The organism is Rickettsiella endosymbiont of Dermanyssus gallinae (assembly GCF_019285595.1).
Classification (GTDB): domain Bacteria; phylum Pseudomonadota; class Gammaproteobacteria; order Diplorickettsiales; family Diplorickettsiaceae; genus Rickettsiella_B.
The window spans coordinates 1-230,686 of sequence record NZ_CP079094.1 but is presented as its reverse complement, the minus strand read 5'-3'; the positions used below and the strand labels follow the sequence as shown (position 1 = coordinate 230,686).

Genomic DNA, 230,686 nt, shown 5'->3' with positions numbered 1-230,686 from the left:
TGGTGTAAATCTAGAATACTCATTTGAACCCGCTGCGCTTGAAACAGGCGGGGGAATTTGCCAAGCACTACCTTTTTTAGGCAGCGATCCTTTTCTTGTCATCAGTGCGGATATTTGGACAGCGTATCCGTTAGAAAAGTTATCACAACATAAGCTTGGCACGGCGCAAGCACATCTTATTTTAGTCGATAACCCAGATTTTCATCCTAGAGGTGACTTTCATCTTTTACCGAATAAACTATTGGATTTAAACGGATCACCAAAATTTACCTTTGCTAATCTTGGTATTTATCATCCTGAGCTTTTTAAAGACTGCAAACCGCAAGCCTTTCCACTGTCCGAGATATTCAATAAACGCATTAATGAAAAAAAAATAACCGGCGAACATTACCAAGGTAGTTGGTTTAATGTCGGAACATTGAATGAACTAACACGTCTCGATAGCTACCTAAAGCAGGAAAATAAATAGTATGCAACCTCTGCAAATATACTCACAGCAATGGGATTTTCGGCAAGGCGCCGCGAAAATGAAGCAACCGGAGTGTATATATGATACATGAGGATTGCGAATTGAGCGGGAACGCTGCTGAAAATTCAAGTGCAAAGCGTATAGCTTTTATCGGTGCGGGCAATATGGCAAATAGCCTAATCCGAGGTCTATTAAATAATGGTTATGATGCAAACAATATTTGGGCAAGCAATACCAATCTAGCACTGCTCGAGCATTTAAAAAAATTAAAGATTCATACGAGTACCGATAACCGCTTAGTCGCTACAACCGCTGAGGTGCTTGTACTTGCCGTAAAACCACAGATTTTAAAAGAAGTGGTAACCGAGATTACTGATCTTATTCTAGAAAAAAAACCGTTACTTATTTCTCTTGCGGTAGGTGTCAATTTAAAAACCATTCATAGCTATCTACAAGATGACAATATCGCCATTATTCGTTGCATGCCCAATACCCCTGCATTGCTAGGCTGTGGCGCTACAGGATTATTCCCTAATCATCATTGTTCATCCGTACAAAAAGATGCAGCTGAAGCGCTATTTCGCAGCGTAGGAATCGTTGTGTGGTGTAAGCTGGAAAAAGAAATCGATATCGTCGCTGCCTTATCAGGCAGTGGCCCTGCTTACTTTTTTTTACTCATTGAAGCCTTACAAAATGCGGGCACTGAATTGGGATTATCTAAAGAAACCGCATCCTTATTAAGTCAGCAAACTGCACTGGGCGCTGCACGAATGGCCATTGAGAGCGAGGGGAAGGAATCCATAGAGCAATTAAGACAAAACGTCACGTCACGTGGCGGCACAACCCAAGCCGCTTTAAACGTTTTAGAACAAGGTCATTTTGCTGAATTAATGAAAAAAGCCATGTTAGCTGCGAAACAACGTGCTGAAGAATTAGCAAAGCAGCTTGAAAATCAATAGCACTTACTTTAAAAAACCTTGCGCTTAGCCCTTAACTAGTTTCCAAAAGTAGTTAAGGGCTTTATTTCTATAAAACCGGGCCTGCGTCGCGGATTTCTTTACTTACTTCAAACTTCTTAAAGTTATCAATAAATTTAGCGATTAACTCTTTTGCTTTGTAATCATAAACCGCCGTGTCATCCCAGGTTTGCCTTGGATCTAATAAGCAAGCATCAATGTCTTTCAGCTTTTTAGGAATAGCAAAATTAAAACCTGGCAAAATAGTATATTCAGCCGTTTTCATTTCATCGCTTAAAATAGCTTGAATAATGCCGCGTGTTACCGGGATAGGAAAACGCCGACCTTGGCCATAAGGGCCACCTGTCCAACCTGTATTCACAAGATAAACGTTTGCATGGCTGCTCTTTAAACGTTTTATGAGCAGTTCCGCATACACCTTCGCAGGACGTGGGAAAAACGGCGCACCAAAACAAGTACTAAAGGTGGTTTTAATCGCTTCCGTCTGCCCAACTTCCGTGCTTCCAACAAGTGCTGTATACCCGCTTAAAAAATAATAGGCCGCTTGTTCATGACTCAAACGCGCTACTGGTGGTAATACACCATATAAATCGCAACTTAAAAAAATGACCGCGTTGGGTAAGTGATCCACACGATTCTCCGGAACACGTAGAGAAATAAAATCAAGCGGATAAGCAACACGCGTATTTTGTGTCAAGCTAGCGTCTTTATAATCCGGCTCTAAGGTCTGAGGATCTAATACAACATTTTCCATCACAGCGCCGTGACGTATCGCATTCCAAATAACAGGTTCGCGCTCTTTCGATAAATCAATACATTTAGCATAACAACCACCTTCAAAATTAAAGATGCTGCTTTCACTCCATCCGTGTTCATCATCACCAATTAAATAACGCTCAGGATCTGCCGATAAGGTTGTTTTTCCTGTGCCTGATAAACCAAAAAATAAAGCCACATCACCCTGTTTTCCTACATTTGCAGAACAATGCATTGGTAAAACATCTGATGCAGGCAACAAATAATTTAAAACGGAAAACATGGCCTTTTTAATTTCACCCGCATATCGATGACCACATAGCAACACTTTACGTTCACTAAGGTGAAGCATTAACGTTGCGTCGCTATGCACACCATCGCGCTGTGGATCCGTTTTAAGCCCAGGCAGACTTAGAATAGTCCACTCTGCTTTATTAGCTTTCCCATGAAAATTTTCAGGGCGAATAAATAATTGCCTAGCAAATAAATTATGCCAGGCGTATTCTGTGATTACTTTTACCGGCAAGTAGTAGTCGGGATCGGCGCCTACCTGTAGATTAGAAATAAATAAATCAACTTCTTTTGCATAGGATTCCGCTCGCTGCCATAGCGCATGAAAGCGTTCTTCAGCAATGGGTTGGTTAACCGGCCCCCAATCAATATCTTTTTCAGTATTCGGCTCTTGAACAATAAATTTATCTTTAGGCGAGCGCCCCGTTCGCTTACCAGTGGTAACCGATAAAGCCCCATTGGCTGCAATCACGCCTTCTTTGCGTTCAATAGCAAAATTAATTAATTGTTCGACCGTTAAATCAACATAGGACTTACCAGAAACTAAGATGCTGGTATCAAGCGAAGAAGACATGGGCTTTACTCCACAAATAAACAAAAAATTTGTTCATTTTAACATAAAAACTGCAAAGGGCTGAGCAGTGAATTACATTTATGCTCTCATTCTTTGAGCAAAAGAAGAAGATTGAGATTCTTCACTTGGTTTAGACTGATCCTGCCTACATTGCTCTGTCACTGCGTGCTCACTTACTTTGCCAATAACGAGCTTCTTGACTATCGCTGTAAATTTAGAGATAAATTCGGAAATCTTATCTCCGATAGTCCATTTTCCGCCTGAAACCAATCCTTTTGCTAAAGTTGTTGGTACTGTTAATGTAATATCCTTTTCAGAGGGTACAGCTAACTTATAAGTCTTTGTTTCTTCGCAGTAATGAAGTTTATATTGGATAGACAACAAAAATGGCTTTTCCTCAGGCAACACTAGCTTTGGCACGCCATTTAGTTCTTCTGTTGTCAGCTTAGCTTCTACTTTAGGGGAACTCCTATAGTTTTCTAAGCTCTTTTTCCGAGCCTCAGTCAAAAAACCCGGATTAGCCGTTTCAATAGGATATAAAAGTAGCGATTTATAAGTAACCATTTCTTTTACGGTAACTTCATCTTTATTAATGACATCAATAATAAAATGATGGAAAGGTTCTGCTCCTCTGATAGCTACTCTGGGGAATAAAAAATTCCCTAGTACATTCCTGCCAGTAAAGAAAGCCCCATCTTGATGTAACTCTTGCTTTATCACACTCTCTAATTCAGGTCTTTGCCCCTTTAATAACGAGGTAAATGCACTTTGCTTATTTGCCGCTTCTAACCCTGATTCACTTTCACTAGCGTCAGAAGCTTTATAATGTAGTCGCAATTTCTTGTTAAAACGAAGCTCAATCTCTGAAGTACGAGAAAAATCTTTTTCAAATTGTATCCCATCATTTTTACAGGCTGCTTCATTAGCTAGAACCTGAAAAACCTCAGTTGCCTGATCGACTAGATTTATTTTTTCCGCTAATCTATTGTTATTTGCTGTCATAATAATATTCCTTTTTTATTATGATTATACAGATAATTTATTAATTTTTCATTAAAAAACTTGAACTCTCCTGTATAAGTCGCGAGAATAGATTGAATTTTTTTATAAATTAAATCGTTTAAAATCATGTCCCATCCAAAACCCCGTTTACTTTCTGGCGACACGCCCACTGGCAAACTTCACCTTGGGCATTGGGTAGGTTCTCTGGAAACACGTCTTGCTTTACAAGAAAGCTATGAATGTTATTTCATCATCGCTAATGTACATGCATTTACCACCCGCGCCGAACACCCGGCAGAAATCCGCAAGAATACATTAGACATTGCCTTGGATTATCTCTCTGTCGGTTTTGACCCTAAACAAAGCAGTATTTTCATTCAATCCGAAGTACCTGCTACTGCAGAGCTCACCTGTTTTTTCAGCATGTTACTGTCCTTTCCGCGTGTCATGCGCAACCCTACTATTAAAGATGAAATACGCAATAAAAAATTAGGTGATAATTATCCTTTCGGCTTCTTACTATATCCTGTCGGACAAATAGCGGATGTTCTCGCTTTTCGCCCAGAACTTGTTCCTGTAGGCGAAGACCAAGTCGCGCATTTGGAAATGGCACGTGAATGTGCTCGTCGGTTTAATCAACTTTATTGCGGTGTAGACCCACAAACTGAAGACAAAGATTATGTTGCAAAAGGCGGTCTTTTTCCTATCATTCAACCCAAACTCAGCCGTGTAAAACGTTTGGTAGGCACCGGTGGTCCTAATAGCGATGGTGTACTGCCAAAAATGAGTAAGTCACTCAACAATGCCATCTATCTGAGCGATGATGCAGATAGCATTGCTAAAAAAGTAAGGGGTATGTATACCGATCCGAAACGACAGCGTGCCACCGATCCGGGCTCCACTGAAAATAACCCTTTATGGATCTTTCATGAAGCGTTTAACCCAGACAAAAAATGGGTTGAGGAAACCGAGTCACAATACCGCAAAGGACAAATTGGCGATAAAGTTTGTAAAGAAAAATTAATCGAAATATTGGTTGCATTAACTGAACCCATGCGCGAACGACGTCGCGTATATGAAAAAGATCCGGGCGAAATATTAAAAATATTACAACAAGGCACTGAACGAGCAAATGAACTGGCAGAAGATACCTTAATAAAAGCCAAAGCTGCCATGAAACAAGATTATTTCAAACGCCAGCTTAAATTAAGCTCACTGCCTTAGTTAGAACGTATCTTCAAATCAAGTGAGTCGCTATGCTCCCGAAGAATTTCGGCCATCGTGTCCCCGAAATTCGTTCGCATGACGCGACTGAAATTAGGCCGCGATACGTCCTGCGTCCGGCACGCACTCACTCCTTCGGAGTTCATGCCCGTGCCTCCCACAAATGACTTTACGGCGTGATGCGTTTCCTGCTTCGCCCGTCAACGCACGCCTATCGCGGGCTCTTCGACTTCGCATTGCTTTCACAATGCTTTCCTGTCTCATCGCCTGAACCCCGACTTTTGCCGGGGTGGCAAAAATATCCGAAATAAATCGGACTGTCTTTATTTAATGGTGTTGTGTTTTTTACGCTGCGAACGTTTTTTATGTAATGCCCACAACGTTAGAATAGGCCCAGATATCCCATAACAAAAAAAGATCAAGAAGAGTATCTTAGGCGGATCCAGTGAAATACCCACAAAGACAAGCACTACTAATAAAATAGCTACAAAAGGAACGCGGCCCTTCAAATCGATTTCTTTAAAAGAATAGTAACGTATATTACTTACCATCAAAATAGCCGCTAGAACTGCTAACACCGCCGCCGTCATATCGACGACTTCGCCTGGAATGCCAGAATCAACACTTAACCATACCATGCTCGCTAAAATACCCGCCGCTGCAGGGATAGGAAGACCTTGAAAGTAACGCTTATCCATTACCAGTGCTTGTGTATTGAAACGTGCCAAACGTAATGCACCCGCCGCCGCAAATATAAAGGCTGCCAGCCAGCCTAATTTACCTAAACTTTCTAAAGACCAGCTATAAACAACCAATGCCGGCGCAACACCGAAAGAAACCATATCGGACAAGCTGTCTAGCTCTGCACCGAATGCACTTTGTGTATTCGTTAAACGCGCAACCCGTCCATCAAAAAAATCCATAATCATCGCAATAAAAATGGAAATCGCTGCATTACTAAAATAACCTTCCATAGCGCTTACTATGGCATAAAAACCAGCAAACAAGCCCGCAATCGTAAATAAATTAGGTAGTAAATAAATACCTCGGCGACGATAAATTGCTTGCCTACCTCCTTCCCCATTTTCATTATCCGTATTTTTATTTGTTTCAAACCTATGTGTGGCTTGATCGCTTTGATTAAATGCGAAAGTTTCGTCATTTGGATCAAAAATTTCTTTGTTCATACATCAATTCCTTGCAAGGATTTTAATCGATAAAGTATTTCAAGCGCTTCTTTTGGCGCTAAGTGATCGGGCTCAGTATGCTCCAACAACGCCAAAACAGGAGAAAGCATTGTTTTTTCTGCAACCGAAGGCACAGAAAACAATGTTTTCTGTGCTAAATTCGTCTGTTCTTCTAGTGATAGTAGTTTTTCCTTTGCTCGTTTGATAACAGGGCTAGGAACACCCGCAAGTTGTGCCACGTGTAGTCCGTAGCTTTTATTCGCAGGGCCTTCATTAACCGTATATAAAAACACTATTTTATCTTGGTATTCCATAGCCGTTAAATGGCAATTAGCTATTCCGGCTATTTTTTCAGCAAGTTCTGTCAGCTCAAAATAATGTGTCGCAAACAAAGTATAGGATTTAATTTCTTTTGCCAAATACTCCGCACAAGCAAACGCTAAAGCTAAACCATCAAACGTACTCGTACCCCGACCAATTTCATCCATAATCACTAAGCTCTGCTCTGTTGCATTATGCAAAATAGAAGCAGTCTCTGTCATTTCTACCATAAAAGTGGAACGCCCCCCGGCCAAATCATCTGCCGCGCCGATTCGCGTAAAAATACGATCAATCGGGCCTATCAAAACACGATCGGCAGGAACAAAGCTCCCGGTCATTGCTAGCAAACAAATCAACGCCGTTTGCCGCATGTAAGTCGACTTACCACCCATATTAGGGCCAGTAATAATTAATAAACGTTTCTGCGATGTTAACTCACTATCATTCGCCACGAAGGGTACATCAATCGCTTGCTCGATAACAAGATGGCGCCCCCCATTGATATCAATGCCTGAATCAGTGCTTAACTGTGGACAAACCAACTTCAGTGTCACAGCACGCTCTGCTAGGCAAGTGAGCACATCTAATTGCGACAATGCGTTGGTCGTTTTTTGCAAATCAGCGAGATAAACCAGTAGTTTATCCAAAAGCTCTTCATAAAGTCTTTTTTCCAAACTGAGTGCTTTTGATCGCGCACTCAGTGCTTTATCTTCAAACTCTTTTAATTCAGGCGTAATAAAACGCTCAGCATTGGTTAAAGTTTGTCGGCGAGTATAATGGCTTGGCGCTTGTTTTGCTTGCACTCGGCTTATCTCAATGTAGTAACCATGGATACGGTTGAACCCCACCTTGAGCGTGTTAATACCTGACTGTTCGCGCTCACGCTTTTCTAAATCAACCAGATATTGCCCTGTGTTCTCGCTGAGCTTTTGTAATTCATCTAACTCACTGTGGTAACCTTTTGCAATAACACCACCTTCCCGAATCACGACAGGCGGATTTTCAACAATCGCGTGTTGCAACAAGGAAAATAACTGCGGAAATGCTTTAATGTCGTTACGTAGACTAACGAGGAGATCGTCTGGCGTATTTTTAGCGGCAGGCAAACAAGCCAGTTTATTGTGAATATCAGGCAAACTAGCTAAAGATGAACGTAATTGCTCTAAATCGCGTGGCCTTGCTGATTTTAAACCAATCCGAGCAATAATCCGTTCTAGATCACCGATGCCTTGTAATACACCGTGCAAACCCGCGTAAGCTTGTGTGCTTAATAAACATTGAATAGCCGTTTGACGTGCTTGAATAAATGCAAAGTTACGTAAAGGACTATGTACCCAACGATGTAATAAACGGCTTCCCATAGGCGTAGCTGTCTTATCAATAACCGACATCAGTGTATTACTTTTTCCACCTTGTAAGTTGGTGGTTAGTTCTAAATTATGTCGCGTCGTTGCATCTAAGATAACACTTTCTTCGCGCCTATAGACACGAAGCGGTTGAAGGTGAAGTAAATTAGTTTGCTGCGTCGCTTTTGCATAACTGAGTAAGCACCCTGCAGCCTGAATGGCTAAAGGTAAATCCTGGCAATCAAAACCACTTAAATCACGGGTTTGAAATTGTTGGGTGAGACAATGTGTTGCTGCTGTTAAGTCAAACTCCCAACTTGGCCTACGACGTATTGTCTTATAGGCGCTTAGTAAGGTGTCTAATCGAAATGCTTCATCAATAAGTAACTCAATGGGGTTTAGACGCGCTAATTCACTCACCAAAGCTTCTTGACTATTAACTTGTAAAATATAAAATTGGCCGCTACTCATATCCAAATACGCTAAACCAAATTGATCGCCTTTATGTGATATAGCTAATAAAAAATTGGTTTGTCGTGCCTCTAATAAGGCTTCGTCACTGAGCGTGCCGGGGGTAATAATACGTGTCACCCGTCTTTCCATGGGACCTTTCCCGGAAATCGGATCCGAAACCTGTTCGCAAATAGCAACCGATTCACCTTGCTTAACCAGCTTTGCTAAATAGCCTTCCACGCTATGAAAAGGCACACCTGCCATGGGAATAGCCTGACCACTGGATTGGCCTCGCTTTGTTAAAGTAATATTTAATAACTCGGCGGCTTTGATCGCATCGTCATAAAATAATTCATAAAAATCCCCCATGCGATAAAATAATAACTTATCAGCATAGTTTGCTTTTATGCTGAGATACTGGCGTATCATGGGCGTATGTTGCGATAAGTCTATTGTATTTTTCATAGTATTAAATAGTGTACCCAATCTGGAAAGTTAATTATAGCCTGTAAAATTTTCCTAGGGCACCGCTTTGCGCTGACATAAATTTTAATAAAAAATTTAATCGCTAATTGAAAAACTCGCTTGTTCAAGCGTGGAAAGAGGAGGATTTTTAATAACACGTAAAAAAACCGTGATTTTTTCGGAGCGTGTTGCCATTATTTTTTGTTTAAGAAATTGATACAACTGATAGCCCAACGCTTCAATTAGTTTAAACGATCGATCGTCACAAAATGTTTGCAGCTCATCAATGAGCGTGGCGTAACAAAGCGTATCATGCAAATTATCAGTGGTACAAACCAAAGGAATCGCTTCAAATCCAAACGTTACTTGTACTAAAACCCGTTGCAGAGAAGAACGCTCCTCTTCTGAGTGGCCTAATTTAACATCTAAGCTAATATCTTCTACTAATAATTGACAATGCATGCACATTAGAATAACAAAGCAAGCTACTTTTGACCAGGCATGCACTTCTCTCGCCTATATAAATAAAAAGGGCGGCATCTAAAATTTTGCTTAGGTGCCGCCCTTGAATTGAGCCAACCGTCAATTTATTTGCTTATTCGCTTTTAAGGCCTCATTCTTGGAGCAGCTGCTAACTCAGCTTCATGCTCTAATACACGACCCTTGTCTATCTCCAGTTTCTTAACCTCATCCCAAGAATAAAACACGGGCGCCTTTAACTGTTCTGTAGAATCAGCCCTATATGTGTTGCTAGGAAGCCTTTTAAATCCTTTTTGTAAAGGCGAGCGACAAAAAGAAAATATAATTTGGGCATAACCGCGTTCCTGAGCAATCTTAACCATATCACGCGCACTAAGACGAGGTCCTTTCTTTCGAAGTTCTATCATGTCAAAAGCTTGTTGTATCTTATGGCGAGGGGCTCCACCCTCTTTTTGAACTTTTTCCACTTTTCTACCAAGATGCATGAAAGCAACAACAGATTCAAAATAATGCTTCCCTTGTTGAGGGTTTAGTGTTTTTTCTTCTTCTTCTTTATTTTTACCTAACTCGTAATTACGAATAGCGCCTATCGTCGGCGTCCCTGTTATCCTTTCATAGCCAAAAGCATTAAAATCATTCATTGCCTGCTTAGACATTAAAGTAATACCTTTAGCAGAAACCGCTGCATAAGGCTTATGTATATGATTTAGATGTGCTAATAAGATTTTCCCATGTGGTCCTAAAAAAGTAACGGTAGGCATTTCTGGCTGTAAAATAATTTCATCACGAACGGATACTTTAAAAGCACCATGTGCATCCACAACAATCCGTCCAATATTCTCTTCTCCAACCCTCTTCCTTTGTGTTGTAAAAACATACGCGCCTTGTTTTTCGCCATTTACGTCGCGCACCCCCTCTTCTACCGCTATTACATCAAGGTTGAAGCGACCTTCTCTCTCCTGCATATCTGGAAGAGCACTAACTTCGGAAATAACTCGAGCTCTTTCTCCTGTGGTTTCATCTCTTTCTAACTTGGGATAAAGTTCTTTAAATACACCACCATCAACTACATCGCCTAAGCCAATGCGATCTTGACGTGAAGCTTCATAACCTTCAGCTTCTGGAGGTCTATAGTTAGCTGAGAAAAAAGCTGAACAACCAGCGACCGGGGTAAAATTAGTATTATTATTTTTATTATTCGACATTTTGTTATAAGATTCTTCGATAACTAAGACGGGAGCTTATAACAAGAATATTAAGAGCCATTAACATAAAATTAAATGATTATTAACGATAAATATTTGTTTTTTAGATTAAATGCCTTGCACAGAAAATGAGATACACAAAGAAAAAGGGCGGTAGCTAAGCCTTGCTTAGCTACCGCCCGCGGATTAAGCCCAATCATCAACCTATTTGATTATTCACATTTTTAAATACGAGGCTTATCTCCACCGAAAGATGCTTGGCCGAGGAGATAGCTCCGCTTGGAGTTTTAATGCATCTACCTTGTTTTGTTCAAGCTTCTTAATCTCATCCCAAGAATAAAATATAGGATTTTCTAATAATTTTGTTGAGTCCGCCTCATGTGTTTTTGGAAACGAAAAAGTACCATTTTTACAACGACAAAAATTACATATGACTTTTTTATACCCATGCTCTTGCGCAATTTTAATAGCGTCACGCGCACTGAGCTTAGGCCCTCTGCCTCGAATCACAATCGTATCAAAAAGTGGAAGGAACTTACCCTCTGGCTTTAATTTTGAAGCATCAGACTCATACGCCATTCCCAGCTCGCTAAAAATTGCTGCGCACTCTCTTTGTATCTGCATAAACGCAGATATATTTTCTAGAATGTGCTTTGAGTCATGTAATAGTGGCTCGTCATCAAATTTCTGTAAATCGTAACTATGAATAGCTCCGAATTTCGATGTGCCCGTTATCACTTGGTAACCCAAAGTCTCAAAATCATTCTTTGCCTGGTGAGAGGTTAAAGTAATACCTTTATAAGAGACCTCTGCGTAAGGAACAACACTCTGTATCCCTGCTTTCAATACTTTTTCATGTGGTCCAAGGAAGGAAATAATAGGCATCTTTTCATCCAGCTCAATGTCATCACCACCCCTCCTGCTGCTAATACTGCCATGTGAGCTCACAACTACCTGTTCAACCGGCTTTTGTCCAGCCACGTTTATTGGACCTCTCAATAAAAAGGCTCCCTGTTGTTCCCCATTTTTTTCTTTCCCTACATGTACCGCTATAAGATCAAGCTTTATAGTTCGATTATTTTCTAACGCATAATCTCTTAAAATAGGACGATATGTTTCCCCCGTGGCTTCACTTCTTTCCACTTCTGGATAAAGTCCTTTAAAGTTTCCTTTATCAACTTCATCACCGGAGCTAGCTAGCGCTTGATGTGAAACTTCAAAATCTTCAGCTTCTGGAACCCTATCGTTAACTGAGAAAAAAGCCGAACGGCCTGCGACAGGAGTAAAATTAGTATTATTGTTAATGTAAGGCATTTTGTTATAAGTGTTTTAGATAACTAAAACGGGAGCTTACAACAAGAAAATTAAAGCACCATTAACACAAACTTAAATGATTATTAACAAATGATATCCGATTTATAGATTATGCGCCTTGTATAGAAGGAGAGATAAGCAAAGAAAAAGGGCGATAGCTATGTGTTGCTTAGCTACCGCCCTTAGATTGAGTCAAGCCACTAGCCTGTTTGATTATTCGCTTTTTTAACGCGACATTCTTGGGGTACTACAGGATGGCGCCTCTTGATTTTCTGATACACGCCCCTTTTCCATTTCAAGCTTTTTAATATTATCCCAAGAATAAAATAGGGGCTGTTCTAATAATTTTGTATCGGCCGGATCATAGTTTTTTTCATTTATTAAAGAGGGAAGGCTAAACCTTATTAAAGTGCGTAGGTTAGCCTTGACACGACAAAAAGCAAAAATAATTTTTTTATAACCATGCTCTTGTGCAATTCCAAGGGTAGCAAGCGCACTGGAAAAGGGAGCACTCTTCCGAATCTGTATTCTATCCGAAATAGGGAGGGTTTTGCCTTCCAGATCTGAGAACTTTAAAAATCTTTTTACTGCATCAGGATCATTCATCTTAGAAAGCGCTATATCGAGTTTTTTATTTTCATCCATAAACGCAGCGAGATCTTCAAAATAGTGTACTGCCCTCTCTGTTGGCTCCTCTACAAATTTCATTAAAATGTAGTTACGAATAGCGCCTATAGTCGATGTACCCGTTATTACTTTATATCCAAAAGCATTAAAATCATCTCTTGCCTGCTCTGAGGTAATAGTAATGCCTTCGGAAGAAACCTCCGCATAAGAATTAACTGCACTTTTTTCAGCTAGTAAGAATTTATTATGTGGTCCTAGAAAGGCAATAACCGGCATATCTGGCTTCAAAATAATATCACCGCAATAGATGGAACCAAAGAAACCATGCGCATCCACGAACACTTGCTCCAGCGGATCGCCAGAACGGGTTTTTAAAAGATAAGCGTCCTTTTTTTTACCATTTTTTTCTTTTCCTACATTTATCGCTACCACATCAAGCTTAATAGGTTGGTCTTCATTATGGCCATAAACTTCTGAAATAACGCGACCGGTTTCTCCGGTATTCTTATCTATTTCTATTTTTGGATACTGTTTTTTAAATCTATTTCCATCAGGTTCATCACCAAAACTAGCTAGATCTTGAGGTAAAGCTCCAAGATCTTCGGTTCCTGAAATCCAATCACTACCCGAGAAAAAAGTCGAACGACCAGAGGCACCAGTAAAATTAGTATTATTGTTATTATTAGGCATTTTGTTATAAGCGTTTTAGATAAATAAAACCGGAGCTTATAACAAGAAAATTAAACTAACCTTAACGTAAAATTAAATGATTATTAACAAATAAAATCGTTTATTTAGATTAATCGCCCTACACCGAAGAAGAAACAAGCAAAGAAAGAACAAAGAGAAAAAAGGCCAAATTTTCACTTATAGAAGGTAAAACGAAGAAAAAAGCTTACTAATTTATCAAGCTAAACAATGCCCAGAGCCCGAGCTTGAATCGCTATACACGATAGGCAAGCTCAAGTCCACGAAACCAAACCTACTTATAATTATTTTTCCATTGACGAAGATAAGCAAAAGCTTCAGCAGGCAAATCAAATTTTTTCCCGCGATGTCTTTCAACACGCGATAGAATTTCAGGCTTATCACAACGCAAAAAAGGATTAACGAGCCGTTCCGTAGATAATAGACAGGGAAGGCTAGGTATGTTTTTCTGGCGTAACTCGCGAACCCGCTCTAAATATTCCTTAACATTTGGGTTGCCTGGCTCAAGCATTTGCGCAAAATTCAGATTATTCAGCGTATATTCATGACCACAATAAATTCGAGTTTCGTCCGGTAACTGCGAAAGTTTATTTAAAGAATCTAACATCTGTTCAGCAGTTCCTTCAAACAGTCGACCACATCCCGCAGAAAACAGCGTATCTCCGCAAAAAAGTAAATTATCTCCATAATAAGCAATATGGCCCAGCGTATGACCAGGGATGGCTAATACTTTAAAAATAATTGGCCAGTTATTTAATTCAATGCTATCTCCTTCATCTACCGGCTTGGAAACACCCGCTATTTTTTCTTGCGCTGGCCCAAATACGGGCACCGAATGATCTTTTAAAATCGCTTTTATTCCATTGGTATGATCCCAATGATGATGCGTAATAAATATTGCGTCTAACGAAAGATTTAAACGTTTAAGGAACGTTAAAACAGGTTTTGCCTCGCCCGAGTCAACGATAATACAATGGTTAGTCTCATCGTTAATCAGACACCAAATGTAGTTATCTTTAAATGCCAAAATAGGTTGTACTTGAATAGCCATATTGTCTCCAATTTTTTTTATTTATCTGGCACCACTATATCTCTGCCAAACCCACTTTATAATTATTTTCTTGAACGTCGTGTTTCTGCTTCTTGTCGCCGACGGTCACGTCTATCGCCTGCTTCTTGGTAACGCCGCTTTTCATCTTCTGTTTCTGCGATGACGTGTGGAACAGGTGTTTTAGCTCCATGCTCATCAGTGGCAACAAAAGTAAAATAAGCTGAAACCATATGGCGTCGATCACCCGTACGGTAATCTTCAGCCAGAACCCGAACACCGACTTCCATCGAAGTCTGCCAGCTGCGATTAATAGATGCTTGGAAAATTAAAATATCGCCTCGTCTAGCCGGCTTTAAAAAATGCATCGCATCAACGGAGGCCGTCACACATGATTTTCCACTATGACGTTCGGCCACGACAGAAGCGACTCTATCAAGTGTCGCCATGATTAACCCCCCAAAAACCGTCTCCGTTGAATTGAGATCGTTGGGAAATATTTTATAGGTATGATCGTGAATAGCCGATGCGGCGACGGGTTTGGCGGGTTGCGTTATCATGGGGAGCCCCTATTCTGATTTTGTTAAAGCGATTTTGGCTATTATAACCATAAGATACATTGACAGCACTTTTTATTACGTGCCCTACGATAATCTATATCTCTGATGAGAGATTACCTGATTAGTTTGATCCTTAACAAGACATATCTATTTCGTTTATATTCAATTGATCTAAAATACTTTTTAATTTATGTAGGAAATTTTCTTTTTTAAGGATAATCATGTTCCAACCAAAATCTGGCTCCAACCATCTGATGGTAGATCTGCACGGCTGTTCGGTTCAAAAAACCAAACAGTTGCTTCAAAAACACTTTGCAAAAATAGAAACTGATAATATTACTGAAATTTACATCATTACCGGACGAGGTAACCATGTGAACCCTGATGGCAGTCGCGGCGTTTTAAAAAGGCTACTGCCCAAATTATTACAACCTTACAATCCAGATATCATACAGGTTAATAAAGAAATAGGTGCTTATAAAATCATTTTACGGGGACGTTTAGCGCTTAAGGACGTAAAAGATGTATTTCAAGACCTTAGTTTAAACGAAAATGAAGAAACGCAATTTATCCAATACTTTCAAAAACAAGCAGATCAAAATGATCAAGGAGCCCTGTTTGTTTTAGGGGCTACCTATTTATATGGAGGATTTGAAAAATTTCATAACCCTCAACAGGGTCTCAACTTACTAGAACAAGCGGAAAAACTAGGCTCAATTGACGCCGCTATACAATTAGGCACGGCTTATCTTGAAGGACTAGTCATTCCTCAAAATCATAAAAAAGCGTTTGCTTTCTTTAGAAAAGCAGCGCTAACGGGCCATGCCTATGCACAACATTCCCTAGCACAGTGTTATTTACTAGGGCAAGGCACTAAACAATCAGATACAGAGGGTGTTGTTTGGCTAGAAAAATCAGCGCAGCAAGGTATCGCGCAAGCACAATTTAATTTAGGGAAAAGTTATCAAGTGAGTCGCTATGCTCCCGAAGAATTTCGGCCATCGTGTCCCCGAAATTCGTTCGCATGACGCGACTGAAATTAGGCCGCGATACGTCCTGCGTCCGGCACGCACTCACTCCTTCGGAGTTCATGCCCGTGCCTCCCACAAATGACTTTACGGCGTGATGCGTTTCCTGCTTCGCCCGTCAACGCACGCCTATCGCGGGCTCTTCGACTTCGCATTGCTTTCACAATGCTTTCCTGTCTCATCGTTAGATGGTGCGTTTACACCGCAAGACATTAAATTAGGATTGCATTATCTTAATCAAGCCGCAGAACAAGGTATGGCTGAAGCAGAAGTTATACTAGCCAGACTCTATGCGACCGGTAATGAGGTGGAACAAAGCAACAGTAAAGCCTTTGATTTGTATTTGCGCGCTGCTTTCTCAAACAATACCTTTGCATTATATATGGTGGGCACGTATCTCCTCGATGGTCGTTGTGGCTTTCCCGCAACTGACGCTATAGCATTTGAATGGTTTTTACGCGCGGCTGAAAGAGGCGATGCCGATGGACAAGCCCAAGCGGGTAATGCTTATTTATATGGAATCGGCATAGAAAAAAACAGTGAAAAAGCACTGTTCTGGATACAGAAGGGATTAGCACAAAAAAATAAACATGCTTACTATTCAATGAGCCAACTTTGCCGTGAAGAATCATCCGCAGACAATGAAATAAAAGCCTTTGGCTACCTAGAATTATCTGCTGAAGCAGGGTATACCACCGCACAATTTGAACTGGCACTTTGTTTATTAAAAGGCAGCGCCTACGTCAAACAAGATATTGAAAAAGCCATGAATTACCTGAAGTTAGCTAAAGAACTAAACCATTCTGAATCTATTGATCTCTACCAAAAACTACAAGGACTATCTCTGTATGAGCAGGATATCGCTTTAGAGGCACCTACTTCGGCTGATAAAATTAAACCAGAAGAAGAAAAAACAGCAAAAACTCGCGCTTCTTCTTATACAAACCAAGCAAAAGCACTGTACATAAATCGTAACTATGCACAGGCGATTAGCTTCTTCCAAAAGGCGCTCAAATTAAATTTGCCGAATAAACAGCCTGAATTAATATGCAACATAGCACATAGCTACTTCGCATTAAAAGATTTCAATCAAGCTATTAATTTCTATTCTAAAGCCATCAATATGCTCCCAGAACAAAGCTCACTTTATAGCTGGCGTGCTAAATGCTATAGAAAATTAGCTATTCAATCAGAATATACAGACACTGAAAAACAAGCTTTCATTGAGAATGCTGAAAATAATGAACAAAAAATAGCAGCCGAAGCAAATAAATCTTCTTACCGTTTAAAATGATAGGACGATGAAGCTTGCTCATCTGATGCAATTTTTATTTGAGCAACAACGGTCAGCGCTTGACTATCATGAGGCGCTAACTTTAAAGCCTTCTCAATATCTCGCTGTGCTTTGTTAGTATCATTTAAAACCAACCAACTTTGCGCGCGTCTACGATAAGCGGCGGCAAATGTTGGATCTAACTTTAGAGACTTTGTATAGAGCTCAATAGCTTTTTTATAATTTTCTTGTGAGTGATAAATAATCGCTAATTCGTGATAACTACGATAATGATTAGGTTGTTTTTTTTGTATCGCTTCTAAAATAGAAATAGCTGTTTCATAACGACCTAGAGATCCTACGTTATTAGCCAATTTCATCTGATAAAAAAAATCACATTCTTCTTTATTATTGGCTGCAGAAAGTAAATGGGTAGTAATCAACTCAATATAATTGGTCTCTTGAGCGGCCTTAAAAATAATCGGTAAAATTAAATTAAGATGTGCATAGACTTTACGTAAGATGGTAGGATCAACCTCCAAACTTAGACCGACTTGCTTACCCGTTGCTGAAATTTGACTTAAGCGATGATCCTTACAGGATAATTTTTTATCTTTTTTCATCATCGGTAATTCAGGCAGCTTCCAATAAGCGCCTATAGGTTGAAATGAATAACGGCCTTCCTTTTTAATGATCAGAAATAATACCCGCATGGTTGCATCATAATAAGCATCGCTCTTCTTTATGGGCTTAGAAGTTTCATACGATTCTACTAAAAACAAAGGATTATTCGAATTTAACCATGTTTGGTAGCACAACATAGATATCCCATAGGGCTCTTTTAATTTATTCTCTATTTTTTCTGAAAAAAAATCTCTAGCTGCCAAAGGATCTCTTTTTTTTAGCTTAAAAAATCTATCATTAGCAACGGTAGGTAATACAAGTCGAATCAGCTCACTTTGATCATTCGCCAATAAAAAACGCAATGTTTCATCTAGCTTCTCACGCCGAACCGTAATAACACCTTTTCCTTCTTGTGAATCTGCTATTTTTAATACGATGTAATCACTATTAATAGTTTGACAAATTTGCTGTGCTAGCGTTGGTGTATATTGCCGTGGGAAACTAAGCGCTTGTGGACGATACGCTTTAGCTTGAGGTGGTAAAGATAAATGCATTAAAATTTTATCGTCAAGAATCGTTTGTAAAACCGGATCGTCATCTAATGTTAAAACATGCTCAGGCGAGGCTTTTACACTTACCCCCGAATAAATACCCGAATAAAAATCTAACTTACGACTGTCATTGTGTTTACTTTTTTCTAAAGAATTTAAAAAACTGGCGTATTCACTATCATCCTGACTCCAGGGAGCGCCAGGAAAGCTATTAAAATAGACTGGGTTAATTATTTTTTCTAATGTTTGCTCCAATTGACGTCTCAAAAAAATACCGGGGAAATTTTTTCTATCACCAAATAACTCATCGTAACCGGATGTTCCTGATTGAAAACCACGACCAAACTCTAATATTTTTATTTGTTCTTGTTCGTTAACCTTTAAATCAACCACATAATAAAAAATAGCTGCTTTTTCACGGTCTATACAAGTCCGATAATTTTTCAGTGCTTCTTCTTGATCAGCATCTAATGTTAAAACTTGCTGATAACATTGCGCTGCCTCATAATATTTTTTTTTATTATGCAGAATAGATGCTTTTTGAAGCCATGCTTTTAAATAACGACCATCTATTTTTAATGCCTCATCAATGGACGCTAAAGCTTCATCTAATCTTTCTAATTGGATTAAGACCAGTCCTTTATTAAACCAAAATGGTGCAATTTCTCTATCAATTTGTATGGCTTTTTCATAACAAATTAATGCCTCTCTAAACTTACTTTGTTTAAAAAATGCATTTCCTTCTTCTTTTCGTCCATCGGCCTGAATATTTGGCATGTTAAATCCTTTTAACAACACTTTTTAATTCAAAAATTGACGTATAAACCCCAATTGAAAACCCTTAAGCTCAAGATATTACACGCCCTATACCTTCACCAAACTGTACTTTACTCTGTAGCGCAAGATGATCCGACCATTGCATACGATTTGCAGCAAATAAAACAATAACCGTTGAGCCTAATTGGAATTGACCTAATTCTTCACCTTTAGCAAGAGAAATTGTGTTCTCAGCATAATGCCAATGACGAATTTGCCGTGTGCTTGCCGGCGCAATCACGCCTTCCCACACCGTACTGATGCTAGCCACTAACATAGCGCCGACTAAAATAACCACCATAGGGCCAGCGGCCGTTGCAAATAAACAAATGACCCGCTCATTTCTAACAAATAATTGAGATAGCTGTTCTGTTGTTTCTGTATTAACGGAAAATAACCGCCCAGGTACATAAATCATTTCTTGTAGCTTACCAGCAAAAGGGCTATGCACACGATGGTAGTCTTTAGGCGAAAGGTAGAACGCAGCAAATTTCCCCTGTTGGAAACAGGAAGCCAACGGCATAGAGTCGCCTAACAAGGCTTGTAAACTGTAATTAATGTTTTTGGCCTGAAGAAGCTGCCCTTCCCGTATGTCGCCAAACTGACTAACACAACCATCAACCGGGGAAACAATACTCTCAGATTGAGCGTCGATAGGGCGCTTTTCGGGCTTTAAAGCGCGGGTGAAAAATTCATTGAAATGACTATAATCATTAGGGTTTTCTTTTACAGCCAAACTCATATCGACTTGATAGTCCCGAATAAAATTTTTAATTAATCTATTTTTTATCCAGGGCTGCTTACAATGCGCGACCCAGCCCGCAAATCGGGACAAACCGTGCTGTGGGAGAAAAGATTGGAATAAAGTTCGCAAAAGACACCCCTTATTTAGATAGGTAGTTTTATAATTAATCAATTAGGCCTGCTTAAGGCGCTTATTTTACTTCTTATTGATGGATATTTAAATGAGAGACTCACAGCAATGGGGCTTTCGGCAAGGCGCCGCGAAAACGAAGCCACCGGAGTGTATTTATGATACATGAGGATGGCGAATTGAACGGCAACGCAGCCGAAAATTCTAGTGCGAAGCGTATAGATACGGAGGTATTAATTATTGGGGCCGGTCCTACCGGATTGATGATGGCATGCCAACTACTACGATTCGGCGTTAGTTTCCGTACTCTTGATAAGCAAAAAGATCGTGCGCTTGAATCGCGTGCCTTTGCTATTCAAGCAAAATCCATGGAAATTTTCCAAAATTTAGGCCTTTCTTCTGAATTCCTTAAGGTTGCGCGCACTGGGATAGACTTTGCTTTTTTTATCAATGAAAAAAAACAAGCTGCCATAAGTTTTGCTAAATTTCCTCAACAAAACACGCCCTTCCCTTCTATCTATTTTCTTCCACAAACCGAAACTGAACGTATTCTGATAGAGTTTTTAGAGAAAAAAAATATTTTTATTGAAAGAGAAAAAGAGCTGGTTACTTTTTCACAAGATAAAAACACGGTGAATGTAAAAATAAAAAACTGTCTTACAGGAGAAATACAAGAAATTTGCTGCGCTTATATCGTAGGATGTGATGGCGCACATAGTACTGTCCCCCATACGCTTAATTTTTCCTTCGAAGGTGCTGCCTACAAGCAAAGTTTCATTTTAGCGGATGCAACAATTGAGTGGCGTTTTTCATCTGATAAATTCTTATTTTTTTTAAGGAAACACGGCATCTTTGTGCATATCCCACTTACTAAAACATTCAGCCGTATTATGTTGGCACGACGTGCCGATCCTTCTTCACAAGGAAAATTGTCGACCCCAAGCATCACTGAAATAGAAATTGCAGCCCATAATATTACTCAAACGCCTGTTAAACTAATAAACCCCATTTGGCTATCACAATTTTATCTACACCATCGTGGTGTACAAACTTATTGCCAAAAACGTGCTTTTCTAGCTGGAGATGCGGCACATATTCACAGCCCTGTCGGCGGGCAGGGTATGAATACAGGCATTCAGGATGCCACAAACCTAGCCTGGAAACTGGCATTGGTCTTGAAAAAAAGAACCTCAAAGCAACTTTTAATGAGCTACGAAACAGAAAGACATCGTATAGGAAAAATCTTATTAAAAACCACTGACCGTTTCTTTTCCTTCATGACAGCTAAAAATTATTTAGTTTCTCTGCTGCGCAATCTATTTTTACCTTTTTTTATAAGATTTGTTTTTGCAAAAAAACATGCGGAACAACGTTTGTTTTGGTTTATGTCACAATTAAATATTCATTATCATAGCAATGAATTTATCTATGAAATTACAAAGAATGCTAATACTGCATTTAAGAAAGGCCCGCACGCGGGATATCGTGCACCGGACGCACCCATCAACGCCTCTAGCCTCTTTTCTATGTTAAGAGATAAACCTTTTCATCTACTTTTATTTCAACGGGGAAAAACACAGCAGGCTGACTTAGAAAATTTAAAACTTCTAGCCTATAGCTATGCCGACTGGGTACACATCCACCCTTTTCAAGCCTCACCAGACAATGAGGTGCTCTTCCAACGTTATGGTGTTACTTCAGCCGCTATTTATATTATCAGACCGGATGGTTATATAGGGTTCCGCGCCTATGGCTACGATTTAACGGCAGCCAATAATTATTTAAAGCGTTTATTTGGAAAATAACCAATAAATCGTCCCATTTATGCTAGATTATAACTATCGCTTGTTGATTAAAATTTTTTAACCTTCGTGTTAATAAAAATCTGGGCACTTAATTATGTTTAAAAAACGATGGCTACTCATTTATACCCTTTTTTTTATATACTCACAAAGCTGGGCACATGAGCTCATTGAATTAAAAAGCAAAGTAGGATTATTTACACTGAATCCTGCAACATTAGCCATCTCCCTAAATCCTAGCGATAGTTCAGAAAAAATTGATCTCACAAAAGGTGATTATCCTTTTGATAAAGTAAATGATCTAAAAAATAATACTAAAGAAGCTCAATGGAATTACCCTAAGCTTAAAATGCATGTTAAAGTCACTGTAGATGGCCAAGGATTGAAGTTTTTATTTACTACCAATAAGGAACAAAATTTTCAGTGGCCAAACATGGGTTTAGACCCGCTAGTAAACACTTTAATTATTCCAGAGGGTGAAGGTTTATATATCCCCAGCCATAATTTATTTTGGCTTAACGAGTTTAAAAAATACCCTGACTTATCTTTAAGTATGCCTTTTTGGGCCATTCAATACAGCCTAGGTACTATCAGCACCATCATGGCGGATCACGATGAAAACACCGCGACGCAAGTCAAACAAAAAAATGCACAGCTTTACTTAAGCAACACCCATCAGTTTTTAAAACGTGAGCATTTACCTGCTTATGAAATATCTATCCATTCTACTGGTAATTCACCGATTAGCCCTGCGCTGGATTATCGCCACCTACTAATAGAACAAAATAAATTTGTTTCACTTAAGCAAAAAATACTGGAAAACGCGAATGTTAATAAATTATTGGGGGCTTTTCATGTATGGGTTTGGGGCGATGGAAAAAGCATCGATATGTTACGAAAATTTGATGCTCTGGGTATTAAACGTCTTTGGATTGGTTACGATGCAACGCCTGTTAAGAATGGATTTAATATCGATAAAACCTATATTATTACAGCTGAAAACATGGGTTATTTGATTGCACCTTATGATAGTTTTGATAACGCACAAAATCCAAAAACTTCCGATAGCATAACTTCAAGCTGGCCTAATCATTTATGGCCTGAAGCCTGTATTCGCGATAAAAATGGCAATATCTTAACTGGCTTTGCAAACCGCGGCTGCTATTTAAGTGCCGAAGCCTTACGCTTAAGAGAGTCTAAAGAAAAAAACATAGCAAACCATATCGATACCATGCTAACCAAAGGTGACAATAGCCTTTTCCTCGACTGCGACGCCGCTGCCCCATTGTATGAAGATTACTCAAAGCAACACCCTATGACTCGATTACAAGATTTAGAAGATCGTGTTGAACGCATGCGTTACATCAGTAGCACTAAAAAACTAGTACTCGGATCTGAAACAGGCTTAGCCTGGTCTAACGCTATTATCGCCTATAATAATGGTGGGTTTTTAAGTTTTTCACAGGCATTTTGGCCTTGTCTAAAAGATAAAAAACACTTTGGGGCTTGGTGGCCTAACACAAAACCTACTGTTTTATTTAAGCCCTATAAGGCGCCGCATGAACTTATTCATGCGGCTTATGATCCACGTTATCGGCTTCCACTCTATGAAGCTGTTTTTCATGATTCTGTCATTTCTACCGACCGTTGGGAGCTCAACGAATTAAAAATTCCTACGCTTAGACAAACAAAGGCTTTATTACAAAATCTTTATAACATTCCACCTATTTGGGTATTAGATAAAAAAACCTTAGCAGACAATGAAAATTACTTTGTAGAATACTATCAATTTTTTTCTCCCTTACACCAGATGACGGGCTTAGAACCTTTAACAGAATTTAAATGGTTAACCACAGACCACTTAGTTCAACAAACGCAATTCGGAAACCGACTTATACTAACGGCAAATTTTTCAAAAATAACTTTCGAAGGAATAAAGCCGGATTGCATTCAAGCACAATGGAAAGAAGATGGTAGCCAACACCTATTTTGTCCGAGAAATTATTCAAATAAAAAGTAACAAATAAAATTTATTCTTTTGTAAATAAAAAATAAATTATTGACTTAATAAAACAATAGTAGTTATAGTATAGGTTACCTAAAGAAGGAGGAGAAATAGATGGTTGAATCCACTTCCAAGTTTCCTAAAAATGCTCAAGTGAGTCGCTATGCTCCCGAAGAATTTCGGCCATCGTGTCCCCGAAATTCGTTCGCATGACGCGACTGAAATTAGGCCGCGATACGTCCTGCGTCCGGCACGCACTCACTCCTTCGGAGTTCATGCCCGTGCCTCCCACAAATGACTTTACGGCGTGATGCGTTTCCTGCTTCGCCCGTCAACGCACGCCTATCGCGGGCTCTTCGACTTCGCATTGCTTTCACAATGCTTTCCTGTCTCATCGAATGATATTATTTTAAACCTTCAGTTTGAAAACTCTTTGATCTATCAAAGATTAAATCAAGTATCGCCAAAGACTCAATTTATTGCTTCGCTTGTAACAAAGATTATGAGTGTTACGCTCTCTGCCTATTTGATACCTTGGGCAGCCTCTATTTTCTTTAATTATATCGGTGCATTAGCGCTCATAGGCCTTATAAGCTCTCCATTTACTGTGGGTCTATTCATTTTAATTCCAGTTTGCGTTTTTTTATAAGCCACCTTATTAACTACCAATCTAGAAAAAATACCTATCAAAGAACTATTCGTTCGCTTTTACAAGAGTCCTGTGAATTTAGCTTTATAGATAATAAAGGGGAATCACAAACAATAACGCTAGAAAAATGGCAAAAATTTGAATTTTTGAGTAAAGAGATTCAACTGCTAGAGCTAGAAATCAATCAACGCAGGAATCTCAAAAGCTTTTTTTACTATTTAGCGATTATTTAAAGAATAATGATATTTATAAGTCGAATTATCAAGACAAAAGACAACGTCCAATCATTGCTTCTTCTGTAAAAACAAAAAAAATCCTGAGTCGTTTATTTTATTTTTCAGCTGGCGCATTCTATGGGTTTAGTCTAGGAGAACAAATAGCAATTGAAAGCAGCTTGGGCTTTAAAAGTTTTTTAGCAATCATTTCACTTCCTATGTATATATGCCGTGCTCTAATTTTCCTTCCATTAATAATTATTCATGGGATCGCCAACTTTCTCACCTACCATCTTAACTCCCGGCAGCGTAACCTTCTTTTTTTTGCTGAGCATCTAGATAGCAAACTACAAATATTAGAGTATAGAAGAAAAATATTATCGTATTTAACGATTATTTTTCAAGTGAGTCGCTATGCTCCCGAAGAATTTCGGCCATCGTGTCCCCGAAATTCGTTCGCATGACGCGACTGAAATTAGGCCGCGATACGTCCTGCGTCCGGCACGCACTCACTCCTTCGGAGTTCATGCCCGTGCCTCCCACAAATGACTTTACGGCGTGATGCGTTTCCTGCTTCGCCCGTCAACGCACGCCTATCGCGGGCTCTTCGACTTCGCATTGCTTTCACAATGCTTTCCTGTCTCATCGAAAGAATTAGACGCCAATGTCATTAATTCGACCGGAACTGAAAAAGATCCCAGCCTATTTACAGAAAAGAGACTTGCCTATCTCGATCTTGCCGTAGAAAAAATCAACTCAAAGCAATGCCGACCCACTACTAAATTTTTCATGTCTCCAACACGTTCTTTAACATCACTATTAGATTTGTCAGAAGCGAATGAGACTGATACCTGCCCGAACTTGACACGCTAGCTTTTTTTGTTAGCTTTGATCTTAGGTATACTCGCAGTAATGGGATTTTCGGCAACACAGCCGAAAATCCTAGTGCAAAGCGTATAGCGTTGGTCAATAAAAGGATAACTCTTTGGAAATTTATTTAGTCGGTGGTGCTGTACGTGATCCGTTATTGGGCAACCCAATCAAGGAACGCGATTATGTGGTCGTAGGCGCAACCCCTGAGCAAATGTTAGCAAAAGGATTCCGCTTAGTAGGAAAAGATTTTCCTGTCTTTTTACACCCAAAAACTCACGAAGAATATGCGCTCGCACGCACCGAACGAAAAACAGGTCCTGGCTATAAGGGCTTTTCCTGTTATGCGGCACCAGATGTCACGCTTGAAGCTGACCTTAAACGACGCGACTTAACCATTAATGCAATAGCGCAAACGACTACTGGAGAAATTATTGACCCTTATCATGGACAAGAAGATATTGCCAACCGAGTTTTTCGTCATATCTCACCCGCATTTATTGAAGATCCCGTACGTATCTTACGTGTCGCACGCTTTATGGCTAGTTTTGCACACCTGGGCTTTCATGTAGCACCAGAAACGATGCAATTAATGAAAACAATGGTCAAAGCAGGTGAAGTCAACGCATTAGTGCCCGAGCGTGTATGGCAGGAATTTTCCCTCGCTTTAACAAAACCCACCCCACAAGCATTTATTAAGACATTGTTTGACTGCGGCGCCTTAGCTATTTTATTTCCTGCATTGCAGATGCTCTATACTAATTTTATTATCGCTTCAGACCAACAAGATAAAAAAAGAACCAACAATTTAGCGACATTCGACTGTGCTATTAAATTAAGCTCTGATCCGCAGGTACGATTTGCTGCACTGCTATGTCATTTAGGCAGAGAATTACCAGGAAAAACAAATGAAACAGGCATGCTTAGTATTCAACATTTATGTAAAAGCTATCGTATACCCACTTCTTATTCTTCTTTAGCGATAATAACAGCACGCTATCATTTGCTGGCACATCGTGCATTAGAACTCGATGCAGAAACTTTACTTAACTTGTTAGAAAAAACAGATGCTTTTCGACAACTGGCTCGATTTCAACAATTTTTATTAGTCTGCGAAGCTGATTTTCATGCCTACGCTGGTTTAAATTCTAACCCGTATTTACAAAAAAATAGAATATTAGCCGCATTGTCTACTGCTAAATCTATTTCTGTAGCTGCTTTAATAAAACAAGGTTTAGAAGGCCAAATACTAGGAAAAAAATTGCGTCAACAGCGTATTGAAGCGCTATCCCATCTTATCCATTCCAGTTAACCATTGCATGCCTGCGCAGACTCTCTTAGAATGTGCACTCACTATTAAAACACCAACAAAAAAATATACTCACCGCATGGGGTTTTCGGCAAGGCCGCCGCAAGAACGAAGCAACCAGCGTGTATGCCTGAGGGTTGCGAGGCAAGCAGGATCGCCGCCAAAAATTCAAGTGTGAAGAGTATGTCTTACTATTAATCGTCTTTCTGAAGGAATCAGGGTTACTGATGCTAAGCAACGATCTGCTGCAGTATGCAAAAAATTTAGGGTTTGGCGAATTACATTTCAAAATTGATCAAGCGAAGGAGCTTTATGCTGTCATCGCAATTCATTCTACACAACGAGGCCCTGCACTCGGTGGTTGTCGTTTTATAGAATACGCCTCTATTGATCTCGCCATTCATGATGTTTTGCGCTTAGCGCAAGGCATGAGCTATAAAGCAGCCATGGCAAACCTGCCATTAGGTGGCGGAAAAACGGTATTGATGCGTCCCAAAGAACTTAAAAATAGAAATGCATATTTTCAAACCTTAGGACGCTTCGTTAATGATTTAAAAGGTCGTTACATTATTGCGATGGATAGTGGTGTCGTTATGAACGATATGGATAACATTGCTTTAGAAACACCCTATGCCGTAACGACTTCAAAACATAAAGGAGACCCTGCGCCCTATACCGCTTTAGGTGTATTGCGTGGCATAGAAGCGGCCGTAAAATTTAAATTTCAACAAGATACCTTAAAAGGTTTACATGTTGCACTACAAGGATTAGGGCACGTTGGCTACAACCTAGCTAATCGACTACATAAACAAGGTGTTCGTTTAACGGTTTGTGATCGAGATCAAAAACTAACGACGCACTGTGCAAAAGAACTGGGCGCAACCATCGTTAAATCTGAGGATATTTATGCCGTTGAATGCGATATTTTTTCACCTTGTGCTTTAGGGGCTATTTTAGATGATGAATCAATCCCCCAGCTAAAAGCAGCCATCATCGCAGGTGCTGCGAATAATCAGTTAGCCGAACCACGCCATGCCACCTTATTAAAAGAAAAAGGAATTTTATATACACCTGACTATGTTATAAACGCCGGCGGCTTAATTTACGCTTATGCAGAATATCGTAATTGCATCAATAAAGAATTCGTAGAACAACATATACAAGCAATTTACGATACCTTATTAGAACTATTTCAACGTGCACACAAAGAAAATAAACTTCCTCATGAAGTTGCAGATAGCATGGCTGAAGCACGATTAATTAAACCTAATGCACATGCCGTTATAAGGGATTAATCATTATGAGCGAAGTCGCAAGCTTTTCTATAGATTACACCTGTTTTTTAGATGCGAACGGTAAGCCTACACAAGCTTTACCCTCTTTTGTTAAAAAAGAAACGTTGTTCCCACTGTATCAAGCCATGTTACTAACGCGACTTTTTGACAGCAAAGCAGTCACTTTACAAAGGACAGGAAAACTGAATACGTATGCCTCCACGCTTGGACAAGAAGCTATTTCTGTAGGGATAGGCGCTAGCATGAGGAAAGAAGATATTTTATGCCCTTTTTATAGAGATTACGGTGCACAACTGATGCGCGGCGTAAAAATGCAGGAAATTCTTAGCTTCTGGAAAGGAAATGAATGGGGAAATCATTACAGCGAATGTCCTAATGATTTTCCTATTTGTGTCCCTATCGCGACGCAAGTTTTGCATGCCGCCGGTGTTGCAACAGCTTTCAAGCTTCGCAAACAAGCACGTGTCGTTGTTACCACCTGCGGTGATGGCGCCACTTCAGAAGGTGACTTCTACGAAGCTTTAAATATTGCCGGTGCTTGGCAATTACCTGTTGTATTTGTGATCAATAATAATCAATGGGCTATTTCCACCGCACGTAAAACACAATCGTATGCTCAAACGTTAGCACAAAAAGCCATTGCTGCCGGCATTCAGGGTGAACAAATAGATGGCAATGATGTCATTGCTGTCAAATTTTCGGTAGAAAGAGCAGCTGAAAAAGCACGAACAGGAAAAGGACCCAGCGTCATTGAAGCCTTAAGCTATCGTTTAAGTGATCATACTACTGCCGATGATGCGGCACGTTACCGAGCATCCGAAGAACTGCAACATGCTTATAAAGAAGAACCTATTTCACGCTTACGTACTTATCTCTTCGATCAAGCCTATTGGACTGAAGAAGAAGACAAAAACTTTATACAAACATGTAATCTCAATGTAGAAAATGCCGTTAATGAATATCTTGCTTTGCCTAAACCTGCCATTACTGATCTGTTTGACTACCATTTTGCAAAATTACCGGCGGATCTAAATGAACAACGCATTGAAGCAACTGCCTTATTTAAATTACATGAGATGCTTAGCCAATGACAGAAATAACGCTAATAGCTGCGATTAATCAAGCATTAAACTATGAAATGAATACTGATAAAGAAGTTGTTTTATTAGGCGAAGATATTGGTATAAATGGCGGTGTGTTTCGTGCAACGCAGGGATTATTTGAAAAGTTTGGGGCTGATCGTGTTTTAGATACACCGCTGGCTGAATCAATGATCGCAGGACTTTCAATTGGCATGGCCACACAGGGATTAAAACCTGTTGCTGAATTTCAGTTTATGGGATTTAGTTACCCCGCATTGGATCAAATTATTAATCATGCCGCACGTTTTCGTAACCGCACACGCGGGCGATTATCATGTCCATTAGTTATGCGCATGACCTATGGGGCCGGTATTCATGCACCAGAACACCACTCTGAAAGTACTGAAGCCATTTTTGCTCACACGCCAGGTTTACGCGTTGTTGTTCCTTCTTCACCCGCACGTGCTTATGGATTATTACTTGCGGCAATTCGCGATCCTGATCCTGTCATTTTTTTAGAACCTACACGTCTATATCGTCTACAAAAACAAAAAGTAGCTGATACTGGAGAAGCGCTACCATTAGACAAAAGCTTTCTTTTACGCGAAGGAAAGGACATTACACTGATAAGCTGGGGCGCTATGCTACACGAAAGTTTAATGGCCGCCGATAGTTTGCTCGCAAGAGGATTGAGCGCCGATCTGATTGATGTAGCCACACTTAAACCATTAGACTGTGACACACTTCTCACTTCTGTAGAAAAAACGGGACGCTGTGTCATTATTCATGAAGCAGCACGTTTTTGTGGGGTAGGCGCAGAAATCGCTGCGCAATTAAGCGAAAAAGCTTTTTTATCGCTAAAAGCGCCCATACAGCGCGTTACCGGTTACGATGTAACAGTACCTTATGCGCAATTAGAAAAACAATATCTGCCGAGTCTAACAAGAATTATCAATGTGATTGATCAAACATTGGAGTTTACATGACATTATTTTACCTACCTGATTTGGGCGAAGGTTTGCCCGATGCAGAAATTCACGAATGGTATATTAAGGTGGGTGATATCGTAAAAGTTGACGACCCAATGGTAGCCATGGAAACGGCTAAAGCGGTGGTTGATATTCCAGTGCCTTTTAATGGCAAAGTAATACAACTATATGGGAACCATGGTGATATTATTAAGACAGGCGCTGCATTGATTGATATTGAAAGCGATAATAAAGATAAATCGCCAACGGATAAGGCAACAGTTGTTGGGAATTTACAGACTAGCGACACGATTGTTGAGGAACTCGCAACAGGTATTCAACCTAGTTCCAATGGTACTGCATCGGCTCAAGGCGTTAAAGCAACTCCGTCTATTCGCGCCTTAGCAAAAAAAATGCAAGTTGATCTTGAACACTGCGTAGGCACAGGTCCAGCAGGGCAAATTACGGTGTCCGACCTAGAAAACGCAACAAAAAACTCAACAAAAATAACAACATCTGCACCACCCCTCACAAAACCCACAGAAGATTATGAACCTCTACGCGGGGTACGGCGCGCCATGGCGATGGCCATGAGCAAATCACATCAAACCGTAGTGCCAGTAACCTTAGTCGATGACGCAGATATCCATGCGTGGCCCGAAAAAACAGATGTGACTTTACGTTTAATACGCGCCATCATGGCAGCCTGCCAACGCGAACCTCGATTAAATACCTGGTTTGATGAAACGCATCTCGCTTTACGGCAACACCCACATATTAATCTAGGGATTGCCATGGATGCGCCAGAAGGTTTATTTGTACCTGTATTAAAAAATATTGCACAATGCAGCGCTATTGATTTACGTAAAAAAATCGACGAATTTAAAGCAGGGGTAAAAACGCGTGGTATTCCACCTGAAGATCTTAGCGGTGCGACATTTATATTATCCAACGTCGGTGTTTTTGCTGGGCGCTATGCAAGCCCCATCATTATTCCACCGATGGTAGCTATTTTAGCGGTAGGACGTATTAGCGAGGCGGTTGTTGCCGATCAAGGAAAACCAGCCATACATAAATTACTTCCCTTATCATTAACGGTGGATCATCGTGCGGTTACTGGCGGCGAAGCAGCAAGATTTTTATCTGCGCTAATACGAGACTTACAAACTTCTTAAAAAAATAAGAGCGCTTATGTTTCCATTTCAAACACGTAAACGATTCGGCCAGCATTTTTTACATGAAAGCTTTATTATTGAAAAAATAATCTCGGCTATTCATCCTAACAAAATGGATCATATGCTGGAAATTGGCCCCGGAATGGGCGCCTTAACACAGGAGTTATTGCCGCTCTTAAATCGATTAGTCGTTGTTGAATTGGATAAAGATCTCATCCCCTTGCTAAAAAAACAATGTGCGCCGCTAGGGGAGTTGATTATTTACCAAGCGGATGCTTTAAAATTTGATTTACGTTCAGCCGGAGCGCCTAATATACGATGGCGCATCGTTGGAAATCTTCCTTATAATATCTCTACACCCCTATTATTTCATTTATTAGAGCAAGTAGATGCTATCCAAGACATGCACTTTATGCTGCAAAAAGAAGTCGTTGAGCGCATGGCCGCTCAACCAGGAGACGCACATTATGGACGCTTAAGCGTTATGATTCAGTACTATTGCCAAGTTAAAAAATTATTTATTGTCAAACCAGGTGCTTTTAACCCACCACCCAAAGTTGATTCTGCAGTTATTCGTCTTATTCCTTATCAAACCCCGCCTTGGCAAGCAGATGATCCCGTATTATTTGCTGAAATAGTGCGTACTGCTTTTAGCCACCGCCGAAAAATGTTACGGAATAACCTAGGAAAACTCATTAATATCAAACAATTTGAGTTATTAGCAATTGATCCCAAACAACGTCCTGAAGAACTCTCTGTGATGGACTATGTAAAAATAAGTAATTTTCTGTCTCAGTTACAACAATCCAAAAATTAATAGGTGCTTCGCACAAATTCAGCACATTCTCCCTCATTGTTAAATGATGAATCATTTTTTGGTGATTCTGAACGATTATATTTATCTTCGCTGAAAAAAAATGCAGAATGTCTAAGCATTTGGCTACAATATTGATGATAGCCTGCAGAGTGCGAGATTCGCTTTTGGAAACGACTTAAATCTAATCTGGTATATTCTCCTGCCTCTATAAGCCCTATGAATTTAGGATCTTTCATACCTGCCGGATAAAGGCTACTAAATTCATCCAACATACATTCAGCCACTTGTTCTTTAATTTTACTCCAATTCTTTTCAAAAAAATTTGTTGTAATTCTTTTGACCAAACTTGTAAACCAAAGAAAAGCTTCCGCCGTTTTTGGATGAGATAAAGTCTTTAAATTCCAATAACGTATTACTATTTTATGTACTACAGCGGGTAATTTAAGAGACGCTATTTTTTGCGTAATAAATCGCGCCTCACAACCTAGATGAATACTCTGTAACTTTTCGATCAATTTATTAAACGTGCCTGCCATACAAATAGGTTTATCTGCGCCGCCTTGATCAGTACCGGTTTCTGATAAGTTATAACCGCGTTGGATCTCATATAGTCCCTCAATAAATTGCAGATACGCATCCTCTTTATCACCAAGCCGATTTTTATCATCCTGAATCGCTAAGAATACGAGAGCTAAAAGTTCTTGGAAGTTTATTTTCGAAATAGGGTCTATGAAAATATCATTCGTATCAATAACTCTTTTAATGCAACGTTTAGAGGCTTTATTTTTTACAGAACTATTGTCTAACCCCTCTACATAGGCTTTTATTTTATTTAAAGTATCCTCAAGTCCAACACCTTCTAACGTTGCTCCATAACGAGCTAACAATTTAGTTGCAGATTCAGATACAGATTGATGAATACTGGCGGTATGAGTGCTTTGCTCGTTATTGAGAAGGGGTGGTATGGGAATATTATTGTTTCTACCTAATAATTGATCAAGGCATTGATCCAACTGTCGTTGATTAGCTTGTTGCACCCGTATAATAATTTGCCTGAATACAGCCTGTGTAAATAAATGATAGGGAATAGCAGGAAATATAAAATTAGCGGCATATACCAACAAATAACTATCGTTTAAATGTAAAAGCTGATTCAAATTTACTTTTGTTAAACGGTCCATCTCATGGAGTTTGCATAATATGGCGCAAATAGACTTAGGATTGGCATGTCGTTTAATTGCATTTATGTTTTTAAATGTAAAAAGGCCAACATGCTTGAGTGCGCATAATGCACGCGCAATGAGAATAGGACTATCCTGCGAAACAACAACATAAAAATTCTGCGCGATTAAGAGATCGTTGGAATTAAGCTCATCCACCGCATCAATCACTTCCTCAGATGAAGCAATATTTAAATGGTTTAATACGGCTTGATAAACTTGATAAACTTGACAAGTGAGTCGCTATGCTCCCGAAGAATTTCGGCCATCGTGTCCCCGAAATTCGTTCGCATGACGCGACTGAAATTAGGCCGCGATACGTCCTGCGTCCGGCACGCACTCACTCCTTCGGAGTTCATGCCCGTGCCTCCCACAAATGACTTTACGGCGTGATGCGTTTCCTGCTTCGCCCGTCAACGCACGCCTATCGCGGGCTCTTCGACTTCGCATTGCTTTCACAATGCTTTCCTGTCTCATCGTAAGCAACTTGCGATTTATCAGGTAGATTTTCATAAAAACACTGATAAATCTTAAAAAGATTATTCTGATCAACTTTAGAAAGATTTCTTAATGCATTGATACTCGGATGGTACCAATCTAAACCTCGTTGCAACCAACCCACTTGTTGGTAATAGCTTGCTAAAGCGGTTTGTATGACTTTAGGAAAACCCATTTAAATTTTCTCCCTTATTATTTTTATCTATATTTACCAAAGCGGTAATATATTAACAAAAATTTAAGGGAACGCAAAAACTTTAAAACAATGTTTTATAGCAAGCAGATTACTCACAAAACTAAGTCAAGTAACGGGTAAAGTAACGCCTTTTTGACCTTGATATTTTCCTTGGCGATCGCGATAAGAAACTTGGCAAACTTCGTCCGATTCTAAAAACAACATTTGTGCAACGCCTTCGTTTGCATAAATTTTTGCTGGCAACGGTGTTGTATTTGAAAATTCCAATGTCACTTGACCTTGCCATTCAGGCTCTAAAGGCGTTACATTGACAATGATGCCGCAGCGTGCGTACGTTGATTTTCCTAAACAAATAGTCAAAATATTTCGCGGGATACTAAAATATTCAACGGTATGCGCTAAAGCAAAAGAATTCGGTGGAATAATACAAACGTCGCCTTTTACACTAACAAAATTTGCGTCAGAAAAACATTTTGGATCTACAATCGCTGAATTAATATTAGTAAAGACGCGAAACTCATTCGCACAACGCACATCATAACCATAACTGGATACACCATAGGAAATAATTCGCCCTGTCTCATTACGACGAATTTGTTGTGGCTCAAAAGGCTCAATCATTTTTGCTTCTTCTGCCATACGACAAATCCAAGCATCTGATTTAATAGACATAAATATTTCCTCGTATACGCTTTACAATTAAATTTTCGGCGGTGCTGACGAAAATCCGATTGCTGTGAGTATAGCTATTTTTTTTCAATAACAATTTTAGGGAAGCGAGTGGGATCTTTAGGTTGCCCCGCGAGTTGTTTTACAATCTTATCAGCAATATCGCGGTAAATGTTAGCAATAGCACCCTCTGTATCTTCCAAAAAAATAGGTTTACCTGAGTCAGCCTGTTTTCGAATTTTACTATCGAGAGGTAAAGCACCCAGTAAGTTTACGCCACATTCCTTGGCAATACGTTCTCCACCGCCCTCGCCAAAAATAGGCTCTTCATGTCCACACTGACTACATACGTGCGCGCACATGTTTTCTACAACCCCTAACAGAGGCACTTTTACCTTATTAAACATTCCAATCGCCTTACGCACATCGAGTAAAGCAATATCTTGTGGCGTAGTCACAATAACCGCACCGGCTAAGGGGATTTTCTGGGTTAAACTCAATTGAATATCCCCAGTACCCGGAGGAAGATCAACAATCAAATAATCTAAATTATCCCAATGCGTATCATTTAACAGTTGTTGTAAGGCACCGGTTGCCATCGGACCACGCCATACCATGGGGGTATTAATGTCAATTAAATAGCCAATCGACATAGATTGAATACCATGTGCATGTACAGGTTCTAGAGTCTTGCCATCTTTACTCGTTGGTTTCTCGCTTACACCCAGCATCTGGGGTTGATTCGGGCCATAAATATCAGCATCTAAAAGACCTACCCGCACCCCTTCTCTAGCGGCCAGCGCTAAGGCTAAATTAACTGCCGTCGTCGACTTACCTACGCCTCCTTTACCTGAAGCAATGGCAATAATATGCTTGACTCTATCTGTAATTTTTAGCATCGTAATCCTAACGTTATAATTTGACGACTATACTCACAGCAATTGGATTTTTGACAAGGCGCCGCGAAAATGAAGCCACCGGAGTGTATACAGAATACATGAGGGTGGCGAATTGAGCGGCAACGCAGCCAAACATTCAAGTGCGAAGAGTATATCCTAACAAAAAGGCACACTTTGGCAATGAATACCACGCAAAAGCTAAATAGGCAGCAATCCCAACAAAAGCTACTGGTTACAACGGCATTACCCTACGCCAACGGCTCCATTCATTTGGGTCATTTATTAGAACATATTCAAGCTGATATCTGGGTACGTTTTCAAAAAATGCTAGGGCGCGATTGCATCTTCTTATCCGGCGAAGATGCCCACGGCACACCCGTGATGTTGGCTGCTAAACAACGCGGTATAGAACCAGAAGAATTAGTTAAGCTCATTGCTAATGAACATAAGGCAGATCTTGATGCCTTTCATATTAGCTTTGATAATTACTACACCACCCATTCACCCGAAAACCAAGCGCTCGTAGAATTGATTTATGCGCGTATGCAAGCAAAAGGCGATATTCGCACTAAAGTCATTAATCAAGCCTATGATCCCGAAGCGAAGATGTTTCTCCCTGACCGCTATGTAAAAGGAAACTGTCCTTGCTGTAAAACGCCCGACCAATATGGCGACAATTGCGAAGCCTGTGGTTCAACCTATGCACCTTTAGATCTCATCGACCCAAAATCCACACTCTCAGGCGCCACACCGATTGCTAAAGAATCTGAACATTATTTCTTTCAGCTTTCGAATTATACCGATTTTTTACGTACATGGATTACAAGCGAGCATCACCTTGCCGAAGAAGTTAGTAATAAACTTTTAGAGTGGTTTAAAGAAGGGTTACATGATCTCGATATTTCGCGTGATACACCTTATTTTGGTTTTAAAATCCCTGGCACAGAAGACAAGTATTTTTATGTCTGGATAGATGCGCCCATCGGATACATGGCCTGTTTTAAAAACCTCTGTGAACGCCGTCCTGATCTTAATTTTGATGAGTATTGGACAAATAGCGAAAAAGTAGCGCTCTATCATTTTGTAGGGAAAGATATCATTAATTTTCATGCTATTTTTTGGCCTGCTATCCTTAAGAGCGCCGATTTTCGTACGCCATCCGGTGTTTTTGTACATGGCTATTTAACAGTCAATGGACAGAAAATGTCGAAATCCCGTGGCACTTTTATCACAGCACATCATTATCGGCAGCACTTAGATCCCGAATATCTACGTTATTATTTTGCTGCCAAACTTAACAAAAAAGCGGAAGATCTTGATCTAAATTTTGATGATTTTAGCCAGCGCATCAATGCGGATTTAGTGGGGAGATTAGTTAATATTGCCAGTCGTTGTGCGAGTTTTATTAATAAACGGTTTGACAATAAGCTCTCTTCGTCTTGTCATGCGCCAGAATTAGTTGCGCAGTTTATTGAGAAAGGCGATAAGATTGCACAAGCGTATGAAAATCGTGAATTTAGCCGTGCAATACGCACCATTATGGATTTAGCAGATCAAGCTAATCAAATTATCGATGCTGAAAAACCATGGGCTCTAGTAAAAATCCCTGAGCAAATAGAACGCGCGCATGCTGTTTGCAGCCTAGGGTTAAATTTATTTCGAATTTTAATGACCTATTTAAAACCTGTACTACCGGTTACGGCAGAAAAAGTAGAAGCCTTTCTTAATATAGCGCCAATGAGCTGGGAGAATTGTCAAGATTTACTCTGCGATCACACTATTCTACCGTTCACACCCTTATTGCAGCGCATTCAAGAAGAAGCTATCCGTGCCATACAAAATGATGCTATAGCTACGACTCAGAAGCTAAACATCGAATGAAAAATCTTGTAGCGCAAATTGACCAATTATTACCACAAACCCAATGTGGTCAATGCAATTACGATGGTTGCCTACCTTATGCGGAAGCAATAGCCGATGGAGAGGCCATTAATCGTTGTCCTCCCGGCGGTGTTAAAACATTAAACGCGCTCGCTGATCTCTTAAAAAGAGATGCTAAGCCTTTTTTAGAGGAAATGATAAGCCAAGAAAAATTGCCTGCAACCGCTTATATTCGCGAAACTGAATGTATTGGATGCACTAAATGCATCCAAGCCTGTCCTGTTGATGCTATCTTAGGTGGTGCCAAACAACTGCATACCGTATTAACGCAAGAATGCACGGGCTGTGGACTTTGTGTTGCACCTTGCCCAGTGGATTGCATTGATATCATCTCCCTAAAAACGCCTGCTTATCAGCCTAAAAAAACACGTCAACGTTTCTACGCACGAAAACAGCGGCTAAGCGAAATTAAGAGACAAGCCGTTCAACAGAAAAAAAATGAAGAAACAAATAATCAACGTACTTATATAGAAGCCGCTATTGCGCGCTCAAAAGCAAAAAAAATAAATACCAGCGTAACCGCTTGAAAACGAATATACATTTATTTTACAAAAAGGTTCATTAAATAATGCCACAAAATATCTATGATGACTCTGATTTTTTTGGGGAATATTCACAACTAAACCGCTCAAAGCATGGCTTAGAAGGTGCGCCCGAATGGCCTGCGTTGTGTGCTCAGCTTCCTGTGTTAAAAAATTTAAATATAGTCGATTTAGGTTGTGGCTATGCTTGGTTTTGTCGATATGCTAAAGAGCAGGGTGCTGCACAAGTGATAGGGATCGATATTTCTGAAAAGATGATAGAGAAAGCCAAAACAATGCCCTACGCTAGCTCGATTAATTATCGTGGGGGTGATATGGAGCAATTGGCATTGCCTCAATCAAGCTTTAATCTTGTCTACAGCTCTCTAACGCTTCACTATATTGAACATATTTCTGCATTGTTAAAAAATATCTATAACGCGCTTGTTCCGGGCGGCTATTTTGTTTTTTCTGTAGAACATCCTATTTACACCGCACCCATCCAAAAAAACCCTGATTGGATTATAAGTACGAGTGGAAAAAAATCATGGCCGGTTAATCATTATCAGCAAGAAGGTGAGCGCATCAAAAACTGGCTTGGCAAAGCCGTTAAAAAACAACATCGCACCATGGGAACTTATTTGAATCTCTTAATTCAGCAAGGCTTTACTCTCTCCCACGTCGAAGAATGGGGACCTAGCAAAGAACAGCTTGCCACCATGCCGGAATTGGCGGATGAACGTGAGCGGCCTATGTTGCTATTAATTGGCGCTCACCGATAAAAAATATAATAGCTTTTTAGAAAGTCATTATTCTAATGGTTGGTAAATATCATACTTGTCGGAATACGTAAAAATTTGACCGGTTTGAATATCAAAGAACCAACGATGTATTGTTAACTCCTGTTTATCTATTTTTTCTTTAATCCAAGGAAAAGTGAGACAATTCTCATAAGAACGCGTTAATCCTAATTTTGCATACTCATCAGGATCTTTTAATTCATTCAATTCAGCTTCAGGTATTTTTATAGACGAAACCCATTTCGTTATAAAATCATTTTGTTGCAAATTTCCATTTTCTAATAAGACACGAATGCCGGTACACTGGCTATGCCCTAATAAAATAAGATCTCGTACATTTAAACGACGTATCCCAAATTCCAAGGCAGCACTCGTTCCATGTAATGCTTCATCTTTTTCATAAGGCGGGACAATATTAGCGATATTACGCACTACAAATAAATCGCCTGGATCACATTGAAGTATTAAAGCGGGGTCAACACGGGAATCGCAACAGGACACCAGCATAAACTGTGGATTTTGGCCGTGCGCAGAAAGGTTTTTCATGATCGAATTATCACCTGTATATTTCTGTCGAAACAGACGATAACCATCAAGAAGATCTTTAAACGATTTTTCTTTTTCCATCTTTACTCTCCTAACTTGTTAAATTTAGAGATATATTATTCTCAGGAAACGATAAACAGCCCGGGTAAGGATAGCGTTAAAACTAATTTAATGGAAGCTCGTTAATGATAGTTTTACATCTAAAACTTATCTAAGCTTGTTACGTTTGATCAATGTTTTTAAAAAACTATCAACGACTAACAGAGAAGGATCATGGGTAATAAATAAATCTTTACACCTAATTTATAAGACAACAACACTTTATACCATTCAGTATAAAATTTTGCTAAAAACACATCGTCAATCGTGCTGAATAAGAACCCAATAGAATAAAGGTAAAAATAAGAAATTTTTTGCGTAGATCAGCCTATTTGGCGTCCCCAAGGGGATTCGAACCCCTGTTACCGCCGTGAAAGGGCGGTGTCCTAGGCCTCTAGACGATGGGGACCTGGCTTCTGGTAAGGCTGGCTATTTTGGCTGCGCTTAACTGGAATGTCAATGATTAAAATATGCTCTTGTCGAAGCTATGTTAGAATGGGATTTCTAATCGCAACTAATAAATCATAACCGTGTCTAGCAAAACCCTTAATTTAACACCCTCGCTGTATGACTACATGCTCTCGGTTTCCTTACGCGAACCCGCTATCCTGAAGTCTCTGCGCGAAGAAACAGCCAAACTATCCTCGTCGGTGATGCAAATCTCCCCAGAACAAGGACAATTTATGGCATTGCTCATCGGGTTGATGGGTGCAAAAAAAACCTTAGAAATCGGTGTTTACACCGGCTATAGCTCGCTGGCCGTTGCCTTAGCATTACCTGAGAATGGTCAAATAATAGCGTGTGATCTCAGCACTGAAACCAGCGCTATCGCAAAACGCTTTTGGGTAAAAGCCGGCGTTGAACAGAAAATTGATCTAAAGCTAGCACCCGCGTTGCAAACACTGGATCAATTAATAGAACAAGGCGCATCGAATACATTTGATTTTGCATTTATCGATGCCGATAAATGCAATTATGCCAATTACTATGAGCGTTCACTTACCTTAGTCCGCCCAGGCGGCCTCATTCTTATTGATAATGTGCTCTGGAGCGGTCGGGTTGCTGATCCAAAAGACCATGACAAACAAACAGAGGCTATCCGTCAGTTAAATACCATGATCTATCACGACCAACGTGTGAACATGAGCCTTTTACCCTTGGGCGATGGAATTACCCTGATCCAGAAACGCTAGCACGGATAACTGCTTTCGTCTCTACCTGGCAGGACTTCTCCGTTACAGCCTTCTCAGATACTAACCCTCTAAAAAAAGTTGGCATATTTGCAGCTAATGCAAAACCTGCATCAGTCACCTTTGTTAGACCATTCGATGCGGACTTACTGATATTAACGCTAAGCGTAGAAAAAAATGCCTGTAGCAAAGAGGGTGATGATTTAAGAAACGAGGGCCACTGTTTAAGATACGCTTTAAAAAAATTTAACACATGACTCCCCATATAATTATTTTTTAGTTCCCCACAAAGAGGAAGTATTATATGAATAAACATATTGATTGCTGATAAAGCAACTAGACCTTCTGCGAAAGCGATATTGAGATAAGGAGTTAGAAAAAACAGGTATTCTATTTTTTAAATTAACGTTTAAACTTTAAAAGCCATGCTTTAAATTAACGATACCTGCGACGATGTTAACGCGTAAATGCAATTTTTTACCGAAATTGCGATAGGTATCGGATAAAATTTTAAATACCTTTAACTCACGAATTTTGTGTTCTATTTTCATTCGAAAAGAGGCTTGTTTGCGATTATGCCGTTTTTGTTACGGCGTCAAAGCTTGCTTGTGCTTGCGCCGAAAAGGTAATATGACGTTAGACGCTCGTTTTTGATAGCCTTGATAACCCAAATCAACGTATTTTTCGGCAAATGGATGCAGAGGCCTTTCCTCTTTTCGAATAAGAAAGTCGTGTTTTTTTCCAGGATGTGTATGAGACACCGTCAATATTTTACCTCCTTCTGCCATCGCTAATTCCGTTTTTTGGGTGTGTTTTTTCTTCTTACCAGAGTAGGTTTTTTTACGTTTCTTGGAGGATTGGGGACGGCGTATCGGATGTTCTGTCACATCCACCAGTAATTTCAGCACTTCTTCCTGAGTGAGTGTTCTATCCTTTTTGATCGTTATTTTCTTTGCCATCAGGGGTTCAAGTAATTTGAACAAGCGACATACATTCGAATTATGCAATCCAAATAAATACCCTATAAATTCATGCGTAATATAGGTCCGATAATAGATTAATAGCGCCAGTAACTTGTCTTCTAACGTCTTTAAACAACGCGTTCGACCCATAGTACGCTTCTGTAATTCTACCTTTTCCTCCCATAAGGGCTTAACACGTTCACATATCTGAGCAAATTCCGAAACCTTCACTCCCGTGAGTCTCAGCAATAATAACGGCTTTTTGCTTAGCTTTTTATAATTCAGGGACATCCTTGCATCCTTCTTCTTATTTTATACACCTAAGTTTAACTTACTTAGCTTTTCGCAGAAAGTCTACTATTTCTTTTGCCACCTCAGGGTTCTCAATAAGAAAATCCTGAAGAATCGATTCATCTACTAAAACTAACAACTTCTTCACTGTCTTTCCACTACTTAACCCAACAAATGATCCTAAAAAATCTAAAATAGAAGGCAAATTGTTAATCAAAATAGACTGTTCTTGATTAAAAGACACTCTTTTATTCAAAGTTTTTAATTGGTTTTTCATCAAGTCTTTAACTAAAAATTTAGCAAAAAAATTACCATAGGCGTAAGACTTTTCCATAGCCGTATTTATCGGAAAATACTCTAACAGCCCAGCAAATCTATTGGGAATTGCTTCCTTCTCTATGCTCAAATAATCAAAATAAATATAGGTTTGCTGTCTGACTACCAGACCAAACAAGCCATATAAAGTATCTTTGCCCGTTAATTGATTACTCATTCGATGAGACAGGAAAGCATTGTGAAAGCAATGCGAAGTCGAAGAGCCCGCGATAGGCGTGCGTTGACGGGCGAAGCAGGAAACGCATCACGCCGTAAAGTCATTTGTGGGAGGCACGGGCATGAACTCCGAAGGAGTGAGTGCGTGCCGGACGCAGGACGTATCGCGGCCTAATTTCAGTCGCGTCATGCGAACGAATTTCGGGGACACGATGGCCGAAATTCTTCGGGAGCATAGCGACTCACTTGTTAATATTTACTTTTTGTATAACAAGAAGCTAAATATATTGAATAATTATTAAGGCCATATTAAGAAAACCCTGGAGAGAGCCTTCATCGAAAAGAAAAGTACTTAGCGCGCAACTCAAATTTAATGCTTTTTTAAGTTTTATAATATAAAGTAGCAAGCTCATGATTATTTTAGAAAAAATAATCTGAAATTTAATATTTATTACTAATAATAAAAAAGGTTATAGTGAGTATGCTAGAAATTAAAAATGGCGTGATAAAAAACATAGATCAACTCAGCCCAGAGAGTCAAAACTATTTAAAAAAACGTACAGAAAAATTAAAGTTAGCTAATCCATCTGATCAATTTGATATTGGGTTTTTATATACATATGGTGTGAGCGCTAATGAACCATGGGAAGATGCCAAGGAAAAATTTCAAAGCGATAAAATCAAAGAATTATTCCCTTCCGTAGGAAAAAAGCTAAACACGAAGGATAGACAGAAAAAAACTATATCAGAGATAGTAGACCTCATAAAAAATGATATTTTAAGTAAAATAAAAGCTAAAGAGGAACAATATCTTAAATCATGCGAAAGTACTTTCAATAGACGAAGAACCCTCGCTAATTTCTTAAAAAGATTAACTATCGGAATATTCGGCAGCACGCTCGTTGCACTCGCTACAACCGCTTTAATTACACAGGGTTATATCTCATTACCTATCCTCATGCCCATCATTATGCCCGTAGTAGCCTTAGTAATGGCTAACCCTATCACGGCAAGTGGCGCCTTAATCACGGTAATGTCGATGCTCTTCCTCGCGTCATGGAAAGCCGTCAGTAGCAAGCGCAACGCAGAACATGCCTTAGAGAAAGCTAAGACGCAGACCGAAGGGAATATCGAATCGCTTAATAGCGCAAAGGACCAGAATATAACGCCAATGAAGGGGCCTTCTTTTTCTGGCATAAGACCGCTACAATCAGATGTCGCCGCAACCGTACAGAGGAGCGCTAAGCCATCATCTGGAGAAGATACGGTTGAGCAAGCAGGTCGTTCGACCCCATCTCCCGTACGCCGTTAAAAAGTTATGGTTCTGCCTTGGACGTTCAATCAACTGCGCCAAGGCAGATTATTTTTTAAACTATTGCACGATCACCTTTTTTCTCTAGCCAGCTTTTACGATCGGCTGCACGTTTTTTAGCGAGCAACATATCCATTAAAGAAATCGTTTCTTTTTCACCATCTATGGTTAATTGAACAAGACGTCTTGTATCCGGTGCCATGGTTGTTTCGCGCAACTGCAAAGGATTCATTTCACCTAAACCTTTAAATCGTTGCACGCTAATTTTGCCTTTTTTCTTTTCTGAGGACAAACGATCTAAAACCGATTGTTTCTCGGCATCATCTAAGGCGTAATAAACTTCTTTACCAATATCAATACGATAGAGTGGTGGCATCGCAATATAAATATGCCCTTCTACAATCAACGGCTTAAAATGTTTCAGAAACAAACCACAGAGCAAAGTAGCAATATGTAACCCATCAGAATCAGCATCAGCTAAAATACAAATTTTACCGTAACGCAACCCTGTTAAATCCGTAGAACCAGGATCAACACCTACTGCAACGGTAATATCATGAATTTCTTGTGAACCGAGTAATTGATTACTAGCAACTTCCCAACTATTTAATATTTTTCCTCGCAACGGCATAATGGCCTGAAAATCCCTATCTCGTGCTTGCTTTGCCGATCCTCCCGCGGAATCACCTTCAACTAAAAATAGTTCAGTGCGACTCAAATCAGTTTGCGTACAATCGGCTAACTTTCCAGGTAATACCGCACCACTGAGTATTTTCTTACGTACGACTTGCTTACTGGTACGCAAACGCTTTTGTGCATTCGCTATCATCAGCTCTGCTAAACTTTCACCTTCTGTCACATGCTGATTTAACCAGAGGCTAAATGCATCTTTTATAACCCCTGAAACAAAACTCGCTGATTCGCGTGAAGTAAGCCGTTCTTTGGTTTGACCAGAAAACTGTGGCTCTAATAATTTAACGGATAACACATAATGACAACCTTCCCATACATCTTCGGGTGCTAACTTTAAACTACGTGGTAATAAATCACGTAATTCACAAAACTCGCGCATCGCTTCTAATAAGCCAGTACGTAAACCATTAACATGTGTTCCGCCTTGGATAGTAGGGATTAAATTCACGTAGCTTTCCATCAAGCCTTCGCCACTTTCTAAAAGCCAACAAACTGCCCAATCTACCTCTTCGTTCTCGGCGGCAAAGTGCCCATGAAATGGCTCTTTAGGCAAATAATCATATTGCCGTAAATTTTCTTTTAAGTAGCTGATAACTCCTTCTTCATAGAACCATTCTTCTTTTTTATTATTGTGTTTATCATTAAACGTAACGTGTAAACCCGGACATAAAACTGCTTTAGCGCGTAAACTATGCTTCAAACGACTGACAGAAAATTTTTCGGAATCAAAATAAGGCTTATCGGGCCAAAAATGTATGGTAGTTCCGGTTTCTGCTTTATTGGTACGTCCTAGCTTTTTTAAAGGTGATTTTTTATTACCGTGTTCAAATTGCATTTGATAAATAAAACCATCACGTTTAATCGTTACTTCTAAACGGCGTGAGAGGGCATTCACAACAGAAACACCGACACCATGTAAACCACCCGAATAACGATAATTTTTATGATTGAATTTTCCACCTGCATGTAAGCGGGTCAAAATTAATTCAACACCTGTTACTTTTTCCTCTGGGTGAATATCAACCGGCATGCCTCGACCATCATCACTCACTTCTAAAGAATTATCGGGGTAATAAGTAACCTCAATATGCTTCGCATAACCGGCTACGGCTTCATCTACACTGTTGTCGATTACCTCTTGCGCCAAATGATTTGGCCTCGATGTATCGGTATACATACCGGGTCGTCGCTTAACGGGATCAAGACCACTTAATACTTCAATGGCTTCAGCGGTATAGCGTTTTGAGGAAGAAGATGATTTCATAATTAATCCACTTTAGTTAACCAGGCTTTTCTGACCTTTTTTTCATTTTGCTGCAGCCATAGTAACGCAATAATAGTCGTTGCATTATCTATTTTCCCTTCATTGACCAAATTATAAGCCTCTTTGACAGGTACAATATGTAAACGAATATCTTCGCCTTCACTCGCTAAGCCATGTATCCCTTGCGCTAGACTTGAATCGACTTGGGCACAAAACAGACAAATTCGTTCCGTACTTCCGCCAGGACTCACCCAATGATGCGAAATAGGCAATAAATTATGTAAACTAAGCCCTGTTTCTTCTTTCGTTTCTCGTTTTGCCACTTGCTCAAAATTTTCTTCAGCATCTACCACACCGGCCACAATTTCAATAATCCAGGGGTTATTTGTTTTCCTCAGCGTGCCAACGCGAAACTGCTCTATTAAAACAAGTTGATCGCGCTGTGGATCAAAAAGCAACACGGCTACGGCATCCCCCCTCTCAAAGACCTCCCTAAAGACAGGCTTACTCCAACCACCATCGAATAGGCGGTATTGGAGTTTTAGACAGTCAAGCTGAAAATGACCCTGATAAACACGCCGTTGTTCCAGTATTTTGACATCTTTACTCGTAAAAGTTGGCTGCATAGTACTATTTCCCAGCCACTAGACGTGGCATAATAAACCATCTGGACAAATATTGGCCAGGCCAGACCCATTATTAATAATAAAAATAATCATGCGTATTCTACAATCTAGGCTCTATAAACAAGCCCCAACCCTAACTTTTAAACTCTTGTTAGGACTCACTCTCTTTTTTGCTCTTCTAAAGCCTTGCTTTGCCACTGATTTGGTCGATATTTATCAGGCTGCTGCAAAAAATGATACGGTTTATCAAGCCGCTGTATCAACACGGCTATCCACGCGAGAAGCCATCCCTCAGAGTGTAGCCGCTTTATTACCGTCTATTAACGGGCAAGCCAAGTTAACATCTAATTATCAAAATATTACCCAAACCCCTCCCGGAAGCCCATTTGGCGTCAGCCAGTTTCAATCGCGAGGCTATAGTATTTCCCTTACCCAGCCTTTATTGAATATAGGCGACTGGCTTGCGCTCAAACAAGCTAATAATACAGGCAGACAGGCCGATGCAACGCTTGGCGCGGCCGCACAATCACTTGTCTATCGTGTTGCCAATGCTTACTTTCAAGTCTTACTCGCCCAAGATAATTTACACTTAGCCCAGTCCGAAAAAGCCGCGAATGCCAAACAATTAGAGCAAGCACAGGAACGTGTACGTGTAGGCCTCGATGCGCTTACAACGGTTTATGAAGCAAAAGCCGCTTATGATAAGTCCATCGCCGCCGAAATTACCGCACAAAATGCGCTACGCAATAGCCAAGAAACCATACGTCAAATAACCGGGCAAACTTATGCTGATTTGAATACATTTAAGCAAGTGCTGCCATTATTATCGCCACAACCTGCTAACGTTGAACAATGGATCACTACAGCAACCGCCTATAACCTAAACCTCATGGCAAGTCGTTATGCCATGGCAGCGGCCCGCGATAACATTAAGGTTAAAGCCTCTGGGCATTTACCTACCGTTAACTTAGTAGGAAGCTATGGTAGAGATGACGGTCTCAACATCGGAACAACAAACAGAAATAGCGCGGTGGTTGGGTTACAGTTAAACGTACCACTTTTTTCAGGCGGCGCCGTTTCATCCAATACACGTAAAGCCGAATATGATTTTCAAACAGCCAGCGCTAACCTTGATAATCAATATCGACAAGTCATCGTAGCAACACGACAAAAATACAACGATGTATTAGCAGATATCAGCAAAATTAAAGCAGAACGCCAAGCTATTAAGTCCGCACAACTCTCATTAGATAGTACACAAGAAAGTTTCTCAACAGGAACACGTACCATTGTCGATGTATTACTTGCCCAACAAAATCTTTATGACGCTAAACGCAATGCGGCTAGTGACCAATATACCTATTTACTGGATAGCTTATTGCTTAAACAACAAGCTGGCACTCTAAAGCCAGACGATTTACAACAAATTAATCAGTGGCTACGAAAAAATACTTAGCGCGCATTGGCATTGCAATTAAACAAGTGAGTCGCTATGCTCCCGAAGAATTTCGGCCATCGTGTCCCCGAAATTCGTTCGCATGACGCGACTGAAATTAGGCCGCGATACGTCCTGCGTCCGGCACGCACTCACTCCTTCGGAGTTCATGCCCGTGCCTCCCACAAATGACTTTACGGCGTGATGCGTTTCCTGCTTCGCCCGTCAACGCACGCCTATCGCGGGCTCTTCGACTTCGCATTGCTTTCACAATGCTTTCCTGTCTCATCGCATGAATAGCAACCTAGCGTTGCTATTTTTTATGAAATTTAATGCAGCCTGATTATAAACCCGCTCTTTTCTTAAGTTTTTATTAAATACACTTCCCATTAAATTTTAACCTTTATAAATAATTTCATTTTTTCAATTACTTATAATTCGTTTGTTCTGAGCGGTTTATAGCTCCTAAAACGAATTTAATGATTCTTTAAGTTTTATAATATAGACTGTCAAGCTGATGATTATTTTAAAAAAATGATCTGAAAATTAATATTTACCAACAACAAAAAAGAAAGGGTTATAGCCAGCATGATAATAATTAATCAAGGTGTAATAAAAGATACAGGTGAACTCTGTCAAGGAGGCAAAAAATATTTAGACGATATTAGCAAAGCCTTGAAGCTAAGGAATGAATTCAATGAGTTTGATCTCGGCTTTTTTTATAAAAACTCAGAGGATAGTAGATCAACGTGGCGCTCTATTAAGAGTAAATTAGTTCCTGACAAAGAAAAATTCAAAGACTTATTTCCATCCATAAAAGCGCTTGATGGTAAAACCGAGAGACCAGAAAAGACCGTATCAGCGTTAGTAGAGCTTATAAAAAAAGATATTTTAGATAAGTTAATAGCACTTGAGAAAGAACATGCTAATAAAGCTGACCGTTATCATAAGTTATTAGAATGGTTAGCTCTTATTTCTAAAAGGGTTTCTGGTCTACTTATTTACGGGGTAGCTGCAATAGCCATGGTAGCAGTGGCTGCAGCTGTTCTCTTCGGCGTAGGCGCCTTTGCATCCACTGCCGCATCTATAGTGAAATTAATTAGCGCAAATATTCCACTTGTAGTAGCCGCTATTTCGGCAACCCTTTCACTAACAGGTATATCTCACTTTATATCAAGATATATCATAAAGAAAAGGGATGCAGCGTCCCCAGTTGTTGGGGCCGCTGAAGAACATCGTGACGCTATCATCACAACCCTTGAAAAGGCGAAACAAATAACTATAGATCAAACATCTCGTCAGGATAATAGTTTTCCTCAAATGCCAATACCTAGCGCACCCTGTAGTCCACTCCGTATGAACTCTACTGAGGATATATCAGAGCCTAGTATTAGTGACGCTTTTGGAATGGGAAATAACTGATGGGCTTCAGATAACAGAAGGCAACGTTGCAATGAGTATACACAGAAAACTCATTGCAACATTTTCTATTTATCCGCCTGAAATCCGCAAGCTAATGCCTTTAAGCGGTGGCTGTCATTAAGACCGACCCATTGTGATTACTCACTGGGCTATCCACACCAATCCAATACTGTATCTTCCTTAACTGTCTAACTGATTCTGTTTGCTTGCTTCGATTGAAAAATCGATGTTTAGAAAGTATCTCATCTTTATCTGCATCAATTTTTATAGAAGATGCATTTGTTCCCTTTTGACAGGCACTAATAAAGTTGTTTCGATGAGCCACAAAAACCTTTTTCTTTTCCTGCGCTAATTTACTGTTAAAAAATCCACTCTCTAAACGATCTATTTGTTTATCGCAAATCTTGATGGCTTTCTGTAATACGATCTGATTAGGTAACTCTGCGCCGTGACTACTATCAATCTTTTGTTGTTGATCGTTTTTTTCTTCATGCAAATGTCGAATATCGAATTGCTGCCATTCTTTAAGTATCGCTTCTCTAAAACCTAATGCTTCAAGCTTAGATTCTTTTGAAGCTAATCGATTCAACTGACTAAACAAATAATTGAAAAATCCTAATATCGTTGCAGGCGCAATAAAAATGCCTTTTGCTATCCAGTTAATAATTCCACCATGGTCATGATCATGGCCTTCCCCTGCTTCTTTTTTCCCAAAAATAGGACAAATATCAGTTAAAAATTCACTCCCCGCTGTAAAAATAAGCGTCACCCAACAAGGTAAGCTAAAAAGTCTATCGCTTGCAACTGATATAAAAATAACATGCAAGAAAAATATCGTCATTTTGAACACGCTGAGTAGAAGCTCTAGCGGTAACCGAAGTAAATGCAATGTTACTTGCAGATAATTTTCTTTTTCCAATTGCGCTTGAAAACTTTTCCAACCTTCTTTAAAAGGATCAATTAAATTAGCCAGCGAAATGCCAGAAAGTAATGCGATGGATTCGAATGAATTTTTTAAAGTAAATGTTAAATCACTTACCATTAATGGTAGTGCAATAATAAAGCCGACAACCGCACTGAGATAATCTTGCAACTGACTAAACGCGGTATAACCGGTCGTTAGCGCGGCCATCACTGCAAAGCTTATCATCAGTAAACTCAGTATGATTCTTAAGCCATAAGCAAAGCCACTTTCTTCCGGCTTTACTTTAAACCAGTGTGTTAAGCTTGTGAAAATCTGCGATATCGTTTTACTAACGACCAACAAAGCATATTTTAGCGGATGAATAGGAGCACGCCCCTGCTTTATTTCTGTATTCAGTGCTCGCCACCACTTAGATAATGTCTCATTAACAATCAAATCCGCCATGGTGTTATAGATCAAAATTCCATAAGAAACCGCGGCAAGGATCGCAAGTGGCCACATGATTGTCGATAAAACTGTCAAGGATAAGCTAAGACCTAAGCTTGTGAGAACCCCAGTGAGAACCGGCGGGAATGTGTAAAAAACAACAACGCCCGATGCTATTCCTACGCCTGCACTGAATAATATACTCAGACGCAAGGGTAACAATCTCGCTTTACCTAAAGAAAGTTCTGCTTCGAGTCTCTTAGACAAGTCAGGATTAATATCATTTTGAGGAATAATAGACCATTTTTTAGGATGAGAAACACTCTCTACAAGAATTTTTTGTAAAACTTTTAAACGTTTTTCTGCCTGTTCAATTTCAGATTTTTCTAGACCTAAAGATTCAGCCGTTTCTAGAAGGGTTTTATTCGCTTTATAGCTAATCAAAAAGGCGCAATCACTTTCTTTTTTTATTTTTTGAAATTCTTCAAACTCTTCTTTTAATTGTATAAACTGTCCACCATCTTTTTTATCATGTGGAATAAGTTCAAATTTAATAAATTGCTGGGTCCCGAATCTCTCTTCTTCAAGTGCTTCAAGATAAGAAAAGAAACTATCTACATCTTTTTCCTCTAAAGCGCTATTTTCTCTAAATAGTTTAATCTCATGTTTTTCTAAGACCGCTAACGCCTCAACATCCTTAACGCTTGTATCTTCCCTATCTTTTTTAATTTCACTAAAAAAACAGCGTAGCTTTTCTTCAAATTCTTTTTCGTATTCTTTGAGTCTGCTTAATTCCGCCTCCAAAGCCTGTAGAATTAAATATTCTGATAAGCCTTTTTTACTTAATAAACTAAATAAACCTAAACCCTCAAAAATATTTTTTCTATAAATCTCACCCTCTACAATACTCGCAGTACCTGAAACGCCCTTTGCCCAAGGGGCGGAAGTAAAATCACCCATTTGCCTAATACTTGAGAAGCCATCAACAAAAACTTGAGTCAGGCCTAAGGTTATACTCAAAATATTTTTCAATATTTTTGCAGCTTTTTTCGTCATAGCGCGGCACCCATACTTTTAGGTTAAATAAAGCAATCGATATTGAATAATAAGCTAGCCTTGCTTAACAAAAAATTAAATTCAAACGATACTTTAGCTAATTAGTTAAATGATATTAAGAATCATTCTTATTTGATGGCAAGATAATAACGAAGAAAGGCGGATTGTTCAAGAGTAATGTTTTTTGCGTGGGCAAACGCTAAATACATTCGATGAAATCTAGCAGCGGAGTGGCGCAGATCGCTTAAGGTTGTTTTGTTATAAATAATATCATCTGCTTTATTTAAACCCTCACTGACTGAAATCTGTGCAGATAAAATAGCATCAATTTGTTCTTTCTTTGCCTGATCACGTTCTTGTGCACGCTGAATTTGTAGCGCGTTGGGAGCGGTCACTAACATCACCCGGTTTAATTCAATCGCAATCCCTGAAGCTGGCTTTTCTTTAAGTAGGCTAGCCGTCCGCTCTTCAAATAAAAGCGGAATAACCACAAGGCAATAAATTGATTTAACAAGCTGAATAGACTCGTGAATTTGCTTATAGATTAAGGGGTGCAATAACTGCTCTAAAAAGTTACGTGCTGTGGAATCGGAAAAAATAATCTCGCGCAAGGAAGGACGGTGTAATTGTTTGTCTGCGGTTAAAATAGAGGGGCCAAAGTACGCTACAACCTGCTGAAGAACCTCAAGATCACACATTATTTTATGTGCAATCTGATCAGCATCAATAACCGTTACCCCTAGATCAGAAAAACAGCGAGCCAACGTTGATTTGCCACTGGCAATACCTCCTGTTAGCGCGACGGTAAACACCTGAAATTAGTGCGTAATAATAGAGTTTTTTGAATTAGCTTTTTTTGAAGCACCACCTTCTTTTTCACTCTGCTCTTGCATTTGCTGCATATACAAGGCTTCAAAATTAACTGGCGCCAAATAAAGCGGTGGAAACCCAGCTCTACCTACCAAATCAGACACCGCTTCACGTGCATAAGGAAACAGTATAGTAGGGCAAGTGATACTCAGTATTTGTTGAATTTGTTCTTCCGTAAAACCCTTTAAAGTAAAAAGCCCCGCTTGTTTTATTTCTACTAAAAATAATGTTTTTTCCTTTGAGGTTGCGGTGACTGTAATCTGTAAAATCAATTCATAAATTGCTTTATCAACCGTACTGCTATTCATCGCGAATTGTAAATTTAACTCAGGCTGCCTTTCCTCTTGAAAAACCTGCGGCGATTGCGGACATTCTAAGGATAAATCTTTTACATAAACCCGTTGAATAGTAAATTCCGGCGCTGGGGAAGCGTTGTTTGCTTGATCGTTTGTCATGAAGCGTTTCCTTCTTTTAATAAATCATCTAGTTTACCAGAGGCATTTAATGCAGATAAATCATCAAATCCGCCAATAGGTTTACCATTAATAAATATCTGCGGCACGGTACGCCGACCCGATAATTCAATCATTTTCTTCATTTTCTCTGGGTCAGTATCAACGCGCACTTCCGTGTAATCCAGCTTTTTTTGAGACAACAATTGTTTGGCATTGTTGCAATAAGCACATACGGCAGTGGTATAGATCACAATCTTGGACATAAATCCTCTCTATTATACTCTTCGCACTTGAACTTTCGACTGTGTTGCCGCTCGGTTCGCAATCCTCATGTATGTTATATACACTGCGGTTGCTCGCTTTCGCGGCGCCTTGCCGAAAATCCCATTGCTGTGAGTATATGTAATCATGTTTACTTTTTAGCTAAGGGCAATGCGGCATTTTTCCAACTCATTATTCCGCCTTTAAGGTGATAAATCTTGCTAAACCCAGCGTTTTTTAACAATCGTGCAACGCGATGATGGGCTTGTCCTTGACTATAGTTAATAATAATAGGCCTTTCACGATATGAATCAAGCTGATTAATCTTTTGCGCCAACTCGGAAAGGGGGATATTAATAGACGCGGCAATATGTTCTTTTGAGAAACTATTCACATCACGAACATCTAATAAAATAGCTTCTTCTCTATTCATCAGAAAGATAGCTTGCTGCGCGGATAAAGGTGATGCCCCAGTCAGTTTGATATGTAACTCAAAAGTAAGCAAAAACCCTAAAATCACTAGAAAGGCCAACCAAAGCTCCCAGTGTCGTAAACTAAATTCAATGAACTGTTGCATATTGGATTTGACCTAAATGTAAGTTGCCTTTTCACGGCATGTGCCACATAGTCTAGCGAAATTTAAACCTGCCCGCTATACTGCCTGCTCATTTTCATAAGAGAATATTAATTCATGCCTAATAAAATAGACCATCCTGTTGATTTTTTAAGCAAGCAAACAGACTATAAAATGCTGCTCAGCGAAATCTTACAGATGGCTAAAAAAAAGGGTGCCACGCAGGTTGAAGCGAATATAACACATGACATTGGGTTTTCGATCAATGTTCGAATGAACGAAGTAGAGACCATTGAACATAATCGCAATAAATCCTTGGGAATTAATGTCTATTTTGCTCAACGACAAGGTTCAGCATCCAGCTCGGACTTCAGTTTAGCCGCCATAGAAAATGCGGTAGAAGCGGCTTGTCACATCGCACGATTCACAACAGAGGACCCTTTCTCCGGTCTTCCTGATGCAGAGTTACTCGCAAAGTCCCCGCCTAATTTAGATCTACACCATCCCTGGTCCATCGATCCTCAGAATGCCATTGAGCTGGGTAAGGACTGTGAAAAGAGCGCCTTAGCCATCGATAAGCGCATTACACTTTCTGAAGGGGTTAGTCTATCAACGCATCAAGGCATCTACCTTTATGCCAATAGCAACAACTTCATCGGGAGCTATCCAAGCTCTAGACACAGTCTTTCTTGCAGGCTCGTAGCAAAAGATAAAAAAGGTATGCAACGTGATGGTAGCTATACGGTGAGTCGTGATCCACACCAACTGGATCCTACTGAAAAACTCGCAAAAAAAGCGGCAGAAGCCACTCTAAATCGTTTAAATGCAACACGCTTAAACACTTGCCAAGCACCGGTTATTTTTCATGCTGAAATTGCAAGTAGTTTAATTGGAAATTTTTTATCCGCCATCTCGGGGGGAAATCTCTATCGTAAAGCTTCTTTTCTAGTAAACCAGCTTGGCCAACCAATATTCTCTGACAAGATAACGATTCATGAGCAACCACATTTACTTAAAGGTCTAGGTAGCGCTCCCTTTGATGATGAAGGTGTCATCACCCGCGACAGAACATTAGTGTCGAATGGCGTTTTACAAGGTTATTTGCTGAGTAGTTATTCTGCACGCAAATTAGGTATGCAAACAACAGGTAATTCAGGCGGCGCACACAATATTGTGCTAGAAACCAGCCAATTGAGCTTAGAAGATTTAATCAAACAGATGGATAAAGGTTTATTGGTGACTGAACTCATGGGCCAAGGCGTCAATTTAGTAACGGGCGACTATTCACGCGGCGCTGTTGGCTTCTGGGTTGAACATGGAAAAATACAATATCCGGTAGAAGAGATTACGATTGCAGGCAACCTACGCGATATGTATAAAAATATGGTGGCTATAGGCAATGATATCGATCATCGAAGTTCAATTTTGACAGGTTCAATTCTTTTAGAAAATATGATGATAGCGGGATTGGATCCTTAACAAAGGCTCAAAAGCGTCATGGCGAGCGAATGCAATGAGCGTGGCCATCCAGATTACAGTTTTCTAGATTGCCACGCGCTTTGCGCTCGCAATGACGGTTTCTAGGCAGGTGTTTCTTTAACAGCCCAAACACTAATCCCTTTCAATGTATCTAAGGCCAAATAGGTTTTTAAATAATCTTGTAAGCGAACATCTAATACTTTCTCTGCTCTTGATGAGGCCATACGTAGATAGAGCTGGTCCTTATCCCAAATAGCGAAGCCCATATGAAGAACATTCATGGGTGTCCCTATTCGGTAGTTTAAGTAATTATCATGCCCGACTAGAAAAACTAAACTTGCAGTAGGAATTCTTTTTCTTAACTGGGAATCATTGAGTACATCGGCAACAGGAATATAAGCAATACTCGCCTTTTCACTATTAGCAAACGCTTTACCTTGTTTTTTTAACTCATCAAGATAAATTTTTTTTTCTAATGATGATAAATAAGGGATTTGGATTCTATCCATACCTAAGTGTTGATACCAATTACGGCGGTTTATTAAAGCCGTCGCCACTCTGGTTTTTTGGCCTGCAATAGAATAACTTAATTCTCGTATATTACCGTTTTTCTTATTGTTAGGAATCCAATCCAGGCTAGGGAAATGATTACGCTGAAAAAAATCGACTTGCGCCTGCTTATAACGAATTTGATTGATCTTCTTTTTAAAATCAAGAAAATTTGACGCAAGCGCCAACGCCATAACGGTATCAACGTAAGTCTCACAATCGAAATGATCAAAACGATATAATGGGTTTTGATCATATTCACCCATCAAGCCTTCACCTAAGGCACCCCCTTGATAAGGAACACTCAGTAAAGCGGCACTATGCAGCTCAATCCGCTGCTGAAGTGAATTTTCTTTATTTAAATTTATTAGTTGAATAGCCGGTTGATCAGTAAATCGAACGTTGGCAAAGCTATTTAAGGAGATTAAAAAAAGGCAAAGAAATATTAAACATCGATATGGCACCTATCATCCCTCTTCTCCAAACCGATCCGTGACAAGCTTTTCTAAAACTGTTAAAGCAGCTGCTTCATCTTCACCCTTAACGATGACTTCTACGGGACTTCCTTGTCTAGCCGTTAAGCCCATTACTTCTAGAATGCTCTTGCCGTCCACTTGTTTGCCGTTGCACTTTAGCGTAATTTCGCTAATAAAGCACCTTGCAATCTTTACCCACTTCATAGAAGCGCGGGCATGCAACCCTAACTTGTTATTGATTGTAACAATTTTACGTAACATACAGTGAGGAGATTAACCCTCTATTTTTCCTTTTTCTATACTAAAACTTTCACCACATCCACAGGCGGCCGTTTGGTTAGGATTAATAAACTTTAGAGACCCATTAAGCCCATTTTGCACATAATCAATACAGATTCCCTTTAAATAGGGAAAACTAGACTGATCAACAAAAACCACTAAATCATCATCGATAGAAAATTGTAAATCATTCGTGTTCGATGTTTTTACATAGTCCACGACATAAGAAAAGCCTGAACAGCCTGCTTGCTTTACACTAAGGCGAACGCTTTTTTCATCTGATTGCTTGGCAAGCATCTTTTTAATGTGAAGGCTAGCAGCCGCGGTTAAGCTAAGCTCCCCCTTCATTTCTGCTGGGTCGTAAATAGAAACAATTGTCTCTTTCATCTGCTTATACTACCACTAATACCTTAAGGGGCAAAATAGAAGCCTTGTCTCTTATCTGTATTTTTACTGGGTTTTTGTAGTTAAAAAGCTTACATGCTGGCGGCGACAAGGGGTAGGGGCACACCTTCTATAGCTTCCACACTTGGACTCATAGCGTAAGGGGCGGCGTATCAAGCTATACGTTTTTTCAAAAATTAACAAAAAGAGCGCGCCCCCATAAAAGCGCTGAATGTAAATAACTTACTAGTAAAAACATACTATTAGCGCACAATCCTTCTCGGCTATCTATATTTTTTAATTTGTAACACTTGTATCATAAAAGTCTTTGTTATACGGTAACCTTAATCCAATGGATGTAGCGTTTGTATTTTAAAGTCTTAAAACCCAAAAAATAAAAATTTTAGCGAACGGTTATACGATTCAAAGTGTAATAGGTATAGGAATATAATTTAAATCTCCATTTTGATATGTCTAATAAAATTGATACAAAGTTTATTGGTGGCATTCTACTGATCGTAGGAACAGCTGTTGGTGGTGGAATGTTGGCACTCCCTATTGCAACAGCAGAAACAGGTTTTATTAACTCGCTGATATTAATGTTTGTTTGTTGGTTTGTAATGACAGCAAGCGCCTTTTTAGTACTTGAAGTTAATCTATGGTTGCCAGCCAACACCAACATTATCACCATGGCTAGAATTTTACTGGGAAAATGGGGGGAAACAATCGCTTGGATCAGCTATTTGTTATTATTCTACTCTGTACTCGCCGCTTACATGGCTGGCGGAGGCGACTTCCTAACTGGATTATTAGCCAGTTTGGGCCTAAACATTCCAAGTTGGATCGCTATTATATTATTTACCAGCATTTTAAGTTACGTGGTTTATAAAGGTATTCACTACGTCGATTACGTAAATCGTGGTTTGATGTTCAGCAAATTTAGTATTTATCTACTCTTAGTTCTATTTCTTATCCCCTTTGTCTCAATTAGCAAACTCAAAGAAGGCAACCTTGCTTATTTAACCGGCGGTGCAACGGTAATGATAACGTCTTTTACCTTTGCCAATATTATCCCTAGCCTGCGAACTTACTTTCATGGCGACGTTATTAAATTACGGAAAGTTATTTTGATAGGGAGCCTAATCCCATTAATTTGCTATTTATTTTGGGACCTCACGATTATGGGCATTCTCCCACGTGGAGGAGAACATGGGCTCATTGATATGTTACATTCTAGGCATTCTACGAGTGAGTTTGTTCGTCAACTTAGTTATTTTCTTAATAATGACTTTATTTCATTATTAGCACGCATTTTTACCTCTATTTGCCTTGCCACTTCCTTTCTTGCCAGTATGTTAGGCCTATCCGATTTTTTAGCGGATGGTCTGCGTATTGCAAAACGAGGAACAGGAAACATTCTAGTTTATGCCGCCACGCTTTTACCACCTTTAACAATCGTATTATTCTATCCAGGGGCCTTTATCGGTGCATTAAGCTATGCTGGAATCTACTGCGCTATTCTTTTTATTATATTGCCTACGTTAATGGCCTGGCGTGGACGTTATAGCAAAAACCCTTTATCCCAAGGATTTAAGCTAAAAGGCGGCAAACCTTTATTATTCTTTCTCGGGATTATTGGCCTTCTTTTTGTGGGCTTTGGCATCCAAGCAGCAATTTAAGACTATAAGCCTTAAATTGCATCTCGCCTATCCAACTGCTTACAACCCTTTCCTCTCAGCCCGCTACCCCTTTCGACCGTAAAAAGCCACTATTAATAGGTGTCCAATAACAAAGAATCACGGCAATTAAGTTCTTTCTTTTTCTAGTGGGCCGCGCTTTTTAAACCTTTTCAACTCAAAAAGATTAGAAGAGAAAAGCTTGCTTACCTACAGGTTAATGAAGAAATTTTAACAATTTAATGGGGGACGAGGATATGATAATAGATGGCGTTTTAGTCGGAGTTGGATTGGCAGGGCTTGAGTTAGGCGTAGCTTGGGTATTAGCTTGTGTCATTAATCATGAGCCTGCTTCGGAAAAAAAGGAGGAAGGCGATCCTTCTTTAAAGTTTTCAACAAGTTTCGTTAATTTAGTTAATATTAAATAAAAACAAGCTTGGTTTAACGCTCTACTAACAGAATTAATTTATAACCAAAAACCACAACGATGAATCCCTGATAAGGTAACTTATTCAGGGATTTTCAATTTAAGCAACCCTATCACTAAAAATACCTTTGCTAAAATAATTCTCCAAAGTAAAAAGCAAATCTTTATAATTAACCGGTTTAATTAAAAACCCATCTATTTCGGCTTCTTCACACCAGCGTTTTAATAGTTCAGAAGAATAAGCGCTTAATAATAGAATAGGCTTTCTTGTTATTTTATTTTCCTTTTCTAAGCTTCGAATTTTTCTTGCCACCTCTACTCCCTGTATATCAGGCAATCCACCATCTAAAATAATAAGATGATAAAATCTAGATTCAGCCATTTCTAATGCTTGTGCACCTGTTGTTGCTAATTCAATATGAAATCCCATTTTTTCCAGGAACGCGCGGTGCACGCGTTGAATAATTGGATCATCCTCTACTAATAAAATTTTATTTTTATTTTCCATTTTTTTCTCCTTTAAAAATACAAACCCGTATTTGTTTTATAATAGCCCATAAATGAACCTCTATGCAATCACTTATAAAAATAATATTTAAACGATAAAATAATTTAAGATAGTATTAAAATGCTTAAGGGGATTTTATCCATTGTCTTCTGAAAATAAATTAAATGATATACTTGAGTATCTTATGAAGGAACATAGGATAAATACGCAGCAACTGCATAAGTATACTGGCGTCCCTCTATCTACATTGAAAAGATTGCGACTAAACAAAGGAAATAACCCCACCGTTGCTTCTTTAGTTCCTATTGCTCAATATTTCAATATCAGCGTAGATCAGCTTATAGGGATTGATCCACTAGAAAAAAACAGCGGATTACAAAATGAGATTACAGTACCTATTATAGAATGGGAAAACGCATCAAACCCGCAGAAAGATAAATGTAAACAACCCTTTGCGCCATTATTAGTAACCGACATGGCATTAAGCCATGATAGCTATGCATTGCTTATAAAAGAACAGCAATGGAGTAATTTTCTGCCTGGCTCTTTATTAATTATCGACCCGCATTTAACGCCCAACAATCGTGATTTCCTAATCATTACCGAGGAAAAACGACAGCTTCCTCAGTTACATCAACTATTAATTTTTAAAAGTAAATCGTATTTAAAAACATCTGACTGCGCATCTGAAATTATTTCTTTTACAAATAATTATAAAAACTTAGGTGTAGTCATCCAAATTAGAATGAATTATAAAGACAATAGAACGTATGTTAATCTCAAGGACAAAAAATCTTCCAACGACGTCAAGCAATATTAGTCACTATATCCTTATCTTAGGGATGGTTAACATAACAATCAGCTTAGCCGCCGATGTTGTAGCCTATAAACTAATCACTTTAGGTCCGGCACTTTTACCAGGTGCACCGCTAGTATTTCCTTTAACCTATATTATTGGTGACATTGTCGCCGAAGTTTATGGCTATACCGTCGCTAAAAAAATTATATGGATAACCTTGATTTGTGAATTATTTTTTGCCATTGCCGTCAAATTAATTATTCATCTTCCTTCACCAGTGTTCTGGCAACATCAACTCGCTTATAATGCAGTAATTGATCCTATTTTACGTTTTGTATTAGCCGGTATCCTAGCCGTTATTAGTAGCAGCTTTATTAATATTTATATGATTTCTAAATGGAAAATTTTGATGAAAGGTAGACACTTTTGGCTTAGGAGCTTAGGATCATCGGCCATTGGTGGTTTCATCTTAGTTTTAGTCACTATTTTATTCGGCTTTACCGGGAATATACATTGGTCACAATTAATTTATATGATCTTATCTGTGTACTCGGTAGAGGTTTTTTATTCCTTATTAGGCGTATGGCCTGCTTCGATTATTACTGGCTTTTTAAAACTAGAAGAACAGCTTGATGTGTATGATACTGAAACTAATTTTAATCCGTTTAAATAATGACACAAATAATTAACGAGGATAATATGCAAATTAAATATATTATAGAGAGAATGCAAACCATATTGGATTATATCGACTCTAAAGCAGGCAAAAAAGAAACTATAGAGAATTTTATTCAATATCTTAATAATGTTGCTATAGGAGAACAACTTCTACCTGATAAAATTATTGAATTATTAAACTTAATAGATCTTTCTAAGATAACAAGTGAACAAGGATTTTTTAGTGAATTTGTAAAAACAGAAAATTTACCTGAAGAAATAAATCGCACAGTGATTTTTTACTTGATAAAGGATCAACAAACCTCTTGTTGGCATTCATTAGATACGACAGAAACTTGGCACTGGCTTGCGGGCTGTGATATCACCATTTCTATTCTTTCTAAAGATAAAATAAATGAATTTGTTTTAAATGCACAAAACCCTTGTTTAACTCTAGAAAAAGGTACCTTATTTGGCGCAAGGAATAACTTAACAGCAGCTAAAGACAGAGATAACTTTGGATTAGTTACCTGTGAATGTATACCTGGATTTACCCCTAGTTTATACAGCAACCCAACTAAAGAACAATTACAAATATTAAGCTGTCTTTATAAAAAAGATGATGAAAAAAGATCAACTATAGAAAAATTAATCCCTAAAGTTCAATTAAAAGAGTTTAATGAGTTAAAACCTGCTACTTCTTCAAAATTTTTTCTCGCCGATAACCCTATAAAAAAGGAATCTGGCCAAAATTTTATAGCTAAAAGTTCTTTATCCAGCTAAAATAAAAAAAATGGAATTACGTTTTAGGAGCAATGGTTGTTAAAATTTATTGGAAACTATATAAATACCATTAAATTAAAATATAAGTCTATACAACAAGCTAAATCCTACCCTTTTCCGTTACGGATCATTAGCCAGGAATTAGCTAATAAAGATACTGTTTACACAGTACAAATTGTAGGAAAAAATTTAGTTTTTAAATTATGTGCGACAGAGCTATTTAATGATAATCAGTTATTGCAAAGACTATCTCCTTTCGATTTACTAAACATTTTAAATAGCTCTAATAAAAAAACTTTTTATAAAAAAAATAACCTTATTATTTTTCCTTGTCGTGTCCATTATAAGATAATTGCTAAAAGTTATGACCATGCCCGTCAACAAAGTATTTTTATCCTCGAAATTACTCAAGCCAATAACGTTATTCAAAAGAAATTTACCGCCCTTGAAATCGTTAAGGCCCCTTTTATGCTAGAAAAACTTAGTTCGCAAGAAATCTACGACCTTGGCTTTACTATCGGCTCTGAAACTATCCTTGAAGAAATACATAAATTGACTTGTCTTGCAAAATAACCCCAGCTAAATTATTAACTAAGATTCACCGTCATTATATCGATACTCCTCACCATACCTATGTATGGTTTTTTTATATAGTTAATTCGGCATACTAGTTTTTCTATCTTCTAAAAATAGTAATAAGGAATTAAAATGCAGAATAGAAAACGGGCGTTATTAATTGAAGATAATGTTATTTGTCAAAAGATATATGACGCGTGGCTATCCGAACTAAGCTATAAAATCAACATAGCCAGCAATGCTATGGAAGCCTACAATCACATCATAAACCAAACTTATGATGTGATTGTAACCGATTTAGGGCTGCCGGATAAACCAGGCCTCGAAGTAATAAAAGCTATCCATTGCAGTTCTTTAAATCAATACACCCCCATCATTGTCGTATCTGCCCACGTCAATACACAAACACAACAGGAGTGCATGCAATTGGAAGCCGATGCGGTACTTACCAAACCTGTATCTAAAGACGCGCTACATAACGCTATTTTGAGAAGTTAGCTTGTAGCGGTGGTTGCTTATTAAGCTCCGCTATCTCACGCCTCACTTCGGGATTAAAAAATTCTCCGATGCCCATTGAATAGGTTTGCTTTTCACAAGATTTTGGCAATCTATAATCAAAAGCAATAATGGAGGCCTCTTCATTCTCTAACAGAGGAATAATAAATTCCGCTACTTTTATATGTTGATCTTGCACTAAATATTTATCTCTAGCTGTCGCACTTAAAAAGTGCATTTCAAAAACATACTCCCTATCTAAAACAGATGAATTGAGACGTTTACCATAACAAAAGCTTGACGCTCCTTCTACATTAGAAAACAATTCCTTTAATTTATAAAAAACCTCTTTGATGGCTTCATCTGAACAATCTTTCTTGAAAGGAAGAAAAACAATATGATTTATCTGGGGTTTTTCTTGTAAATTTCCCTTATTAATAGGCGGGTGCGAAGGCTTAAAAACAAGCGAAAACATGGGCTCTTCTTTGTTTAACGAGGGCATTATTTTTTCAATAAATAACTTATATTCTTTTTTAAATAAATCATCAATTTCTTCTAAATTCTCATCAGAATTTATTTTTAGCACATAATTATATCCTTTATTACGATTTTCCTTACTTTCATAGACACCATATTCAAACTTATATGAAAATCTATTATTAATAGATGCTGTAAATTCATTAAAATAAGGGGTGGCTTCAGAAATTTCTCGGAAAGAAAAAAAATCTATCATTTTATCGTTCATAATTTTTCCTATAATTTAAAATTTATTAATTAATATCTTTCCATAGTTTATATTCTTCTAATACATAAGTTAAACCATAGCGAATAGCCATAGATACAATTTCTCCTTTTGAAGAACATTGAAATTTTATTTTTAACCTTTGAATATACCAACGTATAGTTTTAGGTGAAACACCTAATAAACAAGCAATTTTTCCTGAAGTATACCCATAGAGCATATATCTAAAAACATCTAATTCACGCTTAGTAAGATATTCATTGCTAAAATTTTTTCCTAAATAAAACCGATCCTTTTCTAAATCAAAATGACCTCCTCTTTTTATAATTGAATAGCCTGTAATATCTATATAGGAACCAATTACACCCACACATTTCCGACTATCACTCATTAATTGAGTTTTAGTAACAAGTATATTTGCGACCCCTTTTGGCTGAGTTTGAATTTCCGGCACATTGATTCTTGTGTTGCCTATTATCGCTTTATTATCGCCTCTACGATAAAAATCGGCATGTTTTCTCCAAAAAATATCATAATCTGTTTTACCAATTATCTGGCTTGGAGAATCGAGGCCTGCCGCTTCAGCAAGGTTTTCATTACAAAAAAGATATTTTAAGTTTTTATCTTTAGCAAAAATATACAGTGATAAATCCGTTAATACTTTCTCTAGCATAATGCTACCTGTATTATTTTTATAAATGTAAAAAACAATAACTGAATCCAATAAAAATTACCCCCTACATAATAATGGGTTAGTCGTTAGAAAAATAGGAATAAAATCGTAAGGAAGTATTGTTTTTTTATCTAAAAACTCATGTAACTTCATATTATGAAAAAATAAGCATCTATTTTTTTGGTAGCTATTTTCAAGGAAAGAGCCATGATTTTCCCTCTTGAATGACGAGCGATAGCGCCTGCTTTGGCCCCTAAAAATTCGTATCCTTTAGGTGTGAGCAGCGGGTAAGCGCTTGAAATCCGTATTTTTGCCCTCATATTCCCTTTACTTGCCAGATAATTTAACCATTTATTCGAGCTTTTGTGGAGAGTATCATTCTATGACCGTTGCAGAAAAACAAACCCTGGGCTTCCAAACGGAAGTCAATCAATTATTACAGCTAATGATTCATTCTCTTTATAGCAATAAAGAGATTTTTATCCGTGAATTAATCTCAAATGCCTCCGATGCGGTCGATAAGCTCCGCTTTAAAGCATTAGAAAACCCTGCTTTACAAGAGGATGCCCAGCTCAAATTAACTATAGAAATTGATAAGGCAAAGCGCCTGTTAATCCTGAATGATAACGGGATAGGGATGAGCAGAGAAGAGGTCATTTCCAATCTAGGTACTATTGCAAAATCAGGCACCAAAGAGTTCTTAGCTTCTTTAACTGGAAATAAGGCGAAAGACACACAGCTCATCGGTCAATTTGGGGTTGGATTTTATTCAGCCTTTATGGTCGCCGAAAAAATAACGGTTAATACACGTGCCGCTGGCTTAGCAACTGATGAAGCCATTTGTTGGGAGTCAACGGGCGATGGACAATATACGATTGAAGCAATCCATAAAACAACACCCGGAACTGAAATTATATTGCATCTGCGCGAAGGTGAAGATGAGTTTTTAGAAGATTGGCGATTACGCAGTATTATACTTAAATATTCTGATCATATTACGCTACCGATTAATATGAAGCAGGAACGTCCCGCACCAGAAACCGATGACAAAAAAGATGAGGTCATCGAAGAACAAGATATCTGGGAAACCGTAAACAATGCAACAGCATTATGGACTCTACCTAAAAATCAAATCAAAGACGATGAGTATAAAGCATTCTATAAACATGTCGCACATGACTTTCAAGATCCTCTTGCTTGGAGCCATAATAAGGTAGAAGGAACACAGGAATATACCACCTTACTCTATATACCTTCTCAAGCACCGTTTGATCTCTGGAACCATGAAAAACCTCGCGGTTTAAAACTTTATGTTAAACGTGTCTTTATTATGGATGACGCAGAACAATTTCTGCCTCGTTATTTACGCTTCGTAAAAGGAATAGTTGATAGTAATGACCTTCCTTTAAACATTTCACGGGAAATCTTACAAAACAACAAACTGGTTGATAACATACGTTCTGGCGTGACTAAACGAATTTTAGAATTATTAGCTCATCTTGCAAAAGATCAGACGGATCAATATAAACAGTTTTGGAATTCTTTTGGAAATGTACTCAAAGAAGGATTTGCCGAAGATTTTAATAATCGCGATGCACTTGCCAAATTATTACGCTTTTCGTCAACCCATTTAAATAATGCCGAAGCAACCGTTAGTCTAGAAGAGTACGTTGCGCGCATGCAACCTACGCAAGACAAAATCTATTATATTACTGCCGAAAATTATGCTTCTGCTAACAGCAGCCCACATTTAGAAATTTTTCGTCAAAAAAATATTGAGGTTTTATTGCTACATGATCGTATTGATGAATGGTTAGTAGCGCATTTAACCGAGTTTGAAGGAAAAACGCTGCAATCCATCGCTAAAGATGCGGATATCACTGGCATCACGGGTGAAGAAAATAAGGAAGAGCAGAAAAAGAATGAAGACGAATTCAAACCCCTGTTGGAACAGATGAAAGAAGTGCTTGGCGATAAAGTAAAAGAAGTTCGTATCTCTCAACGTTTAACTATTTCACCCGCGTGTATTGTTAACGAACAAAATGCTTTAAGCAACCAAATGCGCAGCATGTTGCAAGCTGCTGGCCAATCTATTCCGGCAAGCAAACCTATTTTAGAGTTAAATCCTCAACATCGATTGGTGCAACGTCTAAAAGAAGAACAGGATGATGCGCGACTTGCTGAATGGACACATCTCTTTTTGGAGCAATCCATTTTGGCAGAGGGTGGGCATCTCGAGGATCCCGCTGCGTTCGTAAAACGACTTAATGACTTATTAGCTTAGGTCTGTGTACTCTCCCCATTTAAGTGGGGAGTACATCTAAATTTTTACCAATTAAATAGCGTACCATCTAATTTTCGATTAACGGGTAAGTAAGCACGCTCATAAGGGTATTTTTCAGCTAATTTTTCATCAAAATCCACACCTAAACCTGGTTTATCGGCTGGATAGAGATAGCCTTTATCAAACGTATAGGCATGCGGAAATACTTCATTCGTTTTATCGGTATGCCGCATATATTCTTGTATGCCGAAATTATTGATTGAAATACCAAAATGTAAAGCGGCTGCCATCGTAATAGGCGAAACGTCTGTAGGGCCATGACAACCTGTTTTGACGTGGTAAACTTCAGCCATTGCAGCCACTTTCTTTAAGTGTGTTAAACCGCCGCCATGCACCACTGACATACGGATATAGTCAATCAGTTGTTCCGTAAACAAAATATGGGTATCCCATATAGTATTAAATACTTCACCCACCGCTAAAGGTGTCGTGGTATGTTGACGGATAATTCGAAAACCTTCTTGTAGTTCTGCTGGTACAGTGTCTTCTAACCAAAACAGATGATAAGGCTCTAACCCTTTTCCTAAACGTGCTGCTTCAATCGGTGTTAAACGATGATGCGAGTCATGCAGAAGATGTACCTCGTCACCATATTCTTCACGTAATTTTTTAAACAATTTAGGCGCGTAGTTAAGATATTTTTCAGTAGACCACTCTGATTCTTGAGGTAATCCTTTTGTCGCTGGTTCGTAATACATTTTATCTTTAGAGGAGATACCATAAGAATCTTTTAGCCCAGGCACACCGGTTTGTGCACGAACCGCTAAATAGCCTTTCTCTATGTATTTACCAACTTCCTTAACCGTATCATTAATATCTTTTCCGTTCGCATGGCCATAAACCATAACGCCTTTTCGACTTTTACCGCCAAGCAAATTATAAACAGGTGTATTTAAAACTTTTCCTTTAATATCCCATAAAGCCATATCAATGGCTGCAATAGCCGCCATAGTAACGGGACCTCGGCGCCAATAAGCACCACGATAAAAATATTGCCAAATATCTTCTATTTGTGCAGGATCTCGCCCAATCAAACAAGGGATAAGATCTTCTAAATAAGCTTTCACAGCTAATTCGCGACCATTTAACGTTGCGTCACCTACACCGTAAACACCTTCGTCAGTAACAATCTTTAATGTAACAAAGTTTCTGTCAGGGCAGCTAACAAAAACCTTAGCTTCTTGAATTTTCATCGTTTACCTCAGCAATCATTTTTATAAGTAAAAGGGTTTAACTTTATTAAGTAATCACCAAATCATTTAAGCGATTACGTCCAATAATGGGATATTGTTCAACTTCATACACCACACCCGAAACCGGCGCGGATTGATCAGACAACCAAAATGTAACGTGCGCCGCTACATTTTCAGGTGATAATAAGCGACCGCTTGGTGCATATACTTTGGGTATTTTTTCTTGCCAATTATCGGGTAATCCTTCACGTCTTTTCAAAGCAACTTCATTATCTGTTGGTGTCCAACCTACATTTAACTGGTTAACACGCACATGATCGGGACCTAGACTATCCGCTAAGTTACGCGTCATGGTCATCAACGCACCTTTAGAGGATGAGTAAATCAATAGATCCTGTTGTCCACAATGCGCATTCATAGAACCTATATTAACAATCGCACCACCGCTTCCCTGTTTTCTAAAAACCTTGACGGCTTCTTTAGATAAAAGTAATGGCGCATAAAAATTGATACGCATCACTTTTTCACAAAGCTCTATACTGGCATCATCAATGTTGTTGCGTGGATAAATACCTGCATTATTAACAAGACCATCCAAACGACCAAATTTAGCTATTGTTTCGTTCACTAAGTTAGCGTAGGCATTTTCATCCGTTAAATCAGCAATTAAATAATGCGCCGCATCGCCGCCTAATTCTGCAACTAACGCTTTTGCACGATCTTCCTGACGGCCATGAATCATGACCTTAGCCCCTTGCGCAACACAACGGCGGGCTGTCGCTGCACCAATTCCATTGGTAGAACCGGTAATTAAAACAACTTTATTTTTTAACATTAATGCTTCCTTTATAACTTATTTTAAGAAAAAAAGGCCAATTTTTATTGAGAAACTGTTGATTTCCGTAAAGGAACACCCAGCTCACGACTAGGCCGACCTAAACGCAGATTTTGTTCAATATCCTCCAAAGAACATCCTTTGGTTTCGGGAACAATAAAGTAAACAAAAAGTCCGCCTAATATACATAAAAAAGCATACAGCCAAAATGTATAACTAGGACCCATCAATTGAATGAGCGTTAAAAACGTTAACGCAACGAGCATATTGAATCCCCAACTCGCAGAAATAGCCAGACTAGCGCCTACACCACGAATATTTAAAGGGAAAATTTCAGAAATAATAAGCCACATAATCGGGCCTAAACTCATTGCAAAGCTCGCAATATAAAGAACCATACTACCTACAGCTACCCAGTGCAATGCAGCAAATCCAGGAAAATAAAATGCAGCGCCCATCATTGCCAAACTTATAAACATACCCGAGAGCCCTAAAAGTAATAAAGGGCGACGTCCCCATTTATCGATTAAAGGTAGTGCAATGACTGTAAATAGCACATTAATAATGCCTATTCCTAGTGTCGCTAAAATAGCGCCTCCGGCTTGTTTGAACCCTGCCATGAGTAAAATAGTGGGGGCATAATAAATAATCGTATTAATTCCCGTCACTTGTTGGAAAAAACTTAGTCCTAAACTAATGAACAAAATAGGGCGTACCCATTTTGCAAGCAACAAACGATGCGTCCCTTTCTCCATTTTTACTGTTTGCTGAATTTCTTCAAATTCTTGATTAATATTTTCACTGCCTCGAATGCGCTGTAAAATATTACGTGCTTTATGCTCCCAGCCCTTTAATACCATCCAACGCGGGCTTTCCGGTAAAAATAAAGTACCTAACAATAAAATCGCAGCCGGTACTACCCCTAAACCTAGCATCCAAGGCCAACGACCTTGCACAGAAAAATAGTAATTAACCAGATATGAAAAAACGATCCCAATCGTGATCGCTAATTGATTCAAAGAAACTAACATCCCACGAATACGTTGTGGCGCTATCTCGGCAATATAAAGAGGCGCAGTAAAAGAACCCACACCAATCGCAATGCCTAATATAATGCGACCGATAATTAACCAGTGTGCGCTAGGTGCAAGTGCCGTGGATAATGAGCCGATAATGAAAGCAATGGCCGTAAAAACAAGCACTTTACGTCGCCCAAACAGGTCAGTCAGTCTACCGCTAAATCCCGAGCCGATTAAAGCACCTAATAAAACAGCGCTTACAATCATCTCTACCTGAAAGGCCGATAAAGCAAAGTCTTTCTTAATAAATAAAATAGCGCCTGAGATTATTCCTGTATCGTACCCAAACAGTAGCCCCGCCAACGCTGCAAATACCGAAACTGCATAAACCATCCAGTTTGCATTCGATCGTTCAAGCATGAAAATATTCTCTCTTAGATAGCATAAGCAGGCTACTTTACCTCGAACCCGCTTAAAAGCAAATAAAAGCGCAAGGTTTTCAGCCAAGATAGGCGGGTTCAGCTAGCCCTTTAACGCCTATTTCCAATGCAAACAACTGCCCCGATTGGGGTGCATCGTCCAAAATAGACGCGGATAACCCAACTGACGCAGAAGTCACATAAAGCGTTTTTAAATCTCCCCCCCCAAAACAACAGCTGGTGGGCCTAGGAACAGGCATAGGAATAATGCTATCGATTTCTCCTGTGGGTTTATAGCGGGTAATTTGCCAACCGTCCCAATGGCAGCTCCATATATAGCCCTCACTATCGACGGTAAGCCCATCAGGGAAGCCTTCTGATTCAGGAATTTGAGCAAACACGTGAAAAGCCCCTAAGCGACCTTTTATAGGGTCAAATTCATATTCATAGATTTGACGCGCCGGAGAATCGCACATATACATTCGACTATTATCTAAATTCCACGCAATTCCATTACTGACGGTAAAACCGCTAGCCATTTCCATCGCCTTGCCTTCTGTATCTAAGCAATAGAGGGCACCAATGGGTTTCTCTTCAGCAATATCTTTAGTCCCTGCCCAAAAACGACCTTGCCGATCGCATTTTCCGTCATTAAACATATCCTGAGACTGTTTTTTTAAAGGTAATGCAATGGTTTGTGTCATGCCTGTTTCTGTGTCAATGGAAGCAAATCGGTCACTGAGCGCCGCTATCAATCCTCCTTTAGCACGCCAGCCGATGGAACCAATCTGGCTAGGCATTTTAAATTTTTTAACGCTTCTATTATTGATATCTAAACGATTCAAGCTCGCTGCGACGATATCGACCCAGTAAAGACATTTTTCTTCGGGATGCCAAAGAGGGCTCTCACCCAATAACATGGGTTCTTCACATACAACGACTGGATTTAACATAGCTTTACCAAATTAAGCGATAGATGGTTTCGTGATAATAACGATCACCCGGCAATAAAAAAGGTGAGGGGAATTGAGGATAATTAACAGCGCCCGGAAGATTTTGTGTTTCCATACAAAAAGCGCCATATCGCTGTGTTGTTAACCCTCCACTGATAGGATAACTTTTAAGGCTATTACCGGTATAAAATTGTAACCCTGGCTGTGTGGTATGCACTTCTAACGTACGCCCACTCACCGGCTCTTTGATCTGCGCCACTAAGCGAGGGTGATGGTTGGTCATGGCTGGTAACACAAAACAAAGATCATAGCCTCCAATCGGTGTATCCTCTAAACGTTCTCCTAAATGATGTGGTTGGCGAAAATCAAAGGGGGTATCATTTACTTCTGCTATTTGTCCTGTAGGAAGTAAATCTTTATCGGTCACTACATAATGATCGACAAAAACCTGTAGCACATGATCCAACACGGTACCTTGTCCTGCACCCGCTAAATTCCAATAAGCATGATTAGTTAAGTCAACGGGGGTTATGCGATCTGTTTTTGCTTCAAAAGCGATTTTTAACTCATTAGCCAATGTCAAACTATAGGTCGTTTTTACTTCAAGCGTTCCTGGGTAACCTTGATCGCCATCCGGGCTTAGCATTTTAAATGCTACACTGGCTTTATCAGTCTGAATAGAAACTTCAGGCTGCCAAATCGCTTTATCAAAACCTCTTTCACCACCATGTAAATGATGTGCATAATCTTTATTTTTTGTTAAATGAAAATCTTGTCCCTGATAATTAAAAGACGCGTTTGCAATACGGTTAGGCACTCGTCCTATGGTCGCACCAAAATAAAAATCGTGATTTAAATATTCCTCAAGCTGATCGAATCCTAAAGTAAGTTCGTGTACGGTACCTCTTAATCCTGGTACTTTTACCGAAGTAAGGGTAGCGCCATAATTCATAACGCTTATTGACATCCCACTGGGATTACGCAATGTATATTGCGTAATCGTTTGACCATCAGGTAACTCACCAAAAGTTGATGGCTGACAAAACATTTCAGGCATAATGTCCTCGTAAATCTGGCATTGCTTCTCGTGGAATAATTGCGCCGGGATAATTGATAACTGTGCTAGCTAATTGATGACCCCATTGCGCCGCTTTTATAGGCTCAATGTCTAACAAACGTGCCGCTACATAAGCCGCGTTAAATGAATCGCCCGCGCCGGTTGTATCCACTGCCTTTTCTATCAAACGAGCAGGCACACTTGTTTGCGTGGCAATAGTAGCAATTAAAACTGGCTCGGCACCACATTTAACAACCACTTCCGTTATTTTATTTTTTAACAAGCGTTGTGCGCAAGCTTCTGGTGTCACATCACCAAATAAAGACTGCTCGTCTACAAAAGTAGGCAACGCAACATCTACCCATTTTAAAGTGCGATCAATGGTTGCTCTTGCTATTTCAGCATCAGGCCAAAGTGACGCACGGTAATTGGTATCAAAAATTATCTTAACACCTTTTTGTTTTGCCTTTTCTAATATCCTCCATAAATAGTCCCGACTATCATCATCAAGGATAGCCAAAGTAATTCCTGATAAATATAAGTAATCCATGCTTAGCAATTTTTTTTCTAAATCAAGCGTGGCACAGGATTTAAAAAGCTCCCGTGCCGCAGAATTTTGGCGATAAAAATAAAAAGTCCTTTCCCCTTCTTCATCGGTACGAATTAAATAAAGCCCAGGCAGTTTATTTTTTAAACGACACACCAAATCCGTATTGAGTCCTTCTTCTTGCCAATTTTTTAGCATGCTATCGCTATAGCTATCACAACCTAATGCTGTCACGTAATGAATAGCAAAAGATTCGACAGGAAGTAAGCGTCGTAAATAAATGGCGAAATTTAAGGTATCGCCTGCAAAAGCTAGGGCTAGTGTGGCATCACTACGATGTGATAGCTCTAGCATTGCTTCACCAATGACTGCAATTTGCTTCATTTTAGGATTCCAGAATAGGCAAGGGCTTTAAAAAAGACTTAGAAAGTGTATCTGAAGTTTGCGTAGAAAAAAAAGAGGACGTATTATCAGAGATAATCTTATAGGATGTGGAACACGTGCTCACACTCATTGATATTTTACAGCAAAGTCGCATTATACCGGTTATTGTAATCGATAAGATAGAACATGCAATTCCTTTGGCTAACACCTTAGTGGAAGGTGGTTTCAAGGTACTAGAAATTACACTGCGTACGGATTGTGCTTTAGAGGCCATCAAACAAATAGCCAATAGCGTACCCGATGCTATTCTAGGGGCTGGTACGATCATTACACCGCGTCAATTATCTGAAGCCAAAGCGGCGGGCGCACAATTTGCAGTCAGCCCTGGCTTTAGCGAACAGCTTGTTTCTGAAGCAAAAAAAGAAAAATTAGCCTACCTTCCCGGCATTGCCACTGTTTCTGAAGCACTATTTGCTTATGAGCTAGGTTTAACTCAACTTAAATTTTTTCCGGCTGAAATAATGGGCGGAATAAAAGCTTTGTCTGCCCTATCTGAAGTATTGCCTTCGTTACAGTTTTGCCCTACCGGTGGCATTAATCTTGATAGCTTTATTAACTATCTCAAACTACCCCAAGTTCCTTGTATTGGTGGCACATGGATAGCACCTCGCTCACTGATTGAAAAAGGAAATTTTGCAGAAATTGCTTTACACGCAAAAGAAGCACAAAAAAAACTACAAACTGTCTTTAATTAATGACAGCAGCGCACAAATTTTATTGAACATTGAATAAAATCTACTAGACTTCCCTTGTATTTATCATTTGTAGATATAAGGGGCACATGGATAAGCAATCTAATCAAGGGAAAGAAAATTATATTAAGTTTGCGCTCTACTTTTTGCATTTTCTACTGCTTATGGTCTCCCTAAAAGGATTTGCAGCTGTAGTACCCAGCACCATAGTACCTGGCCAAGTAGAGCGACAATCAAGAAACACTGTTCCTATACAAGCAGAGCGACCTACTAGACTTATTACACAAACAGCTCCGGCAGCCATATCCCCCGTAACGACTTCCATACCGCCGAGTATGCGTGCTCCATTTATCCTACGCTCGGTGCGTATTATAGGATCAACCGTTTATTCACAAGAAAGTTTAAACGCTTTTTATCAACCTTACCTTAATAAAAGGATAAGTTATTCAGAACTAGAAAAGGTTGCATCTGACATTACCTTAAAATATCTCAGAGATGGTTATATACTCTCACGCGCGTATATACCGATACAAAACCTAAAGTCAGGACATGTAACCATAAAAATTCTCGAAGCCTATGTTGCTAATGTAAGCATTCAAGGGAAAATTCATGGTTTAGAAAACTTTCTAAATACATACAGTGAAAAAATTAAACAGTCCCGTCCTTTACAACAAAAAACGTTACGGTATTACACTTTATTATTGAACCGCTTACCGGGTGTCAAAGCTACGCTACAAATCAATCCCATATCAGAAAGCTCAGGTGCACAAAACCTTATTTTTATTATCAATCAACGCCGATTTTCTCCTTACGCTATTCTCAATAATAATCAATCACGCTATTTGGGATCACAAAATTTATTTGTTAGCGCTAATATGTATTCCTTATTAAAAGGCAGTGACGCAACCACCTTAACCGCTGCCACGGCACCCTTTGAACCCAGGGTGCTACAGTATTATTATTTATATGAAATCATACCGATTGGTGTTTACGGCAATCATTTAGATATTGCAGTAGACTATACAAAAACAAAACCCAATGTACTCGGCCCCCCAATAGCGACCGAAGTAGTAGGAACGTTTGATAGTTTGTCCGGCAAAGTAGCTGAGATAACTGGCTATTATTATCACCCATTTATACTACAAACGGATGAAAAATTAGAAGGTCGCTTAGCACTGGGATACTATGATAGTAAAACAACCGGCTTTAATGATCCGTTTAACGGCCCTCAAGATGTTATTGTAAAAATTCCAACTATACGTGTCCAAACAAGCTACGAGCGCACTAGATCCAAATACCTTGATAGAATAGAGGCCGAAATAAGCCAAGGATTTCATTCCTTCGGCGCTACAATAGGACCTCCTGCATCAAATAATCCATCAATTGATTATACAAAACTTTATTACTACGCATCCCATATACAAGTTCTCCCTAAATCCTTCTCAATACTCATTGATTCAATGGGTCAATATGCTTTTGGCCCATTAATCCCCGTTGAAAAAATTCCCTATGGTGGTATCCCATTTGGACGCGCCTATGACCCTTCCGAAATCATTGGAGATAGTGGCATTATGGGAGGATTAGAAATACGCTACAATACATTCCCAGAATCTTTCAGTTCTGTACAGTATTTTACACGTTACGATATTGGTAAAGTATGGAACAAAAATGTTGCACCCGCTTTCGCTTTAAATAGCGTGTACAGTGATGCTTCATTATCTGCTGGGTTACGATTATTTTTAACAAAAGATTTCAATCTTGAACTCAGTCTCGCTAGACCTTTAACCAATCCTGTTCAAGCAGAAGTATTAAGTGGAAAAAATGGAAAAAGTTTACGCTTTTTCTTTAACTTCAGTTATACGCCGCTTTGATAAAGTAGCCCGCTTATATTCAACAAGCATAACTTGATTTCAATATAAGCAGGCCTATTTGCGCTTAAATTTTAAATATTAGTGCTTTAATACATTCCCTAACGTACTTTTTAAAGTATTAGGTAGTTTTGGTAATTGAATACCTGTTCCTGGTAACGTACTTGGACCACCTGGGACGCCAAAAGTCTGTCCGCGAGGTCCTGTAATAGCAATGAGTTGCCCTTGTTTCGTTAGAGCTCTCACACCTACTCCTGAATTAGGCAACGTTACGTTTAATCTTGCTAATTCCTGAGGTGTTAATACGCCCGCTTGTATACCTAAGGTTTGCAATGCGGTTGCATTTAATATAAGACCACCATCTCCTGTCAGGGTCACACCCGCTATATTGCCTCCTAGTAGACCACCGCCAAGTACTCCTCCAGGACCTGTAGCGCCTGCGGGTCCTGGAGTACCAGTTCCCGAACTGCCCGTCGCTCCAGTCGCTCCACCAGGACCACCACTTCCACCACCACAGGCAGTAAGTAATAAAATAGCCGCGGCTATCCCTGCAGAACGAAGACTACTATTTAAAAGCTTCATATTTCACTCCATGTAAATATCTATTTAATATCTAAATAAGGCTATTTATCCTAGAAGCTTAATTAGATAGAGTCAAATATAAAAAAATCTGCTAAATATTTAGCAATTTGCTTTAGTAATCTTTTTTTACTATATACGGCTCGTTACTTGAAAGTACCCTTTTTTAAAATAGTACGCGCGATATCTTCGATTATCTAAACCTCGCTTTAAAAAAGCACTTGGTTATTTCAGATCTACTATGAATTTCGGTACAATTAAGCTCATCTAAACCCAACAAGGAGAACAATCCTATGACCAAGCAAATTCCCGATAATCGGCTTAATGCTGACTCACTCGATAACTCGATGCAAGTGCTCGATAGACAACTCAATGAAAACCATTTGTTAAAGCATCCTATGTACCAGGCTTGGTCAGCAGGAAAACTTTCACTCAATGATTTACAAACTTATGCTTGCCAATATTATCACCATGTCGATGCTTTTCCGCGTTACCTCAGCGCAACGCATAGTAACTGTCATCTTCCTCATGCGCGTCAGGTATTATTAGAGAATTTAAATGACGAAGAAGGCGATACTACTACGAGGGAATCCCATCCTACTTTATGGCTACAATTTGCTAAAGGTTTAGGTTTATGTGAAGAAACCGTAAAAAACAGTGTGCCCACGCCAGAAACCAAGCAACTCATAGACGATTTTCTATCGCTTTCGCGTTCTTCTTATGCAGAAGGCTTAGGCGCTTTATACGCCTATGAACGTCAAATTCCACAGACAGCGGCAAGCAAAATTATGGGGCTTAAGCAATTTTATAATATCGATGACCCAGCCACATTAAAATTCTTCCTAGTACATTTAGAAGCCGATGTAGAACACTCTGAAGCCACTAAAACACTCATGCAAGAATTACTCTCCTTAGAAAAAATAAAGGCAGAGAAGGCAGCAAAAAAAATAGCTCAATCGGTATGGGATATGTTAAGTGGCATACAAGCACGAACGATTGGAAATGTTCATTGTGAAATACCTGCTGCTTAATAAAACGGCAATACTTAGCATTTATAGATAATTTTTCATGACCTCTGCGTCAATCTGCAAAGGTCATGTCTTTGGCAAGCAATCAACAAATTAAGAACGGATTATGGCGCTTCTGACACAGAGATACGCCTAATCTTGCCACCTAATTGTGACAGTTTTTCTTCTATACACTCATAACCGCGATCAATATGATAGATTCGATTGACTGTCGTTTCACCTTCTGCTGTCAATCCTGCAAGAACCAAACTCGCAGAGGCACGTAAATCCGTGGCCATCACCTCTGCACCGGTTAACTTCTCAACGCCCTTACAAATAGCGGTATTACCTTTTAATGTGATATCTGCGCTCATACGACGCATTTCTTGCGCATGCATAAAGCGGTTTTCAAAAACCGTTTCGGTAATGGTTCCAGTTCCTTCTGCCGTGATATTCATTGCCATAATTTGTGCTTGAACATCGGTAGGAAAGGCCGGGTAGGGTGCCGTAATAACATTAACTGCTTTTGCGCGTTTATTACGCATATCCAATTCAATCCAATGATCGCCAATGGTAATTTCTGCACCGGCTTCTCGTAATGTATGAATAACCGCTTCTAAATGTTTCGCTTCTATATCTTTTAAACGAATAAATCCTCGCGTACAAGCTGTTGCAATAAGGTAAGTAGCTGCTTCAATTCGATCAGGTAAAATTCGGTAATAACCACCTGTTAGCTGCTGAACACCTTCGATAGTGATGGTATCTGTTCCGGCATCGCTAATATTAGCGCCGATGCTATTTAAAAAATTAGCTAAATCAACTACTTCTGGTTCACGCGCCGCATTTTTTATAACGGTTTTTCCTTTTGCTAACGTTGCTGCCATCATTAAATTCTCTGTTCCCGTTACTGTAATCGTATCGAGCTGAATAATAGCACCTTGTAATCGTCCCTTTGCTTTAGCCTTGATATAACCATTCTCAACACTCATCTTCACGCCCATTGCCTGCAGTCCTTGGATATGCAGATTAACGGGCCGCGTTCCAATCGCACAACCACCTGGCAAAGAAACAATGGCTTCACCACAACGTGCTAACAATGCCCCTAATACAAGAATAGAAGCACGCATTTTTCGAACAAGTGCATAAGGTGCATAGGAATCGATCAGATCACGCGCATTCACTTCTAAGCTCATGCGCTCACCAATCATGAATTGAGCACCCATACCGCTCAGAAGTTCCACCATGGTCGTCACATCTTGCAAATGTGGAACATTAAATAAAGTAATAGGCTCTTTTGACAATAAACAAGCCGCTAAAATAGGTAAGGTTGCATTCTTAGCGCCAGAAATTCGCACCTCACCCTGCAACGGTGTCCCTCCCTTAATAATAAGTTTATCCACCATTTAACTCTCTATTTAAATTTTTATCGGTATGATGTTTTTTAGGCCAGCAAGCTGGATTATTGCTAACATTTGCTTAGGCAAATGCACAAAATGAATTGTTCGTGATTGACGACGAATATTCCGTGTCCAAGCAATCAATAAAGCAACGCCACTACTATCGCTTTGGGTTACTTCTGCTAAATCAAAAATAACCGATGATGCTTTATCTTTTAACACTTCCTGACTTTGTTGCCACAGCCGGGGTACCGTATCAAAACTTAATTCGCCCGAAAGACAATAAGCATTGTCACGCTTTTGAAACAAATTAGATGGGTTGTTCATTAGTTATTTTGCGCATTATGCTGTGCGAGCTTATTTATCAAGCCATCAATACCCGCTTGTTGTAGTTCTTGCGCAAACTGAGAACGAAAACTTTGCACTAAACTAATACCATCGACACTAAAGTCGTAAAGTTTCCATTGTTCGCCCACTCGCATCAATCGGTAACTGACATTGATAGCAGGCCCTGAGTCACGAATAATATTACTATTAACTTGCACACGTGTCTCTGCATTGAAGTCACCCCGTAACGGCAGAAAATTTACTTTTTCATCCGTATATTGTGCTAAAGCACTTGAATAAGTACGAATTAATAAGGTAGTAAATTGCTGAGTAAAAGCTTGTCTTTGCGCAGGGCTCGCTTGCATCCATGCATCTCTACCTAATGCTATTCTTGACATACTCGCTAAGTCTACATGTGGCAATAAAATTTGATTAACGATGCCATACACAAGCTGTGGTTTTGTTTTTAATGTGGCTTGGTTTTGTTGCAAAGTCGTAATCAATTGATTTGATGTGGTTTGCAGCAAATCAAGCGGCGAAGAAATAGCCCATACCGCTGTACAAGCTAATAAGCCAATCATAGATAAAATAAACTTTTTCACTGTTTTCCCCCTGAGTTCTTTAAACTGAATACGAGTTGCCCAATTAAGTCCTCTAGGATCAACGCGGGATGCGTATCTTGAATAACACTTCCATTCTTTAAAAAACTTTGATCAAACCCAGGCCTAAGGCTAATGTAATTAGCGCCTAATAATCCTTGAGTTTGGATACTCGCGGATGTATCCGCCGGCAATTGTTGTTGGTTCGCATCAAGTTGCATCGTTACTATTGCTTTAAACCGCGCACTATCTAGCTTTATGGCAGAAACTTGACCAATCCGAACACCCGCTAAGGTAACGGGAGAACGCACTTTAAGCCCGCCGATATTATCAAAATCTGCCGTAATGGTATAGCCATTACTTCCAATGGTATTACTTAAACCACTTACCTTAAGCGCTAAAATAAGTACGGCAATAATACTGCATAACATAAATAGGCCAACCCAAACCTCTATTATCCTATCGCGCACTTACCACCCTCCCATCATCACAGCCGTTAATATAAAATCTAAACTCAGCACCGCTAAAGAAGAATAAACAACCGTGCGAGTTGTAGCGCGCCCAATTCCCTGCGCTGTTGGTACCGTATCATAACCTTGAAAGACAGCAATCCACGTCACGACGATCCCAAAAACGATACTTTTTATTATCCCATTGATAATATCATCATAAAAATCAACTGAGGCTTGCATCGCTCCCCAAAAAGTACCGCCATCGACGCCTAGCCATACTACCCCTACTAAGTAGCCTCCCCAAATAGCAACCGTGCTAAAAATAATGGCTAATAAAGGCATTGAGATAAAACCTGCCCAAAAACGAGGGGCAATAACACGTCGCAGTGGATCAACACCCATCATTTCCATACTTGCCAACTGCTCGGTTGATTTCATTAAACCAATTTCCGCAGTCAACGCTGAACCTGCGCGTCCTGCAAACAATAGTGCCGTCACGACGGGACCTAATTCTCGAACAACACTCAAAGCCACAAGCTGACCTAATTGTTGACTTGCGCCAAATTTATCTAAGGTATTATAGCCCTGTAATCCAACGACCATACCAATAAATAATCCCGATAAAATAATAATGAGCAGCGAAAGTACACCGATAAAATACAGTTGCTCTATCAGCAAAGGAAAGCTTTTTCTAAAATGTGGTCTACGATAAAGCGCATGCCAAAAAAATAACCCCGAGCGCCCGAGATCCATCAGTAATCCTAAGCCAATTCGGCCCAATTCACTTAATTTGTTAGTTATCCACATAGTTTAATGAAACAAATCTTGAATATAATCGATGGCGGGATAATGAAATGGAACAACGCCATCGGGTAAGCCTTGCAAAAATTGCTCAAGCTCAGGGTTTTTATTCATGCTTAAATCTTCCGGCGTCCCTCGACCAATAATCTTGCCGCTTACAATCAAATAAATATAATCCGCAATACGCATTACCTCTTGTACATCATGCGAGACCAAAATCGTCGTCATGGATAATGCTCGGTTCAAATCACAAATCAGCTTAATAATAACGCCCAGTGCAATAGGGTCTAAACCGGTAAAAGGTTCATCATACATAATAAGTTCTGGATCAAGCGCAATCGCTCGGGCTAATGCAATACGACGTGCCATACCACCCGATAGCTGACTAGGCATGAGTTCAGCCGTTCCTCGCAACCCCACAGATTCTAATTTCATCAGCACAATATCACGAATCATAAAATCAGGTAGCTGTGTGTGTTCTCGCAGAGGGAAGGCAATATTTTCAAAAACATTTAAGTTCGTAAATAGGGCGCCGCTTTGGAATAAAATACCTATCTTGCGACGTAGCGCATAAAGCTGTGTTCGCGATAAATTATTAATGACTCTGTCATTAATCTGTACAGTCCCGGTCTTGGGTTTAAGCTGACCACCTATTAAGCGTAAAAGGGTTGTTTTACCACAACCACTTGGCCCCATAATCGCAGTAATTTCCCCACGCGGGATAGTCAGGTCGATATCGGAAAAGACGGTGCGGCCATTACGTTCAAAAGACAAACGTCGAACCTCGACTAAATTGTCCAATCAATCTTCCCCTTTTCTCACTTTCTCAATTAAATAATCAACCACTTGTAAAAAACGAGTCGGGTCTCCGCCTACAAGACTAGGATCAACTTTATACCGGTTACCTACTACCAATGTTGGCGCAGCAACAATTTTAGCGTCTTGCATCAAGGTATCACTACGTAATAACTGTGCGTCAATACCCGGCGAAAAGCTCGCCATACTTTCAAATTCTTGTTGTTTAACGCCTTCTTTAATAAAAAAGGCTTCTTGTAATTTAGGGTCAGACAAATCCTGCCTCTCAACATGAATAGCCTTAAATATAGCGGGCGTCAATCGTCTCTCTACGCCTAACATCTGGGCTATATAATAAGCGCGCGCTAAACTGCGCCAACTAGGCTGAAATATAATAGGTATACGTTCAAACTTCACATAAGCAGGTTTTTTAGCTAACCACTTCTCTAAGATCGGCTCAAAATGGTAACAAGCCGGGCAGGCATAATTAAAAAACTCTTTGACCTCTATAACTTCTTTAGGGCCTACTATAGGAGTAATTTGCGAACTAGAAATAACTTGATAGTCTCTCCCTGCTTGGAAATCAGTAGGGGGGATAGGTTTATAATTACTCACCTTTCCACAAGCTAGCAATAGGGTGGATAAAATCAGTAACGCCAGACTACGGACAGTCAATTTAAGCATACGGCCCTCTTTTATAAAGACGTCAGAGCAATAAAAATGACCAAGCATAACATAGCTTATAGAAAAACGTTAAGCGACTACACCTATACAGTAAAGAAGGAATGTACATGTACTAGATAGCCCCCACATTGAGAATATGCTCAGACAGAAAACGATACCTGACCTTATTGGTGACCCAAAAAAATACCTACGCGTTGTCATTATTAAGTTGCTAACGCTGACGGAGAATGACTAGGCTCCATTGCATAAAAAGTGTCAGCGCAAATTTATATTTAAGATCAACGCTATTAACGGTTATAAAAAAAATGAAGTTTCCCTTTTCAAACAAAAAATATAACTGTAATTTATGACTACGCAGTAAAAATATAAATTTTTATTTTAAACAATCGACTAAACTGATGGTTATAAATAATATTTATAAATTATATCGTTTTTTCTGCTGTGCCAAGCTTATCGGCTTTTAGCCATCAAATATTTTTAATCTTAAATTTTTATTATTTCCCTTTTAATTACTTATCCAAATTGATTTAATTTTAGTTTACCAACTCGATAAATTTTTCTTAACTCTTTGATTATTCTTCTCCTTTTGCGAAGTTTAGGACATTGAAATAATCTCTGATAGGTAATACTATAGTGCTGAGGATGTGTAAATTTTATAAATTACAAAATAAAAAATTAAATTAAAAACAATATAAAATCCTCTGGAGACATACGAAATTTTCTTCATAGAAGACGATAGGGATATTTAAATACAACACTAAGGGCTCTCTTATTTAATCATTTTTTATGGAGATAAATTATGTGGACTATCTCGAATCAAATACGCTATCAAATTATTGCGCAATATCGAGGAAGCAAACTGATGATTAATATCCTAGGTAAAGGACTCTATTTTATGAGCAGCGCGCGTCATATTTTTAATGATCCCTTGCTTTTAAATGGCTTTTCACAAGAAGAAGCCGCGCTTATCGGCTATATTGTCGGTACAGAAAACGATATAGATAGTTAGCAACGCCGTTCTTTTTCCTTACGTCATATTTAAAAAGTGGAATTTGATGCATTATAAAGCAAATGTAGCGCGTTTTTGAATTCAGCCTAAACTTTTAGCAAGGTAATCTATCTATTATGATGAAAAATCAAGAGGATTTAAAAAAGGCTTCAGCTGAAGCCGCATTAGACTATATTAAAACAGGACAAATTATTGGCTTAGGAAGTGGTTCCACTGTCAATCACTTTATAACCGCATTAGCCTCTGTAAAAGCAAAAATTGAAGGTGTTGTTGCTGCCTCTGTTAGTACAGAAAAATATTTAAAGCAGCACGGTATTCCTATTTTAAATCTTAATACCGCGGGTAAGCTAGCGCTTTACATCGATGGCGCTGACGAAGTCAATCTCCAATTACAACTAATAAAAGGGGGTGGCGGGGCTTTAACACGCGAAAAAATTATAGCGGCTGCGAGTAAACACTTTATTTGTATCGCTGACGAAAGCAAATACGTTGGATTATTAGGACAAGGCGCACTTCCCATCGAAGTTATTCCTATGGGGCGTAGTTATGTTGCAAGAGAAATTGTTAAACTAGGAGGCTTCCCTATTTATCGCGATAATTTCATTACCGATAATGGAAATATTATTTTAGATACTCAAAACTGGGACTTCACTGATCCTATCCGCCTAGAACGACTCCTTAATAATATTCCTGGTGTTGTTTGCAATGGACTATTTGCTCAACGTCCCGCCAATACATTATTACTAGCAACAAGCACCGGCATTAAAAAAACAGAAAGATAGGATAATAAACAGAAACTGCTATACTTTATTGATAAGTAAAGGGGTAAAAATGATTTGGATCATCGGTTTAAACAGTAGTGTAGGTCATATTTATTCTTATGAACCAAAGGAACATAAACTAACGCTTTTAGAAAGCCTAACAAATCCAAGTGGGCATCTAAAAAACAGTGATTTACTAACGGATAAGCCTGGCCACTATCAAACCATGCACTCTGCTAAAGGCGCCTATGAAGCACCCAGCGATCCCCACGAAGTAGAGCTAGATCGCTTCACCCGAAATTTAGCTGATTTATTAAAAAAAGGGCTTGATAGCCATCAATATAAACAACTCATTTTATGTGCCCCGCCGCATGTAGGTGGTGCCCTGCTAAACAACCTTGATAAACAAGTTGAACATACTTTGTTAGTCAATATTAAAAAAAATTTTGTTGAAGCAGATGCCTCGCAATTAATTGACTATTTAAAAGGAAATTGGTGGGATATTGTCCGTTCAAATAAATTATAAGTGGATCTCTCATAAATGTCAGGAATAGCTGCAGCGTCAACCCCTACCAATAACAACTTATACTCACAGCAATGGGATTTTCGGCAAGGCGCCGCGAGAATGAAGCAACCGGAGTGTATTCATGGTACATGAGGATTGTGAATCGAGCGGAAACACAGCTGAAAATTCAAGTGCGAAGAGTATAGTTATTGATAAAAGTCATGCTTCACCTAACGCCAATCAACGGATCTTTTCTTTAGTTTTACATTACACCGCGCTTGACCTTAAAACTTCGTTAAAAGCGTTAACTGACCCTAACACTCAGGTGAGCGCACATTATCTTATTCCTGAAAAGAGCATGAGTGGAAAAAGACAAATTTTCCAACTGGTTGATGAAAAAAAACGGGCTTGGCATGCGGGCGCTAGTACATGGCAGAAAAGACTAAACCTAAATGATTCGTCTATTGGAATAGAGATTGTTAATTTAGGCTATAGCGATAAAAATAAGAAACGACTCTGGTATCCTTTTATTGATTATCAGATTGAAAGCGTTATTGAATTAGCAAAAATTATTATTGCGCGCTATCAAATCCATCCTACCTGTGTCATTGGACATAGTGATATAGCACCGGGGCGAAAAGTTGATCCTGGCCCTCTATTTCCTTGGAAAACACTCTATGAAAATGGTATTGGGGCATGGTTTGAAGAAGAAGAGCTTGGATATAATCATTCGAATGAGATTGATATTTTAAGTTTACAAAAAAATTTACAGGCCTATGGCTACGCGATTGAAATAACAGGAACCCTCGACGCACAGACTCGTACTGTTTTACAAGCCTTTCAAATGCATTTCAGAGCTCGGGATTATTCGGGCAATCCGGATGCTGAAACCTTTGCAATCCTTGAAAATTTACTAAAAAAATATTTTTTAAACTAAGATAAAAAATGAAGATTGCTTCATTTTCACGGTGTCTTGCCGAAAATCCCACTACCGTGAGTATAGATTTATTTGTTTCTCCTGGAAAAAAAAACAATTCCGACTATATTCTCTAAACCTAGTGTCCACCCATAGGATTCAAAAATGTTTCATAGACCCTACAATAATCCACAGGTATTGAGAAGCAGACTGGCAGAGATGACACATAGCAATCAGGTATTAATTCAACAATTTAATCAGCTATGTCAACACATGCAGTGGGCACTTGAAGAAAACCGTACTTTACGTAGAGAAATAATAGAATTAACGCGAGATCTAAACAGTATGATTCATGATCATATTAGCTCTCAGCAAAGATACATGACATTACAGCAAGAATTAACAACTAAGACTTCGCGAATTGGACAACTAGAAGGCCATATGATAAGGCTACAGGAAAAAATAACGGTACTAGAAACTCAGCTCACTCAGTCTATTGCGCGCGGCCAAATAATAACCCCGAATCCTGGGGTTGCTACCCACAACATCCATGCACATTCATCCTCAACAAATGCACCAAATAATCCTTAAACTCAAGCAAATACACTTGCCGATTTAAATTATTATTTAGGACGTTTCCAACTCGATATAGTCCGTGTCTCTGCTCGACTAACCGTTAACTTTCCTGCAGGCACCGCTTTACTTAAGGTAGAACCAGCACCTATGGTTGCTTTTTCCCCTACGCGAATAGGTGCTACTAATGCTGTATTGGAACCAATAAACACGTCATCTTCAATGATTGTCTGGTGTTTTTTAACGCCGTCATAATTACAAGTAATAGTGCCGGCGCCTACATTAACGTTTTTTCCAATCTTTGCATCACCAATATAACTGAGGTGATTAATCTTAGTTTCTGATTGAATCTGGCTATTTTTAACTTCAACAAAATTGCCAATATGAACGTTATTCTTTAACTTAGTCCCTGGTCGAATGCGTGCAAAGGGGCCAATAATACAATTATCCTCAATAATCGCATCTTCAATCATACAATAGCCTTTAATTTCTACACCGGCACCCAGTTTGACATTTTTGAGTGTTGTATTTGGCCCTATATAACTATTTGCCCCAATGGTATTTTCGCCTTCTAAAATAACATTGATATCAATAACAACATCTTTTCCTATTGTTAATTTACCTCGTAAATCAAAACGATTCGGATCATGCAAAGTAAGTCCTTTTAACATGAGCTTTTCTGCTTGGCTTTGCTGATAATGACGCTCCAGTTTAGCGAGCTGTACCCGATCATTAATGCCTTGCGTTTCACCTTCAATATCGGATGAAACTGTTACCACGTTAATTTTTGAATTGACTGCCATTTCAATGATATCCGTTAAATAGTATTCACCTTGCGCATTCATTTTTTTAAGGTTAGGAAGCCATTGTTGTAATAATTTAACCGGGACATAAAAAATACCACTATTTACTTCCTGTATTTTTTTTTGTGCCGCTGTTGCCTCCTTTTCTTCAATTATTTGAGCAACTTTCCCTTTTGCATTACGTAAAATACGACCTAATCCAAATGGGTAGGGCGTTGTTAAGGTGATCAACCCAATTTCATCCGGTTTTGTATTAGCAATTAATTTTTTTAAAGTACTCAAATGAATGAGAGGGGTATCTCCCAATAAAATAAGCACCTGGCTCTTATCATTTTTAATCTGTGGTATCGCTTGTGCGACGGCATGACCCGTGCCTAAAATTTCTTTTTGTTTAACCCAATTAACCGCTAAATCAGCCAAATAATTAGGTACTTGGCCTCCACCATTCCCATATACGACATGAATAGCCTGTGGATTTAATTGACTAACCGTTTCTACAATGTACTGTAGCAATGGTTTCCCAGCAAGTTTATGCAAAACTTTAGGTAAATTAGAATGCATACGCTTGCCATGACCCGCAGCAAGAATAATGACATCAAGAAATTTTTTTTTCGGGTGTGATAGTTTGTTTGATTTCATGGTTGAAGCTTTTTGTCCCAACCCATCTGCTTAAAAACAGACCATATTGGCGCTAGGAAATAGACTCTATCCTGTAATTTAACGCTTTCCTGTCGCTTTCTGCTTTAACTTAGCAATCGCTTGCAATTGTGCAACCGCTTGGGCGAGCTCTACCGTTGCTTTTGCATAATCGATATCAGCTTGTTTATCGCTTAAGGCATGCTCGGCACGCTGTTTCGCTTCTAATGCCGCCATCTCATCTAAATCAGCTGCCCGAACTGCTGTATCCGCTAAAAGCGTAATAAGCTCTGGCTGAACTTCTAATATACCGCCCGAAATATAGAGAACTTCATCCTCTCCATCCGGCTTTACAAGCCGAACAGATCCCGGCTTTAATGCGGTGACAAGTTGTGTGTGTCCTGGATAAATGCCTAACTCTCCGAGCAACCCGCTAACAACTAGGTGCGCAACTTGACCCGAAAAAATCTCAGTTTCAGCACTAACTATGTCAACCTGCATGGTCTTCGTCATGATACTTAAAACCCTATAAGGCCTTTGCTTTTGTCGCTACTTCGTCAATACCACCAACCATATAAAATGCTTGTTCTGGTACATCGTCATATTCGCCATTTAATATCGCTTTAAAACCACGAATCGTCTCTTTAAGACTGACATATTTACCAGGTGAACCGGTAAATATTTCTGCAACAAAGAATGGTTGTGATAAAAACCGCTGTACTTTACGTGCGCGCATGACAGTAAGCTTATCTTGTTCTGATAATTCATCCATGCCTAAAATAGCAATGATGTCCTTTAATTCTTTATAACGCTGCAAGGTTTTTTGTACTGCACGCGCTACTGTATAATGCTCTTCACCAACAATCAACGGATCAAGCTGACGGCTATTAGAGTCGAGTGGATCAATAGCAGGATAAATCCCTAATTCAGCAATTTGCCGCGACAATACAACGGTAGCATCTAAATGTGCAAAGGTAGTTGCTGGCGAAGGATCCGTCAAATCGTCGGCAGGTACATATACCGCTTGGATAGAGGTGATAGAACCTGTTTTAGTTGAGGTAATACGTTCTTGCAAAGCACCCATTTCAGCAGCCAATGTTGGTTGATAACCTACCGCTGAGGGCATACGACCTAATAACGCAGATACTTCAACGCCAGCGAGCGTATAACGATAAATATTATCGATAAATAATAAAACATCACGGCCTTCATCACGAAAATTTTCTGCAACGGTTAAACCGGTCAGTGCTACACGCAAACGATTGCCTGGTGGTTCATTCATCTGTCCATAGACCAATGACACTTTATCTAAAACGTTAGATTCTTTCATTTCGTGGTAGAAATCATTTCCTTCCCGTGTACGCTCACCAACACCAGCAAATACGGAATAACCACTATGTTCAATAGCAATATTACGGATAAGTTCCATCATGTTGACAGTTTTACCTACACCCGCACCACCAAATAAACCTACTTTACCGCCCTTGGCAAAAGGACAAAGTAGATCAATCACTTTGATACCTGTCTCTAAGAGTTGCTCATTAGCAGCTTGCTCTGCAAAACTAGGCGCTTTACGATGAATCGGTAAACGTAATTCTTCATTAATTGGGCCGGCCTCATCAATAGGCTGACCTAAAACATCTATAATACGTCCCAAGGTTTGTTTACCTACAGGCACACTAATAGGTGCTCCACTATTGCTTACCTTTAAACCCCGCTTTAAACCATCACTGGTACCCATTGCAATAGTACGAACAACACCGTCACCTAATTGCTGTTGAACTTCGAGTATTAAACCCTCGTCATCCACCATCAATGCATCATAAATGTTAGGCACGTGTCCGCGTGAAAATTGGACGTCAACGACGGCGCCAATAATTTCAACAATGTTTCCGGTAGATTCTGATTGCTTCATAACTCTTCTCTTCGTTTATTCATGGAACATATTCTTTACACTTGAATGTTTATCTACGAGTGTCATCTAAACTGCTGCGCTTCCTGCGACTATCTCCGCTAATTCTTTTGTAATAGAGGCTTGACGGGCCTTATTATAGGCTAGCTGCAGATCATTTATCAGTTCACCTGCATTGTCAGTAGCACTTTTCATGGCTACCATTCTTGCTGCTTGCTCACACGCTACATTCTCTACAACACTTTGATAAACTTGTGATTCAATATAACGCGTTAATATCAATTCCAGTAAAGGCTTTGCATCAGGCTCGTAAAGATAATCCCAATGATAATTTAATTTTGATTTTTCAGGTGGTACAATGGGCAACAATGATAAAGCTTTGGGCTTTTGTGTCATGGTATTAATAAATTCATTATAAATAATCGTTAAACTATCAAGTTCACCTTGTTTATACGCATCTAACAAAACCTTAATAACCCCAATTAAATCCTGTAACTGTGGCGCATCGCCTAAATGATCAGCATGCGCAACAATATTTCCACCGACCCGTTTAAAAAAAGCTTCCCCTTTTCCACCAATAACAGCAAGATCAATAGCAATATCTTTCTCTTTACATGCTTGGAATTGCTGCAATGCCATTTTTAATAAATTAGAATTTAAGCCGCCGCAAAGTCCTTTATCCGTTGTAATAATGATAAACCCAGCACGCTTAATTTCTCGTACCTGTAAATAAGGATGCTGATATTCAGCATGGCTGCTGGCAATATGGCTAATAACATCCAACATTTTATGCGCATAAGGGCGAGAAAGCGTCATACGCTCTTGTGCCTTACGCATTTTACTCGCCGCAACCATTTCCATAGCACACGTAATTTTTTGTGTACCTTTTATACTGGAAATCTTACCGCGAATTTCTTGTGCAAAACTCATCCGTTATTACCACGTTTGTGTTGTTTTAAAGGAAGTAATTGCTTGCCCCAATGCATCAATAATACTCTGGTTATAATCACCCTTCTTATTGATCTCCGCTAAACAATCCGCTTTCTCTGCTCGCATATAAGCCAATAATCCTTCAGAGAAAGAAACAATCTTGGTTAACTCAACGTCATCTAAATAACCTTGGTCGGCTGCAAATAAAATCACGGCCATTTCACCCACACTAAAAGGCGAATATTGTTTTTGTTTTAATACTTCTGTTACACGTTGGCCACGTTCAAGCTGCTTACGTGTTGCCTCATCTAAATCTGACATAAATTGTGAAAAAGCCGCTAATTCACGATATTGAGCTAAGCTCAATCGAACACCGCCGCCTAATTTTTTAATAATTTTAGTCTGTGCTGCAGAACCTACCCGTGAAACAGATAAACCGGCATTAATCGCAGGACGAATACCTGAATTAAATAAATCGGTTTCTAAAAAGATTTGACCATCGGTAATAGAAATAACGTTAGTAGGAACGAAAGCAGACACGTCGCCCGCTTGTGTTTCAATAATAGGCAGTGCAGTCAATGAACCTGTTTGGCCTTTAACACGCCCATTCGTTGCTTTCTCAACAAACTCCGCATTTACGCGCGAAGCACGCTCCAATAAACGAGAATGTAAATAAAAAATATCACCGGGATACGCTTCACGGCCTGGCGGTCTACGCAATAATAAGGAGATCTGTCTATATGCCCAAGCTTGTTTGGTCAAATCATCATAAATAATAAGTGCATCTTGACCTTGATCACGGAAATATTCCCCCATCGCGCAACCGGCATAAGGGGCAATAAACTGCATAGCAGCGGAATCAGCCGCACTGGCTGAAACAATAATGGTATGTTTTAACGCGTCATGCTCTTCTAGCTTTCTAACAACAGTTGCAATCGAAGAAGCTTTTTGACCTATGGCCACATAGATACATTTTACGCCTGTACCTTTTTGATTGATGATGGCATCAATAGCCAATGCCGTTTTACCCGTCTGCCTATCACCAATAATCAATTCACGCTGACCACGCCCAACGGGTACCATACTATCGATAGCAAGAATACCTGTCTGTAATGGTTGAGAGACGCTTTGACGCCAAATAACCCCTGGCGCTATCTGTTCTATAGGCGCACTCATTTCGCTTTGGATAGGGCCACGACCATCAATGGCTTGTCCTAAGGCATTCACGACACGACCTAATAACGCTTCGCCAACAGGAACTTCTAAAATACGTCCTGTACATTTGACTGTTTGGCCTTCACTCAGGGCTTCATAATCACCTAGTACAACAGCACCCACGGAGTCTCGCTCTAAATTTAAAGCTAAACCATAACATTGGCCGGGAAACTCTATCATTTCACCCAGCATTACATCGTTTAAACCATAAATACGTACAATCCCGTCAGAAACACTGACAATACTTCCTTCTGTACGCGTTTCGGCAGAGACATCAAATTTCTGTATACGCGCTTTAATTAATTCGCTAATTTCTGATGTAGTTAGTTGCTGCATACTTTGCCTCTATATTTAATTCACTAATGTCGCACGTAAACGTTCTAGCTTACCGCGTACAGAACTATCGATGACTAAATCGCCCACTCGGACAACAAGTCCGCCTAATAAACTGTCATCAACCGCGTAATCTAATTTAACTTCTCGTTGTAACCGTTTTTCTAAAACACTTGTTAATGCTAAGCCTTCTGTCTGCGTTAAAGGAATAGCAGAAACCGCTTGTACCGTAATTTGATTAGCCCGCTCAGCCATATAATGCTCGAACAACTGTTTAATCTCTGGCAGAACCAATAAACGTTGATGAAGCGCAATCAGTTTTAAAAAATTCTCTCCACTGCTAAACATCTGGCGTTTACACGCCGCCAGCAAGCACTCATAAGCAGCCATCTTGTCAAAGCGAGGATCTTTTAATAAAACTTGCATTGCTTTATCGTTTACAATCAACGTGGCTTGATTAAGCAATGCAGACCAACTTTCTAAGTTTTCCTCTTCCACCGCCGCATTGAATGCAGCTTTGGCATAAGGCCTTGCAATAGATGTCCAGCTCATATCTGCCATTAAATCTCTTCCAAGGATTGTTTAACTAAAGCCTGTTGAACTTCCCGCTTATCCAGTGCTTGTTTTAAAATTTTCTCAGCCATTGTCGTAGCCAAACTAGCCGCTTCCGCACGTAATTTTTCTTGAGCTGTTTGCCACTCTTGCTGAATATCTGCTTGCGCTATTGATAATAGACGCTCATTCTCTTTGCGTATCTGTTGTTTTGATTCTTCAGCCATTTGATTAGCACGCTTACTCGCTTGCTCGATAATTTCAGCCGCCTGTTGTTTAGCCTGCTGCACCTGTTCATCGACTTTCTGCTGCGCTAATTCTAAGGCATGCTGACCTCGTTCCGCCGCTGCTAAACCCTCAGCAATATGTTGCTCCCGCTCTTTCATCGCCTTCAAGAGAGGTGGCCACACAAACCTCATGGTAAACCAGACAAAAACAGCGAATGTAATTAACTGGCCGACTAATGTAATATTAATTTCCACAACAACAGTCTCTCAAATTATTCTCGTTTAACCGGCTACTGGCTTTGCTACCAGTTTCATTACTTCGGCCAAAAACGGATTTTTAGCAAAAATTAAGTAAAGCCCCATTACGATAGAAATCGCTGCAAATGCATCGACTAACCCTGCCATTAAAAACATTCGTAACATCAACATGGGTGTTAATTCAGGCTGCCTAGCAACACCTTCTAAAAACTTCCCGCCTAAAATACCAAAGCCAATCGCAGTCCCTAATGCCGCTAATCCTACTAACAAAGCTGCCGCGATAGCGGTTAGCCCTTGTACATTAGCAACAACTTGTGCAACTTCCACCATTTTTTATACCCTCTCTTATATTAATAAACAATTAATGTGCTTCTTCGGCATGAGACTCATGCGCCATACTTAAATAAACGATCGTCAACATCATAAAGATAAATGCCTGGATAACAATGATCAAAATATGAAAAATTGACCATACACCACCAAACGTCCACTGTATCCACCAAGGCAGCAAAGCGACTAAAATAAAAATTAATTCGCCGGCGAATAAATTTCCAAATAACCGTAATGATAAAGAAATAGGGCGTACAAATTCTTCTAATAACCGAAAAATAATATTGATAGGAAACAGATATGGACCAAATGGCGTGATGAGCATTTCCTTACCGAGTCCCTTAAAGCCCTTAATTTTTAGGTTATAGTAAATGATTAAACAAAAGACTGCAATTGACATACCAAACGTTGCATTCGGATCAGCGGTAGGTACCGATCGGAAATGCGTGACGCCAAACAATGACAATACTGTCGGTAAAAAATCAACAGGAATTAAATCCATAAAGTTCATTAAAAACACCCAAACAAAAATCGTTAATGCCAGTGGTGCAATTAATTGACTCGTTCCTTGAAAAGATTCCTTTACCGTTTTATCAACAAACTCAATGAGTATCTCAACGAAGTTTTGTATTTTTCCAGGAATACCCGTTTTAGCCGACACGGCAACCCAACGAAATAAAAATAGAAACCCTATTCCCAATACTAAGGATAAAAAGAAGGTATCTAGATTTAAATTCCAAAAACCTTGTCCATGAAAACTTAAAGCCTTCAGGTTAAAAGTCAAATGCTCAAGGTGATGTTGAACGTAATCGGCAGAGGACTGAGTACTCATAGACCTTCCTTGTTTTTCATCATTAAGCGTACCCAAAAAACCAGCTGGGAAACGAAATAGCCTGTGACCAGCGCAGGTATGTTAACTGATAGTAACTTTATTATCATTACAAAAAAAAACCCACTTAACAACAATTTTATTATCTCAGCTTTATAAAATATCCTTAACAAGGATGCTGAAGAAACTTTAGCTACATTACGAAATAACTTGTTAGCAAAATAACAACTCGGTAATGCCCAAAGCAAAACCCTAATAAAAGAGGCTACAAACGACAGCTGTGTTAAATGCACGCCGTAATAAAAAAAGCGATGCTAAGGTTAGTAGGCCAGCTACCCCTATCCGCACGATTAAGCTAAGAGGGCATTGAATTTTACTAATGGCCATTCATCCCCCCATCAAATTGCCGCACAGTATAATAAGCACATTCTTTTTATGCAATGAAAAAGAAGGATATAACTGACAAAAGAGAATTTGAGCTATTAGTGTTATAAACGGCTGGCCGACAGGAGGAAGAATAAAAGGGATAAAGTTTATGTTAGAAGGAAAAAAATAGGGGGTAACAAGCATATTTTATACCCCCTACATAAGCTGCCACCTGACACGGTACGCTTACCGGGTGCTCAATGCTGATGCCGGCTGCGGCGCTGCCGGCGCGCGTGTAGGTTAAGGTAGTGGGGATAGAGGACGGGAAAGCTCTCACCAAAACTAACTGTAATCCGATATCAGTGGAGTTTATCGACCTTTAGAGCGCTCGGATTCTGAGCAGCCGTAACCACTTCATCCACTTGGCTTTCTTCCTGTGTCTTATTATCACTCATTGGAGGGTCTTTAGGCTTCAGAGAAGCTTTAAGCCCGAATAGCCGCGTTTCCGCTTGGCGTCTTTGAGTGCATTATTATCGATGACGAGGTTGCCCGCGACGAAAGCGAAATTGAAGCGCGCCCCAGCGGCACCGCCACAATACCATAAGTCGACGGCTTACTATCAAATGCCAGGCGCCATTCGCGATGGCATTAACAAACAAGAGCACCGGGATATAATTATTGATTCCCAGATAAAAATGACCTGCGCTGGTCACTTTATTTAGGAATGAGGGTTCTCTAATACCTATCCGATTGAACTTGTGACTCGACGAAAAAAACAAGTTTTAATCTTTCTGGAATAACTCAATATCAACTTTTTGGGAATACTCAGCAAAAAGTACCATTACTTTACAAAAGGTTATGGGACGCGTAAATATATTAACGGGGCAGCTGACCCTACAAAGAATTTGTCGCAAGAACGACCTAAGCAAAAACAGCGGAAAGCAACACCCCAAAAGCAACTTATAATGTCTGAAATGCCTTGTTGGCACGCCATCGCTAAACAAATATTTCCTACCCAAACGGCGAGCGTAATACCCATAAGACAGGAGTTTCATGAAAGACATTTCCTTCCAAGTTGTCTTTAGCGACTGCCATAATTGAGAGAAAGGAAGGTTTGGTGCTAGTTCCACAAAAGCCTTAAACATAACGATGGTCATCGTTATAGCTAATACGACCGCTAAAATTATTGGTAAAGGCCCTATTGCAACTAAAAAAGGTAAAGCCACTAACATACCAGCGAGTTGCACTAGAGAAAAAGCAGCAAAGGAAATACCTACCGCCACAGAGAAAAGTGCGGCAAGCGGTAAATAGACATATTTTTTAAGATTTGAGAATTGTTCACGTTCACCCTTTTCATTTATAAATTCCGTTATTCTGCTGAGATTGGTCAGTTTCACTAAAAATTCCGGAAGCGATTTCGAAAAAAAACGTACATTAACTGCAAAACCAATAAGGCCTGCAATCACAACAATCGGTATAACCACACCTGGTAACAAAGCACCAGCAATTAATGCATAAATAGCACCACCTGTAAAAAATCCACAGGCTAATCCCGCGATAATCGCTACAGAAACACTTAGCGCCGCTATAAATTTCTGCGTTAGTGTTTTAAAAGAAGTGATCGCACTGGCTGCCTTTTTAAAGCGCTTCTCAATATCCTTATCCTCAGGTGATTCAAGGTCGGGATTAATTATTTTTAGCGCATGAAGCCACTGAGAGGTCAGATCTATTAACTGATTTCCACTTAGAACCGCAACATTGTCACTATCTTTTTCACGAACCTTTAATGCATCTGCTAAATTAATAACTTCAATGTTAAGTGCTTTGTGAATCGTTCTTCGAGTTGGTTTAGCCAGATCTTTTTTATATTTAAGCGCATGACGTTGTTTTTTATTTTCCTTGTTTTCCTTATTATCTCTACTTAATCCGCTGTCTTCCCAAGCTTCTAATAAGCAATGCAGGTTACATAATTTTTCCCATAATTCTTTGTCAGAGAGACTTTTCAGATTAGAGGGTTGGAAGGAAGAATGACCTAAGGAATACAAACGCTTAATATCCTTTTTAAAGTTCCCTTCGAAAAGCATATATTTTCTTAATGCAATAACAGATGGTTTCTCCGCGGAATCTTCAGCGCGCGAGCCTTCTCTCATCATACTGAGCAATTGCTTTAAGAAAGTTATTGGTTGCATAAGCACCCCTTATGTTTTATTTTCATCCTCCCTCTTATGTACGAGAAAATCTTTATAAGTGGGGATCGTCCTCACCTACTTTAATTGTATACGCTTTAACTTAAAGAAAAATTAAATCTGCTATTTAACCCCAGATAATCCACTTTGCCCTGCAAAACCCAGGCTTAAGGTTCACTAGAAATTGATAGTATTGTCCTATATAGTGGTACGCTTAATGACTTATGCACGAGGCTGTCCTTTTGTAGAAGTAGCGTTATAAATCACGATATTGTCCTATACTCTATGCCAAAAAATGTAAGGAGCAATCACTATGGCCGTCCATGAACTCGAAGGAATTATCAAACAACTTGCCACACCAGGAATAGCAAAAGGAATATTAGCTGCCGATGAAAGCCAGGCTACCATTGGAAAACGGTTTGCTAGTCTGCATGTAGAATCTACCGTAGAAAACCGCCGTAGTTATCGTGAGTTGCTTTTTACAACCCCCGGAATTGAAGCCTTTATTAATGGCGTTATTCTGCATGAAGAAACCTTAGGTCAACGAGACAAAGAAGGTATACTTTTTCCCGACCTATTAGCCGAACAAGGCATCGTGCCTGGGATTAAAGTCGATAAAGGGCTTATTGCGCTGAATGCAGAAGAAAAAATGACACAGGGTCTAGACGGTTTAGCTGAAAGACTCATGATCTATAAAAATTTAGGTGCTTGTTTTGCCAAATGGCGCGCTGTATTCACTATTTCCAATACGCTTCCTTCTTCCTTAGCCATAGCGGCAAACGCTCAAGCACTAGCGCGTTATGCCTATATTTGCCAAGATAATGGCCTCGTTCCGATTGTAGAGCCTGAGTTATTGATGGATGGCAGCCATAGCCTTGCGCGTTGCGCGGAAGCCACCGAAGCCACCTTACATGCCGTCTTTGAAGAACTACACAAGCATCAAATTCGGTTGAAATGCATGATACTTAAACCCAGCATGGTTATTGCCGGAAATCACCACACACCTCCCGCTAGTATCAATGAGGTTGCCCAAGCGACTCTAAAAATCTTACAACAAACTGTTCCTACAGACGTACCTAGCATTAACTTTCTTTCTGGTGGCCAGACACCCGAGCTTGCAACAGCGCATCTAAACGCAATGAATAAATTAAAAACCGCTAAACAACCTTGGCTGTTAAGCTTCTCTTATGGCCGCGCTTTACAAGAACCCGCCCTAAAGGCTTGGAATGGAAAAGCACATAACGTTAAGGCCGCGCAACGAGCGTTTTATAAACGTGCAAAATTAAATGCAGCCGCTTGCAAAGGACTCTATCAAACGACGATGGAAGCTGAAGACAAAGAAGCTGAGCCTGCTTTTGTTTAAAAAATTGTAAATATACTCACAGCAATGGATTTTTTGGCAAGGGGCCGCGAAAATGAAGCCACCGGAGTGTATATATGATACATGAGGATGGCGAGTTGAGCGGGAACGCCGCCAAAAATTCAAGTGCGAAGAGTATATAGAAGCAGCGATAATTACCCACTGCTTCTAATACTTCTAACTTATCAAACACTCTTTAAACAGTTATTTTATTATGGTTTTGATCAACTGTTTTTTTGCCAATCCCTTTAACTCGTATTAAATCATCCACTGATTTAAAAGGACCATTTTGCTCTCTATCAGAAATAATAGTTTGCGCCCGCTTCAAACCAACACCTTTTAATTCAAGCAATGTTTTAGCATCTGCCGTATTAATATTAACGCTCGCCGTAACTTCCTTATAATCTTGCGCAAGCAAACTCGCTGTTGATCGTTGTGCAGCAGGATAAGTAGGTGTGTCAATAGATTGATTTGCTAAAGCAGGCGTCCCTAATACTGAAACTAATAAAGTAGTTAACAACTAAGGATAAATACCCATAAAAACTCCTTTTTATACATTTTTCGATTGGGAGTTTTAGTTTAGAGATAAATAAAAAATGAAACCAAGTGAGTCGCTATGCTCCCGAAGAATTTCGGCCATCGTGTCCCCGAAATTCGTTCGCATGACGCGACTGAAATTAGGCCGCGATACGTCCTGCGTCCGGCACGCACTCACTCCTTCGGAGTTCATGCCCGTGCCTCCCACAAATGACTTTACGGCGTGATGCGTTTCCTGCTTCGCCCGTCAACGCACGCCTATCGCGGGCTCTTCGACTTCGCATTGCTTTCACAATGCTTTCCTGTCTCATCGCATGAATTAAATGGTAATACTTTTGTGAATAATTGAGAGGTACGCTTTTACGCCTTCAGCAACCGGCTTAAAAGATCCGGCATACCCTATCGCTTTTAACTTAGAAAGATCGGCTTGTGTAAAACTTTGGTAACACCCCTGCAACGATGCTGGAAAAGGAATATAGTGAATCTCGCCACGCCCATGAAAATCAATCACTGCCTGGGCCAGCGCATTAAAACTTTCACTATGCCCTGTTCCTGCATTATAAATCCCGCTTTTTTTAGACTTTAAAAACCATAAATTAATGTTCACTGCATCATCGACATAGATAAAGTCGCGTTGTTGTTCGCCATCGCCATAACCATCATTTCCTTGAAATAAGTTAATAATGCCCGTTTCCCTTAACTGCTGATCCGCATGCAACACGACGCTGGCCATGTTTCCTTTATGACTTTCACGAGGCCCATAAACATTAAAATAACGTAACCCTACTATCTGACTTTTCGCCTCTGGCAAAATATTTCGTACATACTGATCAAATAAATATTTGGAATAGGCGTAAACGTTAATTGGTTTTTCATATTGCAATTCTTCTTTAAAAACACTACCTACCCCATAAACAGAAGCACTTGAAGCATAAATAAATGGAACCTTCCAAGATAAACAATAATGTAATAATACTTTTGAATATTCAAAGTTATTTTCCATCATGTACTTCCCATTCCATTCGGTGGTTGTAGAGCACGCGCCTTGATGGAAAATAGCCTTTAATTTAGGAAAATACTTATTCTGTTTTATTTTCTCTAGAAAATCTTGCTGATCTAAATAATCTGCAACCCTGCAATCATTGATGTTTTTAAACTTAATACCTTCAGTGAGATCGTCCACAATAACAATAGGTATTTCAGGGTACTTAACATTTAACTGCTTAACCAAATTACTACCAATAAAGCCGGCGCCCCCTGTCACAATAATCATGAGCCACCTTCTTTAATTGCTGAAATAATACGGCTCGTAGAACAGCCTTCCACCATATCGATCAATTTAACTTGCCCCCCATACGCTTTGACTATTTTTGCTTCAGGCAGCTCTTTAAGTTGGTAATCTCCACCTTTAGCCCAAATATCCGGCAAAACTGATTTAATGAGCCGCTCGGGCGTTGCTTCACTAAAAGGCACTATCCAATCCACTGCGCTTAATCCAGCAAGTACTGCCATACGTTTTTCTAAATTATTAACAGGGCGCCCTGGGCCTTTTAATTGTGATACCGACGCATCATCATTGACAACAACAATCAGACGATCCCCTAAACGTTTTGCTTGCTCTAAATAAGCAACGTGACCTGCATGTAAAATATCAAAACACCCGCCTGTCATCACAATTTGCTCGCCATGTGCCTTTGCATCCTCGACAACGACCTTAAGCTCCGCCTCTGACAAAATACCTCGGTGAAAAGAGAATTGCTGCATTTGAATCGCACGTCTTAATTCCGCGGGGCTAACCGTCGCTGCACCCAGTTTTCCAACCACAATGCTTGCGGCGATATTAGCCAACTGTGCCGCCTGCACTAAATCTTTTTGTGTAGCCGCATAACTTAAAGCAAAACAAGCAATGACTGTATCGCCCGCGCCAGTCACATCATAAACTTGCTTGGCAAATGCTGGTAAATATATTTCCGGCGGATCTTTACGAATTAAGGTCATCCCTTCTTCGCCACGTGTCACTAACAAAGCCTGAAGATCGTGACTCTTTAAAAGCTTCAACCCTTTTTGCAATAAAGCTTCTTCGTCTTTACAAGGTCCTACGACCGCTTCAAACTCTAGCCGGTTGGGTGTTATTGCAGTAGCACCTTGATAGGATTCAAAGTCATTGCGTTTAGGATCAACAAAAACCGGTTTATTTGCTGAGCGCGCACACTGGATTAAATCTTGTACATGCGCCAAACAGCCTTTGGCATAATCCGATAAAATAACAACATCGGCATGCGCAAGACGTTGCTCAAATAATTTTTTTAATTGTGCGTAATCAAGTTGATAGTTGGGCTCCTCAAAATCAAGCCGTATCAACTGCTGATGCAAACTCAATACACGTAACTTTGTTGCTGTTGGTAATTCAGGCATGCGGCATAAATAACAAGCGACACCTGCGTCACTTAGTTTCTTTTCTAAACTATCTCCGGCCTGATCCTCACCACAGAAGCTAATTAAATCCACCTGCGCACCTAAACCGGCTATATTGAGAGCAACATTCCCGGCTCCGCCAGGACGCTCTTCGATGGATTGCACATGAACAATAGGCACCGGTGCTTCTGGCGAAATCCGCGACGTTGTACCAGACCAATAACGATCCAACATGATATCGCCGACGACTAAAGCACGAATAGAATTAAATGAAGGAACTTGAATTTTCATTAATATGTACTGTAGAGACTATTACCTAGTTTATGCGATAATGCCATAGAGTCTATTTTTGCTCCACTTTTTTGACATAAAGGTATCTCCCTATGACTGAAGCACGAAAAAAAGCCCTTAGCATCGCATTAAGTCAGATCAAGAAACAGCATGGAGAGGGTGCCGTGATGCGTTTGGGAGATTCGATTCAAGTACCTGTTGAAGCCATATCAACCGGTTCATTAGGTTTAGATATTGCTTTAGGCATTGGAGGATTACCACGCGGACGTATTATTGAAATCTATGGCCCTGAATCTTCTGGTAAAACAACACTCACCTTACAAACTATTGCCGAATGCCAAAAAAAGGGCGGAATTGCCGCGTTTGTCGATGCCGAACATGCATTGGATCCTATTTACGCGGGTAAACTTGGTGTCGATCTAGAGGACCTTTTGGTTTCGCAACCTGATACCGGTGAACAAGCCTTAGAAATCGTTGATATGTTAGTCCGCTCAAATGCGGTTGACATTATTGTTATCGATTCCGTCGCCGCACTAACCCCACGTGCTGAAATTGAAGGCGAGATGGGCGATTCACATATGGGTTTACAAGCGCGTTTAATGTCACAAGCTTTACGTAAACTAGCTGGAAATATTAAACGTTCTAATACACTGGTTATTTTTATTAACCAAATTCGTATGAAAATTGGTGTTATGTTTGGTAATCCAGAAACAACCACCGGTGGTAATGCGCTCAAGTTCTATGCGTCTGTACGTCTTGATATACGCCGTACTGGCGCAATCAAAAAAAGTGACGAAATCATAGGCAATGAAACACGGGTTAAAGTCGTTAAAAACAAAGTGGCTCCGCCCTTCAGACAAGTGGAATTTGAAATCCTCTATAACCAAGGCATCTGTAGGCTCGGAGAAATAATCGATCTAGGTACATCCAATGGATTAATCGATAAGGCTGGCGCTTGGTATAGCTTCCAAGGTGATCGTATAGGTCAAGGAAAAGAAAACGTAAAACAGTTCCTCAAAGATCGTCCTGAAGTACGGCAAAACTTAGAAACTCAACTACGTGAACTTTTAATCAATAAGCCTGTACCAACAACCACACCCGAAACAGCTGAAGCAGAAATAGCTGATTAACCTGGGCAATGGCGGGTAATAATACAATTTGCGGCAATGCGGATACACAAAAAGTCCGTTATGCCGCATTGAATTACTTAGGTAGACGTGAATACACGGAACTATCATTACAAAAAAAATTATTACAAAAGGGCTTTTCGGTTGAGATTACTCAAACTGTATTACAACAATTAATCCAGGAAGGATTGCTAAATGACATACGTTTTTGCGAAGCTTTCATTGCTAATCGCATTCGACAAGGCTATGGTCCTGTCCGAATCATTATGGAGCTACGTCAACAAGGTGTTAACGAAGAAATTGTTATTGCCCAGCTTCAACAACATGAATCGGTTTGGTTGGACTGCATCGAAAGAATGCTACAAAAAAAATTTTCATCGCCCCCTGAAAACTTAAAGGAAAAACACCGTCAAATTCACTACCTACAATACCGTGGATTTAGACTCGATCAAATAAAAAAATGTATCGCAAACAGTAAAATTTAATTATTTATTATGACAAACCTAACCGGTACTTTACCCCAATTCAGCAAGGTAAATCCTGAAACGATCGTTGCGGATTTAAAAAAAATATTAAAAAAAAATCGCGAAAATTTACCTTGTCTATTAACTGAAATAACCCCTCTAGACTGGAGTTTAATGGAGCGCCTTGAGGATCTAAATGATTGCCTACAACGCTTTTGGTCGCCCATTAGCCATTTACATGCGGTTAAACAAACGCCAGAACTACGCGAGACCTATAATAAGTGTCTGCCTCTGCTTAGCGCTTATAGTACAGAGCTCGGTCAAAATAAAACGCTTTACCAAGCGATTAAAACCTTAGCAAATAGTAACTATCACTTTGATTATGCACAAGAAAAGTGTCTACATAATGAATTACGCGACTTCCACTTGAGCGGCGTTGATCTTCCGGAGAAAGAACAAAAAATATATCGCGACATCCAAGCACAACTTTCCCAACTATCGAATCAATTTGAAGAAAACCTATTAGACGCCACAGCAAATTGGTCTAAACTGATTACTGATAAAGCTGAATTACAAGGGCTTCCCGATTATGTGATCGCTAGCGCCGAAAAAGCAGCTAAAGATAAAGACCTTAACGGTTATTTATTTACGCTCGACTATCCTTCGTATTTTCCTGTATTAACCCATGCTGATAATCGCGCATTACGCGAGACTTTATACAAAGCCTATATTACGCGCGCCTCTGAGTTCAATGATGCTCAATACGATAATGGTCCTGTTTTAGCAGACATCCTTAAATTACGTCATGAACTCAGTGAACTACTTGGCTTTGCTAATTATGCACAAAAAAGTCTTGCTTCAAACAAAATGGCGAAAAGCCCTGAAGAGGTCATCAGTTTTTTAGAAGAGCTGCTTGCCACAACACGCGCTAAAGCAAAAGCAGAGCGGAAAACCTTGTGTGAATTTGCTTATGCTTGCGACAAAATTGATACTTTAGAGCCTTGGGATAGCTTATATTACCGAGAAAAATTGAGAGAAAAAAACTTTGGTATTAGTGAAGATGCTTTACGCTGCTATTTCCCTGTAGAAAAAGTTCTGACAGGGCTTTTTTGCCTCATACATCGTTTGTTTGGTATGCATGTACAAGAAGTTAAAAACGTCGACGTTTGGGATCCTAGTGTACGTTTTTTCTCTATTACGGATGCACAACAACAATTGCGTGGTCAATTTTACTTAGATATCTATGCACGACCTGAGAAACGTGAAGGGGCCTGGATGGATGACTATCAATCGCGCCGCCGTTTAAGCAATGGAAAAATCCAAACACCGATTGCCTTTTTAACCTGTAATTTTTCACCACCCATCGATTCTACTCAGACTGCCTTATTAACCCACGAAGAAGTATTAACCTTATTCCATGAATTTGGACATGGTTTACAACACATGCTCACGCTGATTGATTATGAAGGAGTTTCTGGCATTAATGGTGTTGCATGGGATGCAGTGGAATTACCCAGTCAGTTTTTAGAATATTTTGCCTGGGAAAAACCTGTTTTAGATTTGATTAGCAGTCATTATCAAACCGGTGAACCACTCTCGGATAACTTAATTCAACAAATGCGTGCCGCTAGAAATTTTCAAGCGGGGTTACAATTACTAAAGCAATTAGAGCTTGCCTTATTTGATTTTCGTCTACATGCTGAATTTGACCCCAAAGAGGGATATTCGCAAATTCAAATATTATTGGATGGGATACGTGAACAAATTGATGTCTTCCCCGTCATTCCTTTTAATCGATTTCAACATGGCTTTTCGCATATTTTTGCGGGTGGTTACGCCGCGGGCTATTACAGTTATTTGTGGGCTGAAGTCTTGTCTTGTGATGCATTTTATAAATTCTTAGAAAATGGCATCTTTAATCAAGCAACCGGACAAGCGTTTTTAGAAACTATTTTAGAGCAGGGCGGTGCGGTTGATGCGGTAGAATTATTTAAACAATTCCGTGGGCGTGCACCTAAAATTCAGCCTTTCCTGGAAAGTTTGGATATTCGATAAATATTTTCACGGATAAAAAACACTACACTATCATTTCTAATCGTCTAGCTAAACTCGAGCTAAGCTTATTTTCTGGATCCCACTGTTGTTTAATGGCTAGCCACTCTGAATAACGTGGATACATTTTGCGAAACGCCTCTGGTTTTAAGCGTGCATCTTTCGCTAAATAAACACGTCCTCCGGCTTCAATAACCATTTCATCTAATTTATTTAAACAATCAAATAAACCTTGATTTAGAATGGGAATATCTAATGCTAAGGTAAAACCTGGCATGGCAAAAGATAAAGGCGCTGAGCTTTCTTTACCAAAACGTTTTAAAACCGCTAAATAAACAGGGTATTTTTCTGTATTTAACGTTTCTAATAGTTGTTTAGTAACTGCATATGCGGATTCCGTCGGAATAACACATTGATACTGTAAAAACCCGCGCTTACCGTACAATCGTGGCCAATGCACAATCTTATCCAGCGGATAAAAATAATCGCTATAAGACATTAAAATAGGCGATTCTTTTTTAGCTAATTGCTGATAATAATATTTATTAAAGGTTTTTATCAGTATTGGATGAAGCAATCCATTCGGTAAATAAAAAGGAAGTTTATACGTTTTACGATGATGCGCAATAAAAGGCGCGGGCTGTTGTTGTAACGGCAATTCAGCTACCTCGGCATGTTTGGCTCGCATAATAATGCTACGGCCTAAGGGTAAATTTAAGCCGTCTAACCATGCTACCTGATATTCATCTGATGTATTCTCTTGAGAAAGACAATCAAACGTTTCTTGTAAAGTATTTGTTTTCTTATGCTGTACAAGTAAATAGGCACTTTCAATAGGCTTAAGTTTTAGTGTCACAGTATCAATAGTGCCGGTTAAACCCATACCACCTATCGTTGCCCAAAATAATTCAGAATGAACCTGGACTGAGCATTGCATAGGCTCACCTTGTGTCGGTATCAATGCCAAGGACAATATATGTTGTCCAATAGAACCCTCTTGCTGATGATTTTTTCCATGCACATCGGCTGCAACACAGCCACCTAAAGTCACATGACTGGTTCCTGGTGTCACAGGCAAAAACCAACCACGTGGAACGATGAGCTCAAGTATTTTCCTTAGACTAATACCCGCTTCAACACAAAGGATGCCTTGTTGTTCATCAAACTCAAGAAAACGATCTAAACGCTCAGTTAAAATAACATGACCATCTTTATTTAAAGCCGCATCGCCATAACTACCCCCCAGACCACGTGCAATACCGCCCGATGTAAATACGGCTTCTAGCTCAGAATAACTTTCTGGACGCGATAAGCGCTTAGGGCGCTGATGTGGGTAGCGATTAAAACTCGTTTTATATTTATTATAGTGGTTCATAAAAATGGGCTCTATCCCTCAACTTCGACGGGCACCAACGTTTTTAAGCTTAACCCAGCCAATGCTTGGGTTAAATAGTCTCTGGTTGTCTTCGCATTGTCCATCTTTAAAACTTGCGCTAACAAGACTTTAGCCTGCCTGAAGCTAATGTGACGAATAACTGACTTTATTCGAGGAATCGAAAAAGAGTTCATACTCAAGGCATCAAATCCCATGGCGAGTAACAAAGGGATAGCCAAGGGGTCACTGGCCATTTCCCCACAAATACTCACTGGTTTTTGTGCTTGGTGAGCCGCTTCTACCACCTGAACCAATGCTTGCAGAACAGATGGCTGAAAAGGATCGTAGAGATTCGCTACCCGTGGATTATTACGATCTACGGCTAGCATATACTGGGTTAAATCATTGCTACCCACCGATAAAAACTCAACTCGCTCGGCCAAGGCATGCGCCTGATAAACGGCCGAGGGAACTTCTATCATAATCCCAATCGGTGGCTTGCACACATTGGGATCCTCACTCAATTCTTTTTCATAGGCTTGATTAATCAAACGTAAGGCATGATCAGCCTCTGCAACACAGCTAATCATGGGTAACATAATACGTAGATTATTAAGGCCTCGATTCGCACGTAACATGGCGCGAATTTGTATCAAGAAAATTTCTGGGTGATCCAGCGTTACACGTATCCCCCGCCAACCTAAAAAAGGATTATCTTCTTTAATGGGAAAATAAGGTAATGCCTTATCGCCTCCTATATCGAGAGTTCGCATGACCACAGGCCGAGGAGAAAATGCTGTTAATAATTGACGATATAAACCGTATTGTTCATCCTCGGCAGGAAAGCAATCGCGGATCAAAAAAGGCATTTCTGTACGGTATAAACCGATACCTTCTGCACCGGCCGTCAAAGAAAGATTAGCATCTGCCATCAATCCGGTATTAACCCAAAGTGAAATACTATAACCATCTAAGGTTTCGGCAGGAAGGTCGCGTAGGGCCTCCAAACTGTCAGAAAACTCACGTTGCTGCTCAATTAACGCAATAAAACTTTGCTTCACTAGTGCCGAAGGTGCCACGATAAGCTTTCCTTGAGCACCATCTACAATCAAGGTTTGTGTCTCTAGCTGGTTAACGGGTAAATTCTCTACCCCTGTGATAGCTGGAATTCCTAAGGAACGTGCAAGTATCGATAAATGTGAATGGCTAGAGCCTTTTACAGACACAATACCCACTAATCGACCCTCAGGAACCTCAGCTAAGGCAGAAGGAGAAACCTCTTCTCCGACTAAAATAGTTTTTTCAGGATAAAGAACCGGAGTAAGTTGTCCATGTTGTAAGTGCATTAAGATTCGACGGCCTAGATCACGCAAGTCGGCTGCTCTTTCACGTAAGTAATCATCATCAACTTTCTCAAATTGATGGACATGAGACGCTATCACTATTTGCAAAGCCGCTTGAGCCCATTGCTGGGTGTCTTGAATCACTTTGATAACTTCTTTTTCCAAGCTCGCTTTGTCTAAAATCATGAGGTAAACATCAAATAAAGCTTGTTCTTCCTCGGGCAAAACAGACAGCATATGTTTTTTTAAACGCTGTATATCATTTCTTGCTGATTTAAAGGCTTTTTTTAACTGGGTCACTTCTGCTGAGATATTCTTTACCTTTTTATGCGGAACGGCTTCCAAATCAGCAAATGGATAAGCCACCACAGCTTGGCCAACTGAAATACCAGGCGCACTGGCAATACCCTGAAAAATAATATCTGCTTGAACTTGTTCTTTATTTTCCTTAAAAGAAATTTCTCCGGTCGCTTCTGCATGGGCTAATACGCCACCTAATTGCGCTGCCATGGTAACTAAAAAAGCTTCTTCGGTTTCATCAAAGCAACGTTGCTCTTCTTGCTGCACGATGAGAACACCCAATAAAGCTCGATTATGAACAATAGGTACACCTAAGAATGCCTTATAACGTTCTTCCCCTATACCTTCGACATAAAAAAAATCACTGTGCTCAGGGGCATTATCAATATTGATTAACTCCCTCGTTCTACCAATTAACCCGACCAAACCTTGATCAAACGTCAAACGAACTTTCCCAACAGAACTGGGGTTCAAACCATCTGTTGCCAACAAAACATAGATCTTTTTATCATCCAATAAAAAAACGGTACAGGATTGCGTATGCAACGCCTCCCGAACTCGACTCACTAATATTTGCAAGGCTTGTTCAAAACGCTGTGCGCTACTAACTTCCTGAACAATACGACGAAGCACCTTCAACATAGGCAAACACCTAACCACTTATGATTTGAACCTAAAAGAGAGGGGTTATAACAGGAATAGCGCTATTCTTCGAGCGCTATACTCTTCGCACTTGAACTTTCGGTGGCGTTCCCGCTTAACTCGTAATCCTCATGCATCCTAAAGAAACGGAGGTTGCTTCTTTTTTGCGGCGCCTTGCCGAAAACTCCATTGCTGTGAATATCTCTTTCCTATTAAAAATCTAACCTAAATAACTTGTTTCACGTTTATTCGACTTTTTCTACCAACGTTGAACTATCCGCTAATTTATTCACCCTTTTTAGCTGTACGCTAGCGCCAGGAAGTGAGGTTGATAGCTCTTCTAATGCTCGGCGATAAACATGGCGTTTAAAAGTTATAACTTGTCTTATAGGGTACCAATAGGGCGCCCATCGCCAACGATCAAACTCCGGCGAACGTGTGACATCAAAACGAATTTTTTCAGGATCGCCAGTTAAACATAATAAAAACCATTTTTGCTTCTGTCCAATACATAAAGGTTGAACATGCGAACGTCTCAAATGGGGCGGCAACCAGTAATATAACCAATTTTTAGTGCCACCGAGTAACTTCACATCAGAATCTTCAAGTCCTAGCTCTTCATAAAGCTCTCTAAACAATGCCTGTTCAGGTGTTTCATCACATTGCATTCCGCCTTGAGGAAATTGCCAAGCGTGCTGGCCAATACGGCGCGCCCATAGAACCTGGCCGCAATCATTAGCAACAATAATCCCCACGCCTATACGGAAGCCTTCTGAATCAATCACACTACTCTCTCCACCTGAATTATGGCTTACATTGTTTCACAAAAATAATAGGGGGTAAACCGCGATAAAATTCATTTTACATTCTTTTAATGGATTGTGTTTATAAATCGACTGGCCGGTAAGAAATAAAAACAAGATGGGCAATAAAAACTTAAGGGGCTTACGATGAGACAGGAAAGCATTGTGAAAGCAATGCGAAGTCGAAGAGCCCGCGATAGGCGTGCGTTGACGGGCGGAGCAGGAAACGCATCACGCCGTAAAGTCATTTGTGGGAGGCACGGGCATGAACTCCGAAGGAGTGAGTGCGTGCCGGACGCAGGACGTATCGCGGCCTAATTTCAGTCGCGTCATGCGAACGAATTTCGGGGACACGATGGCCGAAATTCTTCGGGAGCATAGCGACTCACTTGAGAAGCAATCACTTTAATTTAGCGTATAGAATCATAACCATTTATGACGCCACCCTTAGAAAACACGATCTGCCAAAGCTGAATATCACGTGCCCTAAAAGCACCCGCACAAGCCAACAAATAGTATTTCCACAATCGAGAAAAGGAAGCATCATAATATTTTTGCAAAGAATCCCAATGTTCTGAAAAATTAGTATACCAAGTCATTAAGGTCCGATCATAATCAGCACCAAAATTATGCCAATCCTCCATCACAAAAAATCCTTCAGTCGCTTTAGCAATTTGTTGAATTGAAGGTAAAACCCCATTAGGGAAAATGTATTTATGAATCCATGGGTTAGGAAAATACTGTGATGTATTACTACCAATCGTATGCAGTAAAAATAATCCCTCTTTTTTTAAACAACGATGAATAATTTTCATATAACTAAGATAATTTTTAGGGCCTACATGTTCAAACATACCAATAGAACAAACACGATCAAAAGAACCCTGAATAGATCGATAGTCTAATAAGCGAATTTCTACAGGAAGGCCGCTACAAAAATCTTTAGCATACTGCTATTATTCCTTTGATACGGTAACGCCTAATACAGAAACATGGTAATTTTCTGCTGCATACCGACAAAAACTACTCCAACCACAGCCAATATCTAACACCTGCATCCCTGGTTTTAATTGTAACTTTTCACATGTCAACGCAAGTTTAGCTTGTTGCGCTGCATCTAAATTGTCAGCCTCTTTCCAACAACCACAACTATAAGTTAGATATTTATCTAACATCGTTTGGTATAATACGTTGCCCTTATCGTAATGCCGTATACCCACCTCAAACGCATGTGATTTAGCTTGTAAGTTCCAGCCACACATAAAGACTGCTAGCAGCTTGGTTTTTAAAATATACGGTAAAAAGCATTTATTCTTTTTTACTCTCTCTTCCAAACCCGCCCTTAAAAGATAATAAAAAAACTGCTCTAACTGTTCGCAATCCCACCATTTAGCAACGTAGGCCTCACCTAAGCCTAAAATGGGATCCTTTAAAATACGATGATAAAACGCTTGGTTATAGACCTGAATATCTGACGGCTTTTTACCATTAACAGTCATTCCAGCCTCAAGTAACAATTCTTGAACACATTTTTTAGCGCGCTGTAAATCCATTAAAACAACCTACTATAAAAAATGCCTAAAAAGGCCTCAGTAGTCTTACAACAAATAACAAGTTACGTTATAGTTCATTCTCACGTAATTATTATGACTGTAATTAATATCAAACTATGTCTACGAACGTCTTGATAAAAAATCTACTTTCCAAGTCGCTTTATGAGCATTCTGCTGCTCAACCCCGACTCATCGAAACACATGTTTCTTGGGTTATTTTGACAGGGCAATATGCCTATAAAATAAAAAAGCCCGTTGATTTTGGATTTTTAGATTTCTCTACTTTAGAAAAGCGAAAACATTTCTGTGAAGAAGAGTTACGATTAGGTCAACAATTTGCTTCAGAAATTTATCTGAATATCGTACCTATTACAGGAACATTGGATCATCCACAGATTAATGGCACAGGCCCTATTTTAGAATATGCCATCAAGATGCTAGAATTTCCACAAGAAAACTTATTAAGTACATTATTAAAACAAGGCGGCTTGACAGAGAATATCATTGATCAACTCAGCAAATTAATAGCAGAGTTTCATAAAAAAACACCCGTCGCTACAAAAGAATCCCGTTTTGGACAACCTGAAGAGGTTCATGCACCAACCAAGCAAAATTTCGAACAAATAGCGCCTCTATTAACCAAAGCTGCCGATATCGAACAATTAAAGCGCTTAGAACTATGGTCTGAACAACAATTTAAACAATTTCAGAGCTTACTACAGTCAAGAAAAGACCAGGGTTTTATTCGTGATTGCCATGGCGATCTCCATTTAGCCAATATCATTTTTTATAAAAACAAGCCGATTCTTTTTGATCGCCTAGAATTCAATGAAGATTTAAGATGGACAGATGTCATTGCAGATCTGGCTTTTTTAATGATGGATTTAACAGAAAAAAAACAAATAGGTTTTTCGAATCAACTTGTTAACACTTACCTCCATTATACGGAAGACTACGAAGGACTTGCCTTATTACCTTATTATCTTGCTTATCGCGCGGTGGTACGGGCTAAAATTGCTTTATTTCGGTTAAAGGAAGAAAAACTGGGTGATGCAGAGAAAAAAGAAATACAAAACGATTACTATAATTTTATTAACCTCGCAGAATCCTACACACACTCAGCAAAACCTTCCCTCATTATCACGCATGGCTTTGCTGGCTCTGGAAAAACAACGCTTGCAAAAGAATGTGTTAAATATTGTGGTGCCATTCAAATAAGTTCTGACATTATACGCAAAAATCTATTTGATATACCCTTACATGGTCGCTCCAATTCTGGTTTAAATAGTGGCATTTATACGGCTGAAGCAACAAAAGCGACCTATAAAAAACTTAGCGATTTAGCAGAAATAATTATTAAAGCCGGTTTCACAACGCTTGTTGACGCGACTTTTCTTAAGCATTCGCAACGAACTTGCTTTTATTCCTTGGCAGAAAAAATGCAAATACCTTTTTACATATTGCATTGCCAAGTCAATAACACTGAGATAGAACAACGAATTAAGAGTCGTTTAAATAAACCTAATAGTGTTTCTGAAGCAGATTTAACTATTTTAATAGAACAGAAAAAAAATAATGAACCGTTAACCAGCTTAGAAAAAGAACATACGCTCCTAATTAAGGATAAACAAACTTTATCAAAAAGCATTTTAGATAAAATTTGCCCGCACGCTAATTTTGATGCACTATCGTAATAAATTTAAAGAGGAATATTTTATGTTTGATATGAATTTTATCAATGATATAGCCAAACAATTTAGTGATAAACTCCCTCCCGGCGCAAAAAAATTCAAGCATGATCTTGATAAAAATTTTCGTGCTGTCGTACAAAGCATGCTTGCTAAACTCGACTTAGTAACCCGCGAAGAGTTTAATGCCCAGAAAGGCGTTTTAACAAAAACTCGTGCTAAAATAAATGCCTTAGCAAAACAATTAGAACAATTAGAAGAACATATTCCAAAGGCAAAGTTAAACAAAAAGAATAAATAAGACCCTTTTCGAATCCTGGGCTTACAACAACAAAAACTATACTCACAGCAATGGGATTTTTGGCAAGGCACCGTGAAATTGAGCGGGAACGCAGACAAAAATTCAAGTGCGAAGAGTGTATGTTCGCTAAAAAATAATAGTAAGAAGGAACTGCACCATGTCATTAGCTGTTGTGCAAACACGTGCAAGCGCGGGGATTAAAGGCCCTGCGGTTAGTGTTGAAACCCATATTTCCAATGGCTTGCCTAGTTTATCTATCGTTGGCCTAGCCGAAAAAGAAGTAAAAGAAAGTCGGGATAGAGTACGCAGTGCGATTTTAAACTCCCGATTTGAATTCCCAATTCGACGGATTACCATCAATCTTGCCCCTGCAGATCTACCCAAACAAGGTGGACGCTTTGACTTAGCCATTGCGTTAGGAATTCTAGCGGCTTCTAAGCAAATTCCCAAAGACACACTTGGAGATTATGAGTTTATTGGTGAATTAGGCTTATCCGGTGAATTACGTCCTGTTTCAGCTATATTACCTTTTGCACTCGAAGCCTATAAAGCAAATCACAAAATTATATTGCGCGCCGATAATGCATTAGAGGCTAGTTTAAGCCAACATACCATTCTATTACCGGCAAAAAATATTTTACAAATCTGTTCACATCTTCATGGTCAAGTGAGTCGCTATGCTCCCGAAGAATTTCGGCCATCGTGTCCCCGAAATTCGTTCGCATGACGCGACTGAAATTAGGCCGCGATACGTCCTGCGTCCGGCACGCACTCACTCCTTCGGAGTTCATGCCCGTGCCTCCCACAAATGACTTTACGGCGTGATGCGTTTCCTGCTTCGCCCGTCAACGCACGCCTATCGCGGGCTCTTCGACTTCGCATTGCTTTCACAATGCTTTCCTGTCTCATCGAAAGAATTTTTATCGCCTTATAAACGCGAGTTTGAAGCCGCTAACACTAATATCATTCAAACAGATTTAGCAGATGTTTTTGGACAATTACATGCAAAACGTGCACTCGAAATCGCTGCCAGCGGCAAACATAGCTTGTTACTGATAGGCCCACCGGGTACTGGAAAAACGATGTTAGCGACTCGTTTAATGGGTTTATTACCTCCATTGAACGATGAAGAAGCCTTAGAAATAGCAACCGTTCGATCTATTTCAGGAAAAGAATTTAAGCTTCGCGATTGGAAATCAGCACCTTTTCGTTCGCCCCATCATACGGCTTCTAGTATTGCACTCGTTGGTGGTGGCAGCCCGCCTAGGCCAGGCGAAATTTCCTTAGCACATCAAGGCGTTTTATTTCTCGATGAACTAACCGAATTTAATAGACAAGTTTTGGAGTCTTTACGCGAACCATTAGAATCGGGCACCATTACTATTTCACGTGCCGCTCGTCAGGCCGAGTTCCCAGCTAACTTTCAACTCATCGCTGCGATGAACCCTTGTCCTTGCGGCTACTTAGGGAGCACAACAAATCGTTGTGAATGCTCTACAACACATATTCAACGTTATCACAAAAAACTATCTGGACCTTTTTTGGATCGCATCGATATGCAAGTTGGAGTCGATCTCATCGCTAAAAATAATTTCTTGAAAAAATTACCCTCGGAAAGAAGTGAAACAGTTAGGGCTCGCGTGCAAAAAGCGCGCGAAAAACAATATTATGATCGAGGGGCATTAAATAATAATTTATCAGGCAAAGCCTTAGAAAAAGCTTGTAAACTTTCTAAAAAAGATCAAACCATACTAGAAAAAGCCTTTGCCAAATTTCAACTTTCAGCACGTGCCTGCCACCGTATTTTACGCGTTGCCAGAACTATTGCTGATTTAACAGGCTGTGAACAAATACAAACGCCTCATCTTATGGAGGCGCTGAGCTATAGAAAATCACAATTTCACTCTAAATGACAAAAAAATAGTTAACCTTTCCTAAAGATATCTTGCTAAGAAACGCTCTGTTTCTTTTTTAAATAAAAAAACACTATTTTCACCAAATGATTTTTTGGATAATTTATAGCGTAAATTAGTATTTTTTAAATTTAAGCTATAGAAGGAAAGGGCAAATCCGAGCCTAGATAATAATAATAAAAACTATATAATAAGGTCGTTTATCTATGGAATTATTTAATATGGATCATTGTGCTACCTATACAGCGGATGGCTGGAATAACCAATTTCAAGAACATGAACAAAAAACAGCCTTAACTGATTTAGAGTCTGGAAAAATTCTTTATTGCCCACAACTCAGCTTTAAATTAAATCCGGAAGAACAACCCTTATTTATTCCTTACTGCGCGGGGAAAAAAACTAAAAATATTAGCTTCAACCCAAATACAGACACATTACGCGGCATACAAACCACTCAAAAACACCAATTACAATTAAAAATTATGCTAGCGCGTTTTTCACGCCACGCAACCCACTTCATTAAAACACTCTTTCCTCATTATGCCAGCACGTTAAATATAGGCCGTCCCAGCTATCGCCCCGTGCAAATAAAAAACCGGAAAACCTCCCCACGTAAAGATGATAGCCGTCTACATGTTGATGCTTTTCCAGCTAGTCCCAATCAAGGGAAACGTATCTTAAGGCTCTTCTGTAATATCAACCCTTATGGAGAGCACCGTGTCTGGCGGGTTGGTGAACCTTTCCCTTCTGTTGCAAAACAATTCCTACCAAAAGTTTCAAAACCCATACCTGGCAGCGCTAAATTTTTACATTGGGTAGGTATCACTAAAAGCATTCGTAGCCATTACGATCATATCATGCTGCAAATCCATGACCGTATGAAGCTCGACACCAACTACCAAAAGCGGGTAGAGTACACAGAATTGCGTTTTCCGCCTGGTAGCAGCTGGATTGTTTCCACCGACCAAGTTTCACACGCTGCCATCTCAGGTCAATATATACTTGAACAAACCTTTTATTTACCGGTTACTGCGATGAAAAACCCTGAAACAGCACCGCTGCATATTCTCGAAAACCTAATAGGTCATCGTCTAATTTAACGTATTTACTTCCCAAAATATGTCGTTGCTTAAATCTACATTAAATTTACTTTCAGACGGTAAATTCCATTCAGAAAAAGAAATTAGCCATTTTTTAGGTCTACCTGGTTGTATTATTCCTGATACCTTACAGCAGCTGTTAGACCCTAGTATTCCTTTAGAAAAACTTGAAGATAAAGGCTATCGTATCCCTGGAGGATTAGAATTACTCCATGAAAAATTAATTTTCAATGAACTTGGCCATGCTAATTCCTTACTTAAACAGTTAGAAATTTTAAGCGAGGTCAATTCTACGAGTACCTATCTCCTAGAAAAAAAAGCGACTTCAAAAACAATAGCTGTTTTTGCGGAACAGCAAACGGCGGGACGAGGTCAATTTAATCGCCCCTGGTCATCACCCGGTTTTGGAAAAAATATCGCTTTATCTATCTTATATCACTTACCCGACAAGCCAAATCAATTAAACGGCTTAAGCTTAGTCATGGGTATTGCCGTTGTCCAAGCTTTGCAAGAATATGGCTTAAAAGAAATTAAACTTAAATGGCCAAATGATATTCTCCACCATGCTAAAAAATTAGCCGGGGTTTTAATTGAAATAAAAAGTTCGGCTAAACCTGGGTTTTCTTCTATTGTCATTGGTATTGGGCTCAATCTTTATAACCCCACTACGAACCCCCACGCCATTAACCAAGCGGTTACGGATATTCATTCCATCCAAAAACTACCCCCTCAGCGCAATCGACTTGCCGGTTTGCTATTAAAAAATTGTTTAGTTGCACTTTCTGAATTTCAAAGCAAAGGCTTCTCAGCTTTCATAGAATCGTGGGATCAGCTGGATAACTTAAAAGATAAGTTCATTCGAATAGAAACCCCCAAAGAGTTACAAGAAGGGATTGCTCGTGGCGTTAATTCTCTGGGTCAGCTTTGCATTGAGATTGATGGAGAACAACGTTGTTTTAACAGTGGCGAAGTTCGTATACTACATAATTCTTGCCCTGAAAATTGCTAATTACGCTCAAATTGACTACAATTCGGGGTCCTTTCAGGTTCATGCCGAAATAGCTCAGCTGGTAGAGCAACTGATTTGTAATCAGCTATTTAAATTAAAAAATCATTAATAATCAGACACTTGCGGTACTTTGCAAACTTAATAACCCATTAAAAACCACGTCAATTTTGGTACATTCTATTTCAGCGTGGTACAATTCTGGTACATCAACTTTTTTAGAGCAATGCATAGAAAAGCCAGAAAAAGTCGCGCATAAATTTTAGAGGTAAATTAGAAGGAAACTGGAACTAATGTATAGTCGGGCTAAACTCTTCTATACAATAGCCTGTAATGTGTTGGATTTGCTCAGAAGACAACCCTTCTTCTAGTAGACATCGAGCTATACGCCAATTTTCTTTTTTTAAAGCCTCGTCACAAGCCCAATCAATTATTGCTAATAGCGCTTGTTGAACCTTTTCGGATATTTCAGAGTTAGCTCCAATTTTACTGATAATATCAGCCAACTCAGGACTAAGAGTATCCATAAATTTTCTTTTTTAATGGATATTAATTCTCTGTATAATACTTTTCAATCAAACCCATCACCGCATCTTCCGATAAGCCAGTAAGTCTTTGGATGGCTTTAGGTGGCATCTCATCAGCTAGCATTTTTTGAGCAATAGCAATAGCTCGGCGGTGCTCGCCTTTTTCAACACCTTGCTGTATGCCTTGTTTTAACCCATCTTCGCGTCCTAATTGTTCAATGCTAGTAATATAACTCACTTTTTTAGCCCCCTCTAATTCGTGTATTTTGGCTCTAAATTCTAATGCTAGTTCTCTTGGTATTACTAAAATCCAGTCTATCACTTTAAAGAGGTTTATTACATAACCCCTATTATAGCCTTTTTCATATAATCGTCTGGTTAGCCTGAATTTCATTTGAAATCGAGCTTCTGGGTCATTTTTTGTGTCTATAAAGGCAAGATGAGCCAATACAACGATAGCAAAGGGGTTGGTAGACTTATCTAAGTCTTGCTTTTTATTTTGATAATCTAATAGCTTATGGGTCTGAAAGTTAAAGGTCAATACAGGGAAATCCAAAACTTCAGTATAGTAATTCTTAGGATGCCAAGATTTGTTATCATCCGTTAGAATAGCTAGCGTTATAATGGGTTTTTTACGAAGCTCGAATAAACGGTAATAATATTGAAATAAGCGTATAGGGAACTTATCCTCTTTTTTGCCTTGAATTTCGACGTGTGCTAATACAGTTTGCTCAAATCCATTAAGTGATTTTACTTTGAATAGTTTATCTACAAAACGTTTGCCATCTTCAGCATCTGTAGTGATGGATTGGAGTTCTTTATCGAGGGCTGTGTAGCCATGAGACCAGTCTATTTTTTTAGCAATATCAGGATAGAAAAACTCTGTAAACTCTTGAAAGTAAGCATCTAAAACGTCTTTCCAAGCACTGTCCTGTTCTGATCTTATTTTTTTAGACATTTTTTATTCCTTATTTTTATTGGTAGAAAAAATTTTACCAAATATTATCTAAAGGATAATTTTTAACCTAAATATTAGACAATAAATTATTTTTCAATATATTTTTTAAGGGCTTTTACTGCTAGAGCATTTACAGATATGTCTTCATCTAAAGCACGTCGTTTTAGCGCTTTATGAAGACTTTTAGATAACCCAACGTTCATTCTAATAATAGGATCATCACTATTTAATTTAGCTTTGTTACCAGAATCTTTCATACAGTTAAGCCTTTTCCAAAACACTCATACCTTAAGAGATATAGCATTATTGCATAAAAAATCAAATAAATTAAGATCGTCGATCACATAAAAACATATTTGCATTTTTGTGCAAATGTGCTAACATTAAAGGGGTTCATAAATAAAAGCGGCCCCCAAGGTCTGATACACCTTGGGGCTAGCACAACCAACTGTTAGGAGTTAGTCATGACCGCAGAAGTCAGTTTAGATCGATCCGTCCAAATTCAGCAACATTTAGCTGAGCTTATCCATCGAACAAAAGAGCTTGGGAAGCAAGTCCATTCATTGGACACGCTTATTTTGCCTCAGCTTACCCAATTAGCACATCAATTAGAAAAAGAGAAAAAATACGCCCGGAAGTTTAGCCCTCTTTATGATAGGGAAAAGTTTTGTCAAATTATTGAACAATCCCTGTCACAACTTAATAGAAAGCTTTTACGGCTTTTCTTTGAAACCCGATTATTTGAAAAAACTGTACAGAATTATCAAGCCACCGTTCATCAAGTTAAATCGGAGGTGGCTAATGGCTAACTCTACAGCAAATGATATTTACTCTCGCATCTACAAAAATTTAATCAAACTAATCCCAGATATTGAGGAATTAGAATTAGGAGATGGCTTAATAAGCTGTTCTATCAAGCCTATGTCGATGGATTTACATTTAGATGTACTAAAAAGAAACGAAGAAAAAATAATAATTTCTTTAGCGCACTATTACAAAACCGAATGGGGAGATTTTGCAGCCTGTATTGATATGCAAATTTGTATTTTGCTTAAAAAGCATATGGCCGAAGTATTAGCGTATCAAGATAGGTGGACTTATCAAAGGGTTTATGTTGGTAATCGCGTTTATCCGAAGCGCAAAAAAGAATTTAACTCCTATTTGAACCAATGGCTAAGAGATTGTCTTAAGCAAGGACATTGCTTGAAGCAAGAAAAGGAGGTAAATCATGGATAATGTCATACCCAATATGGCACTTAACAATTCTAGTATTAGGTTCCATGCTAGTGCATTAACTCCTAGTAAGAATCACATGGAACCTGGAATTTACGATATTTCTAACGAAGCTTACCACCGAGGCTCTGGTATTAGCCGCAGTGGTTTGATGGAAATTAAAAAGCATTCTCCCTATCACTATTGGTATAAGTACCTGAATTCTGAGTATGTAGCAGAACCTGCTACACCGGCACAACTACTTGGTAATGCGTTACATACTTTTATTTTAGAGCCTAAAAAATTTGAAAAACAATTTTTTATCTTACCGAAATTTGACAAAAGAACTAAGGCTGGCGCAGAACGTTGGCAACACATCCAAAAAGATTTAGGTAATAAAGTTGTACTTAGTGAATTGCAATATCAAGAATTGCAAGCAATGGCAGACAGTTTTAAAAAGAATAAAATTGCTTGTCAACTGATTGAAAATGCACAAATAGAACAGTCTCTTTATTGGACTGATCCTAGTACCGATACTTTATGTAAATGCAGACCTGATATTTTGCGGTCATCCTTGGTGGCTGATTTAAAGACCACGCAAGATGGCTCAGCTTTTTCTTTTTCTAAAGCTATTTACGATTATGGTTATCATATTCAAGCTGCCATGATTCGAGAAGCATTAAGACAAATTAAACAAATAGACGTCACATCCTTCTGGTTTATTGTAATAGAAAAATCACCCCCTTATGTGGTTTCCACCTATAAATTAGATGAAATCTCCTTAAAAAAAGGCTACGAGGAATTTAAATACCTGATTGCTCGTTATAAGCATTGTTTAGCTGCCAATGATTGGCCTGCTTATGAAACGCAAGAAATATCCCTACCCAAATACGCATTTAATTAGGAGAATAATATGTTACCCACTATACAAACCAATAATTTATTACTCAGCGTTGCCGAAATGGATCAGGTAATGAAATTGGCCGATAGATTTTCTAAAAGTAATTGTGTTCCTAAAGAATATCAAAATAACCCTGCAAATACATTTATAGCTATTTTAATGGGATTAGAGGTAGGTTTAAAACCAGCACAAGCAGTGCAAGGCATTGCTGTAATTAATGGTCGCCCCTGTATTTGGGGCGATACATTGATAGGTTTAGTGCAAGCCTCCGGCCAATTAGAATATATCAAAGAAACAATAGAAGGCGATATCAAGACCAATGCAATAGCTACTTGCATTATAAAGCGCAAGGGTATGCCTAATGAAATAATAAGAACTTTTAGCGTACAAGATGCGGAACGTGCTGGGTTATTAAAAAAATCTGGTACATGGCAACTATACCCTCAACGTATGTTACAAGTTCGTCCGAGAAGTTGGGGGCTACGAGATACTTTTGCTGACATACTGCGTGGATTATACATCCGCGAAGAAGTCGAAGATTATCCAGTAGAGAAAGATATTACCCCTATCAATAAAAGCCAAATTCTAGTGGAAAAATTGCAGCAGCAATTAAATAAGGAAGTTCAACCAACTATTTTAGAGAATAGCACCATTGAGCAAGAAGCTGTTATCGAGGCAATCAATCAATCTGAATGGCCGAATGAAAGCCCACCCATAGATGATTCAGAACAAGAAAAAATAAAAGAGGAATTACCAGTTATGCCAATAGGCAAATATAAGGGTAACCGCCTGGATGAAATACCTGAAAATTATTTGAAATGGTTAGCGGCCAACAGTCAAGAATACAAACCATTAGCTGAACAAGAACTTGCTAGAAGAAAGACACACTAATCACAACTAACTTATTAGGAGACTAAAATATGAAAATCTACACCAATACATTAAACCCAAGCAGCGAATATTACTTAAGCCAAAAAATAGACCGCCTCGAAGCAACAATTTATAAGATTAAGAATTCCCTTCTTAAATGGGGTATTGGCCTAGCCTTTATCCTGGCCATTTCGGAAGGCTTGGTGGTTTACATATTATTTCACTCTTAAAGGAGAAAAGAATAAATAACATCAATTAATAAACATTAATTACTAAACCGGTCAAACCCCAATTAAGGGGGACAGCGAATCAGGTGCTATCAACACCCTATCGCTGTCTGACCACTTATCTCAACAACTAAGACTAAGTTAGGAGTGAGTATCATGGCTACGCCAAATATAGATCGTTTTGCGATCTTAAACAAATTATCTGAAGAAGAAAAATTTTGGAGAGGATTTGCAAAAACTTTTCTTGAATATTTGGACACACTTTCTACAGAAAAGCGTATTAAAGAAATGGAGTCTCTTTTGTATGAAACTGAAGTTAAACAAATTATAACCCTTGATCAACGTTTAACAGAACAAGAAAGTAAGTGTCTGTATCTTTCTTATAAAGGCAAAAACATACAAGAAACCGCAAGCATTTTAAAAATTGCCCCTAAAACTGTCGAAGGACATAGGTCAAATTTACGTAAAAAACTCCGTGTAAAAACAATGGAACAAGCCGTAGGAATCGGTATTAAATATTTAAGTTATATGACTAAGGTAAAAATTACCCCGTGCTAGCACGGGGTAATTTAGCTTTAAAAATAACCAATTCGATTGGTGTAATGTTAGATTTAGAATGAATTACGCAGAAATAAAGCAGAATTAGTTGCTATTAAATGTTTGGATTAATAATTAAAGCATAAAGTACCCCCGTGCCAGCACGGGTAGTTATGGTTTTTTCATCACTACATAATAATTTTTATGTAGAAGCTATGATATGGAGAAGAGCTAATGCCGAATGAGTTTCAGATTTTTGTTGAAAAAATGATAGATAATACAAAACGACAAAAGCAGTTTTTGTATGCCGCAATAGTCCAAGATTTTTTAAATTTCTTAGGCATTCCTTTTCCAACGGAAAAACAACGGCGTGTAGTTGAAAATTTAGTGTATGGGCGGTATATCTATGACGATTTTACCTATCATTCTCCTCTATCTTTAATGCAGCACAAATACCTTTATTTAGCATCAGAAGGTTATAGCCTTGAATACACAGCAGCCATATTAGCTCGTTCTCCTCGTCAGCTTGAAAATATCCGTGCAGAACTTTTTAAAATATTGAATTGTAGAAATATTCCGCACTGCGTCAAAAAGGGCATGGAAAAAAAATTAATTTTTTAATTTAATTTTACTTCGGTATTTACCGAAATAAGGAAAAGCAATAAAAAACAAGGCGTTATGGTTAAAAACGATGAAAAATTGAACATATTATACCCATTTTATGCCAATTTACTTCGGGGTTTACCCAACTTACTAAATATAATTTATATGGTCATAATTTGTATATGCAGCGAATTTAATAATAAGGAATTAACATGGAACAGCAAGAAATAGTAGAAATGCCAATAATAAAAGAAGTCTTATTGATAGAAGATTCCAATACTCACATAAAATTATTTTGCAAAAACTTATGGAATTTAAATTTTCAGGTAGAAATAGCAAAAGATTCATTGACGACAATTAAATTTTTACAGAGCAAAGCTTATACCTTAATTATAATGAACTTAGATTTATCGGATCAGCTAGGAGAAACTGTAATTAAAGAAGTTTGTCAAGGTGAACTTAATCAATCAACGCCCTTGATTATTTGTACTGCACATGCTGATTCAAAACAAAAACAAGAATGTATTGACTGGAAAGCTGATAAAGTCTTAACACACCGTGTCCAAATAGAAACACTTGAGAAAGCAATTGAAGACTGTTTTTTAACGAGAGGATATGAAAGAAAATTTGATCGTCAAGTTAAAACTCTAAATGAAAATTTAATAACAACTATAAAAACACTGACACTTCTTTCACAAAAATTTATCAGCGTCACAAATGAATATCAATGGTGGAAAAAAAATCATGTTTCTAAGGAAACATTAAATCCAGCTCATTAGTGGTTCAATCCATATTAATAAATTCAAAAAACTCAAAGGAAAATGTTACCAATAAATATTGGTTCATGGAAAATAATAAATGGATAGTAATACAAAAAAATTAACGCTTTGGTTTCCTCTCAGTTTGGTTCTTTATGAGATACCCTTATATTTATCAAATAATTTATTTTTATCAGCGTTCCCATCATTAAAACAGAGTTTTCATACTTCAAATTCAACTGTGGAATTAAGTATTACCTACTGGTTTCTTGGAGCATCAACGTTACAACTGATTTTAGGACCTCTTTCAGACCATTATGGCCATAAAAAAGTATTGTTGTCCGGCGGCATACTGTTCTTATTCGCCACATCGATGTGTGCTACGACCACTTCAATGACTTGGTTTTTAGTGGGTCGATTTTTGCAAGGCTGTGTAATTAGTACCATTTTGGTCACTGGGTATGCCATGATTCATGAGCTTTTAGATACCCAACAGGCAATTAAAATAAACTCTTGGATGGGTAGTATCACCGTGATGGTGCCTGCGGGAGCACCCTTATTAGGTGGTTTTTTATTGAATTATGGTATACATTGGCGCGGTTTATTTGCCGCTTTAATTGGGCTAGCCAGTTTAAGTTTGATAATGTTGTATATCTTTATGCCGCAAGATAAAAAAAAACCAGAAAGCCTTAAAATTAAGGGTATTATCAAAGATTATCATTTAGTATGTACAAATAGTAATTTTTGGGTTTATACCTTGTCTTTTTGTGGCTTATTGGCATCATTAGCGGCCTGGAATACCTTTAGCCCCTTTTATTTAATGGACTATTTACAGTTTAGTCTACTAGGGTTTGGTTATATACAAATGCTTATCTATGGAGGATTTATTTTGGGGTTAAATATTAATTCTAAATTAAGCCTCTCTATAGAACAGACCATTAAACGAGGTCTAGCTTTTTCGGTAATATTTTTAGGGTTCAGTTTTATATCATTTTTGTATATACCAAAAAATATTGTCCTTATTCTGATTTTCCTTACATTATTTACTTTTAGCGCAGGAGTCATCTTTTATTTACTAAGTCGGAAGGCTATGGAAACTACAAAAGCGCCTATGGGAACAAAGATGGCCGTTTTTTCCACAGCAATGAATCTATTTAGTTTCTTAGGGAGTTTCGAGGCTAGATTTTTACATTTTCAGTAAGACCTACATATCTTTTACCAAAAATGTAATTTACTTAAACTTAATCTTAATTAACATTAAAATAATAATATATGAGAATAAAAGCAAAAATACATGGGATGAATGATTTTTTTCGTAAAAATCCTAATAAAAAAAACCTCTCTATTGTAAATGTCATTAGTATGGATCAACCATCGCAATCGGGAGATAAATTTGAGTCCTTTACTAATTGTATTAATAATCTTAATAAGAAACACGGTGTAAAAAAACTAGTTATTATTCTGACCGATTTTTTACAGCGTCATTATGTAGGTTTAAACACGCAATTATCACCTAATGAAATTAAAAAGCTAGCTATAGAAAAAGGTAGTCATTGGGTAAAGAACAATAGAAAAGCATTAACCTTTCAGTTGGATATAAAAATCGACTTCCAAATCGTATACTGGGATAATGTAATAGGTAAAAAGGATTATAAAGACGCTTTTGCTAAAGTTAGTCATTTATACCAAACTGACGCGGCATTTAGAGGTATTGTAGATGAACTTTCTAAAAGCTATGCCGACAAACTTCTATATCGACATAAAGAAATAGCGAATCCCCCTAATTTTGAATCATGCTTTGATGCAGCAAAAAATTATTTATTAGAAGAGTCAGCTATTTGGGGACCGTTACTTAAACAAGATTTAGATTTTATTACTTATCCTGGAGGTAAGAATAAAGCAGTTGAATATACCTATAACCATTTATTTCAATCCGCAGAACATTCTTTACCTTGGCTAAAATATTCCTTTGAAAAGAGACATAGTGCATTTTCTGTTTTATCTGGTAAATTAGCCCATCGTGTTAGAAGTATGGATACGTTCTTTTTTTCTAAATGCAGGGAAAGATGGGGAGATTTAAAATCAAATTCTTACGGAGATAGGAGATATACTCGATGACAACCGATATTTATAGCGTATTACACTCATTAGGACCTCTTGAAGCTAATATTACAGAAAATTTACTTAGTTTACTACCTGGAAACGTTTTTGTAGTTGATCCGGAAGGTTACGTGCTATGGGGCAATCAACGGATGTTAGACACATTAAATTTGAAAGACCTTAAGGATTATGTAGGAAAACATATTGGTTATTGGGATAAATATAGCTGGGAATGCTGCCAAGAGATTATAAAATCAAAAAAGGAATTATCGGGTGAAGAGACTTATCAAGAAAAGTATTTTTTTACACGTAGAAAGCCTTTGTTGTCTTCTAGTGGTAAATTGCTTGCTATTCTTGGGTTAGCTTTAGATATAACTGAAAAAAAACGGGGTGAAATAGCTGAAAGGGCTAAACAAGCCTTTACAATGAATATGGCTCATGACATGCGAACACCTTTTTCAGGTATTGTAGGGCTTGCTCAACTTCAAGAAATGGGATCATTAAAAACACCTGAAGATGTGCGAACGTATGGAAAGATGATCAGTGAGTGCGGTACTCAAGTATTAGAGATACTAAATGCCGGTCTACATGCACTTGATGAAAACGAAATAGACATTATCAAAAAAGATAAAATAAATTTATATAAATTCGCTATAGAAATGCAAGAGCTTATAACTCCATCTATTTATATGGAAAAATTAAATTTTGAGTTAAATGTTGATAAAAATATAGGAGAAATTGTTACTGATAAAATTCGATTGAAACAAATTTTAACTAATCTTCTATCTAATGCAGTTAAGTTTACCCCTGAAGGTAAGGTTACTTTATCTTTTGAAAAAACAGATAAGTTAAAAATAACAGTATCTGATACGGGTATAGGCATTAATGAGGATGACCACGCACGCATATTCGACAAATTTGTAAAAATTAAACCTTCTTATAAAAGTCCAGTTTTTACAGGAACTGGAATGGGGCTATATCTTACCAAAAAATATGTAGAAGAACTTAATGGGAAAATCAGTTTAACGAGTAGCTTAGGAAACGGCTCAACCTTTGAAATAGAGATACCTTTGTTACATTAGGGATAAGTAACAAAAAAGGCAATTGGTTTGGAATAATTTAAAAGCTATTTTCTAAAAAACCCTTTCTTCTCTTTTTCTGCCGGCGTGTCGTGTTGTGGCGATTGTGACGTTTCGGGATTAGAGAAGATAGAACAAGACCCGGGTAAATTCACCTGAAATGGCGCGCAACCAAAAAGCATAAGTGTGTTTATGACGATTCCGATTAAATACACTTTTCTTAATGTTGAGTAAATAGAAGTAAACATAATGACCATTATTAAATTAATTTAAGCATAGTAAACAATTTCGAGTGGCGCCTCTCGAATCATCTGATGCTCAATCGCTAAAGTCAGTGTTTGAAAAGCATCCACTCCATGTGACGTCCAATCGTGCAACGGATGATCCTTATAGATATTATTTTTCTCATCAAAGACTTTGGAATAGTTAGAAAGACAGTCAATTAATCGTTCTGTATTTTCTTTATTAAACTTCGTCCGATAAAGCATTCGTCGCATGAGATTGATTGCATCGATTTTACGTTGTGGCTTGGACACACAATAAGCCATTTCGCCTAATTCTTGTAGAATATCTTGCGTGCTTTTTGCAGTAGCTTTATCACGGCTTTTACCATCATGCGGCAAAAAATGACTGTGTAATCTCAAGTGATGCTTTGTGCAAAAACGATGCGCTTCATTAACGTAATATTGTATGGGATGATTGTTAGCTTCTACATAATTAATAATAACCGGATTATTCAGATGATCGAATTGGGCTAAAATCACGGCGGTGGAATCATTAACCCCTAAATCATAGAAAGCGTATACAGACACATTAGGTAATATTAGGTCAGGAATAATCCGCTTATTCTCATCCATGTTTTGAATTTCCCTTGAAAAATATAAACGCTCATGCTGCACGGTAATCGCCGAGTAATACTCCTGTTGTATAAGGTATTCTGGCATACCGGCTTTTCTATCTTCGTCGATCATCTCATCGGTAATATACCGATTACCCGCTTCATCTTTTAAATCTTCTACACTGTTTACGCGCCAGACCCAGGCCGGATTAGTTTTGATCGATTGCAAATAACGGTAGGCGTGGTTCATCCCATTAAACGTCGTTTGTAGAATAAACCAGCCGTTATTTTGACGAAATACGGGCATTAAAATATGTAATACTCTGGGATCAGAAAAGGCATATTCGGAGAAGACAGCACCTAACACATTGACCCCTCTGAGCTTGTCAGGGTCGATATCCGACCCTAGCACACGAATGACAGCTCCGTTAATAAGCTGGATGGTCATATCTTGATTATTGATACGTTTAATACAACGTTTAGGAATCATATCGAGAAAACGTACACTTTGACCCTCATGGCTATCATTTAAGAAAACTGCACCTTCCCACAGGACTAATTTTGCCCTCACATTGGTCGGATAAATCATCAAATACAAACCAGGCTGTATTAGCGCACCCTGAATTAAGAGATTCCAAGACTCAATCTCTTTCCCTGAACGTCTAGGCCGAACCAAGAAAAAACGTTTGTAGTTTTCAATAAATAATTTGTGTTGTGTTTCCTGTTGATACAGCCTGAAACTTACAACGGGTAAAGTAATACGCTCTGTCTTTCCAAAATATAGATTTAAGTTATTTTTCTCATCCCGCTCCCAGGTAAATTTGTCATGCGACCGTTTTTGAAAACTAAGCTTCAGGTGGTTAATTTCTTTTTTTAAAGGCGCGAGGTGCATGGCTATCTTTTTATAAATCCATTGACGACTAAAGAAGGCTGTATAATGTTAAAAGGTTTACTACCGCCAGCAGAAGACGTGGGGAATGAACCCCAACTATCGCCGGTGGGTGCGTTAGGGCCATTTTGAAAAGTATGCGCTTTATTAATCATGCTGCTGTAAGCATGGGTATGCGCTACTAACTCATCGAGCGTCATCGTGTGTACTTCTTCACCGCCTACACTGCCGACGAGACTATTTAAAATAGCCGTAGCAGTTCCCCCCGCACCAACCAAGGTACGGCGACAAAAATCAGGAACATTAAAGGTCGTTTTTCCATCCCCTTCACCAAATTGTGTGCCGATGGCCTCAAAAAGTGCTGCATCTTCTATTCGATTGGCCTCACGATGATCCATTAAGAAAAACCCTTGGCGTTCGGTGATATGTGCGCCGGTTAAGATAAAATCGCCTGGTTTAATAGACGCAAGGGCTAAGGCATCTATTTTTTTCTCAAGGTCTTGTTGCATTTGGATTAAACTATTTTGCAACTGACTTAAGAATGCTTGTAATTTGCCTCCTGTTTTTTGTAGTGGGTCGTAATAACCAATTAAACTAGTGCCATCACCTCCATTCGGCGCTTGACTGGCAAGCTCTGAACGTAGGGTACTGATATCCGAGTTTTCAATTTTTGCCGTAATAATCTGTCCATTTCGACTGATCCAAACTTGGTTATCTTGTCCTGTGAGTATAGGTAGTTGATTAGATGTATTAGACGGTAAATAACTGTTAATGACATACTGCAAACTGTCGGTATCTAATTGGGTTTGAAATTGCTGCATGATGAGCAATACCCGTTCAAACGCGGCATCTAAGGTATGACCATTAAAGGTTTGTGCATTACCAAATTCCGTCTCTATACTGACTTCCATTTGTCGTGTCAGCGTCACGATTGCACCGACCATCGGTATTTTTTCTTTCAAAAAAGTAATGGTACCGCCTGTCATCGTTCCCATATTTTGCACGATATAATCTTGATTTAAAACTTTTCGATCTTTATCAGGATTGGCTATATCTCCAGGGTTGGTTACTAAAACGGCGATATCTTCTGGCTTTAGAATTAAAAAGCTGTAATTGAAGACAGACGTTTTACCATCGGCAATAGGCTGATCTTTTGTTCTTTGTTGGGGTAAATAACTTTTTAGCAATGTTATTGTCCGTAATACATTTTCTGTCCTGGTTCTAAATAGGATTTATCACCAAGCAGTTGATTAAAATAAGGCCCTATCACCGGCATGGTATCGATGGGTAAAATGTTTTTTGCCATGTTCTTGAGGTTCTTACCGGCTTTTTTCGGATTTAAAGTCACTGTCGATGCACCTAACGCCCCAACACTCGATAAAAAATTGATACTTGGCGAAGAAAATAAATTTTGTAGTAGTTTTTTATCTTGGTACTTGGGATCAAATACCTGCATGAAAATCCCTAAATTCGGCTGGACTAAATTAATTAAATAATCGGTTTTTTCTTGTCGATTCATAGCAGAAAACAACGGCATGCTTTTACCATGTGCCAGATTATCGAAATAATTGGAGAGATAACTTAAAGGCAAGGTACCGGCAACGAGAGATAATCCCCAACGCAACCGCATTTGGGTATTTCGGGCATCTTGATAGCCTTGTAGTAACACTTTGTCGGCAAAATTTATCGCAAAACCTTTAAACTGCATGACCATGCGCATGATTTCACCTAACACCGTGCCAGGCCGTGTACCGTAATACATAAAGGCTTTGGTAAAGTTATCAGGCACGAGTACGGCATTATCAGCCACCGTGGAAAAAATAGAAAAGACCTTGCGCGTTAAATCATTTCGCATTTCATAGAAGGGCTTGCTACTACCATACAGTTGTTTTAATTCTGCATCTGTCACCGCATCAACATTAGCGGTAGTAAATAAACCTTGTTGATTTTTGGTTCGCAGTAAATCCCATTCTTTTTGGTTTAACCCGTATTTTTCTAATTGAAACCGTGTCTCGATTTTTAAACTCTTCCAGGAACGGTTACGTTGTTCGTAAAGACCTTTAGCGATAAGGTGCATCAACGAATGACGGTTACCTTTATCGAAAGATTCAAGCAAATTAGCCCTAAAAAATCCGGTCGTGACTTTGTGAACAAGCTCCGTTCCATTCGTCAGATCAGCAAAACGTGCCATATAACCTAAGTGGCTATCCGCTAAAAGTTTGAATTGTTTGGCAATGAACGTTCTCTCGGCATCGGTAAAACGATCAAAGGTATGACCTAATGTATAAGCCAAACTTTTGAAGTAATCATTTCCCCAGCGCTGAGCAAAAGAAGCAATATAACTGGCATCAGGTATACTTCTTAAAACAATGGTAGGTAATCGCGCAATCGCACCTAACGAGCGTGTATTCGCGCCAAATGCTGCCAATGTAGGGCTTACGACTGTTTGATCTTGCTGTAGTGCTTGTTTTAACACCATCTCCGTATGTTTGTACCACAATGCACCTTTGGGATTTTTTTCTTGTTGAACCTGGCGCAGATCGTTATAGACGGATAAGGGGGAATCCCCCATTAATTCAGCTAACCCAATACGACTAGAAGACGCATTGAGATCACCCACTAATGCTTGAAATAGATTACCTTTGCCATATTCGCGACTGTAATTTAAAAAAGATTCATGATCTTTCCAATAAAAAAATAGTCGGGATTTTCTTTTTACCGCTTCGCGATCATTGGCCACTTCAGAACGGGTAAAGATTTCACTTTTGCCCGTGATAATGTTATTGAAGATAGAATCTAAGCGCTTATCGATTTCGGCATGAATAATGTTGCCTTCGGTATCGATGGCATCGGTACCCACAAAGGTTTTTTCAAGATCAAGATTTGATTTAATAAACTGAGTCCAACGAAGCTTTGAGGCTTTAAATAGCTTGGCTTTGTCCTCTGTATTTTTAAATAAATTTTTTAAACTATTACCTGCACTTCTGCCCCCATAATTTACTAACCCCTGATCATGTACAGCACGAACAAAGCGATCGGTATTGACTTCACGTAAACGCAACGCATTGGAAATAATTAATTCAGGGTTTCGTACCTTGATATAATCTTCGATTCGTTTAGCGAGCTTCTTGGCAAGTTCGGGTGCGGCTTTACCATCCAAGGCACGGGCAATCGAAATATCGCTATCTTTGTTTTGTAAAAAACTTAATTCTTCATCGGACATTCCCTGAAACAAAGACTTAAATAAGCGCTGTTGTGCAGCTTTTTGATGTGCGGGGAGATTATCGGCAAGATTGGTGTAACGCTGTGCAATGATGGATCGCAGATCGATGGATTTTTCTTTAAGCGTTTTTGCTAAGGCGTCAAATTTACGAATATTGTTTTGCGTCACCAAGGCATTTTCAAAAAAAGATTGAAGATGGGCTTGATTAACCGCTTTAATCGCCCTATTGATGGCTGCTTGACTACGTAAACTATCGTAGCTTTTCGCTTTGGTTAAAACATCATTCACATAAGCCTGTAAATCCTCTTTGCTAAAATGATCAAGGTGTTTTAATGCTTCATCAAAGCAATGTTGATTTTTCATGTTAAACGTCCTTGTAGACACTGCATAAATGCACTAAATACCTTCGTTTTATTTTTAAACTCCTGGTATTTTTTTAAGGCGGGTTGTGCTTCTTTGGCAAGCTCGCTGTCTTCAACATGCTGAGAGGCCATTGCGGATAGGTCGGTTATCTCTTCTTTTAAGCTATCTTGATGTGCTTTTAAGCGTTCTGTCACATCACGTGCATTCTGTTCGACACGTTGGCTATCAGGCCACTGATTTTCTATACGCTGTTTTAAATAATCCTTAACCGCATTAGGGTTAGCTAAAGGTTCCGAGCCGGAATCAATATGATTAATGATATTCGACAAAAACGGTTTCCAGCCTTTCTCTCCCTTACTTTCCAGTTCATTGAGAATGCCTTTCAATCCTTCAGAAAGTGTTGGATTTTGTTTTAAACGATCCAACGCATTTTTTTGGATGAAATCGGATAACACAGCAGGGTTATCGATATCTTCTCTCGCTAATAATTCCTCCGGTATGACTGACTGTAAGGCTTTGATATCGTTAGGTGTTAATAGTGGCACCGTCACTTTATTAGCCGAATTAATCACAATATCCGGCTGATTTTTTTTAAGTATATCAGCCGCACGTTGAGCTAATTCCGGATCATTTGGATTTTTTTGATAATCTTGATACCACGTTTTTTCTTCAGGTGTCACGATTGCTTCTGAGTGATTGAAGAATTTAGAACGAATCACACTGGCTGCAAAGGGAATCGCCCCTAGCGCTAAACCAAAACCGCCAGCGATACTCATCGTTTTAATGAAATGCGACACATCCACTTTATTTTCTGGTGTAATGGATTCGGCAAGCTCCTGCGGTAATAATGAAATAGCCGCTATGCTGCTACCGGTTAATGCTTTTTCGCCTAATGAACCAACAGTTTCAGTGGATAATTTTGTAATGGTTTTTCCAGCCACATTGGATAAAAACTCAGGTGCCAACGCTGAAATCCCTTTAATAGCTCCTTTTGCCAGTAATCCGCCCCCATAGCCTAACGCAATATTGATCGGATTTAAGGCAAAGCCTAGTAAAGAAGCAATCCCATTACCGACTTGTTGTGTTATTGGCAACCCTGATGTTTCCGTCACCTGATTAATCGCCTCGTAAATATCATCCAGTGAGGAAAAATGCGGATGCAATCCGACTAAGGGTGCTATTTTTTCAATAGCCACTTCAGGTTCAATCAGTTGCTTTAAGAAATTACCTGAAATAGAAGCGCTGTAACTCGGCGGCGTAAATTCAGCTTGTTGTTGATATTTTTCTCTAAAGTCTGACTTAACAACCGCATTACTTAATAGCATAATTATTGTTCCTTATGTGCATAAGCCACTAAGCTATCGGTAAATGGTTGCGAATAAATCACATGGCCGGCTGCATCCGTAGCGATGATTAAGCCATCAGGCGTATTAGTGATTGTTATAGGATTACGATCCAAATTAAAAAATTCGCTGATGTGATTTTTCATGTCTGCCCAACCTTCTTTGAACGCCTGAGTCGTCGGTAAACCGGCTGAATCCATAGCAATATCCTGTGCTTTTTCTAAAGGTGTTTCCCGAATTGGCGTGTTAATTGGGGTGATATGAAAACCTAATGCTTGATAGGCTTCGTCGCGCACATGCTCCGCTAAACGGCCTGCTTCACCTGGTGTGAGATTGAGTGCGTTTAAATTGAAGCTGTAATCAGCACCACTGGTAACCTGATACGCTTTATAAAAATGATCATTAAAATTTTGTAGATACTCATAGACATTTTTTAATGCCAGATCATTGTGAACTAATCCCTGATATTTCACATAATTAGTTGCCATATTAACGATGCTTAAAGTACGTGAAGGATCACCCGATTGGTCAATATAGTTAAAAATATCCGAATTAGTTTCATTCAGTTTGGCAACCACAAGATTTTTTAAACTTTTATCACTAACATTAGAATTTTTTGCATTCGCAATACTAATAGCTGAAAAGTCCTGCCCCGTTTGATTAGCTAAAATCAGTTGTCTTAAAAAAGCAGGATCGGTATTGCCTTGTAATTCACCGACGGTATAAGCGACTTCTTGTTGTAAGGGTTTTTGTAAACTGGCTGCAACATACACTTTATTTTGTGGATCGTGATGCTCTAAGACTTGTAATAAACCATCGGGATCAGCACCTTGCATAAAAGAAGATTGCGCCTGCATCTTAAGATCATTAGGGATCGGTTGGATAAAGTGATTATCGATGTGCATGGCATGACCCAGTTGCACTGATCGTGAGATATAGTCGTTATACGCGGCTTTAGGATCGACGCCATTATAATTTTGTGCGTAATCCTTAAAAATAGCTTGACCTTGCGGTGTCTGTTGAATGATTTGAGCATAATCGCCAGAGGTAAAACCATTCACTAGATGCTGCAAAGCGGCTCTTTCACCTTTTTCAGATTGGGTTAGTAATCCCTCTTTTGTGCTTAATTGATCATAACGTTGCTTGAGTAACTGCCAATTCTCACCGTTATTAAAGAGACCTTGCGCTTTTTGTACACCTTGGCTAAATAAAACCACCTCATTAAGATGGTTTGGCGTTAGTTTCATCCATGCCAATGGATTAATCGCATGGCTTTTCACTAAATCCGATTTAATCCCTTGCAATGTCAAATCATTATCATAGTGCATTTGCAAAAACCGTGTATCTTGAGCAATCGGTGTATTAGATTTATCGATGTTTTGTGCAAACGGTGATGCGAGTGCAATCTGTAAATGACTCGACCGTGCATCAGAGTTTTGTTGTAGTTGATGTAACTCGTGCAAACTATCGAGTGTATGGGACAAGGTTTTAAATAAAACACCCCCTTGCTGAGGGCTAATAATTCGACCTAATAACGCGTTTTCAACCGTTTGATGGGCAATATCTACCTTTTGCTGAAATACTTTGTCATCAGAAACGGAGGCGTAAAGGTCTTTTAAAACATTCGGCCACTCCGTATAAAACTGACTTTGTAATTTAACTTGATGGGTATCGTACTCGGTTAATTGAGCTTGGTTGCTAACGTGCTGAAAACTCGATTGCAGCAAATAGTCTAGTTGACCTTTGGTTTTTGCATTCACTGGCGTGTTATTTTTTATATTATCGAGTTGTTGTTGAGTATCTTGGGCGATTTTGCTGGCTAATTGTGGGTGTGTTTTTAACTTTAACAGCGCATCACTTTTTATCTGATCGGCACTGCTGGTTGCTTGTAGCAATAATGCACTGCTTTTTTCCTGTTCAAGACGGGCTGTGGTTTGCATTAAGCCTTGTGACACATTTCCTAACGATTGTCCTATAGCCTCCAAACCTTTCGCGCGACTGGCGACTGGCGTATCGCGAATAATAGGTACTTCATCTTGAAATTGGGAAAAGGCTTCTGCCATTATTTAGGTCTCATCCCTTGCAATTGTCCAAACGACATCGCTGTACCTGCCGCATCACCAAACAACTGGCCAAACAAACTGTTTTTCACGTTACGTTTTTCGATATCGATATTGGCATCCAAAATACTTTTTTGAATATCCAGATTTTTTTGTTGTTTGGCCGCAATGTTTGTGGTGTTACGTTGAATGGCATTAAAGCTGGGTGATGAAAAAGCGACACCCCGTGTTGTCATTTGTGCGGTTTGGTGTTGAATCACCTTATCTAAGCTATCTAAATTACTTAAAGTTTGCTGTTGATACTGCAATTGATTCTGCTTGGCCTGTAAATCCAGCGCACTTTCTTGTGCTTTGGATGCTTGCATTTCCATCACACCTTTTCCGACCTCCATTGTCGCGGCGGCCGTTGCCAAAATAAGTAAACTCGCTTGCGGCATTCATACTCCTAAATCATTGAGGCCGTGACTTGATACGCAATCGCCGTAATCCGTAAATCAAAAGGCGCATGTTGAGTAATAGAAAAAGTTTTATCGCGATTCCAACCGAAGACAGGGGTTGTTATCGCTGTGCCTGAACTGGCGACTAAACCTTTTCCTTGTTGAATATCGGTAAACGTTTGATACGTCACTAATTTTTCATTGATATAAAAATTTAACGATTGAAAATACTCCACATAAATCTTAGTGGTTTGTTTCATTAAATCCGCATGGGAAGACCCCGCATAAAAATACATCGACTTTATTTCCACCGGATAAAGTAGACCCACAAAACAAGAACCACTTTTTTGCTCAGGGTTTTTAATCTGGATTTTTCCCGATGTAACGGGATAAATACCATAATCCTGATTGTCAAAAATGACTTGTACGCTTAAATTTTCAAACCGATCTAAACCGTCAACCTGACCACTTTCTGTCAGTTGTTTTATCTCATAGCCATCTATTTTTACGCTTTCGTCCATCTTTTCTAAGACTGTTTGTTGACTATTCTTATAGTTTTTTAACAGATAGATGGTGTTATCGATAGCTACAATATCCTGTATCTCAACCTTTTCTTGAAATAAAATGGGCGTTAAAGCCGCTAAATTAACCTCATGTGCAAATTGAAAAGCAGTAATACTGTGATCGGGATTTAAAAAATAAATAAAATTATCTTGGGATTGATCCGTACCACGCAATAACACCGCTTTTATCGGATTTTTTACTAAGTGACTTGAAGCTTGACTTATATTACTGGCTAAATAACTCTGTCCAATGCCTTGAAAGCGGAAATTAATGATCGCATTGCCGGTTTTATTGAGATAATAACTATCATTGAGATAACTAACTGGCTTGAGTCGATTAGAAACACCATAGGCTGACTGTTGCCGTACACAAAAAGTTGAAGGTGTCAGCCCTACGTTTTGTTCTTGTGGTGCAACAAATTCATAATTAGCGGTATATATTTCTAGTTGCTTACCGCCATTCATCCACACGATTCCCCCAGAATCACTTTGTCCTAGAGAATAAATAATCGCATCCGTATCTTGACCGATTCCCACATCATAGTTAATTGGCTGGTTAATTTTTGATCCAAAAATCGTATTGTTAAGGGTTTTTGTATTGGCAAACCAGAGTCGATTTTGAAAGAAAATAACCTTACTGGGGTAGCCCATCGTCGCAGAGAAAGCCGGTTTTCTAATTGAATATTGTGTAGGCGAGGTTGATGCACCATTAATTAAAAAGGGAATTTGAACTTTTCCGGTAAAATAAACCGTACTACCTTGGTAACCCACCTGAGTAATAATCGCATAACCTAAAGGCGAGAGTGCAGAAGTTCCGCCGCCAATAATTTGACCACCTATCCAATCATTCGTAAAACCTGGTGTATTAGTTATACTCACGGTGATGGTATGCGCGTCACCCGCGATACCAAGTATACCGCCGCTATAAACCACATCCCCGAAATCATAAGAGGGTAATGGATAGAGATTTAAAACCTCATAGATAAATAAGGATTTACTGTAATCCTTGATGGTAATACGTGCGGGTGGATAATCTTTATGTACTAAAATAAGTGAATCATTATCGAGTGTAAAATCGAGATCGTTGAGTTCAGATGATGGATAAGGCGTTGTTAGTGTCTGTAAAAATACAATCTTATCTCCTGGGTCAAGTCGATAAATATCAAACGCCTTTTCTAAGCTTATCAACATATAAAACTGGTTATTTTTATCTTGAAAGCCGTATAACTTAGCATTGGGATCGCTATTTTTGGTGTTGATTACAAAGGCTGATCCTTTTCTTTTCTTAGCAAGACCCGTGGTACCGACCTCCACATTTAAAAGGGATTGAGCCGCCGTGAGATAATCTCTAAAGTCCGTACGATGATAGTGCGCGGGGTCAACTTCACCACTCGTAAACATCGTTTGGCGGATTAATTCTGTCGCCATTCATTACACCCGCATCACACGATCAAAATCATTAAACGGTGCGCTTTTGATATCTCGTTCCATATTGTTGAGTAGCAACGCATTCATTTTTTCTTGTTGGTATTGCGTAGTAAGTAAATTGGCTAATTGAACATTTTGTGTCAGCGAAATCGCAGAATCAGCCGCCGCATATAACGCTAAAGTACGTGCAAAAAGGGGCGGTAAAATACGATAGTCCATCGTATTGGCCAGATAGTAATATGAAAACGGCTTATTGTTGGTTAGAATTAGGTTATCGACTATCTCAAAGTCTAAAATAAACCTTAAATTAAACCGATGTCCTGCTAATTTTATAAAACGTCCATAGTCAAATGGTAATTGATAGGTATAGCTGTAATCAGGCGAAAAGTTTTGCGTAATCGGTGTATTATCTTGGCGATATTTCACCGCAAAACACCAAGTTTCACTCAGTAACAATATCGGTAATAAGCTGTCTAGCTTTTCTGAGATAAACTTTGCCGCATCACTTTCTTTTTCATTCGCAACCGGCAATAAACCAAGCGCTAATAAGGCTTGATTAATCACCGTTAGCTTTGAAAAAGGGAGAGCCATCGTATTGATTCTTCTTTATTTAGGCGGCGTAGGCGGTTTAGGTTCTGCGACCTTAATTAATTGTGCCTGGGGCGGATCACCTTCTTTCGCCATATTTTTGACTGAAAACAAAGCACTATTTTTACCTGAAGCATAATTAATAAGGATGACGTCATAATCCTTAACGACTTTTCTTATAAAAAGATCATTGATATAACCCGCTTTAGTAATCGTTGCCTCATCATCTTCCGTACTGGCTGTAAAAATAGCGCCTGCTGTGCCTGTCAGCCCCCCTGTTGTGGGCGCGAAGGTTATAAAATTTGATGTATTCGGTGTACTGGGCATGACATCCTCTAAGGGTTTTTAGTAAATTTTTGATTCGCGGTAATTAATGCAATTCCACGCGGTTGAATGATTTTGGCACCACTGGTTAAAAACGTGAGTAATTCCCAGCGATCTTGGTTCGGTAACCAGGTGATACTCGTGTTAATGTCACGGTTATAGCCCTGGATGATCGCGTCTTTATGAACAACAGGCACGAGGTATTGAAATAATCCTTTTTCATCAGGAACACGCGGAATGCTGTTAATTCCGTTCTGCCCCATGAATCGAAAATCAATGTCTAAGTAGACTTTAATTTTATTATTCGTAAGAGGTTTCGTATCATTATAGAAAGAACTCGTAACTTGTTTATCGGCAAATAATGAAGGTTTGAGCAGAGCTGGTGGCCAAGTACTGACTTCCAGATCGTGTACATCCACGTCTTGACTTTCTAAATAAGAAATCGTTAGTGCATATTTTTCTTCATTAAGACCTGTATTAATACCTACGTCGACAGGCACGGTATAAATATCACCTTTGATAAAGGCGGGATCACTAAAAATAGCATTGATTTTTATGTAGTCGGTGAGACGAGCGGCTGCCTTTGCGTGCAGCCTAGCGTGATCCAGAATTTTATCAAAATTAAATAGGGTCTTTTCACCACCCCCTATTACAGTTTTTAAGTGGTAATCATGCGTGGGTACTTGTACATTGGTTTCATTAACGGGCGTAACGAAAATATCTGACGATGTAAAGTTCGTTTGATTCATTTCCAGCAAGTCAGACACAGGTACATTTAATTGTGTACCTCGCAGGCCATGACGTTCTTCAATCGTATCCTGTAACTTTAAGCGGTTTTGATATTGTAGTGTGACTTCAGATGCAAAGAGCTGGCATGCAGTATCTAAATTAATTTCGGACATAAAACAACCTGATAAATAAAAATAATTTCATCTATCAGGTTGCCCAATCTAACAATAGAGGGGCTGATAATGCTTCGATCCACTAAAAAGGTTCCAAATGGGCTTTTTAAGCAGATAACGCTATTATATTTTTTATAGCAAAAGGTTCAAGATACTGAATATAGCGCTTACTTTAATTAATGCTTACGTTTTGCATCAGCCACTTCACTGGCAATATTAATATAGCGTTTTCTATTTTTGTCGTTTGGATTCTGTCTATATTCTGCGGCTATTTTTAGTAATTCATTTTTCCCATCATCAGAATCAGTTAAATTAGCACGTTGACTGCCCAAACCAGGCACTTGGCTATTGAGTAATTGTTCACGGTGTTTCATGGCATCTGACATAGCAATTTCATCTCCAAGCAGGGTATTTAAAATGGGATTGTGGAAAGCGGGAAGATAATTTTTTGTGACATAATCTTCGGCTATCTTAAAGTTATCGCCGAGTAATTTTTTTCTCTCTTCCTTTCGGGCTTTTTCTTGTTGTTGCTGCTCCTGCATCACAGTCAAGGTTTTGTTAAACTGTTCCTGACTTAATCTAGCTGTTTTAGCTAAAGATTGCATTTCTTTTAATACGTTTTCCGGCAAGCTAACGTCAGGAAGGCTATAATTTTCCGGCACCTCATGGCTTTTTAATTTTTCTTTCAAAGTTTTATTTTCATTAAATACCGTGGCGCTGTTTTTATAGGCTTTTTCTAATTCTCCAACACTTTTATATTTCCCGGCGTAAAGTTTAGGTTCTTCAGCCGTTGTCGTTTCTTCAGCTATAGCGCCTATTTCATGATTCGTTGTTTCCACACTTTTCCTCCAAAAGATAGTCAATATGATTAATGGTATTGTGCCAGTCACGCAAAACCGAACGCCTACCATCCGTCCAGGCAAAAGCAGCATTCGTAGGACGAGGTGATTCTTCCATAGCAACACTCATGAGCTTATTTTTTAAAAACTCAGCGCCTAAAGGCTGAGTAAATAAGAGATATAAATCATGTTGTTCTTTGCTAATTTTTCTTGCGCTTAATAAGGTATTCAGTTTTTCTATCAAAATTGCACCTGTGAAGGACTTGGAATAGAAATCGGACTTGCACTTGTTGAAGGTGACGGTAATTGTGGTGTCTGTGATTGTTGAATTTGTTGAGCCATACGCTGTAGAAAACCGGCAAATTCTTCTTTAGATTTCATTAGCTTACTGGGTAAGTTGAGTTTGTCTGCTAAGAAAGGTAAGACTTCCTCCATCTTCGTTGCTGTCAGTACAGCGCCTTCGCCACCAAACTGCTGGAGAATCTGTGCCATCATCGTAAAATGGCTTAAGTCATCTTGTTTTTGCAGATCATAGAGTGGGCTTTGGAAATCAAAGCGCAATAAATGTGAATTAATACCGCTCACACTTCTATCTTGAGAAAGCAAACGTCGTTTAGCTAAGATTTTTGCACTGATAGTAAAAATCTGTTTAGGTAATTCATTAATTAAACGTGAGATATCCGTCGCACTGGTACGCTGCGCTCTGTTTTCTCGGATAGACACTTCCGTCGCTGATTTAACGGGTGTATTGATTTCTCCGATAGGGTCAACTTGAAAACCATCTCGAATCACTTGTCTTAAATCACGGATGTGCTCTATGATTTCTGGATATTCCGGTAATTGCAGCGCTTCTAATGGATTTCTACCGTTTGGATTTCTAGCAATTAACGCACCAGCCCACTGTCTAACCATATGCGGATTAAAATATTTGTCCACATCATAAAATAAGGGTGGATTGGCTTTAAACGCGAGATTCTTACGGCTATATTCAATCACCCGATTGAGGTCACGAATCGTCGGTAATAAATCGATACCGATACCTCGCCCTTCACATTCACCTGGTCTCACACGGTCTCGATAAATAATGATTTGATTATAATCGCGTTCGCTTTCCCATAATGGCGTGAATGGGTCATCTTCTAATATGGCATAGATATAAAATTTGTCTTCTCTTAATTTAATTTGTCCATAAATCACGACAAATAAGTTACTCGGCTCTTCCAATAATCGACGCTTATTTTTGTACTTTGGAAAATCCTCCGCTATTTTTCTGCCGCTCATACGACATTGGTACCAACAAGTATTTAACACATCATCGGTACTGTACTCGATGACAAGGGAAATGGCCGGAATAGAACGAAAATAGAGTGGCGTGACATCATCGATCGATTCGACCCACAAAGCAGCCGTACCCCCCACCAGATCAAGATTACTGGATGCTACCATCCTCGCTAGATTCGATTGGTTTAAGTAAAAAAATAAGCGATCATTGACCTCATCAATAACCGGCTGTAATTCAGAGATGTGATCTTCTTTGACAAGACGCGGATCAAGGCTCAATTTCCCCCATACACGGTCTTGTGGCAATAACAGCCCATGTAGATCATTGGCGCGCTGATAAGCGCTTAAAAGCGCCGTATTATCCCACATTTGCAGTCCTGTAGGCTTTCCTCCGTCCTGAAAATTAAATTTGATATTAAACGCGTCACGGTTCGGTATCACAAACGTGTACAAATCATTGTATAAAGCTAACCAATTGTCTTTGTACCGCTTGCTTTCTTCATATCGAGCATACAAGGTAGCAAAGTTCATTGGATAATCTGCTGTGGTGGATTAGGATTATCTGGGTTGTTGAACTGCTGCGCGCCCTGGCCTTGGAGAATAGCCATACGCTCTTTGAAAACCGCCTCGCGTTTTTGCTCTAATTCTTCCTTTTGCAGACGTAGTTGCTCGTCAGCTAAGCGGTTAGCTTCATCACTCTCATGACTGCCACCACCACCACTCATGTGCGTCTCCAATGGGCTAATAGTTCGTAGTTGCGCTTCTTTTGATGACTCAATAATTTGTTATATAAATGCTTAGGGTTAAATGTCCATCCAATCGCCACGCCACTAAAATAACGGCACACTTCGTTGCAGGTATACCATTTGATAGGCCATTCTTTGATTTTTTTCTTTTCTTTAACCATCACAGCAATAAAAGCACTCAAGCAAGGTAATTTTTTAATAGCGTTTAAATTTTTATTTACGTCATTACTTTTTAAAATACGATAAATAAAACCAAAGGGAGAAATTTCAAACAAAACACAGTAGTCACCTTGATAACAGAGCAACGCACAATGTACTAACTCCTTACTAAAGCTAAATATTCCATACTTACCGATGCCTCGGTTATAAAATAGAAAAACCGCAATCAAGTTATTTTCTTTTTCGTAGTTTTTCTAAGGTTTCGGTTAATCCATCATGGATGGCTATAAAACGTTTTTTTAAACGTGCCGCTTTATCTAATTTTTCCACTTTTAACTCTCCGGTGTTTAGTCATTTTCATTTATCATCTTTTTTAATTCTTCAATATCTTGCTTTAATTGCGCTAACTCTGGCGCGCCTAAAGAAAATTCAGATGCAAAACGGCGCTCTAAAATCCAAGCGCAAGACTGCCAGCCTTTTTCACCAGAGCGAATAATGTCTAACAATGTTTTAATCGAATGACATTCATTTTTTTTAATCGCTATGGAAAACTGTGAAAATGGCGATACTTTCCCTATCTCTGCTTCGTCTAAACCCTTCGTAATCCATTTATATAAGGTGTTACGCGTAATGCCATGCGCTTGTGCGACCGAGCCATAGGGTATCAATTGTGCTAGATCATGGATGATAGATTTCGCTATTTCAGGTGTTAGTTTTGTAGGGCGACCCGCCGGCATTTATCTACCCGTGTCGACATAAAGTGGCGTAACATCCCCCATGAAATTTTTTCTAGCCACGTGATAGCTTGTTCGGTCATGCTCTCTGGCTATTCGCACATAAATAGACTCCGAACCCGAAGATTCGGAGGAACAAGGAGCGTTACTTAAAGGAACCTTATTTTTATCCATACTTTTTACAAATAGTGAGAATGAACTAAGTGAGTATGGAAGATTGAAATTAAAAATAATAGTTACTTTATCCGGTATATTTTCTTCTATAGTTTTAAAAAATACAATGTGATCTCTTGTTTTATTAGGATGTTTTATGGCAAGAGGCATTAATAAGGTTATTTTAGTGGGAAATTTAGGCGCAGACCCTGATGTAAAAGTAATATCTAATAACCAACTTATGACTACGTTTAGTTTGGCGACGAGTGATGCATGGAAGGATAAGCAAACCGGCGAAAAACAAGAAAAAACCGAATGGCATCGTATTGTATTATTTCAGCGCCTGGCTGAAATTGCCCGCGATTATTTAAAAAAAGGGGCTAAAGTTTACATTGAGGGTAAATTACAAACACGTAAATGGCAGGACAAAAGCGACGGCCAAGACCATTTTATAACCGAAATTGTGTGTAAAGAACTACAGATGCTAGATAGCAGAACAGATAAATCTGCTGATCCTTCTACTACATTACCGTCTACGCCTGACGAATTAGAGGAAAATATTGATGATGAGATTCCTTTTTGAAATTAAAAAAGTTCTTTCTGTTTAGGCTCTATAACCTCAAAGACTTCAAGGACAGTATATTTTTCACTATCTTTTTTAGCCTCGTTCATGTTTATTAGATCATATTCCAATTGGAAAGAGCAATGTAGATAATAATTAGCCCCTAATTTTATCTGTCCGGATTTAATTTTATCTAAAAATACCTTATCCTTTATACTAGCTTTTATCGTTTTATTATAAATAAAAACCCACTGTGAATCTCCTATAAAGTCAGGTTGCTTTATAAGCCAATTCGCATTGCTTGGCGGTTGTACTATGTGCGTTATTGACTCTTTATTATCAACAATCTCTTTCGCCATATTATCGAAATCGGAACCTTTTATAGTTAATGGTTTTAATTTACTTTCCTTACTAGGTATTAACTCAAAGGAAGTTCTATTTTCTTTCTTTGCTTCTGAAAATATTGACGAAACCAAGGTTTCTATTTCATTATTTTCAAAGTATTTTTTTGCGGAAGGTGTATCTACCTTTAGCGTTTCATTATCTTTATTGATAATAACTGTTATATTATGTACAACATTGAAGTTTATACTTTTTTCTTTTTCCCCCTTTAAGTGCTGTTTAATTTTTAAATAGTTATAGAACCCTCCTAAGATAAGCACTCCCAACCCTATAATTTCTTTACCATGATGAAATAATGTAGGGTTATCTTTTATGATGATAGCTAAGGACGTTAGAAAAGAACCTTGTGAATTACCATTAATCTCTACTCTTAAAAAGGCATCTGGCGCGGCTATCGAGGCGCTTCTTTTCATTAATGAAACAGTATTTTGTATAATATTGTTAAATGCTTCCGCATCTATACTATTTTTGCCACCTAATTTAATAGTAAAGTTACTAACATCTTCCAAGCATTCAATCCTCTTTATCATTTTTTCTATTCAATCCTTTTAAAATCCTAGAAAATTCTATCACTATTTTGCTCTTAAAATTTATCAAAGTATCTTAGAAAATGTTGTAGGTCTCTTCAGTACAATAATAGGTATTAAAAATCAAACCAATGTGGCGCTGTACCTCCATCAGATAAGATTGTTTCATAAGTGGTATAGCGTGTATTGCACTTATGGCAAAAGTGGCGTCTACGGTGCATTCTGCCTTCGTACATACGCCGTGAATTCTTAACAGAGGTCTTGGGATAATTACAGCTTGGATTAATACATCGCATTTTATTTCTCCGGTATCACAGTAAAATCTCGATAATCAAAATAGCCTTTTTTCTCCGCACTTAATTTCTGGTAATACGGTAAGGATTTAACCACTAATTTATAATCGTCTGGTTTTAACCGAATATATTTGATTTGATAGCCCCGTCGGTAATTCGTTACAAACTTATCTAGGGTCTCAAAAATCCGTTTTGTATGCGGCGTCATACTACTTAATAATCCTTTTCATTATGTCGGCAAATTTTTTGTCTCTTTTCTTGAGCAATTTTCTTTCTTTGTAATTTTGCCGCAATTGCACCGGATAACGTATTACCTCGTGTAGTAACTTTACAATGAACATAAATTTACCTCTTACGTGTTTGAATAAAGGATTAATATGAGTAAGTAGATTAGTACGCATCGTTATCTTCCCCTTGTTGTATATCGATATAAAAATCTTGTTCGTTTTCCGAACTGTTCAAATTTTGCTGAAGATGATCAATATCCCCTTCACAAATAATTTGATCTCCTTGATCTTCTTCGACCACTACGTTGTTTGTGTTTAAATTTTGCTCTATTTCATCCTCTATTTTGTTTAAATCTTGCCCAAGGTGATCTTCTTCTCCGAAGGAGATCAAGGAGATCAAGTTTTTTGTATTAGGATTTTTGATCTCCTTCGATAAATCAGAAATAGGCTCTTTAAAAGGAACCAACTTATTCTGCTGATTGTCCTTTTTAAGCTCGTCCGGTAAAGACCACATCCATCCGCCTGTAAAAGCTGATTTTTTGGGAATAATCCTTAAAGCTGTTTTTGCTCTAATGACACTTGCCCAAGAGAGGCCATATTCATTCGTCGCTTTCTTTAACTGACTAACGCTTCGCGCGCTATAAGCCAACTCATTACTCAGAAAATCTATTGCTTCTTTTAATATGCTGTTATCTTCCGGTTCGCTGGATGAACTCATGGTGTTCATAACCTCTTCGCTAATCATTTCGTCTTCCCAAACAATCTTTGAACTGCCGAATTGGTTATTATCTAACCAACAAGATTGAATCGAAAAAGCAAAGCCGTTTTTATCTTCAGCAATATTGTTTTTGACAGGAAATAAAAAACGGCGCTTTTTATCATTTGGGTCATGAGTCACCACAAACGCCGTGCGTGCTGCGGCTACAAAAGCCAAACTGCCAGCTACTCGCAATAACGGGTCTTGTCCTGAGTTTTTATTGAGATGGGAAACTGCCACGACAGCGACGTTATACTTAGCGGCCAGATCACTTAATGGCATCAGTAAGTTTCTCACTTCAGCATTGTTATAACTGTCTGTTTGACCTAAATAAGCCGTAATGGGATCAATGATAATCAGTGCAATATCTTTTAACTCGTTCAGCAATTTCTCTAAATTAGGTAAGTCTGTTTTAAGATTAAAACTGCGCTTAACTTCTTTGTCTTGTTTTTTATTTTTAACGAGCTTGATAATATAAACTTTGTTTAAATAAGCACCTACTGCTTCTAAACGCGGCCTGATGGTATCGGCAGGATCATCTTCTGCCGAAAGAAAAATAACACCCCCCGATTGGCATTGGGTTTGTTCTACTGGCCAAACACCGCCGCTCGAAACAACTGCGGCCATATACGCGGTAATTTGTGATTTCCCTAAACCAGGATTGCCAGCAATAATGGATACTTTTCCTCGAGCAATTTGATTCGGCCATAGCCAATTAATCGCCTGTGGTTCAATATCAAGGAAACGTTGATAAGAAATGCCGTGATGCTCTGGTAAGGGTGCATAAACTAAGTGTGCTAGTTCTTGATGAGCCTGTTGAACCAACGTTTTTATGTCACCTTCATTCGCATGTTTATCAAGGTAACCCAATACCTCCTTAAACTGTCGACGTTGTGAATGCTCCTTAACTATTTCTGCATAAGAAGTAATATTGGAGGTACGGTAGGTTTGCCTTAGTAGCTCTAAAACGTAAAGCTCGATGTTTAAGTCTTTTAATTCTGGGATTAGCTTTATTTCATCCTGGAGCATTAAGGCATCAATACATTCGCCCTGGACTAACTTTTTAGAAATAAGATCGAAGAGAACTTGATGCTCTCTTCGATAAAAGTCTTTAAACGTTAGTTGTTTTTGTTGTACGTCATCCCAGGTAGTGTTATCCAGTAATAAACTACCTATGATCGCTTGTTCAGCTTGGGATGAGTAGCAAGCGGGATTACTCATTTGCTTTCATCCATTAAATCGTATAAATATTCTTTAAGGTTTCTACGAAAGGATTTGGTTAAAAAAGGCATCTTTAATAAATCACAGGCTAAAATAGGATAAAAATTAACTTTTTTAGTAAGCTTATAAAAATGTCTCTCTACTTTTTGTCCTTCATTGGCATTTTTTAAAGGGAATCTTATTAGATAGTCATTCAAATACAGTAAATTAAAATGAGGGTCATACATTAAAAAATCGTATTGACACAGTTTATTTACACAGTGTATTAAATCGGACTTTAATAGGCCTAACATATTGTCTATAAAAATGTTTTTATATTCTAAATAACCCAAACAGCTAATTTCAGGTTGTTCATAAATACTTCCTAAGAGCAATCTTTCTTTAAGGTCTAGAGAAAATAGTCTTAAGATAAATTCATCCCTTGTTCTTTTTATATCAAACATATAGTTGTCATTCATTTTCATAAAATAGCTCCTCAAAAGTGAAAGTGGGTTAGATGGCTGGTTGAAAATAAAGGTATAAAATGGCATAGGGTCTCCTTATTAACGGTTAAAAGATGAAGGGAATGAAAAAGAAGGTTTGGGTTCTATTGTTAGGATTTTTTGATAGGCGGCATGGGGGGTGATTTCTTCGCATCGAACTTGATCAATCAATCCTTCGTCATCGTGTTCGATGATTTTTTTAAGTTTTCGATAGGTACCTTCACCGAGACCACAAAGGTCAGCAGCAAAGTCTCGTGTCTTTACCCCTCTTGGAAGTACCAAATGTGGTAAATTATCCACATTAAGACCTTTTTTAAGTGGTTTTCCACGTCGATTCCCCGCTAAACCCTCAACCCTTTGTGCAATTTTTGTACGCTCTATTAGATCAAATGTATTAGAAATATATGCAATAATAGATTTATCTAATCCCATATTGATTAATTTTTGTAAACAAATTTTACATCCCTTAACTATTTTCTTATTTGAATTTAAATAATGAAAATAAGTTTCTTCATCTGAAATTAAATAATAAAACTCATCAACAATAATAAATCTCTCTAGGTCTATTTTTTCATTACTTTGAGGACAATTTTTATCAAACGATGTTTTTATTATTTCTAAATTGATAGGACTAAATTTAATCGGAATATTATAGAATAAGGTAGAATTAGAAAGTTCTTTTTTATTTTTTTCAATACGAGAAATCAATTTTTCAGGAGAAATTACTACATCTAATTTCTTTTGTAAGTAATCAGTAATTTTTTTTGCAAGATCAAAGCAAATTTTTCTTTCACCACTACGCATTTTACTGATATAAGATTGAGAAACCTTGAGAATATCAGCCGCTTTTTCTTGTGTTTTGCATTCTCTTAAGAAAAGTTCAAAAACATCATGCTCCATGTGTATTCGCTCCCCTTTGTTATTACACAGTATCTATAAAGACTACCCAATAAATTTATGACCAGGGTATTAAAATTTTCGCGTAATCTATTAGTAGAAAGATAAAAAACTATTACCTTTTTTATAATAAAAATATTGATTTGGTTCTTAACCAGCTTATCAAGGATAAATACGTTCATGGATATGAAAAAATTACCTATTCACATATATGGAGAAAAAGATGCAACCGTCGAAGTTAAGGAGCAGAAACCATGAAAACCTTTGATCTTGAGGAAGCGGCTCAGTTTCTAAAGATGAACCCAGAAGGACTTAGAAGATTGGTAGCTAATGGGAAAATCCCAGCAGCAAAGCCAGGTAAACGCTGGTGCTTCCTAGAAGAAGACCTTGCTAATTACATTCGTTCACTTTACGATCAACCCTGCAAAATACCGCAGGGTGTCTCTAACAAGAGGAGAGAAAAATTATGGCACTCTGTAAACGCAATAACATCTGGTGGATCAGATTTTGTCAAAATGGAAAGAGAATACAACTATCTACTGGGACGGCAAACAAAGCAGCGGCGCAAGAATTGCATGATCGATTAAAAGCCGATCTATGGCGTCAACGCAAATTAGGTGAAAAACCAGAGAAACTATGGCAAGAGGCCGTTGTTAAATGGTTAAAGGTATCAGCCCATAAACGAAGTTTAAAGAACGATATACAGCAATTGAATTGGGTTGAACCTCACCTAAAGAATAAAAAGCTCAGTGAAATAACAAGTGAAATGATTGAAGAAATAGCCGAAAAAAAAGAAAAAACCGAAGTATCTGCTGCTACCGTTAATCGGTTACTAGCACTTTTACGGTCAATTCTCAGAAAAGCAGAACAAGAATGGAAATGGATTGATAAAGCGCCTGAAGTTTCTATGCGTTATGAAGGTGAAGAACGTGAACGCTGGCTAACGAAAGAAGAAGCTAAAAAGCTATTACAGGAGCTTCCTACACATTTGGCTGACTTAGCTGCGTTTTCCCTAGCCACGGGCTTAAGACAAGCCAATGTATTAAGGTTGCGATGGAAAAACGTTAATTTAGACGAGCGACACGCTTCTATTCCTGCAAAAGAATCTAAAAGCAAAGTATCTATTGCCGTTCCTCTAAATTCTGATGCTATTTCTATTTTAAGAAAGCAATTATTTAAGCATGATGAATTTGTATTTACTTATAAAGGAAATCCTATAAGACAGTGTAATACTAAAGCTTGGCGTAAAGCCCTAAAGCGAGTGGGGATCGAAGATTTCCGTTGGCATGATTTACGTCATACCTGGGCATCATGGCATGTGCAAAATGGAACTTCATTATATGATTTGCAGAAACTGGGTGGTTGGTCTTCCCTAGATATGGTTGGACGCTACGCTCATTTAAGCAGCTCTCATTTACGAAATGCCGCAGAGCGGGTAGCTGGTACAAAACTGGTACATCAATCATGAGAAGGTTAAACAGTAAATTGCTAATTACGCTCAAATTGACTACAATTCGGGGTCTTTCAGGTTCATGCCGAAATAGCTTAGCTGGTAGAGCAACTGATTTGTAATCAGTAGGTCCCGGGTTCGACTCCTGGTTTCGGCACCAGTTAAATCAAGGGTTTAATTAATCTCTCTTCTTTAAATCATCGCTTCATAGGGCAACAGTGGGGCACTTAGAAAAAATAAATAGCAATAAATCTAAACAAGCCTTCCCTATTTTGAATAGAATCTTTAGTTAATTTACATTTTAACTTCGCGCATTTATTGAACAAATTAAACACTGTTTTTTTCTCAACTGCCCCTTAAGTGCCCTTTTCACATTTTTAAATGTGTAATACTACTTAATAATAAGTATAAAATAATAATTATGACAATGATTAATAATCAGCTGTTGCCATTATTTTTCACTTATTGTAATTTATAGTTACTAACAATAAGTAAGGCTGAAACATGGCTAACATTGAAAAACGAATTACTCAAGATGGAAAAATCAGTTTTCGAGTCAAGGTTAGGCTTAAAGGTTTTCCTACACAAACCGCTACTTTTCAACGTTTAACCGATGCCCGTAAATGGGTACAGCAAACAGAAGCTTCGTTGCGAGAAGGCCGACATTTCAAAACCACTGAGGCCAAACGCCACACTTTAGCTGAAGCCATAGATCGTTATATTCATAAAGTATTACCCACACAATCTAAAAAAGAAAAAAATCAATTAACACAATTGAAATACTGGAAAGAAATCTTAGGGACTTATACGCTTGCCGAAATAACACCCTCTTTATTAGCAGAACAGCGTGATAGGTTACTTGAAGAAAAAACCAAACGTAAAGAACTACGTACACCGGCTACCGTTAATCGTTACCTAGCTGCATTAAGTCATGTCTTTACTGTCGCTATAAAGGAGTGGTCTTGGGTAGAGGAGAATCCTTTGCTCAAAATCACTAAGCCCAAAGAACCTCGTGGACGTGTGCGTTTTTTATCTGATGAAGAACGCCCCCGCTTATTAGAAGCTTGCAAAGCAAGTGATAGCAAAATTCTTTACACCGTGGTGGTATTAGCACTTTCTACAGGCGCTAGGCGTATGGAGCTTTTAGGTTTGAGCTGGAAAGATATTGATTTGCTACGTGGCGTCATTATCTTACATGAAACTAAAAACGGAGATCGTCGCGTACTCACCTTAAGCGGTCATGCTTTGGAGCTAATGAAACAGCATGAAAAAACACGTGACTTAAATTGTGTTCTTGTTTTTCCTGGCAAGAATCTGAAAAACCCGATTGATATTCGTTCTCCTTGGGAAACCGCTTTAAAACGTGCGGGCATTACTAATTTTCGCTTCCATGACCTCCGTCACAGCACAGCCTCTTATCTCGCCATGAATGGTGCTAGCTTATCAGAAATTTCTGAAGTATTAGGCCATAAAACTTTACAGATGGTAAAACGCTACGCACATTTATCTGAAGCTCATACCAGCAAAGTCGTTGCCAAGATGAATGAGAAAATTTTTGGCTAATAAGCACATAGCCCTATCAATTCTTTTGCTTTGCAATGCAGTTTCCATAAAAACATACCGCATATTGTACTATTAATTTTAGCAATCAACTTCCATACTAAATCTGTTTGTAATGGTGTGCTACATAGATTAATTAGTTTTCATCACATGTAGTGTTGCGTTTTTATTTCATAACACGATATCGTAGTTATATATATTTCTCATTATTTACAAGGAAAAAATCTATGGAAAAATCAGCTTCCTCTACTCGATACATTCCGGTTCCAAGCTGGGAAAAATACCACGAATGGCCAAAGATCGGGGGTTTACGCAATCTAATTTTTAACCGTGATACCAATGGTTTTTATAAAGTCATTAAAAAAGTTGGTAAACGCGTTTTAATTGATGAAACTGCCTTTTTTAACTGGATCAATGAACAAAATGAACAAGGAAAATAACTATCACTTATTACCCCCCTTCAAAAATATCTTTTTCTGATCAATCAATGGAGGATTATGTCTACTAATAACATAGGACTGAGTACTCGCAATACTCAGCCCTACAAGAAACATCAAACATACCATGTTACCCCAAAAGGCCTTATAGCACCACTTACGTATAAAAAAAGAAGGCGGAAGTTTGATCGAAATTTACTACCTAACCCTCGCGTGTATTACGCGGGGGTGTTAAAGAAATTTCATCCTCGAAAAGAACAAGCCACTGCCCTTTGTCCATTTCACAGCGACAAAAGCCCTTCTTTCTCCGTTAACTTACAGACAGGGACATTTTTCTGTTTCAGTTGTGGCTCAAGAGGCGGAAATGTTCTCGATTTTCACATTCGCTTGCGCGGAATTGAGTTTATTGACGCTGTTACTGAATTGGGGGCATGGAAGTATGAGTAACTTACCAACACAAGAAATTGTCCAAGGCTTAATTAATAAGTTTGCAAAAAATGAACTAAAGGACGCATTCAAAGATTATAAACATACGGGTACACATGTTTATTATGATAAAGATGAAACAGTTGCATTGTTAAAGATTCGTCTAAAGAACCTTACCTCGGGTGAAAAGTGGATAAGGCCTTTTCGCTATGATAGCGAACGAAAAAATTATACCATAGGAGAACCTAAATTCGATCAAGGCAAGCCATTATATCGCTTGTCTGAGCTAATTAAGCGCACCGATGAAACTATTTGGTTCTGTGAAGGAGAAAGTTGCGTAGAAGCGATGGAAAGCTACGGATTATTAGCGACAACATCTGGTTCTGCCAATTCAGTCAATACGACTGATTTCTTCCCGTTAGCTAATCGTAAAGTAAATTTTTTCTGTGACTATGATGAGGCTGGCATTAAGTATCGGGAAAATGTCACGGCTAGGTTACAAGCATTAGGCTGTACGATTCGTTGGGTTAATGTTGAACAATTACATCTTCCGAAAGGCGGTGATTTTATTGACTGGATGGAAGCAAAAGGTAGCATTACAAAAGAAGATATTCCACAATTACCTTTAATTGATGCGCCTCCTTTAGAAGATACACCAGTTTCTTTTTGCCCTTTTGATGTTAGGGATGACGGTGTATTTTACTGCAAAGCAGGCGATACAACTATCTGGCTTTGCTCAAAATTGGAAATAACCGCATTAAGTCGTGATCCGAATAATGAGAACTGGGGGCGAGTTTTAGAATTTAATGATGCTGACGGACACTTGCATCACTGGGTTATGCCAGACACTTTTTTAAAAGGAAATGGAGAGCTAGCAATAACCGAGTTATTACGTCTAGGTCTGACTATTCATCCTGGCTTAAAGCAAAAAAGATATCTTCTCGAATATCTTGCTACAACATTCGTGGAAACTAAAGTACGTTGTATAGACCATACCGGATGGTATAAACAATCATTTATATTGCCAAATAAGATCTATTATCCGCCTTTAGAAAATCAAGAACCCTTGAAGTATCGTGGTGATTGTACCCTACACAATTACAGTTATTCAGGCACATTAGATGAATGGACTTACAATATCTCTAAATATTGTTCAGGTAATTCACGATTGATGTTTGCGGTAGCGCTGGCGTTTGCCGGTCCGCTTGTCGGCTTATTGGGGCTAGAAAGTGGTGGCTTTCATCTTGTCGGAGAAAGTAGCATAGGCAAAAGTACCGCTTTAGCTGTGGCCGCTTCGGTTTATAGCGGTAAAAACTATGTTCGTACGTTGCGCACCACCGATAATGGTTTGGAAGGATTGGCTGCGCAGCATAATCATGCGTTACTTATCTTAGATGAATTATCGCAGCTTAATTCGCGCATTGCGGGTGATGTGTTTTATATGTTAGCAAATGGTCAAGGCAAAGCGCGTGCGTTTAGAACAGGGCAAGCCAGGAACATAGCGACCTGGTGTTTACTTTTTTTAACCAGCGGTGAACTGTCATTACGGGCTCACTTAGAATCAGCAGGACAAACCATTAAAGCGGGTCAGGAAATTCGCTCAATCAACATTTCGGCTGATGCGGGTGAAGGTTATGGGATATTTGAAGACTTGCACGGTCATAAAGATGGTTCGAGTCTATCGAATTATCTTAAGGAACAGTGCCAACGTTCTTATGGCAGCGCTATTGATGCTTTCTTAACATATTTAGTGAAGACAGATAAAGAAAAGATTCTAAAGGAACGAAATGAGATAGCGCAGAAATTTCTAACTCGCATCAAGGGTGATAATGCACACGGACAAGTTAAACGCGTGGTAGAACGATTTGCTTTGGTAGCTGCGGCAGGTGAATTGGCGATAAAATGGGGTATTGTAGACTGGGAAGTAGGCACTTGTATTGAGTCCACGTTTACATGCTTTGAATCATGGATAAACGATCATCGGGAAGGCGGTATGAGCTCTTCTGAAGAAGAAAAAATAGTAGAGCAAGTCCGTTACTTCTTTGAATCGCAGTCATCCCGTTTTGATTCGTTTATGGTTCAATCATCCTTCAAAGGTAATCGGGCGGGCTTTAGAAGTGAGGCGCAACAGGGAAATGCCGCAGGCGATTATTACGTTTTTACGACGACTTTTAAAAAGGAAATTTGTAAAAATTATGAGCCTCGGTTAGTAGCAACCATTTTAAATAAAAAAGGTCTTTTGTATCTCCCGAAGAGAGGAAATGATATGAGCGTATCGATACGTGTGCCGGCAGCTAATAATAAACAGTTTCGCTTATATCATTTTCCTGCCCAAATTGTTGAAGCGAGAGAAGAGGAGAAAAAGCAGGGATAGTAAAAAACCTCTGTAACAGCTGCAACATTTGTAACAAGATAAAAGCGTAATTAAATCAATAAGTTATACTAGCTTATATGTTACAAATTAAAATTTAGCTTCTGTAACATTTGTAACATGCATAAAAAACAAACTGTTTTGTTACAAAAGTTACAAAGAGAAAATAACCTTTTCCAGCAAGGAAAAATTAAAAAATAAATTAAAATCAACAACTTACGTTAATGTTACAAAGTTACAAATGTTACAAGCCATTTTTGCCAATTCTGAAAAATAGAGGGAATATACAGAAAATGAAATATCAACCAGGCCAAAGCGGTAATCCCAAAGGCAAACCGAAGGGAACGTTAAACAAAAAGACACGATGGTTGCAATTACTTGAGTCTCATGCGGATAAGCTGGTAGAGCAAGCGATTGAATTAGCAGAATCAGGTGATGCTAATACCTTACGTTTTTGCTTGGAACGATTAATTCCTAAAGCCAAAGATAGACCCGTTAACCTAACGTTACCTAAGGAGCTGGATAAGTCAGGCGCTTTACTGGAAGCAGGTAACGCTATTTTAAGGGATGTGGTTAAACAAGAAATAACCCCCGACCAGGCCAAATCACTAATGAGTGTCCTGGCAGCCTATCGAGATACTAGTTTAATGGAAAAACTAAGCCAGGAAATTAGCGAACTCAAAGCAACGCTAAAAAATCAGGAAAAAGAACAATTTTAGAGACTTAACTTTGGAGATTGAGTAAATTTCGATCAGTGATACGATATTTCAACAGGCCATCTGAACTATTCCACTTTATTATATAATACCTCATTTATACTAAGTATACATAAAGACTTTCTGGGTATTTTGAAGGCAATGGAAATAAATTTACAGGCATATAAATATGCTGAATCGACCGTGTGTGAATTTAAGGAGATATGCAAGCCACTTTTTAAATTAGATGTAAAAGTTTTTGCTTATTTTAGATTTTTTAAGCAGACCGCATTAAGTATCTATAATAAATCAGCATAAGCTTGAAAATTAAACCTAGGTATTGATACGAGTCTCTGCTCATGAAAATGCCAGACTAATTTACGTATTTGTTGTATGAGGTCATCCATTTTCGTAAAGGATTTGCAAGCATAAACTTTGTGTTTTAACCAATGCCAAAAACGTTCTATTGGATTATATTCAGGCGAATAAGGCGGGAGAAAAAGCAGCTCAACCCAGTGATGCTTTTTGATAAATGCCTGTACTTTTTTGCTTTTATGTATCGACCCATTATCGAGGATAAGCATTAATTTTTTGCCCGGATTAGCTTGATGTAGCTGATGCAAAAACATAATGAATTGTTGGCTATTTCCCGTATCTGCTTGCTTCCAATAAAATCGGCTTGTTCGTAGGTTTAATGCACCAAAAATTGTTTTGCTTAATCTATTTTTAATGGTATTAACTACTTTTTTTCACCACGCTTAAACCAACCACGACTCACATAAGGTTGATTGGAAAAATGGGATTCATCGACAAAAAATATCTCAATAGCTTCTTTCTGTGCCTTATTTTTTATCTCCAATATCAGTTTTCCCACACCTGCTTTTTTTTCAGAAGCAGACAGTGTGTTTTTGGGCACTGTTTTCGAAAAACGTTTATACACAAACCCTAGTTTATTAAGGGATTTTACTAGCGTATTCTCACAGACTGATAAGCCTCGTTTTTCAAACCAATCTCGTAGTAGATTAATTTGCCAGCCTGCTTCTTGGTAACCATGCACTTGAGGGGTCTTGTCTAACAATTCCAGAAGTTGTGCTTCCAGTAGGGGTGCTTTCGTTGCTGGACGTCCAGATTTGTTTCGAGTCTCCAATCCGGATATTCCTTCTCGGATATAACGCTTCAGCCATAGTCTTATCGTGTGTTCATTACGACTGACATGGTTTGCTATTTCTGAAACCGATTTTCCTGCATGAGATAACAATACGTAGGAGGCTCGTTCGCCTTGGCTTGATTTTTGAATACGTCGTAAGCGATTTAACGATGCTTTTTCTTCTTCATTAACTTTCACTCTTATCATGCTTATTCATTCACTTAAAACTGAATGATAACTTACCCCATAAACTTTTTATAGATACTTAATGCGGTCTGCTTAATGACGGTAGATATCTTTATCTCTGTAACGATCTAGCTTGGTTGCGATATTGCTTAGAGAATGTACATAACAACGAAGGTACATCTCTGGGTCAAGAAATAGGGCATGTGCCGGAGGATAATTACTATTGCTACTTATGGCCAGTAGAAAAAACAGATTATTTAATGTCTGCGCTTTATGATTTTAACATTTGGAATGGCTTGAGTATATTTAAACAGAGGGAAGATTCTATCGAGTTGTGGGGATTTGCTGCAGACCGACAAACCGATGGAATGCAAAACTTTTATATAGAAAATATAGAGCTTCTCAAAACGTTTACAGGTTCTTTTAACTTAGCTGCAGCTGATCTCATATTGCCTACTAATAAAAATTTAGCAATTTATAAAGATTTTAGACCTTTAATGCATTTAGATGAATATGATAGAAAAAAGATTGATGAATTTATAAAGCTTACTCCTATCAATAAACGTCCTCTAATGACTGAAAATGGCGAAATATTTTTAGCAACTAAAGAGTTAGAGTGTCTTAACTTATTAGCTTCCGGAAATACTGCTAATCAAATTTCTCATATTTTAAACCTTTCTAAGCGCACTATAGAAAAGCATTTAGAAAACATTAGGCATAAATTAAACAAAAAAGATAAAATATCTATCATAAAGGTATATAAAGACAGTATTTTAAATTGGCTATAATGAATAAGTAAAAATGAAATATTGCTTCAAAACAGTATTCAATCTTGCTTCTAGGCTCGAAATTTTAGGAATTACTGATTTTTTTCATATAAGAGTTAATAAAAAAAGTCAATTTTTTATTTTGAGCAACAATAAAACTATCACTCATCATCTAAATGAAAGTAGAGATATTGGAACGTTACTTAGAAAAACAATTAAAACAGCTATTTGTGGTAAGATTTCTGTAGTATTTTGGAAAAACTATACAGGTGATATTTTTTTAGAAAAAATTTATCAACTAGGTATATGGAATGGTATTAGTGTAGCGCTTCCATTTGATGATTACATTGATATTTTTTCTTTTGCCTCCAATTTTCAGACTAAAACACTAAATACTTTTTATTTGAATCACTTTGGGTTAATTAAAAGATTTATTATTTTTTTTAGAATGAAAGCAAGAGGATTAATCGAACATGCTGGGCAAGACCTCTATAAACTAAATAAAAGTATTAAGTTATATTGTGAGGCCAATAAAGCGGAAAAAACAGCTATATTTAATACGATAAATCAACAAATTTTTTTCAAAAAATATTTTATAAAGACAGTCTATTTAAAGAAAGTAAATTTAACAGAAAAGGAAACGCTATATTTAGTGATGTTATTGGAAGGAAAAAGTATGTCTACCATTGCAAAAGAAATAGGTGTATCTCCAAGAAGTATAGAATCTTGTTTAGAAACCATTAAGTCAAAAACAGGATACCGTACTAAGTCAGAATTACTTAGTGCATTTCTGGAGAGTCATATTTATCAGCCGAGTATTAATTATGAAAGATATAATTGATGTTGATAAATTAAAGGAAAAACTAGCTGAATTTGCTAAAGTTCGTGAATGGGAGAGGTTTCATAGTCCTAAAAATTTGTCTATGGCAGTTGCAGGGGAAGTGGGTGAATTATTAGAAATTTTTCAATGGTATACTGAACAAGAATCAAGGTGCGTAAAAAATGATCCACTTGTCAAGGAGAGAGTAAGCCATGAATTAGCTGATATTGTTTTATATGTTACACGTATAGCAGACCAGTTAGATATCGATCTGAATACTGCAATCCTGAATAAGCTTGCTATTAACAATAGTAAGTATCCAGCAAGCAAAGTAAAGGGAAGTGCTAAAAAATACACTGAATATAATCCTCAATAATCTATTGCTGAACACAATGGGTGAATTTCATCTCTTAATTTAACCGCATTTTATACGTAATTTTTACGGTGTTGCTCTCTACAAAAAAACGGCATTATCCAGCGCTTCTTGCATCTCTTGATTTTTTAGATAAAAAACCAAGAGAAATTGTTAGTTATAAAGCAACGATATCACAAGGATAAAAGATGAGAGATTATACTGAAAATGATAATAAATCAGAATTAAAAGATTCATTTAGCAGTATAATAATTGATCTAAAAAGACAAATGGAATTGATTGTCGATCTAAATAAACCACTGGCGAATAAAAAAAAGCTCGCATTAACTTTAAATTATGATCAAGCTATTTACCCCTATCTTATAGGCGATCCTGATAGAGTACAACGTATTGCATTAGAGTTAATAACGAACGCGCTAAATTTTACTGAACAAGGAAAAGTGACATTAATTGTTCGGCTTATCAAAATCGACTACCGAGAAAGCATTATAGAAATTGCTGTTAGTGATACGGGTGTTGGTATTCCAAAGGATCAGCGAGAAAAGATATTTCATCGTTTTAATCGCTTAACTTCTTCTTACAAGGGTGCTTATAAAGGAGGTTGTTTCGGTTTAAGTATCGTAAAACGATTTGTGGACGACCTGCAAGGCGAAATTTTTGTAAAGAGCAAAGAAGGTGAAGGTACGATATTAGGTTGTTTTATACCCTTTCAACACTCATTAATCAAGGAGGCTGTGGGTATACACGAAGCTATCCCCTTATTATTAGGTCACTTGAACTAGATATTATATGGAGGAGATATTAAATCTAGCTTTACAAGCTATTGGAGGTGGAGTAAGAATTTAAAAAGGTGGATTAATGTGATATCAAACACTGGGTAAACTTGAATACTTATCGATATCGCTGTTATAGTTGTTTACCTCTTGTATCTCTAAAAAGCTCAACCTATTATAGAGTTAGAGTAGAACTATACTATATCCCCATTAAAATAAGAAGAATAATATGCCCAAAACATCTAGATTGAGCTACAGTGGATTTTACAAATCATATAATAGGGAAAAATTAAAATTTACTCAACAAACCACTGTTCTATGGATGCCAATTAGTGTTGGTCAACCTTATCATGAATCAGATAGCCTTTGTGATGTACTTGATCTTCTCGTAAAGCATTTTATAAATAGGCCGTTAGTTAATGTAGTTATTGCTGATACGGCTCAACGTTATAGTTTAGCTATAAAAAATAAAGAAACCCCTGATGCAATGCGTGATCTAGCAAACAAGAAAGGAAATATCTGGGGAGAAGGTTATAAGGATTTAATTGAAAATAAATTTAAAGAAAGTAAGGTCATTTATCACAGATGGGATGAGTGGACTAATCATGAGCTTTATGAAAAAGCACGACAAGAAATTGATAGTTTATATAGCAAAAAAGGCTCAGCATTTTATAATGCTATAGAAAGCGATGTTTTGAAATTTGAAAGGCGATATTCCGAGCGAGAAAATATTTCTTTTTCTGACAAAGAAAGAGAATATTGTAGAGAATGTTTAAAAGAAGAATGTGCTGTGCTAATTGTATGGGGTAAAATTTTAGTTCACCCTGGATATTGCTGCATTTTTTATCCTAAGCCAATGACTGATTGTATTTTATTTATTAATGAAAAATATACTTGTTTTATGTCAATGTTTTCTGAATTAAAGTCCAAATCTAAGTCTAAACTTAGCATGTTTCATACTAATTCTAGTACGGAAAATACTTCCAATGATCAAGCTAGTTCGTTTCTACAAATAAATCAATCATAAATTTTAAATGGAATAGTAAAAAATTAAAAATGAATACTTATGCTAATGCAAAATTGAAAGTTCTAGAAAGTGCTTTAAATGTTTTAAGTGGCCATGTTTATTGGAAAAATAAACATGGAAAATTTGTTTGGTGTAATAAAAAGCTTGCAGAAATTCTAGATCTTAAACATCAAAATGAAATTGAAGGCAAGACGGATTATGATTTGTATGAAAAGAATTTAGCAGAAAAAGTAGTTCAGCTTGATAGCAAAGTTCTTGCCACTGGGAAAGAATATCAAATTGAAGAAATGGGCTTAGATATAAATGGTGACCCAGCAGTTTATTTATCAATAAAAACGCCTCTTAAAGATGAGTTAGGTAATATTGATGGTTTAATTGGTATATCTATTGATATTACCGAAAGAAAAAAGAATGAAGAAGCATTAAGAATCGCTAAAGAAAAAGCTGAGTTAGCGAATGAAGCAAAGACAGAATTTTTAGAGAACATGCGTCACGACATCCGTACACCCTTATCGGGGATTGTGGGTTGCGCTCATTTGATTCAAACACAAGCAAACAATCCAAAAAAAGTAACGGAATATGCAACAGATCTTGTGGACTCAAGCAATGCTTTATTGGAGTTCCTAAATAAAATTTTAGAAAGCATACAGGTAGCCACTGGGGAAATACCACTCTTAAAGAAGAAGTTTTCCTTATATAAAATATTAGACCAGGTCGTACGCTTAAACAAACCCCAGGCAGATGTAAAAAATCTGAATTTACATTTTGATTATGATAAAAATATCCCTCCGTATTTGCTGGGCGATCCTATCCGTATACAACGCATTACTCTGGAATTGGTGACGAATGCATTAAAGTATACGGATAAAGGCGAAATTAAAGTCAGTACACGTTTAATAGAGAATAAAAAACGTGAAGTAATCATTGAATTGTGTGTCAGTGATACAGGGATGGGTATTCCACGAGATAAGCATCATGAGATTTATACGCGTTTTACCCGTTTAACTCCCTCGTATCAGGGTATTTATCCAGGAACAGGCCTCGGTCTTTCGGTGGTTAAACAATTTATTGATGAATTAGGTGGCGAGATTCATCTAGATAGCCAACCCAATCAAGGTTCAACCTTTAGGTGTTTCATTCCTTTGCAAGAAGCATTATCCCCAGCCGATTATGAAAGTGAATCAGAAGAGATCTCATTGTTTGCAAAAGGTGCTCACATCGTCACTAAAAAAGCGACTGAAGCATCTGAGTTACAAGAAATGTTTGTGACAACAGGAAGTCGCGTGTTAGTGGTTGAAGATAATCCCATCGCTGCCAAAGTAGCACAGGGTGCTCTGTTAGAGCTTAACTGCCAAACGGATATTGCTGTAGATGGGAAAACAGCATTAACTTTGGTAGAAAAAAACTATTATGATCTGATATTGATGGACATTGGCCTTCCGGATGGCGATGGTTGTGATGTAACACGTCGTATTCGATTAAAACAATGGCAGAGTAATCCATCAGTTCCCATTATTGGATTAACAGCGCATACCGTTGAAGAAAAGAAGAAACGTTGTCTTGAAAATGGAATGAATGCGATCTATAGCAAACCATTAACCCCTGAGAAAGCCTCAGAAATACTCAGTGTATTTCTATCGCATTCACAAGCTACCACTTCGGTTTCTAAAGAAGACCATGATGAATCTTCCAATGATAATTTACAATCATTGCCACTTTTAAATAAAGAAAAGGCGATAGGATTACTGGGCAGCGAAGAAACACTTCATGAATTGTTGGAGTTGCTCGTCAGTAGCTTAACAAAAGAAATAGCGGAGCTAAAACAGTACCATCAGAACAAGGATTGGCAGGGTATAGGCGCGTTGGCTCATAACAAGTGAGTCGCTATGCTCCCGAAGAATTTCGGCCATCGTGTCCCCGAAATTCGTTCGCATGACGCGACTGAAATTAGGCCGCGATACGTCCTGCGTCCGGCACGCACTCACTCCTTCGGAGTTCATGCCCGTGCCTCCCACAAATGACTTTACGGCGTGATGCGTTTCCTGCTTCGCCCGTCAACGCACGCCTATCGCGGGCTCTTCGACTTCGCATTGCTTTCACAATGCTTTCCTGTCTCATCGATGGAAAGGGGGAGCTAGTTATTGTGGAGCGACTCGCTTAGAGCAAGTTTGTAAAAAAATACAAACGGTACTGCGAGCGAAATCGCCTGAAAAGACCGAAATACTTTATCAAACCTTACTTCAAGTTGTAGAAGAAACTAAGGGAGCAGCCAGAAAGATTATAGGATCAAATTAAATATGTAGAATAGTACATATAAAAATTCCCTTTTATAATTTAACCTCTTTACCCGCGATCAAATCATCCGCAATTTTATTAAGCTCTTCATAACTATAAGCAAATTGCGGATCATCTTCCATCATATTTAACGTTAGTAAAATAGCTCTAAATTCATTATCAATATCTTGAATATGAGCCAGATATATAGAGTATGTCCAATATCCAATTGACTCTATAGCTTCTTTATTAGAGACGTGTTGCTTAAGCTCTTTTCCAAATTCTTCTCGTGTATAGGCCATTTTTGTCCGAATAAAGATCGACTAAACATATTTTACCCATATAAAAACTATTTTTTTATAATTTAACCTCTTTACCTGCGATCAAATCATCCGCAATTTGATTAAGCTCTTCATAAGAAAAAGCAAACTCTGGACCCAATTCCATATAATTTAATGTTAGTAATATCTTCCTAAACGCACTATCAATGTCTTGAATGTGATCTATATATGTAGAGTGTGCCCACTCTCCAATTAATTCTGTAGCTTCTTTATTAGCGACGCGTTGCTTAAGCTCTTTTCCAAATTCTTCTCGTGTATAGGCCATTTTTGCCTCCAAAATAATTAACTAAAAATAAATTTACTTGCGTAATTCATTTTTAGTTAGTAGATAATGTTGACCACGCACGTAATTCACTTTTAGTGGGTGGGTAATGTTGACCACGTAATTTTTGCCCATCAAGCGTTTTAGGATGCACTCTATTCACATTTCCTTTTTGATCGTAGCATTCGTTCCAAGTACGAACTTGTCCCGTTTTAGGATTATACTCTGTAACATATGCGGCACCTCTAGTGGGCCCTGGTGTGCTGGACGGCCGTTCATTCTCGTAATAGCGTATTCGGCCATCAGGCAACTGTTGAGTTCGTACAGCATCTTGTTGTCCACCTTGTAAAATACTCAGTTTCTTATGTAAGATCTCCCGAGCATGGTTACTTTGTGCTTGGTAATTTATCCTATTTTGCGCTGATCTCTGCCCTACTTGGTTAGTTTGTCTGGCTAAAACCTGCGTCTGCGCCGCACCAATCTGTCTGGCACCCCCTAAAATATGCACACCGCCATACACGGTACGTGTATGGCCTTTGTCTACATCATGCCGAAAACTGGCCGGTACCCATAAACAGGTTCCTTTTATATCGATTTCGTCGGCATCGCATGCAAAACCTAAGTCAACAAAGGATTTTTCTAATACTTTTCTTTCATCTAAGCGTTTTTTTAGTTGTTGTTTATGTTGCTCTAGTGCGGCGGGCGTTTCTTTTTCAACAATGTCATCTATCACTAATAAAGAATGATTCATCGCTCTATCTAAACTTTCTTCGGTATGTTCGGGATAGACCTCTTTGATCTTCTTAGCGACTTGCTTTTTATCATAAGCCACTAACTGATCAAGCAGCGGCTTATCGTTAGCTTCTAAAAATTTATCGATGAGTTGGCTCGGGTTCGAAAAAAATAACCCGGCTAACTCGTTTTTAAATAACTCGAGTAATTGTTTGCGACATGCGGTCTTTTTTTGAGATTGTAAATCTAAAATAAGCTGAGGTACTTTAGGGTCAATCGCTTCTGATCGGATCTTGTGCGATACACTATTCCAACCCGAACGTCCATGCTCAGCAATAATTTTTGCTTTGGTCTCTTCATAAAATTTATCGCAAAGTTCGACTATTTCAGGGGAGTTTTTAGTAAAGCTTAAACTGCCTATTTGTCGTCTAATGTCATTCAGTGAAGTTTGTCGTGATTGTGTCAGCTTTTCTTTGGAAAGTTGACGGCGCCATTCCTGGAACTGCTCCCTTGTATTCTCTCTAACAAGTTTTTTAATTTCTTCTTCTGTTTCTTTCCAGTAGTCATGTTCTGCAGCGGTCCAATATTTCTTATCTTGTAAGCGGTTTTCTGATAACTGAATTTCTTCTTTATTTGCGGCACGTTGCGCGGCCATGATATTGACTAAAGTCGCTACTTTACTGAGTTCTCTTAGGCGTCCAAACTCAGGAAAATAAATAGCAAATTCGTTGTAGTATTTAGTAAATTCTTGTGCAAAGATAAATTCAGGCGAGTAACGATGCGGCATATCCGCTTTAGTCGCTGCTTTTAAAACAATCCTATAGATCTGACGTAAAGATTCTGAATCGTCTATTTTAACTTTTTCGTTTTCATCACGTGGTCGTCCATTTAAGCGGATTAAAAGGTGCTTATCACCTTCTAAGGAACAACGGGTGGTTGCTTTATGATTTTCCCAAAAAATAAGCTCCCAAGATTCTTTAACGATAATTAAGGCCGAATCAGGGATGACACGCTTTCCTTCCTCTAATGCTTGTTTTTGTTCGGGTGTCAATACGTAACAATCCCAGCCTTCCTCTTCATCAGCTTTATCGACCAGATTACCTTCGGCATCACGGGTGAGCTTGTGATGTTTGACCACCATTTTGAGGTCGCCTAAGGCAAATAACACATGACCATCTTTATTCGCATTTTCATCATCAATCGCTAGATCGACTTCCTCTGATTCAATCCAAAAACGATTAAGTGATGCTTCATGATGGCTGGCATGAAAATCCGTGATTACTTTTTTGAGATAATCAGGAAGATGCTGAGTTATTTCGTCTAATGATCTGAGTTGATAAGGATCACGGCGCTGTACTTCTTGATCGACGGTTAAAAATTTTAATAAGTAATCCGTCAGAAACATCGTATGTAGCAGCGGCGAGTGATGCAGCGTCGTCGGCGCAAAACGCATTTGGTTAAAGGGGTGATATGGCATATCAGGATCAGCCGCATCTAAACTGAACAGCGCGGATCCCAGGCGACGCTGAAACATCTCATTTAAATCAAATAGCGTTAATAAACGGTTGTAATCGCTTTCATTGTCTTCACAATAATCCAGAATGAATGCCATATTTCCGGATTTATAACTGATTTCTACACCGTGTATTGTTTTATAAGTGGGAACATTCTCTTTTTGAGCTAAGGGCAATGCCGGTTCAGGTTGGGTCCAGCCTTCTTCACTTAAATTATCTAATGGCCACGGTGCATTGAGATTGTAATCCAGATCGTCGCTTGTCCATTCTTTACTGACTAATAATTCCTGCATTAAGCGCTGACGGAATTTTTTTTCTAATTCAGGATCATGATTCTTTTGATACCAGTTTTTTAAACAGGCTTCATACGCTTGATAAAAAACACGTACGTAACTGTGATCAATTTCGGCTTTTTCTACATCCTCTTTTTTGTTATCAATCTTATCAATTAATGCGTGTAATAATTGCCGCATTAAGAGCAAATTTTTATCTTCTTCGGCCAACAAATTGGCATTGGATTGTGTTGCTTGGAAAAAGGGAAATAAATCCGCTAGCCAGAGTGCACGATGTTGTAGTGCCTCTATTATTTGTTCTGATTCGGAATGAAGATAATGACAAGACATCAAGCATTTTATGCTGTGTAGGCAAGCATACAGTTCAACCTCGGGTGTAGCATGGCGAGCGACACCGATAGCTTCAAGATAAATTTGAGCAACGAGTCTTTCATCCGCCATACGCAGGATGGGATTTGATTCTTGTGCAGAGGCTTTTTGTAATGTGAGCCCAATTTGTAATAAGGTATTAACAAGAACCGCATATTCTGCAAACCCCATGATGGCAGGTAACCAATCGAGTAAATGAAAGGCTTTTTCTCTATAAAAAGCGGCTCGATTTTCATGTGTCGTAAAGCTACGTTTCTGTATATCTTGCTCTAGTTTAAATAGTAACCGTGCGTATCGCAGTAGTTGGGTTAGCTGTCCACTGGACTGATCTGCCGATTGCTTTTCAGAGACTTGCGATTTCAGTTTTTCAATTAATTTTTCTATCGCCTTCTGGCCGTTGAATACCCTTAAAAAAGATTCCTCTAATACCTGTTCATCTGATAGCCAATACCAATGTAACGCTTGCGCGTGTAAATGACGGAAATATTTACTTTGCAATAACGGCGCCATAAAAGTCATGGACTGATCAGCGGTTACTTTAGCGTAATCAGTTATTTTCTTTAAGGAATAGAGTATTTTTTCGGTAGGTGTCGTTTCTCTAGCCGCTATCAATAAAATTTCGTAAATACCCTGATATAACTGGGATTCATAGCCTGCCTGTTGTCCTAATGTTTCTAGTTGTTTTAGTTTCCCAGAAAATTCTTGGGTTAAATCTTGAAGTGCTTGCCAAGAATAATGACCCTGTAAAAATTCTAAAAAGTAGTTAACCGACTTTTCGGGCGTTAACGCTTGAAAGCTGATATTCAGCTCTGCATCTGTTGTTTTTCTTTGTTGCATCAACGCAAAAATATGGCTTTCTTTTTTATCTTCTTTGCTTAGATACAGATCGGAGTGAAAGGGTTTTAGATATTGAGCCACCGAACTTTTGTGAAGTGGTTTAGCATAGCATTGTTTAATAAACTCACTATGTTGTTTTCTAAACTTTTGCGAAAAAGAAGTGCCTGCCGTGGGTAAATAACCCTCTGGCGTTACTACCATTTCACTCTCATTAGAGGCATTAAAAACGTACCAGTCTTTATCAAACTGTTGTCTTTTGAGTGGATCGCTGAGTGTTTGATAAGCGGTAGTAAGTAAAGACATTTTCTGAGCATCGCCACCCTTATCCGGATGTTCCAATAAGGCTTTTTCTCGATAAGCTCTCTTTATGGCTTGCGATGAAGTATTCGAACTGACACCTAACACGTGATAGAAATTATGCATTTCTTTGATTCCTTATGCTCAGTTATTATTTTGTATGACCTAATCTTTATTTGAATAAATTGAATAGACCTTTATTTTCCCAGGGCATAGATGGTTTAAGCATCTGTGAGAGTTGATGAAGATTGATAGCTTGTTTAGATTCAAGCAATTGATTAATGTTTGCGGTGCTTAACTCTAAGCCTTGTAAGTCACTACCTTGCATGGCTTGTTGGCACCAGTATAAAGCCTTATTTTGATCACTAAACGGCGGTGTTCGATAAAGATTAAATAGCTGTAGCTGTTTATCCGGATTCATTTCATGCGCTAATCGATCTAAGATGAGCAGTGCTTCCGAGTGTCCCAACTGCGCTGCTTTTATGAAGCAATCAAATGCTTTTTCTTTATTATCAGATTGACACTGCAAGCCTAACTGAAATACTGAGTCCTTGTCCTCAGCTTTTTGATCAGTTGTCTTTTTATAGAAACTGAAAGGATTTTTTTTATTCTCTATAACTGGCTTTTCTTTTTTAGCATCATGGGCCGAATTATTTAGCTTTGAGCTAGGATCTTTTAATACTTCTGGTTTTTTCTGATCCTTTAAATTATCTTGTTCTTTTGGTTTCTTTGAACTTGTTGATGCTTTGGGAACAGCTGAATTTTTAGAAGAGGTTTGTTCTTCTTTTTTATGAACAATGGGTTCTTTCTGATCCGGTAGATTTGTTTTATTTTTTGGCGTTTTTAAACTATTTGGCTCTTTTGGAATTGCTGAGCTTTTAGAAGACGCTGGTTGCTTTTTAAAGCCTAATAATTCATGTACTGTTGGTATTCTTCCAAATTGTTTATATAAAATATCAAATCCTATGACTTCGTCTAATTTTGGTATTCTCCCAAGTTCTTTATGTAAAGTATCAAACCCTAATATTTCGTCAGGAGTTGGTTTCCTTCCAAGCTCTTTATAGAAAAGATCAAATTCTAATTTCTCCTCAATGCTGAGTACTCTTCCAAACGCTTCACAGAATTGTTGATATTCTCCCAGTTCCTTAGGCTTAGGTAATTTTCCAAGTTGATCAAGTTTCTCACAGAAGATGTTCAGGTAATGGGTGCCATAGAGGACGAAGGGATCCCGAATTTCTGAAACTGTAAAAACTTTTGTGTCCTGTAAGTCTTTTAAACTTTTTAGCTGATGTAATCGACAAGCAGCGATAGGATCACCTAGGGCTTTTGCTTTCTCATAGTACTGTACAGCAGGCTTATCATTCTCTATAACAGAAGTGATGGATTGTTCACTAGCAATCTCGCCTCTTTCATACATTTGAGCAAGATATAATGCCGCTTTTGGTTGCTCTTTACTGCATGCAATCAATTCATTTAAAGCCTCTTTGGAACCTGCAATGGCTGCTTTCCTATACCATATCAACGTAGCGGCTAAATCTTTTTTAATGCTTTCTTCAGGCGTAGATAGGTGATCTTCCTTAAAAAGTAAGGCCGCTCTATACATGGCAGGTGCATAGTTTTCCTTACTTATTTTTTTATACTCACCTGGTGACAACCCTATAAAAATAGGCCAGCTATTCCCTTCAATAATCGCTTCATAAAAACCTAATGCTGATTTCCATCGTTCACCACATTCGTTATTTCTTCCCCAGTAATAAAAAGCGTCAACAAGAGATTTCTCTTCTTTAGAAAGTTTGCCTAAATGATAGTAAGCCTCTTTTTCTTTCCCTTTCTTAGCAGCTTCTAAATAATATCTTCTCGCCAGTGTAAAGTCTTTTCTAAAATTGTAGTATCCGTAATGAAAGCACATACCAAAACTAAGGTCATCATGATTTCCAAGCAAGTAAATAAACGATTTTTTTAAAAATGATCCTGGCATCTATATTTTTATCCTTATTGTATTTTTTCATTGCATTAGATGAGACTATGCAGAAAAGTATATTCTATTTTTGTTTATTAAAACAAGAATAATAATCGTTTGTATTTAAGGTAGTTAATGCAATATTTATTTTTAATACTAAATGGTTAACAAAATAATCGGACTTTGTTTTTATACGTTAAGCAAAGACATCGCTTACTATACAAGGGGCACTAGTGGGGCAGTTAAGTATAAAAAACTACGTTTAATTACAATAGGTGACAATAAGAAAAATAATCTAACTCATTGATTTAATTATAAATATTAATTCTCTATTGTTGATATTTATAGCGAGAAATTGATTTGTAATCAGTAGGTCCCGGGTTCGACTCCTGGTTTCGGCACCAGTTAAATCAATGACTTACACTACTTTTAGATAATCCCTTAAATTTCCCTGCGCGACTTTTGCGCGACTTACTTTGTTTGGATTCATTCTGAGCAAAGTTAAACGTGGCCCTTGTTCCATATTACACACCTTATTTGTTGCCTCAATTAAGTTATTTAATTCAGCATTAGAATAATGCGTCGTAATTCGTCCATTCTTATGCCCTAATAAATCCTGTCGATCTTCAAATCCTACACCAGCTGCTCTTAACCGTCGTCCAAAAGTATGTTTAAGATCATGTACCCTAACATGAGGTAAGTCTGCTCGCAGACGTGCTTTCTTCCAAGCTGAATTTAACATACGATTTATTGGTTTCCCTTGAAATGTAAAAACATATTCCCGATTATTATTTCGTACAGTTTGAATTACTTCAGTAGCCACATTATTTAATATGACTAAACGATCTTGTCTATTCTTAACTTGCTTTCCTGGAATAATAAAAACCGAACTTCCTAATTCTGGAATAGGAATTTCCCATTCCCATTTCAAACAACAAATTTCTCGGTCACGACAACCTGTGTTAACAGCAAACAATGCCATTTTTCTAAGATGATCGGGCAATTCAGTAAATAACCTTCTTTGCTCATCCCAGTTTAATGGGAAAGGTTTTCTTTTATCTTCTTCTGCTAATAACTTAATTTTCGGTGCATTAAGCAACCAAGTTAAACCACATTCATCCAACCATTCGCCAGCAGCTAGATTTAAAATTCGACGAACAACTTGTAATCCATAATTGATCGTACGTGTTTTAACACCTGATTCTCGTCTTAATTGGATATAACTTTGCAAACTACCCATATGAATAGACTCTAAAAGCATATTGCCAACTAACGGATCAAGAAATGTTATCCACCTCGCATCTTCCTTAATACTCGATTTATGTTTATTTTCAATCAAATATTTCGTAGCCGCTTCTCTAAAAATCCGCTTAGGTCTAACTCCATAAACACTGGCTTGTCGAATCTGCTCAAGACGATGAACTAAATACCGTTCGGCTTCTTCGAGAGAACCTGATCCAGTGCTTTCTGAAATGCGACGTCCGTTGACTTTTTTGTTAATGTGCCAAATGTTCCCGCGTTTAACGAGTCCTGGCATTTTCTTTTTTCCCATAGTGATCTCCTCTTTAATGGAGGACGACCCTTACATTGCTTATAATCGTCCACCCACGCATCTAAATCAAGTCTGTCAAAAGCAATTCCTATCTCTCCGATAGGAACTACTGTTAAGTAAGGTCTAACTTCTTCATTAAATCGATGACGATCCATCCCTAAATAATTTGGTGCATCACGTAAGCGAATGAGTCTTGGTTGCATCTCATATCTCCTTTTATTACCTAACAAATGTTACCGGAACAAAATGTCGACATGCCGACGTTTTTATTCAATAAAATAGTTAACGCCTCTAAAAAATCATGGAGCATTTTTATGCAAGAGATAGGCGTTGAAAAAGCGATACGTTTCTTTGGAAGTATTACTGGACTTGCGAAAAAAATAAAAATAAACCGTGAAAAAATTTATAGATATCTTTCAGGTAATAAAGCGATTCCTAAGGAAGTGGCTGAAGAAATTGAATTTCTAACCAAAGGAGAAATAAGTTGTAAGGAATTATTACCCTGGAAAGTAAAAAACTATAATTTAATTTGTAAGGCACCTTGTATAACAAGGGAAATTTTAATAAAGAACATCATTATATTAAATATACCCCCTCTTTTCCCAGATCAAGAAAACTTATCCCCTCTCAATCAAAAACCTATTTGTGTTGATGAAAATAATTACCTTATTTATGGATTAGAAGCCATTAATGCTTGTAAAAAACAAGGAAAAAAGAGTGTATTTGGTTGGCGTCTTTCTCTTTCTGATTTATTGAATGGAAAGTATGACATTGATGATCTCATCCAAACTTTTGACTTATTAGAACGTACAGCTATTGGTATTAGTTTAGAAAAATTTATAGGAAACAGACAAGGATTACGCACTGATACCAAGGGACTTGTGGATGGTTCATCCACAAGTGAAATAGAAAAGGGAGCAAAAACGAGAAGTTTCATTGCTAAACGAATCGGTTTTGCTAGCGATTATACCTATAGACAATTAAAGAAGATATTACAGTCTGGTTGCCCAAAACTTATCAATCAAATCAAACATAACAAGATTTCTGTATCTAAAGCAGCCTCTTTAGCTGAGCTTCCCTCCACTAAACAAGTCACCCTTTTATCGAAACCCTATTAACCAATTAAGAGATAGTTATGCAATTTAATATACCTATACGTCACCACCAATCGAAATTACCTTTTAACTTTTGGAATGATACACAGGCCTTATATCCCTATGAAAAATTATGTTTAGCTTATCTATATACAAGCCCTTTTAGTAATCGGCTAGGATGCTTTTATTGCCCTCTAGATAACATCATTCATGATTTAGCATATGCTCAAGATGAAGACATTAGTGATTTAGAGAGCCTTGAAGAAAAAGCATTTGTTTCTGGTGATGCTTTAAGAGAATGGATTTATTTACCCCATTATCTTATCTATTTTCCTATACGAAATCCTAATCAAGGTAAACATATAGAAAGACTTTTTTATGATATCCCTTGGGAGTGTTCTTTTTATCCTGATTTAGTGCTCCGCTTGCTTTGTGTAGACCATCTATCAAACTCATTTCGTAAATATCTTGAACAAGAGTTATCCCGATTAATTAAAAAACAAATTATTAAGAGGAGAAAATAATGAACTTCTATTCTCCTGAAGCTGAAAAAGCCGTGCTGGGGGTGTTATTACTTGATAATAGTGCATGGCCAATTGTCAAAGAACAACTAACCTTTAAAGACTTTTATCGAAGAGAACATCAAGTTCTCTTCGATATAATTTCAAAAAAACTAGAACAAGGTGAATGTGTTGATAATCTAAGTCTTAGTAATGAAGTTAAAACTATTCCCGAACTAAAAGAAATCAACGGCGAACTCTATGTTTTTGAGTTATTTAATCAAACCTATAGTATCTCCAATATTGCTTCCCATGCCGCCATTGTTAAAAACCATTCGCAGCGACGAAAGTTTAAAGAGATATTGGACTATCTCGATAAACACGCAAATGAAGGGGATATAAAAGCCTTAGTTCAGCAAGCTTATCAAGAACTAGACCAATTAATCTTTACACCGTTACCAACACATCATGGCATTTTATATCAGAAGTTTTTAGATATTCAACCACAAGCTATTGATTGGCTATGGCCGAATCAAATTGCGCGAGGGAAAGTCTCTATCATTGCGGGCAATCCTGGTTTAGGCAAATCACAAATTACAGCGTATATGGCGGCTGTTGTTTCTAACGGGGGTGTTTGGCCAATCGAACAAACAAAATGTAATCCAGGAGGTGTAATCTTTCTTTCAGCCGAAGATGATCCGGCAGATACCATTCGCCCCCGTTTAGAAGCAATTGGTGCAGATTTAAGCAAAGTTTATATCATCAAACTGATTGAAAATAAAAAACAAGGAAAGGATATTAAACGTAGCTTCAATCTTAAAACGGACTTACCTAATCTAGAAAAACTGTTAAAAGAGATCTCTGATAAAGAGCTCTCTGATATTGCCTTAATTGTGATTGATCCTATTACCGCGTATTTAGGTCAAACTGACAGTTATAACAATGCAGAGGTTAGAGGGTTACTTACCCCCTTAAGTGAATTAGCAACCAAGTATAACGTGGCTATTGTGGCCGTTTCTCACCTTAATAAGAACTCAAGTCAAGAACCCTTATTACGTGTAGCGGGTAGTTTAGCGTTTGTTGCAGCCGCACGTTCCGCTTTTATTGTCATTGCCGATCCCAATGATAAAAAACGTCGTTTTTTATTACCTACTAAAAACAATATTTCTGAAGATAACTATGGCTTTGCTTTTTCTATTCAATCATGTTGGTTAAAAGACTGTCAGATAGCTACCTCCAAAGTGGTTTGGGAAAAAGAAACGGTCAATGAAGATGTACTCAATCTTATGAAAACATCAGATGACCCAGAAGAACGAGGTGCTTTACAAGAAGCTATCGATTTTCTTGCTGACCTTTTAAAAGATCGTTCAATGAGTGTTAAAAAGATAAAAACCTTGGCCCACCAATCGGGACATTCACAGATAACGTTAAGGCGTGCTAAAGAACGATTAGGAATTATATATAAAAAAGAATCTTTTTTAGGTGATTGGGTATGGATATTACCAAAAGAAATTAATTCTTCCCATCTTGATCATGCTGACGATCTTGCTCATACACAAAAAGATGAGCAACTTGATCAAGATGGGAGAGTAGATAATTTTTTACACAAAGCGGCCTCAAATTATCCTTATTCTGAACCAAAAAAGAACAATTTTAACTCAAATTGTTCAAATCTTGTCGATCTTGATCATGATCACGATCTTGCTCATATAGGATGTGTTAAGCAACATGATGAGCAAGATGAATTGGATAAATTATTATCTAATAGTATACATAATGAACTAGATAAACAAAATTTAACCAAAATAGAAGAAAACAACGCCTTTGTCATTGATCTCGATATTCCCATCAGTGATGGAGGTAAATACGATGAATAAAAATCCTCTTGCTCAGTTACGTCAGAAAGGAATCACTATCCAAGTGATTCCTTTTGAACAAACATTTAAATTGATTATTAATCCACCACATCTGATTAATGATAAAACAAAAGAATGGTTAATTAAACATCAATCAAGGTTGTACGATTTTCTTAAAAAAGAACAATACTTAAAGAAACTGATAGAAAATGTGGGCCGTCATGACAACTGGACGAGTGAAGAAATCGAAGAGATGTTTGATTTCGCGATTAATCAGATTGGCTTAGATGTTGCCATCTCCAGCTATCAAATTACCGCCAGAGCTCAGTCTCGTATTGTTTCTCTGGGCGGCTATAACAAAACAGCTTTCTGTAAAACTTGTCAAAAACATATTCTGTTAGATAAAAAAAGTCCCTATGAAGTTCCTCATTGCCCCTACTGTGAAAGAAACAAGGAGTCAACTAATGCTTAAGAACCTACTACAGAGAGTAATACCTTCCCTAGCACAATTCAGGGAAAATAGGACAAAGAAAAAATATGAGAAAAAGAAACAGAAAGTTTATTTCAAACTAGAGTCAGAAAAACAACAGCGTCTCTATCATTTTCTAAAAGCTAACAAATCTATTCGAGAAGAATGAGCACTTAAGCACCTAACAAAAACACTGGTTAAAATTAATGGCAGAGGTTAGATATGCCCCTGCCGTCTCTTATCGCATCGAAGAAACCTACGATATTTTGCAAAATTACTTTGAATTATTTTAAGGAGAAAATTCGTGTTAAGCCGATTAGCTAAAAAAGCCTTTTATTCTGATAATCAGGATGACAACACTAAACGTGATTTACATACCATTCACGTTATACAACCACCTATTAATGTTAATTTACTGATTAAACAAGTCGATTTTATTGATAATTCACCCTGGCTATTGATTTATAATAAGCTGATTTCAGCAAAAATACAGGATGAGCTATTTTTACATGAAGTTAAAACGGGAGAAATAACATTTTCCGGCGGCTATCAACTCCAGTGTTCTTTACTTATGGAATATGACATACAAGAAGAGAACGTTATCTCTGAAAAATATACTGTCCTCAAGGTTTTTAATGTCATCAAACCCCATTAAAAAGTAATATCACTATCAAAATCTTCTTGGGATTTCATTTCAGGCGTTACGAGTTCACCCTTGCCTTTTGTTAGCATCTGCAATTCATTGGCAATAATGGATAACGTTATCTGTTCATTACCTTCTTTATCTTTCCATTTTTGTGTTTTAAGACGACCTTCGATATAGACTTTAGCGCCTTTTTTAAGATGATCACGCGCAATTTTAGCTAAACGATTAAATAACGTAATATAATGCCATTGCGTTTGTTTAATCCATGTACCCGCTTTATCCTTATAACTATCCGTCGTCGCTAATGAAAGTATTACAATAAGCTTATTTGTATCAGTTGAGTGAATCTTCGGGTTTTTACCTAAATTTCCAAGCAATGTTACTTTATTTACACCATGAGCCATAAAAAAGTCCTAAAAATAATAAATCTGTTTACCGATATGGAAATCCCTAACACTTAATAACAAAATTAGCCGCAAAATTTGATGAACGAGATTCAACTCCGCCTCTATCGCCCGTATTAGGTGAAAAATTAACGCTATAATAGTTTCCAGCAACACTACCGACAGAAGGAGAGGTCGAGGCATACAAATATTGACCCTTGTAGAGAGAAGGATGGCTATGGATTAATATTTCATCAAACTGAAATGAGCCGATACCATTTCCAATCAACCCTTGGCCATAATTAAAATAGCGGTCATCTACTTTGACACTGCCATCTTTATCCCAACCACGAATAAATGCATCTCGTAAATCGGGCACAGCAAAACAAAATTGATTAATAGCAATTTTAATTTTTTGAGCTACTTCCGGCATTGTCTCAGTACCTATAAAATCAACAGGGATATTAGTACCGGAAATAGGAGGCGGTTTACCCTGACCATTTACTTTAGCGAAAACGTTAAAGTTTTCATAACTTGTTGAGAAAATCCAGTAATCGCCCGGTTTGATTGTACTTGCGTCGACACAGGTAATACGTGTTAATTGATGTCCTCCTAAGAATTCAGCGAGGTAGATAGCTACGTCTCTAGCGGTTTGGGTCGATAAGAGTGATACTGCTATTGCAGTTAGGTTAGATGGTACCGGATTGGTGCCTTGTCCATCGACAGTGAACCATACTCCGTAGGTATTGGTTGTATTTGAAAATTGAAACCACTTACCACGTAAATTTTTAGCATCCGTACCTTCGATATAAAAAAGCTGTTTTACTAATGCACCATTCCGTAAAGGAACAATATTAAAGCCACTGATCTTATCATCTGGGGGTGTTACACCAGCAGCGATTTTACCCTGTACATAAACACGATTAGGATAATCAGAACTGAGGTAGGCATTGACGCCATAATCATTGCCTTTAAATACACCTTCTACGGTAAATCCTGATGTTTCAGGTGTACTTATTCTTGCTGCTCCCGAACGATTGGTAGTTAAAATTAATTGGTTATTACTGTTCAAATTAACGGTAACAAAGCTAGTACCCGTTCCAAATTGATAATAACCTATTTCATCGTTCCAAAGTCTATTAGCAAGACGTATATTAGGGATCACTCTGTGTACAGTACCTGATCGTAAATAACGCGTACCATCACAAAGTAATTCACCAAATTGGACTGTGGGATAAGCAGCAGGAAATATTTTGCCTATATCACCATCATAAATAAATAAACTACCTTGCCTATAATAAACAGGCAATCCATTACTTAAGTCATCAGGCTCTGGTTTTGGTAAAAAATCATGTAGATACTTAATAATTGCATCTAATGCTTCATTAAGCTCGGTCTTTATTTTATCTATCTCTACTTGTACATCATTTCCATTGGCTAAATAATTCCATCTTGTCTGTGTTACTTGAGAACTGGGAGAATCGAATAACCCCCTTACCCATACCTTGCCTTCCTTGGTTGTAAATACCTGAATTTGATTCTGCATATCTAAATACCCGGAAGTTTCCTCCGGTAAATTAGGATTGCTATCGACAATATATCGACCTTCTTTTTTTAGATTATTGACATCCTCTTTTGTATCGCCAAGGTAAGGAATACAACCATTAACATAATCTAATTTAACTAGCATTGATTCACCTCTTTATTCCAAAGTATTGTGAGAACAAAATTTTCTTTTATTCCCAAAAGACGTCGTTTGCCTGTAAATCTTAGAGAAAAAAAACTGTTAAAATCATCTTGTAGACTAGCAAGCTGCATGAGTTAGGTTTTAATAAATCCATTTACCACTAAAGAAGGTTGCATAATGTTAAAAGGAGTACTTCCTCCTGTAGAGTTGGTTTTGCCAGGACTCTCTTTTCCACACCCCCCGTAAGGTCCACCTTGAAATGTTTCCACTTTTGGATGGTCTATAAATGTGTGGGTATGTGCAACGAGCTCATCTATCGTCATTTTATGTGTTTCTTCACCGCCACTACTTCCAACGATATTGCCGAGTATAGCTGAGGCATCCCCACCTGCACCGACTAAGGTACGTCGACAGAAGTTAGGAATATTAAAGGTTGTACTGCCATCACCCTCACCGAATTGAGTGCCAATAGCATCAAATAAATCAGCATACTCAATACGGCCAACTTCACGTTCATCCATTAAAAGAAACCCTGGACGCTCAGTAATATGCGCCCCTGTTAAAATGAAATCACCGGGTTGTATCAACCTATTAATTTTCTTTTCGATTACATCCAATTTCTTTTCGACTGCATCCAATGCATCATCAAGCTGGGTCTTTAATTTATCTATTTCTACTTGTACATCACTTCCGTTGGCTAAATAATTCCATCTTGTCTGTGTGACTTGAGAATTGGGGGAATCAGATAAACCCCTTACCCATACCTTACCTTCTTTGGTTGTGAATACCTGGATTTGATTCTGCATATCTAAATACCCGGAAGTTTCATCCGGTAAATTAGGATTGCTATCGACAATATATCGGCCTTCTTTTTTTAGATTATTAACATCCTCTTTTGTATCACCAAGGTAAGGAATACAGCCATTAACATAATCTAATTTAACTAACATTGACTCACCTCTAATATCGGCGTCTGCGTTGACTTCGCACAGTGCTTCGCGTATTTACATAGCCTAGGGGGTTTAATACAAACTCTTCCATTTCCTTTTGATGTATCGAAGATAACAGCGAATCTGAATCTTTAATTAAATGCTTATTCAATTCTTGGACTAACATTGCAGCCGCATCTGCTCTGTCATCCTTTGTTAAACATCCCTTGTCATAGGTTATTAGATCGAGTTGCGTAAATAAGCTGTATTGCCAACGCTTATCTGCCGAATACTTCAAGCAATCTAGCTTATCTCGCTCCAAACACTCCGCATGCACGATCAACTTATGCCGACGTAATACAGGACTTAATGTATCTATAATCCTTCGCTCTTTTTGTGCTGTGTTGTATAGGTCTCGGCAACCCATAACGATACCTGTCTCATTCATCCTGTTTAAGAATAAACTTCGCACCGTTCCATGACCCATATTTGATTCAATAACAATATCGGATACCCCCAGCAGAGAAGCGAGATTTAATAGCCAATCGATATTGTCGTTCGTCACTCCTCCCTGTAATCCCCCCACACTAAAGAGATGAATATAACTGGCGGCTGATCCACCTACGCAATAACTCACTTCATCACCTCGACAACCCGCCGGGTCTATCACCATGATCTTATGTTCGTAAGGGACTAACATAGCGCTGTCCGTAGGGCTACACTGCGATAAATCTTTTCCTATTTGTTGGCAGCGATACGTTCCTGTTATAGATACCTGACTTGGCGCTTGAGTCGTGGAACCCGATGACAACACTAAAATATCCTGTACTTTAATCCTCGCCCTGCTTGCATCCGATAGGTCTGCATTCAACATATACTGCAACTCAAATCCTTCTGGCCCCCAGTCTAATTCCTTCTCGAGCAAGATATCCTCGGTGTATCTCTCTGGGTCAGCGGATTCGCCCCTATCTCCTGATACGCCATATCCTGACTGTTTAAAGCGCTGTGATAATGCAAGTACATAAGGAGCAAGCGTATGGCCATATGTCCGTATTGCTTTATCGGATGGCACTCTGCCTGGCCATATCCGTATATCAAATCCACGATTAGGTAACGTCTTATAGATCGATTGCCTTGTCTGATATGTTCCTAAATAAATAATCTGACCATGTGTACATATTCCGGAAAAATCTTTACTGGTATTGAGTAACTTATCTCGTTCTGTCTGACTATAGCCATTCTTAGTCGACTCAATATCATCCGCTATCAATACATCGGCCCGCTTACCTTGCAGCGATGCCGTTATACCGATACAGGCAATGCTGGGTGATTTATCCAACGGCTTAAGTGCATTGTTGATATCGTATGAACAGTACGATGACCTATCTCCCTGACATTTGTTTGCCTTCATACAGTTAAGAATGGGCCAATGCTCTATTAACCGAACTATCAATGTAGCTAATTCGGATGCCTGTCTTCCCGCTGCCGAGATAATTAAGACACGCGTCCTCGGTTCCATAATCAGACTCCACACCCCATATAAGGCGGTTAATGTACTTTTCGCCTCACCTCTCTGCGCTAAGATCATTTTCTTTTTAGGGCCTGTCTGTAAATAATGTGCTATATCCGCTTGCATGTCGGTTAGACTGAACCCTAAGAATTTCATGCCATAACAAGCAAAGTCCCTAAAGTCTTCAAAGCATACCTTCAAGAGAGATAACTGCTCTGTTGCTCTATACGATATCCCCGAAAGAGGTTCAGCAATAGACTCTAAAAAAGCGACTTTTCTGGATAATGATGGGTTCGTATACATATTAATACGATGGCCTACAATTCTTTGAACTGCTCTATCGCTTGTGCAAGACTCCTTGGTTCATCATCCAAATCGAGTGTCTGTTGTACTTTATAAACGGTGATCTCGTTATCCTTTAAAAACTTAGCAATCACAGACTTATCAGCAGAACTTAAGTATTTGCCAGAAGCTGTGCTGGCTTCTAGCTGCGACAGCAACGAATCCACAAATAAATTATGAAGTTTATAAAGCTTCTGACTATCGAGTCTCACTCGTCATCCAATTCCAATACCTTTTCATGTTCCAATATCTTTTTCTGATCTTGCTTTAAGGTATACGTCGTTGCATCAATCACTGTACCTGCAGGAACTTGCTCCGTGAGGTACACCGTCGTACCTTCTGAATCCGTGGTGTAGGTATAACTCTCTCCTAAAATCTGCAATACACCATTCAGATGCAATTCCATCGTACTAATATCAGTTGCCTTCAAGTCAAATACATCGGTTTCTATCGCCAGTGTTAATACTTCTTCGTACTGCATAACATTAGCCTTGCCTATCGACTTAATGATGTTTTGTATTTGCCTTAAATTGTCTGATATCAGTACCATCAATCGGTCATAAATATCTTTTAATGCTTTATCAACGTAGCGCTTCGTTGTCGCATCTTGATCTAATATCGGGTCTGCCAGATTGAAGATACGTAAATGGTTCATATCTAAGTTCTTTCTGAAGTTAGCGACAGATACACCTTCAATAACTTCTTGAGCTAATAACAATAACTGTTCATAGGCCTCATCTAACTGCTCCCGAAAGAACGGCGCGCCTTGTGAAAAGTTAACGCGCATCTTCGTATTATCGGTGCTTCGATAGAGGTACACTGTTCTATCCGCCTCTAAAGGCGTTTTTAGATGAATCGTATTCCTCGATTCAAAGATATAACCTTCTTTAGGTAGGGGAATATCGTCGATCGTTATATTGATATCTTCTTGCTCAAAATAGTCTATGTTCACAGGTAAGATTTGCTGTCCTTCGACACTCTTAAAGGATTCCCATGATAATGCCATCTCAATATCTCCTTATCTTTAATCAATCATCCGATAATGCTCTACCTACCGCTCGCACTATCGGATTAATCCGCAGTAAGGGTGCTGCTTTTAAATAATCTTCTACGGTTAAGTCTTTGTCTTTAGGATTTAATGTGGCTGTAATAAGATTACCTATCCAGCTACCTGCTGCACCTATAGGTGCTATCTGGCCTATCTCACCTGGTCTTGTCAGTAATCTAGGTAGGCTACTCATAACCCCTAACATCGTTGTATTCATTGCAGCATCTGATATAAACCCAGCTGTCGTCTTATAGTCCTCTGCACCAGAAACCTTGTTTTTCAATGCCGTTAACATCAAACTAAACGGCATCTGATAAAGCAGCATCATACTGATACCGAGATTACCTGACTTGACACTCTCGTTACGTAACAGCTTGTTCTGTGCGACTAATGCGAATTTATTCCAGCCCATTAGCTGTTTCATAACAGGTGTGAACTCTGCAAAGTAAGGCGCTTCGCCTAATCGTCCTTTCTGTACAAAGTAATCCATTGCTCGAAGACCTACACCATTCAGTTCCCTCTGTAGACTATCTTCAAATAATCCTTCTGGGCTGTATCCTCCCTTTAATCGAGCGGCTAGTTCGTCTGTCATGCCAAAGTCTCTTAAAATCCGCATGGCTTCGGCGTGCGATTTCTCACCTACAACGTCAACGCCTTTAAAAATACGATTGAAATACGTATACAAAAGACCTGAATTAAGATTGATCTGCCCATTCAAGACATACTTCATTCCATTTAGGTAATGTGTACCCGAAGCAGATGATCGGATCATACGATACAACGTACCTGATACATTCAAGTCAGAGTTGTCCATCGCGTAATTGTGTATTAATCGCCACTTAACATCATCCTTAGGGACGGCATTAAGAATAGTACTCAGCTCTTCTCTTAACTGTGGGTTCTCGATAAGGTGAGTAAAGTCTTTCCACATACCACCTTGTAGTATCGCTTTGAATACCTTGGTATATCCGTACTTGAATGCTGCTATACCAAAGTCTATTGCTGCGTAATATCCAGAGCCGCCTAATGCCATAAGGCTACCTAAGCTGGATACGGATTGTAATAACTTGTTATTATCAGAAGGTAGATAGCCTAGAATAGCATCGATACCTGTGATCATATCCTGAGACCACTGAGTAGGTACACCCGCTGTATGTTGGATACGATTTACTTCATCTCTTAAGTGCGTTAAGTTTTTAAAGCCTACATGTGCTAAGGAATATCTACCTGATTGGATAGCATTATATCGCTGCATCAATCGTGTTACATCTGTATCAAGTAAGTCGGCTAGTCTTAGTCGTTTACCCTCCCCGATATCGTGTATTTTGTTGGTATCGAATGCGGTTCTGTTTTTTAGATTGCTGCTTAATCCCTTCGCTTCCTGTGCTTCTGATATGAATTTCATAACAGAATCAGCATTAAACCCTGCATCAATAAACCCGGCTATCTTCTTACTGTTATCGCCCGAGAATGTTGTAAGGTTGTCTATCCTACCTGAACCGTTCTTAGTCAGTCTGTCTAACCACATCTGACTCGCTTCTTCTAATACAGATGCATCTACCTCTGGCATTAAGTCTTTGATACTACGACGTAACAGCGTTTTTATATTAGCCGTACTAAATCCCTGTTGTATCAGATGTGATATCTTATCTGTGCTATACCTTCTAGGTAGGTAATATTCTGATGGTGCAACATCATTTAGGAAGCCAGCTGCTCTCCCTTCTTTGTACCCTATCTCTGCCCATCTTGACTCTTTGTAAGCTTTAACAAGATCAGCTATAGCAGCGTTAGGTACTTCAGGAATAACTCTTCCCGCTATATCAGCATCGTAAGCTTGATGCATATACTCGGTGAACGCTTGATTAATTTCTTTATACTTTTTTATCAGCTTATCTCTACCAAACATCTGTTGTATCTTGCCGAATCCAAAATGTTTGTTTAAGACATCCGAGATAGCTTCTTCAAAGTGCATACTTGCATTAACTAGCTTACCTTCTATGATCCTTTTATAATCAGTCGCTGACATAGACCCTGTCATATCAGCGGCATCAGCAAATAAACTGCTAGCCAGATTAGTCGTCTCTTGATTGTACTTCGCTACCCGGGTGTAGTAATCCAAGTCTGGATTAAGTTTAGAAGCTTTTCTGAAGGTATGCCTTATAACATCTGCTCTGTACTTAGAAGGATCAGCCGCTACCTCATCAGGGTCTGCTTTAGATAATACCGCTTTACGGGATTCTCTCATCATATCTGATTCTAAATTAGGCATGAAGAAAGCGGTGGTTGCTAGCTCATCTTTAGGAATACGCTTAGCACTCAGTAGATCATGCAGGCTGTTAATCAAATCAGTATAAGCGGTATTCGTATCTGTATTGACTTGAAGTAGCTGGAGTAGCTTCCTAGTGAGTGTACGTAGCGTACTCTCTTTAGCACCAAGCAGACTCGGTGTGTTATGTAAATATTTAACAAGAGGATTATTCTGATGCCCTTTAGTAAAGAGGTTAGCGACTAGTTCTTCAGGAGACTGTAAAGCGTACTCCATTAGCTTATTATTATATTTAGTCCCTGTTTTCTCTCCAAATCGTTTAATCTTTACATCAGTCCAGTATAGCGCTTTAAGCTTCTTGTGCATCTTAAAGAGGTCTTCAGCCGCTGTCTTAGCGATGCCTGTTAGCTTACCGGCTCTAAAGTCTGCTATCTGATGTACGGTACCCGCATGTAACAGCTCATGCATCAATGCTGAGCCTTCTGCTTTAGACATATTATTTAAGTCTTTAGCTTTGATAATAATATGCTTATTCCTCAGAGTATAACTACCTGGGGCTTTGTACTTAGTATTAGCTGTTATCTTTAGGTGGGGGTTAGTTTCTAATAGGTGGTCTAACAGCTGGTGAGCAACTTGTTTATCGGTAATACTTAGCTTGCTGTTATCTACGTAGCTTCTTATCTTGGTAGGTTCTGTATAAGGTATATCCTTTTCAAGGTTAGGATTATAAACTCTACTTAGCTTCGTATCCCTTACCTGTGCATTCTGTATAGCATCGGCTTCTTTATCTATACGAGTACTTCTAACGGGTCTGATATCAGGATCAGGCATCAATCTAGCAGGTGCTGTATCAGATGCTAGCTCTGCTGTAGTAAACATACTGTCGGAATTACTGCGAAAGTTATTACTAAACTCTTCCTTTGCTTGAGTCGCTGCTTTAGGGGGCGTTTGTGTATACCCCCTATTTACGTTTGTAAATACCCCTTTAGGTATAACAGGCTCACCATTAGCCCATTTAGTCTTAGCTATATCGAGAGCATTCACCCCCGTACGATAAGCATAAGGTGCTATGGCGCCTGTTCCTATGGCTGCCGCTACCCAGTCTCCTACATTTGCACCACCTATCCTATTCTTAGCCGCTGCAACCAAATTTAAAACATCCAACGAAGCCGTGGCCGTATTGCCTACGAGTCCATATCCAGCCAGAGATAACTGAGATACCAACAACGGTAAGTCTGCTCCGATAGCACCCGCCGCCGCAGACCAAGGATTAGCCGCCATAATCTCCAAAGATTCACGATGATCTAAGACCTTCTGCTGCTTGTACTCATATTCCTCTAAACTGTTGCTCTTCAATAAATAACCAGCCTCTTCTTTGTTATAAATAGCACCACCTTGATGACTTGCTTTTACCGCTTCTCCACTATCAAAGTTATCGTCTGACTCAAAGTTTGGCGACATTAGCCAGTCTACGATATTGGCTGTCGTGCTTTCTTTTGCTCCCTCGATAGCGGAAGCAAGACGAGAGACAGGATCCGCTTGGTAACGTTTTTCATACCACTTGGCTATTTGTTTGTCTTCGAGGTTATCCAGAGCCGACTTAGGTACCAACGGCGCTGGCTTTGTGACGGTCTTCAATAAGGGGTTAGGCGCTTTCTTCTGCGCTACAGCCGGATCAATCGGAGTAACCGGGTTATTACCAAACTGGAATAGGTCTGGCTTAGGTTGTACGTCTGTCATCAGTGACTCCTAACCTACTCAAAAATCCTGTTTCTGCTAGGGAGAGGCCCATTCGGCTGATATACATAATGTTGTCCAACTGGGTAAGAACACTCCGTTGATAATGACTCAATCCTGAAGTATCTGATGCCTCTAATCCTGTTTTCTTGCCAATTTGCAACAATTTAGGAATAAGTGCTTTTGCAGTGTTAGGATCATCACTTAGGTAAACAGAGGCTAACAGCTCTATCGATTTGTTATATGCCTCGGGGGGTAGCTTTGATGCTTTGACCATTGCTGTCACCTTAGGCAATACATCAAAGTCCATCTTTTTTATAATCTCTTCTCTAGGTTGATCTGAATGCTGTAACTGGTTCGCTAAAATATGATTCCGGAGTTCAGGGTCTAGATTTAACTGCGTATTTGTACTTTGTCCCTGTACTGTTTCTAACTGCATTCCATCTTCTACCGATTTAGCATAGACAACGGGCATAGCGGCTTTCCTGCCTTCCGTCTTAGCTTTGGTGTAGTACGCTTCCTGCTTTTGTTTAGCAATCTGATTAATCGTTGCAAGGGAGACAATGACGTCTTGAAAGGGAAGTCCCGCTTCGTTCGCCTTATCAAACTTGATGTGATATCCAGAAGTCCCATCGGTATAAAATTCAGCATCTCCCAGCTTACGAGATATATCGGCGGGTAAGTTTTCGCCTAGCTTATCCTTCAACACGGCAATCACAGCATCCTGTAATCCCTCTTTCCATATCTCAGGGTCTATACTGTTTAATCGGGATTGGCTAATAGGATCCATCTGTCTTCGCATATCTTGACTGGTAAAGTGACCCAGCATGCGGGTGTCAAACACCCAGTTCGTCCCCTTGATTTCCTCTAGTTTTAAGATCGGATTACGTTGCTGCCAGATACTGGATACAATGCTGTTGATATTCTTAGGAGAGTCTCTGAGCATATCTGGAGACTGTATCTGCAACTCATTTAAGATAGCCTTCATCTGAGACTTAATTACATTGTCTGATAAGTCTCTGTCAGCACCTGTCCAACCAAAGGTCGTAAAGAATCCCTTGATAGCACCCGTGTCATATATCTGCTTAGCATCCTTATTAATATCATGGATACCAGGAACCGGAATTGGATTCGCATGCGATTCCTTATCGTCTAGGTAGTTTTTAAATTTCTGGTATAGATTTCCTTCCGTCGTATTCGTTAAGGCCACCGCCTCCACAGCAGAACGGTATGCCACAGGAACCTGATCCGCTATCTCCTGGAAATTGATGGAATCGGCTACCCTTAACTGTGACACCGTAAAATTAAGCATGTCAGCAAACCGACTGCTAATCTTCCCCGACTCTATCTGGCTTCCCAAGTCCTCTACCGCGTACTCCCAACCGCGCTTTAATAAACCTTTCCACGCTAAGCTGGATTCAGGATCATTATCTCGCTTTGCTGTCTGAATCAGACTCGAGATATTTTGGCTGTCTGGATTAAGCTGCTTTATGCTCGCCTCTCGTACCTCTTGTGGAGACAATCCAAGTTGACCTGCTTGTTGTATGATCCCTGTCTCTGTCACAGCACCCGACTGAATACGTGACTCTAAGGCAGCTTTAGGGTTAGATGCGGGGTCTGCATCCTTCATAAACTTTAGAAATTGATTAGCTGTAAGCGTACCTTCCTTGACATGCTGAGCTAAGACTTGAGAAAACGCCGTAAGCTTAGCCTGTCTCTGATTAACATCGGCTATCTGAGATATCTGTTTAGCTGCCTCTGTAGACGCTATCAAAACCTGTGGCTTCTGTTCTCTGACTTTCTTGTTATAACTGGTATGTAATGCGGTTATCGAACTCGCATATGCAGCGCCTAACTTAGGTAAGATATAATTAGCAAAGTCGGATACTTGCTGTGGGGAAACAGCCGCTTCGCCATACGCCTTCAAACTGTTCTTAATAATCTCCTTCTTGTCCTTATCCGGTATCGCCCCATTTGATTGCAGATTATTAACCGAATGCATGAACTGCTTAAAGCTCGAACCTGGTGTAACCGCATCGATGCCTTGTTGGTTTATAATCACACGGTTAAAACTATCATAGGCACTCTCAATGCTCCGCTGTTGGGCTACACCAAACCGGGCTTTCTCAAACGCTTTAAACCCTGCGGTATTACTTGATTCTAAACTTTTAGCTAGATTATTCTCGAAATCCTTGCCTACATACTGTTTATATCCGGCTACGCTTTCTAATAATTTACTATGCAATTCTTGTCGCTTTGTGTAGTACTCCGTATCGGAATAACCCGAATAAGCACCCTGCTGGGCTAATTCAGCTAAGCTATTTTGGTATTGATTGATCTGATGTTGTAGGGCTGTATTTGCATACCCTTGTTTATAGGAATCTCGTATCCACCAACGCTGTGTCTTGGCGCGATCTTCTATATTATCCTGAGGATTCGCGTTAGCATCCACAGCACCCTTTGCGATGGCCTGTTGATCGATGCTCTGCATAACACCAGGCAGCATTGGCAATATCCCTTGTAGAAAAGACTCTGCTGCTGAAGGGCTAGAGTAGACTTCCGGCGTCTTAAACTGCGGCGACGCAACGCCAGTTAAGAAGTTAGCTGATTGGGTTTCTTGTAATGGATTTAAAGGCATTTCACTTTATCCCTCTCTCAAACTAATTTTGCTGACTGTAGAGACATGCCGACTGCTTTACCGATACCTTCCCATATACCTTTGTTCAGAATACCTCGGTAGTTGCCCATTACCGCATCTCGCATATTAAACTTGGCTTGGTCAGCTATCTGATCTAACTGCATATTTGATATCGTCAACATCTGGTCAAGACTGTTTTTCTGCTTACCCGTTAACAACGATTCGGCTGTCGATACGGTTGCAACCGCATCTTTAACAGAAGCACCGATGTTATCGCCAGCACCCGCATTAATCTGACTCTTATCCTGTGCTCCTTGCGCTTGTATGTTGAACAAACTCCCCTGAATAGCCTGCTTGTTTGCATTGAACTGAAGCTGCTGTTGTGTAAAAGCTTTCATCGATTGCAACGCTATACTCTTATTGTATTCTGCTATCGCTTTGTTCTGAGCGGTTGTTTGCTCTGCATTAAAGATACTATCTTGACTAGCACTATAGATGCTGCTGGCGGCTATTAACCCTGCTCCTGTTGCTGCAAATCCCATGAATACTGTACCTCTTTATATTCTTGCGCTTCGGGGGTAATAACTTAATAAATACCAAACATTCACGATGTTCATATCATGGTTTCCCACAACACTAAATGTGACATACGTACTATCGGCTATTGTCCTGCAAGGAAACTGCACGTTATTTCCTTTGGATACTAAGGCTTTATTAAGTTTTAAATCGGTACTATTCATTATTAACCCTGTCTGCTTGTACCGAATGTCTACACCTGTCCTTGTGTCTTTTACACGACAATACATTTCCCCTATGCTGTAAATACTGGCCGCAAGACGTACCAGACGCACCTTCGATGTTCCTACTTCCTTATTATTCTGATCCTTTAAGATCACAGGTGTTAACGTATAAGTACTTTCATAACCAATACCCACCTGGTAAGCCCCATCCGGTATGTCTGCATATAACCGATCATCCTTAATACGAATCGCGACAGGTTCTGTTGCATACGTATTGTTATCTCCAGGCAAGCCAATTAATGCTAAATGCGAGGCATAATCTAATAACATCTTAGGCAAGATGGCAGAGCCTCCTTTCAAAGGTATGCGTGTCCATAAATCTAAGAAGATGGCATTACGAGCCCTAGGATTTATTCGAGATACAATGAATCCTGGCGCTGTACTAAACATAACCTTTGAGAGAATAATCAACTCCTCTCCCGCAAAATACGCCGAGATGACATCTGTTTTGAATCGCCATAGGCTCCAACTATTCTGCTGTTTTCCATCAGATGACCATAAGTATTCATAAACATATAAATCCTTCGGATTTGATCCCGACGCGATGGCGATGTTCATCGTACTGCTGGACACAATAAAACGTATATCTCCCTCAAAAAATTCAGGTAAATGCTGGGTTGCATCTTGGGAGATGTACTGACTATTCGTGTACTCCGAAGGAACTAACTCTAAAAATCCGGAGTAATTCATATCACGCTTGAAAGGATAGAGAATGGTCTGCCCTATTAATCCACCAGGAATTTGACTCGTACAATTCAAACTAGAAGTAATGCTGACACTTGCATTCTGCGGTGTCAGAATACTGTTCCCTGCTGAAACAACCGCTTGTAGGTTGTCACCAAATACAATCAAGTCTTTATTAAACTGAATACCCTGCCTTAAGGTTGTATTCTGGCTGGAACCTATCCCTAAATCGATTCGGTCTGATGGAAGCAGCGCTATAACCGAACTACGATAGAAACGAAAAGGGTCTGTTGAATTAGACATACTGACATAACAGCCAGACAAAAAAACTAACCTACCTTGATAGGTTGATATCCCTGTTATGTAACCGTTCTTGACAAATCCTGGGTCATCGTTGTTATGACTATCACCTGATAAGAGTCCTGCATAATCTCCTTCATGCAGACCATCAACATCTAAATATAACGGCATGTTACTTAAACGTGACGTACTGCCATACTTCGCTGTCTCCAACCACGTTGTGGAGGCATAATTAAACTTAAAATAAGCTAAATTTTCCGGGTCTGTCCCTACTGAAATAATATATCCATCCAATATCTTCGGTAAGTTAGCAGGTAAGTCTTCGATAGAATTTGTATTGTTTAATCCCGATACCCCTATGAAGCTACTTCCAGATGTTGTTGTTATTCTTAAGTCATCCGTGTCGGCCGCAATAGCTACATAAGGGCCATCTCTCACGACGGTTATGTTCGGTATCTTTAATGCATTAATTGCTTTCTCTAACTCTGCCGCCACATTGTCTATGCTTGATAATGCGCCATCTTTTGAATCCGATCCCGATGGCGTTTTATACTGTACGGTCACCGGCGTGATCCCTGTTGCTTCAATATGCAACTTATAATCCTTACTGAATGCTGACGCTTTAACAAAAAAGAAACCATTCCGACTTGGGTTTAAAGAGCCTGGATTAGACTCTTTTCCGATAGGCTGTTCAGTATTGAGGATAAAAACTTTATCTTTTAATGCGGTTGTCTGGATGCTTAAATTAGACTTCCCCACAAGATACGTATGACTACCTGTGTATTTAGTACGAAAGTCTTTGTTAAGAACCCAATAAGTGCCAGATATCGCATCAATATAAAGATGACTGGATGACTCACTCGATTCTGTTCCAAAACGAGGTAAATAAATGCTATACAAACCCGTTGCTGATACCGTACTTAATATAAAACCAGCCGTATTAGGCAACCCAGGTCTTCTACGTAAAGATGTCGTTGGGTCTGATAACATATTTATCTGCGCTTCTGCTTGTCCGTCTATACGAAGTTGTGGTGTCTGTTGTGATACCCCTTGTAATAGCGATACGTAACTACCTTCGATAGCCGTCATATATATCTCGCCCCATTGAGCTGTCTATATCGAGCACTATACATCGTACTCAATCGCTGATTTCTAACATGTTCTCGATGTAATAGGGATAAAGATCGTTCGGCTTCTTCTAGCAATATTTTGTAATTATTATCTACACCGATATCATCCCGATACGTATTAGCGGCTGTCTTGTTTGCTACGTAAAGCGATGCATATTCAGGCATCCTATCCATCTCTAAATCTAACACTATCTTAAGCTGCACTTTTTCTGAAAAAACTTTACTCTGCCTATTAATATCGAATAAATAACCATCGGGTGTACGTAGATACTTTTCCCCTTTAACAACCGAATAAATACTCAAGCTGTTATGGGGAGGCGTTATAGAACCGTCCTGACTCGGTATGAATGCTTGTTCTATCGTATTAAACCACCAGCCTGTCGCGAGTAAACCTATCCGTACCTGATCTATCCCTGAAATGATGATGCCTACACTCGGATTATCCGAAGCTAAGGTCACTATCTCTTGTTCACCTATCGCTCTTAAGGATGTATTAATCGCTTGTATCTGATTCATGTGATTAATTACACACTCCCATTACTGCGTATGAGTCATAACTACGACTACCCCTTACTAACGGCATCACGCTAATAAGGGATATAAAGTTAACTTCGGGAACTATTTACTTGATAACTTATTCGGTGCTGGTGGCGTTTCCCCTTCTGTAATGTTAATCACCGCTGTTGTATCCGGCCTACGTGCGCCTACCGTATACATGGCATAACAATCGAGCACATTACTGAAGTTCTGCTTGTCATCCCAAAAGCTGGATGTAAAAGGCTTCGCCTCTACAGTTACCAATCCTCTCGACTTACTAAACGTAATCATCTGGCATTGAGCATCCGTCGTATCAGTATTGAAGTTAGGCCCTAACGGATGGTTAGTACTCGTACCGTAATCCGATGGAAACTCAAGAAACTCGACGACGGGAATACCATTCATCATCGTAACGCGTCTCTGTTTAAATCCATCTAAATTTGCTTGACCATAGTCCGCATTCATTAATTTAGGGTGCTCTATGATCTGGCTGTAATACTTAGGCGAAACCAGCGTAACCATATCGGATAATGGAATTTTTCTTCTAACGAGTTCTTCCACAGAGGCTCTATGTGCTTTGTTTAATAAGAACGCGTTACTTTCAATATCTGATTGAGTGGTAGGATCTTTTGCAACCGTCACCTTTATCTCTATACCATCTTTGAAAGCAGGCTTAAGGTCATCCGGTGCTTTCCAACCTCTATTCTTAATCAATTGAATCGCATGTGCATTATCAAACAACTCAGCAAAGCTCGTACCGTTGTTCTGGCCCATATCTGCTAACCAGTCAGGACTTGTCCAGTCATCTTGATAGTCAATGGGATTCCGAATGTACAAAACAGTATCCACCACAATAACAAGCTTATCGTTCGTTACCTTCTGCGGGTCTAGCGATATACCTGATTTACGACCTTTCACTGTACTGTTATTTAATCGGTCTACCCGGTATGTATTACTTCGATCTGCAACAGAACGTTGTTGACTTAACGAAGTAAATAAAGCGCCATACTGAAAGGCGGTATCAACTTCATTTTGATATATTTCTAAGTGAATATCTTGGTCTGAATTAATTCCAGCCCAATGTACTCTTGTACTTTCTCCAGCATAAGGTGTATTTGGCATCGTCTATTTCCTCCGTAAATGTCATAACCCGGCACTTTTCCCCATCTTCCGACGGCGAATAAGGTCGCTGTACCTGTCTCTATACTGAGGAGATTCTAAGCTTCTCCCCTTAGCGTCTTGTTTGAGCTGGTTTAACTCTTTAGAAAAATTTTCTCGGGACAATAACCCTATAGCTTGATTACCTGCTATAGCGCCTATCGGCGCCCCTACTCCCAACCCTGCCGTATACTGCAATACAATATCGGCATAGCCCTTATAATCACCGCCGTCTGCCATTAGCTTCGCCGCTTTCATTAATGCAGGAGGCGCTTTCGACTTAAAGATGTCATTCATCTGTGACCATTTCTCTGCACCACCCGACATCGTGTATATCTCTTGTACGACAGCCTGACTTTCCTGGATGGTTCCAGCAACATACTGATGCGCCAGTGACAACGCTAAATCCTGATACTCAGCAGGAATCTTAGACTTTAAGTACGCTTCGTTTACCAACGCCGTATCAGCATGCTCTACGGCTTTTTGGACAATAGCGGCTACGTCATCAAACGTTATGCCTGTTGCTTTCTGAAGTATGGCTACCCCCGCATCAATGGATGCATTACCGGAAGAACGTATCGGTTCGGCGTCATTGGTAGGAAGGTTGGGTTTAACCTCAGGTACCTCGGTTGACTGATCAGTTGTTTTCTCCGTTGTCTTAACTGCTCCCGCTGCCTTTGTTTCTTGTGATGCTTGGTATAATTGTGCTGTTGTCTTGGATCGCTGTTCAGGGGGTGCTTGTGCCGCTAACGATGCACCCTCAATCTGCATGGGAATGGATTCATTTGTCGTATTCACTTCTTGTTGCACCATAGAACTCCTTTGCTAAATAGTGTTATAGAATTTAAGGCTTCACACTAATCCCTGCTGCGCTGCATTGAGATCAGCTTGTTGTGGTTGGCTAGAGAGCATCTGAGAAGATGTTTCTTGCTGTTGCTTGGCTGCATCTTGTTGTGATTGCTGTTGTTCTAAAAGCTTCTGTTTTAGCTCTTCTTCCGTATAACTTAGGCTGCTTCGGTCTACGCCAAACCCAGAACATATCTGGTCTATTACTAAATCAGGGTTAAAACGCTGGCTTGATTGCACTAACACCGGCAGAACCATCTGTATCGCATTCGCGACATACTGCAACCGAGTGACATTGGCCGAATCGTTCAAAGCTTGCATGCCCACCAGCACATCAACACCAATACTGTCCTCCATTAACAATGGCAGCATCCTCGGATCAGTCTCTGAAATCAGTATTTGTGCTAATCGGGTATGCAATACGTCTGAGATATTACTGTATACGCCCCCTAATGCTTGATTCGCTTCTTGAGCGTTCGTTCGGATCTCCTCGGCTGTAACCCGCTCGGCATCCCGCGTATTTCCGGAATACATAAAAGCGATGGATAGTTGCACTAACAACTGTTGTATATCAGCCTGTATCGCTTGTAGCTTGCTGTACTCTCCTCCCTCGTACGCGATAACATTCTTATCGGCAAGATTGCACGACACATAATCACCTGTATTCGCATCAGCAAAGTCGTCTTCCGATATGCCAGAACCCGAATCCACTAAATGTATTAACCGTGTTGCTGCAACACCATATAGCAAGCTTGACTGGGATAGCTGAGATAACCTTGCAAAATCCCCCGCATAGTCCTCAACATGGCCTCGACCGTAGTGCTCCCCTTGTATGAGATTCCAAGTAGTCGGTATGTAGGGCAATAACGTTTGAGCATATTGGGCATGGTTGAATTGCACGTTATTTATTTCTTGGTATACGTTGTATTTGTTGCCTTCCTTCGTAATACAGGTATACAAATCTTGCACGGCATATTTATCTTTATGCTCTGTCAGTACCGGTAAGTTCAACGCTTGCGCCTGCGCTAGACTGATGCTTTCTTTTAAGACAATCAGAAATACCTCCGATCCTTGGCGTCGTACCACATAATCCCGTACAGAATAAGCAGAAAAACGTTTTGTCTCGGGATTTCGATAGATCAAACTGTTCCCTGTAATAATAAGTTGCTTAATCGCATGATTGAGTATGGAGTAAGTCCCATCCACCAACACACTGCGACTTGCTTTATCTGCTATCGAACTAAAAATCGGGTCTACCTGTTTCTCTTCTATCCCTATCTTTTGCATGTAGGACAACATTCGAGGTGTGGGATATATCCTAAAGAAGCTAAAGTTCTGGGGAAATAAAGCCTGTACAATCTTGCTAGCTAAGCTGTTGACCAACATAGCACCTTTGCTTTGGTAGTCTCTCTCCAGTATTTGCCTTGTATCCTTATCGCTCGATGCCGACTCTGGAAATATCTGCGGTAAAGTCCATTTAGCATAACGACTTGAACTAGTAATGACGTTTTCGTCTTGGTGTCTTATAAAGAGAGATGCCGCGGAGGTCGATTGCATAGTGTTATAAGCGCTAGATACCGAGACTATTCGTTATAAGCTGTCTTCTCTTTTTAGCCGCCATGCCATTGATAGGACTGACACCTTCTCGTGAATCTGAACCCATAATAACCTTAGCGGGGTCTAAGTTCGCTTGATTCTGCAATGCCATTTGGTTCTTCGTCATATTGATCGACTTCTGCATCTCGGCCTGTTGCTGCTCTGCCGCTCTCCTTGCCGCATCTGCCTGATCTGCCGCACTATTAGCACCCGTTATAGAACCAATAAAATCACTGATAAACCCCATCACGTTGACCTCTTTCCTTGATTGAAGATATGGCCGGGTAATACTTAAGCCTATATTCATATTGAGAAACTCTACTGGGAATAGCGTATAAGCTGCACCCGTTTTGGTATGCATATTTACGAAGCGCTAATAAAAAATACTTCATACCCTTGATACCAGGATTCCCTGCTAACGTATTCACGATTAACGTCTTACCCGGAAAATGCCAGTCCTCTACGACACTTAAACTCGCACCGGCATGTACCTTCGACGATGTCTCTAGCAACATCGTTGTGGTAGAACGGCAGAGTTCCATCAACCGAGATAAATGCTGTTCCTGAGTTAATCCGTTCTCTAGACCATGACCAAATTGGCTTAAATACGGCAAACTGTGCAATAAATGATCGGTTAAACCGGCGTGGATCGTGACATACATCCTAAGAGTATAGCACTAATGAGAATGATTATCATTATTATTTATAATAATCAATAAGGTGAGTTGCCACAATCATCTAATCGATAAAATAGGCAACCTTTCAAAAATACTTGCAAATGAATTAGGTATAGAATAACCATTCTACCGATGTCAGGAATATGGTTTATTATTCATCTTCTTCTACAAAAAAAGGATACTCATTTATAAGGTTTTTAATTCTAAAATCTAATAAATTAAGAAATCGCTTTTTTAGCGGCTTCGTTAGTTTCTTCAGCGACTTGAAGTAACTGCGGATAAAGTATTTCAGGCTCTTCAGGCGATTTTGCTCGTAATACCGCTCCTATTTCTTTGCAAACTTGTTCTAAGCGACTCGCTCCACAATAACTTGCTCCACCTTTCCATTTATGAGCCAAGTTTCCTATACTCTGCCAATCCTTGTTCTGATGGTACTGTTTTAGCTCCGCTATTTCTTTTGTTAAGCTACTGACGAGCAACTCCAACAATTCATGAAGTGTTTCTTCGCTGCCCAGTAATCCTATCGCCTTTTCTTTATTTAAAAGTGGCAATGATTGTAAATTATCATTGGAAGATTCATCATGGTCTTCTTTAGAAACCGAAGTGGTAGCTTGTGAATGCGATAGAAATACACTGAGTATTTCTGAGGCTTTCTCAGGGGTTAATGGTTTGCTATAGATCGCATTCATTCCATTTTCAAGACAACGTTTCTTCTTTTCTTCAACGGTATGCGCTGTTAATCCAATAATGGGAACTGATGGATTACTCTGCCATTGTTTTAATCGAATACGACGTGTTACATCACAACCATCGCCATCCGGAAGGCCAATGTCCATCAATATCAGATCATAATAGTTTTTTTCTACCAAAGTTAATGCTGTTTTCCCATCTGCAGCAATATCCGTTTGGCAGTTAAGCTCTAACAGAGCACCCTGCGCTACTTTGGCAGCGATGGGATTATCTTCAACCACTAACACGCGACTTCCTGTTGTCACAAACATTTCTTGTAACTCAGATGCTTCAGTCGCTTTTTTAGTGACGATGTGAGCACCTTTTGCAAACAATGAGATCTCTTCTGATTCACTTTCATAATCGGCTGGGGATAATGCTTCTTGCAAAGGAATGAAACACCTAAAGGTTGAACCTTGATTGGGTTGGCTATCTAGCTGAATCTCGCCACCTAATTCATCAATAAATTGTTTAACCACCGAAAGACCGAGGCCTGTTCCTGGATAAATACCCTGATACGAGGGAGTTAAACGGGTAAAACGCGTATAAATCTCATGATGCTTATCTCGTGGAATACCCATCCCTGTATCACTGACACACAATTCAATGATTACTTCACGTTTTTTATTCTCTATTAAACGTGTACTGACTTTAATTTCGCCTTTATCCGTATACTTTAATGCATTTGTCACCAATTCCAGAGTAATACGTTGTATACGGATAGGATCGCCCAGCAAATACGGAGGGATATTTTCATCATAATCAAAATGTAAATTCAGATTTTTTACATCTGCCTGGGGTTTGTTTAAGCGTACGACCTGGTCTAATATTTTATATAAGGAAAACTTCTTCTTTAAGAGTGGTATTTCTCCCGTTGCTATCTGTATACTTTCTAAAATTTTGTTCAGAAATTCCAATAAAGCATTACTTGAGTCCACAAGATCTGTCGCATATTCTGCTACTTTTTTTGGATTGTTTGATTGCGTTTGAATCAAATGCGCACAACCCACAATTCCTGATAAGGGTGTCCGAATATCATGACGCATGTTTTCCAAAAACTCAGTTTTTGCTTCATTCGCCACTTCGGCTTTTTCTTTAGCTAGTTTTAGGGCCTGTTCAGCTTTTTTCTTTTCAGTTATATCATTATAAACACCTAAAATACCGATGACTTCATTATTTTTATCAACAACAGGTACTTTACTCGTTAATAGATAAATTTTTTTACCATCAGGAAAAGTTTGCTCTTCTTCAATATTAAGCTTAGGAATACGAGATTCCATTACTTCTTTATCATCTCTACGATAGGCATCACTATCTTCTTTCTTAACGGGAAAATCATAATCTGTTTTCCCGATCACTGCTTCCACAGAAGCTAAACCAAGGTTATGTGCAAAAAGCTCATTACAGCCTAGATATTCTCCTTCTTTATCTTTCCAGAAAACGTGGACAGGTAATCTTTTTAAAAGTTCAATAATAAACGCACTATCAAAAGCATCTTTTTTTTGGTTACTAGGCATAAAATTTCCCAGGAAAATCAAATCAATCTGTACATAAAATATATATCAAATATAAGATCATAGGTAGCAATTAATTTTTTCAGATAAATTTTGATAGCTAGAAATAAAATGTTTATCTGGCAATGATTTAAAAAATCCAGACCTAGGTGACTCGGTCTTTTTAACTTGCTCGCTCTCTCTTTCTCGATAAGGCTGTAATTCACAAGTATTTTGTAAAATACCTTTTGGTTTTTCAGTGATTTCATATTTTGCTGCAAAAAGCGATCCTCCTTCTACATAACGATAATTATCGTCTCTAATTACCTTTTTTTTATCTAACCCAACAAGAGATAATACTTCCTCTCCAGCATCAAATATATTACTCACTTTCCCTGGAATAACATAAATCATTTTATTTTCTTTATTTTGAAAAATAACGGCACTACGAAACTCTTTATCTGTCTTGATCTTAGCCAATACAGCTCCAATCCACTCTATATAAATAAACTTTTGTTTAAATCCAGGCCAAAATCTTTCCATCTCTTCTTCACAATTGGGTTTAACGTGTTGAGCAATAAACTCATCATCAATTGAATGAAGATGATTTTTAGCCTCTGCAGCTGTTTTATAAGAACCCATAATTGTCCATTTTCCATGAGTCATTATGTACTTTGAAAAAATTTCATTTTTATTTGAACGATCATCGTAAGGCATTAAACATGGAAACCATCCATCCATGACAATAAATGAAAAAGGTAAATTAGGAAGAGGTCGTTCAGTATATTCATACATTAAAGCTAAACAAGGTTGATAAACAATTTCCATTTTTAAAGGTAATCCTCTAGGATCAGGTACTAATGCTTGATAACTCGTTGTGTTAACAACATAATTAAAAGCAAAATGTTGATCCTTACCTACTTTCCCTGACTTACCCCATACAACAAGCTTATTATCAATTCGCTTTTTTACTTTGATAACATCAAACTCACGTAACAATTTTACTCCTGCTTCTTCTAATTTTTTTATAAAGAAATGGCGTAGTGGTTCACCTAATACTAGGCTTGGTTCTTCAATATCAACTGCAAAATTTAAATTATTGTATCCCCATTCATCTGGCTGGATCTCTCTAGAACTTTCAAGCTCTTTACAAATGGAAGCAAATTTTTCCTTATCTACTTTAGATGGGTTTCCATTTGCATCTCTGATTCCTAATCCATAAACCGAATACAAATGCGGCCTTATCAATTCAGGATAATAATGGGAAAAACTATTAAACCCTTTTTGGCAAGCTATTCTTGTTGCTTCAGAACGGGGATAATGAAGGCCGCTGTGTAATCTGATACCAAACTTTCCCGAAATTTCACTAAATATATCAGGACCTTTTTCAAAAAGCGTTACTTTGCAGGATGGATACTCTTTTTTCAATACCAGTGCAATATGCACTCCATACCACCCCGATCCTATAATAGCAATTTTCCTTTTTGAAAAGAAGCTAATTTTTTTATTATGCATTTTAAATATTTTATTTTTATAAGAGAGCCTATGACTACGTAATATATCACCTATCAAGGCCTAGTTAATATAAGCAAATAGTAACCACTGTATTCAATAAAATAATAAATTTACAGAATTTTATTATTTTTAAATATAAATAAACCCGAGATATTTTATCTGATGTTTATAATCGCCTTTAAATAAAAGGGTATTTAGTTAAGATATATCTATATATCGTACAAAAATTTGCCTCATAGATCAATAAAATAAATTTAATATGTTATTTTATATAAAAATATTTAATTATTTAGTGCATAAATTATGCGGCTTGGCAGTTACCGTGAACATAGAATCTTTGGCTAGTTAGTAACCTCCATATCATGCTTACGCCAAATACTCCGGCGCAGTAAGGAAATAGGTTTGTGTGTGCCACTTGAGTAGTTCATCGTTAATGAATGCTGAAAGGGTATAAAACAACCTAATATCGTACCTTCACCTTCTTTGCTCTTTACAAAAATTTCGCCTTGCAGGTCGTCCACAAATTGTTTTACGATACTTAAACCGAAATAACCTCCTTTATAAACACCCTTGCAAGAAGAAGTTAAGCGATTAAAGCGATGAAACATCTTTTTTCGCTGATCCTTTGAAATACCAATACCTGTATCACTAACAGCAATTTCTATAATGCTTTCTTGGTAATTGCTTCTGATAAGCCGAACAATTAATGTCACTTTTCCTTGTTCAGTAAATTTTATCGCGTTTGTTATTAACTCTAATGCAATACGTTGTACTCTATCGGGATCGCCTATAAGGTATGGGTAAATAGCTTGATCATAATTTAAAGTTAATATGAGCTTTTTTTTATTCGCTAGTGGTTTATTTATCTCGATAATCAATTCCATTTGTCTTTTTAGATCGATTAATATATTGCTAAATGAATCTTTTAATTCTGATTTATTATTATTTTCAGTATAATTTCTCATCTTTTATCCTTGCGATATCATCATTTTATGACTAACAATTCCTCTTATTTTTTATCTAAAAATCAAGATATATAAGAAGCGCTGGATAATGCTGTTTTTCTGTAGACAACAACACCGTAAAAACTACGTATTAAATGAGATTAAATCAGGCGACGAAATTTACCTATTGTATTCAACAATAGATTATTGAGAATTATATTCAGTGTATTTTTTAGCACATCCCTTTACCTCGCTCACTGGATATTTACTATTGTTAATAGCAAGCTTATTCAGGATCGCGGAATTCAGATTGATATCTAATTGGTCGGCTATATGTGTAACATATAGAATAATATCAGCTAATTCATGGCTTACTCTCTCCTTGACAAGTGGATGATCTCTTACACATCTTGACTCTTGCTCGGTATACCATTGAAAAATTTCTAATAATTCGCCCACTTCGCCAGCAACAGCCATAGACAAATTTTTAGGGCTATGAAACTTCTCCCATTCACGGACTTTAGCAAATTCAGCTAGTTTTTCCTTTAATTTATCGACATCAATTATATCTTTCATAATTAATACTCGGCTGATAAATATGACTTTCAAGAAATGCTGTCAGCAATTCTGATTTAGTACGGTATCCTGTTTTTGATTTAATAGTTTCTAAACAGGACTCTATACTTCTTGGCGATACACCTATTTCTTTTGCAATGGTAGACATACTTTTTCCTTCCAACAACATCACTAAATACAGCGTTTCCTTTTCTGTTAAATTTACTTTCTTTAAATAGACTGTCTTTATAAAATATTTTTTAAAAAAAATTTGTTGATTTATCGTATTAAATATAGCTGTTTTTTCTTTTTTATCGGCCTCACAATATAACTTAATACTTTTATTTAATTTATAGGGGGCTTGTTCAGAATATTCGATTAATCCTATTGATTTTGATCTGAAAAAAATAATAAATCGCTTAATTAAGCCAAAGTGATTCAAATAAAAAGTATTTAGTGTTTTAGTCTGAAAATTGGAGGCAAAAGAAAAAATATCAATGTAATCATCAAATGGAAGCGCTACACTAATACCATTCCATATACCTAATTGATAAATTTTTTCTAAAAAAGGATCACCCGTATAGCTTTTCCAAAAAGCTACAGAAATCTTACCACAAATAGCTGTTTTAATTACTTTTCTAAGTAATGTTCCAATATCTCTATTTTCATTTACTAGGTGATGAATGACCGCTTTATTGTTGCTCAAAATAAAAAATTGACTTTTTTTATTAACTCTTATATGAAAAAAATCAGTAATTCCTAAAATTTCTAGCCTAGAAGCAAGATTGAATACTGTTTTGAAGCAATATTTCATTTTTACTTATTCATTATAACCAATTTAAAATACTGTCTTTATATACCTTTATGATAGATATTTTATCTTTTTTGTTTAATTTATGCCTAATGTTTTCTAAATGCTTTTCTATAGTGCGCTTAGAAAGGTTTAAAATATGAGAAATTTGATTAGCCGTATTTCCTGAAGCTAATAAATTAAGACACTCTAATTCTTTGGTTGCTAAAAATATTTCGCCATTTTCAGTTATTATAGGACGTTTATTGATAGGAGTAAGCTTTATAAATTCATCAATTTTTTTTCTATCATATTCATCTAAATGAACTAAAGGTTTAAAATCTTTATAAATTGCTAGATTTTTATTAGTAGGTAGTATGAGATCAGCCGCAGCTAAGTTAAAAGAACCTGTAAATGTTTTAAGAAGCTCTATATTTTCTATATAAAAGTTTTGCATTCCATCGGTTTGTCGATCTGCAGCAAATCCCCACAACTCAATAGAATCTTCCCGCTGTTTAAATATACTCAAGCCGTTCCAAATGTTAAAGTCATAAAGCGCAGACATTAAATAATCTGTTTTTTCTACTGGCCATAAGTAGCAATAGTAATTATCCTCCGGCACGTGCCCTATTTCCTGACCCAGAGATGTACCTTCGTTGTTATGTACATTTTCTAGACAATATCGCAACCAAGCTAGATCGTTACAGAGATAAAGATATCTACCGTCATTAAAAAATCTAAAATAAGCAAAAACTTTTACATCCAATTTAAAAAGTGGCTTGCATATCTCCTTAAATTCACAAACGGTTGATTCAGCATATTTATAGGCCTGTAAATTTATTTCCGTTGCCTTCATACAAAATACCTAAAAAGTCTTAATGTATACTAGCATAAATTAGATATTACATAATCTTAGTCGTATTAATTAAGTACCCTGTTGCTACGGCCGCATCTGAATTTATTTCAAGCGGCTCATCTTTAGTAAAAATGGTAACTGAAAAGCCCTCTTACAAAAGGCGAATTGCATTAGTTATTCCAATGATGCCAGCGCCCACAACTGCAACTTTATGTCTCAAAAAAACCTCCTAATAAAAAAATATATAATATGCATTTCATTAATTAAAATGCAATATAATATAAACATATTTTTTATTTATTAAATATATTTATAAAAATAAATTATTTTTATTACCACGATAATTCTTATAAGTTTTATAAATGCAGAGTGCGTTAAACTGAATATTAGTTTAGCAAATGGTATATTTAAGAATAATTAATTTATTTATAAAATAGATTCAATTATCAAACACGCTATGCGATTTTATTATAAATTACCTTAGGAGATAGCAATGCTTGCAATAGCAGCAGGGGTCACCACGATAGCAGCAGGATTCACGGCGGGTCAGTTTATACATACGCTATATCATGAACTACATAATACACTCGTGGCCGAAGAAACTTTCCACCACTTTTATAAAGGGGGGAGTTTCATTGTATATCTCGCCCAAAAGCAGTATCAAAAACGCCAAGATGAACAAAATCCAGATCAGCAAGTAGAGCGAAATGCAGAAACACTCTACAATTTTGAGGCTACCGGCAATGCTGCCAAAGCCATTCTGGACATTAAAAAAGAAGCTGAAAAGTATCTGGCCAATCTAAATAATCGTGTGGCAGATTTAGAAAAGGCACTAAAATATTTTACAAAAGTTAATACAACTTTAACAAATCTCATGTCTGTATTGACCTCTAATGACTACCGCCAGCTCCCCACCTATTTAATAGAGATTAACAGTTACTTTCAAATCTTTGAAAACAATTTCAATCTATTTTTTGACTCAATTGTATTGCCACCTCGTCAGACGTTGTATATCGCCGATTTATTACGTGAAGAAAAACCAAAAGCCACAAGCCTAATTACACGATATAATAACCGCCTAAAAAGCATTAAAGGTTGCTTTGAACAACTGAAAAAAATAGAACAAGCAATTGCTATTCAGCTTTATCAAGGCTTCAATGCCGCCCGTAGATTGCGACCTAATGAACCATTACGGCAAGTCATCCAACTATGTATAGATGACCCAAATCAAATATCGAAAAGAATGCATGCGCTCCTACCAAACAATCAAGCACTTGCCACTAGCTGCACGGATACACTCAAGCTATTTATAACACTTAAACAAGCCTATAAAACAAAACTGACCAATCCCTTGGAAGCCAATCCAAACTGGTTTCCCTTGCTGACTACAGCTCAACAGATAAAAGCGGGACGACGTATTTTTCTACATGCGATGAATAATAATAAGACCCGTCTCTCCGAGGAAAATAAATTACTGATCGCCAAAATTTTCTGCCGTGAACTCGATTCTAAATACGAGATGAAACAAAATGACATCGATATGCAGGCTTATGAGATGGCCGGCGTCTTACTCAAGTGGCAAATCCAAAAGTGTGAAAAACTTACTAGGTTTCTCAGCAAACTGGAGGAAGGCAAGCCATTGCCGGACAAGGATCCCGACGGACTGCTAAAGTGGCTCGGAACGGAAAAAATAGAGCAGACTCCGGTCGAGTTGTTCACAAAAATCTTAGTTTCTCCCTGTTGCTTCAATCAGAGCGGTACAAAATCAGCAAGTGACAACCTCGAACGTTTATCGCTTGCTGAACTAGGTAACCTTATTAAAAAACATCTGGGCAGTCATGGGGGCGCTATCTGGAAAAAAAATGATACATTGATTCAGCTACCTAAATCATTCAAGACGAGTATTTCTGAGAAAGATCGCATGGAACAGGATGAGCCATCACAAAACCCTAACGTCGTCTCTCCGGTGATGCAGAAACTGGCCAAAGCGCTTATAGAAGATCTTCAACGGTTAAAAACTGAGCTGCAGAAAAATACAACGCCTTATTTAACCCAGAAAAGCATCTTTAGCAAAAAAATAGACGAATTCTACAAAGTACAAAAAGATCAACAACATAAGGCGGGCGTGACACGCATCAAGAAAGCCGAGAGTGATATCCGTAATATTACCTCTTCAACCAGCAAATTACTTCCTTACCTGTATCAGACCGAGACGATCAATGCAGGAGGTAAAAAAAAGAGGAAAGTGCCAATAGTGCCAACTAAAGATGATTTATTACACGTGATTTATATAGGTGTCAATCCGAATGGGGGTTTTAACCGGAAAGGGCATTCTGAAACCTCTTCCCCATCCAAGCAACTCGCACATTATTTTTACCCTAAACAAACAGGTGATTCAAAAACGAGCGCTTGGTTTTACGCTTACACAACCTGTCAAGTTGATAAGGTGACTGCATTAGCTCACTTATTTTCTGGCTCCTTAGCTTTGGCAAACATGCCCGAATCACTGGAGGCTATTAAAAATGAGCTTGCAGTACAAACTATTTTTGAAGATCCCAAAAAAGTATTGATCGCTAACAGTAAAGCGTTGAACGGCGTGGCGCCGAAAACGGCAAAAGAAACACAGGTTCTTTTTCAGGAATTGCTACATTACTTTGGGTTAGCTCTAGTGAGAGTGAAACCAGAGTACCGCAAAAAATTACCATTCGCAAAACGGTGGAAATTTACCCTTAGGAATTCAATTAAATTTAATCATAAAATTGAACGACTTGGACAAAAGCGACTGGAAAGCTCTCAAAAATATATCGGTTATTTATGCGCTGTATTCTCTGGAAAGAATATAGCTGCTATTAACAATGCTTTAGAGGACTTGAATAAAAACTACAATGAAATATATGAGAAAGCTGAACGTACCGATAGAAGTGATTTACATACCATAATGAAAAAGATACAAGAGGGCCCTGTTTTAGAGATTATAAACCAGGTGGAAAAAGCTTTATCGATGACACAAAAAATAGAGGAAATTGTTAAACGCAAAGAAACAGAAGAGGAACAAAAAGAAAAAGAAGCCGCACAAGCGAATGCAACACGGTTACGCGCTGAATTAGCCAAAGCCAAACGAAAACCACAGACGCAACCACAACCAGCTATAGAAAGATCATGTACAACCCTATTTAAAGCTAAAATCAAACGAAACTCGCAAGCGCGACCACAACCAACTGTATCAAGATCGTGTACAACTTTATTTAAAGCCAAAGCCAAAAGCAAACGAAAACCACAGCAACCACAACTAGCTGCATCCCAAGCATCGAATACTGTTGTTGATAATCTTATTTTACCAGGATGTAGTCATCATGGATCCTAACGAAGATATTCTAGTTGCAGAGTTTGCAGACTCTGAAGAGCAGTTGTTACAATTCAAATCACCCCTTAAGTCACCCCTCGAGCTCTGGGTAACAGATTGTTTTTCGATGTCTGCGACCAAACACCAGGTATGGGCATCCAATTGGATCGAATCCTTGCGAGTGGGACTGAGAGAGGCAGATTCAAAGACCATTAAACACGGATATCAACAACTCACTGATCAACTCACAAACCTGCTGCAACAGCAACACTCAATAAATGATTGGGTGTCTGCTTTATTGCTACAGTTAATCGCAATGTATGTCTATCGAAAGAACGCTATAAAACAATGCTATCCGGATCAATTAATTGAACTCCAAGCAAAGCAATGGAAAAAGCATGCCACTTGTGTGATGGTGAATGTACCTACAGAGGTTTACTTAAATCTGTTGCTCCAATTAGTCGATGAAGCCAGAGATAACAAACCCATCGACAACACACTAGATCGTGCTTTACTTAAAATTCATCAACATGCATTGAAGTTCTGCTTTAAACAACTTTTGAATGAGCTGCGTAATACGACACAAGACTGTCCGCCTCCCGATGCAGAATCTAGCGTATATATGCTCTATGAAAAAATAGTTTGTATGCTACATGTTTATATCAATCAATTATCTACTTTAAAGCCAAAAGAAAAAGAACTTTTACCGAATCGGTTATTGAACCAATTAACACAACTTATAGAAGAAACTAGCACACTGGATTTATCGCCTTCCTGGATGGATCGTTTGAAGCAATGGATAGAACTGTTTTTTGGCAAACTACAGTTGTTGTATAAGGAAATATCAAGCGCAGAAAAAATTTCATCTTCAGCGCTACGGACTATCAGTGAGCGATTACAAGAAGCCACTAAAAAAGCGGTTCAGAATAAAAAATTACAATCTCCTGAATCCATTGAATTGATACGAAAACGTTGTTGGTTATATTTTTCATTGCATGAAAAACTCATCAGCCAATGGGGGAATAAAGAGAAGCATGCGCTGGAATATCAGTCTACTGCGCTGGCATTATTTGAGAGTTTTATGAGTACGTTTGACTGGCCAACTACGTTTAACAAAGGGATTTTACGCGCGAATCCTCTAAAATCATATCGATCTACCCAGAATACTTTTGTCTGGTTCACTCGGTTTAAAGAAGAAATTTTACACGGGAACCCTCTAAAAGCATACCAATCTGCCAAGCAAGTAATACCAGTTGAGCACTGGGAACCCTTAGTAGATAAGGCCTTAAATAAACTGTGTGTTGATTTCTTTATGAGGGACTGGGCTAGGAATCATGGTTGCCCTAATAAGAGATCCTTTCTACAGTGGCTACTCTCTCGACAGGAACCTCGTCTAATAGCCAAGATCAAAGCTCACGTAAACTCCCAAGAGACGGAACTTCAGCAATTAAATGAAGTTTCCACGGTTGAAAAAACAAACATCTATGGTTTTGTGCAAGCTATTTACGAAGATTTATGTGCTGATTTAAATCAGATCACACAAATGATTCTAAGCATTTGGTTTCAAAAAATTGGCTTCAATATTCCTCACAAGGATTTAGGCAATTTTTTATCAGAACCAGGGCGCTGGTTATGCCAGACAGACCAAGCGCGACCAACGCGATTGGACGTCGATATTCCTTTCTTTACCCTTTTCATGTTGCAAGCAATTGAGCGCTTAGGTAAGTGCTTAGGCGTTGGTGTATGTTTTTTTCCATCGCTCCAGCAACACTGGTCCGCACATCAAAAAGCGTTGGCGGCACATTCAGGTAACGCCGCCGAATTTGTACATAACCAGAATAAAAATATTGCTACGATTATAAGAAAATTATACTTGATATTTCACACGGACCACAAACCCGATGCCGATACTAAAGTAAAGGATTGGGCAACCTGCTATATTCCAAAGATTAAATCTATTAAGGATGATTTGGCAAAATTCAGAAAGCGGGACCAAAAGGAATTACAAAGTCTCGATGCTATAGAAAAGGCTCAAGCATTATTAGACAATCTGAAAGAAGTCGTACTCGATGGCATGAATTGTCATCTCAGAGAGTATAGCCAGGAAACCCGTCAACATAATAGTGTACTTAAACAGATAGAAGCCGATACAGCCAAAACACGTAAAGAGAAAGAAGCCATACAAGCGGAGATAGTACATTTACGGGCTGAATTAGCTAAAGCCAGAGCCAAACGAAAACCGCAAGCGCGATCACAACCCACTGTAGCAAGATCACGGGCGGCTCTATTTAGAACCAACGTCAAACGAAAACCGCAGATGCGATCACAACCTAGCGCGCCTCAAGATACAGAAAGAGCAGGATCAAGTAACTCGGTTTTTCCAAATAGATAGGGCTTTTAAGTGCCACAAAAAACACCCAAAAAGCTCGAAAAAACTTTACCAAAACCCTAGCGTAAGCTATTGATTTTACGGGGCTATAAAAGCACTAAAACAACCTACTCTCTTCGCCATAAAAACAACTAAATTAGTCATCTTTTTCTCTAACTTACCTTAAAAATCCGTGCGCGACTTTTGCGCGACTGAACATGATACTCATAGCCATTATTATACAGTTGTAAGGATCGTCCGGTTTATAATAATGTTCTTTTTTCAATAACTTATAATGTAAGTAGCCGATTTGTAATCAGTAGGTCCCGGGTTCGACTCCTGGTTTCGGCACCAGTTAAATTCCTTTAAAATCAACAAGTTATATAAAAATCTATTTCTCTTTAATTTATAAAAAATTCTTTGGGGTTCCTCTGGGGGTTCCTGCGAGATACTTGCTAGGACATGTTATTAAAACAACGATCTGGAAAAAATTAATTTTTTCCATTGCATCAGATAAAAAATATCGGGAAGACATTTAGTCTTCCTCAATATCTATTAATGGATTAAATAATTTTTAGGCGATGGCTGGTATTTCTACTTGGAAGGTTGAGCCGTTGCCTAGACTACTCGTTAGGCTGATTTTTCCATTTAACTTTTCTACGAGCTGTTTAACGAGATATAAACCCATACCAACCCCTGTAAATTCTGAGCTTTTGTAAGAAGGCTTAATCTTCTCATATTGTTCAAATATTCGATCGTGATTGCTTTTATCAATCCCTATACCCGTATCAGATACTTCTATCTTTAACTTACCTGTAGTCCGCTCAAAGGATAAAATAACCTTACCCTTAGGGGTAAACTTAACCGCATTAGATAGGAGATTGGCCAAAATTTGTTTCAATCGGATGTTGTCACTAACAATTTCTCCTATATTTTTATCTACTTGTAGTTCAAATTCTAAACCATTTATAGATATACTAGGTTTTATAAGCTCTTCCATTTCTTGAGCAAATTCGTATAAAGCTATCTTATCTTTTTTGATATCATCGATGTTATTCTTTTCAAGCGCAATGATGACTGAATCTAATATTTCTAGTAATTGATTACCTGATTGATAAATTATCGTTCCATTATCTTTTACTTCTTCAGGTGTTTTTAATCCATACATTGCTTGGCATTGAGCAAGGCCTACAATTGCAGAGAAAGGCGTTCTTATATCATGTGCCATATTCATGACAAATGCGCTCTTTGCTTGTTCTGCTTGTTTTTTTTCGGTTATATCAAAGCTTATTATGACAATTCCCACACATTGATTATTTTCCATTATTGGCTGTTTCATGGATAAATAGTATTTATCCTCAAATTCTTCTTCAGTGATTTCCTCCTTCAAACTTTTCATAATTTTTTTACAATTTTCCCAAGCAGATTGATCAATCTTTTCTGCTATAACTTCTCCTTTAGAGATAGTTGATTGCATTGATTTATTTTGAATAATGGAATTACCTTTAATATCAAAGGCACTATAGTTAACACCAAATGTGTCTAGCATTGAAGAAACAATACAAGTGAGTCGCTATGCTCCCGAAGAATTTCGGCCATCGTGTCCCCGAAATTCGTTCGCATGACGCGACTGAAATTAGGCCGCGATACGTCCTGCGTCCGGCACGCACTCACTCCTTCGGAGTTCATGCCCGTGCCTCCCACAAATGACTTTACGGCGTGATGCGTTTCCTGCTTCGCCCGTCAACGCACGCCTATCGCGGGCTCTTCGACTTCGCATTGCTTTCACAATGCTTTCCTGTCTCATCGGTCGAATTAACCAAATCAATGAGTTTGTTAGAAGAAGAGTTAAGCATGAAAATTCCCTGTTAGTTTTATAATATAAATTAAATAGAACACCGTTTTAATGTACTATTGGTCAACTTATTGTCATCTGACGTAACGACGTCTTTTACAATACTGCTTTGATGAAATGAAACCCCATCAAAGCAACATTCTTGAAGAGTGGCTAATTCTTTTGAAAATAAGCTAGCATCATTTTTTGCTATTTCATGAGCTTTTATTGCTTGCATAAAAAAATTTAGTTTAGCCTGTGTTGATTTATGGCCAGCTTGATCCAAAGCACACATGGTTTTAAACATAGATTGAAATAAATTTTTTTGCGGGCTATAACGAAATTTAGGGGGGATTAACATATGACCAATATAGATCATCGGACCAGAATTTAGTTTATCTAGGGTATAATGTATTGCGCCATTAAGTTCATGAGAAGGGTAAGTTAAAACGCCTTGTCCCAACGAAGCGATTGCTGCTGATTCCTCTAGCAAGTAGTCAACCGCGGCCGTAAAGCCTGCTTTATGCTTATGGCTATTAGCTAACCCTTCAACAATTGCTACAAATCCCGTATCTTTATGATAAAGATCATTAACATCTAATTTCGTTTTCTTATAAGCTTCAGTTTCTGTTACCGTTTTCCAATTAATTAACTGATAAGCGATATTTGCTCTATTTAGTTTATTAAGCGCTTCTGCATTATCCTCTACCCATTTCTTACCCCACAATAGTGCTTCTTGCTCACCAACATAAAACCTATGCAACCAATCACTTAAAACCACTTTAAATTCTGAAACTTTACTTTTATTTTCGATAATCCAATCAACAAGGGCTTGGAAATTATTGCCCGATTGTCTATCGTTGCCTTTACTAACCCCGTATATTAAAATTGACCCTTCAGGTAATTTAGAATGGAATTTTACCTTATTTATATAATCTTCTGGCATATTATTTTTATTATTTATAGAAAAAGATGCCATTCTAGTATACATTAAAATGTAATAAAACCTATACCGCTTCATAGCCTACACTCAAATCAAGTCCTTTCTTCATAAGACATTTTTCAATCGCCTTTTTGAGCATCTCTATATAAATAGGTTTTATTAAAACCTGCTGAGCACCTAACTCTTTGCATTTTTCTTCTTTTTTTGAGTCGGCATGTCCAGTACAAACTATTAAAGGCGTTAACTGATTAAATTCAGATTTTCTGGTTTCTTCAATGACCAATTCACCTGAATCATCCGGCAACCCTAAATCTGTTACAATTAACGTATAAGGTTTATTTTGTATAAATTGAATTGCTGTTTTAGCGTCTCTTGCTATTTCAACCTGATATTCTAAAAGATATAAAAAACGACAAAGTGCCTTTACTTGAATAGCACAATCTTCCACCAATAAGATTTCCTTTACTATTTTTTTATCTCTTATCTCATTTTGTTGTTCCACTTTTTATATCCCTTTAAGAGCTTTAAAGCGGTAAATTATAGAGAAAAAACGGCACAATAAAATATAGGAATTTCCCTGTAGGGCTTTTACTGTAGTTTTTAAAAAAGATCCGATATATCTGATAGTTTGTGAAAATTAAAAATTGACAGCGTATTATTTCCGGTCCCGAGAGTGTTTTTTGTTTTTATCGATAATATTATTTATTCCAATGTTTTCTTCCAATAAATAAATCCATCCTTCTTTTATAGCTCGACTTACTATTTCGAGTTGTGACCTACACTGTAATTGCTGCTTCAATTGTTTTATGATGCAATCTATTCTTTTCCTAGAAAGGCTTAATATAGATGCCATTTTTATGGCTGAAAAACCAAGTGAGTCGCTATGCTCCCGAAGAATTTCGGCCATCGTGTCCCCGAAATTCGTTCGCATGACGCGACTGAAATTAGGCCGCGATACGTCCTGCGTCCGGCACGCACTCACTCCTTCGGAGTTCATGCCCGTGCCTCCCACAAATGACTTTACGGCGTGATGCGTTTCCTGCTTCGCCCGTCAACGCACGCCTATCGCGGGCTCTTCGACTTCGCATTGCTTTCACAATGCTTTCCTGTCTCATCGCATGAAGAATACATTTAAGTACTTGTACTTCACGTTTTGTAATATATTTCTCACCCCAAAAAGAACCTAAATAAAATTTCTGTTCATCCTCACTCAGCCTACCCGTTTTTTTTCGAATATCCATATCGATATCGTCAATAATAATATTTGTTGATATAATTGCTACTAAATCACCATTATCTTTACGTAATCCTGTTTTACTAACCAACACTTTGTGCATTCCCGATGAGCCTTGTATCATTTCCAAACTATTGATTTGTATTTTTTTGTTTAAAATAAGATCGCCATCTGCTTGAATAAAAGACTCTGCAGACTCTTTCCATATCATGTCGTAATCACTTTTTCCCTTAATATTTTTAGAAGAATCAAGTCCTGCCTCCTCAGCTACTGATTCACTACACCCAATGTAGCTAGAATTAAGGTCTTTTAGCACATAGTAGTTATTGTTTTTCAAAAATTTATTTAAAATTTTATTAATTGATTTCATTTTTATTTCTCTAGAATTTAAAAATTCTTTTATTATTGATATATTTTAAGTCCCTTCTTATATCGAGCTATTTTTTCAAAATAATGCAGAGAATATTTTTTTAAATTTTCTATTTGATTTTCAGTTAATTTTGACTTTATTCTTCCGATGCCAATTACGAGCGATCCATCAGGAATTTCTTGATTTTCAAGCACCAACGCTTTCGCTCCAATCATACAATTTTTTCCAATAACGGCATTGGCTAAGACAACAGCACCTATACCAATCACGGAGTTGTCCCCAACGCTTCGTCCATGGAACACAGCGTTATGTCCCATCGTCACATTTTTCCCTATTTTTATTGAAAGCCCAGGATCAGTATGGACAATAACTCCGTCCTGGATATTCGTATTTTCATCAATTTCAATAACATCATTGTCCCCACGTACAACGGCATTTGAAAGGATAATAACGTTATTATGGATAATGACGGAGCCAATAATATCGGCGCTGGCAGCGATAAAATGATTATCGCCAATGAACTTTGGCACTCTACCTTCAAAAGAATAAAGCATTTGAAACATCTCCTTGAGATTTAATTTTATACTAAAATACCTTTTCTTTTTCCTGGTTTTTTAACGCTGCTTTGAGTTCACTAATTTCCTGGCTTAGTTTTTCCATTAAGCTAGTATCTCGATAGGCTGTCAGGACACTCATTAGTGATTTGGCCTGGTCGGGGGTTATTTCCTGTTTAACCACATCCCTTAAAATAGCGTTACCTGCTTCCAGTAAAGCGCCTGACTTATACAGATCCTTAGGTAACGTTAGGTTAACGGGTCTAGCTTTGGCTTTAGGAATTAATCGTTCCAAGCAAAAACGTAAGGTATTAGCATCACCTGATTGTGCTAATTCAATCGCTTGCGCTACCAGCTTATCCGCATGAGACTCAAGTAATTGCAACCATCGTGTCTTTTTGTTTAACGTTCCCTTCGGTTTGCCTTTGGGGTTACCGCTTTGGCCTGGTTGGTATTTCATTTTCTGTATATTCCCTCTATTTTTCAGGATTAGCAAAAATAGCCCGTGAGATTTGTGAGATCTAAAAACCCTTTAAAATCAAAGTGTTAACGGAGATATTGTCTCTCAACTTTACTTTTTCCACTTGTGAGATTTGTGAGCTAGTTGTTCATTTTTTTATGGAAAGCTAAATTTCTCACAACTCTCACATCCCTCACACACCTTTTTAGCTAACTCTCGTTTTTTCTTCTTCCTTAGGACCAATAATGTGCGCAGCAAAATGATACAAACGAGCGGTTCTACCTAATGCAGGAACATAGATTGATGCATCTACTTGACCACTTGATGGGTGTTCTAACAAAAAACTTTTCCTAAGCAAAAGTGCTGTGACTGCTTGTGGCTCAAATCCTTTACATAGCTCCTTTCTATAAGTTTCTGGGAAAACATAATAGTCCCCTGAAGTCATTTTATGGTGCGACTCGTCCTTAAAACCTGCTCTATTCCCCTTAGAGGATGATTCCACCGATGAGACAGGAAAGCATTGTGAAAGCAATGCGAAGTCGAAGAGCCCGCGATAGGCGTGCGTTGACGGGCGAAGCAGGAAACGCATCACGCCGTAAAGTCATTTGTGGGAGGCACGGGCATGAACTCCGAAGGAGTGAGTGCGTGCCGGACGCAGGACGTATCGCGGCCTAATTTCAGTCGCGTCATGCGAACGAATTTCGGGGACACCATGGCCGAAATTCTTCGGGAGCATAGCGACTCACTTGTAAAGCTCCACTCCATTGCCTCACCCTATGTGGATTGAAGTATTTGTCAGAGGCTTCTAATTCAATTTCCACTCCCTCCGGGTAATTAATAACCATAGCCTCTATCTTTTCAGGAGAGATAGGTAAAATAATATCTGCTAAAGTATGTAGAATATAAAGTTTAATTTTCCCTTCCATGGCTGCATATAAAATCTTGTTGACATGTTTTTCTTCATATTTTTTTATCAAATAAGATAATTCATCTCTGCCAATACCTAACATTTTATTTTCTATATTATGGTTAAGTTTTTCAGAGTCTACTTTAGTTCCTGATATTTCTGCTAATTTATTGAGAAAACTATCGACTTCTTTTTTATTGATCCATAAATCATTAAAACCAATATCTGTCGTATCAGTTAAACTATCCAAAGGGTTCGCATAACAGAAATTTCCCAGCACAATACGAGCTGAGTGAGGATGATTCTTTCTTATTTTATCTATAGAGCCAGATGAAATAGCTAAAAAATAATTCTTTCTAGGATGTTGAGCATATAATTTAATATTATCTTTTACTGCTTCCATTAGAATTTTTTTGACGTTTTCTTCATTATATTCCATTGTAAGTAGCGTCAGATCGTTCTTATTAACATCAAACATTACTATTTCCTTATTTTATTTGACGAATATAATTTCCTCTAATTTTTCTCCCCACACCGCTATAGCGTGTCTCTTTTCTTTATCATAGCTATGACGGTCATAGATAGCGGTAACACCTTTTTCAACATGGTTTAAAAGCTTGCTCACTACCAATCGTGAAGTACCCAAGCTAGCTATATGGCTTGCCGCTGTACGGCGCAAACGATGAGACAGGAAAGCATTGTGAAAGCAATGCGAAGTCGAAGAGCCCGCGATAGGCGTGCGTTGACGGGCGAAGCAGGAAACGCATCACGCCGTAAAGTCATTTGTGGGAGGCACGGGCATGAACTCCGAAGGAGTGAGTGCGTGCCGGACGCAGGACGTATCGCGGCCTAATTTCAGTCGCGTCATGCGAACGGATTTCGGGGACACGATGGCCGAAATTCTTCGGGAGCATAGCGACTCACTTGTCATGTGGTGTAAAGGATTTAGCAGAGTCAAGAATCTGTAGATTTTTAAGTAATGCATGATCAATAGACGAGCCTGTTAAAGACTGATTTCCGACACGGGAAGGAAACAGCCAAGACGTATGACCAGAATATTTTTTCAACTCTACCAATAGAGAAAGCGCTAATTTTGACAACGGTACGCGGTGTGCATTTCGGTTCTTTGCCTTATGACTAGGAATCGTCCACCACCCTGTTTTTAAATCCATTTCTTTCCATTCGGCCGACACAACTTCTCCTTTTCTTTGTGCTGTCGTTAACTGTAGCTTTAGGGCTAACTTAATCAACTCTGAACAACTAAATTTATCTAGCCCAACCCAAAAAAAACGAATCTCATCAAAAGAAAGTACACGATCTCTTTGATTCTCTAATGCAGGGGCTTTCATATTGTAACAGGGAGTTATAGGAAGTATCGAGCGTTCAACCGCAAAATTAAACATTTTACGAATGACTGCTAGTGTCCTATTAGCCGCGATCGGAGAGCCTCGTTCAATCACTTTATCTAATAAAGAAATAACATCATGTTTCTTTATATCTTTAGCTTTTTTCTTTCCCCAAACTGAAAGTACATCTTTCTTTAATATACGCTCGTCTTCTTTCCAGGATCGTTTACGTTTTTTAGCCCATTTTTCTAAATACTCTTCAATAAGACCGGGTATGGTCTCTGCATTTTTTGAAGCAAGCTGGGTTTCTTGTTTGATTACGTTAGGGTCTTTCCCACTGCTTAATACACGTAATGCTTCAAAATGCTTTTGGCGTGCCTCATTTAAGGAAACGAGAGGATAAGTTCCTAACGTCATCCTTTTCTTTTTACCTTCAAAATGATAAAGAAAAACCCAAGATTTCTGATTACTAGGGAAAACTCTAATACCAAACCCTTGGCCACTTTTTTCTCTTACGTCATAACGTTGTGGCTTTGGCTTAAGTGACTTAATTAGCTTATCTGTAAAACGAGAGTTTTCTTTTTGGGGTTCCTTTCGGGGTTCCTCTAATAGCATGGCAAGCACTGTATTATTATGAAAACAGATGAAACATTATAATACAGCAACTATTTTTTTTATGCTATAAAAATAGAGTTTTTATGAAAATATAGAAATGCAGTGAAAATCTTTGAAACAAGAACATGTCCCGATTTGTAATCAGTAGGTCCCGGGTTCGACTCCTGGTTTCGGCACCAATGATCAACGCCTTATCGATAACTACTCTCAAATCAATTTCTAATGTATCAAAGTTTATAGGAAAAGTTTTAAGCTAAATTAGCTTTTATACTGAAACACTTCTACATAATTGAATCTCGCATGTTGTAGAAACCTATCAAACACTTACTTTCATTACAGTCTTATTTAAAATAAATCAAACAAATAATAATTTTTTTATTTATTATTTTCTCTGTTAAATTTTTAAAAGAATCTAATACCGTTGCTGTTTTTTGCAATACTGTGTATTGCTTAAAAATAAATAACGAAATTAACTCATATCAAAAAAATATAGCTACATTTTAAGCCTTATACTGATAAATATATATTTGATAAGAATTATAGTCACAGGAATATTAATCCGGTATTATGGTTTTATTAAGCATTCCTTAACAAAATGTTAAAGGAAATTAATTTAGTAATAAAAATTTTAAAAACTATGCGTATAACTCTAAAACAACTCGAAGTGTTTGTTGCAATTGCAAAGTCTGGAAATGTTAGTCATGCCGCTAAAAAAATGTTTCTTTCACAATCGGCTTGCAGTATGGCACTTGCAACACTTGAAGAACAATTGGAAGGTTCTATCTTTGATAGACATGGAAAACAATTGTTTTTAAATGAAAGAGGCCGGTCTTTATTACCTAAAGCAACTACTATCATATCTCAAATAAAAGAACTTAAAGATATGATGACTGAAAATAAAAAAGATAATTTATCCGGTCAATTGGTCATAGGCGCAAGCAAGACTATTGGTAACTACCTATTACCTCAGCTTATTTCTGAATTTACTGCTGAACATCAAAACATACAAATTAAATTAGAAATAGCCAACACAGAAGTTATTTTATCTAAGTTACTTTCGTTCCATATTGATGTAGCGCTCATAGAGGCCAATTGTTATTCTGACAAAGTTAATACCTATCCCTGGCGAAAAGATGAACTTGTGATTGTCGCTTCTCCAAAAAACCCTTTAAGTAAAAAAAAGAAGCTTACTTTATCTGATATCGTTAATGCACGCTGGCTACTTCGAGAAACAAACTCCCAAACCCGTGGAAAACTAGAAGAGGCTATTGGTGGAAAAATAAGACCTTTTTTAGAACTAGATGATACGGAAGCGCTTAAACAGGCTACGCAAGCCGGCCTAGGCATTAGCTGTCTTTCTAGAGTCGTCGTGGGAGAACACTTAAAGAGTAACAAATTAATAGAACTAAGGACTCCTTTTTTAAACCTAAGCCGTGAATTTCACATCTTAATTCACAAAGAAAAATACCAATCCACCGTTATCTCTGAATTCCTAAAAAAATGCGGTTAGCGCTTTAGAACTCTATTTTAGCAACAAATCAAGTGAGTCGCTATGCTCCCGAAGAATTTCGGCCATCGTGTCCCCGAAATTCGTTCGCATGACGCGACTGAAATTAGGCCGCGATACGTCCTGCGTCCGGCACGCACTCACTCCTTCGGAGTTCATGCCCGTGCCTCCCACAAATGACTTTACGGCGTGATGCGTTTCCTGCTTCGCCCGTCAACGCACGCCTATCGCGGGCTCTTCGACTTCGCATTGCTTTCACAATGCTTTCCTGTCTCATCGCCGGTATATTTTTTCTGTTGTTTTTATATGCACGATTTTTTGCTATAGTTTTTAGCTATCTGTTCCCTTATAAAGGGTTATCCTTATCATCATGCAATCTATTTTAATTTTAGGTGCCACCTCTTCTATAGCTAAAGCCTGCGCTGAAATTTTTGCAGCGCGCGGATATTCACTTTTTCTAGCCGGCCGTAATTTGCTTGAACTAGAGCGCCTATCAAAAGATTTACAAATACGGTTTAAAACGCAGGTTTATTATTCCTATTTTGATATTACCGCATTTGACTCACACCCGGATTTCTTCAAAAAAGTATTGGAAAAAATAGGTAGTCTACAGGGCGTATTAATGGCTGTGGGATCTCTAGACAAAAAATATCCTCATACAGACATTATCGCCGCTAATTTTTCAGGTGCCGTTTCAATATTAGATATTTGTGCTAATTACTTAGTTTCACAAAAAAAAGGATTTATCATTGGACTCAGTTCTGTGGCTGGCGATAGGGGACGTCAAAGTAATTATGTCTATGGCGCAAGCAAATCGGCATTAACCACTTATTTACAAGGTCTACGCGGTTCTTTAACCGCCCATCAAATCCATGTACTCACGGTTAAATTGGGTTTAATCGATACAAAAATGACATTTGGTGGAAGCTACCCCATATTCTTAGCTGCCTGCCCGCAAAAAACGGGGTTAAAAATCATCAAAGCCTTAGATAAAGGAAAAGAAAGTGTTTATATTCCAAAAATATGGCGAGTCATTATGTTAATAATCCGATTGATTCCAGAAAAAATTTTTAAATATATAAAAATATAAGCCTATTACTGAGCCGTTTTTTTAGCCTGTGGTTTTCGCATCCCAAAAAATAATATGTCCTGGCTTTACGATTTTACTCAAATACTCTACTATTTTTTCTACTTTGCCGTTATCAGCGTCAAAAAATTCGATCACAAGAGGCAAACTAAGAGAAAGATCGACCAATGAAGGCGTAGAATTTCCGGTTTCTCCAAAACCATTAATGGCCCGAAATACACTCATTCCCGGAACATGCGCTTCTGACTTTAAGTAATCAACTATTTTACTTAAAAGATGAGAACCCTCCGTTATATAAATTCTCACCACCACAATATCCATTGTCTTCATAAACTTCTTCCCATGACAACGCCGAACCATGTAGCGATTAAACATAACCCTACTCCAAGAAAAATATTCATAACGGCATTTAGCCAATGGCCATTCTCAAATAAATTAATCGTTTCTATTGAGAAAGAAGAAAAGGTGGTATACCCGCCCAACATACCAACTAATAATAATGCCCTTAATTCGGAGCTAAACTGCTCAAAACGATCTAATAGGAAAACAAATAACAGTCCCATCAAAAAGCAACCACTTATATTGACAATTAACGTGCCAATAGGAAACTGCGGTTTAAAGAGCCTATAAACACCGTTTGATATGCCGTAGCGTAAAACGCCACCTAGGCCAGCGCCTATAAATATAAAAAAACTGTGTTCAAATCCTTAGAACTCCCAAGCTATCCTTCCGTTTTCCTAGTAAACGCTTCACTTATCAGCTAATACACTGACTTCCTTTGAAACAGTTTGATAATCCGCCATTTGATCAAAATTTAAGTATCGGTATAAATCATCTGCCATTGTGTTTATAAACTGTATTTTTTCCTTATATTCTTCTGTACTAGGAAGATAACCTAAGGTTGCTGTTATGGCAGAAAGTTCCGCAGAAGCTAAGTAAACATTAGCGCCTTTTCCCATACGATTAGGGAAGTTTCGCGTTGAGGTTGAAACAACAGTCGCGCCATTCTGTACTCTTGCTTGATTACCCATACATAATGAGCACCCAGGCATTTCGGTTCGAGCACCTACTGATCCGTAAATAGCGTAATAACCTTCTTGCATTAGCTGATGGGCATCCATTTTTGTAGGTGGTGCTATCCACAAAATACTAGGTAGATGCCCAGTAACATTCTTTAATAAGCTTCCTGCCGCACGATAATGCCCTATGTTTGTCATGCAAGAACCTATAAAAACTTCATCTACCTTTGTCTTTGCTACTTCGGATAAGGGTTTAATATTATCCGGATCATTTGGGCAGGCTAATAAAGGCTCTGTAATTTGATTCAGATCGATATCAATCACTTCTGCATATTCAGCATCAGTATCGGGTTCTAATAAGACGGGATTAAGTAACCAATGTTGCATCGCATCAATACGGCGTTGCAAACTACGTACATCTTGATAGCCATTGGTTATCATCCATTTTAATAAAGAAATATTCGAATTTAAATATTCAATGACCGGCTCTTTATTTAAGCGCACGGTACATCCATTGGCTGAACGTTCTGCCGATGCATCAGCAAATTCGAAAGCTTGTTCAATCTTAAGATCAGGTAAACCTTCAATCTCTAAGATACGACCTGAAAATATATTTTCTTTATTCTTGCTCGCTAAGGTTAGCAATCCTCGTTGTAATGCTACATAGGGAATAGCATTCACAAGATCTCGTAGCGTAATCCCTGGTTGTATTTGACCTGTAAATCTTACTAATACAGACTCTGGCATCGTCAACGGCATCACACCCATCGCGGCTGCAAAAGCAACGACACCTGAACCACCAGGAAAACTAATACCGATTGGAAAACGTGTATGTGAATCGCCACCTGTACCTACGGTATCGGGTAACAACATACGGTTAAGCCAGGAATGGATAATGCCATCGCCAGGGCGTAAAACAATACCGCCACGTGAAGAAAAGAAATCCGGTAAGCTATGTTGTGTTTCAATATCAACCGGTTTGGGATAAGCCGCTGTATGGCAAAAGCTTTGCATAACCAAATCGGCTGAAAACCCTAAACAAGCAAGCTCTTTGAGCTCATCACGTGTCATCGGACCCGTTGTATCTTGGGAGCCGACGGCAGATATCTTAGGCTCGCAATAAGTGCCTGGACGTATACCGGCCAAGCCACAGGCCTTACCCACCATTTTCTGCGCTAAAGTAAACCCTTTTGCACTTTCTTGGGCAATTTTTGGCCTATAAAAAGCATTCGAAAAAGACAATCCCATTGCTTCACAGACTTTATCCGTCAAGGATCGTCCAATAATCAAAGGAATTCGGCCGCCGGCACGTACTGCATCCAGTAACGGGGGGTTGACTTCAAATCGTGCTATTTCTAATCCTTGCTCATCGGTTATCCGGCCTTCATAAGGATAAATATGGATAACATCGCCCGTATTTAATTCACTAACATCCACTTCTATGGGAAAAGCGCCTGAATCTTCAGCGGTTGTACGAAAAATTGGGGCAATTGTTCCACCTAAAATGATACCGCCACGATGTTTGTTAGGTACAAATGGAATCGGCTCGCCCATATGCCATAATACGGAATTAATCGCGGATTTACGGGATGAACCGGTCCCTACAACGTCGCCTACAAAAGCAATGGGATAACCCTTGGATTTTAAACCACTGATTATTTCTAGCCCTTCTGGCATGCGGTTACGTAACATTTCTAAACTATGTAGTGGAATATCGGGCCGACTCCAAGCCTCGGTCGCTGGAGATAAGTCATCCGTATTAATTTCGCCTGATACTTTAAAAACCGATACGGTTAGTTTGTGAGGAACTTCAGGCTTAGAAGTAAACCATGCAGCGTTTGCCCAAGCCTCTATAACCGGCTTAGCAAATAAATTTCCTGTATTGGCTTTTTCAATCACATCGTAGCAAGCGTCAAACATCAATAAGGTATGTGACAGCTGTTTTGCTGCGGTATCTGCCAAACTAGGATGATCCAGTAATTCGATAAGAATAGGGACATTATAACCACCTAACATGGTTCCCAGTAATTCAACCGCCTGAATAGGGTCTATAAAAGGGGATTTTGTTTCGCCTTTAGCCAAAGCAGCAAGGAAAGCGGCTTTAACATAAGCGGCAGGATCAACCCCAGGCGCTATACGCTGGCTCAATAATTCAACTAAAAAAGGGCCTTGAACATCCTGTGGTGGGCTTTTAAGGAGCTCAACTAATTCTGCTACCTGCTCAGCGCTCAAAGGTAATGGTCCTATCCCTTCACTGGCACGCAGCTGTACATGTTGCTCATAAGCCTTTAAAAATTGAGTTGTAGAAGACACGATAAACCCCACTTATTCTTTTAAATAAGGCCGATTATACTCTCTTAAAATAGTATAAGTAAGCCAAAATCTAGAGTTAATTATGACCCATTTAATCCATCAACGTCTTTTACAAGTAAAAACACAGATAGCCGAGGCTGAGCACCGTTTTCAGCGTCTAAATCACTCTGTCAAACTAATCGCTGTTAGCAAATCACAAGCTATACCCGCTATTAAAGAAGCTATTGACGCAGGGCAATTCGTGTTTGAAGAAAACTATGTTCAAGAAGCATTAGAAAAAATAAAGCAATTACAAGCTAATCATTTAGAGTGGCATTTCCTGGGGGCATTCAAAGCAATAAAATTAAGCTTATTGCTGAAAATTTTCACTGGGTACATAGCCTCTGTGAAATAAAAACCGCCACACGTTTAAACCAATATAGGGCAATCAATTTATTGCCACTCAATGTCTGTATTCAAATTAATCTTGATGAAGAACCTAATAAAGCGGGCATCTATTTGAAAGATCTTACGGCATTTGCACAATCGTTAGAAAAACTTCCCTACTTAAATTTACGTGGCTTAATGGCTATACCTAAAAAAAGAACTGAGTTTTCAGCACAACGTGATAGTTTTAAAAAGTTACATCGTGCTTTTGCAGAGTTGCAACAATTAGGTTTTAAAATAGATACTTTATCGATGGGCATGTCAGGTGATTTTGTAGCTGCTATTGCAGAAGGAGCAACCTGTGTCCGAATAGGCACGGCTATTTTTGGACACAGATCATAGTCACGCTAAGTCTTTACCAGAAAGCTCAGCTTAAAAACGTTCTTTTATATAATCTATTAGTCTAGATACATTAACCCGCGTTTGCGCCATAGAATCCCTATCACGCACCGTGACGGTATCATGATTCGCAGTATTATCACTTTTGCCAACCGTATCAAAATCAACTGTCATACAAAGTGGCGTTCCAATTTCATCGTGTCTTCTATAACTTTTACCAATATTACCTGTATCTTCATAGGCAATCCGTCCTAAACCTAAAGACTGAAGGGATTTCTTAATCGCTTGTGCTTTTTCTACAATTGCACTTTCGTTACGTTTTAATGGAATAATAGCGACTTTAACCGGTGAAAGATGTGGTTTTATTTTTAAAACAATACGCTCTTTATTATCGGCTAATTTTTCTTCTGTGTAGGCCTCTGTTAAAACAGCTAATACACCTCTATCTAAACCTGCGGAAGGTTCAATAACGTAAGGTAAGAAATGCTGTCCTGGTGGATCTTGAACACTCAACTTGGAAACACTGTCTTTATTAATCGCAACGTTTGCATTTATTTTTAAATCTTGTTGTGCTTGTGTATGGGATCCCAAATCATAATCTGTTCTATTTGAAATACCTTCTAACTCCTCAAAACCATGGGGAAATTGATATAAGATATCCGATGTCGCTTTCGCATAATGCGCTAATTCTTCTTGAGGTTGTTTAAATAATTTTAACCGTTCGGGTGATAACCCTTGTTCTTTCCACCACGCTAAGCGTTGCTCTACCCAATATTCCTGCCATTTTTCATCTTCACCGGGTTTAACAAAAAACTCAATTTCCATTTGCTCAAATTCTCGCACCCGAAAAATAAAATTACGCGGCGTTATTTCATTACGAAATGCTTTACCTATTTGAGCAATGCCAAAAGGCAATTTAGGTGCCATAGAATCCATAACATTTTTAAAATTAGTAAAGATTCCTTGCGCTGTTTCTGGACGTAGATAAGCATAAGAATCTTTATCTTCCACTGGCCCTATATTGGTTTTAAACATCATGTTAAAGGATCTTGGATCTGTTAAATCCTTTGAACCGCAATTTTCACATTTTCCTTCAACAAGATGATCCGAACGCCAACGTTTTTTACACTTTCTACAATCCACCATTAAATCTGCAAAGGTATTTTCGTGGCCTGAATAGAAAAAAATCTTTTTCTGCGTCAAAATAGCGGCATCTAAACCGTAAATATCATCACGCTCATACACATTTGATTTCCACCACGCCGCCTTTAAATTATTTTTTAATTCCACACCTAAGGGACCGTAATCATAAACACCTTGCAGCCCCCCATAGATTTCTCCACTTTGAAAAATAAATCCTTTGCGCTTACATAAGGAAACGATTTCTTCTAAATTTTTTGCCGCCATAGTAAATTTCCGAAATGTGTATTTATTGCCAATTTATTAACTTAATGAGAATTTATAGCAGGTTTCGCCACCCCTGTTAAGCGCTATCTTTTTCCTAAAACAAAAAATCTATTCAAGCGCCTTCTATGAAATAACTGTCCAAAATAGCCCCTAAGCGTGTAAAATAAGCGATATTTTCTGATATTAAGACTATTTTCTGACATTATGCTATCTATTATTAATATTTCAGCCTACCGGTTTGTGCGTTTACCGCATGATTTACTTGCAGAACTGCAAATTAAATTAAAAAAAGAAACACAGCAATTAGGGCTAAAAGGTACTATTTTACTAAGCCAAGAAGGCATTAATCTGTTCCTGGCTGGGCAAAGAGAAGCCATTACCAAACTTAAAGAACAGCTCAACAGCATCCCATCTTTTGAAAACCTTACCTTTAAAGAAAGCTTGTCTGACTTCCAACCCTTTAAGAAAATGTTTGTTAAAATAAAAAAGGAAATCATCCCCTTTGGTATTGACGCTATCCGCCCTGAAGTCCATACAGCCACTTCAATAACACCTGAAACCCTAAAAAGCTGGTTTAAAGAACGACCGGATCTTGTCTTATTAGACACGCGGAACAGCTTTGAAGTTGAATTTGGAAGTTTTGAAAATAGCTTACATTTAGAACTTAAACATTTTAGAGACTTCCCTGTAGCAGTTCAAAAATTACCCGACACTATTAAAAAAGCCCCAGTGATTACATTTTGTACTGGCGGAATACGTTGTGAAAAAGCCTCTGCCTTTCTTATAGAAGCTGGTTTTGACGAGGTTTATCAACTAGACGGGGGGATACTCAACTATTTTGAAAAGTGTGGTGGCGATCATTATGATGGCCTGTGTTTTGTATTTGATGACAGAAAAGCACTGACTCCTTCTCTAGAAGTCTTTGATAGCACCAAAAGTCCTTAATATAAAATAAGCTATAATAGATATGAATTTAATTGATTAATTACTTATGAAAAAATTCCTTTTTTTCCTTATAGTACCCTTTTTATTAACCGCTTGTGGCCCCCCACTGATCTTTGGCATACCTCAGCAACGGTGGGATCAGCTGAATCAACAACAACGTAATCAAGTTATTGCTGGATATAACCGACAAAGGACAATCGAAGCCCAAACAGCACCTATTACCGATGCCATTAATGCGCTTTCCTATAGAAGAAACTATGGGTTTTATAACTTCCCTTATTATCCTTTTCCTTATTACCCTTACTGACAACCCAAAAGGTTTCACGTGAAACAATGGCCTTTTGTTACTTTATCGCACGAATTTTAATCCTAAGATTGAACCAATCAATAATATCAAGAAAAATACCCTCAAATAACTGATAGGGTCTTTAAAAAAGAACATACCAATTAAAGCCGTTCCAAAAGCACCAATTCCCGTCCATACGGCATAAGCTGTCCCTAAAGGGATATGAGTCAATGCTTTATTTAAAAAAAATAAACTCAGGCAGGAAAAAATTATAAACCCTAAGGTATAGGGTATCTGCGTAAACCCTTCTGATAGTTTCATACAGGTTGTAAACCCTATCTCAAACAGTCCTGCTATCATTAAAATGAACCAAGCATTCATATTACCCCCTTATTAAAAGCATTTTTCTAGGATTTGCCCATTTTCTACTTGAAATGTTTTTCCATTCACACTGTCATTTAATGACTTAATCAAGTTAGCTTCAATTACCGTAACAAAAACCTGCGATTCTAGTCTATTTAACAATGCAAGAAGATATCCTTGCTTAACCGCATCAAGCTCTGCAAACAAATCATCGAATAAATAAATACATGATTTATTAGTTATCTTTTTTAACAATAATCCTTGCGCTAACTGTAACGCATAGGCTAATAATTTTTGCTCCCCACGTGATAATACTTCATGAGCTGGATTACCGCGTAATTTAATTAATAAATCTGCTCTCTGTGGACCATATTGAGTATAACCTAGACTAGTATCGCGAGAAAAAGATCGGTTTAAAACCTCTTCTAAACTAGATTGATGGTCCCAGCCCTGATAAAAATCAATTTTTAATTCTTTTAAATCAACCAATTCACCTATTAACTCTGTAATCAATGGCGTTAATTGTTGTAAGTACTTTTCCCGCATGCGTGTTATTTCAACAGAAAATTCTATTAACTTACAATTCCATACTTTTATTTGATCCGCTACTATTTGTCTTTGTAATGCTGCATTTCTTTGTTTTAAGGTTTGTTGGAATTGTTGCCATATTGAGAAAAAATGGGGTTCCACGTGAAACGCTCCCCAATCTATAAATTGTCGTCGCGCTTTAGGACCACCACTCAATAAATAATAACTGTTTGGACTAACAAACTGCGTAGGAAGCAATTTAACTAGCTCGCCAATAGATTCAACATTATTACCAATTTTAATTCTAGTTTTCCCTTGTCGCGTTTTTTCCAATCCTAGCGTAGTTGTAAATGATTCTCTCAAAACAACAGAAAATAGATTAAATTGACTTGCGTCATAGTGAATAGCGCGGCTTGCTAATGCGCTTCGAAAGGAACGACCTGAACTTAAAAAATGGATGGCTTCTAATAAGCTCGATTTTCCACTGCCATTAGACCCATAAATAAAATTAAATCGGGGGGAAAACTCAAGATCTAGATCAACAAGGTTTCGAAATTGGTTTATTTTTAGACGAAATACCTGCATGAGGCCTTATAAACGCATCGGCATAATAACGTAAATGCTGGTATTTTCTTCAACGGATTCTAATCTTACACTGGCATCCGTTGAGGTTAAGGTCATTCTTACCAATCCTGTTGGCAAACTATTTAATACGTCTATTAAATAGTTAATATTAAACGCGACGGTAATTGCTTCGCCTGAAAAATCAACCTCAAGTACATCTTCTGCATCTTCCTGATCAAGGTTATTAGCAAATATGCGCAATTCTTTCGCCTGCATTTCTAAACAGATACTTCTATGCTTATCATTTGATAAAATACCTACTCGCATTAAAGAAGATTTCAGTAAATCCCGATCAACGGTTAAAGTTTTATCGCCACTTTGTGGGATAACGCGATCGTAACCTGGAAACTTTCCATCGATAAGTTTAGAGGTAAAGGTATAATCCGGCATATTGACGCGTAATTGATTGTTATTTAATGAAATAGTGACGTCATTCTCTTCATCATCACTCAACAAGCGCGAAAGTTCATAAACTGCTTTTCTAGGGATAATAAATTGATTATCACTTAATGAAATATCACTCTGCTTCAAATTTGTCCTAGTATGGGAAATCAAAGCTTTGATGCTGGTTGCCAAACGATGTCCATCTGTTGCTACGGCACGTAAGCTTCCTTGGCCGAATTCCCACAACATTCCGTTCAGATAATAACGTACATCCTGTTGAGCCATCGCAAAATTAGTCGCCTCGATGAGAGAACGTAATCGTTTTTGAGGGAGTGTGAAGGTTAATTGTTTATTATTTGCACTAGAGGATTCTTCAGAAATAGGAAAATCAGTGGCTGGCAATGTCGCTAGATTAAAACGACTACGGCCACATTGCAGAATAAGTTTATCGCCTTTTTGTTGAAGTTTTAACAGGCTTTCTTCGGGTAAACTTTTACAAATATCTACCAGTTTACGTGCTGGCGCCGTGGTCTTACCTTCTTTACCGGCGTCTTCTAATGCTATCCGCCCTGATAGCTCTACTTCCATGTCTGTGCCTAATAACGATAATGCCTTATCTTTTAAATTTAAAAAGACATTAGCCAGTATAGGTACTGTCTGACGACGCTCAATAACCGCAGTCACAAGTTGTAATGGTTTTAATAAGGCTTCACGATTAATTGTAAACTGCATTTTTCTTCCTCAATTTGATAGCGTACGCAATAAATTTATAAAGTCCTCAGCGACACCGGTATTGGTTTTTTTTAATTCTTGTATTTTACGGAACGCGTGCAGCACCGTCGTATGATCACGTCCCCCAAATGCTCGACCCAATTCAGGTAAACTATGATTTGTTAATTCTTTAGCAAGCGCCATTGCAATTTGTCTAGCCCTTGCTAAAGAAGAGGTACGACGTTTAGAAATCAAATCAGATACTTTAATTTTATAATATTCAGCAACTGTTTTAATAATATTATCTACAGTTACTAATTTATCCTGCAAAGCAAGCACATCTTTTATAGCTTCTCTTACTAATTCTAACGTAATTTGACAACCCGTGAATTGTGCGTAGGCAATCACGCGTTTCAAAACGCCTTCTAACTCTCTTACATTTGAATGAATACGTTTACCAATAAAGAAAGCAACTTCTTGAGGCAAATTAACTTTTGTTTGTTCTGCTTTACTAATTAAAATAGCAACTCGCGTTTCTAGATCAGGCGGCTCAATAGCAACAGTAAGTCCCCAACCTAATCTTGATTTTAACCTTTCTTCTACGCCGGACATTTCTTTGGGGTAACGATCACAGGTCAAAACAATTTGTTGCTGGCTCTCGAGTAAAGTATTAAACGTATGAAAAAACTCTTCTTGTGATCGATCTTTTCCGGCGAAAAACTGGATATCATCAATCAATAATGCATCTAAGGAACGATAATATGTTTTAAAGTCATTGATTGTGTTGGTTTGCAGCGCTTTAATCATATCGGCTACAAAACGCTCAGAATGTAGATACAACACTTTTGCATTTGGGTTTTTATGCAAAATAGAATTGCCTATAGCATGCATTAAATGCGTTTTACCTAAACCTACGCCCCCATAAAGTAACAAGGGATTATAGGCGCCACCAGGATTTTCACCGACTTGTACACTTGCAGCACGCGCTAATTGATTAGATTTACCTTCAACAAAATTTACAAAAGTAAAGTTGGTATTAATGTGCGTAGCCGACAATCGGGTTGTTTTAACCGGTGCTTTTACTTCTTGTGTGTGTCGTAATGCCGGCGCGCCTTGATTAGCACGACTGCCTACTTTTAAAATCACTTCGGGAGGAACATCATCCAATCGTGTCAAAATTTGATTAATGTGCACTAAAAAACGCTCATTGACACAATGCAATACAAATTGATTAGGTGCCCACAATACAAGCTGATCTTCTTTATGCTCAGCCTGTAACGGGCGAATCCACGTATTAAAATCTTGGAGAGAAATATGGTTTTGCAAACGATCCAAACATTTTTGCCAAACGAAAGTTGCTGTTGCTAAAACACTTGTCACAATAATTCCTCTAGATTAAATAAAATGTTTAACCGGCCTAAGTTCATAGCATAATTCTAATCGCTTATCTACCCTC

Annotated in this window: 238 protein-coding genes, 2 tRNA genes and 1 pseudogene (1 of these 241 cut by a window edge); 91 read left to right on the top strand and 150 right to left on the bottom strand. The window is 38.5% G+C overall.

The genetic code is table 11. The features are described from left to right. Together KX723_RS01190 and proC are read left to right on the top strand one after the other, a co-directional pair. On the top strand, positions 1 to 469 hold the 3' portion of the coding sequence (locus KX723_RS01190) for a nucleotidyltransferase family protein (RefSeq protein ID WP_246562478.1). The gene continues 170 nt to the left of window position 1, outside the view; 469 of the gene's 639 nt are visible here — the last part of the coding sequence; the start codon falls outside the window, past its left edge; the stop codon is at positions 467 to 469. 80 nt (positions 470 to 549) lie between these two features. Beyond that, a complete protein-coding gene (proC, locus tag KX723_RS01185; protein WP_218814304.1) occupies positions 550 to 1,428 on the top strand; it encodes a pyrroline-5-carboxylate reductase in 879 nt (292 codons plus the stop codon). Positions 1,429 to 1,495: 67 nt separating this feature from the next. Here the strand turns inward: proC and KX723_RS01180 are convergent, their stop codons facing one another. Continuing rightward, a complete protein-coding gene (locus tag KX723_RS01180) occupies positions 1,496 to 3,067 on the bottom strand; it encodes a phosphoenolpyruvate carboxykinase (RefSeq protein WP_218814303.1) in 1,572 nt (523 codons plus the stop codon). 78 nt (positions 3,068 to 3,145) lie between these two features. Next, on the bottom strand, positions 3,146 to 4,069 hold the full coding sequence (locus KX723_RS01175) for a hypothetical protein (RefSeq protein ID WP_218814302.1): 924 nt from the start codon (positions 4,067 to 4,069) through the stop codon (positions 3,146 to 3,148). 126 nt (positions 4,070 to 4,195) lie between these two features. On the opposite strand from KX723_RS01175, the gene trpS reads away from it, so the two are divergent. Continuing rightward, a complete protein-coding gene (trpS, locus tag KX723_RS01170) occupies positions 4,196 to 5,293 on the top strand; it encodes a tryptophan--tRNA ligase (protein ID WP_218814301.1) in 1,098 nt (365 codons plus the stop codon). 93 nt (positions 5,294 to 5,386) lie between these two features. Here trpS and KX723_RS01165 read toward each other — a convergent pair whose 3' ends face one another. From KX723_RS01165 to KX723_RS01125, 9 genes are all read right to left on the bottom strand, one after another. Then, positions 5,387 to 5,557, bottom strand: a complete 171-nt coding sequence (locus tag KX723_RS01165; RefSeq protein ID WP_218813323.1) for a hypothetical protein — start codon at positions 5,555 to 5,557, stop codon at positions 5,387 to 5,389. A gap of 59 nt (positions 5,558 to 5,616) precedes the next feature. Beyond that, positions 5,617 to 6,480, bottom strand: coding sequence for a CDP-diacylglycerol--serine O-phosphatidyltransferase (gene pssA / locus KX723_RS01160; protein ID WP_218814300.1), 864 nt, complete (start codon positions 6,478 to 6,480; stop codon positions 5,617 to 5,619). Beyond that, complete coding sequence (gene mutS / locus KX723_RS01155) at positions 6,477 to 9,065, bottom strand: DNA mismatch repair protein MutS (RefSeq protein ID WP_218814299.1); 2,589 nt, start codon at positions 9,063 to 9,065, stop codon at positions 6,477 to 6,479. The genes pssA and mutS overlap by 4 nt, the downstream gene beginning before the upstream one ends. A gap of 96 nt (positions 9,066 to 9,161) precedes the next feature. Further along, positions 9,162 to 9,572, bottom strand: a complete 411-nt coding sequence (locus KX723_RS01150; RefSeq protein WP_218814298.1) for a dihydroneopterin aldolase — start codon at positions 9,570 to 9,572, stop codon at positions 9,162 to 9,164. 98 nt (positions 9,573 to 9,670) lie between these two features. Then, positions 9,671 to 10,750, bottom strand: a complete 1,080-nt coding sequence (locus KX723_RS01145) for a putative adhesin (RefSeq protein ID WP_218814297.1) — start codon at positions 10,748 to 10,750, stop codon at positions 9,671 to 9,673. 237 nt (positions 10,751 to 10,987) lie between these two features. Then, positions 10,988 to 12,064 carry a putative adhesin gene (locus tag KX723_RS01140; RefSeq protein WP_218814296.1) on the bottom strand — a complete coding sequence of 359 codons (1,077 nt, stop codon included), beginning with the start codon at positions 12,062 to 12,064 and terminating at the stop codon, positions 10,988 to 10,990. A gap of 225 nt (positions 12,065 to 12,289) precedes the next feature. Next, on the bottom strand, positions 12,290 to 13,381 hold the full coding sequence (locus KX723_RS01135) for a putative adhesin (protein ID WP_218814295.1): 1,092 nt from the start codon (positions 13,379 to 13,381) through the stop codon (positions 12,290 to 12,292). A 292-nt stretch (positions 13,382 to 13,673) separates the two neighbouring features. Continuing rightward, complete coding sequence (gloB, locus tag KX723_RS01130; RefSeq protein WP_218814294.1) at positions 13,674 to 14,450, bottom strand: hydroxyacylglutathione hydrolase; 777 nt, start codon at positions 14,448 to 14,450, stop codon at positions 13,674 to 13,676. A gap of 62 nt (positions 14,451 to 14,512) precedes the next feature. Beyond that, positions 14,513 to 15,007 carry an acyl-CoA thioesterase gene (locus KX723_RS01125; protein ID WP_218814293.1) on the bottom strand — a complete coding sequence of 165 codons (495 nt, stop codon included), beginning with the start codon at positions 15,005 to 15,007 and terminating at the stop codon, positions 14,513 to 14,515. Positions 15,008 to 15,228: 221 nt separating this feature from the next. Here KX723_RS01125 and KX723_RS01120 point away from each other — a divergent pair, with 221 nt between their 5' ends. Beyond that, complete coding sequence (locus KX723_RS01120; protein ID WP_218814292.1) at positions 15,229 to 16,035, top strand: SEL1-like repeat protein; 807 nt, start codon at positions 15,229 to 15,231, stop codon at positions 16,033 to 16,035. An 11-nt stretch (positions 16,036 to 16,046) separates the two neighbouring features. Here KX723_RS01120 and KX723_RS01115 read toward each other — a convergent pair whose 3' ends face one another. Further along, positions 16,047 to 16,217, bottom strand: a complete 171-nt coding sequence (locus KX723_RS01115) for a hypothetical protein (protein ID WP_218813323.1) — start codon at positions 16,215 to 16,217, stop codon at positions 16,047 to 16,049. Between KX723_RS01115 and KX723_RS01110 the strand changes: the two genes are divergently transcribed. Next, positions 16,190 to 17,329, top strand: a complete 1,140-nt coding sequence (locus KX723_RS01110) for a tetratricopeptide repeat protein (RefSeq protein ID WP_218814291.1) — start codon at positions 16,190 to 16,192, stop codon at positions 17,327 to 17,329. The two genes, KX723_RS01115 and KX723_RS01110, sit on opposite strands and share 28 nt — an antisense overlap. On the opposite strand, the gene KX723_RS01105 is transcribed toward KX723_RS01110, so the two are convergent. Further along, on the bottom strand, positions 17,314 to 19,260 hold the full coding sequence (locus KX723_RS01105; RefSeq protein WP_218814290.1) for a tetratricopeptide repeat protein: 1,947 nt from the start codon (positions 19,258 to 19,260) through the stop codon (positions 17,314 to 17,316). The genes KX723_RS01110 and KX723_RS01105 overlap by 16 nt on opposite strands. A 70-nt stretch (positions 19,261 to 19,330) precedes the next feature. Further along, complete coding sequence (gene asd, locus KX723_RS01100) at positions 19,331 to 20,173, bottom strand: archaetidylserine decarboxylase (RefSeq protein WP_218814289.1); 843 nt, start codon at positions 20,171 to 20,173, stop codon at positions 19,331 to 19,333. Between the two features lie 158 nt (positions 20,174 to 20,331). Between asd and KX723_RS01095 the strand changes: the two genes are divergently transcribed. Further along, positions 20,332 to 21,978 (top strand): FAD-dependent monooxygenase, encoded by a 1,647-nt coding sequence (locus tag KX723_RS01095; protein ID WP_218814288.1) that lies wholly within the window; start codon positions 20,332 to 20,334, stop codon positions 21,976 to 21,978. A gap of 94 nt (positions 21,979 to 22,072) precedes the next feature. After that, a complete protein-coding gene (locus KX723_RS01090; protein ID WP_218814287.1) occupies positions 22,073 to 23,995 on the top strand; it encodes a glycoside hydrolase in 1,923 nt (640 codons plus the stop codon). Between the two features lie 209 nt (positions 23,996 to 24,204). Here KX723_RS01090 and KX723_RS01085 read toward each other — a convergent pair whose 3' ends face one another. Then, positions 24,205 to 24,375, bottom strand: a complete 171-nt coding sequence (locus KX723_RS01085; RefSeq protein WP_218813323.1) for a hypothetical protein — start codon at positions 24,373 to 24,375, stop codon at positions 24,205 to 24,207. A gap of 944 nt (positions 24,376 to 25,319) precedes the next feature. Further along, positions 25,320 to 25,490 carry a hypothetical protein gene (locus KX723_RS01080; protein WP_218813323.1) on the bottom strand — a complete coding sequence of 57 codons (171 nt, stop codon included), beginning with the start codon at positions 25,488 to 25,490 and terminating at the stop codon, positions 25,320 to 25,322. A gap of 339 nt (positions 25,491 to 25,829) precedes the next feature. Here KX723_RS01080 and KX723_RS01075 point away from each other — a divergent pair, with 339 nt between their 5' ends. The 6 genes from KX723_RS01075 (at position 25,830) to rsmA (ending at position 32,360) form a co-directional block, all read left to right on the top strand. Continuing rightward, positions 25,830 to 27,026 (top strand): multifunctional CCA addition/repair protein, encoded by a 1,197-nt coding sequence (locus KX723_RS01075; RefSeq protein ID WP_218814286.1) that lies wholly within the window; start codon positions 25,830 to 25,832, stop codon positions 27,024 to 27,026. 224 nt (positions 27,027 to 27,250) lie between these two features. Then, positions 27,251 to 28,318, top strand: a complete 1,068-nt coding sequence (locus KX723_RS01070; RefSeq protein ID WP_218814285.1) for a Glu/Leu/Phe/Val dehydrogenase family protein — start codon at positions 27,251 to 27,253, stop codon at positions 28,316 to 28,318. A 5-nt stretch (positions 28,319 to 28,323) separates the two neighbouring features. After that, a complete protein-coding gene (pdhA, locus tag KX723_RS01065) occupies positions 28,324 to 29,409 on the top strand; it encodes a pyruvate dehydrogenase (acetyl-transferring) E1 component subunit alpha (protein ID WP_218814284.1) in 1,086 nt (361 codons plus the stop codon). Then, entirely contained in the window at positions 29,406 to 30,386 is a 981-nt protein-coding gene (locus KX723_RS01060) for an alpha-ketoacid dehydrogenase subunit beta (RefSeq protein WP_218814283.1), read from the top strand. The genes pdhA and KX723_RS01060 overlap by 4 nt, the downstream gene beginning before the upstream one ends. Then, a complete protein-coding gene (locus KX723_RS01055; protein WP_218814282.1) occupies positions 30,383 to 31,543 on the top strand; it encodes a dihydrolipoamide acetyltransferase family protein in 1,161 nt (386 codons plus the stop codon). The genes KX723_RS01060 and KX723_RS01055 overlap by 4 nt, the downstream gene beginning before the upstream one ends. A gap of 16 nt (positions 31,544 to 31,559) precedes the next feature. Further along, complete coding sequence (gene rsmA, locus KX723_RS01050) at positions 31,560 to 32,360, top strand: 16S rRNA (adenine(1518)-N(6)/adenine(1519)-N(6))-dimethyltransferase RsmA (protein WP_218814281.1); 801 nt, start codon at positions 31,560 to 31,562, stop codon at positions 32,358 to 32,360. Here rsmA and KX723_RS01045 read toward each other — a convergent pair. The 5 genes from KX723_RS01045 to apbC form a co-directional block, all read right to left on the bottom strand. Further along, on the bottom strand, positions 32,357 to 33,751 hold the full coding sequence (locus tag KX723_RS01045) for a hypothetical protein (protein WP_218814280.1): 1,395 nt from the start codon (positions 33,749 to 33,751) through the stop codon (positions 32,357 to 32,359). The genes rsmA and KX723_RS01045 overlap by 4 nt on opposite strands. A 135-nt stretch (positions 33,752 to 33,886) precedes the next feature. Further along, entirely contained in the window at positions 33,887 to 34,057 is a 171-nt protein-coding gene (locus KX723_RS01040) for a hypothetical protein (protein WP_218813323.1), read from the bottom strand. Then, positions 34,005 to 34,253, bottom strand: coding sequence for a hypothetical protein (locus KX723_RS01035; RefSeq protein ID WP_218814279.1), 249 nt, complete (start codon positions 34,251 to 34,253; stop codon positions 34,005 to 34,007). Before KX723_RS01035 ends, KX723_RS01040 begins: the two co-directional genes overlap by 53 nt. A gap of 126 nt (positions 34,254 to 34,379) precedes the next feature. Beyond that, positions 34,380 to 34,946 carry a dCTP deaminase gene (gene dcd, locus KX723_RS01030; RefSeq protein WP_218814278.1) on the bottom strand — a complete coding sequence of 189 codons (567 nt, stop codon included), beginning with the start codon at positions 34,944 to 34,946 and terminating at the stop codon, positions 34,380 to 34,382. Between the two features lie 74 nt (positions 34,947 to 35,020). Then, on the bottom strand, positions 35,021 to 35,842 hold the full coding sequence (gene apbC, locus KX723_RS01025) for an iron-sulfur cluster carrier protein ApbC (RefSeq protein WP_218814277.1): 822 nt from the start codon (positions 35,840 to 35,842) through the stop codon (positions 35,021 to 35,023). 180 nt (positions 35,843 to 36,022) lie between these two features. Between apbC and metG the strand changes: the two genes are divergently transcribed. The 3 genes from metG to KX723_RS01010 are packed head-to-tail and all read left to right on the top strand — an operon-like array spanning position 36,023 to position 39,086. Next, positions 36,023 to 37,723 (top strand): methionine--tRNA ligase, encoded by a 1,701-nt coding sequence (gene metG, locus KX723_RS01020; RefSeq protein ID WP_218814276.1) that lies wholly within the window; start codon positions 36,023 to 36,025, stop codon positions 37,721 to 37,723. Further along, a complete protein-coding gene (locus KX723_RS01015) occupies positions 37,720 to 38,310 on the top strand; it encodes an RnfABCDGE type electron transport complex subunit B (protein WP_218814275.1) in 591 nt (196 codons plus the stop codon). The genes metG and KX723_RS01015 overlap by 4 nt, the downstream gene beginning before the upstream one ends. Positions 38,311 to 38,351: 41 nt before the next feature. Further along, positions 38,352 to 39,086, top strand: a complete 735-nt coding sequence (locus KX723_RS01010; RefSeq protein WP_218814274.1) for a class I SAM-dependent methyltransferase — start codon at positions 38,352 to 38,354, stop codon at positions 39,084 to 39,086. Positions 39,087 to 39,113: 27 nt separating this feature from the next. On the opposite strand, the gene KX723_RS01005 is transcribed toward KX723_RS01010, so the two are convergent. Further along, positions 39,114 to 39,731 carry a carbonic anhydrase gene (locus tag KX723_RS01005; protein WP_218814273.1) on the bottom strand — a complete coding sequence of 206 codons (618 nt, stop codon included), beginning with the start codon at positions 39,729 to 39,731 and terminating at the stop codon, positions 39,114 to 39,116. 351 nt (positions 39,732 to 40,082) lie between these two features. Next, a tRNA-Glu gene (locus tag KX723_RS01000) sits at positions 40,083 to 40,158 on the bottom strand. 121 nt (positions 40,159 to 40,279) lie between these two features. Here KX723_RS01000 and KX723_RS00995 point away from each other — a divergent pair. Then, positions 40,280 to 40,942 carry a class I SAM-dependent methyltransferase gene (locus KX723_RS00995; RefSeq protein ID WP_425516587.1) on the top strand — a complete coding sequence of 221 codons (663 nt, stop codon included), beginning with the start codon at positions 40,280 to 40,282 and terminating at the stop codon, positions 40,940 to 40,942. Here the strand turns inward: KX723_RS00995 and KX723_RS00990 are convergent. The 4 genes from KX723_RS00990 to KX723_RS00980 all read right to left on the bottom strand — a co-directional run bounded on the left by KX723_RS00990 (position 40,920) and on the right by KX723_RS00980 (position 42,685). After that, a complete protein-coding gene (locus KX723_RS00990) occupies positions 40,920 to 41,192 on the bottom strand; it encodes a hypothetical protein (RefSeq protein WP_218814272.1) in 273 nt (90 codons plus the stop codon). The two genes, KX723_RS00995 and KX723_RS00990, sit on opposite strands and share 23 nt — an antisense overlap. Positions 41,193 to 41,355: 163 nt before the next feature. Further along, positions 41,356 to 41,490 (bottom strand): hypothetical protein, encoded by a 135-nt coding sequence (locus KX723_RS09715; RefSeq protein ID WP_281421160.1) that lies wholly within the window; start codon positions 41,488 to 41,490, stop codon positions 41,356 to 41,358. A gap of 36 nt (positions 41,491 to 41,526) precedes the next feature. Continuing rightward, positions 41,527 to 42,132 (bottom strand): transposase, encoded by a 606-nt coding sequence (locus KX723_RS00985; RefSeq protein ID WP_246562477.1) that lies wholly within the window; start codon positions 42,130 to 42,132, stop codon positions 41,527 to 41,529. A 100-nt stretch (positions 42,133 to 42,232) separates the two neighbouring features. Next, a complete protein-coding gene (locus KX723_RS00980; protein ID WP_218814271.1) occupies positions 42,233 to 42,685 on the bottom strand; it encodes a hypothetical protein in 453 nt (150 codons plus the stop codon). Between the two features lie 3 nt (positions 42,686 to 42,688). Here KX723_RS00980 and KX723_RS00975 point away from each other — a divergent pair, with 3 nt between their 5' ends. Continuing rightward, complete coding sequence (locus KX723_RS00975; protein ID WP_218813323.1) at positions 42,689 to 42,859, top strand: hypothetical protein; 171 nt, start codon at positions 42,689 to 42,691, stop codon at positions 42,857 to 42,859. A 306-nt stretch (positions 42,860 to 43,165) separates the two neighbouring features. Beyond that, on the top strand, positions 43,166 to 43,996 hold the full coding sequence (locus tag KX723_RS00970; RefSeq protein ID WP_218814270.1) for a hypothetical protein: 831 nt from the start codon (positions 43,166 to 43,168) through the stop codon (positions 43,994 to 43,996). A gap of 55 nt (positions 43,997 to 44,051) precedes the next feature. On the opposite strand, the gene parE is transcribed toward KX723_RS00970, so the two are convergent. Together parE and KX723_RS00960 are read right to left on the bottom strand one after the other, a co-directional pair. Next, complete coding sequence (gene parE / locus KX723_RS00965; protein WP_218814269.1) at positions 44,052 to 45,953, bottom strand: DNA topoisomerase IV subunit B; 1,902 nt, start codon at positions 45,951 to 45,953, stop codon at positions 44,052 to 44,054. Positions 45,954 to 45,955: 2 nt separating this feature from the next. Continuing rightward, the gene (locus KX723_RS00960) at positions 45,956 to 46,579 is read right to left on the bottom strand and encodes an NUDIX domain-containing protein (RefSeq protein WP_218814268.1); all 624 of its coding nucleotides are present in this window, start codon (positions 46,577 to 46,579) and stop codon (positions 45,956 to 45,958) included. Between the two features lie 91 nt (positions 46,580 to 46,670). On the opposite strand from KX723_RS00960, the gene KX723_RS00955 reads away from it, so the two are divergent. Then, complete coding sequence (locus KX723_RS00955; protein WP_218814267.1) at positions 46,671 to 48,035, top strand: TolC family outer membrane protein; 1,365 nt, start codon at positions 46,671 to 46,673, stop codon at positions 48,033 to 48,035. Positions 48,036 to 48,132: 97 nt separating this feature from the next. Here the strand turns inward: KX723_RS00955 and KX723_RS00950 are convergent, their stop codons facing one another. After that, positions 48,133 to 48,303, bottom strand: a complete 171-nt coding sequence (locus KX723_RS00950; RefSeq protein ID WP_218813323.1) for a hypothetical protein — start codon at positions 48,301 to 48,303, stop codon at positions 48,133 to 48,135. Between the two features lie 299 nt (positions 48,304 to 48,602). Between KX723_RS00950 and KX723_RS00945 the strand changes: the two genes are divergently transcribed. Further along, the gene (locus tag KX723_RS00945) at positions 48,603 to 49,436 is read left to right on the top strand and encodes a hypothetical protein (protein WP_218814266.1); all 834 of its coding nucleotides are present in this window, start codon (positions 48,603 to 48,605) and stop codon (positions 49,434 to 49,436) included. A 100-nt stretch (positions 49,437 to 49,536) separates the two neighbouring features. Here KX723_RS00945 and KX723_RS00940 read toward each other — a convergent pair whose 3' ends face one another. From KX723_RS00940 to KX723_RS00920, 5 genes are all read right to left on the bottom strand, one after another. Then, the gene (locus tag KX723_RS00940; RefSeq protein ID WP_218814265.1) at positions 49,537 to 51,843 is read right to left on the bottom strand and encodes a hypothetical protein; all 2,307 of its coding nucleotides are present in this window, start codon (positions 51,841 to 51,843) and stop codon (positions 49,537 to 49,539) included. Between the two features lie 128 nt (positions 51,844 to 51,971). After that, entirely contained in the window at positions 51,972 to 52,655 is a 684-nt protein-coding gene (coaE, locus tag KX723_RS00935) for a dephospho-CoA kinase (protein ID WP_218814264.1), read from the bottom strand. 6 nt (positions 52,656 to 52,661) lie between these two features. Continuing rightward, complete coding sequence (gene secB, locus KX723_RS00930) at positions 52,662 to 53,168, bottom strand: protein-export chaperone SecB (RefSeq protein WP_218814263.1); 507 nt, start codon at positions 53,166 to 53,168, stop codon at positions 52,662 to 52,664. Beyond that, positions 53,165 to 53,431, bottom strand: a complete 267-nt coding sequence (grxC, locus tag KX723_RS00925; protein WP_218814262.1) for a glutaredoxin 3 — start codon at positions 53,429 to 53,431, stop codon at positions 53,165 to 53,167. Before grxC ends, secB begins: the two co-directional genes overlap by 4 nt. Before the next feature lie 149 nt (positions 53,432 to 53,580). Continuing rightward, the gene (locus KX723_RS00920) at positions 53,581 to 54,006 is read right to left on the bottom strand and encodes a rhodanese-like domain-containing protein (RefSeq protein WP_218814261.1); all 426 of its coding nucleotides are present in this window, start codon (positions 54,004 to 54,006) and stop codon (positions 53,581 to 53,583) included. A gap of 114 nt (positions 54,007 to 54,120) precedes the next feature. Between KX723_RS00920 and pmbA the strand changes: the two genes are divergently transcribed. Continuing rightward, complete coding sequence (gene pmbA / locus KX723_RS00915) at positions 54,121 to 55,482, top strand: metalloprotease PmbA (protein ID WP_218814260.1); 1,362 nt, start codon at positions 54,121 to 54,123, stop codon at positions 55,480 to 55,482. A 101-nt stretch (positions 55,483 to 55,583) separates the two neighbouring features. Here the strand turns inward: pmbA and KX723_RS00910 are convergent, their stop codons facing one another. The 3 genes from KX723_RS00910 to KX723_RS00900 are packed head-to-tail and all read right to left on the bottom strand — an operon-like array spanning position 55,584 to position 57,173. Next, a complete protein-coding gene (locus tag KX723_RS00910; protein WP_218814259.1) occupies positions 55,584 to 56,495 on the bottom strand; it encodes an N-acetylmuramoyl-L-alanine amidase-like domain-containing protein in 912 nt (303 codons plus the stop codon). 3 nt (positions 56,496 to 56,498) lie between these two features. Next, the gene (locus tag KX723_RS00905) at positions 56,499 to 56,768 is read right to left on the bottom strand and encodes an HPr family phosphocarrier protein (RefSeq protein WP_218814258.1); all 270 of its coding nucleotides are present in this window, start codon (positions 56,766 to 56,768) and stop codon (positions 56,499 to 56,501) included. 12 nt (positions 56,769 to 56,780) lie between these two features. Beyond that, the gene (locus tag KX723_RS00900) at positions 56,781 to 57,173 is read right to left on the bottom strand and encodes a HesB/IscA family protein (protein ID WP_246562476.1); all 393 of its coding nucleotides are present in this window, start codon (positions 57,171 to 57,173) and stop codon (positions 56,781 to 56,783) included. Positions 57,174 to 57,640: 467 nt separating this feature from the next. On the opposite strand from KX723_RS00900, the gene KX723_RS00895 reads away from it, so the two are divergent. Both KX723_RS00895 and KX723_RS00890 read left to right on the top strand, forming a co-directional pair. Next, complete coding sequence (locus KX723_RS00895) at positions 57,641 to 58,849, top strand: amino acid permease (protein WP_218814257.1); 1,209 nt, start codon at positions 57,641 to 57,643, stop codon at positions 58,847 to 58,849. 254 nt (positions 58,850 to 59,103) lie between these two features. Next, positions 59,104 to 59,274 carry a hypothetical protein gene (locus KX723_RS00890; RefSeq protein ID WP_218814256.1) on the top strand — a complete coding sequence of 57 codons (171 nt, stop codon included), beginning with the start codon at positions 59,104 to 59,106 and terminating at the stop codon, positions 59,272 to 59,274. A 99-nt stretch (positions 59,275 to 59,373) separates the two neighbouring features. On the opposite strand, the gene KX723_RS00885 is transcribed toward KX723_RS00890, so the two are convergent. Beyond that, positions 59,374 to 59,781: a response regulator gene (locus tag KX723_RS00885; RefSeq protein WP_218814255.1), complete on the bottom strand. Its 408-nt coding sequence runs from the start codon at positions 59,779 to 59,781 to the stop codon at positions 59,374 to 59,376. A 142-nt stretch (positions 59,782 to 59,923) separates the two neighbouring features. Here KX723_RS00885 and KX723_RS00880 point away from each other — a divergent pair, with 142 nt between their 5' ends. The 5 genes from KX723_RS00880 to KX723_RS00860 all read left to right on the top strand — a co-directional run bounded on the left by KX723_RS00880 (position 59,924) and on the right by KX723_RS00860 (position 63,094). After that, entirely contained in the window at positions 59,924 to 60,601 is a 678-nt protein-coding gene (locus KX723_RS00880; RefSeq protein ID WP_218814254.1) for a helix-turn-helix domain-containing protein, read from the top strand. 22 nt (positions 60,602 to 60,623) lie between these two features. Continuing rightward, the gene (locus KX723_RS00875) at positions 60,624 to 61,253 is read left to right on the top strand and encodes a queuosine precursor transporter (RefSeq protein WP_218814253.1); all 630 of its coding nucleotides are present in this window, start codon (positions 60,624 to 60,626) and stop codon (positions 61,251 to 61,253) included. A 26-nt stretch (positions 61,254 to 61,279) separates the two neighbouring features. After that, positions 61,280 to 62,020, top strand: a complete 741-nt coding sequence (locus tag KX723_RS00870) for a cupin domain-containing protein (RefSeq protein ID WP_218814252.1) — start codon at positions 61,280 to 61,282, stop codon at positions 62,018 to 62,020. Between the two features lie 36 nt (positions 62,021 to 62,056). Then, entirely contained in the window at positions 62,057 to 62,593 is a 537-nt protein-coding gene (locus KX723_RS00865; RefSeq protein WP_218814251.1) for a hypothetical protein, read from the top strand. A gap of 135 nt (positions 62,594 to 62,728) precedes the next feature. Beyond that, the gene (locus tag KX723_RS00860) at positions 62,729 to 63,094 is read left to right on the top strand and encodes a response regulator (RefSeq protein WP_218814250.1); all 366 of its coding nucleotides are present in this window, start codon (positions 62,729 to 62,731) and stop codon (positions 63,092 to 63,094) included. On the opposite strand, the gene KX723_RS00855 is transcribed toward KX723_RS00860, so the two are convergent. Both KX723_RS00855 and KX723_RS00850 read right to left on the bottom strand, forming a co-directional pair. Continuing rightward, positions 63,078 to 63,824, bottom strand: coding sequence for a Dabb family protein (locus KX723_RS00855; RefSeq protein WP_218814249.1), 747 nt, complete (start codon positions 63,822 to 63,824; stop codon positions 63,078 to 63,080). The two genes, KX723_RS00860 and KX723_RS00855, sit on opposite strands and share 17 nt — an antisense overlap. A gap of 37 nt (positions 63,825 to 63,861) precedes the next feature. Continuing rightward, complete coding sequence (locus KX723_RS00850) at positions 63,862 to 64,557, bottom strand: helix-turn-helix transcriptional regulator (RefSeq protein WP_218814248.1); 696 nt, start codon at positions 64,555 to 64,557, stop codon at positions 63,862 to 63,864. A gap of 331 nt (positions 64,558 to 64,888) precedes the next feature. On the opposite strand from KX723_RS00850, the gene htpG reads away from it, so the two are divergent. Beyond that, a complete protein-coding gene (htpG, locus tag KX723_RS00845) occupies positions 64,889 to 66,790 on the top strand; it encodes a molecular chaperone HtpG (RefSeq protein WP_218814247.1) in 1,902 nt (633 codons plus the stop codon). A gap of 44 nt (positions 66,791 to 66,834) precedes the next feature. Here the strand turns inward: htpG and manD are convergent, their stop codons facing one another. From manD to KX723_RS00815, 6 genes are all read right to left on the bottom strand, one after another. Then, positions 66,835 to 68,043: a D-mannonate dehydratase ManD gene (gene manD, locus KX723_RS00840; RefSeq protein ID WP_218814246.1), complete on the bottom strand. Its 1,209-nt coding sequence runs from the start codon at positions 68,041 to 68,043 to the stop codon at positions 66,835 to 66,837. Positions 68,044 to 68,089: 46 nt separating this feature from the next. Then, on the bottom strand, positions 68,090 to 68,878 hold the full coding sequence (locus tag KX723_RS00835; protein ID WP_218814245.1) for an oxidoreductase: 789 nt from the start codon (positions 68,876 to 68,878) through the stop codon (positions 68,090 to 68,092). 44 nt (positions 68,879 to 68,922) lie between these two features. Beyond that, on the bottom strand, positions 68,923 to 70,317 hold the full coding sequence (locus KX723_RS00830) for a sugar porter family MFS transporter (RefSeq protein ID WP_218814244.1): 1,395 nt from the start codon (positions 70,315 to 70,317) through the stop codon (positions 68,923 to 68,925). Positions 70,318 to 70,396: 79 nt separating this feature from the next. Then, complete coding sequence (locus KX723_RS00825) at positions 70,397 to 71,269, bottom strand: SMP-30/gluconolactonase/LRE family protein (RefSeq protein ID WP_218814243.1); 873 nt, start codon at positions 71,267 to 71,269, stop codon at positions 70,397 to 70,399. Positions 71,270 to 71,273: 4 nt separating this feature from the next. Continuing rightward, a complete protein-coding gene (locus tag KX723_RS00820; RefSeq protein WP_218814242.1) occupies positions 71,274 to 72,326 on the bottom strand; it encodes an aldose epimerase family protein in 1,053 nt (350 codons plus the stop codon). Continuing rightward, positions 72,319 to 73,257 (bottom strand): sugar kinase, encoded by a 939-nt coding sequence (locus KX723_RS00815; RefSeq protein ID WP_218814241.1) that lies wholly within the window; start codon positions 73,255 to 73,257, stop codon positions 72,319 to 72,321. Before KX723_RS00815 ends, KX723_RS00820 begins: the two co-directional genes overlap by 8 nt. A 107-nt stretch (positions 73,258 to 73,364) precedes the next feature. Here KX723_RS00815 and eda point away from each other — a divergent pair, with 107 nt between their 5' ends. Both eda and KX723_RS00805 read left to right on the top strand, forming a co-directional pair. Further along, positions 73,365 to 74,012 carry a bifunctional 4-hydroxy-2-oxoglutarate aldolase/2-dehydro-3-deoxy-phosphogluconate aldolase gene (gene eda / locus KX723_RS00810; RefSeq protein ID WP_246562474.1) on the top strand — a complete coding sequence of 216 codons (648 nt, stop codon included), beginning with the start codon at positions 73,365 to 73,367 and terminating at the stop codon, positions 74,010 to 74,012. 86 nt (positions 74,013 to 74,098) lie between these two features. Beyond that, positions 74,099 to 75,880, top strand: a complete 1,782-nt coding sequence (locus tag KX723_RS00805; RefSeq protein WP_218814240.1) for a ShlB/FhaC/HecB family hemolysin secretion/activation protein — start codon at positions 74,099 to 74,101, stop codon at positions 75,878 to 75,880. A gap of 78 nt (positions 75,881 to 75,958) precedes the next feature. Here KX723_RS00805 and KX723_RS00800 read toward each other — a convergent pair whose 3' ends face one another. Further along, a complete protein-coding gene (locus KX723_RS00800; RefSeq protein WP_218814239.1) occupies positions 75,959 to 76,459 on the bottom strand; it encodes a hypothetical protein in 501 nt (166 codons plus the stop codon). 290 nt (positions 76,460 to 76,749) lie between these two features. On the opposite strand from KX723_RS00800, the gene KX723_RS00795 reads away from it, so the two are divergent. Further along, complete coding sequence (locus KX723_RS00795; RefSeq protein ID WP_218814238.1) at positions 76,750 to 77,487, top strand: CADD family putative folate metabolism protein; 738 nt, start codon at positions 76,750 to 76,752, stop codon at positions 77,485 to 77,487. Positions 77,488 to 77,588: 101 nt separating this feature from the next. On the opposite strand, the gene murA is transcribed toward KX723_RS00795, so the two are convergent. The 7 genes from murA to KX723_RS00760 are packed head-to-tail and all read right to left on the bottom strand — an operon-like array spanning position 77,589 to position 82,518. Beyond that, complete coding sequence (gene murA / locus KX723_RS00790) at positions 77,589 to 78,863, bottom strand: UDP-N-acetylglucosamine 1-carboxyvinyltransferase (RefSeq protein ID WP_218814920.1); 1,275 nt, start codon at positions 78,861 to 78,863, stop codon at positions 77,589 to 77,591. Positions 78,864 to 78,878: 15 nt separating this feature from the next. Beyond that, positions 78,879 to 79,187 carry an STAS domain-containing protein gene (locus KX723_RS00785; RefSeq protein ID WP_218814237.1) on the bottom strand — a complete coding sequence of 103 codons (309 nt, stop codon included), beginning with the start codon at positions 79,185 to 79,187 and terminating at the stop codon, positions 78,879 to 78,881. Beyond that, positions 79,187 to 79,789 (bottom strand): MlaC/ttg2D family ABC transporter substrate-binding protein, encoded by a 603-nt coding sequence (locus KX723_RS00780; RefSeq protein ID WP_246562473.1) that lies wholly within the window; start codon positions 79,787 to 79,789, stop codon positions 79,187 to 79,189. Before KX723_RS00780 ends, KX723_RS00785 begins: the two co-directional genes overlap by 1 nt. Continuing rightward, positions 79,786 to 80,256 carry an outer membrane lipid asymmetry maintenance protein MlaD gene (mlaD, locus tag KX723_RS00775; RefSeq protein WP_218814236.1) on the bottom strand — a complete coding sequence of 157 codons (471 nt, stop codon included), beginning with the start codon at positions 80,254 to 80,256 and terminating at the stop codon, positions 79,786 to 79,788. The genes KX723_RS00780 and mlaD overlap by 4 nt, the downstream gene beginning before the upstream one ends. Next, on the bottom strand, positions 80,257 to 81,039 hold the full coding sequence (gene mlaE / locus KX723_RS00770) for a lipid asymmetry maintenance ABC transporter permease subunit MlaE (protein WP_218814918.1): 783 nt from the start codon (positions 81,037 to 81,039) through the stop codon (positions 80,257 to 80,259). Positions 81,040 to 81,048: 9 nt separating this feature from the next. Then, positions 81,049 to 81,840, bottom strand: coding sequence for an ATP-binding cassette domain-containing protein (locus KX723_RS00765; protein ID WP_218814235.1), 792 nt, complete (start codon positions 81,838 to 81,840; stop codon positions 81,049 to 81,051). Further along, positions 81,841 to 82,518: a thiol:disulfide interchange protein DsbA/DsbL gene (locus KX723_RS00760; protein WP_218814234.1), complete on the bottom strand. Its 678-nt coding sequence runs from the start codon at positions 82,516 to 82,518 to the stop codon at positions 81,841 to 81,843. Between the two features lie 799 nt (positions 82,519 to 83,317). Between KX723_RS00760 and KX723_RS00755 the strand changes: the two genes are divergently transcribed. From KX723_RS00755 to KX723_RS00735, 5 genes are all read left to right on the top strand, one after another. After that, the gene (locus KX723_RS00755; protein ID WP_218814233.1) at positions 83,318 to 83,527 is read left to right on the top strand and encodes a hypothetical protein; all 210 of its coding nucleotides are present in this window, start codon (positions 83,318 to 83,320) and stop codon (positions 83,525 to 83,527) included. 119 nt (positions 83,528 to 83,646) lie between these two features. After that, a complete protein-coding gene (rpiA, locus tag KX723_RS00750) occupies positions 83,647 to 84,309 on the top strand; it encodes a ribose-5-phosphate isomerase RpiA (RefSeq protein ID WP_425516605.1) in 663 nt (220 codons plus the stop codon). A gap of 49 nt (positions 84,310 to 84,358) precedes the next feature. Continuing rightward, entirely contained in the window at positions 84,359 to 84,814 is a 456-nt protein-coding gene (locus tag KX723_RS00745) for a host attachment protein (protein WP_218814231.1), read from the top strand. A 121-nt stretch (positions 84,815 to 84,935) separates the two neighbouring features. Then, a complete protein-coding gene (locus KX723_RS00740) occupies positions 84,936 to 85,730 on the top strand; it encodes an N-acetylmuramoyl-L-alanine amidase (RefSeq protein WP_218814230.1) in 795 nt (264 codons plus the stop codon). Positions 85,731 to 85,874: 144 nt separating this feature from the next. Continuing rightward, positions 85,875 to 86,300, top strand: coding sequence for a hypothetical protein (locus tag KX723_RS00735; protein WP_218814229.1), 426 nt, complete (start codon positions 85,875 to 85,877; stop codon positions 86,298 to 86,300). Between the two features lie 32 nt (positions 86,301 to 86,332). On the opposite strand, the gene glmU is transcribed toward KX723_RS00735, so the two are convergent. From glmU to KX723_RS00680, 11 genes are all read right to left on the bottom strand, one after another. Further along, on the bottom strand, positions 86,333 to 87,724 hold the full coding sequence (gene glmU, locus KX723_RS00730; protein ID WP_218814917.1) for a bifunctional UDP-N-acetylglucosamine diphosphorylase/glucosamine-1-phosphate N-acetyltransferase GlmU: 1,392 nt from the start codon (positions 87,722 to 87,724) through the stop codon (positions 86,333 to 86,335). A 78-nt stretch (positions 87,725 to 87,802) separates the two neighbouring features. Continuing rightward, positions 87,803 to 88,234: a F0F1 ATP synthase subunit epsilon gene (locus tag KX723_RS00725; RefSeq protein ID WP_218814228.1), complete on the bottom strand. Its 432-nt coding sequence runs from the start codon at positions 88,232 to 88,234 to the stop codon at positions 87,803 to 87,805. 13 nt (positions 88,235 to 88,247) lie between these two features. Next, positions 88,248 to 89,636, bottom strand: coding sequence for a F0F1 ATP synthase subunit beta (gene atpD / locus KX723_RS00720; RefSeq protein WP_218814227.1), 1,389 nt, complete (start codon positions 89,634 to 89,636; stop codon positions 88,248 to 88,250). Between the two features lie 66 nt (positions 89,637 to 89,702). Further along, complete coding sequence (gene atpG / locus KX723_RS00715) at positions 89,703 to 90,563, bottom strand: F0F1 ATP synthase subunit gamma (RefSeq protein WP_218814226.1); 861 nt, start codon at positions 90,561 to 90,563, stop codon at positions 89,703 to 89,705. A gap of 6 nt (positions 90,564 to 90,569) precedes the next feature. Further along, entirely contained in the window at positions 90,570 to 92,114 is a 1,545-nt protein-coding gene (atpA, locus tag KX723_RS00710; RefSeq protein ID WP_218814225.1) for a F0F1 ATP synthase subunit alpha, read from the bottom strand. A 15-nt stretch (positions 92,115 to 92,129) separates the two neighbouring features. Continuing rightward, entirely contained in the window at positions 92,130 to 92,672 is a 543-nt protein-coding gene (locus KX723_RS00705; RefSeq protein WP_218814224.1) for a F0F1 ATP synthase subunit delta, read from the bottom strand. Then, on the bottom strand, positions 92,672 to 93,145 hold the full coding sequence (locus KX723_RS00700) for a F0F1 ATP synthase subunit B (RefSeq protein ID WP_218814223.1): 474 nt from the start codon (positions 93,143 to 93,145) through the stop codon (positions 92,672 to 92,674). Before KX723_RS00700 ends, KX723_RS00705 begins: the two co-directional genes overlap by 1 nt. 27 nt (positions 93,146 to 93,172) lie before the next feature. Next, entirely contained in the window at positions 93,173 to 93,475 is a 303-nt protein-coding gene (atpE, locus tag KX723_RS00695) for a F0F1 ATP synthase subunit C (RefSeq protein ID WP_126323455.1), read from the bottom strand. A 34-nt stretch (positions 93,476 to 93,509) separates the two neighbouring features. Continuing rightward, a complete protein-coding gene (gene atpB / locus KX723_RS00690) occupies positions 93,510 to 94,310 on the bottom strand; it encodes a F0F1 ATP synthase subunit A (RefSeq protein ID WP_218814222.1) in 801 nt (266 codons plus the stop codon). Beyond that, positions 94,307 to 94,600 carry an ATP synthase subunit I gene (locus KX723_RS09810; RefSeq protein ID WP_218814221.1) on the bottom strand — a complete coding sequence of 98 codons (294 nt, stop codon included), beginning with the start codon at positions 94,598 to 94,600 and terminating at the stop codon, positions 94,307 to 94,309. The genes atpB and KX723_RS09810 overlap by 4 nt, the downstream gene beginning before the upstream one ends. An 855-nt stretch (positions 94,601 to 95,455) precedes the next feature. Beyond that, on the bottom strand, positions 95,456 to 96,862 hold the full coding sequence (locus KX723_RS00680) for a hypothetical protein (RefSeq protein WP_218814220.1): 1,407 nt from the start codon (positions 96,860 to 96,862) through the stop codon (positions 95,456 to 95,458). A 310-nt stretch (positions 96,863 to 97,172) separates the two neighbouring features. Between KX723_RS00680 and KX723_RS00675 the strand changes: the two genes are divergently transcribed. Beyond that, positions 97,173 to 98,222, top strand: a complete 1,050-nt coding sequence (locus KX723_RS00675; protein WP_218814219.1) for a class I fructose-bisphosphate aldolase — start codon at positions 97,173 to 97,175, stop codon at positions 98,220 to 98,222. Between the two features lie 193 nt (positions 98,223 to 98,415). On the opposite strand, the gene KX723_RS00670 is transcribed toward KX723_RS00675, so the two are convergent. The 4 genes from KX723_RS00670 to hldE form a co-directional block, all read right to left on the bottom strand. Continuing rightward, positions 98,416 to 98,739: a ComEA family DNA-binding protein gene (locus KX723_RS00670; protein WP_343230281.1), complete on the bottom strand. Its 324-nt coding sequence runs from the start codon at positions 98,737 to 98,739 to the stop codon at positions 98,416 to 98,418. Positions 98,740 to 98,896: 157 nt separating this feature from the next. Next, a complete protein-coding gene (locus KX723_RS00665) occupies positions 98,897 to 99,067 on the bottom strand; it encodes a hypothetical protein (RefSeq protein ID WP_218813323.1) in 171 nt (56 codons plus the stop codon). Positions 99,068 to 99,075: 8 nt separating this feature from the next. Beyond that, the gene (gene rfaD / locus KX723_RS00660) at positions 99,076 to 100,029 is read right to left on the bottom strand and encodes an ADP-glyceromanno-heptose 6-epimerase (RefSeq protein ID WP_218814218.1); all 954 of its coding nucleotides are present in this window, start codon (positions 100,027 to 100,029) and stop codon (positions 99,076 to 99,078) included. Next, positions 100,026 to 101,462 (bottom strand): bifunctional D-glycero-beta-D-manno-heptose-7-phosphate kinase/D-glycero-beta-D-manno-heptose 1-phosphate adenylyltransferase HldE, encoded by a 1,437-nt coding sequence (hldE, locus tag KX723_RS00655; RefSeq protein WP_218814217.1) that lies wholly within the window; start codon positions 101,460 to 101,462, stop codon positions 100,026 to 100,028. Before hldE ends, rfaD begins: the two co-directional genes overlap by 4 nt. A 92-nt stretch (positions 101,463 to 101,554) precedes the next feature. Here hldE and recA point away from each other — a divergent pair, with 92 nt between their 5' ends. From recA to KX723_RS00640, 3 genes are read left to right on the top strand one after another with little or no spacing between them, the layout of a single operon-like run. Further along, positions 101,555 to 102,592 (top strand): recombinase RecA, encoded by a 1,038-nt coding sequence (gene recA, locus KX723_RS00650; protein ID WP_218814216.1) that lies wholly within the window; start codon positions 101,555 to 101,557, stop codon positions 102,590 to 102,592. An 8-nt stretch (positions 102,593 to 102,600) separates the two neighbouring features. Next, entirely contained in the window at positions 102,601 to 103,074 is a 474-nt protein-coding gene (locus KX723_RS00645; protein ID WP_218814215.1) for a regulatory protein RecX, read from the top strand. A gap of 9 nt (positions 103,075 to 103,083) precedes the next feature. After that, positions 103,084 to 105,108, top strand: a complete 2,025-nt coding sequence (locus tag KX723_RS00640) for a M3 family metallopeptidase (protein ID WP_218814214.1) — start codon at positions 103,084 to 103,086, stop codon at positions 105,106 to 105,108. Positions 105,109 to 105,130: 22 nt separating this feature from the next. Here the strand turns inward: KX723_RS00640 and KX723_RS00635 are convergent, their stop codons facing one another. The 3 genes from KX723_RS00635 to KX723_RS00625 form a co-directional block, all read right to left on the bottom strand. Beyond that, positions 105,131 to 106,480, bottom strand: a complete 1,350-nt coding sequence (locus KX723_RS00635) for an FAD-binding protein (RefSeq protein ID WP_218814213.1) — start codon at positions 106,478 to 106,480, stop codon at positions 105,131 to 105,133. An 11-nt stretch (positions 106,481 to 106,491) separates the two neighbouring features. Then, entirely contained in the window at positions 106,492 to 108,765 is a 2,274-nt protein-coding gene (ptsP, locus tag KX723_RS00630) for a phosphoenolpyruvate--protein phosphotransferase (RefSeq protein ID WP_218814212.1), read from the bottom strand. A 245-nt stretch (positions 108,766 to 109,010) separates the two neighbouring features. Beyond that, complete coding sequence (locus KX723_RS00625; protein WP_218814211.1) at positions 109,011 to 109,550, bottom strand: RNA pyrophosphohydrolase; 540 nt, start codon at positions 109,548 to 109,550, stop codon at positions 109,011 to 109,013. A 165-nt stretch (positions 109,551 to 109,715) separates the two neighbouring features. Here KX723_RS00625 and KX723_RS00620 point away from each other — a divergent pair, with 165 nt between their 5' ends. After that, on the top strand, positions 109,716 to 109,886 hold the full coding sequence (locus KX723_RS00620; RefSeq protein WP_218813291.1) for a hypothetical protein: 171 nt from the start codon (positions 109,716 to 109,718) through the stop codon (positions 109,884 to 109,886). A 92-nt stretch (positions 109,887 to 109,978) separates the two neighbouring features. Here KX723_RS00620 and cfa read toward each other — a convergent pair. Beyond that, a pseudogene (cfa, locus tag KX723_RS00615) lies at positions 109,979 to 110,830 on the bottom strand (cyclopropane fatty acyl phospholipid synthase). A 407-nt stretch (positions 110,831 to 111,237) separates the two neighbouring features. Here cfa and KX723_RS00610 point away from each other — a divergent pair. From KX723_RS00610 to KX723_RS00600, 3 genes are all read left to right on the top strand, one after another. Beyond that, the gene (locus tag KX723_RS00610) at positions 111,238 to 112,815 is read left to right on the top strand and encodes a bifunctional aminoglycoside phosphotransferase/ATP-binding protein (protein WP_218814210.1); all 1,578 of its coding nucleotides are present in this window, start codon (positions 111,238 to 111,240) and stop codon (positions 112,813 to 112,815) included. 22 nt (positions 112,816 to 112,837) lie between these two features. Then, positions 112,838 to 113,110 carry an accessory factor UbiK family protein gene (locus KX723_RS00605; protein ID WP_218814209.1) on the top strand — a complete coding sequence of 91 codons (273 nt, stop codon included), beginning with the start codon at positions 112,838 to 112,840 and terminating at the stop codon, positions 113,108 to 113,110. A 157-nt stretch (positions 113,111 to 113,267) separates the two neighbouring features. Then, positions 113,268 to 113,837: a magnesium chelatase domain-containing protein gene (locus tag KX723_RS00600; protein WP_218814208.1), complete on the top strand. Its 570-nt coding sequence runs from the start codon at positions 113,268 to 113,270 to the stop codon at positions 113,835 to 113,837. Positions 113,838 to 113,848: 11 nt separating this feature from the next. Here KX723_RS00600 and KX723_RS00595 read toward each other — a convergent pair whose 3' ends face one another. Continuing rightward, entirely contained in the window at positions 113,849 to 114,019 is a 171-nt protein-coding gene (locus KX723_RS00595) for a hypothetical protein (RefSeq protein WP_218813323.1), read from the bottom strand. On the opposite strand from KX723_RS00595, the gene KX723_RS00590 reads away from it, so the two are divergent. The 3 genes from KX723_RS00590 to KX723_RS00580 all read left to right on the top strand — a co-directional run bounded on the left by KX723_RS00590 (position 113,992) and on the right by KX723_RS00580 (position 117,132). Then, the gene (locus KX723_RS00590; RefSeq protein ID WP_246562471.1) at positions 113,992 to 115,023 is read left to right on the top strand and encodes a YifB family Mg chelatase-like AAA ATPase; all 1,032 of its coding nucleotides are present in this window, start codon (positions 113,992 to 113,994) and stop codon (positions 115,021 to 115,023) included. The genes KX723_RS00595 and KX723_RS00590 overlap by 28 nt on opposite strands. Before the next feature lie 206 nt (positions 115,024 to 115,229). Further along, entirely contained in the window at positions 115,230 to 116,123 is an 894-nt protein-coding gene (gene kdoO / locus KX723_RS00585) for a Kdo hydroxylase KdoO (protein WP_218814206.1), read from the top strand. A 25-nt stretch (positions 116,124 to 116,148) separates the two neighbouring features. Beyond that, positions 116,149 to 117,132 (top strand): biotin--[acetyl-CoA-carboxylase] ligase, encoded by a 984-nt coding sequence (locus tag KX723_RS00580; RefSeq protein ID WP_218814205.1) that lies wholly within the window; start codon positions 116,149 to 116,151, stop codon positions 117,130 to 117,132. A 287-nt stretch (positions 117,133 to 117,419) separates the two neighbouring features. Here the strand turns inward: KX723_RS00580 and KX723_RS00575 are convergent, their stop codons facing one another. The 3 genes from KX723_RS00575 to KX723_RS00565 form a co-directional block, all read right to left on the bottom strand. After that, a complete protein-coding gene (locus KX723_RS00575) occupies positions 117,420 to 117,656 on the bottom strand; it encodes a hypothetical protein (protein WP_218814204.1) in 237 nt (78 codons plus the stop codon). Between the two features lie 22 nt (positions 117,657 to 117,678). Continuing rightward, positions 117,679 to 118,614: an RpnC/YadD family protein gene (locus KX723_RS00570; protein WP_218814203.1), complete on the bottom strand. Its 936-nt coding sequence runs from the start codon at positions 118,612 to 118,614 to the stop codon at positions 117,679 to 117,681. An 86-nt stretch (positions 118,615 to 118,700) separates the two neighbouring features. Then, positions 118,701 to 118,871: a toxin-antitoxin system HicB family antitoxin gene (locus KX723_RS00565; protein WP_218814202.1), complete on the bottom strand. Its 171-nt coding sequence runs from the start codon at positions 118,869 to 118,871 to the stop codon at positions 118,701 to 118,703. A gap of 207 nt (positions 118,872 to 119,078) precedes the next feature. On the opposite strand from KX723_RS00565, the gene KX723_RS00560 reads away from it, so the two are divergent. From KX723_RS00560 to KX723_RS00515, 10 genes are all read left to right on the top strand, one after another. Beyond that, the gene (locus tag KX723_RS00560; protein WP_218814201.1) at positions 119,079 to 119,423 is read left to right on the top strand and encodes a hypothetical protein; all 345 of its coding nucleotides are present in this window, start codon (positions 119,079 to 119,081) and stop codon (positions 119,421 to 119,423) included. Then, a complete protein-coding gene (locus KX723_RS00555) occupies positions 119,416 to 119,850 on the top strand; it encodes a DUF1249 domain-containing protein (RefSeq protein WP_218814200.1) in 435 nt (144 codons plus the stop codon). The genes KX723_RS00560 and KX723_RS00555 overlap by 8 nt, the downstream gene beginning before the upstream one ends. Then, a complete protein-coding gene (locus tag KX723_RS00550) occupies positions 119,843 to 120,730 on the top strand; it encodes a PD-(D/E)XK nuclease-like domain-containing protein (protein ID WP_246562470.1) in 888 nt (295 codons plus the stop codon). The genes KX723_RS00555 and KX723_RS00550 overlap by 8 nt, the downstream gene beginning before the upstream one ends. Positions 120,731 to 120,739: 9 nt before the next feature. Continuing rightward, positions 120,740 to 121,618 carry a putative quorum-sensing-regulated virulence factor gene (locus tag KX723_RS00545; protein ID WP_218814199.1) on the top strand — a complete coding sequence of 293 codons (879 nt, stop codon included), beginning with the start codon at positions 120,740 to 120,742 and terminating at the stop codon, positions 121,616 to 121,618. Positions 121,619 to 121,980: 362 nt separating this feature from the next. Continuing rightward, the gene (locus tag KX723_RS00540) at positions 121,981 to 122,382 is read left to right on the top strand and encodes a helix-turn-helix transcriptional regulator (protein ID WP_218814198.1); all 402 of its coding nucleotides are present in this window, start codon (positions 121,981 to 121,983) and stop codon (positions 122,380 to 122,382) included. A 213-nt stretch (positions 122,383 to 122,595) separates the two neighbouring features. Beyond that, complete coding sequence (locus KX723_RS00535; RefSeq protein WP_218814197.1) at positions 122,596 to 122,982, top strand: helix-turn-helix domain-containing protein; 387 nt, start codon at positions 122,596 to 122,598, stop codon at positions 122,980 to 122,982. Positions 122,983 to 123,176: 194 nt separating this feature from the next. Further along, complete coding sequence (locus tag KX723_RS00530) at positions 123,177 to 123,743, top strand: response regulator (protein ID WP_218814196.1); 567 nt, start codon at positions 123,177 to 123,179, stop codon at positions 123,741 to 123,743. 79 nt (positions 123,744 to 123,822) lie between these two features. After that, complete coding sequence (locus tag KX723_RS00525) at positions 123,823 to 124,923, top strand: MFS transporter (RefSeq protein WP_218814195.1); 1,101 nt, start codon at positions 123,823 to 123,825, stop codon at positions 124,921 to 124,923. A 71-nt stretch (positions 124,924 to 124,994) separates the two neighbouring features. Then, the gene (locus tag KX723_RS00520; protein WP_218814194.1) at positions 124,995 to 125,840 is read left to right on the top strand and encodes a hypothetical protein; all 846 of its coding nucleotides are present in this window, start codon (positions 124,995 to 124,997) and stop codon (positions 125,838 to 125,840) included. Beyond that, complete coding sequence (locus KX723_RS00515) at positions 125,837 to 126,904, top strand: PAS domain-containing sensor histidine kinase (protein ID WP_218814193.1); 1,068 nt, start codon at positions 125,837 to 125,839, stop codon at positions 126,902 to 126,904. The genes KX723_RS00520 and KX723_RS00515 overlap by 4 nt, the downstream gene beginning before the upstream one ends. Before the next feature lie 266 nt (positions 126,905 to 127,170). On the opposite strand, the gene KX723_RS09650 is transcribed toward KX723_RS00515, so the two are convergent. The 16 genes from KX723_RS09650 to KX723_RS00435 all read right to left on the bottom strand — a co-directional run bounded on the left by KX723_RS09650 (position 127,171) and on the right by KX723_RS00435 (position 143,621). Continuing rightward, on the bottom strand, positions 127,171 to 128,631 hold the full coding sequence (locus KX723_RS09650) for a hypothetical protein (protein ID WP_246562469.1): 1,461 nt from the start codon (positions 128,629 to 128,631) through the stop codon (positions 127,171 to 127,173). Between the two features lie 2 nt (positions 128,632 to 128,633). Continuing rightward, a complete protein-coding gene (locus KX723_RS00505; RefSeq protein WP_218814192.1) occupies positions 128,634 to 129,815 on the bottom strand; it encodes a phage tail protein in 1,182 nt (393 codons plus the stop codon). Positions 129,816 to 129,817: 2 nt separating this feature from the next. After that, positions 129,818 to 132,214 carry a hypothetical protein gene (locus KX723_RS00500; RefSeq protein ID WP_218814191.1) on the bottom strand — a complete coding sequence of 799 codons (2,397 nt, stop codon included), beginning with the start codon at positions 132,212 to 132,214 and terminating at the stop codon, positions 129,818 to 129,820. Beyond that, entirely contained in the window at positions 132,211 to 133,539 is a 1,329-nt protein-coding gene (locus KX723_RS00495) for a hypothetical protein (protein WP_218814190.1), read from the bottom strand. The genes KX723_RS00500 and KX723_RS00495 overlap by 4 nt, the downstream gene beginning before the upstream one ends. 2 nt (positions 133,540 to 133,541) lie before the next feature. Further along, complete coding sequence (locus tag KX723_RS00490; protein WP_218814189.1) at positions 133,542 to 135,620, bottom strand: hypothetical protein; 2,079 nt, start codon at positions 135,618 to 135,620, stop codon at positions 133,542 to 133,544. Next, positions 135,620 to 136,054, bottom strand: coding sequence for a hypothetical protein (locus KX723_RS00485; RefSeq protein ID WP_218814188.1), 435 nt, complete (start codon positions 136,052 to 136,054; stop codon positions 135,620 to 135,622). Before KX723_RS00485 ends, KX723_RS00490 begins: the two co-directional genes overlap by 1 nt. Positions 136,055 to 136,062: 8 nt before the next feature. After that, on the bottom strand, positions 136,063 to 138,045 hold the full coding sequence (locus KX723_RS00480) for a phage tail protein (protein ID WP_218814187.1): 1,983 nt from the start codon (positions 138,043 to 138,045) through the stop codon (positions 136,063 to 136,065). A 3-nt stretch (positions 138,046 to 138,048) separates the two neighbouring features. Beyond that, positions 138,049 to 138,636, bottom strand: a complete 588-nt coding sequence (locus tag KX723_RS00475; RefSeq protein WP_218814186.1) for a phage connector family protein — start codon at positions 138,634 to 138,636, stop codon at positions 138,049 to 138,051. A 15-nt stretch (positions 138,637 to 138,651) separates the two neighbouring features. Next, complete coding sequence (locus KX723_RS00470) at positions 138,652 to 138,960, bottom strand: hypothetical protein (protein WP_218814185.1); 309 nt, start codon at positions 138,958 to 138,960, stop codon at positions 138,652 to 138,654. An 8-nt stretch (positions 138,961 to 138,968) separates the two neighbouring features. After that, on the bottom strand, positions 138,969 to 139,859 hold the full coding sequence (locus KX723_RS09645) for a phage capsid protein (protein ID WP_246562468.1): 891 nt from the start codon (positions 139,857 to 139,859) through the stop codon (positions 138,969 to 138,971). Between the two features lie 176 nt (positions 139,860 to 140,035). Then, positions 140,036 to 140,698, bottom strand: a complete 663-nt coding sequence (locus tag KX723_RS09640; RefSeq protein ID WP_246562467.1) for a hypothetical protein — start codon at positions 140,696 to 140,698, stop codon at positions 140,036 to 140,038. Then, on the bottom strand, positions 140,679 to 140,942 hold the full coding sequence (locus KX723_RS00455) for a hypothetical protein (RefSeq protein ID WP_218814184.1): 264 nt from the start codon (positions 140,940 to 140,942) through the stop codon (positions 140,679 to 140,681). Before KX723_RS00455 ends, KX723_RS09640 begins: the two co-directional genes overlap by 20 nt. Beyond that, positions 140,939 to 142,510 carry a portal protein gene (locus tag KX723_RS00450; protein WP_246562466.1) on the bottom strand — a complete coding sequence of 524 codons (1,572 nt, stop codon included), beginning with the start codon at positions 142,508 to 142,510 and terminating at the stop codon, positions 140,939 to 140,941. The genes KX723_RS00455 and KX723_RS00450 overlap by 4 nt, the downstream gene beginning before the upstream one ends. Further along, positions 142,507 to 142,704 (bottom strand): hypothetical protein, encoded by a 198-nt coding sequence (locus KX723_RS00445; protein WP_218814183.1) that lies wholly within the window; start codon positions 142,702 to 142,704, stop codon positions 142,507 to 142,509. The genes KX723_RS00450 and KX723_RS00445 overlap by 4 nt, the downstream gene beginning before the upstream one ends. Beyond that, positions 142,701 to 143,000 carry a hypothetical protein gene (locus tag KX723_RS00440; protein WP_218814182.1) on the bottom strand — a complete coding sequence of 100 codons (300 nt, stop codon included), beginning with the start codon at positions 142,998 to 143,000 and terminating at the stop codon, positions 142,701 to 142,703. Before KX723_RS00440 ends, KX723_RS00445 begins: the two co-directional genes overlap by 4 nt. A gap of 231 nt (positions 143,001 to 143,231) precedes the next feature. After that, complete coding sequence (locus KX723_RS00435) at positions 143,232 to 143,621, bottom strand: helix-turn-helix domain-containing protein (RefSeq protein WP_218814181.1); 390 nt, start codon at positions 143,619 to 143,621, stop codon at positions 143,232 to 143,234. 307 nt (positions 143,622 to 143,928) lie between these two features. On the opposite strand from KX723_RS00435, the gene ssb reads away from it, so the two are divergent. Beyond that, positions 143,929 to 144,354 (top strand): single-stranded DNA-binding protein, encoded by a 426-nt coding sequence (ssb, locus tag KX723_RS00430; protein ID WP_218814180.1) that lies wholly within the window; start codon positions 143,929 to 143,931, stop codon positions 144,352 to 144,354. Between the two features lie 2 nt (positions 144,355 to 144,356). Here ssb and KX723_RS00425 read toward each other — a convergent pair whose 3' ends face one another. The 6 genes from KX723_RS00425 to KX723_RS00405 all read right to left on the bottom strand — a co-directional run bounded on the left by KX723_RS00425 (position 144,357) and on the right by KX723_RS00405 (position 149,142). Continuing rightward, on the bottom strand, positions 144,357 to 145,244 hold the full coding sequence (locus tag KX723_RS00425; RefSeq protein ID WP_218814179.1) for an LAPAL motif-containing putative phage structural protein: 888 nt from the start codon (positions 145,242 to 145,244) through the stop codon (positions 144,357 to 144,359). 134 nt (positions 145,245 to 145,378) lie between these two features. Next, positions 145,379 to 145,558 carry an NrdR family transcriptional regulator gene (locus KX723_RS09805; RefSeq protein WP_425516586.1) on the bottom strand — a complete coding sequence of 60 codons (180 nt, stop codon included), beginning with the start codon at positions 145,556 to 145,558 and terminating at the stop codon, positions 145,379 to 145,381. Position 145,559: 1 nt separating this feature from the next. Continuing rightward, positions 145,560 to 145,763 (bottom strand): hypothetical protein, encoded by a 204-nt coding sequence (locus KX723_RS00420; RefSeq protein WP_218814178.1) that lies wholly within the window; start codon positions 145,761 to 145,763, stop codon positions 145,560 to 145,562. A 182-nt stretch (positions 145,764 to 145,945) separates the two neighbouring features. Continuing rightward, positions 145,946 to 147,760 carry an AAA family ATPase gene (locus KX723_RS00415; RefSeq protein ID WP_218814177.1) on the bottom strand — a complete coding sequence of 605 codons (1,815 nt, stop codon included), beginning with the start codon at positions 147,758 to 147,760 and terminating at the stop codon, positions 145,946 to 145,948. Continuing rightward, positions 147,757 to 148,224 carry a hypothetical protein gene (locus KX723_RS00410; protein WP_218814176.1) on the bottom strand — a complete coding sequence of 156 codons (468 nt, stop codon included), beginning with the start codon at positions 148,222 to 148,224 and terminating at the stop codon, positions 147,757 to 147,759. Before KX723_RS00410 ends, KX723_RS00415 begins: the two co-directional genes overlap by 4 nt. A 78-nt stretch (positions 148,225 to 148,302) precedes the next feature. Then, a complete protein-coding gene (locus tag KX723_RS00405; protein WP_218814175.1) occupies positions 148,303 to 149,142 on the bottom strand; it encodes a helix-turn-helix domain-containing protein in 840 nt (279 codons plus the stop codon). 251 nt (positions 149,143 to 149,393) lie between these two features. On the opposite strand from KX723_RS00405, the gene KX723_RS00400 reads away from it, so the two are divergent. The 8 genes from KX723_RS00400 (at position 149,394) to KX723_RS00365 (ending at position 156,102) form a co-directional block, all read left to right on the top strand. After that, positions 149,394 to 149,726 (top strand): helix-turn-helix domain-containing protein, encoded by a 333-nt coding sequence (locus KX723_RS00400; RefSeq protein WP_218814174.1) that lies wholly within the window; start codon positions 149,394 to 149,396, stop codon positions 149,724 to 149,726. After that, positions 149,711 to 150,607: a tyrosine-type recombinase/integrase gene (locus KX723_RS00395; RefSeq protein WP_246562465.1), complete on the top strand. Its 897-nt coding sequence runs from the start codon at positions 149,711 to 149,713 to the stop codon at positions 150,605 to 150,607. The genes KX723_RS00400 and KX723_RS00395 overlap by 16 nt, the downstream gene beginning before the upstream one ends. Before the next feature lie 66 nt (positions 150,608 to 150,673). Continuing rightward, positions 150,674 to 150,749 (top strand) — tRNA-Thr (locus tag KX723_RS00390). 344 nt (positions 150,750 to 151,093) lie between these two features. Further along, entirely contained in the window at positions 151,094 to 152,152 is a 1,059-nt protein-coding gene (locus KX723_RS00385) for a tyrosine-type recombinase/integrase (protein ID WP_218814173.1), read from the top strand. 224 nt (positions 152,153 to 152,376) lie between these two features. Then, positions 152,377 to 152,589 carry a hypothetical protein gene (locus KX723_RS00380; protein WP_218814172.1) on the top strand — a complete coding sequence of 71 codons (213 nt, stop codon included), beginning with the start codon at positions 152,377 to 152,379 and terminating at the stop codon, positions 152,587 to 152,589. Positions 152,590 to 152,646: 57 nt separating this feature from the next. Next, entirely contained in the window at positions 152,647 to 153,033 is a 387-nt protein-coding gene (locus KX723_RS09800) for a CHC2 zinc finger domain-containing protein (protein WP_218814171.1), read from the top strand. Beyond that, entirely contained in the window at positions 153,026 to 155,386 is a 2,361-nt protein-coding gene (locus tag KX723_RS00370; protein WP_218814170.1) for a DUF927 domain-containing protein, read from the top strand. Before KX723_RS09800 ends, KX723_RS00370 begins: the two co-directional genes overlap by 8 nt. 290 nt (positions 155,387 to 155,676) lie before the next feature. Further along, a complete protein-coding gene (locus tag KX723_RS00365) occupies positions 155,677 to 156,102 on the top strand; it encodes a DUF5681 domain-containing protein (protein ID WP_218814169.1) in 426 nt (141 codons plus the stop codon). 275 nt (positions 156,103 to 156,377) lie between these two features. Here the strand turns inward: KX723_RS00365 and KX723_RS09710 are convergent, their stop codons facing one another. Together KX723_RS09710 and KX723_RS09705 are read right to left on the bottom strand one after the other, a co-directional pair. After that, positions 156,378 to 156,809 carry an IS630 family transposase gene (locus KX723_RS09710; RefSeq protein WP_218814910.1) on the bottom strand — a complete coding sequence of 144 codons (432 nt, stop codon included), beginning with the start codon at positions 156,807 to 156,809 and terminating at the stop codon, positions 156,378 to 156,380. A gap of 8 nt (positions 156,810 to 156,817) precedes the next feature. Then, positions 156,818 to 157,432: an IS630 family transposase gene (locus tag KX723_RS09705; protein ID WP_218814168.1), complete on the bottom strand. Its 615-nt coding sequence runs from the start codon at positions 157,430 to 157,432 to the stop codon at positions 156,818 to 156,820. Positions 157,433 to 157,614: 182 nt separating this feature from the next. Between KX723_RS09705 and KX723_RS00350 the strand changes: the two genes are divergently transcribed. From KX723_RS00350 to KX723_RS00325, 6 genes are all read left to right on the top strand, one after another. Beyond that, the gene (locus tag KX723_RS00350; RefSeq protein ID WP_218814167.1) at positions 157,615 to 158,199 is read left to right on the top strand and encodes a helix-turn-helix transcriptional regulator; all 585 of its coding nucleotides are present in this window, start codon (positions 157,615 to 157,617) and stop codon (positions 158,197 to 158,199) included. A gap of 13 nt (positions 158,200 to 158,212) precedes the next feature. Beyond that, positions 158,213 to 159,019: a helix-turn-helix transcriptional regulator gene (locus KX723_RS00345; protein WP_218814166.1), complete on the top strand. Its 807-nt coding sequence runs from the start codon at positions 158,213 to 158,215 to the stop codon at positions 159,017 to 159,019. Beyond that, positions 159,003 to 159,374 (top strand): nucleotide pyrophosphohydrolase, encoded by a 372-nt coding sequence (locus tag KX723_RS00340; RefSeq protein WP_246562464.1) that lies wholly within the window; start codon positions 159,003 to 159,005, stop codon positions 159,372 to 159,374. Before KX723_RS00345 ends, KX723_RS00340 begins: the two co-directional genes overlap by 17 nt. Before the next feature lie 185 nt (positions 159,375 to 159,559). Continuing rightward, on the top strand, positions 159,560 to 160,153 hold the full coding sequence (locus KX723_RS00335; protein ID WP_218814165.1) for a sensor histidine kinase: 594 nt from the start codon (positions 159,560 to 159,562) through the stop codon (positions 160,151 to 160,153). A 220-nt stretch (positions 160,154 to 160,373) separates the two neighbouring features. After that, positions 160,374 to 161,171 (top strand): hypothetical protein, encoded by a 798-nt coding sequence (locus tag KX723_RS00330; RefSeq protein WP_218814164.1) that lies wholly within the window; start codon positions 160,374 to 160,376, stop codon positions 161,169 to 161,171. Positions 161,172 to 161,200: 29 nt separating this feature from the next. Continuing rightward, positions 161,201 to 163,051, top strand: coding sequence for an ATP-binding protein (locus KX723_RS00325; RefSeq protein ID WP_246562463.1), 1,851 nt, complete (start codon positions 161,201 to 161,203; stop codon positions 163,049 to 163,051). A gap of 67 nt (positions 163,052 to 163,118) precedes the next feature. Here KX723_RS00325 and KX723_RS00320 read toward each other — a convergent pair whose 3' ends face one another. Beyond that, a complete protein-coding gene (locus tag KX723_RS00320) occupies positions 163,119 to 163,289 on the bottom strand; it encodes a hypothetical protein (protein ID WP_218813323.1) in 171 nt (56 codons plus the stop codon). Here KX723_RS00320 and KX723_RS00315 point away from each other — a divergent pair. Next, entirely contained in the window at positions 163,239 to 163,466 is a 228-nt protein-coding gene (locus tag KX723_RS00315) for an Hpt domain-containing protein (RefSeq protein WP_218814908.1), read from the top strand. The genes KX723_RS00320 and KX723_RS00315 overlap by 51 nt on opposite strands. Before the next feature lie 32 nt (positions 163,467 to 163,498). Here KX723_RS00315 and KX723_RS00310 read toward each other — a convergent pair whose 3' ends face one another. From KX723_RS00310 to KX723_RS00290, 5 genes are all read right to left on the bottom strand, one after another. Then, positions 163,499 to 163,747 (bottom strand): hypothetical protein, encoded by a 249-nt coding sequence (locus KX723_RS00310; protein WP_218814163.1) that lies wholly within the window; start codon positions 163,745 to 163,747, stop codon positions 163,499 to 163,501. A 55-nt stretch (positions 163,748 to 163,802) separates the two neighbouring features. Continuing rightward, positions 163,803 to 164,051 carry a hypothetical protein gene (locus KX723_RS00305; protein ID WP_218814162.1) on the bottom strand — a complete coding sequence of 83 codons (249 nt, stop codon included), beginning with the start codon at positions 164,049 to 164,051 and terminating at the stop codon, positions 163,803 to 163,805. Between the two features lie 52 nt (positions 164,052 to 164,103). Continuing rightward, positions 164,104 to 168,216, bottom strand: a complete 4,113-nt coding sequence (locus KX723_RS00300) for a DnaJ domain-containing protein (protein ID WP_218814161.1) — start codon at positions 168,214 to 168,216, stop codon at positions 164,104 to 164,106. Between the two features lie 46 nt (positions 168,217 to 168,262). Continuing rightward, positions 168,263 to 170,068, bottom strand: a complete 1,806-nt coding sequence (locus KX723_RS00295) for a tetratricopeptide repeat protein (RefSeq protein ID WP_218814160.1) — start codon at positions 170,066 to 170,068, stop codon at positions 168,263 to 168,265. A 400-nt stretch (positions 170,069 to 170,468) separates the two neighbouring features. Beyond that, a complete protein-coding gene (locus tag KX723_RS00290) occupies positions 170,469 to 171,602 on the bottom strand; it encodes a tyrosine-type recombinase/integrase (protein ID WP_218814159.1) in 1,134 nt (377 codons plus the stop codon). A gap of 230 nt (positions 171,603 to 171,832) precedes the next feature. On the opposite strand from KX723_RS00290, the gene KX723_RS00285 reads away from it, so the two are divergent. The 6 genes from KX723_RS00285 (at position 171,833) to KX723_RS00260 (ending at position 176,176) form a co-directional block, all read left to right on the top strand. Beyond that, the gene (locus KX723_RS00285) at positions 171,833 to 172,720 is read left to right on the top strand and encodes a transcriptional regulator (protein WP_218814158.1); all 888 of its coding nucleotides are present in this window, start codon (positions 171,833 to 171,835) and stop codon (positions 172,718 to 172,720) included. 17 nt (positions 172,721 to 172,737) lie between these two features. Further along, the gene (locus KX723_RS00280) at positions 172,738 to 173,220 is read left to right on the top strand and encodes a hypothetical protein (protein WP_218814157.1); all 483 of its coding nucleotides are present in this window, start codon (positions 172,738 to 172,740) and stop codon (positions 173,218 to 173,220) included. Then, a complete protein-coding gene (locus tag KX723_RS00275) occupies positions 173,220 to 175,073 on the top strand; it encodes an AAA family ATPase (RefSeq protein ID WP_218814156.1) in 1,854 nt (617 codons plus the stop codon). The genes KX723_RS00280 and KX723_RS00275 overlap by 1 nt, the downstream gene beginning before the upstream one ends. Continuing rightward, positions 175,066 to 175,524, top strand: coding sequence for a hypothetical protein (locus KX723_RS00270; protein WP_218814155.1), 459 nt, complete (start codon positions 175,066 to 175,068; stop codon positions 175,522 to 175,524). Before KX723_RS00275 ends, KX723_RS00270 begins: the two co-directional genes overlap by 8 nt. Continuing rightward, positions 175,517 to 175,690 carry a hypothetical protein gene (locus KX723_RS00265; RefSeq protein WP_218814154.1) on the top strand — a complete coding sequence of 58 codons (174 nt, stop codon included), beginning with the start codon at positions 175,517 to 175,519 and terminating at the stop codon, positions 175,688 to 175,690. The genes KX723_RS00270 and KX723_RS00265 overlap by 8 nt, the downstream gene beginning before the upstream one ends. Positions 175,691 to 175,825: 135 nt before the next feature. Continuing rightward, positions 175,826 to 176,176 carry a hypothetical protein gene (locus tag KX723_RS00260; protein ID WP_218814153.1) on the top strand — a complete coding sequence of 117 codons (351 nt, stop codon included), beginning with the start codon at positions 175,826 to 175,828 and terminating at the stop codon, positions 176,174 to 176,176. On the opposite strand, the gene KX723_RS00255 is transcribed toward KX723_RS00260, so the two are convergent. The 22 genes from KX723_RS00255 to KX723_RS00150 all read right to left on the bottom strand — a co-directional run bounded on the left by KX723_RS00255 (position 176,173) and on the right by KX723_RS00150 (position 203,317). Beyond that, positions 176,173 to 176,571: a single-stranded DNA-binding protein gene (locus KX723_RS00255; RefSeq protein WP_218814152.1), complete on the bottom strand. Its 399-nt coding sequence runs from the start codon at positions 176,569 to 176,571 to the stop codon at positions 176,173 to 176,175. The genes KX723_RS00260 and KX723_RS00255 overlap by 4 nt on opposite strands. A gap of 46 nt (positions 176,572 to 176,617) precedes the next feature. Further along, positions 176,618 to 178,240 (bottom strand): hypothetical protein, encoded by a 1,623-nt coding sequence (locus tag KX723_RS00250; RefSeq protein ID WP_218814151.1) that lies wholly within the window; start codon positions 178,238 to 178,240, stop codon positions 176,618 to 176,620. 131 nt (positions 178,241 to 178,371) lie between these two features. Then, a complete protein-coding gene (locus tag KX723_RS00245) occupies positions 178,372 to 179,187 on the bottom strand; it encodes a tail fiber protein (protein WP_218814150.1) in 816 nt (271 codons plus the stop codon). A 10-nt stretch (positions 179,188 to 179,197) separates the two neighbouring features. Next, entirely contained in the window at positions 179,198 to 180,979 is a 1,782-nt protein-coding gene (gene terL, locus KX723_RS00240) for a phage terminase large subunit (protein ID WP_218814149.1), read from the bottom strand. A gap of 14 nt (positions 180,980 to 180,993) precedes the next feature. Beyond that, positions 180,994 to 181,230 (bottom strand): hypothetical protein, encoded by a 237-nt coding sequence (locus tag KX723_RS00235; protein ID WP_218814148.1) that lies wholly within the window; start codon positions 181,228 to 181,230, stop codon positions 180,994 to 180,996. Next, positions 181,227 to 182,024, bottom strand: coding sequence for a phage tail fiber domain-containing protein (locus tag KX723_RS00230; RefSeq protein WP_218814147.1), 798 nt, complete (start codon positions 182,022 to 182,024; stop codon positions 181,227 to 181,229). Before KX723_RS00230 ends, KX723_RS00235 begins: the two co-directional genes overlap by 4 nt. A gap of 22 nt (positions 182,025 to 182,046) precedes the next feature. Further along, entirely contained in the window at positions 182,047 to 186,072 is a 4,026-nt protein-coding gene (locus tag KX723_RS00225; protein WP_218814146.1) for a replication-relaxation family protein, read from the bottom strand. Beyond that, positions 186,053 to 188,707, bottom strand: coding sequence for a hypothetical protein (locus KX723_RS00220; RefSeq protein WP_218814145.1), 2,655 nt, complete (start codon positions 188,705 to 188,707; stop codon positions 186,053 to 186,055). The genes KX723_RS00225 and KX723_RS00220 overlap by 20 nt, the downstream gene beginning before the upstream one ends. A 17-nt stretch (positions 188,708 to 188,724) precedes the next feature. Further along, positions 188,725 to 189,249, bottom strand: a complete 525-nt coding sequence (locus KX723_RS00215; RefSeq protein ID WP_218814144.1) for a virion core protein, T7 gp14 family — start codon at positions 189,247 to 189,249, stop codon at positions 188,725 to 188,727. Between the two features lie 15 nt (positions 189,250 to 189,264). Then, a complete protein-coding gene (locus KX723_RS00210; RefSeq protein WP_218814143.1) occupies positions 189,265 to 191,580 on the bottom strand; it encodes a phage nozzle protein in 2,316 nt (771 codons plus the stop codon). Then, the gene (locus KX723_RS00205) at positions 191,577 to 192,137 is read right to left on the bottom strand and encodes a hypothetical protein (RefSeq protein ID WP_218814142.1); all 561 of its coding nucleotides are present in this window, start codon (positions 192,135 to 192,137) and stop codon (positions 191,577 to 191,579) included. Before KX723_RS00205 ends, KX723_RS00210 begins: the two co-directional genes overlap by 4 nt. Positions 192,138 to 192,239: 102 nt before the next feature. Next, the gene (locus tag KX723_RS00200; protein ID WP_218814141.1) at positions 192,240 to 193,280 is read right to left on the bottom strand and encodes a hypothetical protein; all 1,041 of its coding nucleotides are present in this window, start codon (positions 193,278 to 193,280) and stop codon (positions 192,240 to 192,242) included. 21 nt (positions 193,281 to 193,301) lie between these two features. Next, on the bottom strand, positions 193,302 to 194,129 hold the full coding sequence (locus tag KX723_RS00195) for a hypothetical protein (RefSeq protein WP_218814140.1): 828 nt from the start codon (positions 194,127 to 194,129) through the stop codon (positions 193,302 to 193,304). 39 nt (positions 194,130 to 194,168) lie between these two features. Continuing rightward, positions 194,169 to 195,719, bottom strand: coding sequence for a portal protein (locus KX723_RS00190; protein ID WP_218814139.1), 1,551 nt, complete (start codon positions 195,717 to 195,719; stop codon positions 194,169 to 194,171). Positions 195,720 to 195,732: 13 nt separating this feature from the next. Beyond that, the gene (locus tag KX723_RS00185; protein WP_218814138.1) at positions 195,733 to 196,008 is read right to left on the bottom strand and encodes a hypothetical protein; all 276 of its coding nucleotides are present in this window, start codon (positions 196,006 to 196,008) and stop codon (positions 195,733 to 195,735) included. Beyond that, positions 195,989 to 196,420, bottom strand: coding sequence for a hypothetical protein (locus tag KX723_RS00180; RefSeq protein WP_218814137.1), 432 nt, complete (start codon positions 196,418 to 196,420; stop codon positions 195,989 to 195,991). Before KX723_RS00180 ends, KX723_RS00185 begins: the two co-directional genes overlap by 20 nt. A gap of 233 nt (positions 196,421 to 196,653) precedes the next feature. Further along, positions 196,654 to 198,681 carry an ATP-binding protein gene (locus KX723_RS00175; RefSeq protein ID WP_218814136.1) on the bottom strand — a complete coding sequence of 676 codons (2,028 nt, stop codon included), beginning with the start codon at positions 198,679 to 198,681 and terminating at the stop codon, positions 196,654 to 196,656. Between the two features lie 57 nt (positions 198,682 to 198,738). Further along, positions 198,739 to 200,172 (bottom strand): FAD-dependent oxidoreductase, encoded by a 1,434-nt coding sequence (locus KX723_RS00170; protein WP_218814135.1) that lies wholly within the window; start codon positions 200,170 to 200,172, stop codon positions 198,739 to 198,741. Between the two features lie 341 nt (positions 200,173 to 200,513). Beyond that, on the bottom strand, positions 200,514 to 201,137 hold the full coding sequence (locus tag KX723_RS00165) for a sensor histidine kinase (RefSeq protein ID WP_218814134.1): 624 nt from the start codon (positions 201,135 to 201,137) through the stop codon (positions 200,514 to 200,516). 183 nt (positions 201,138 to 201,320) lie between these two features. Further along, positions 201,321 to 201,692: a nucleotide pyrophosphohydrolase gene (locus tag KX723_RS00160; RefSeq protein ID WP_218814133.1), complete on the bottom strand. Its 372-nt coding sequence runs from the start codon at positions 201,690 to 201,692 to the stop codon at positions 201,321 to 201,323. Continuing rightward, positions 201,676 to 202,485, bottom strand: coding sequence for a LuxR C-terminal-related transcriptional regulator (locus tag KX723_RS00155; RefSeq protein WP_218814132.1), 810 nt, complete (start codon positions 202,483 to 202,485; stop codon positions 201,676 to 201,678). Before KX723_RS00155 ends, KX723_RS00160 begins: the two co-directional genes overlap by 17 nt. Positions 202,486 to 202,498: 13 nt before the next feature. After that, positions 202,499 to 203,317 (bottom strand): helix-turn-helix transcriptional regulator, encoded by an 819-nt coding sequence (locus tag KX723_RS00150; RefSeq protein ID WP_218814131.1) that lies wholly within the window; start codon positions 203,315 to 203,317, stop codon positions 202,499 to 202,501. Positions 203,318 to 203,810: 493 nt separating this feature from the next. On the opposite strand from KX723_RS00150, the gene KX723_RS00145 reads away from it, so the two are divergent. Both KX723_RS00145 and KX723_RS00140 read left to right on the top strand, forming a co-directional pair. Next, positions 203,811 to 206,681 (top strand): hypothetical protein, encoded by a 2,871-nt coding sequence (locus KX723_RS00145; RefSeq protein ID WP_218814130.1) that lies wholly within the window; start codon positions 203,811 to 203,813, stop codon positions 206,679 to 206,681. Continuing rightward, positions 206,671 to 209,052: a hypothetical protein gene (locus tag KX723_RS00140; protein WP_218814129.1), complete on the top strand. Its 2,382-nt coding sequence runs from the start codon at positions 206,671 to 206,673 to the stop codon at positions 209,050 to 209,052. Before KX723_RS00145 ends, KX723_RS00140 begins: the two co-directional genes overlap by 11 nt. Before the next feature lie 550 nt (positions 209,053 to 209,602). On the opposite strand, the gene KX723_RS00135 is transcribed toward KX723_RS00140, so the two are convergent. The 9 genes from KX723_RS00135 to KX723_RS09700 form a co-directional block, all read right to left on the bottom strand. Beyond that, complete coding sequence (locus tag KX723_RS00135) at positions 209,603 to 210,577, bottom strand: sensor histidine kinase (protein WP_218814128.1); 975 nt, start codon at positions 210,575 to 210,577, stop codon at positions 209,603 to 209,605. A gap of 87 nt (positions 210,578 to 210,664) precedes the next feature. After that, on the bottom strand, positions 210,665 to 210,835 hold the full coding sequence (locus KX723_RS00130) for a hypothetical protein (RefSeq protein ID WP_218813323.1): 171 nt from the start codon (positions 210,833 to 210,835) through the stop codon (positions 210,665 to 210,667). A gap of 79 nt (positions 210,836 to 210,914) precedes the next feature. Then, positions 210,915 to 211,841, bottom strand: a complete 927-nt coding sequence (locus tag KX723_RS00125) for a hypothetical protein (RefSeq protein ID WP_218814127.1) — start codon at positions 211,839 to 211,841, stop codon at positions 210,915 to 210,917. 28 nt (positions 211,842 to 211,869) lie between these two features. Continuing rightward, on the bottom strand, positions 211,870 to 212,307 hold the full coding sequence (locus KX723_RS00120; protein WP_218814126.1) for a response regulator: 438 nt from the start codon (positions 212,305 to 212,307) through the stop codon (positions 211,870 to 211,872). A gap of 153 nt (positions 212,308 to 212,460) precedes the next feature. Continuing rightward, positions 212,461 to 212,712: a hypothetical protein gene (locus KX723_RS00115; protein ID WP_218814125.1), complete on the bottom strand. Its 252-nt coding sequence runs from the start codon at positions 212,710 to 212,712 to the stop codon at positions 212,461 to 212,463. A gap of 37 nt (positions 212,713 to 212,749) precedes the next feature. Further along, positions 212,750 to 213,409: a hypothetical protein gene (locus tag KX723_RS00110; protein WP_218814124.1), complete on the bottom strand. Its 660-nt coding sequence runs from the start codon at positions 213,407 to 213,409 to the stop codon at positions 212,750 to 212,752. 32 nt (positions 213,410 to 213,441) lie between these two features. Next, on the bottom strand, positions 213,442 to 213,972 hold the full coding sequence (locus KX723_RS00105) for a gamma carbonic anhydrase family protein (RefSeq protein WP_246562462.1): 531 nt from the start codon (positions 213,970 to 213,972) through the stop codon (positions 213,442 to 213,444). Positions 213,973 to 213,994: 22 nt separating this feature from the next. Beyond that, on the bottom strand, positions 213,995 to 214,423 hold the full coding sequence (locus KX723_RS00100) for a DUF5681 domain-containing protein (RefSeq protein ID WP_218814123.1): 429 nt from the start codon (positions 214,421 to 214,423) through the stop codon (positions 213,995 to 213,997). A gap of 205 nt (positions 214,424 to 214,628) precedes the next feature. Beyond that, a complete protein-coding gene (locus KX723_RS09700) occupies positions 214,629 to 214,763 on the bottom strand; it encodes a hypothetical protein (protein WP_281421155.1) in 135 nt (44 codons plus the stop codon). 164 nt (positions 214,764 to 214,927) lie between these two features. On the opposite strand from KX723_RS09700, the gene KX723_RS00095 reads away from it, so the two are divergent. Further along, positions 214,928 to 215,098, top strand: a complete 171-nt coding sequence (locus tag KX723_RS00095) for a hypothetical protein (protein ID WP_218813323.1) — start codon at positions 214,928 to 214,930, stop codon at positions 215,096 to 215,098. A gap of 11 nt (positions 215,099 to 215,109) precedes the next feature. Here the strand turns inward: KX723_RS00095 and KX723_RS00090 are convergent, their stop codons facing one another. Then, positions 215,110 to 215,808 carry a hypothetical protein gene (locus KX723_RS00090; protein ID WP_218814122.1) on the bottom strand — a complete coding sequence of 233 codons (699 nt, stop codon included), beginning with the start codon at positions 215,806 to 215,808 and terminating at the stop codon, positions 215,110 to 215,112. A 204-nt stretch (positions 215,809 to 216,012) separates the two neighbouring features. Here KX723_RS00090 and KX723_RS00085 point away from each other — a divergent pair, with 204 nt between their 5' ends. Continuing rightward, on the top strand, positions 216,013 to 216,183 hold the full coding sequence (locus KX723_RS00085) for a hypothetical protein (protein WP_218813323.1): 171 nt from the start codon (positions 216,013 to 216,015) through the stop codon (positions 216,181 to 216,183). Positions 216,184 to 216,250: 67 nt separating this feature from the next. On the opposite strand, the gene KX723_RS00080 is transcribed toward KX723_RS00085, so the two are convergent. Next, positions 216,251 to 217,291: a tyrosine-type recombinase/integrase gene (locus tag KX723_RS00080; RefSeq protein ID WP_218814121.1), complete on the bottom strand. Its 1,041-nt coding sequence runs from the start codon at positions 217,289 to 217,291 to the stop codon at positions 216,251 to 216,253. 595 nt (positions 217,292 to 217,886) lie between these two features. Between KX723_RS00080 and KX723_RS00075 the strand changes: the two genes are divergently transcribed. Further along, a complete protein-coding gene (locus KX723_RS00075; protein WP_246562461.1) occupies positions 217,887 to 218,801 on the top strand; it encodes a LysR substrate-binding domain-containing protein in 915 nt (304 codons plus the stop codon). A 103-nt stretch (positions 218,802 to 218,904) separates the two neighbouring features. Here KX723_RS00075 and KX723_RS00070 read toward each other — a convergent pair whose 3' ends face one another. Then, positions 218,905 to 219,075, bottom strand: a complete 171-nt coding sequence (locus tag KX723_RS00070) for a hypothetical protein (protein ID WP_218813323.1) — start codon at positions 219,073 to 219,075, stop codon at positions 218,905 to 218,907. A gap of 93 nt (positions 219,076 to 219,168) precedes the next feature. On the opposite strand from KX723_RS00070, the gene KX723_RS00065 reads away from it, so the two are divergent. Then, the gene (locus KX723_RS00065) at positions 219,169 to 219,888 is read left to right on the top strand and encodes an SDR family NAD(P)-dependent oxidoreductase (protein ID WP_218814120.1); all 720 of its coding nucleotides are present in this window, start codon (positions 219,169 to 219,171) and stop codon (positions 219,886 to 219,888) included. A 21-nt stretch (positions 219,889 to 219,909) separates the two neighbouring features. Here KX723_RS00065 and KX723_RS00060 read toward each other — a convergent pair whose 3' ends face one another. The 3 genes from KX723_RS00060 to acnB form a co-directional block, all read right to left on the bottom strand. Further along, on the bottom strand, positions 219,910 to 220,215 hold the full coding sequence (locus KX723_RS00060) for a DUF190 domain-containing protein (RefSeq protein WP_218814119.1): 306 nt from the start codon (positions 220,213 to 220,215) through the stop codon (positions 219,910 to 219,912). Further along, on the bottom strand, positions 220,212 to 220,565 hold the full coding sequence (gene crcB / locus KX723_RS00055; RefSeq protein ID WP_281421191.1) for a fluoride efflux transporter CrcB: 354 nt from the start codon (positions 220,563 to 220,565) through the stop codon (positions 220,212 to 220,214). Before crcB ends, KX723_RS00060 begins: the two co-directional genes overlap by 4 nt. A 69-nt stretch (positions 220,566 to 220,634) precedes the next feature. Continuing rightward, a complete protein-coding gene (gene acnB, locus KX723_RS00050; protein WP_246562460.1) occupies positions 220,635 to 223,217 on the bottom strand; it encodes a bifunctional aconitate hydratase 2/2-methylisocitrate dehydratase in 2,583 nt (860 codons plus the stop codon). An 82-nt stretch (positions 223,218 to 223,299) separates the two neighbouring features. Here acnB and KX723_RS00045 point away from each other — a divergent pair, with 82 nt between their 5' ends. Both KX723_RS00045 and KX723_RS00040 read left to right on the top strand, forming a co-directional pair. Further along, positions 223,300 to 223,611, top strand: coding sequence for a type III PLP-dependent enzyme domain-containing protein (locus KX723_RS00045; RefSeq protein ID WP_218814118.1), 312 nt, complete (start codon positions 223,300 to 223,302; stop codon positions 223,609 to 223,611). After that, positions 223,527 to 223,985 (top strand): YggS family pyridoxal phosphate-dependent enzyme, encoded by a 459-nt coding sequence (locus tag KX723_RS00040; RefSeq protein ID WP_218814117.1) that lies wholly within the window; start codon positions 223,527 to 223,529, stop codon positions 223,983 to 223,985. The genes KX723_RS00045 and KX723_RS00040 overlap by 85 nt, the downstream gene beginning before the upstream one ends. Positions 223,986 to 224,015: 30 nt before the next feature. On the opposite strand, the gene KX723_RS00035 is transcribed toward KX723_RS00040, so the two are convergent. Then, positions 224,016 to 225,389, bottom strand: coding sequence for a glycine--tRNA ligase (locus KX723_RS00035; RefSeq protein ID WP_218814116.1), 1,374 nt, complete (start codon positions 225,387 to 225,389; stop codon positions 224,016 to 224,018). A 204-nt stretch (positions 225,390 to 225,593) separates the two neighbouring features. Here KX723_RS00035 and trhO point away from each other — a divergent pair, with 204 nt between their 5' ends. Together trhO and KX723_RS00025 are read left to right on the top strand one after the other, a co-directional pair. Next, positions 225,594 to 226,334: an oxygen-dependent tRNA uridine(34) hydroxylase TrhO gene (gene trhO / locus KX723_RS00030; RefSeq protein ID WP_218814115.1), complete on the top strand. Its 741-nt coding sequence runs from the start codon at positions 225,594 to 225,596 to the stop codon at positions 226,332 to 226,334. 46 nt (positions 226,335 to 226,380) lie between these two features. Continuing rightward, positions 226,381 to 226,641 carry a putative periplasmic lipoprotein gene (locus tag KX723_RS00025; protein ID WP_218814114.1) on the top strand — a complete coding sequence of 87 codons (261 nt, stop codon included), beginning with the start codon at positions 226,381 to 226,383 and terminating at the stop codon, positions 226,639 to 226,641. Positions 226,642 to 226,683: 42 nt separating this feature from the next. Here the strand turns inward: KX723_RS00025 and KX723_RS00020 are convergent, their stop codons facing one another. From KX723_RS00020 to dnaA, 4 genes are read right to left on the bottom strand one after another with little or no spacing between them, the layout of a single operon-like run. Next, positions 226,684 to 227,001, bottom strand: coding sequence for a DMT family transporter (locus tag KX723_RS00020; protein WP_218814113.1), 318 nt, complete (start codon positions 226,999 to 227,001; stop codon positions 226,684 to 226,686). Between the two features lie 12 nt (positions 227,002 to 227,013). Then, positions 227,014 to 228,096 carry a DNA replication/repair protein RecF gene (gene recF / locus KX723_RS00015; protein ID WP_218814112.1) on the bottom strand — a complete coding sequence of 361 codons (1,083 nt, stop codon included), beginning with the start codon at positions 228,094 to 228,096 and terminating at the stop codon, positions 227,014 to 227,016. A 6-nt stretch (positions 228,097 to 228,102) separates the two neighbouring features. Continuing rightward, entirely contained in the window at positions 228,103 to 229,251 is a 1,149-nt protein-coding gene (gene dnaN, locus KX723_RS00010; protein WP_218814111.1) for a DNA polymerase III subunit beta, read from the bottom strand. Positions 229,252 to 229,260: 9 nt separating this feature from the next. After that, the gene (gene dnaA / locus KX723_RS00005) at positions 229,261 to 230,610 is read right to left on the bottom strand and encodes a chromosomal replication initiator protein DnaA (protein WP_218814110.1); all 1,350 of its coding nucleotides are present in this window, start codon (positions 230,608 to 230,610) and stop codon (positions 229,261 to 229,263) included. Positions 230,611 to 230,686 lie beyond the last annotated feature (76 nt).

Coding starts and splice junctions, on each gene's coding strand:
- KX723_RS00035 (WP_218814116.1), bottom strand. CDS start 225,389: ATGGCGGCAAAAAATTTAGAAGAAATCGTTTCCTTATGTAAGCGCAAA.
- KX723_RS00595 (WP_218813323.1), bottom strand. CDS start 114,019: ATGAGACAGGAAAGCATTGTGAAAGCAATGCGAAGTCGAAGAGCCCGC.
- KX723_RS00065 (WP_218814120.1), top strand. CDS start 219,169: ATGCAATCTATTTTAATTTTAGGTGCCACCTCTTCTATAGCTAAAGCC.
- KX723_RS00160 (WP_218814133.1), bottom strand. CDS start 201,692: ATGAAAGATATAATTGATGTCGATAAATTAAAGGAAAAACTAGCTGAA.
- KX723_RS00410 (WP_218814176.1), bottom strand. CDS start 148,224: ATGAAAATGAATGACAACTATATGTTTGATATAAAAAGAACAAGGGAT.
- KX723_RS00380 (WP_218814172.1), top strand. CDS start 152,377: ATGGAAAAATCAGCTTCCTCTACTCGATACATTCCGGTTCCAAGCTGG.
- KX723_RS00610 (WP_218814210.1), top strand. CDS start 111,238: ATGTCTACGAACGTCTTGATAAAAAATCTACTTTCCAAGTCGCTTTAT.
- KX723_RS00645 (WP_218814215.1), top strand. CDS start 102,601: ATGGCGGGTAATAATACAATTTGCGGCAATGCGGATACACAAAAAGTC.
- pssA (WP_218814300.1), bottom strand. CDS start 6,480: ATGAACAAAGAAATTTTTGATCCAAATGACGAAACTTTCGCATTTAAT.
- trhO (WP_218814115.1), top strand. CDS start 225,594: ATGCTATCTATTATTAATATTTCAGCCTACCGGTTTGTGCGTTTACCG.
- KX723_RS00640 (WP_218814214.1), top strand. CDS start 103,084: ATGACAAACCTAACCGGTACTTTACCCCAATTCAGCAAGGTAAATCCT.
- KX723_RS00080 (WP_218814121.1), bottom strand. CDS start 217,291: ATGCTATTAGAGGAACCCCGAAAGGAACCCCAAAAAGAAAACTCTCGT.
- KX723_RS00150 (WP_218814131.1), bottom strand. CDS start 203,317: ATGAAGGCAACGGAAATAAATTTACAGGCCTATAAATATGCTGAATCA.
- KX723_RS00225 (WP_218814146.1), bottom strand. CDS start 186,072: ATGACAGACGTACAACCTAAGCCAGACCTATTCCAGTTTGGTAATAAC.
- KX723_RS01095 (WP_218814288.1), top strand. CDS start 20,332: ATGATACATGAGGATGGCGAATTGAACGGCAACGCAGCCGAAAATTCT.
- KX723_RS00735 (WP_218814229.1), top strand. CDS start 85,875: ATGTTTCATAGACCCTACAATAATCCACAGGTATTGAGAAGCAGACTG.
- KX723_RS00265 (WP_218814154.1), top strand. CDS start 175,517: ATGCTTAAGAACCTACTACAGAGAGTAATACCTTCCCTAGCACAATTC.
- KX723_RS00230 (WP_218814147.1), bottom strand. CDS start 182,024: ATGGCATTATCATGGGAATCCTTTAAGAGTGTCGAAGGACAGCAAATC.
- parE (WP_218814269.1), bottom strand. CDS start 45,953: ATGAAATCATCTTCTTCCTCAAAACGCTATACCGCTGAAGCCATTGAA.
- KX723_RS00180 (WP_218814137.1), bottom strand. CDS start 196,420: ATGTATGTCACGATCCACGCCGGTTTAACCGATCATTTATTGCACAGT.
- KX723_RS01135 (WP_218814295.1), bottom strand. CDS start 13,381: ATGCCTAATAATAACAATAATACTAATTTTACTGGTGCCTCTGGTCGT.
- KX723_RS00945 (WP_218814266.1), top strand. CDS start 48,603: ATGATAATAATTAATCAAGGTGTAATAAAAGATACAGGTGAACTCTGT.
- KX723_RS00555 (WP_218814200.1), top strand. CDS start 119,416: ATGGCTAACTCTACAGCAAATGATATTTACTCTCGCATCTACAAAAAT.
- KX723_RS00530 (WP_218814196.1), top strand. CDS start 123,177: ATGGAACAGCAAGAAATAGTAGAAATGCCAATAATAAAAGAAGTCTTA.
- KX723_RS00400 (WP_218814174.1), top strand. CDS start 149,394: ATGAAAACCTTTGATCTTGAGGAAGCGGCTCAGTTTCTAAAGATGAAC.
- KX723_RS00310 (WP_218814163.1), bottom strand. CDS start 163,747: ATGGCCTATACACGAGAAGAATTTGGAAAAGAGCTTAAGCAACACGTC.
- KX723_RS00520 (WP_218814194.1), top strand. CDS start 124,995: ATGAGAATAAAAGCAAAAATACATGGGATGAATGATTTTTTTCGTAAA.
- KX723_RS00540 (WP_218814198.1), top strand. CDS start 121,981: ATGGCTACGCCAAATATAGATCGTTTTGCGATCTTAAACAAATTATCT.
- KX723_RS00165 (WP_218814134.1), bottom strand. CDS start 201,137: ATGAGAAATTATACTGAAAATAATAATAAATCAGAATTAAAAGATTCA.
- atpA (WP_218814225.1), bottom strand. CDS start 92,114: ATGCAGCAACTAACTACATCAGAAATTAGCGAATTAATTAAAGCGCGT.
- rfaD (WP_218814218.1), bottom strand. CDS start 100,029: ATGATTATTGTGACAGGGGGCGCCGGCTTTATTGGTAGTAATTTGGTT.
- KX723_RS00835 (WP_218814245.1), bottom strand. CDS start 68,878: ATGTTAAAAAATAAAGTTGTTTTAATTACCGGTTCTACCAATGGAATT.
- KX723_RS00795 (WP_218814238.1), top strand. CDS start 76,750: ATGACCAAGCAAATTCCCGATAATCGGCTTAATGCTGACTCACTCGAT.
- gloB (WP_218814294.1), bottom strand. CDS start 14,450: ATGGCTATTCAAGTACAACCTATTTTGGCATTTAAAGATAACTACATT.
- KX723_RS00435 (WP_218814181.1), bottom strand. CDS start 143,621: ATGCCGGCGGGTCGCCCTACAAAACTAACACCTGAAATAGCGAAATCT.
- KX723_RS00275 (WP_218814156.1), top strand. CDS start 173,220: ATGAACTTCTATTCTCCTGAAGCTGAAAAAGCCGTGCTGGGGGTGTTA.
- KX723_RS00220 (WP_218814145.1), bottom strand. CDS start 188,707: ATGCCTTTAAATCCATTACAAGAAACCCAATCAGCTAACTTCTTAACT.
- KX723_RS01145 (WP_218814297.1), bottom strand. CDS start 10,750: ATGTCGAATAATAAAAATAATAATACTAATTTTACCCCGGTCGCTGGT.
- KX723_RS00680 (WP_218814220.1), bottom strand. CDS start 96,862: ATGCAACCAATAACTTTCTTAAAGCAATTGCTCAGTATGATGAGAGAA.
- KX723_RS00855 (WP_218814249.1), bottom strand. CDS start 63,824: ATGATAGATTTTTTTTCTTTCCGAGAAATTTCTGAAGCCACCCCTTAT.
- grxC (WP_218814262.1), bottom strand. CDS start 53,431: ATGTCCAAGATTGTGATCTATACCACTGCCGTATGTGCTTATTGCAAC.
- KX723_RS00480 (WP_218814187.1), bottom strand. CDS start 138,045: ATGGCGACAGAATTAATCCGCCAAACGATGTTTACGAGTGGTGAAGTT.
- KX723_RS01105 (WP_218814290.1), bottom strand. CDS start 19,260: ATGCCAAATATTCAGGCCGATGGACGAAAAGAAGAAGGAAATGCATTT.
- KX723_RS00975 (WP_218813323.1), top strand. CDS start 42,689: ATGAGACAGGAAAGCATTGTGAAAGCAATGCGAAGTCGAAGAGCCCGC.
- KX723_RS00755 (WP_218814233.1), top strand. CDS start 83,318: ATGTGGACTATCTCGAATCAAATACGCTATCAAATTATTGCGCAATAT.
- KX723_RS00130 (WP_218813323.1), bottom strand. CDS start 210,835: ATGAGACAGGAAAGCATTGTGAAAGCAATGCGAAGTCGAAGAGCCCGC.
- KX723_RS00045 (WP_218814118.1), top strand. CDS start 223,300: ATGACCCATTTAATCCATCAACGTCTTTTACAAGTAAAAACACAGATA.
- KX723_RS00980 (WP_218814271.1), bottom strand. CDS start 42,685: ATGAGTAATCAATTAACGGGCAAAGATACTTTATATGGCTTGTTTGGT.
- KX723_RS00885 (WP_218814255.1), bottom strand. CDS start 59,781: ATGGAAAATAAAAATAAAATTTTATTAGTAGAGGATGATCCAATTATT.
- KX723_RS00970 (WP_218814270.1), top strand. CDS start 43,166: ATGCTAGAAATTAAAAATGGCGTGATAAAAAACATAGATCAACTCAGC.
- KX723_RS01125 (WP_218814293.1), bottom strand. CDS start 15,007: ATGATAACGCAACCCGCCAAACCCGTCGCCGCATCGGCTATTCACGAT.
- KX723_RS00175 (WP_218814136.1), bottom strand. CDS start 198,681: ATGCCTAGTAACCAAAAAAAAGATGCTTTTGATAGTGCGTTTATTATT.
- KX723_RS00570 (WP_218814203.1), bottom strand. CDS start 118,614: ATGTCTAAAAAAATAAGATCAGAACAGGACAGTGCTTGGAAAGACGTT.
- KX723_RS00565 (WP_218814202.1), bottom strand. CDS start 118,871: ATGAAAGATTCTGGTAACAAAGCTAAATTAAATAGTGATGATCCTATT.
- KX723_RS00245 (WP_218814150.1), bottom strand. CDS start 179,187: ATGTTAGTTAAATTAGATTATGTTAATGGCTGTATTCCTTACCTTGGT.
- KX723_RS00950 (WP_218813323.1), bottom strand. CDS start 48,303: ATGAGACAGGAAAGCATTGTGAAAGCAATGCGAAGTCGAAGAGCCCGC.
- KX723_RS00115 (WP_218814125.1), bottom strand. CDS start 212,712: ATGGCCGAAATTCTTCGGGAGCATAGCGACTCACTTGGTTTTTCAGCC.
- glmU (WP_218814917.1), bottom strand. CDS start 87,724: ATGAAATCAAACAAACTATCACACCCGAAAAAAAAATTTCTTGATGTC.
- KX723_RS00605 (WP_218814209.1), top strand. CDS start 112,838: ATGTTTGATATGAATTTTATCAATGATATAGCCAAACAATTTAGTGAT.
- KX723_RS00550 (WP_246562470.1), top strand. CDS start 119,843: ATGGATAATGTCATACCCAATATGGCACTTAACAATTCTAGTATTAGG.
- KX723_RS01005 (WP_218814273.1), bottom strand. CDS start 39,731: ATGGAAAAAGAAAAATCGTTTAAAGATCTTCTTGATGGTTATCGTCTG.
- rsmA (WP_218814281.1), top strand. CDS start 31,560: ATGTTTCCATTTCAAACACGTAAACGATTCGGCCAGCATTTTTTACAT.
- KX723_RS00110 (WP_218814124.1), bottom strand. CDS start 213,409: ATGAAATCAATTAATAAAATTTTAAATAAATTTTTGAAAAACAATAAC.
- KX723_RS00100 (WP_218814123.1), bottom strand. CDS start 214,423: ATGAAATACCAACCAGGCCAAAGCGGTAACCCCAAAGGCAAACCGAAG.
- KX723_RS00085 (WP_218813323.1), top strand. CDS start 216,013: ATGAGACAGGAAAGCATTGTGAAAGCAATGCGAAGTCGAAGAGCCCGC.
- KX723_RS00955 (WP_218814267.1), top strand. CDS start 46,671: ATGCGTATTCTACAATCTAGGCTCTATAAACAAGCCCCAACCCTAACT.
- KX723_RS01165 (WP_218813323.1), bottom strand. CDS start 5,557: ATGAGACAGGAAAGCATTGTGAAAGCAATGCGAAGTCGAAGAGCCCGC.
- KX723_RS00920 (WP_218814261.1), bottom strand. CDS start 54,006: ATGCAACAGTTCATTGAATTTAGTTTACGACACTGGGAGCTTTGGTTG.
- recA (WP_218814216.1), top strand. CDS start 101,555: ATGACTGAAGCACGAAAAAAAGCCCTTAGCATCGCATTAAGTCAGATC.
- KX723_RS01140 (WP_218814296.1), bottom strand. CDS start 12,064: ATGCCTTACATTAACAATAATACTAATTTTACTCCTGTCGCAGGCCGT.
- KX723_RS09800 (WP_218814171.1), top strand. CDS start 152,647: ATGTCTACTAATAACATAGGACTGAGTACTCGCAATACTCAGCCCTAC.
- KX723_RS00020 (WP_218814113.1), bottom strand. CDS start 227,001: ATGAATGCTTGGTTCATTTTAATGATAGCAGGACTGTTTGAGATAGGG.
- KX723_RS00255 (WP_218814152.1), bottom strand. CDS start 176,571: ATGGCTCATGGTGTAAATAAAGTAACATTGCTTGGAAATTTAGGTAAA.
- KX723_RS00875 (WP_218814253.1), top strand. CDS start 60,624: ATGGTTAACATAACAATCAGCTTAGCCGCCGATGTTGTAGCCTATAAA.
- KX723_RS00545 (WP_218814199.1), top strand. CDS start 120,740: ATGTTACCCACTATACAAACCAATAATTTATTACTCAGCGTTGCCGAA.
- KX723_RS00740 (WP_218814230.1), top strand. CDS start 84,936: ATGGTACATGAGGATTGTGAATCGAGCGGAAACACAGCTGAAAATTCA.
- KX723_RS00025 (WP_218814114.1), top strand. CDS start 226,381: ATGAAAAAATTCCTTTTTTTCCTTATAGTACCCTTTTTATTAACCGCT.
- KX723_RS09805 (WP_425516586.1), bottom strand. CDS start 145,558: ATGCGATGTATTAATCCAAGCTGTAATTATCCCAAGACCTCTGTTAAG.
- KX723_RS01035 (WP_218814279.1), bottom strand. CDS start 34,253: ATGGGTTTTCCTAAAGTCATACAAACCGCTTTAGCAAGCTATTACCAA.
- KX723_RS01040 (WP_218813323.1), bottom strand. CDS start 34,057: ATGAGACAGGAAAGCATTGTGAAAGCAATGCGAAGTCGAAGAGCCCGC.
- KX723_RS00675 (WP_218814219.1), top strand. CDS start 97,173: ATGGCCGTCCATGAACTCGAAGGAATTATCAAACAACTTGCCACACCA.
- KX723_RS00890 (WP_218814256.1), top strand. CDS start 59,104: ATGATAATAGATGGCGTTTTAGTCGGAGTTGGATTGGCAGGGCTTGAG.
- KX723_RS01070 (WP_218814285.1), top strand. CDS start 27,251: ATGCTAAGCAACGATCTGCTGCAGTATGCAAAAAATTTAGGGTTTGGC.
- KX723_RS00195 (WP_218814140.1), bottom strand. CDS start 194,129: ATGGTGCAACAAGAAGTGAATACGACAAATGAATCCATTCCCATGCAG.
- KX723_RS00205 (WP_218814142.1), bottom strand. CDS start 192,137: ATGAATCAGATACAAGCGATTAATACATCCTTAAGAGCGATAGGTGAA.
- KX723_RS00805 (WP_218814240.1), top strand. CDS start 74,099: ATGGATAAGCAATCTAATCAAGGGAAAGAAAATTATATTAAGTTTGCG.
- KX723_RS00105 (WP_246562462.1), bottom strand. CDS start 213,972: ATGTTTCAAATGCTTTATTCTTTTGAAGGTAGAGTGCCAAAGTTCATT.
- KX723_RS00450 (WP_246562466.1), bottom strand. CDS start 142,510: ATGAACTTTGCTACCTTGTATGCTCGATATGAAGAAAGCAAGCGGTAC.
- KX723_RS09715 (WP_281421160.1), bottom strand. CDS start 41,490: ATGAAAATAGAACACAAAATTCGTGAGTTAAAGGTATTTAAAATTTTA.
- KX723_RS00870 (WP_218814252.1), top strand. CDS start 61,280: ATGCAAATTAAATATATTATAGAGAGAATGCAAACCATATTGGATTAT.
- KX723_RS00405 (WP_218814175.1), bottom strand. CDS start 149,142: ATGGAGCATGATGTTTTTGAACTTTTCTTAAGAGAATGCAAAACACAA.
- KX723_RS00830 (WP_218814244.1), bottom strand. CDS start 70,317: ATGCTTGAACGATCGAATGCAAACTGGATGGTTTATGCAGTTTCGGTA.
- KX723_RS01080 (WP_218813323.1), bottom strand. CDS start 25,490: ATGAGACAGGAAAGCATTGTGAAAGCAATGCGAAGTCGAAGAGCCCGC.
- KX723_RS01175 (WP_218814302.1), bottom strand. CDS start 4,069: ATGACAGCAAATAACAATAGATTAGCGGAAAAAATAAATCTAGTCGAT.
- KX723_RS00745 (WP_218814231.1), top strand. CDS start 84,359: ATGATTTGGATCATCGGTTTAAACAGTAGTGTAGGTCATATTTATTCT.
- KX723_RS00135 (WP_218814128.1), bottom strand. CDS start 210,577: ATGCTAGACACATTTGGTGTTAACTATAGTGCCTTTGATATTAAAGGT.
- recF (WP_218814112.1), bottom strand. CDS start 228,096: ATGCAGGTATTTCGTCTAAAAATAAACCAATTTCGAAACCTTGTTGAT.
- KX723_RS00370 (WP_218814170.1), top strand. CDS start 153,026: ATGAGTAACTTACCAACACAAGAAATTGTCCAAGGCTTAATTAATAAG.
- KX723_RS00485 (WP_218814188.1), bottom strand. CDS start 136,054: ATGCCGCAAGCGAGTTTACTTATTTTGGCAACGGCCGCCGCGACAATG.
- KX723_RS00215 (WP_218814144.1), bottom strand. CDS start 189,249: ATGGGATTTGCAGCAACAGGAGCAGGGTTAATAGCCGCCAGCAGCATC.
- KX723_RS00620 (WP_218813291.1), top strand. CDS start 109,716: ATGAGACAGGAAAGCATTGTGAAAGCAATGCGAAGTCGAAGAGCCCGC.
- KX723_RS00515 (WP_218814193.1), top strand. CDS start 125,837: ATGACAACCGATATTTATAGCGTATTACACTCATTAGGACCTCTTGAA.
- KX723_RS00785 (WP_218814237.1), bottom strand. CDS start 79,187: ATGAACAACCCATCTAATTTGTTTCAAAAGCGTGACAATGCTTATTGT.
- KX723_RS00060 (WP_218814119.1), bottom strand. CDS start 220,215: ATGAAGACAATGGATATTGTGGTGGTGAGAATTTATATAACGGAGGGT.
- atpB (WP_218814222.1), bottom strand. CDS start 94,310: ATGAGTACTCAGTCCTCTGCCGATTACGTTCAACATCACCTTGAGCAT.
- KX723_RS00125 (WP_218814127.1), bottom strand. CDS start 211,841: ATGGCATCTTTTTCTATAAATAATAAAAATAATATGCCAGAAGATTAT.
- KX723_RS01010 (WP_218814274.1), top strand. CDS start 38,352: ATGCCACAAAATATCTATGATGACTCTGATTTTTTTGGGGAATATTCA.
- KX723_RS00335 (WP_218814165.1), top strand. CDS start 159,560: ATGAGAGATTATACTGAAAATGATAATAAATCAGAATTAAAAGATTCA.
- KX723_RS00330 (WP_218814164.1), top strand. CDS start 160,374: ATGCCCAAAACATCTAGATTGAGCTACAGTGGATTTTACAAATCATAT.
- mutS (WP_218814299.1), bottom strand. CDS start 9,065: ATGAAAAATACAATAGACTTATCGCAACATACGCCCATGATACGCCAG.
- KX723_RS00445 (WP_218814183.1), bottom strand. CDS start 142,704: ATGAGTGGTGGTGGTGGCAGTCATGAGAGTGATGAAGCTAACCGCTTA.
- KX723_RS00075 (WP_246562461.1), top strand. CDS start 217,887: ATGTTAAAGGAAATTAATTTAGTAATAAAAATTTTAAAAACTATGCGT.
- KX723_RS00145 (WP_218814130.1), top strand. CDS start 203,811: ATGCTTGCAATAGCAGCAGGGGTCACCACGATAGCAGCAGGATTCACG.
- pdhA (WP_218814284.1), top strand. CDS start 28,324: ATGAGCGAAGTCGCAAGCTTTTCTATAGATTACACCTGTTTTTTAGAT.
- KX723_RS00305 (WP_218814162.1), bottom strand. CDS start 164,051: ATGGCCTATACACGAGAAGAATTTGGAAAAGAGCTTAAGCAACGCGTC.
- dcd (WP_218814278.1), bottom strand. CDS start 34,946: ATGTCTATTAAATCAGATGCTTGGATTTGTCGTATGGCAGAAGAAGCA.
- KX723_RS00825 (WP_218814243.1), bottom strand. CDS start 71,269: ATGTTAAATCCAGTCGTTGTATGTGAAGAACCCATGTTATTGGGTGAG.
- KX723_RS00575 (WP_218814204.1), bottom strand. CDS start 117,656: ATGGATACTCTTAGTCCTGAGTTGGCTGATATTATCAGTAAAATTGGA.
- proC (WP_218814304.1), top strand. CDS start 550: ATGATACATGAGGATTGCGAATTGAGCGGGAACGCTGCTGAAAATTCA.
- trpS (WP_218814301.1), top strand. CDS start 4,196: ATGTCCCATCCAAAACCCCGTTTACTTTCTGGCGACACGCCCACTGGC.
- ptsP (WP_218814212.1), bottom strand. CDS start 108,765: ATGTTGAAGGTGCTTCGTCGTATTGTTCAGGAAGTTAGTAGCGCACAG.
- KX723_RS09650 (WP_246562469.1), bottom strand. CDS start 128,631: ATGCACCTCGCGCCTTTAAAAAAAGAAATTAACCACCTGAAGCTTAGT.
- atpD (WP_218814227.1), bottom strand. CDS start 89,636: ATGAAGCAATCAGAATCTACCGGAAACATTGTTGAAATTATTGGCGCC.
- kdoO (WP_218814206.1), top strand. CDS start 115,230: ATGGAATTATTTAATATGGATCATTGTGCTACCTATACAGCGGATGGC.
- KX723_RS00200 (WP_218814141.1), bottom strand. CDS start 193,280: ATGCCAAATACACCTTATGCTGGAGAAAGTACAAGAGTACATTGGGCT.
- KX723_RS00500 (WP_218814191.1), bottom strand. CDS start 132,214: ATGAAAAATCAACATTGCTTTGATGAAGCATTAAAACACCTTGATCAT.
- KX723_RS00385 (WP_218814173.1), top strand. CDS start 151,094: ATGGCTAACATTGAAAAACGAATTACTCAAGATGGAAAAATCAGTTTT.
- KX723_RS00940 (WP_218814265.1), bottom strand. CDS start 51,843: ATGACGAAAAAAGCTGCAAAAATATTGAAAAATATTTTGAGTATAACC.
- KX723_RS00070 (WP_218813323.1), bottom strand. CDS start 219,075: ATGAGACAGGAAAGCATTGTGAAAGCAATGCGAAGTCGAAGAGCCCGC.
- secB (WP_218814263.1), bottom strand. CDS start 53,168: ATGACAAACGATCAAGCAAACAACGCTTCCCCAGCGCCGGAATTTACT.
- KX723_RS00290 (WP_218814159.1), bottom strand. CDS start 171,602: ATGGGAAAAAAGAAAATGCCAGGACTCGTTAAACGCGGGAACATTTGG.
- KX723_RS00705 (WP_218814224.1), bottom strand. CDS start 92,672: ATGGCAGATATGAGCTGGACATCTATTGCAAGGCCTTATGCCAAAGCT.
- KX723_RS01180 (WP_218814303.1), bottom strand. CDS start 3,067: ATGTCTTCTTCGCTTGATACCAGCATCTTAGTTTCTGGTAAGTCCTAT.
- htpG (WP_218814247.1), top strand. CDS start 64,889: ATGACCGTTGCAGAAAAACAAACCCTGGGCTTCCAAACGGAAGTCAAT.
- KX723_RS00340 (WP_246562464.1), top strand. CDS start 159,003: ATGAAAGATATAATTGATGTTGATAAATTAAAGGAAAAACTAGCTGAA.
- KX723_RS09645 (WP_246562468.1), bottom strand. CDS start 139,859: ATGTCCGAAATTAATTTAGATACTGCATGCCAGCTCTTTGCATCTGAA.
- KX723_RS00960 (WP_218814268.1), bottom strand. CDS start 46,579: ATGCAGCCAACTTTTACGAGTAAAGATGTCAAAATACTGGAACAACGG.
- KX723_RS00820 (WP_218814242.1), bottom strand. CDS start 72,326: ATGCCTGAAATGTTTTGTCAGCCATCAACTTTTGGTGAGTTACCTGAT.
- dnaN (WP_218814111.1), bottom strand. CDS start 229,251: ATGCAGTTTACAATTAATCGTGAAGCCTTATTAAAACCATTACAACTT.
- KX723_RS00525 (WP_218814195.1), top strand. CDS start 123,823: ATGGATAGTAATACAAAAAAATTAACGCTTTGGTTTCCTCTCAGTTTG.
- KX723_RS01060 (WP_218814283.1), top strand. CDS start 29,406: ATGACAGAAATAACGCTAATAGCTGCGATTAATCAAGCATTAAACTAT.
- KX723_RS01115 (WP_218813323.1), bottom strand. CDS start 16,217: ATGAGACAGGAAAGCATTGTGAAAGCAATGCGAAGTCGAAGAGCCCGC.
- KX723_RS00210 (WP_218814143.1), bottom strand. CDS start 191,580: ATGACGGCTATCGAAGGTAGTTACGTATCGCTATTACAAGGGGTATCA.
- atpG (WP_218814226.1), bottom strand. CDS start 90,563: ATGAGTTTTGCACAAGAAATTCGCGGTAAGATTTCCAGTATAAAAGGT.
- KX723_RS00320 (WP_218813323.1), bottom strand. CDS start 163,289: ATGAGACAGGAAAGCATTGTGAAAGCAATGCGAAGTCGAAGAGCCCGC.
- KX723_RS00190 (WP_218814139.1), bottom strand. CDS start 195,719: ATGCAATCGACCTCCGCGGCATCTCTCTTTATAAGACACCAAGACGAA.
- KX723_RS00600 (WP_218814208.1), top strand. CDS start 113,268: ATGTCATTAGCTGTTGTGCAAACACGTGCAAGCGCGGGGATTAAAGGC.
- KX723_RS00495 (WP_218814190.1), bottom strand. CDS start 133,539: ATGCTATTAAGTAATGCGGTTGTTAAGTCAGACTTTAGAGAAAAATAT.
- KX723_RS00300 (WP_218814161.1), bottom strand. CDS start 168,216: ATGCATAATTTCTATCACGTGTTAGGTGTCAGTTCGAATACTTCATCG.
- KX723_RS00170 (WP_218814135.1), bottom strand. CDS start 200,172: ATGCATAATAAAAAAATTAGCTTCTTTTCAAAAAGGAAAATTGCTATT.
- apbC (WP_218814277.1), bottom strand. CDS start 35,842: ATGCTAAAAATTACAGATAGAGTCAAGCATATTATTGCCATTGCTTCA.
- manD (WP_218814246.1), bottom strand. CDS start 68,043: ATGAAAATTCAAGAAGCTAAGGTTTTTGTTAGCTGCCCTGACAGAAAC.
- KX723_RS00365 (WP_218814169.1), top strand. CDS start 155,677: ATGAAATATCAACCAGGCCAAAGCGGTAATCCCAAAGGCAAACCGAAG.
- KX723_RS00280 (WP_218814157.1), top strand. CDS start 172,738: ATGCAATTTAATATACCTATACGTCACCACCAATCGAAATTACCTTTT.
- terL (WP_218814149.1), bottom strand. CDS start 180,979: ATGTATACGAACCCATCATTATCCAGAAAAGTCGCTTTTTTAGAGTCT.
- KX723_RS00285 (WP_218814158.1), top strand. CDS start 171,833: ATGTTACCGGAACAAAATGTCGACATGCCGACGTTTTTATTCAATAAA.
- KX723_RS00415 (WP_218814177.1), bottom strand. CDS start 147,760: ATGAGTAATCCCGCTTGCTACTCATCCCAAGCTGAACAAGCGATCATA.
- KX723_RS00725 (WP_218814228.1), bottom strand. CDS start 88,234: ATGACGAAGACCATGCAGGTTGACATAGTTAGTGCTGAAACTGAGATT.
- KX723_RS01120 (WP_218814292.1), top strand. CDS start 15,229: ATGTTCCAACCAAAATCTGGCTCCAACCATCTGATGGTAGATCTGCAC.
- KX723_RS00490 (WP_218814189.1), bottom strand. CDS start 135,620: ATGGCAGAAGCCTTTTCCCAATTTCAAGATGAAGTACCTATTATTCGC.
- KX723_RS00325 (WP_246562463.1), top strand. CDS start 161,201: ATGAATACTTATGCTAATGCAAAATTGAAAGTTCTAGAAAGTGCTTTA.
- hldE (WP_218814217.1), bottom strand. CDS start 101,462: ATGAAAATTCAAGTTCCTTCATTTAATTCTATTCGTGCTTTAGTCGTC.
- KX723_RS00860 (WP_218814250.1), top strand. CDS start 62,729: ATGCAGAATAGAAAACGGGCGTTATTAATTGAAGATAATGTTATTTGT.
- KX723_RS01090 (WP_218814287.1), top strand. CDS start 22,073: ATGTTTAAAAAACGATGGCTACTCATTTATACCCTTTTTTTTATATAC.
- KX723_RS00800 (WP_218814239.1), bottom strand. CDS start 76,459: ATGAAGCTTTTAAATAGTAGTCTTCGTTCTGCAGGGATAGCCGCGGCT.
- KX723_RS01015 (WP_218814275.1), top strand. CDS start 37,720: ATGAAAAATCTTGTAGCGCAAATTGACCAATTATTACCACAAACCCAA.
- KX723_RS00560 (WP_218814201.1), top strand. CDS start 119,079: ATGACCGCAGAAGTCAGTTTAGATCGATCCGTCCAAATTCAGCAACAT.
- ssb (WP_218814180.1), top strand. CDS start 143,929: ATGGCAAGAGGCATTAATAAGGTTATTTTAGTGGGAAATTTAGGCGCA.
- KX723_RS00140 (WP_218814129.1), top strand. CDS start 206,671: ATGGATCCTAACGAAGATATTCTAGTTGCAGAGTTTGCAGACTCTGAA.
- KX723_RS00760 (WP_218814234.1), bottom strand. CDS start 82,518: ATGCTTAAATTGACTGTCCGTAGTCTGGCGTTACTGATTTTATCCACC.
- KX723_RS00905 (WP_218814258.1), bottom strand. CDS start 56,768: ATGTTACGTAAAATTGTTACAATCAATAACAAGTTAGGGTTGCATGCC.
- KX723_RS00535 (WP_218814197.1), top strand. CDS start 122,596: ATGCCGAATGAGTTTCAGATTTTTGTTGAAAAAATGATAGATAATACA.
- rpiA (WP_425516605.1), top strand. CDS start 83,647: ATGAAAAATCAAGAGGATTTAAAAAAGGCTTCAGCTGAAGCCGCATTA.
- KX723_RS00895 (WP_218814257.1), top strand. CDS start 57,641: ATGTCTAATAAAATTGATACAAAGTTTATTGGTGGCATTCTACTGATC.
- KX723_RS00090 (WP_218814122.1), bottom strand. CDS start 215,808: ATGTTTGATGTTAATAAGAACGATCTGACGCTACTTACAATGGAATAT.
- KX723_RS00095 (WP_218813323.1), top strand. CDS start 214,928: ATGAGACAGGAAAGCATTGTGAAAGCAATGCGAAGTCGAAGAGCCCGC.
- KX723_RS00665 (WP_218813323.1), bottom strand. CDS start 99,067: ATGAGACAGGAAAGCATTGTGAAAGCAATGCGAAGTCGAAGAGCCCGC.
- KX723_RS01085 (WP_218813323.1), bottom strand. CDS start 24,375: ATGAGACAGGAAAGCATTGTGAAAGCAATGCGAAGTCGAAGAGCCCGC.
- KX723_RS01055 (WP_218814282.1), top strand. CDS start 30,383: ATGACATTATTTTACCTACCTGATTTGGGCGAAGGTTTGCCCGATGCA.
- pmbA (WP_218814260.1), top strand. CDS start 54,121: ATGCCTAATAAAATAGACCATCCTGTTGATTTTTTAAGCAAGCAAACA.
- KX723_RS00155 (WP_218814132.1), bottom strand. CDS start 202,485: ATGAAATATTGCTTCAAAACAGTATTCAATCTTGCTTCTAGGCTAGAA.
- KX723_RS00270 (WP_218814155.1), top strand. CDS start 175,066: ATGAATAAAAATCCTCTTGCTCAGTTACGTCAGAAAGGAATCACTATC.
- KX723_RS00250 (WP_218814151.1), bottom strand. CDS start 178,240: ATGCTAGTTAAATTAGATTATGTTAATGGTTGTATTCCTTACCTTGGC.
- metG (WP_218814276.1), top strand. CDS start 36,023: ATGAATACCACGCAAAAGCTAAATAGGCAGCAATCCCAACAAAAGCTA.
- KX723_RS00470 (WP_218814185.1), bottom strand. CDS start 138,960: ATGCCCAGTACACCGAATACATCAAATTTTATAACCTTCGCGCCCACA.
- KX723_RS00635 (WP_218814213.1), bottom strand. CDS start 106,480: ATGAACCACTATAATAAATATAAAACGAGTTTTAATCGCTACCCACAT.
- KX723_RS00295 (WP_218814160.1), bottom strand. CDS start 170,068: ATGCCAGGATCATTTTTAAAAAAATCGTTTATTTACTTGCTTGGAAAT.
- KX723_RS00420 (WP_218814178.1), bottom strand. CDS start 145,763: ATGACGCCGCATACAAAACGGATTTTTGAGACCCTAGATAAGTTTGTA.
- KX723_RS00345 (WP_218814166.1), top strand. CDS start 158,213: ATGAAATATTGCTTCAAAACAGTATTCAATCTTGCTTCTAGGCTCGAA.
- KX723_RS00475 (WP_218814186.1), bottom strand. CDS start 138,636: ATGGCTCTCCCTTTTTCAAAGCTAACGGTGATTAATCAAGCCTTATTA.
- KX723_RS00900 (WP_246562476.1), bottom strand. CDS start 57,173: ATGAAAGAGACAATTGTTTCTATTTACGACCCAGCAGAAATGAAGGGG.
- KX723_RS09705 (WP_218814168.1), bottom strand. CDS start 157,432: ATGATAAGAGTGAAAGTTAATGAAGAAGAAAAAGCATCGTTAAATCGC.
- KX723_RS00815 (WP_218814241.1), bottom strand. CDS start 73,257: ATGAAGCAAATTGCAGTCATTGGTGAAGCAATGCTAGAGCTATCACAT.